The following is a 222,997-nucleotide window of genomic DNA, read 5'->3' as shown; positions in this document are numbered from 1 at the left end:
AATCTGCCGAAGGTCCATCGCCTGCTGAGCGAGAGCCGGCACGCCGGCCGCATGGAGGTGCAGCCGAATTACGCGGCGGTGCTGCGGCTGGCGACGGCAAAGCCTGACAGGGAGGATCGGCCGGGGCAGTTGGCGAGCAGCGCGCGCCGCGCGCAGGCCGGAGCGGAGGTCGACGCCAACCAGACCGCCGGTGGGTTTTGAGGGGAGCGCATCCCCAGTTGAATGCTGCTCGAAGTTCCCATCTCGGCTTGACAGTCCGGCCCCGGACAGTGTCTACGGCCCCCTTTGGAGCACGATCCGGAACCATGGCCTAAGGCCGCGCGTAATCGGCTGCCGGTTCTCGAGAGGGATCATGCCCGACAAGCAGGGAGCGCCGATGACGGCTGCATTCACATTTCCTGGGCAGGGTTCCCAGTCGGTCGGCATGGGCAAGGCCCTGGCCGATGCCTTTCCGGTGGCGCGCGCCGTGTTCGACGAGGTCGATGCCGCGCTAGGCGAGAAGCTGACGGCGATCATCTGGGATGGTCCGGCCGAAACCCTCCAGCTCACCGAAAACGCCCAGCCGGCGCTGATGGCGGTGTCTGTCGCCACCCTGCGCGTGCTGGAGGCTGAGGCGGGATTTTCCGTGGGACGAGATGCGGCCTTCGTCGCCGGCCACTCGCTCGGTGAATACTCGGCGCTGGCCGCGGCCGGCAGCCTGACGGTCTCGGACACCGCCCGTCTGCTTCGCACCCGCGGTCTCGCAATGCAAAAGGCCGTCCCGGTCGGTGCCGGCGCGATGGCCGCACTGCTCGGCCTCGACTACGAGGCCGCGATGGCGGTCGCGAGTGAGGCGGCGCAGGGGCAGGTCTGCCAGGCCGCCAACGACAATGGCGGCGGACAGGTTGTCGTCTCGGGCGACAAGGCTGCGGTCGATCGCGCCGTCGAGATCGCCAAGACCAAGGGCGCCAAGCGCGCGATGCTGCTGCCGGTGTCCGCCCCGTTCCATTGCAAGCTGATGCAGCCCGCCGCCGACGCCATGGCCGAAGCGCTGTCGAAGGTCACGATCAAGGCCCCGGCCGCGCCGCTGGTGTCGAACGTGCTGGCGAGTGCCGTCACCGATCCCGACGAGATCCGTCGCCGCCTGGTCGAGCAGGTCACGGGCACCGTGCGCTGGCGCGAGTCGGTGGCCTATATGGCAGGGCAGGGCGTCACCCGGTTCTTCGAGATCGGCGCCGGCAAGGTGCTGACCGGTCTCGTCAAGCGCATCGCGGACGGCGCCGTCGGCGTTTCAGTCGGTGGTCCCAACGACATTGCTGCCGCCAAGGATGCGTTGGCCGCTGCGAAGCAGGGCTAGAGGAGTTTTTCGATGTTCGATCTGACTGGTAAAAAGGCGCTCGTCACCGGCGCGACCGGCGGCATCGGCGGCGCGATCGCGCAGGCGCTGCACGCGCAGGGTGCGACGGTTGCGATCTCCGGAACGCGCAAGGAGGTGCTGGATGAGCTTGCCGGCAAGCTCGGCGAGCGCACCTTTGTGCTGCCCTGCAATCTCTCCAAGGCCGACGAGGTCGAGGCGCTGGTGCCCGCTGCGGAAGCGGCAATGGGCCAGGTCGACATCCTCATCGCCAATGCCGGCATCACCCGCGACAATCTCTTCGTGCAGCTCCGGGACGAGGATTGGGACGAGGTCATCAACATCAATCTGACCTCGACCTTCCGCCTGGCGCGCGCCGCCACCAAGCTGATGATGCGCAAGCGCTTCGGCCGCATCGTCGCCATCACCTCGGTGGTCGGCGTCACCGGCAATCCCGGGCAGGGCAATTATACTGCATCGAAGGCGGGCCTGATCGGCATGATCAAGACGCTGGGGGCCGAATACGCCAAGCGCGGCGTCACCGCCAACTGCATCGCGCCGGGCTTCATCAAGACGCCGATGACCGATGCGCTCAACGACAAGCAGCGCGAAACGATTCTGACCAAGGTTCCGGCCGCCCGCCTGGGCACGCCCGAGGACATCGCGGCTGCCGCGGTCTACCTGAGTTCGAACGAAGCGGCCTACGTCACCGGTCAAACCATCCATGTCAATGGCGGCATGGCCATGATCTGACGGTCTCGTTCCGCATTGCCCACATGGGCGGTGCGGGATGCGGCAAACGGCCGTTTCCGGAGCGAAATGAGGCTTGTAGTCAAGGCAATTGAAGTATGATAACCGGACGCTCAACGGATGGGCAAAGAACGCCATTGCAGGTTTTTGAAACCCTGTATATTGGCGATGCGGAGCCTTGGCCGTCGTTCGCCGGGCCCTGTATCGGTTAGGATGGGGCCAAATCAAAGTTCGTAAGCGAAGGCAAGTAACACGACCACGACGGCTCGTATCGTCCCGGGGGGTCGGGTCTACAGGGAACAACACGAGGTTATGCAATGAGTGACATTGGCGAACGGGTTAAGAAGATCGTGGTCGAACACCTTGGTGTTGAACCCGAGAAGGTTGTCGACGCCGCGAGCTTCATCGACGACCTCGGCGCCGACAGTCTGGACACCGTCGAGCTGGTGATGGCGTTCGAAGAAGAATTCGGTTGCGAGATTCCGGACGACGCTGCGGAAACGATTCTCACCGTCGGCGACGCCACGAAGTTTCTCGAGAAGAACGCGAAGAGCTAAGGCTCTTCATTTTCGCGGGGACAACATTGAAACCGGACGGGCCGCTTCCCAGCGGTCAGCCGGTTTCTTGTTATTGGCCGTGAATCTTTCGATGCGGAGTTTTCGGATATGAGGCGGGTTGTCGTCACTGGTCTCGGCATGGTGTCGCCACTCGGCTGCGGCGTCGAGCCGACCTGGAAGCGCATCCTCAACGGCGAGAGCGGTGCGCGCAGGATCGAGAGCTTCGATGTCTCCGATCTTCAGACCAAATACGCCTGCACGGTCGTGCGCGGTGACGGCACCAACGACACCTTCAATCCCGACAAATGGATGGAGCCGAAGGACCAGCGCAAGGTCGACGACTTCATCATCTTCGGCATGGCCGCGGCCGGCCAGGCGCTCGACGATGCCAACTGGCATCCCGAGACCGAAGAGGACAAGTGCGCGACCGGAACCATGATCGGGTCGGGCATCGGCGGCCTCAACGGCATCGCCGAGACCGCGATCCTGCTCAAGGAGCGCGGGCCGCGCCGGGTGTCGCCGTTCTTCATTCCGGGCCGCCTGATCAATCTGGCGTCCGGCTATGTCTCGATCGCGCACGGGCTGAAGGGACCGAACCATTCGGTGGTCACGGCCTGCTCGACCGGCGCACACGCCGTCGGCGATGCCGCCCGCCTGATCGCGCTCGGCGATGCCGACGTGATGGTCGCAGGCGGCGCCGAGTCGCCGATCAGCCGCATCGGCATTGCCGGCTTCAACGCCGCGCGCGCGCTGTCGACCGGTTTCAACGAGACACCCGAGAAGGCCTCGCGTCCCTACGACAAGGACCGCGACGGTTTCGTGATGGGCGAGGGCGCCGGAGTCCTGGTGCTCGAGGAGCTCGAGCACGCCCGGCGCCGCGGCGCCAGGATCTATGCCGAGGTGATCGGCTACGGTCTTTCGGGTGATGCCTATCACATTACGTCGCCTTCGCCCGACGGCGATGGCGGCTTCCGCAGCATGTCGGCGGCGCTCAAGCGCGCCGGACTGACCGCGTCCGATCTCGACTACATCAACGCGCACGGCACCTCGACGCCGCTCGGCGACGAGATCGAGCTCGGGGCCGTCGAGCGTCTGCTCGGCAATGCCGCCTCCAAGGTTGCGATGTCCTCGACCAAATCGTCGACGGGTCATCTGCTCGGCGCGGCCGGTGCGATCGAGGCGATCTTCGCCATTCTCGCGATTCGCGATAATGTCGTGCCGCCGACCATCAACCTCGACAATCCGTCGGTGGAGACTGCGATCGATCTCGTGCCGCATACGGCGAAGAAGCGAGAGGTCAACGTCGCCTTGTCGAACTCGTTTGGTTTTGGCGGTACCAATGCGTCGGTGATCGTCCGGCGCTTGGCCAGTTAGTTTGAGTTTAAGACGAATCCACCGTTTTGCCGTATTCGGCGATAGTCATGGAAGTGGGCGCGTGCATTTGGCAGGGCAAGCGATTGTCGGGCCGCGATTGAACCGGCAGGATTCAGGTTGTTTCGATGAGTGAAAGGCCGCCCATTTCGCCCCGGAGTCCGCGGGCAGCGCTCGAGCCCGAGCAGGTCCCGCCGCCGCCGAAGCGGTCGGACCGTGCGCGCAATCCGTTCGTGGTCGTCGGCAACGCCATCATCACCCTTCTGCTGATCGCCATGCTCGGCGCCGGCGGCGTCTACTATTACGGCCGGCAGGTGCTCGAGGCGCCCGGGCCGCTGAAGGACGACAAGATCGTCAACATCCCGCAGCGCGCGGGCAAGCGCGACATCGCCGAGACGCTGAACCGGGAAGGCGTGACCGACGTCAATCCCTGGGTGTTCATCGCCAGCGTCGCCGCCTTGAAGGCGAGCTCGGACCTCAAGCCGGGTGAATACGCGTTCCAGAAGAACGCCTCGCTCCGCGACGTCATCGCCACCATCGTCGAGGGCAAGGTGGTGCAGCATGCCGTGACGATTCCGGAAGGGCTCACCTCCGAGCAGATCGTGGCGCGCCTGTCCGACAACGACATCTTCACCGGCAGCGTGCGCGAGCTGCCGCGCGAGGGCACCCTGCTGCCCGAGACCTACAAATTCCCGCGCGGCACCCCGCGTGATCAGGTGGTCCAGCGCATGCAGCAGGCGCACAAGCGCGTGCTCGCCGAGATCTGGGAACGCCGCAATCAGGACATTCCGGTCAAGACGCCTGAGCAGCTGGTGACGCTCGCCTCGATCGTCGAAAAGGAAACCGGCAAGCCGGACGAGCGCAGCCGGGTCGCCGCGGTGTTCACCAACCGGCTGAAGCAGCGGATCAAGCTGCAGTCGGATCCGACCATCATCTATGGCCTTGTCGGCGGCAAGGGCACGCTGGGCCGGCCGATCAAGCGCAGCGAGATCACGCAGCCTTCGCCGTACAACACCTATGTGATCGAAGGCCTGCCGCCGGGTCCGATCGCCAACCCCGGCCGCGCCTCGCTGGAGGCCGCCGCCAATCCGGCCCGCACCCGCGACCTCTTCTTCGTCGCCGACGGCACCGGCGGGCACGCCTTCACCGAGACTTACGACGCCCATCAGAAGAACGTCGCCAAGCTCCGCGCGATGGAAAAGCAGATCCAGAACGACACGGTGGAGCCGGCCGAGGATGCGCCGCCGCCCGCCGCCGCCGCGCCCGGGGCGGCCGATACGCCGACGGCGACGACGCCGGCGCGGCCCAATCAGCAGAAAAAGCCGCCGGCGGCACGCCCCGCTGCTCCAGCACCGGCGCGGCAGGGCGCGGTGCAGCCCTCGCCGCCGGTGGTCCAGCGCTAGGCGCGTTGCAGACCTGCTTGCGGGACTTTGCGGATTCCACTTTCCTGCAAAATAGTCTTAAGATTCGCGTGGCTTGATGCCTCGCGAATCCCGTGTTTCTGGAGAATTTGACCTGATGGCGCTGTCGTCCATGACCGGCTTTGCCCGAAGCCACGGCGCTAGCGGGCCGTACACGTTCGAATGGGAATTGAAGTCGGTCAACGCCAAGGGCTTTGACCTCAGGGTGCGGCTGCCGCAGGGGTTCGACGAGCTCGAGGCCCACGCCAAGAAACGCGCCGGCGAGCTGCTGTCGCGCGGCACCGTCTACGCCAATCTCACCGTCAAGCGCGCCAATGCCGCAGCCTCCGTCCGCGTCAACGAGGATGTGCTCAACGCCGTCCTCAAGGCCGCCGCCATGATCGCCGGCAAGGTCGACGCGGTGGCGCCGAGCATCGACGGCCTGCTCGCCATCAAGGGCGTCGTCGAGGTCGCCGAGCCCGAGGGTGACGAGGAGGAGGACAAGGCCGCGCGGATCGCCGCGGCCGAAGCCTTCGACAAGGCGCTCGCCGATCTCGTCGAGATGCGCAAGCGCGAGGGCACGTCGCTCGGCCAGATCCTGACCCAGCGCGTCGACGAGGTCGAGCAATTGGCGAAAAAAGCGGAAGCCGCGCCCGGCCGCAAGCCGGAGGCGATCAAGGCGAGGCTCGCCGAGCAGATCGCGAGCCTGCTCGACACCTCCGACCGTTTCGATTCCGACCGCCTGATGCAGGAGGCGATCCTGATCGCCACCAGGGCCGACATCCGCGAGGAGCTCGACCGCATCGCGTCCCACATCGCGCAGGCGCGCGAGCTGATCGGCAAGGGCGGCCCGATCGGCCGCAAGCTCGACTTCCTGGCGCAGGAGTTTCACCGCGAGGTCAACACCTGCTGCTCGAAGTCGAACGACATCGAGCTGACCAATACGGGCCTCGCCATGAAGAACGTGGTCGAGCAGTTCCGCGAGCAGGTCCAGAATCTGGAGTGATCGATGACAACGGGCGGTCACGGAACTGACGGTGTCGAGCGGCGCGGATTGATGTTCGTGCTGTCCTCGCCCTCGGGCGCGGGCAAGACGACGCTGTCGCGTCTTTTGATCGACCGCATGTCCGGCCTGAAAATGTCGGTCTCCGCGACCACGCGGCCGATGCGGCCGGGCGAGGTCAACGGCAAGGATTATCTGTTCGTCGACAAGCCCCGCTTCGAGGCGATGGTGAAGGGCGATGAGCTGCTGGAATGGGCCACCGTGTTCGACAACAGCTACGGTACGCCGCGCAGCCCCGTCGAAGCCGCGCTATCGTCCGGGCAGGACGTGCTGTTCGACATCGACTGGCAGGGCACGCAGCAGCTGCGCGAAAAAGCCCGCGCCGACGTTGTCAGCGTCTTCATCCTGCCGCCCTCGGCGGCGGATCTCGAAAAGCGCCTGCATTCGCGCGCGCAGGATTCCGACGAGGTGATCCGCAAGCGCATGAGCCGGGCCAGCCACGAGATGAGCCACTGGGCCGAGTACGACTACATCGTGATCAATCACGATGTCGACGAGGCCTTCGCCGAGGTGCAGTCGATCCTGAAGGCCGAGCGCCTCAAGCGCGAGCGGCGGATTGGCCTCGTTGGCTTCGTGCGAGGTTTGCAAGGTCAGCTTCAGGGCTAGGCTGCGGCAGCCGCGGCCCTTGCTTCGCCAGCCGTTCCAGCATCGCGGTGATCACGTCGACGTCGACGGCATCCTCGGCCGGCGCATCTTCATGCGCGTCTACCTGCACATCTTCATGGCGATCGACGGGCTCTGCGTCGGCGGTGTCTTTCGCCGCGAGCCGGGGCGGCGATGCCTCGATCTCGAACTTTCCGTTGAAGATGTCGGCCTTGTCGAGCTCGGCGGCCTTGTTGCGGATGGAGGCGGATTGCGCCGCGATCCTGCCGATCTCCTTGGTGAAGGCCGCGATTTGCGCGGTCTGCTTCGGCCGAGCTTCATCGAAGTCGACGGGGCCCGGCTGTGCGCGCGGCGTGACGGCCGGCTCCGCACCGAGCCAGGGCGCGCGGCTTCCGTCCTGGTCCTGCGGCGCCCAAGCGTCCCAATGCCCGCGGCGGTCGGCGGCCTGGACGCGGACGCGTCCGCCGGCGAAGCGGTAGATGACGCTGGCGAGGATGCCGGCGAGCGCGAGCGCGCCGCCGATCACGAGCAGCAGCATCTGCAGCGAGCCGGTCGGCTTGTCGGCGGTGTTGTCTGCCGCGGCCAGGGCCACCGGCGCGGGAGGCTTTGCCGGCTTTGCGCTCGGCGGCGCGGCGGCCGCGACGGGAGCTGGCCGCGGCGCTGGCGCGGCGGAGGCCGGGGAGGCCTCGGGCCAGCGCGCGGTCACGGCCGGCTGCTGCGCGTTGGTCTCAGGGGTACCGCTTGGCGGCTGCTGTTGGGCGACCGGCGGCGCGTTGGTTGCGGCCGGCGCGGGCGCAGCCGTGTTCGGGACGCCTGGTGCGGCACTCGTCTGCGGCGCGATGTATTCGGCGCGTGCGTTCTGCACCGCTTGCGGGCTTGTGGAATCCGGCTCGGGCGTGTCGTTCGCGGCCTGGGCGCTCTGGGTGACCTTGCCGCCTTCGGCGCGCAGATACCAGCACTGCCGCTTGGTCGTGCGGTCGAGACGATAGTACCAGTGCTGCCCCTGCGGCGCAGCGCCCTTCGGCGAGGCGAGGCAGTCGGCGGCCGCGTTGGCCGTGCTCGGTGCGCTCGGCGCGTTCTGCGACACGGCGGCCAGTGGTGCGCCGGCAATGATGCTGCCGACCAGCGCGGATACGAATTTTGCGGTGCGGTTGCCCATCCTGGTCTCCCGGTTACGCATGACGCAACTCTTAACCACCCCTTTGTCATCAAAGACTTGGGTGGCAATGAGCCGCAAATCCGGAGAGGATGTGGCTTGAATTGGGCTCGCGGCATGTTCGTTCCGCCGCGAGATCAGGCATTTCCTTGGGCGTTACTGCTTCGCTGAGCTCCAGGTTCCGCCGCAACCGTCGGAGCGCCGCCAGGTTCCCGAACCGCTGCGTCCCCCGAGACGGCCGGAGCCTGTGAAGGTCACGCCGTCGCCTTGACCGACCGTGCTGACCGCGCCGCTCGGGCTGACGGTGCCAGTGACACCCTGGCCGATGACCTTGCCCGAGGAGACGACGACCGCACCGGACGTGGTGCCGCCGCAGCCGACGCTGGTGACCACCCAGGCGCCGTCAAACCCTCCACCGCCACCGCCGCCGCTTCGCCGCGACGACGAGCGTGGCTCTTCAGCCGCCGGCCTGCTTCGGCGCGCCGAGGGCGCAGGCTCGGTCGAGCGGTCTGACGACCGATCCTGGCGCGAGCCGGACATCGACTTCTCGTCATTGCCGATCGAACCGCCGGCGCTGCCGGATTGGGCGTAGGCCGACGATGAGGCGATGGCGGCGCTGAAGAGGACGGCGAGGGCAATCGGACGGATGACGGCAATGGGCATGAGCAAACATCCAAATTCAAAAAATTGTATCAGCGGCCGGAGCCGTCGGCGCAGACGGATCCGATAATGCGGCAAGATTTGCCAGCCTTGCCGCATTCGTCAAGCGCGGCGTCCCTGGCGCGCTGCACGCCCTCGCGCTGGACCAGCGACCAGGATTTGTCGGAGATCGCGAACGCGCCGCAGCTCTTGCCGTAGAAGGAGAGCTCGATCGGACATTTGGCGCCGGCGCAATTGCCGCGCGCATCCGCCACCGCCGCGCGGCGCGAGGCGTGGTTCCAGGAGATGCCCCATTTGCTGTTGTCCGGCCCGTAGACGATCGATCCCCAGGGCTTGAGATCCTCCATCTTGCGCATGCGCAGCAGCAGGCCCTCGGTCGGCTCCCCATTCGGCGGCATCGAAATCCGCTGCTGAAGTTTTGTGATCGCGCGGGTGAGGCCGTCGGGGGTATCAGGATCGAAATTGAGCTCGTAGAGCCGCTCGCTGAGCTCACTGAGCAGGGCGGCATCGCGCAACGGGGCGCGGTCGGGATCGGCGCGCAGGCGCTCCGCCGGCAGCGGATCGGGCTGCATCGCCGCGATCCTGGGCGGGGCGGTTTCTGTCGGGGCCACGAAATAGAAGGTGCCGTCGATCGGCGAGGACGACACCCAGGGCTGCTGCGCGCCCGCGGTGGCACGCTTCACGGCAAGGCCGACCTGGTTGAAGGTCTGGAACACGTCGAGGCCCGCGGTCCGGATCGTCGTCGCCAGCGCCTTCGTATAGGGGCTGTGACCGTCGCTGCCGTCCTGGGCGACATTGCCGGGCTGCGTCGCGTAGGAGATCAGAGTGCCCTCGGGCGCGCGCATCTGCGCCAGGCCGCCGTCCGAGGAGCGCAGGCCGCGTGAGCCGAACGGGTTGTTGCGGCAGGCATCGAGGATCACGAGGTTGAGGCGCGTGCCCGAGCCCTGCATCTGGCGCAGCACGAGGTTGACGTCGGTCATCTGGAAATCGACGTCGGCCTCGCGCGTCGGATTGGCGCCGACAGGCACGAGATAGTTGGAGCCGGCGACCTGCACGCCGTGGCCGGCATAGTAGAACAGCGCGACGTCGGCGCCCTGGACCTGTCGGCCGAAGTTCTGCACCGCGATGTCCATCGCGCCCTTGTCGAGATCGAGCTGGGCGCGTCCGCCGACCAGCGTGAAGCCGAGCATGCCCAGCGTCTCCGCCATCAGGCTCGCATCCTTGGAGGGATTGTCCAGCGGCGTGATGTTCTTGTAGGCGGAGTTGCCGACCACGAGCGCGATGCGCTTCTCGGCCGATGCCGGCTCCGCCCTGACGACAAGCAAGGCCAGCGCTGCCAGCCCCAGAACGCGAATGAAAATGCTCGCGCGCATCAATATTCCCCAAAATAATGCCACCAGTCTACCAGCCCGGCGCGCGCGCGAAAAGTGGTGTGAGAGACGGTGGTACCCACACACGTGTCCCGGGCAAGCTGCAACGCATATGCGTTGCGGCGCAGAGCCGGGACCCAGCGCCCAGGACTCCGCTGCGACATGGGCCCCGGCTCTGCAGCGCACCGTCAAAGTGACGCTGCGCCGCGTCCGGGGCACGAGAGGGGACTTCGTAGGATGGGTAGAGCGAAAGCGAAACCCATCGTGCCCTGTTTTGCGCCGATACATGATGGGTTTCGCAAGAGCTCTACCCATCCTACGGCCTTGCTGGATTGCTTCGTCGCAAGAGTTCTTCGCAATGACAGCGCAAGGTGCATCGTCGGAATCCTCCGCTTTCAGCTCAACTTGCAGTCACGCCTTCGCGCTCTCGCGGCGCGTTTCGCCCGAGGCTTGCTGTCGTTCGCGCTCCTTGAAGACCAAAGGGCGCAGGGAAGGCCGGGCGCCGGCGGCACCCGCAAGTCCGTGCGCGACGAAGATGCACACGGGGTGGACCACAGGTGTGCCGGTCGCCCGGCCTTCCCTGCGCGGATGGTTTTAACGGTGTCCTTCGTGCTCTCCTCGGGGAGCGTTGCACTATTGCCCCCGTCGCCTTGCGGATGGCTGATGCGCGTGCCCGGTCGGGTCGCCGCATCACCGCAAGCCTTGACGCACAGACCCCGGGCGTCAGGACCACACGACTTCTCCGTCCGCGGACGATCCCGCCGGAATACCCGAGGGCTTGCGTGTGCCCGCCCTCTGGCATCGACGAAACCGCTGTGACCGCGCCGTGTCGTATCGCGTCGCCTGAGGACTCACGGTTGCCCGCCCTGTCATCATGCTGATCCGCGCCGGCGCTACCGCGTCCACCGCCACCCGGCCCGCATCTCGTGACGATCGCGAAGCGCCCCTTTGGCAGGGGCCGGGATGAGCGAGGGTATGCCACAAATCCGAAATTCGGGAAAGTGGAATATTTTTGCGCCAAGGGCTTGACCGGGTGTTTTGCCCGACGCCTCGCGGGAGCCGCCGTCAGTTCTGCTTGACGTTCTGCATGGCGCAAACCCGGCCCATCGCCGCGAATGACCCAAGCGGCCCGCGTGGGCGTGCTCGCTTAGTCGGCGCTCGTCCAGGAAGGTTCACGCGATTTCAGAAAATTTCGCGGCTCCTCAGGGCTCGTGTGCAGTCATAGGATCGGATCATCGGCGCGAAGATGCTGCAATTTCCAATCCCGTTCATTCCGGTCTCGTACGTTGGCGGCAGAAGCGCATCTGCTCGTCAAGGCGGGGACGTAGCCACGAATAAAAGCGCAAGGGGGGACCATTATGTCTGTGTTGTCACGCCGCGATTTCCTGGCATTGTCGACGTCAGCCGCAGTTGTCGGCCTCGCCGCGCCCGCCGGCGCCGCGATGGGGCCGAACGACAAGTACGATCTGGTGATCCGAGGCGGCGAGGTGCTCGACCCCAGCCAGTCGCTGCGCGCCAGACGCGATATCGGCATCCGCTGGGGCGTGATCGAAACGGTACAGGAGGCGATCCCCGCCGAGCGCGCGCTGAAGAGCATCGACGCGTCAGGCAAGCTCGTGATGCCCGGTCTCATCGATCTGCATAGTCACGTCTACCCCTACGGCTCGGCAATCGGTATTCCCGCCGACGAGCTGGTACAATTCCAGGCCACGACGACCGTCGTGTCCGCGGGCGACGCCGGGGTCAACAATCTGGCGGCGTTGCGCCGCTTCATCGTGGCCCAGACGCGGGCGCGGATGTATGCCTTCGTCCATATCGCCAATAACGGCCTGTCGGCGTTCCCGGCCGCCGAGCTGTACAAATCGACGTCGCGCAGACCGAAGCCTGCGCGATGGCGCTCGCCGAGAACGCTGATTTCCTGCTCGGGGTCAAAGTGCGGATGTCGGAGAACGTGATCTATAAGCACGGGCTCGAGCCGCTGAAGCGCGGCATCCAGGCTTGCGAGATGTGCGGCTGGCCGGCGAAGATGATGGTGCATATCGGCGGCGTCGAGTCCAAGGAGCTGATGTCGCAGATCCTCGATTTGCTCCGCCCGGGCGACGTGCTGACGCATGCCTATTCGGGCGCCCCCAACATGTCCAACGTCTTCACCAATATCGTGCAAGAGGGCAAGCTGCTGCCTGCGGCCCTGGCGGCGAAGCAGCGTGGCGTCATGTTCGACGTCGGTCATGGCGGCGGCAGCTTCGATTTTACCGTGGCGGAAGTCGCGATCCCCGGTGGATGCACACCGGACACCATCTCCTCCGACATCCACGTCTTCTCCGGCAATTCGCCGGGCATCCCGTTCCTGCCCAACGTGATGAGCAAGTTCATGACGCTGGGCTTCACGCTGGAGCAGGTGGTCGCGATGGCCACCACGGCGCCGGCGAAAATCATCGATCGCGCGCCGAAGATCGGCACTCTGCAAGTCGGAGCGCCCGGCGACGTCGCCATCATGGAATTGGTGGAGGGGCCGGTCAGCTTCGTCGACACCCGCAACAACAAGAGGGAGGGGAAGGCCTATCTCAAGCCGGTCCAGACCGTGATCAACGGTGTGCCGTTCGGCCGCCCCTATCAGGCGCCGTTCGCAGTGAGATAGAGAGCCGGCCGGTTGGTCTCAGCTGGTGTTGAGACTGCCGTTCCCTCGTTCCAATCCTTCACCTCTGCGCCGGCCCGGGAGACGGGCTCGGTGCTCGCGGCTGCGCTTCCTGCAAATGACCGGACCTCGGAAAACGACCCAGCGAAACCGTAATATTCCAGGCCTTGCAGTCATCGATTGTTAGGGAGGCTACGGTAAACCGCAGGCTGCGGGAGATGGACCCCGGCAAGGCGTCAATCGTGATCGAGCGACTGACAGGGGAGCGCGATGGCTGTCGTCGATCAATACGACTGCCCCGACAAGACAGGCAGGGCGTCGTCGGGACATTTGGGGGCCGCTGCCCGGATTCAACCCACAACGGTGGCCATGCTCGTTTGGCTGGGATTGCTTGCGATGGAGATCATCGCGGTCCTGGCGCTGTGCGACTTCAGGCTCTTCTTCACGCTGGACGATGCGTATATCCATCTTGCGGTCGCCGACCAGATCCTGTCCGGCGGATATGGGGTCAACGCCGGGGAGTATTCATCACCTAGTTCATCGATCATCTGGCCATATTTTCTGGCTCTGACCGAAGCGCTTCATCTCGGTGCATTTGGTCCGTTGTTGATCAACGTTGCAGCCGCAGGCGCGACGATCTTGGCGATCATACGCCTCGTGGAGACGAGCGGCCTGTTCGATGGCGTGGGCGAGCTTCCGTTCGCTTGCGTGATCGCGCTGCTCCTCGTCTTCAGTGCCAGCGCGGTCGCGCTGCCCATGACCGGCATGGAGCACAGTGTTCACGTCTGGGCCTCAATCGTGACCTTTGCGGGTCTCGTGGCGGCGGCGCGCGGGTTCGCGCCGACATCGCTCCATTTCCTCGCCCTGGTGCTGCTTCCGCTCATCCGCTTCGAAGGGATCGCATTCGCCGGTGCCGCGATCGCGGCGTTCGCGCTGCTGGACCAGCGCCGCTTCGCGGCCGGCGCCGCGCTTGTCATTGTCGTCACTCTGTCGGGCTATGTCGTTCTCATGGCCTCGCGTGGCCTGCCGTTGCTGCCGAGCTCCGTCTTGTTGAAGGGCTATCTGACGACCCTTGATCAGCCCGCGAGCGAGCTGCCTGCCATCGTCAGGAACATGCTGCGGAGCGTGTCGACGTCGTATGGATTGCGGCTCATCGCACTCGGTCTCGCCGTTGCCTGGTGCGCCAGTCTGCTACGCGCCGATCGCAAGGTCCTGATCGTGCTTCTGACCGTCATCGTTGCCGTCGGAGCCCATCTGGCGTGCGGTCAATACGGTTGGTTCAATCGGTACGAGGTATACATCATGGCTCTCGCGGCGACCGCATTGCTGTGGGGCGTCGCACAACTCAAGCCACGGCTCTCCGCGCTGCAATGGTCTCGTGTGAAGATTGGCGTGGTGTTCGGGCTCGGCACCGCCGCGATTCCCTACATGACAGCGGCAGTGATCTCGCCGCTGGGTGCAAGCGATATCTACGAGCAGCAATACCAGATGGCTCGTTTCGCCAAATCGTTTTACAGAGATGCGGTTGGCGTCAACGATCTCGGCCTGGTTGCATATGGCAATACCAACTACACGCTCGATCTCTGGGGCCTTGGTTCGGAGCAGGTGCGCAAGGCGAGAATGGCGGAAGCTTATGGGCCGGCCGAGATGGCCGCCCTTGCCGACGATCACCACGTCGGTCTCATCATGATTTACGAGGGCTGGTTCGAGAAAGGCGTGCCGTCGAGCTGGACGAAGGTCGCCGTGCTCGAAACGAGAAGCGTGACCTTGTCGCGGCAGAATGTCGATTTCTATCGCACGCCGCTGGCCGATGCGGCGGCGATTGATGCAGCGCTTCGGGCGTTCAAGGCAACGCTGCCGTCGCGGGACAGGCTGGATATCATCACGCCGTAGCCCAGGACCGGATCCGTCTTCGGCTTCAACGACGGCGGAGGTGGCGGATAGTGCGGCCGCGATCGCGACGCATTGCGCTCAGGTCAGATAGTCGGGCGTGAAATCGGCAAACCTGCGCAACTCTTCAGGCTGCAGCAGCTCGATCTCACTGCCCTCCCAGGCGATCAATCCACGATGCCGCAGTTCCTGAATAGTGCGATTGACGTGGACGATCGACAGACCGCAGGTATCGGCAACATGCCGCTGCGTCATCGGCATCTGGAAGCAGCCGTCCTTGAGAAGGCCGACGACCTCCAGCCTTGCCGCGAGCTCGCAGATGAGGTGCGCGACCTTCGGCAGGGCTGCCTGCGCGCCGAGGCGGGCGATCCATTGCCGCGAGATCGCCGCATCGATCAACGTCTCGCGCCAGAACGCGCGGGTCAGATGGTTCGAGCCGTCGAGCAGCTGGCGGAGCTGGCTGTGCCCGACATAGCCGACGATGGTCGGGCCGAGGCCGACGAGGTCCGCATCCATCGGCGAGACCAGCAGCGTGTGCAGGCATGGCATGTCGCCGGGAACGTGGAACGCGAGGATCTGGCTGCGGTCGCCGACGATGCGGGCCTGGTAGAGGAAGCCGCTGACGACGTAGACGCAGCGCGAGGCGGTCTCGCCCTGGCGCAGCACGATCTCGCCGTCCGCGACCTGGCGCAGCGTGGACGGCAGGCCCGCGATCTGCCGGCGTTCGTCCTCCGACAGGCCTTCGATGGCCTGGAGACGCGCGATGAACTTCGGATGCGGCATCAGCCTCGCGACGTGTTTCGGCCGTCTCGCGGCACTTCGATGAAGCGCCGCGAGAGCTTTGCGATGGTCCGGTCGGAGACCTCAGCGCTGCGGAACTCGCGGATGGCGCAGGCCAGTTCCTGATCCGACATCGGACGCGCCGGCTCGCGCAGCGTGCCGGTCTTGAAGGCGTCGCTGATGCGGTCGAGGTGTTCGCTTGTATCGGATGCGAACAGGCCGCGGATGCGCTCCAGGATCGTCGCAGGGCTCATGAGAAGGGCCGGCTCGGTTGATGATCGAGGTGATGGCCAGGGTGCGACCCGTACGATCCGCAAACGGGTTAGCAACCTGTGCCTTCGTCTCGCGTTCTAGTCCGCTGACCCGGGGCCAGAAGTATCATTTGATAGATCCCGCGCGATTTTTGGCGGTCTCATGGAAAAAGCCCACGACGTGCTGATCCGGAACCTGAGCGAGCACACCGCGCTCACCGGGGAGGATCTCGACGAGATCCGCGCGCTCACCTTCACGCAGCGTGATGTCGCGCCCAACGAGGATTTGATCCGCCAGGGTGACGAGCCCGAACATTCGGCGCTGGTCGTCTCCGGCATGGTGGCGCGTTACCATCTGCTCGGCAGCGGGGGGCGGCAATATCTCGCGTTCCATATCTCCGGTGACCTGCCGGATTCCCAGGGCCTGTTCATCGACCAGATGGACCATGGGCTCTCCGCGCTCGGGCACGCCTCGGTTGCCTTCATCCCGCATCGCGAATTGTTCACGGCCTTCCGGCGCCGGCCCACTTTCGCGCTCTCGGTCTGGCGCGAGACGCTGCTCGATGCCTCGATCTTCCGCGAGGCCATCACCAACAACAGCGCCCGGCCGATGCAGGCGCGCATGGCGCACCTGTTCTGCGAGCTGTTCTACCGGGCCCGCGCCGCGCAGCTCATCCGCGGCAATCGCTTCTGCCTGCCGATCAGCCTGGTGCAGCTCGGCGAGACGCTAGGCATGGCGATCGCGACGGTGAACCGGACGCTCGCTGACCTCAGACGGGGCGGCGCGATGGATCTGCGCGACGGGGAGCTCATCGTCCTGAAATGGCGCGAGCTGCAGCGGCTCGGCGATTTCAACCCGGCCTATTTGCATTTGAAGCGTCAGTCGCCGCCGGAGGCGTGAGGGGGCTAGCCATCGGCTGGGGCCGCTCCGCCCAGCACCTCGTCGAAATGCTTCCTCACCCAGTCGTTGCAGCAGCAGGCTCTGGCTTCGAGCGCTGCCCCGTCGAGGATCAGGATGGCGCCGCGGCGGGTGGCGAGGATGCGCCTTGCCTTGAACATCTGGATCACACGGCTGGCATAGCTGCGGGAGACGCCGAGCATGCCGGCGAGCTGCTCGTGGGTGAGGGGGATCTCGGCCCCGCCGATGCTCGCTTTCGCGGAGAGGATCCACTTGGCGGCGCGCTGCTCGATCGAATGGGCGGCGTTGCAGGCCGCCGTCTGCAGCAGCTGCGCGAATTGGCAGTCGGCATAGCGCGAGAAGGCCTCTTGAAGAGTCGCCGATCTCTGCTGCGCCTGCTCGAGCGCGCGCAGCGGCAGCCGGACCAGGCTGCCGCCCAGCTTCACGACGATGCGCGAGTAAGCGAGCGAAGGGCTGCGGCCTGCGGCAATGCCCACCGCACCCTCGCGGCCCACCAGCAGGCTCTCGACCTCGCGATCGTCCTCGACCGGCACGGCGAACGACACGAGTGCGGGACCGCAGGGAAAGTGCACCGCTGCCACGTCGTCGCCGGCGTGATGCAGGACGTGGCTCGCTGCGAGTTCGACCGGCTGGAGGTGAGGCGCGAGCAGTTCGAAATCCTGGTGCGTGAGCTGCCGGAGCAGATCGTTCGGGGGCCGACCGGTCACAGTTTCTTCTCTTGGCTGGCCGGGAATCGGCTCCAGCCAGAACCCTACGTTTCCGTGGCGGAACCGACGGTTCCAAAGTGCACACAAGCGGCCGTCGATGGTCGAGATGTTGGCGCGCGGCTTGGCGTAGCGTCTGGCGCCGGGCGCCGTACCCCGTGCGCTTTGCCCGAGGACCGCCGGCCTCAATCCGTCAACACGCCGCCGGGCCGGCGGCCGAGGGCGGTGATCATCACCCGAAGCGTGCTTGGCGATCCCACGAGGATCGGCGCAGCGTCGCGTGCGCGCGGTAGGCGTCGATCGCTCTGTTGGCGAGCATCAGCTGCCGGCGTTCGCCGGTTTTGAGCTGGGCTTCGATGGCGTCGAGAATGACGTTGGCGCTCTCGTCCGGCGGGCCGAGTTCGCCGCTCTGCTCGAGGCAGCTCCAGGCGATGAAGAATGCGCTTTCGACGGTGCAACGAATGGACATGGGCTGCCAACGCGGCGGGGCAGCAGGCGTTCCGTCACGCGGGCCCAACTTGCGTTGGGCCCGCCGCAGCGATGAGTCAGTTCTTCAACACGATGCGGCCGACGACCTTGCCGGCACGAAGCTCGTCGATCCATTTCTGGACGTCGCCCATCGGCTCCTCGCGCATCGGCGTCGGCTTGATCTTGCCGGCGCGCGCCAGCGCCATCAGCTCCTGGGCCTCGGCGAGCGTGCCGACCATGAAACCTTCGATGGTCATGCGCTTGTAGACCCATTGCACCATCGGCAATGTGAACTGGCCGCCCATCAGGCCGGAGACCACGATCTTGCCGCCGCGCGCGGCGACCGCGACCGCAAAGGCCATCGACTTCTCGTTGCCGGCGAAATCGACGATCTCGTCAAAACCGCCTTCGGTCTCCTTCAGGATGCGCTTGATCACGTCGGGCTCGGACGGGTCGTAGGCATTGGCGGCGCCATTCTTGAGCGCGGTGTCGCGCGCGGCCGGCGAGAGGTCGGCGACCGTGATCGGCTGCTTGAACATCGCCTGCGCGAACGACAGGCCCATCATGCCGACGCCGCCGAGACCGATCAGCAGCAAATTGCGCTGGCGCGGACGGTCGACCAGGCGCTTGAGCGCGCCATAGGCGGTGACGCCGGAGCACATCAGCGTCGCGGCCTGGTTGACGGGCAGGGGATCGTAGTCGAGCAAATATTTCGCGTCGGGCACCAGCACGTGGGTGGCGAAGCCGCCGTCGATGGAGACGCCGAGGAAGCGCTGCTTGACGCAGAGGTTCTCGTCGCCATTGGCGCAGTCGCGGCACTGGCCGCAGCCGATCCAGGGGAAGACGGCTTTCTTCGCGCCGACGAGGCCGGCGGCGACGTCCGGGCCGACTTCGTCGACGACGCCGGCAATCTCGTGGCCGAGCGTGAAGGGCAGCGTCATGCCGCGCGTGGTGTCGAGCTTCTTGCCGCCGCCGAGATCGGCATAGCCGTCCTGGATGTGCAGGTCGGAATGGCAGAGGCCGCAGCGCTCGATGCGCACCAGCACTTCGGCGCCTTTCGGCTTCGGCGTATCGACGATGGTCTCGCACAGCGGCGCATCGAACTTGACCAGGGACTGCCGACGCATCAACGCCATATTTCTTCCTCCGAAATTATCGCTCTGTTTCGGTTCGTATATTGGCCAATTCACAGGCCATGGCAACAAAGCCTGAGATCGGAATGGTCTCGGCGCGCCGCGTCGCATCGACGCCAGCGGCTTGCGCAAGCCGCGCCGGATCGACGCCGAGCGATTTCAGGCTCTGGCGCAGCATCTTGCGGCGCTGGCCGAAGGCGGCGGCCGCGACCTGTTCGAGCATCCTGCGATCGCAGGCCAGCGGCTCTGCGCGCGGCGTGAGGCGGACGACCGAGGAGGTGACCTTGGGCGGCGGCACGAAGGCGGACGGCGCAATGTCGAACAGGATCTTGGTCTCGCAGCGCCAATTGGCGAGCACGCCGAGCCGGCCGTAGGCCTCCTCGTCCTCGCGCGCGACGATACGCTCGCCGACCTCGCGCTGAAACATCAGCACCATCATGTCGTACCAGGGCGGCCATGGCTCGGCGGTGAGCCAGCCGATCAGGAGCTGGGTCGCGATGTTGTAGGGCAGGTTGGCGACGATCTTCGCGCGTTCGCCATTGAGCAGCGGGCGGGGATCGAAGGTCATGGCATCGCCATGCACGATCTCGAGCCTGTCAGGGTAGCGCGCGGAAATATCCTGCAAGGCCGGGATCGCCCGCTCGTCATGCTCGATGGCGATGACGCGCCGCGCGCCGAGCGCGAGCAGTGCGCGCGTCAGCCCGCCCGGGCCCGGGCCGATCTCCACGATCGTGGAATCTTCGAGCGGCACTGCTGCGCGCGCGATGCGGGCGGTGAGATTGAGGTCGAGCAGGAAATTCTGGCCGAGCGATTTGCGCGCCGATAGCGCGTGCTGGCGAATGACCTCGCGGAGCGGCGGGAGGTCGTCGATCGCGCTCATCAGGTGGTCGTAGCCGCCATGCGGCTTGCAAGCTTGAGCGCCGCGATCAGGCTCGCCGGATTGGCCTTGCCGGTGCCGGCGATGTCGAAGGCGGTGCCGTGATCGGGCGAGGTGCGGATGAAGGGCAGGCCGAGCGTGACGTTGACGGCATCGTCAAAGGCGACGGTCTTGATCGGGATCAGCGCCTGGTCGTGATACATGCAGATCGCGCAGTCATAGGTGCTGCGCGCGGCCTCGTGGAACATGGTGTCGGCGGGCAGCGGGCCCCTGGTCTCGATGCCGTCGCCACGCAACGTCCTGAGCGCCGGGGCGATGATGGTCTGCTCCTCGTGGCCGAGCGAGCCGTCCTCGCCGGCATGTGGATTGAGGCCGGAGACCGCGATGCGCGGCTGCGCGATGCCGAAGCGGGATTTCAACTCGGCTGCGACGATACGAACGGTCGAGACGATCAGCTCGCTGGTGAGCTCTCCCAGCGCATCGCGGATCGAGACGTGGATGGTCACGGGCACGACCGCGAGCCGCGGCGACCACAGCATCATCACCGGCTGCGGCACGCGGCCGCCTTCCGCGGCAAGCTCGGCGAGGAATTCGGTGTGGCCGGGATGACGGAAGCCTGAGCGGTAGAGCACGCTCTTGGCGATCGGATTGGTGACGACGGCGCCGGCGCGGCCCTCGCGGACATCGGTGACCGCCTGCCGGATCGAGGCGAGCGCAGCCGGTGCGCTCGATGCGTCGGGCTTGCCGGGCTCGGCGGTCGCGCGCTCGCCGGTGGCGACCACGGGGAGGGCCTCGGTGAAGGCGGCCTCGGCCTCGCCGGGGCTCACCGCCGCGGTCCTGACGTCGGCACCCAGCGAGGCGGCGAGCGCCCTGGCGCGCCGGGCGATCAGCGCTTCGTCGCCGAGCAGATAGAAGGCGGGCAGGTTCAGCTCACGGCGCCGGAGCCAGGCTGCGATCGTGATGTCGGGGCCGATGCCGGCGGGCTCTCCCAGCGTCAGGGCAAGGGGAAGGGTATGCGGTTTGGCTGCGCGATTGGCCATCAGCGGTTGCGATATTCGATCATCGCCGCCTTGCGGAGCTCGTCGAGATAGGCCTTCTGGGTCTTCTCGTACTTCTCCTGATACATCTTCTCGCGGACCTCGCGCTTCTTCGGCGTGTCGATCATGGTCGGCTTGCGCGCGCACAGCACCACCATCTCGATGCCGTTCTTGGTCATCTCGGGCGCGGTCAGGTGGCCGATCGGGGTGTCGTCGAGCACCTTGCGCAGCGCCTCGGGCAATTCCGCGGTGGTCTTGGTGACGCTGTCGCGGATGGTGGCGTTCGGCGTCGAGCGGAACAGCGAGTTGGCTTCCTCGCAGCTTCCGACGCGCGCGCGATAGCTCTCGGCTTCCTTCTTCCGTGTCTCCAGGAACGCCGCGGACGAGCCGCGCGGCACGATCAGCACGATCGGCTGCATCTTGTATTCGGTGCCCTCGATCTGGAGCTTGTCGCCGGTCTGGGCCTGCACGGCCTGCGCGACGTCGCGCTCGCCGACGAGCAGCTTCTCCTTGAAGCGGCCGCGCACGAGGCTGGTCCAGACCATCTCGGCCTTCATGCGGCCCTTCAGCGTTTCGGGGCGGACGCCCTTGGATTCGAGCGACTTGGTGAGCTGGTCCGGCGTGATGCGCATGCGCTGCGCCATGCCTTCGTAGGACTGGTTGATGTCGGAGATACCTGGATCGACCCCGTACTTCTTGCCTTCCTTCGTCTTCACCTTGTCGTCGATCAGCTCGTTGATGACCTCCTGCCGGCTCGGGGTCTTCTGCGTCGTCAGCTGGTCGAGCTTGGAGCGCTGCTCGATGTCGAAATCGGTGATCGGGTCGCCGTTGACCATGACGACGATGTTCTGCGCGCGCGACGGCGAGGGCAGTCCGGTCAGGATCAGTCCGGCAGCGATGGCGAGGAGGAGGCGGAAGACGGGCAATGGGGTCGTCATGATTGTCGCTCGCATGTCAGCCGCGTCGAGCCTGTGATGGGGGCAAGCGCGGCCGGCACTTCAAACCGTTCACTGGAGGCCGGCGGAACTGCTGGTCGTCGACGAGGTCGCCAGCGTGCGCAGGCCGATCTGGAACATGAACGCATGGCTCAGCACGGGCGGCGCGGTGCCCGCCGAATAGCTATACGAAGTTACGTAGTTCGCCGCCAGCACGAAGCAATCGTCGACATAGCCGGCGCCGAGCACATACTGGTTGATCTTGTTGGCCTCGAGGTCCCACCGCGCCGAGCCCGACACCACCCAGTTGGTCGCGATCTTCAGCGAGCCCGAGGTCAGGATGCCCTCGCGGCGGGTCAGATAGCCGAGCTCCGGCTGCGCCGCGTAATTGCCGTACAGCACGCTGACTGCCCAGCGATTGAAGTTGGCGCGGCCTTCCGCCTCGAAGCGCTGCACGTTCCAGGTCTCCTCGTCCATGCGGGAGCGGACGCTGAACGTGTAGGTGCTGTTGGGCGAGTAGCTGGCGCTCGCGACGTAATCGGAACGCGGCTTGTCCAGGCCGGAATTGAGGCCGGTATTGATGGGGTCCTGGACCGCGAAGGAGTTCATGCCGAACAGCTGGTAGGACTGGCCGAACAGGGCCTTAACGGCGCCGCCCTTGTCGAACTGCGTGGTGGACTGCACGCCGACATTGGCGCGGCCGCCACCCTCGACGCGGTCATAGCCGGAGAACTTGTCGACGCTGAACAGGTTCGAGGCGTCGAACACCATGCTCTGGGCGTCCTCGTTCGGGAGCTTGCCGGCATAGGTCTCGTTCGGCCGGATGATGATCTGCGCGATCGGCTCGACGGTGGTCGAGCCCCAGGGCTGAACGTTGATGAAGGGGTAGCGGTATTCCAGGCCCACGGTCGGCATCAGGCGGAACGCCTGGGTGTCGCCGACGGGAAGATAGTTCGACACGCCCGGCTGGTTGGAGACCGAGGAGTTGATCGCGTCGGCGCGCAGGCTGGCGAACGGCGTCCAGATCTGGCCGAGCGGATCGGTGAAGGATTTGCGCCACTGCGCCTCGGCCGTGAGGCGGGTATAGCTGCCGGGGAAGCCGCGCAGCAGGCACTGCGACGGCGTGCGGGCCAGCGGATCGGCCGACGCCGTCGTGCACAGGCTGTTGGTGTTGGCGATCGTGGTGATCGGATCGAACACCGCCTGGTCGCGCGACAGGTTGACGAAATTGGTCTTGTAGCTGAACTCGCCGCCGAAGACCGGATAGTTGAGCACGTTGGAGTAGTCGATCACCGGATAGACGATCGGCACCTGGCTCTGGTTACCCGAATAGCTCAGCCAGTACATCGTGCGCGCGTCGAAGAAGCTGCGGTTGCCGACGCCGGTCAGATAGAGCTGCGACAGCGCTTCCGTCGGCAGCAGCAGGAACGAGCCGAGCGGATCGCGGTACTGGTAAAGCCGGTAGTCCGAGAAGAAATAGTAGTCGGACATCAGGACGCCGTCCCAACCCCAGACCCATTTGTCGTTCAGCGCGAACTGACCCTTGGTGTCGACGGCGCCGCGGAACTGCTTGTCGCCGGGCTGCCCGGAGAACGCGCCGGGATCGAGCTGGTCGATGCCGTAGGCGCGGATCTGGTAGGCGCCGTCGATCAGGCGCTGACGGAATTCGCCCTGCAGCAGCACGCCCTGCCGCGACATGAAGCGGGGGGTGATGGTTGCGTCCATGTCGGGCGCGATCGCCCAGTAATACGGAACCTCGGCGCCGAAGCCCGTGTTCGTCGTGCCCGGGAAATAGCCCGGCATCAGGAAGCCGCTCTTGCGCTTCACGGTCGGGTCGGGCGTCGAGAAATAGGGCATGTAGGCGAGCGGCACACCGAAGAATTCGATCTGCGCCGTCTCGAAATACAGCATCTTCTCCTGCTGGTCGTGGATGATGCGCGCACCTTTGACCTGCCACAGCGGCGGCTTCTTCGGATCGTCCTTACACGGCGCGCAGGCCGTGTAGACGCCGTTCTCGAACACCGTGTAATTGCCACTGGAGCGATCGGCGCGGCTCGCGGCCATGCGGGTCTGGTCGGCCGTGTCCACACGCAGCGAATCGACGAAACCGTCGCGGTAATCGTCGGAGAGATCCATGATCTCGGCATAGGTGATCTTGCCGTCGGCATCCGTCATGCGGATGTTGCCTTCGGCATGCAGCCGCTTGGTCTTCTGGTCGTAGATGACCTTGTCGGCCTCGACGCTGGTGCCGTTGTAGAACAGCTGGACGTTACCGACCGCGGAGACGCGCGAATTGTTGTAGTCGTAGTCGACCTCGGTCGCCTGAACCAGCATCTGGTTGTCGTTGGCGGCCTTCGGCGGCTTCGGGCGCGGCGGCAGCGGATTGTAGGTGAAGCTCTGGGCCGAGGCGGGGGCCACGGCGGCAACATCGATCAGCGCGCCGAGCGATGCCACGGCAGCGACAGCCATCATGAGCCTGCGAAGAGACAAGCCGCACCCGTTCGCGCGCATCACGATGCGGCGCGTCAAACGAGACACGGGTCCTCGATGGACGGCAGTCACTAACCGTCCTCCTGGTACAACAAGGCCAAAAAGCCGGTGAGGCCGCCCACCACCACGGGCAACCACGCCGCAGCGATCGGATGCATCAACTCAGCCTTGCTCAAGTCTTCAGTCACTTTCGACAGAACGTAGAGCAGAAAGCCTGCGCCCACGCCACTCAAAACCATCTTCTGCACGCCGCCCATCCGGAAGAAGCGCAACGACACCGAGGCCGCGAGCATCACCATGGCGGCAAGCAAAAACGGCTGTGCCAGAAGCTTCTGATACTGGAGTCGGTATCCTGCTGTCGCGAAGCCCGAGCTTTCGGACGAGCGGATGTAGCTCGGTAGTTGCCAAAAGGACACAGTCTCGGGGGTGGAAAAGCTGTTGCGGACCTGCGCCTCGGTCAGCGTCGTCGGAATCACCAAGGTGGCCTGGTCGATCGGGGGGGAGTCCAGCGAGAAGCGGCGAACGGATTTGAACAGCCAATGGCCAGCTTCCAGTGTCGCCTCGCGCGCCTCGATCCGCTCCTTGAAGTGACTGTCTGTGTCAAAGCGGAACAGCGTCAGGCCGGTGAGTCGGACGCCCTGCTGCTCGCTGCGCGCGGCGTTGATGATGGTCTGGCCGTCGCTGGTCACCTGATTGAGCCAGAAGCCGGAAGCGTCCTGGATGCCGCCGCCGGGCGCCGAGCCGAACAGCTCGGCTTCCATGCGCTTGGAGAGCTCGCGCAAGTTCGCCGACATCGGATTGTAGCCGATGGTGGCGATCACCCCGATCAGCAGCGCGCTGCCGAGCGCCGGCGAGATGAACTGCCATGCGGAGATGCCGGCGGCGCGCGCAACCACGAGCTCGAGCCGTCGGGAGAGGGCGAGATAGCAGGTCATCGCGCCGATCAGCATGCAGAACGGCGTCAGCTTCTCCAGGAGCTGCGGCACCCGGAACAGCGAGGTCTCGGCCACCATGAGCGCCGAGGCGGATGCCAGCCCCGAGGTCTTGCGCACCATCTCGATGTAGTCGACCAGCACCAGCAGCAGGAAAATGCCGGCGAACACGCCGAGCGCCGCGACCACGAAGCGGCCGGCGAAATAGCGTCCGAGTGTGTTGGTGAGCATGCTCATGCGGTGGCCGGCCGTCCGAACAGCCGCGCGATGCGCGCATTCGACCTGTTGATGGCCTCCATGAGGCCAGGCGGCGGCTCGACCACGACGCCGCCGATGATCATCCACAGCCCGACGCCGATGGCGCCAAAGACCATCGCGTATTGAACCAGCACCGGCCCCGGCGACTTCACCGCCATCACCGAGCAGGCAAAGCCGGCCATGCGCAGGCCGAACACCGCAACGACCGAGCCGCCGATCGAGAAATTGCGGCTCTGGCGGGTGGTGCGGGGCGCTCCGAGGAAGGCGAAGGTCAGCACGGCGAAGGCGAAGCAATAGATCGGCGCGAGCAGGCTGTCATGCAGCGCCGAGCGGAATTGGCCGGGGATCTGCTTGTAGACGGGGTCGTTGTCGGACGGCGAGAGCAGCTCCCAGAGATAGCGCTCGCGGATGCCCAGGGTGACGTCGCGGCCCTGGTTTGAGAATTTCGACATGTCGAAGCCGTAGCGGCCGAAGGCCACCAGCGCGGGATCGCGCTTGCCCGCCTCGAAGCGCTGGAGATTGCCGGTCTCCAGCACCAGGAACGAGCCGGTCTCGTTCTTCACGACCTCGCCGTGCTCGGCGACGATTGAGACGCGCTCGTTCGGATCGCGGCGGTCGTCGATGAAGATGCCCGCAAGGATGCCGCCGGGCTGGCGCTCGCGAATCCGGATCGTGAGATTCTGGTCGAGCTGGGCGAAGCGGCCGGGCTGCAGGATGTTGGTGAGCACGTCCGCGGTGATCTCGGCATCCCACTGCTTGATCCGCCGCATGCCGTCGGGGGCGAGATAGGCCGCGATGAAGGCCACCAGCAGCGCCACCACGCAGGTGGCGTAGAAGAACGGATAGAACAGCCGGAACGGCGACAGGCCGGCGGCATTCATCACGATGATCTCGGAATCGGTCGCGAGCTTGTTCAGCGTGTGCGAGATCGCGATCATCAGCGCGATCGGCGAGATGATCAGGACCAGGGCGGGCACGACGAGGCTGGTGATGCCGAGGAAGGTGAGGATGGTCTGACCCTGGCTCGTCATCAGGTCGATGCCGCGCAACGCCTGCGTAATCCAGATCACGCCGGTGAGGCTGACCAGGATCAGCGCAAACGACGCCAGCGTCGTGCGGAAGATATACCTATCGATCGACCCCATGCGCTACCGCACGAATCCCACCAAGTCCCCAATGTCGGCCGAAATTCCGCTGTCCAACCAATCCCGGATCAGGGGATCCCCAAGGTTGGCCAGCGCCTCTTCCGCCAGCTCACTCTCTCACTACCATCCCTTTGATCCGTCAACAAAATGGCTGCCCCGTGGCACCCTCATTATATGGTTAATATTTCCCTCGTTGTGGCCTTGAGGCCACGGGGGGTGCTTGGCATCTGGCGGGGCGCTGGCCCATAGTGCGGAAGACCCAGTGAATCGCCGTTCAGGTCCGGCCCTGGCCAGGGACCGTGAACAGCAAAAAGACCAAGATTTTTGAAGGAGTTACTCATGTCCGATGCCATCAAGGTCGGCTTTGTCCCATTGTCTGCCGCCGCCCGTGGCATCCTGGTCGTGTTCTGCGACGACAGTCTGAAGGTCGGTCCGGCGACGGCCAAGGCGCTGGGCGGCGCTATCGAACTCGTGAAGCGCGCGGCGGCCGCCGCCGCCTTCAAGGGCAAGAGCGGGGCAGCGCTCGACATCCTGGCGCCGGAAGGGGTGAAGGCCACCCGTCTGCTCGTGATCGGCGCCGGCAAGGCGGCCGGCCTGAAGGCGAACGATTTTCTCAAATTCGGCGGTGTAGCGGCGGGCAAGCTTGCCGCGGGGGCGGCCGCCATGACCATCATGGCGGAACTGCCCGGTGGCGCGATGACGAGCGAGCAGGCGGTTGCGATCGCCTCGGGCCTGCGCCTGCGCGCCTACAAGTTCGACCGCTACAAGACGAAGAAGAAAGACGGCGAGGAGGGCGGCTCGCGCGCCGACATCTCGCTGGCGGTCGGTGATGCCGCTGCCGCGAAGAAGGCGTTTGCCTCGGCCGGCCACGTCGTCGACGGCGTGATCATCGCGCGCGACCTCGTCAACGAGCCGCCGAACGTGCTCTTCCCCGAGGAATTCGCACGCCGCGCCAGTCAGCTCCGCAAGCTCGGCGTCAAGGTCGAGGTGCTCGACGTCAAGGCGATGCAGAAGCTCGGCATGGGCGCGCTGCTCGGCGTCGGCCAGGGCTCGGCACGGCCGAGCCGCACCGTGATCATGCGCTGGGACGGCGGCAAGAAAGGCGAAGCGCCGGTGAGCTTCGTCGGCAAGGGCGTCTGCTTCGACACCGGCGGCATCTCGATCAAGCCGGCCGGCAGCATGGAGGACATGAAGGGCGACATGGGGGGAGCGGCCTGCGTCGTCGGCCTGATGCACGCGCTTGCCGCGCGCAAGGCCAAGGCCAACGTGGTCGGCGCCATCGGTCTCGTCGAGAACATGCCCGACGGCAATGCGCAGCGGCCGGGCGACATCGTCACCTCGATGTCGGGCCAGACCATCGAGATCATCAACACCGACGCCGAAGGCCGCCTCGTGCTGGCCGACGTGCTCTGGTACGTCGCCAAGAAGGTGAAGCCGAAATTCATGGTGGATCTGGCGACGCTGACCGGCGCGATCGTGGTCGCGCTCGGCACCGAGCATGCCGGCATGTTCTCCAACAATGACGAGCTCGCCGAACGCCTGCTGGCGGCCGGCATCGAGAGCGGCGACAAGGTCTGGCGCATGCCGCTCGGTCCCGAATACGACAAGCTGATCGATTCCCAGTTCGCCGACATGAAGAACACCGGCGGCCGCCATGGCGGCTCGATCACCGCGGCGCAGTTCCTGCAGCGTTTCGTCGACGGCACGCCCTGGGCCCATCTGGACATCGCCGGCACCGCCATGGGCGCGCCGAAGACCGACATCAACCAGAGCTGGGCAAGCGGCTATGGTGTCCGCCTGCTCGACCGCCTGGTCGCCGATCATTACGAGCGCAAATGACCTGAGATGACCGAAGTCCTGTTTTATCATCTGCAAAACATGACGGTGGAGAACGTGTTGCCGCCGCTTCTCGAGAAATCGCTCGAGCGCGGCTGGCGCGTCGTGGTGCAGTCGACCTCGGAAGAGCGCGCCGATGCGCTCGACGCGCACTTGTGGACCTATCGCGACGATTCCTTCCTGCCGCACGCGACATGGCGTGTGAACGATGCCGCCGATCAGCCGATCGTGCTGGCGATCGAGGAGGGCAATCCCAACGGCGCCCATGTCCGATTCCTGGTCGACAATGCCGCCCTGCCGCAGGATTCGCAGGGTTATGCGCGCATGGTGCTGCTGTTCAACGGCGACGATCCGGATGCACTCGCACTTGCCCGCAGCGCCTGGACGGATTGCAAGGAGCGGGGATTTGATGTCACCTATTGGCAGGCCGACGAGCGGGGCCGGTGGCAGCGTCGGAATTAGCGGCCCTTCGCAATTAATGATAATTTGCACTTTTCGGGCGATGCTGGCTTTTGTCACCTTCGTGCCGCAAAGTGATGTTGGGACAATCGCTTAGGGCTGGTCCTTCACGCGGGGAATTTGGTTTATCGTGCGACATCAAAAGCTTCCCAAGTCGCTCATAGTTGCGTTGGCTGCCGTAGCACCGCTGGTCGCGGGCTGTTCGGGGACCGATCTGCTGTCCAAGGACGCACAATGGTTCAACACGCCCAGCCGGCTGTTCATCAAGAACATCTCGATCGAATCCCCGCCGCTGACCCCCGACAAGCCGGTTGGAGCTGAGGATCTCGTCAGCGCCGACGGCGGCTGTCCCGGCATGGCACCGCCTCCCGGGCCGGCCGATGCCAATGCATCGACGACGGCGCCGGCTCCGATGGGCGGCACGGTCGCGCTCGGCCATACCGAATGCGACGTGGTGCGCGGCATCGGCGCGCCCTCGAACGTCAATCTCTCCAACGACGGCGCCGGCCGCCGCGTTGCCGTCGTCACCTGGGCCACGGGGCCGCGCGCGGGAATCTACACCTTCACGGCTGGACGGCTGTCCTCGATCGAGGGCAATCCCGATCCGCAGCCGGTGCCGAGGGCGACCAAGCCGAAGCCGAAGAAGCACGCGTAGGCGAGGATCGCCTGCACCACGGCGGATCGGCTGCGTGCATCGGAGAAGTTATCGTACTGCTCCATGGATCGCCGTCCGCTCAAATAACGCCCTCGATGCCGTGGGAAGGACGCGGGCGAGCCTGGGCGGATTCGATCGGAAGCCCGCTTTGCGCGCGCCCCTCAGAGCATCGGCTTGGTGTCGAAGCGATCGCGTTGGCGAGTGCGCAAGCGGCCCTTCATCTTGAAGCCGTCACGCATATTGAGGCCGAGAAGAGCGATGTTCGCCGCGCCGGCAAACAATTCGAGAGTCTGCACTGCGTAGAACGTGGTGTCGAACTCCGCGGCGTTTGCCTTGGAGGCAAGAAACAAGGCGGCGGGAATGAGAACGAGGATGCCGTTACCCGCGATGAACGGCATGCGCTTGATCTTCGCGCCGATCAGGCCAGCGCGCCGTCCCTTTGCCAGAAAGAAACCCGAACCTCCCGTCACCGCCAGCGCCGGAACCAGCAACAGGAAGCCCCAGGGGATGGCTGTCTTCACCAGGGTTACGCTCGCGTGTGACGCGAATAGCTCGGAGAGAGCCGTGGAAAGCCAGAAGGTCGCAATGGTCGTCAGCGCGACGACGCCCGCGACGGGGTGAATCATCTTGGTCATCGGGTCCTGCTGTTCTTTAAGGCGAGCTACGCGACGCAGATGCCCGGCACGGCGACCTTCTCGAACAGGTGCGGAGAGGCGACGGCGGAGGAGGGGTAGGCCGAGATCTTCGATCTGAACTCAGGGTGCGTGAATGCAGCCCGGAGGTGGGCCGTCGATTCCCAGACGGCATAGTTCAGATATGTCGGGCTATCGCCGATCGCGCGGTGAAGCTGGGTGGCGATGAAGCCCGGCTGCCGTTTCATGAAGGCCGCATCGTCTCGCCAGACCTGACGTTCGATGGGAAAGTTGGGGTCCAGAGGGCGAAGATGCGCCATGGCGGGCTCCGTTCGATGTGGCATTATGATGTCAATGTGGTACTATGAGCAAAGTAGTTATTTGACATCATGATGTCAATAATGGTTTATGGTGACGAATGCGGAAATCCCAACGAACGCCAGCCGGCGATGCGCTGTCGAACCTCGTGCTCGACTTGTTCCGGCTGAACAGCCTGCTCTTGACCGCAGGAGACCGTTTGGTGGCTGGGCTCGGGCTCACGAGCGCGCGCTGGCAGATTCTCGGGGCGATCGTGCACGCGGAGCGCCCGCAGCCGGTGGCCTGGCTTGCCCGCGATCTGGGTGCCAATCGCCAAAACGTGCAGCGGATCGTCAATGACCTGCACGCGGAAGGCCTCGTTGCCTTCGAGGCCAACCCGCATCACCGCCGAGCGCAGCTTGTCGTCTTGACTGACAAGGGGCGGCGCGCATTCGATGCCGCCATGGCTTTGCAGGCGCCCTGGGTCAACGGTCTTTCGGAGGGGCTTTTGGTCAAGGACCTGCAAACCGTGCATCGCATCGTCGCGGACCTGCGGACGAAGCTTGAGAGCCAGACAGAGGCCGGGACCTAACGCACGGCGAGCGAGCGAGAGTTCACGAGCTCTCCGCGACGTGTTATCGGAACGCCTCCGTGGCCGGACGCCTTGCGATGGAAATCACCGGCCGCACGAGTTCATCGCGGCGGCTACCCGGCTTCCTGCCCGCACCCGAGCAACGGCGTCGCGAGCATGACGTGATCGTGACACTCCTGATGCGTCGCTTTCGCCATGGCCGCGCGCTCCGGAATGCGCTTTGATGGCATCAACAACAATCCGGAGGAGACTATGCGGTTCTCGATTGCCCTCGTATCGGCTTTGCTTCTGCCGCTCGGCGCGGCGCTCGCCCAGGACTATCCAACCCGGCCCATCACCATGCTGGTGCCGTTCGCCGCGGGCGGGCCGACCGACACCATCGCGCGCCTGACGGCCGCAGGCATGGGGAAAGCGCTGGGACAGCAGATCGTCGTCGAGAACGCGACCGGCGCCGGCGGCACCATCGGGACGACCCGCGCCGCGCGCGCCCAGCCCGACGGCTACACGCTGCTGATCCATCATGTCGGCATCTCGACCGCCGCGACGCTGTACCGTAATCTCAGCTATGACACCAAGACGGCCTTCGCGCCGATCGGCCTCGTGACCAATGCGCCGATGACCATCATCGCGCGTCCGGATTTTCCGGCTGACACGCTCAAGGAGCTGGTCGCCTACGCCCAGCAGCAGGGCGACAAATTGACTTACGCCAATGCCGGGCTAGGTGCGGCCTCGCATCTCTGCGGCATGCTGTTCATGACCGCGATCCAGAAGCAACTCACCACGGTGCCGTACAAGGGCAACGGCCCGATCATGAACGATCTGCTCGGCAAGCAGATCGATCTCACCTGCGACCAGGCGACCAACACCACCGGGCCGATCACGGCCAAGCAGGTCAAGGCCTACGCGATCACCACCAAGGAGCGGCTGAAGAGCCTGCCCGATCTGCCGACGGCCGACGAGGCCGGCCTCAAGGGGTTCGAGCTCGGCGTCTGGCACGGCCTCTATGCCCCCAAGGGCACGCCACCGGCGGTCGTTCAGAAGCTTACGGCCGCGCTGCAGACCGCGCTGAAGGATCCGGCGCTGATCGCCCGGTTCAACGACATCAACACCGAGCCGGTCCCGCAGGACAAGGCGACGCCGGAGGCGCTGGGCGCGATGCTGACCAGCGAAGTCGACCGCTGGGCCCCCATCATCAAGGCGGCCGGGCAGTTCGCGGACTAAGCAGATGGTCCCATGAAGAGTAGCTCGGTCAGCTACTTCGTGCAGGGTAGTTAATTACCGCTACTGTGCATGGGGTTGTTTTCCAGATTTGGAGTCAGCCCGCAGCCTCGTCGAACTGCGTGCTCGCCTCGAGCCACTGCTCCTCCGCGCGCGCCAGCGCATCGGCGGCATTGGCGCGTGCCTTTGACAGCTGTGCGGCCTGCTTGGGGTCGCGCGTAAAAATGTCGGGCAAAGCGAGGGCCGTGTCGATCTTGGTGATGATGTCGCTGACGCGGGCGATCTCGGCTTCGGCTTCGGTGATGCGCTTCTTCAGCGAGCCGCGATTGTCTGATCTTGCACGCTGCGGCTTTTCGCTGGCCGTGCTGCGCTCGCGCGGGGCGGGTTCGCCGTTGCGGGTGGACAGCACCAGGCGGCGATATTCGTCGAGGTCGCCGTCGTAATTGGTGACGGTGCGGTCGGCGACGATCCAAAGTTGGTCGGCACAGGCTTCGATCAGGTAGCGATCGTGCGAGACCATGATGACCGCGCCGGGGAATTCGTTGATGGCTTCGGCAAGCGCGGCGCGGCTGTCGATGTCGAGATGGTTGGTCGGCTCGTCCAGGATGATCATGTTGGGGCCGAAGAAAGTCGCAAGGCCCAGCAGCAGCCGCGCCTTCTCGCCGCCCGACAGTTTGGCGACCTTGGTGTCGGCCGCCTTGCCGGAGAAGCCGATCGCGCCGGCGCGCGCCCGCACCTTTGCTTCGGGCGCTTCGCCCATCAGCTTGCGGACGTGGTCGTAGGTGGAGGCGTCCTCGTTCAGCTCGTCGAGCTGATGCTGCGCGAAATAGGCGATCGACAGCTTGTCGGCGCGCGTCACCTTGCCGGAGAACGGTGCGAGTCGTCCGGCGAGCAGCTTTACAAGTGTCGACTTGCCGTTGCCGTTGGCGCCGAGCAGCGCGATGCGGTCGTCATTGTCGATGCGCAAGGTGACGCGATTGAGCACGGGGCTAGCCGGATCGTAGCCGACCGAGGCGTTGTCGACCGCGATGATCGGCGGCGACAGGATTTTCTCCGGGGCAGGGAAGCTGATCTCGCGGACGTCCTCGGTGACCAGCGCCGTGATCGGCTTCAGCCGCTCCAGCATTTTCACGCGAGACTGTGCCTGCCGGGCCTTCGAGGCCTTGGCCTTGAAGCGGTCGACGAAGGCCTGCAGGCGGGCGCGTTCGGCCTCCTGGCGCTTGACGGCCTTGGCATCGAGCAGCTCACGCGCGGCGCGCTGCTCCTCGAATGAAGAATAGGTGCCTTTGTAGAGCGTGAGCTTGCCGCGCTCCAGATGCAGGATCTGGTCGACCGAGCTTTCGAGCAGGTCGCGGTCATGGCTGATCACGATCACCGTGCGCGGATAATGCGCGAGGTGATCCTCCAGCCACAACGTGCCCTCGAGGTCGAGATAGTTGGTGGGCTCGTCGAGCAGCAACAAATCGGGCGCGGCGAACAGGGTGGCGGCGAGCGCGACGCGCATGCGCCAGCCGCCGGAGAATTCGGCGCAGGGGCGGAGCTGATCGGCGGCGGAGAAGCCGAGGCCGGAGAGGATCGCGGCGGCACGGCTCGGCGCCGAATGTGCGTCGATGTCGACCAGCCGGGTCTGGATCTCGGCGATCCGGTGCGGATCGGTCGCGCTTTCGGCTTCGTGAAGCAGCGCGTCGCGTTCGAGGTCGGCCTTGAGCACGACGGAGATCAGGCTTTCGGGTCCGTTCGGGGCTTCCTGGGCGAGGCTGCCGACGCTCCAGCGCGGCGGCAAGCTCACCGAGCCGTGCTCGGCCGCGAGCTCACCGCGGATCACCTTGAACAGCGTCGACTTGCCGGTGCCGTTGCGTCCGACCAGGCCGACTCGCGATCCCGGCGTGATCTGCACGGAACTCTGGTCAATCAGAAGGCGTCCGGCGAGGCGGATGGAGAGGTCGGTGATCCCAAGCATGCGGCCTTGTCACCGCAAGGCGCGTCGAACGCAACCCGTTTTTCCGGGCCCGCTGTTCAGTGCGGGTCGCGGTCGCGCTGCCTCAGCTCGTTCATGAGCTGCTCGAGATGGGTCGGCAGCTGGGGGTCGGGACGCAGGCTCTGCTGGAGCCGTTCGCCCACGGCATCGCAAATCGAGCGGCTGGTCCGCCGGTCGATCTGTTCGCTGTCATTGGCAAGAAGGCCAGCCATCGCGGGTTCCGTGTTCTCAGAGTATCGACACGGTACCAAGTCATTGGCCCCCAAAATGGTTTCGCCGCTTTTGGGACAATGCCGGCATTCTCGTCAAAATTGTAAGAGCCCCGTCACATCCGCCCAAAATGCGAAGTCCCGGCGGGGGGATCGCCGGGGCTTCTCTTGGAAGGCAACCGTGGGGGGGCGGTAGCCTTTAAATCAAGGTGCTGTCGGGCTCAGTAGCAGCGGTTGACCATCCGCCAGCGGGGGCCCCAGGGGGTCGGGACCAGCCGGCGCACATAGCAGCCGCCATAACCGTAGGAGACCGGGGCATAGAAGCGCGGACCGCCCCAGCCGTGGCCGTGGTGCCAGCCACCGCCGCCGCCGTGCCAGCCCCAGCCGCCACCGTGCCAGTGGGCGGAAGCCGAGGTCGGCGCCAGCGCGGCACCCAGCGCAACCGCAGCGACAGCGGCAAGCGAAAGTTTCCTCAACATGGTGATCTCCTCAAAACTGCCGGCGCGGGGCGATCGCGTCCGATGGAAAGGCCGCCGAAACGGTCCGCCCAGCGATCGGGCTTCGGTTTCGATGGGGCCAACCCTACGCCGGCGAGGCTGAACCGAACCCTGACAGGGGCTTCAGATTGGGTTCATCTGGGTGAAATTGTCGTAATCCATGTTGAAACCGCACCCTCCGGTCCTGCGGCGAAGCGCCTGTGACGTCATACCGGCGGTCGCTTGCCGGATCGCAAAGGCGCCGATATAAGCCCGGCAACTCCGAACCACCGCTTTTCTTCCCAAGGACAAGATTATGGCCATCGAACGCACCTTCTCGATCATCAAGCCCGACGCGACCGCGCGTAACCTGACCGGCGCCGTCAACGCCGTGATCGAAAAGGCGGGCCTGCGCATCGTCGCGCAGAAGCGCATCCGCATGACCAAGGAACAGGCCGAGACCTTCTATGCCGTCCACAAGGCGCGGCCGTTCTTCGGCGAGCTCGTCGAGTTCATGACCTCGGGCCCGGTCGTCGTCCAGGTGCTGGAAGCCGAGAACGCCATCGCCAAGTACCGCGACGCGATGGGCGCGACCGACCCGTCCAAGGCCGCCGACGGCACCATCCGCAAGCTCTACGCCAAGTCGATCGGCGAGAATTCCGCGCACGGCTCGGATGCGCCAGAGACCGCCGCGATCGAGATCGCGCAGTTCTTCTCGGGCAACGAGATCGTCGGCTGATCCATCAGCCGATAAGTTAAGACCGACGGGGCGAAAGGACTTACTGTGAACTGGCTCTGGCAGATCTTCGATCCCGCGACGATCGGGGCATTCTTCACCCAGTTTCGCAACGAGATGGCCGAACCGACCTTCTGGATTGCGGTCGGCAAGATCATCTGGATCAACATCCTCTTGTCCGGTGACAATGCGCTGGTGATCGCGCTCGCCTGCCGCGGCCTCTCGCCGCGACATCGCCTGTGGGGCATGATCTTCGGTGCCGGCGCAGCTGTGCTGCTGCGCATCATCTTCACCGGCATCGTCGCAACCCTGATGGAGCTGCCGTACCTCAAGCTGATCGGCGGCCTCGCGCTGATCGTGATCGCGGCCAAGCTCCTGGTGCCGGAACACGACGACGATGACGACGTCGACGCTGCCTCGCATCTGTGGCAGGCCGTGCAGATCGTCGTGGTCGCCGACATCGTCATGAGTCTCGACAACGTCATTGCGGTCGCAGCCGCCGCCAATGGCAGCGTGCCCCTCCTGATCCTCGGCCTTGCCATTAGCGTGCCGCTGATCGTCGCCGGTGCGGCGCTGATCATGGCGTTGCTGGAAAAGCTCCCGGTGCTGGTCTGGGCCGGTGCTGCGCTGCTCGGCTGGATCGCGGGCGAGGTGATCGCGACCGATCCGGGCGTCGCGCCCAAGCTGCACACGCTGTTCGAAGGTCCGTTCGGCGCCTCGCTCGACACCATGCTCGGCGCCTTGCGCATCCCGCCGCAATTCGGCCATGGCGGGGCAGGCGGCGAATATTTCTGCGCAGCGCTCGGCGTCGTCGTCGTGCTGGTGGTCGGCACCATCTGGCGCCGGCGCAAACTGACCTCTGCCGCACTGGAATCGTCCGAACGGCACGCCAGGGCTTCGGCAGAGTAGGCCCGCTCAGTCGATCGTGCCGAGCTCCGTCACGGGTATCGTCCAGTAGACCAGTTTGGTTCCGGCGAACGCAACCCGCAGACGGTCGAGCAAGCGGCCGGCATCTGTCCCTGCGAGCACCACCTGCACGACGGCCTGATCGGCGTGGCCCTTCACGCGCTCGGCGGCCGTATGCAAGCGGACCTCTGTGCCGTGACCGGCGCCCTGCGAGGCCGTGAATCCCGAAACCAGATCAGTCTGTTCGGCGAGATGGTCGAACACCTCGTCGCGGAGCTGATGCGGCACGATCAGCGTGAGACACACCGGCTGCTCGATCATTTGGCCACCTTCGACGATCCGCCATAGCGGCGATACAGGATCGGCAGGAGAATCAGGGTGAGCAGGGTGGAGGACAGCAGTCCTCCGATCACGACGACGGCGAGCGGTCGCTGCACCTCGGATCCCGGGCCGGTGGCGAACAGCAGCGGGATCAAGCCCAGCGCCGTGATGCTCGCGGTCATCAGCACGGGGCGAAGCCTGCGCATCGCGCCTTCGACGACGATGCGATCCTCGGGAAGGCCGTGGGCGCGGAGCTGATTGAAGTAGGAGACCAGCACGACGCCGTTGAGCACGGCGATGCCGAGCAGCGCGATGAAGCCGACCGAGGCCGGCACCGACAGATACTCACCCGTCACGACCAGGGCGAACACGCCCCCGATGAGGGCGAAGGGGATGTTGACGAGCACCAGCAGCGCCTGGCGGATGGCGCCGAAGGTGGTGAAGAGCAGCACGAAGATCAGGCCGATCGCGACGGGGACCACGACGGACAGTCGCGCGGCGGCGCGTTGCTGGTTCTCGAACTGCCCGCCCCAGGTCAGCCGGTAGCCATTCGGGAGCGGAAGTTCGGTCGCGACCTTCTGGCGAGCCGCTTCGACGAAGCCGACCATGTCGCGACCGCGGACGTTGGCGCGCACCACGCTCATGCGGGCGCCGTCCTCGCGGTCGATCTTCACCGGACCGTCGACGCGCTGGATACGGGCAACCTGCGACAGCGCGACATGCCGGCCGGACGCCAGCGTCAGCGGCAGGCTCGCCAGCAGCGTCGGCGCTTCCCGGGTCGTCTCGCTGCCCCGGACGAGGATCGGCGTGCGGCGTCCTTCCTCGAGCGCGGTCCCGATGGTTCGGCCCTCGATCTGGGTACGAAGCGAGTTGACGATGGAATCCACGGTCAGGCCGAGGCGGCCGGCCTCCATGCGATTGACCGCGACCGTGTAATATTGAGCGCCTTCGTTCAGCGTGGTGTAGACGTCCTCGGCGCCGTCGATGCTGGACAGGATCGCCGACAGCTTGGCCGCGGTTTCGTTCAGCTTGGCGATGTCGGGGCCGAAGATCTTGACGGCGACGTCGCCGCGCACGCCGCTGATCATCTCCTGCACGCGCATGTCGATGGGCTGGGTGAAGCTGAGCGAGATGCCGGGAAAGCCGGCCAAAACCTCGCGCAGCTTCTGCAGCAAGGCCTCGCGATTGTCGGTCGCGCGCTCGGCGGCCGGCTTGAGCACCAGGAACGTGTCGGTCTGGTTGGGGCCCATGGGATCGAGGCCGAGCTCGTCCGACCCGGTTCGCGCGACGATGCCGGCAATATCAGGTACGGCCAGAAGCGCGGTCTGCAGCCTTGCATTCATCGCAAGCGACTCGTCGAGATTGACGGACGGAAGCGTCTCCACGCTGACGATGACGTCGCCTTCGTCCATCGTCGGCATGAAGGTCTTGCCGAGCTGAGTATAGGCGAAGCCTGCGGCGACAAGGCTGATCAGCGCCGCAGCCATGACCTTGCGCTCGTTGTTGAGGGCCCAGTCCAGCGCCGGCGCGTAGACCCGTTGGGCCGCACGCACCAGCAGGGGATCGCGATGTGACGCCGACTTGAGCACGAAGGAGGTTGCGACCGGGATCACGGTGAGCGCCAGCAGCAGCGAGCCGGCCAGCGCGAAGATGATGGCCAGCGCGACCGGGATGAACAGCTTGCCCTCCAACCCCTGCAGCGTCAGCAGCGGGACGAACACGATGATGATGATGAGCACACCCGAGGCGACCGGTTCCAGGACTTCGCAGACCGAACGGTAGATCAGGTGGATCAGCGGCGCGGTTTTGCCCGGCTCGTGCTTGCCGAGGTTGCCGACGATGTTCTCGACCACGACGACCAGCGCGTCGATCAGCATGCCGATTGCGATCGCAAGTCCGCCGAGGCTCATCAGGTTGGCCGACATTCCCACCACGCGCATGATGATCAAGGCGATGACGATGGCGAGCGGCAGGCTGAGCGCGATCACCAGCGAGGCCCGCCAGTTGCCGAGGAAGAGCAGCAGAAGAACGATAACGAGGGCGGTGGCCTCGCCGAGGGCCCGCACCACGGTGCCGACGGCGCGGTTGACCAGGCGGCTGCGGTCATAGAACACGTTGATCGACACGCTCTTCGGCAGCGAGGGTTGCAGCTCCGCGAGCCGCGCACGCACGTCGCGGATGAGCTGACCCGCGTTGGCGCCGCGCAAGCCGAGGACCAGTCCCTCGACGGTTTCGCCGCGGCCGTCCGCCGTGACGGCGCCATAGCGCGTCAGCGTGCCGACTTTGACGCTCGCGACGTCGTTGACCAGGATCGGCACGCCGTCGCGGGTGTCGACGACGATGGCCTTGATGTCCTCGATCGACCGGATGCTGCCTTCGATCCGGACCAGGGCGCTGTCCTCGCCCTGATTCACCCGTCCGGCGCCGTCGTTGCGGCTGTTGGCTTCGATGGCCCGGCGAAACAGATCGTAGGAAATGCCGCGCGCGGCCAGCGCATCGTTGCGCGGCACGATCTCGAAGGCGCGGACATAGCCGCCGAGCGCATTGACGTCCGCAACGCCGGGGACCGTCCGCAGGGCGGGGCGGATTACCCAGTCGAGCAGGGTCCGGCGCTCGGCGAGCGAAAGCTCGGGACTGTCGATCGTGAACATGAACATCTCGCCGAGCGGGCTCGTGATCGGCGCAAGCCCGCCGGTCACCCCCTCCGGGAAATCGCGCGAGATGTTCGACAATCGCTCCGAGACCTGGTTGCGCGCCCAGTAGATGTCGGTGCCGTCCTCGAAATCCACGGTGATGTCGGCCAGCGCATATTTCGTGGTCGAACGAAGCACCTTCTTGTTCGGCAATCCGAGCAATTCGAGCTCGACGGGAACGGTGATGCGCTGTTCGACCTCTTCGGGGGTAAGGCCCGCCGCCTTCATGATGACCTTCACCTGAACCGGCGAGACATCGGGGAAGGCGTCGATCGGCAGGCTGGGCAGGAGCACGGCGCCGGCGCCGATCACCAGCAGCACACTCAGCAGGACGAACAGCCGCTGCGACAGTGCGAACGCAACCAGGCGCCGGAGCATTTACTGCCCCAGTCCGGAGAGGATGCCGCGAAGCGCCGAGATGCCGCCGATCGCGATCTCATCCCGATCCGTGACGGCGCCCGCCACGACGACATGGTCCTGATCTTCCGCAAGCAGCTTGACCGGGACCAGCCGGAAGCCGCCGTCGAAGGCGACGAAGACCGACGTTTGCTCGCCCCGCCGGACCAGCCCGCTGTAAGGGATCTCCCAGGCGCTTTCGCCGGCCGAGAGAAATCCGATGCGGGCTGCGGTGGTCTGGCCGGGATGCAGCTCGCCGTCATTGGGGACTTCCGCGCGAACCAGAATGGTCTGGGTGGCAGGATCGATTGTCTCTGAGACCAGCACGACCTTGCCGGGAGTGGGATAGCCCTCGATCTCGACTTTCGCGCCGGTGCGGATCGCTCGAATATTGGCGGCAGGGACCGCGATTTCGGCCCATAGCGGTGAGAGCCGCGCCAACTTGACGAGCGGGGCGGATTGTTCGAGCCGCTGCCCTGGCGATACCGCGACCTCGACCGCGGATGCGGCTTGCGGCGCATTGACCGTGAGCGTTCCGCTGATTGCCGCTTGCTGCGCCAGGCGGGAGATTGCATCGTCGGACATTCCGCTCAGATGCAGCATCTGGCGCCGTTCGGCGACGACGAGAGCGGCTTGGCGCGCTTCGGCCTGGCTGGCCTCCAGCACGCGTTGCGGCACGGCCTTGCCCTCGAACAGATCCGCGTTCCGATTGAGCTGCTGGCTGGCGAGGTGCTCCTGCGCGATCGCGTGCAGATAGTCGCGTTGCTGGGAGACGAAGCTTGGACTCTCCAACGTGACCAACGGCTGGCCGGCCGTGACGCGGTCACCGCGCCCGACCAGGAGATTGGCGACCATGCCGGCCACCGGCGCGCTGACGACCCACAATTGCTGCGTGGGGATCATGATCTGGACGGGATAGGGCAGCGTCAGATCGGTCCGGCTCGCGACTGGATGGGTCACGCGCACCCCGAGATTGCGCGCCTGCGCATCGCTCAGCTTCACCTCGTCCTGTGCCATGGATACGGAAGGCAACAAGCTCAATGCCATCGCAAAGAGCGTACGCGCGAGCGCGCCCCCGGAAGTGATGGGAAGGAGGGTTCCGTGACGGACTCGCATGAGGAATGTCCCCCACTCACCGGTAAGCGAAGCGCTGATCGATTGCAGATTTCGCTTAACCCACCCGCGCGTTGGTGAGTTGATTTGCCTCAATCGGCTCGAGCGGGCGAGCCGCTTCGGAAGGCGGATTGCCGTCGAAACCAACCGGACTTGCTTCGCATTTGCATCAAGAGAACCTGTCGTATCAGGCCTGGCCACGCTCATGATGGACGCTTCCTCCCGGTGATCATCGCCTTCACCAGGCTCTCGCGGTGCTCGAAGCTCGCCACGAGGACGCCAAGCACATGGACGACGACGAGACCGATCGTGAGGTTGGCGAACGCCTCATGGACCTCTTCCACCCATTTTGCTCCCCAGAAGCTGCCGGTCGTCATCATGTAACCGGTGGCGCAGGTGCCGAGCAGCATGACGATCAGCGCCACGACCATCGTGCCGCCGGCAGGATTGTGGCCGAGATAGCGTGGCGCCCTCAGCAGCGCCACGTCGCGCATGTAGGCGAGCACCGTGCGCGGCGAGCGCACGAAGTCGCTGAAGCGCGCATGGCGCGGCCCCACGAAGCCCCACACGATCCGTAAGCCGAGCAACCCCGCAATCGTGTAGCCGGCGGCGATATGGACATTCTCGATTTCGTCACCGGTCGCATAAGCGAGCAGAAACAACCCGGCCAGCGACCAATGGAATAGGCGCACAAAGGGGTCCCAGACCTTGACGGTGGCCGGCGGCTTCTCGCCGCCGGCCACGATCGCGTCGTGAATGGTGCTCATGGCGGCCTCTTACAGCTGACCGACGATCTGGCCGCTGGTCGGATCGACGAACAATTCGACCCGGCTGCCGGACTTGTCGATGGTGTAGAGTTCGCCACAGGCGTTCTTGAGCTTGGCCTTCTGGACTTTGTAGCCCAGGGCTTCGACCTTGGCCTGCAGTTGCTCGAGCGGCAGCCAGCTTGTCTGCGGCGCTGCGGTGCAGGGGCGCCCGAGGCTGCCGGCATGAGCGGTCGCGGCGGCTGCGAGCAAGGCGGCGGTCGCGGTGAAGATGATGATGTTGCGCATGGTTCTCTCCGGCTTGTGGCGCCCGGCCGCGTCATGCGGCGAGGCGATGGACGGACACTGGCAGACGAGCGCTGACGGCCACCTGTTGATCCACGTCAGCGTTCTGTCAGGTCGATTAGGGCATTCTCTGCGAATGCAACCCGCCAGCTTCCTGGGATTCCTCGCCGTGCCATTGCTGGCAGGCGTCATGCTCGCGCCGGTGCCTGCCGCGGCAGGCGGCCACGATAAAAACGCGCCCGACGCGGTTCGCCGCGCAGTCGAGGCGGGTGAGATCAAGCCGCTCGCCGACATTCTCGCATCCATTCGCGGCAAGCTGCCGGGTGAGGTTGCCGGCGTCGAGATAGAGCGCGAGCGTGGACGCTGGATCTACGAGTTTCGCGTCGTCGACGACAAGGGCCGCCTCTACGAGGTGTACGTCGATGCGCGCAGCGGCGAGATCGAACGCGTCAAGGAGAAGTGATGCGCCTGCTGCTCGTGGAGGACGACCGACGGATCGCGGCCGATGTGGAGAGGGCGTTACAGGCGGCCGGCTATGTGGTCGAGACCGTCCGCAACGGCGAGGAAGCCTGGTTCCGCGGTGATACCGAGGATTACGGCGCCGTCATCCTCGATCTCGGCTTGCCCGGCATGGACGGCCTGGCGGTGCTCAAGCGCTGGCGCGCGAACGGACGCTCGATGCCGGTGCTGATCCTGACGGCGCGCGGCAGCTGGGCCGAGCGCGTCGATGGTATCGACGCGGGCGCCGACGATTACCTGCCCAAGCCGTTCCGCATGGAGGAGCTGCTGGCGCGGCTGCGCTCGATCGTGCGCCGCTCGGCGGGCCATGCCTCCTCACGGATCGTCGCCGGCGACGTCGAACTCGACGAGCGTCAGATGAAGGTGACGTTGCGCGGCGCACCCGTCGCGTTGTCGCCGCTGGAATATCGCCTGATCGCCTTTCTGCTGCACCACCGTGGCCGTGTGGTGTCGCAGCACGAGCTCGACGAAAACGTCTATGGCCACGGCGAGGACCACGAGTCGAACGCGCTCGAGGTGCTGGTCGGCCGGGTGCGCAAGAAGCTCGGCGCCGATCTGATCGAGACCAGGCGCGGCTTCGGCTATCTGATACCGGAGACGACGCCGTGAGCTGGGGCTCGTTGCGGCTGCGACTGGTGGCCGGCGGCGTCGTGGCCATCCTGGTTGCGCTGACCATTGCCGGCGCCGGGCTGACGCTGCTGTTCGAACGCCACGTCACGCGCACGATCGGCAACGACCTCGACATCTATTTGAAGCAGCTCCTCGCGGGTATCGACGTCGATGCCCAGGGCAAGCTGGTGGTGGGCCGGCCGCCGGCGGATCCGCGTTTTGCCGATCCCCTTTCGGGCCTGTACTGGCAGGTATCGGACGACGGCGGTCAGGTGCTGCGTTCGCGTTCGCTGTGGGACACGGCGTTGGACCTGCCGCTGGATGAGCCGTCGCCTCGCGAATTGCACCGTCACGTCATCCCCGGGCCGGCGAACGCGCGGCTCCTGGTCAGTGAACGCCGCGTGCTGCTCACCGTGGGCGACCGCCGCGTTCCGGTGCGCGTCGCGGTGGCGGCCGATCTTGCCCGCGTGTCGGTCGCCGCCTCGCAATTCGCCAGGGATCTGGCGCTGGCGCTCGGCCTGCTGGGGCTGGTGCTGGCGGCGGCCACCTCGATCCAGGTCGGACTGGGCCTACGTCCGCTCGATGCACTTCGCCGCGGCGTCGCCGACGTCCGCTCAGGCCAACGCAAGCATCTCCCCGTCGACGTCCCTGCCGAGGTGAAGCCGCTGGTGGAAGAGATGAACAATCTGATCGACGCCCAGGAAGGCGAGATCGAGCGTTCGCGCAGCCGCGCCGCCGACTTGGCGCATGGGCTGAAGACGCCGCTCGCCGCGCTCGCGGCCGACGTCGCGCTGTTGCGTCAGCGAGGTGAGCAGGACGTTGCCAAGGCCATCGAAGCTGTCGCCGATGCGATGAGCCGTCATGTCGATCGCGAACTGGCACGCGCCCGGGCGCGAGGCACGGCACGACAGCGTGGCGGTATTTCCACGCCGCTCAGACCGCTTGTCGACTCCCTGATACCGACGCTGGCGCGCACGCCTGCTGCGCAGAGGCTTGAATTCAAGGCCTGCATCACGGGCGAGCCGAGCGTGCCGCTCGATCGCACCGATCTGGCCGAAGTGCTGGGCAACCTCCTGGAAAATGCCGCCCGTCACGCCAAGAGCCAGGTGCGCATTGGCGCGGATGCCATTGCGGGCCCGGCGATCACGGTCGAGGACGACGGTCCGGGCATCGCGGCCGCCGAACGTTCGCGCGTGCTCGAACGCGGTGCGAGACTGGATGAGCGCGGCGAGGGCGCCGGCCTCGGCCTCGCGATCGTTCAGGACGTGCTCAGTGCCTATGGATGGCAGCTTGTCCTCACCGATTCCGAGCTCGGCGGACTGAAAGCCGTTATCGCGCCAGGGGCAGCCGCGATCGAACGGCCGCTGCTGGTTGAAGCCCCTAAAGCGCGATGCGATTAGGATGAAACGTCATCGCCCTTCAGGTTGTTGTTTGAGCATGATCTTTTCGGAATACCGCTGCGCCCTTTTCCGGATCATGCCTTAGCCGCTCGCTGGACGCACTGTCCTTGTGTGTCAGCGCCGCACGATCGAGCCGGCGCGGGCGACCAGGCGGGCGAGCGCGCGGAAGCGGCTGCCGACGCGGTCGGCGACGAGGTCGCCGAGACGATGCTCGAACACCAGCATCAGCTTGCGGCCCTGGCTGCGGAAATGGGTGGCCGGCAGCACGCCCGGACGCGCCGCCGAGATCAGATGCGCGACGCGGAACGCAGCGCCCAGGAGGCGCGCGCGTTCGAGCTGCGCCGGCGTCAGCAGCTCCTGCATGGTGACCGGCGGCTGGTTTTCCTCGCTCAGGCCCGCATAGCGATAGAACACCGACAGGCCGACGAAGGCGCGCTCGGTGTGGGTGATCGCGCCGAAATTGCCGTTGACGACGAGGCTCAGCGTCTGCTCGCCGCGGTGATCGGGATGCACGCGCCAGCCGATGTCGGACAGCAGGCACGCGGTGTGGCGCAAGCGGCGGTCCTCCTCGGTCTCGCGCAGCTTCACCACACGCGCGAGGCGGTCGGTCCAGGCGATCAGCTCGTGGGCGTGCTTGGCCGAGCGCGACAGCAGCTGGTTCAGCTCTTCCGCGGCGCAGATCAGGCCGTCCTTGTTGCGTTCCGCCTCCGACAGCTTCTCGTGCAGCAGGCCCTCGCGCACGCCGAAGGTCGAGAACACGATGGTCTTCGGCTTCGCCACCCGGATGATGTGCTCGAGCACCAGCGCCGCATAGGTGAGGAGGGGGCGGCGCGCGTCCGCAACGCTCTCGATGTCGGCGAGCATGTCCGCGGCCGCCAGGCGACGGAGACGACGCGAGAAGTCGAGCGCTTCAGCCGCCGACAGCGAATAACCGTGCATCACCTGGAGCGGATAGCCGCTCTGGATGATGTGAATGCGCGCGAGTGCGCGCCAGGTGCCGCCGACGGCGTAGAAGGTGCGGCCGCTGCCGGCGGTGAGCTGCGGCACCTCGTCGAGCTCCTCGCGCACGATGCGGTCGGCACGCTTGAGCGATTTATGCGCGAGGTCCTGCAGCGCGAGCCCGCCCAGCGGCAGCGTCACGCCGCTGCGCACGCTGTTCTTGCGCACGTCGATCAATTCGAGCGAGCCGCCGCCGAGGTCGCCGACGATGCCGTCGGGATGATGGATGCCGGAGATCACGCCGAGGGCCGACAGCCGCGCCTCGCGCGGGCCCGACAGGATCTCGATCGTCACGGCGCAGATGCGCTCGGCCTTCGCGATGAAATCGGGGCCGTTGGAGGCGTCGCGGCAGGCCGCGGTCGCGATCGCGAACACGCGTCCGACCTGCATCACACGGCACAACGCCCGGAAGCGCCTCAGCGAGGTCAGCGCCTTGTCGACGGCGTCGGGCGCGAGCAGGCCGGTGCTCTGCACCTCGCGTCCGAGGCCGCACAGCGTCTTCTCGTTGAAGATCGGAATGAGGCTCCGCGTCAGCCCCTCGTAGACGACGAGACGGACCGAGTTGGAACCGATATCGATGACCGCGACGCTCGAGCCGCGCTTGCGCGGCCGCTTCACGTCGAACATCCCCGATCAGGATTGATGGCGTTCGTTCCGGCGCGTGAGACGACGCGGCGAGGATTCCTTGAGCGACTTTCCACGGCCAGACAGACTCGGATTTGTCATGAAGTAGTTGTGGACGTTGAAAGGCTCCTCGCCCTTCGCGGTCTTCATACGCGTTGAGGACCCGTCCGGCAACAATTGCCAGCTCTGCTCATTGTCCTTGAGATTCGCGACCATGATCTGTTCGAGAACCTGCTGATGCACCGTTGGATTTTGCAGCGGACACAGCACCTCGACGCGGCGGTCGAGGTTGCGCGGCATCATGTCGGCGGAGGAGATATACACAGCCGCTTTGGCGCTCGGCAGGCCCTGGCCCATGCCGAAGCAGTAGATTCGGCCGTGTTCCAGGAAGCGTCCGATGATCGACTTGACGCGGATGTTCTCGGACAGGCCGGGAATGCCGGGGCGCAGGCAGCAGATACCGCGCACCACGAGCTCGACCTGCACACCGGCCTGGGAAGCCTCGTAGAGCGCGTCGATGATGTCGGGGTCGACCAGCGCATTCATCTTCATCCAGACCGCGCCGTGGCGACCGTGGCGCGCATGCGCCGTCTCGCCCTGGATGTGCTCGATGATGCGCTTGCGCAAGGTCAACGGCGACACCGCCATCTTCTCCAGGTCGCTCGGCGCGGCATAGCCGGTGATGAAATTGAACACGCGCGCGGCGTCGCGGCCGATGGTCGGATCCGAGGTGAAGTAGGAGAGGTCGGTATAGATGCGTGCTGTGACCGGGTGATAGTTGCCGGTGCCGGTATGCACGTAAGTCGTGAGGCTGCCGCCCTCGCGGCGCACCACCATCGAGAGTTTTGCGTGCGTCTTCAGTTCGAGGAAGCCGTAGACGACCTGCACGCCGGCGCGTTCGAGATCGCGGGCCCAGCGGATGTTGGCTTCCTCGTCGAAGCGCGCCTTCAGCTCGATCAACGCCGTGACTGATTTGCCGGCCTCGGCGGCTTCCGCCAGCGCGCGCACGATCGGCGAGTTGTTGGAGGTGCGGTAGAGCGTCTGCTTGATCGCGACGACATCGGGGTCGCGCGTGGCCTGCTGCAGGAACTGCACCACCACGTCGAAGGATTCGTAGGGATGATGGACCACGAGGTCCTTCTGTCGGATCGCGGCAAAGATGTCGCCGCCATGCTCGCGCACGCGCTCAGGGTGGCGCGGTACGTAGGGGGTGAATTCGAGATCGGGCCGGTCGAGGCGGGTGAGCTGAGACAGCTCGTTCATGGCGAGCACGCCGTCGACCAGGAACACCTCGTCGTCGGCGGCCGAGAGCGCGTGTTGAACGAAGCTGCGCAGCTCCTCCGGCATCTTGGCGTCGATCTCGAGCCGGATCACCGACCCGCGGCGGCGGCGCTTGAGCGCGGTCTCGAACAGGCGGACGAGGTCTTCCGCCTCTTCCTCGATTTCGAGCTCGGAGTCGCGGATGATGCGGAAAGCGCCCTGGCCGTGCAGATTGTAGCCGGGGAACAGGCGGTTGATGAACAAGGCGGTCGCCTGCTCCAGCGAGATCAGCCGGACGGCCTTGCCCTCGGTCGGCAGGCGGATGAAGCGGTCGATCTTGCCGGGCATGCGGATCAGCGCGTTCATCTGCTTGCCGTCGGCGGCACGTGTGAGCTGGAGCGCGATGGTGAAGCCGAGGCTCGGGATGAACGGGAAGGGGTGAGCCGGGTCGATCGCCAGCGGGGTCAGCAGCGGGAAGACGTTGCTGAGGAAGTAGTCCTCGATCCAGGTCCGTTCCGCCTTGGTGACCTCCTTGCCCTCGACGAGCACGATGCCGACATCGGCCAGCGTGCCGCGCAGGTCGCGCCAGATCGCCTGCTGGTCGGAGGCGAGCTCGGAGACGGTGCGGTTGATCAGCGCGAGCTGCTCGGATGGCGTCAGGCCGTCGGGGCTGCGTTCGGCAATGCCCTCGCGCACCTGGGCCTTGATGCCGGCGACGCGGACCATGAAGAACTCGTCAAGGTTATTCGCCGAAATCGACAGGAATCGCACCCGCTCCAGCATGGGGTGGCTGGGATTGACCGATTCCTCCAGAACGCGGCGGTTGAAATGCAGCCAGGAGAGCTCGCGGTTGATGAATCGCTCGGGACTCGATGCGATCGCCGGCAGACTCTCGGTCTCTGGGGCTTTTTCTTTAGTTTCAACGGCTTGCGCAGAGTCCATCAGAAGTCGGTCCATCCAGTTCGCCCCAATTTGCGACTTATGCGCAAAACCGGCCGGAGCATGTGTTAGAGCGATGACGTTTCGATGACATTGATGTTCCGCCGCTTCGCCGCGTCAAGCGGGCTTGGCGTGGGTCTGGAGGCGGCCGCGGAGGCCGATCAGGCGTCGCGGAGCAGCTCGGCGGCCAGCGCCCGGGTGACCGGGCGGCCGAGCCTGAGGGCTTCGCTGTCGAGCAGTTCCACGGCCTGGCGGGCGGCGGCCGAGGACCGTTCCAGGCGGGTGGCGAGGTAGCCGACCACGCTCTCGTCCACGGTGAGCTGGCGGTCGGCGCAGAATTTGACGATCAGGCCGCGGAAGAGCTGGTCGTCGGGCGGCAGCAGCGCGACGACCGGAACGGCGCGCAGACGCGAGCGCAGGTCGCGAAGCTCGATCTCCAGCGAGGCGGGCACCTCGCGTCCCGTGAACAGGACGTAGGCGCCATCCTCGCGGGCGAGGTTCATCAGATGGAAGAGGGCGCGTTCGTCAAATTCCCTGGCCTTGAGATCCTCGACCACCAGCGCGCCGGTGGCGAGCGCGCCCGGAACGCCCGCGGCGGTCAGCGCATTGGCGGTGGTGGAGCGGGCGCCGGCTTCCTCGGCCCAGATCGCGGCGAGATGGCTCTTGCCGCTTCCTTCCGGGCCGGCCAGCCACATGATCCGGTTCGGCCATTCCGGCCAGCTGTCGATCAGGCCGAGCCCGGCCGCGTTGGCAGGGCCTTCGAGGAAATTGTCCCGGCTGAGGCTCTCCGCATGCGGAAGCGAAAACGCCAATTGTCGGGGGTGAACGCGGCCTGGCACGCTTGCTTTGCTCCATGCCGGCGGGCCGGCGTCATTTGAAGAGATCGGACATATCGAGCGGGAGTTGGCCTTTTGCGGGGCCGCATCGCCTCTCATTTGGCCTCGATCGTGCTACTTGGCCTCGATCGTGCTCATGTGCCGCAGCCACTCCACCAGATAGAGCGACACCGAGGAGAGCGTGAAGACCGTGACGAGGCCCATCAGGATGATATCATAAGGGGCCGGCTTGAAGCCGAAGGCAAGCGCCGCCAGCACCAGTGCCGCGAACGCCACTTGTGCCACGGTGTTGAGCTTGGACACCTTCGACGGCTTCATCTCGACGGGCCGGTCGAACAGCCAGGACACGATCACCGCGGCGACGATCATGATGTCGCGCGAGACCACCAGGATCACGATCCAGCGCGGAATTGCGCCCCAGATGCCGAGCGCCATGTAGATCGAGACCAGCAGCGCCTTGTCCGCGAGCGGGTCGAGCAGGGCGCCGAGCTCGCTCGTCATGTTGAAGCGCTTGGCCAGGAAGCCGTCGACGGCATCGCTGATACCGGCGATCAGGAAGACGGCGAACGCCACCTCCATTTGGCTCGACACGATGGCCCAGACGATGATCGGGACCAGCATGATGCGGCCCAGGGTAATGATGTTCGGAATACTCACGAAAGCGCTTCCCGGCACCCGGTCTGACCTCGAATCCGGCCTCTCGGGAGGCTGAACCGGTTGATATCTCTACATAGTATAAGGCGGGGCGCCATGCGAGCCATTGCGCGTCCCCGGAATTCGACGTAACCAGCCGCAAACCCATTGGAAATCGGGCATGACCGACCGCAAAAACGGCCTCACTTACGCCGATTCAGGCGTCGATATCGATGCGGGCAACCGCCTGGTCGACCTGATCAAGCCGATGGTGCGCGCCACCGCACGGCCCGGCGCCGACGCCGAGATCGGCGGCTTCGGCGGCCTGTTCGACCTCAAGGCGGCCGGTTTCAAGGACCCTGTCCTCGTGGCCGCGACCGACGGCGTCGGCACCAAGGTCAAGATCGCGATCGAGACCAGGCTGCACGGCGGGATCGGCATCGACCTCGTCGCCATGAGTGTCAACGACCTCGTGGTGCAGGGCGCCGAGCCGCTGTTCTTCCTGGACTATTTCGCCTGCGGCAAGCTCGACCCGGAGGCGACGGCCTCGATCGTCGCGGGCGTCGCCGAAGGCTGCCGCGAATCCGGCTGCGCCCTGATCGGCGGCGAGACAGCCGAGATGCCCGGCCTGTACAGGGATGGCGATTACGACCTCGGCGGCTTTGCCGTCGGTGCTGCGGAGCGGGGCACGCTGCTGCCGCGCAAGGACATCGCGGCCGGCGATGCCGTGATCGGCCTCGCCTCGTCGGGGGTGCACTCCAACGGCTTCTCGCTGGTGCGCAAGATCGTGGAACAATCAGGCCTCGGCTTCGAGGCGCCGGCGCCTTTTTCTCCCGTGATGACCCTTGGCGGCGCGCTGCTGACGCCGACGAAGCTCTACGTCAAATCCTGCCTGCGCGCGATCCGCGAGACCGGCGCGGTGAAGGGGCTCGCCCACATCACCGGCGGCGGCTTCACCGACAACATTCCCCGCGTGCTGCCGAACAACCTCGGCGTCGGCATTGACCTTGCCCGCCTGCCGGTGCTGCCGGTGTTCAAATGGTTGGCGGCGCAAGCCGGCATCGCCGAGCTGGAGATGCTGCGCACGTTCAATTGCGGCATCGGCATGATCGCGATCGTCGAGCCTGACAAGGTCGATCAGGTCGTGCAGGTCTTCACCGACGCCGGCGAGACCGTGGCGCAGCTCGGCACCGTGATCCCGGCCGAGGGCGAGCACCGCGTCGTCTACAACGGCCATCTCGACATGGCACTGTAATGACTGGCGCTGTGATGAAGCGCCGTGTCGCCATCCTGATCTCCGGCCGCGGCTCCAACATGTCCGCGCTGATCAGGGCCGCCACCGCTGCGGATTTCCCCGCCGAGATCTCGCTCGTCATCTCGAACAAGGCCGATGCGCTCGGCCTTGAACGGGCCAAGGTAAGCGGCGTGAACACGCTAGTGATCGAGAGCAAGCCGTTCGGCAAGGACCGCGCCGGTTTCGAGAAGGTGCTGCAGGCGGCGCTCGACCAGCACGGCATCGAGCTGATTTGTCTGGGCGGCTTCATGCGCCTGTTCACGGCCGAGTTCACCAGGGCGTGGTACGGGCGGATGCTCAACATCCACCCCTCGCTGCTGCCGTCGTTCCCCGGCCTCGACCCTCACGGCCAGGCCTTGCGCGCCGGCGTAAAACTGTCCGGCGCGACGGTGCACTTCGTGATCCCCGAGACCGATGCCGGCCCGATCGTGATGCAGGGCGCGGTTCCCGTCAGCGATCACGACACGGGCGATACGCTGTCGGAGCGCATCCTCGAAGTCGAGCACCGCATCTATCCGGAAGCGTTGCGGCTGCTGGCCACCGGCAAGGTCCGGATCGAGGGTGATGTGTGCAGGACGGCGGGAAGCGGGCCGTCGGAGAATTTCCTGGTGGCGCCGGTGGTGAGCTGAAGCGCCGTCCTCGCTGCGGCCGTCACAAACAAAATCCCCCGGCAGAGCCGGGGGCAACGTCATGATCTCTCGCGCTTTGGCTTGAGAGATATCAGGAGACCTTGAGGTTCTCCGCGGATGCTTTGCCGCGGTTCTCCACGAGGTCGTATTCAACCACCTGGTTTTCGTTGAGGGTCGAGAGTCCGGCACGCTCGACGGCGGAGATGTGGACGAACACGTCCTTGTCGCTGCCGTTCGGCTTGATGAACCCATAGCCCTTGGTCGGGTTGAACCATTTGACGGTGCCCTTTTGCGGCATCGCTAGTCTCCTCCACTAGATATAAAAAAGACGCGGCCGCTTTTCGCGTGCCACGCCACAAACGGGCTTCCGGGAGTCTGTTCGAGTCTTGAGTCTCAATGTCGCGAAACGCACAGCCGAGCGGCCAATTCCGATTGTGTCCAACATTGCAACATGAAAATCGCCCGTTAGCAAGCTGCGCCTAAATTTCAAGACCGAGGCGGGCATGGCGGTCTGCTATTTGCGACCTGTGGCCGTGGAACCACAATCGAGGGCAATCGCCCCTGTCTCAGCGCTCCAACCGGTTGACGCTCCGTGGCAGTTCAGCACAAATCGCCCCATGCGGCCGCGCGTCGTGTTGTATTTTTGCGCGTCGCGCTTTGCTTTGGGATGAGTCGTCATGTGCTGCACCGCGCAGCTCTCCGGGACACGGCAGATGATCGGGCAGGGCCGCGTTCGCAGGATCGCGGCATCGGTCACGATGGCGCTTGCGCTGGTGCTGGCTGTGACGATCTCGGCGGCGACGCCCGGGTTCGCGCAGACCCCGACACCGGCTGCGTCTCCGACGCCCACACCGTCGCCGACCCCGGTGTCGACGTCGATCGCCTATGATCGCTCGGCCGGCAACAGCGCGCTCGATCTCGGCTCGAATTTCCTGGAGCGGCTCGGCAACCAGGCATCGAACGGTTTCAACCGGGCGTTCCGGACCAATCCCGGCGGCGGCGGCGCGGCGGCCAGCACCGAGGATCCGCGCTACCGCACCTGGTTCGAGGGCTACGGCATCTCGGTCCGGACCGATCCGCAAGGCGACTTCGTCGGCGATAGGCGCAAGACTGTTGGCGGCGTCGCCGGCTTTGGCGCGCGCGTGGCCCCCGGCGTCAATCTCGGCTTCTCCGTCGACCAGAGTCACACCGACATCGACGTGCCGCTGGCGCTGCAGTCGGCGACCCTCGACCTGACGCAGATCGGCTTCAACGGCTCAGTCGACAAGGGGCCGTGGACCTGGGCCTTTGCCGTGGTGCACGGCTTCGGCAAGGTCCGTTCCAGCCGCGACACTGGCCTTGGCCTTGCGACCGCGAGCTATCGCGCCGCGGTCGACGGCGCGTTGACCGAGATCAGCTATTACTGGACCAAGGACCAGATGCGCATCGTGCCCAAGGGCGCGCTGGAATATGTGCGCGCCACCAGCGCGGCGTTCCAGGAGGCCGGCGGCCTCGACCCGCTCAACGTCGGTTCGACGGCGCTCTCCCGCGCACGCATCATGATCGGGGCCGAGATCGGCCGCTACTTCATCATCGACCAGAAGATTCTGGATCTGTCCGCCTACGGCAAGTTCGTCGACAATTTCCATCAGGATCTGGGATCGGTCCAGGTCAGCCTCGGCGCCCAGAACATCGTCGTTCCCGGCATCGGCGAGAGCCGTTACGGCATGGATGCCGGTGCTTCGGCTTCGCTCAGCCTGACCAGCGTGGCGCGGCTTTACGTCAATTACGACGGCAAGTTCCGTAATGAGCTGACCTCGCACCAGGGCACTGTCGGCTTCGAATATAGATGGTGAGCTGAAGCTCGCCCGCGCCTAGGTCGGCGTCGCCGCGACATATCCCGTCAGCCCAAAGCCCTCGCGTGCAGCCGTCATCATCGGCACCAGCGCGTTCGGATGGATGAACTCGTCACGGAAGCAGGGATAGGTCTTGGGATCAAAGATCTTCTTCAGCCAGTCGACCACGATCTTGTGGCGCTCGGAGGTTCGGAACTCCTTGTGATAGGTGAGCCAGAGGTCAGCGTGGTGGCTGACGCCGAGATCGACGGCGATCAGCGGCGCGCCGAGCGCGATCGAGACCGTCGGCAGGAAGCCGATGCCGGCGCCGCGCTCGACGGCATAGAGCACGCCGACCGAGGAATTGGTCTTGATCCCGACGATGCCCTCGAGCGACTTTAGCCCGAGCACGCGCGCGTAGGCGCCGTCGTCGACCTGCGGCGCGCTCTGCTTGATGATGCGGTGGTTCTTCAGGTCGGCCAGGGTAGCCGGCACGCCATAGAGATCTTCGTATTCCTTGGAGACGAAGGGATAGATGTGCAGGCGGCCGAGCTTGGCGACGATCAGGTCGGGATTGGTCGGAGGCTCGAGCTGGATCGCGACGTCCGATTCAAGCCGCGCGACGTCGGCCTGCTCCATCGCGCAGCGCAAATCGACGGTGATCTTGCGGTACGTCTTCTGGAAGTCGATCAGTCGCGGCAGGATCCAGAAATTGCCCGGGCCTTCGGTCACCGCGACGCGCACGGTGCCAGATGTGTCGTTCGACGACCGCGAGGCGCGCCGGAAGACGTTGAAGGCATGACGCTCCATATGCGCAACGTCGGCGATCATCGCGGTGCCTTCATCGCTGAGCGTGAGTCCGCTCTGGTCGCGCAGGAACAGCTTGCAGCCGATGCCCTCTTCGAGCCGGTCGATCCGGCGCATCAGCGTCGTGGAGGTGAGCCCAAGCTCCTCGGCGGCATTGCGAAAACTTTTATATTTTGCGCACGCTAAAAACAGTTTCAAATCGTCCCAGGACGCATCCAGGGCTTCTTCACGGTGCTGCATCATCGCAGCACCCCGGTGCAATAACTGCTGCATACTCCTGATCCCCAGCCGCTAAGCTCATCGGCATAGCGGGGCACGAAAGCCCCGGACGATAGAGGCGCGATATGGCTATGGAAAGGGGCTCGTTTGCCGCAAGGCATGATTTCGATGCCTTGCCGCTGAGCCCGGATGTGGATGTCCGCTGCGCGCAATTTTCCGAAATTGCCGCGCTTTCGCAGATGGCGCACCGGCTGGTGCCGGGCGTGCAAATCGGGACAGCCGAGCTTGCGCATTATTTCACGTTCGATCCTCAGAGCATCCTGACGTTCAGCAGGAAGGGCCAACTCGTCGGCGGTATGGCTTTCCTGTTCCTCAATGACCGCGGGCACGATGCGCTGCTGCTCGACGAGATCTGCCTCACCGCGCCCGAGACGCGCTATCTCGCTTCCGCGAAGGAAGAGGTCGCTGCCATCTACATCTGGGCGATCGCGGCGACGGGGCGCGGTATCGCCGGTCTCGGCAAGGCTGCAGCGCATCTGCGACAGCTAAGGTTCCGCAGCGCCGATTGCTATGCGCAGCCGTCAACGGTGGCCGGACGCGACATCATGAAGGCGACCGGCTTTGCGCCGGTCCCGAGCTTCCAGCCCGACCTCTGGTGCTACGAGCGGCCCTGGCATCGCCAGCCGCTGCGCATGTCGGGCGCGATCATCCAAGCAAGGAGTTTTGCAGATGCACGGTACTAGGATTCCTGTCGCCAAGCCCTGTTCCCGCGCCATCACCATCCGCCTTGCGCGCGATCCAAGCGATCTCATGCTGGTCACCGCCATTCGCTCGGCGGTCTATCTCGCCGAGCAGGATTGTCCGTTCGAGGAGGAGTTCGACGGCAACGACATGGTCGCCGCCCATTTCATCGGCTTCGTCGGCAACGAGCCCGCAGGCTGCCTGCGGGTGCGCTTCTTCGGCGATTTCGCCAAGGTGGAGCGGCTTGCGGTGCGTCACCAATACCGGCGCTCGCGCGTCTCGTTCAAGTTGGTGCAGGCCAGCGTCGACTATGTGAAGCGCAAGGGCTTCCGCAAGATCTACGGCCAGGCGCAGGACAGGCTGGTCGATTTCTGGGCCCATTTCGGCGCCAAGCCGCTCGGCCATAATCGCAAGGTCACCTTCTCGGATTTTTCCTACACGGAAATGCTGCTGGAGATCGAGCCGGGCCCGGACGCGATCACGCTGGACAGCGATCCTTACGTGATCATCCGCCCCGAAGGCGATTGGGACCGGCCGGGCGTGCTCGACGCCTCGGCGGGGCGGGCGGTGACCTCACCGCTGCGGGATCTCGCGCTCGCCGACCGTTGAAATTGGTGCAGCTCTGCGCAAGACAATGCTGGCTTCCATCCACGATGATCCGCCGATCCTGGTCTGCGCGGATCTGCAGGTCGAGTATCTGACCCCCGGGCGCCGCCACGTCATCCTCGACGGCGACGCCGTGACGACGCGCTGCCTGGAACTCCTGACGTTGTGGCGCGGCAATCTCTGGCCGGTGATGCATCTGAAGCGCATCGCGCAGGCGGCCTGGTTCAATCCGGCATCGAGGCTGACCGATTGGATCGCTGAGACGAAGCCGCGGCCCGGAGAGATGACGTTCGAGCATCCGTTGCCGTCTGCCTACAGCTCGTCGCGTTTTGTGGACTTCATGTCCAATATCCGCACTGTGCGTTGCATTTTGATCGGTTTTTCCCTGGACGAGACGATCCTGGCCACCGCCGTTGATGGGTTTCACCGCAGCCATCGCTACCAGGTCGTCGCTGACGCCGTGGCTTGCCGGCAGCCGGGTACGGGCGATGCCGCCGCCTATAAGCATGCGGTAGTGAATGTCATCGGGAATTTTGCTACAATCCAGTCCAGCGCCGAACTGATCAGAACCAGCGGCGCCGTTGCGGTGTAGGCGGCCGCGACCGGCGGATGGGGTGAGAGATTGTCACGGGGAGACGAGCTCAAGGAGCTGGCGAGCGATCTGTCGCGTGCGGCCGAGAGGGCGCGCAGGCTTGGTTTGCCGACGACGGTCTATCTGCTCTCGATGGCGCTGGTGGAGGTGAGGGAAGCCGCTGCCGGCACTGACGACGGGCATGACGACGACGCAGCGTGAGAGCTGCTCCACGTGCTGCTTCGTCATGAGCGGATTTGCCACGAGCGGATTTGTCATGTGCAGCTTTGTCGCGTGCAGCTTTGTGCATCGCTGCTGAGCGCTTGCTGCCGACGAATTGGCGTTGCAAGTCTTGCGCTGTCGCAATAGCCAAGTAACTTGATCATCGAGTGATGACGCTGGCTGTGCCTGCGACGTGACGCTTTCAAGGATCTTCGCAAATGTCCATGCTGCCCAATTCGCAAGAGGCCCGGGATGTGGCCTATCAGCTCCATCCGTACACCAATGCGCGCACCCATCAGCAGGCCGGTCCCCTGGTGATCGAGCGCGGCGAGGGTCCCTACGTCTTCGATGCGTCGGGCAAGCGCTATTTCGAGGCGATGGCCGGCCTGTGGAGCGTCGGGCTCGGCTTCAACGAGAAGCGGCTGGTCGAGGCCGCGCACAAGCAGATGCTGGCGCTGCCGTTCTATCACACGTTCTCCGCCAAATCGCACGGGCCCTCGATCGACCTCGCCGAGAAGCTGGTCGCGCTCGCGCCTGTGCCGATGAGCAAGGTGTTCTTCACCAATTCCGGCTCGGAAGCCAATGACACCGTGCTGAAGCTGATCGCCTACCGCTCCAACGCGCTCGGCCAGCCCCAGCGCAAGAAGGTGATCAGCCGGATGCGCGCCTATCACGGCGTCACCATCGCCTCGGCGAGCCTGACGGGCCTGCCGAACAACCACCGCTCGTTCGATCTGCCGCTGCCGAACATCCTGCACACGGGTTCGCCGCATTTCTACAAGGACGGCGCGCCCGGCGAGACCGAGGAAGCCTTTGCGACGCGCCGGGCCGAGGAGCTCGACGCGCTGATCCAGAAGGAGGGGCCCGATACGATCGCGGCGTTCTTCGGCGAGCCGGTGATGGGCGCGGGCGGCGTGATCGTGCCCCCGGCGACCTATTGGGACAAGATTCAGGCGGTCTTGAAGAAATATGACATCCTGCTGGTCGCCGACGAGGTGATCTGCGGCTTCGGCCGCACCGGCAAGATGTTCGGCTGCGAGACCTACGGCATCAAGCCTGACGTGCTCGTGGTCTCCAAGCAGATCACCTCGAGCTATTTCCCGTTCTCGGCGATCATCATGAACGACCGCATGTTCGAGCCGATCGCGGACGAGAGCAACAAGATCGGCGTGCTCGGCCACGGCTTCACCGCGGGCGGTCATCCCGTCGGTTCGGCGGTTGCGCTGGAAAACCTCAAGATCATCGAGGAGCGCGGCCTGGTCGCGCATGCCGCCGAGCTCGGCGCTTACATGCAGGGCCGCTTACGCGAGCTTGCCAGCCATCCGCTGGTCGGCGAGGTCCGCGGCGTCGGCATGATCGCTGCGATCGAGCTCGTGCTCGACAAGGGACGCAAGACCGCAGCCGCGACGCCGGGAGCCGTCGGCGGCATCGCCAGCCGCATGCTCCAGGAGCGCGGCGTGATCTCGCGCAACATGCTGGACGCCATTGCCATCTGCCCGCCGCTGATCGTCACCAAGGCGCAGATCGACGACCTCGTCGCCGCGATCTCTGGCGTGCTGAACGACATGAAGGCGGAAGTGGCCAAGCTGACGCCGGCGTAAGCTCTTGTCTGGGCGCTCAATCTAACACCGTCACCCTGAGGTGGCCGCTTCTTCAGCGGCCCTCGAAGGGCGACGGCCCGGCTCTCTCGGAGCGGCGGCAGTGGGGCCGCTCATCCTTCGAGGCTCCGCGCGCGGTGCGTTGCACCGCACGCCTCGCACCTCAGGATGACGGGCTAACGGCTATTTCGCGTCGGCGGTTCGGGAGCTAACCGTCTCCGCCCGCTGCACCCCGATCACGCGGCCTTTCTCGACCGCCAGCGCCAGCTCGCCGCGCTTGAGCTTCAGGGCGGCTTCGCCGAACAGCTCGCGGCGCCAGCCGCGCAGAGCGGGGACGTCGGCCTCGTCGTCGGCTGCGATCTCTTCGAGATCGTCGACGGTCGCGATCACTTTGCTGGCCACAGCATGCCGCTCGGCGGTCATGCGCAGCAGCACCTTCAACAGCTCGACGATGGCGGCGCCGTTGTTGTTGTTGCGCGGCTTCTCCAGCTTCGGCAGCGTGGCAGGATCGCGCGCCAGTCCGCGGGTGACCGCGGCGACGATGTCCGCGCCCCATTTGGATTTCTCAAAGCCCTTCGGCACCGAGCGCAAGTTTGCGAGCTTCTCCAGCGTGTTCGGCGCATGGGTGGCGATATCGCTGACGGCCTCGTCGCGCAGCACGCGGCCGCGCGGCACGTCGCGGCTCTGCGCCTCCTGCTCGCGCCAGGCCGCGACCTCCATCAGGACCGCGAGATCCTTCGGCTTGCGCACGCGCGTCTTCAGCCGCTCCCAGGCGCGCTCGGGGTGGAAGTCGTAGGTCTTGGGCGAGGTCAGGACCTCCATCTCGATGGAGACCCATTCGCTGCGGCGGCGCTTCTTCAAATCGGCATCGAGCGCCGCGAACACGTCACGCAAATGCGTGACGTCGGACACGGCGTAGTGCATCTGCTCCTTGGTCAGCGGCCGGCGCGACCAGTCGGTGAAGCGGTGGGTCTTGTCGGGGCGGTGGCCGGTGACCTTCTCGACCAGCGCGTCGTAGGCGATGCTGTCGCCGTAACCGAGCACCATCGCGGCAACTTGGGTGTCGAACACCGGGTGCGGGATGATGTTGGCCTGGTGCCAGATGATCTCGATGTCCTGGCGGGCGGCGTGGAAGACCTTCAGCACGGCCTCGTTGGCCATCAGCTCGAAGAACGGCTTGAGGTCGATGCCCTGAGCCAAGGTGTCGATGACAATCGCTTCCTCGGCGCTGGCCATCTGCACCACGCATAGCAGCGGGTAGTAGGTGGTCTCGCGCAGGAACTCGGTATCGACGGTAATGACGGGGTGCTTGGCCAGCCGGCTGCAGGCAGCCGCGAGGTCAGCGGTGGTGGTAATCAAATCCATGAACGACCCATGACACGTGATATCAGCCGTTCTGCCGAAAGTGCTGTGATGTCAAGGGGCTCGATGCGAATTCGAGCCTTGCATTTGGGCCGGAATCGCTTTTTCCGACGAGAATCCTATTCGTAGCGGACCCGGTGCGAGGATTTGCGGGCACAGGGCAACGCCACCACGACCACGCACATGGCGACCAAAGCCAATCCCAGGAACTCGAAAACCAACAGATCCACGGCGAAATCTCCAGAAACATTGATAGATTTGTCGGGGGTGCGTTGAGGGTCTGTTAATTGCGATGGTTACCGGCGGTGCGGGCCGCCGGATGGTGGACGGGGGGTTAATACGGGCGGCCGCCTAGAACGAAATCGGCGCCCCGCATGACGGAGCGCCGATGGTCGTTGGCCGATGCAGCGATCCTTACGGCAGCTTCAGCGATGTCTCCGCGTTGTACGGCTTCAGCGTCTCGTCCGCGGCCTTCTGGGCGGCGACCAGCGCCTCTTTCGGCTGCTTCTTGCCGTTGAGGACCAGCATCACCTCGTCCTCCAGCGTCTTGCGCACCGGGACGGTCTTGTAGGTCGCAAACCAGGGCTTTGCGACGTCGAGCTGCTCGACGGCGGTCTTGGCATCCGGGTTCTTGCTCAGGAAGTCGACCATGTCAGGCGTCTTGTAGGCGGCCATGTTGGGCGCGAAATAGCCGGTGGCGCGGCTCCACCAGCCGCTCTTCTCGGGCGAGGTCATCCACTTGATCAGCGTCCAGGCAGCCTTCTGCTTGTCGGCCTCGAGCCCGGCCGGAATGATCAGCGAGGCGCCGCCGATCGGCACGGCGTTGCGGACGTTGCGCGGGATGAAGGCGACCTTGTAGGCGAACTTGGCGTTGTCGCGCACGTAAGTGAGCGAGCCCGTGGACAGCATCATCATCGCGGCGTTGCCGGAGATGAAGGAGGTGCTGACGGCAGGGCCGGGCGTGGCGCCGGGCGCGTGGACCTTGTGCTTGGTGACGAGGTCGTTCCACCAGGTGAGCGCGCCGAGCATCGAGGGCGTGTCGTAATAGACCTCGCCGCCGAACTCCTCGTTGTAGTAGCGCCCGCCATTGCTCATGGTGAGCGTTTCCATCATCCAGCCGCAATAGTCATACGCGCAGGGAATCGTGATGCCCCATTGGGTCACCTTGTCGCCCTCGCGCTTGGTGAGCTTCTTGGCCCAGTCGGTGAGCTCGACCCAGGTCTGCGGCGGCTTGTTTGGATCGAGGCCGGCTTCCTTGGCCTTGTCGGCGTTGATGTAGAGCAGCGGCGTCGAATTGTGGAACGGCACGCCGTAGACCGAGCGGTCGATCACCGCGTTGCCCTGCAGCGCGGGGAAGAACTGGCCGAGGAACTGCTCCTTGGTGGTGCCGTCGGCCTTGATCAGGGCATCGAGATTGGTGAGCTCGTTCTCGATCTGCATGTCGAGCAGGAAGTTGGCCGACATGATCACGGCGGACGGCGGCTTGCCGGCCTTGATCGCGGCGCGCGTCTTGATCAGCGTGTCGTCATAGGAGCCGGTGTAGACCGCGGTCGCCTTGACGTCCGCATGGGTCTCGTTGAACTCCTTGATCAAGGTGCCCATGTCGCGGGCGAGCTTACCGTCGACGGGGACGGGGAAGAACAGATCGATCTCGGTCGGGCCTTCGCCGGCGAGGGCCGGAAAGGCGAGGGCGCCTGCCATGGTACCTGCCATGGCGAGGCCCAGCATGAGCCTGCGGGAAAACAGCATCGAAGAATCTCCTATTTGATGCCTGAGGTGACGAAAGAGCTGATGAAGCGCTTCTGGAAGATCAGGAAGGTGATGAGCAGCGGCGCGATCACCATCAGCGTGCCGGCGGCGATGGTGCCCCAGGCCTGCGTGCCTTCGGCGGTCTTGGTGAAGACCGAGAGCCCGACCGTGAGCGGTCGCTTGTCAGGCGAGTTGATCACCATCAGCGGCCACAGGAAGTCGTTCCAGTGGCTGGTCACCGAGATGATGGCGAAGGCCGAGAAGCTCGGCACCGACAGCGGCACGTAGATGTGGCGAATGCGCTGGAACAGGCTGGCGCCGTCGATCAGGGCGGCGTCTTCGAGCTCGGTCGGAATCGCTTCGAACGCCTGCCGCATCAGGAACGTGCCGAAGGCGGAGGCGAAGAACGGCATCATCACGCCGGTGAGCGTGTCGTAAAGCCCGAGCTGCGCCACGAGGCTGAGGTTCGGCACGATCAGCAGCACCGGCACCAGCATCAGCTGCATCAGGAACAGATAGAAGATCAGCGTCTTGCCGACGAAGGCAAGGCGCGCGAAGGCAAAGCCCGCCAGCGTGATCGTGACGAACTGCACCAGCAAAATGCCGGCGCAGATGATCGTGGTGTTGAGCGTGTAGCGCGGGAAATCGCCGATCTCCCAGGCATCTCTGACGTTGTCGAGCGTCGGCTTCAGGCTCGGCATCAGCTCGGCCATGGCGTTGATGCCGTCGGAGGCCGGGCGCAGCGTCGCTACGACCATCCAGAGGAACGGGATGAGCCAGACGATCGCGAGCAGCACGGTCAGCAGGAAGCCGAGCTTTGGCGTGATCTCGCCTCTCGTGGCGAGCGGGGCGTCCCTGAACAGGCGGTCGATCAGATTCATGGCCCGCCCTCGCGGTTTGCCATGGTGCGGAAGGAGAGCGCGGTGAGGCCCATCAGCGCGGCGAGCGTCAGCAATGTCGCGGCCGAGGCCTTGCCGACGTCGTAATGCTCGACCGCCTGCTGGTAGATGTAGAACAGCACGAGGTTGGTCGAGTTCGACGGTCCGCCCTGGGTCATGACGAAGACGTGGTCGACCTGCGTCACCGCGTTGAGGATCGCGATGACGGTAACGAACAGGAAGGTGGGCTTGAGCTCCGGCAGGATGATGTGGCGCAGGCGCATGTAAGGCCCGGCGCCGTCGAGATGTGCGGCCTCCATCACGTCCTCGGGCACGGCCTGGAGGCCGGCGAGGAAGAACAGCATGTAGTAGCCGGCGTTCTTCCAGATCGTGATGACCATGATCGCGTAAAGCGCGATATCGGGGTCGCCGAGCCAGTTCGGCAGCACCGGAAGCAAGCGGCCGATGTAGTAGTCGAGCAGGCCGACATTGGGCAGGAAGATGAACATGAACAGCGCGGAGGCTGCGACCATCGGGATCAGCACCGGCAGGAACAGCGCCGCGCGCAGCGCGCTGCTCACGGCGTTGGTGCGCGACAGCGCCAGGGCGAACAGCAGTGCGAGGCCGATGCTCGGGATCGCCGTGCCGACTGCATAGATCAGGTTGTTGACGACGGCGCCGGAGAAGGCGGGATCGGCCAGCACCGCTGCGACGTTGTCGAGACCGACGAAGCGGACCGGCGCCTTCGGCGTGGCGCGCTGGTAGAGCGCATCGACGAGCACGCGGCCCATCGCGCCGTAGGTGAACAGCGCGAGGAAGACCAGCGAGGGCAGCAACAGCAGATAGGCGGGCAGCGAAGCTTTGAAGCGCGTGCCGAGGCGCTTCAGGACGTCCAGGCGCGGCGCCGCCGAGGTCGCGACCGGAAGAGCCGCGGGTTCGGCGAGGCTCATCTCACCGCGCCGGGAAATTGAGTGCATAGTCGCGGCCGTCCGTTCCCACGGGTGGTTCGAACGGGAAGCGCAGACTTTCGTCGAGGAAGTCGTGGCTGTGCACGACGAGATTCTCGTCGTCGATCAGCACGACGCCATAGGCCGGCGGCTCGTGGCTTGCGAGGTGAGGCGCGTTCGCGTCGAGCTCGAACCAGACCTGATGGTTGGTGCCGCGCAGCGTCGAGAACGGGATCTTGCCAAAACTGCCGAAGATCGGCCGGTGCACATGGCCGAAGAAGAGATGGCGGATGCGCGCGCGATAGGGCGCAATCACCTCGGAAAATTCGGCGCTCTGCTTCAGCCCGATCTCGTCCATCGCATGCACGCCGATCGGGAAGGGCGGGTGATGCATGAATACGACGAATTGCTGGTCGTCGGGCGCGGCCGCGAGCGTCTTCGCGAGCCAGTCGAAGCGCTTGGCGCACATCTCGCCGGCGTGGCTGGTCTCGTCCAGCGTGTCGAGGAAGACGAACAGGCCGTGCTCGGTGGTGCGCGTGCCCTGCACGAATCCGTTTGAATCGCGCGGTGCGGCCTTCAGGCTATCGAGGCAAGTCACGCGGCGGTCGTGATTGCCGACCATCGCGATGTGAGGGATGTTCAGCGCCGACATCGCGTCGGCGAAATTGGCGTAGGAGTCAGCCTCGCCCCAATGGGTGAGGTCGCCGGTCACGACCGCGAACGCAGCGTCGGACTGATGCTTGTTGATGTCGGCAATCGCCGCGTCCAGCCGCGCGCGCGGGTCGAGGCCATAGATCTTCAGCCCGGGGTTCGCCAGATGCGTGTCGGTGATGTGGATGAATTTGAAGGGCATGGCGCGCTTTGTCAGGACGGTTGGAGGATGGGCGCTTCCGGCAAGGCGACCCTGACAGGCGGTTAGAGCGGGTGTGTTTCAGTTTGATGACAGCGGTTCCTGCGTCCACAGTGCTCGCTTCGTAGGGTGGATTAGCCGAAGGCGTAATCCACCACTGTGTGAGCCAACTTCAAGTTGTGCTATCGATGGGCGATGTCCGACTATCGCCGCGCATTCGTCCCGGGAGGATGCTGGTTCTTTACCGTGAACCTGCTCGATCGGCGGAAAGCTCTTTTGACCGACCAGATTGAGAGCCTACGAGACGCGGTCGCCGCAACGCGACAGAGCCACCCCTTCGCAATCGATGCTTTCGTGGTTCTGCCGGACCATCTCCACGCAATCTGGAAGCTGCCGTCGGGCGACGCCGATTTTTCGGTGCGCTGGCGCTTGATCAAGTCTCGTTTCGCCAAAGCGCTCCCGGTGACCGAGCGGCTGAGCGCTGTCCGTTTCTCACGGAATGAACGCGGCATATGGCAGCGACGGTTCTGGGAGCACCTGATCCGGGACGAGGCCGACTACGCCCGCCACGTCGAGTATTGTTATTACAATCCCGTCAAGCACGGGCATGTGTCGCGAGTCTGCGACTGGCCGTATTCGTCATTTCACCGCGATGTTCGTGCAGGACTGCTTCCGGAGGATTGGGGCGGAGACACTCAGTTCATCGGCGAGTTCGGAGAGCGGACGTAATAGCCGCGCCAATCTGTAGGGTGGATTAGCGAAGCGTAATCCACCTCTTTACTTTCCGGCTTCGAGAGAAGTGGTGGATTACGCCTTCGGCTAATCCACCCTACGCACCGGGTTTGTGGCTACGTCCCGCAGAACGTCCGCAGCACCCGCTGGTCCGGCAGCGGAGGATCGGCATAGGCGGCGTAATCCGGCTGGTCGTCGAACGGTTTCGCCAGCACCTTCACCAGCTCCTCGAACGGCGCGTAATTGTCGTCGTTGACCGCGGCCTGGATCACGGCCTCGACGCGGTGGTTGCGGGGGATGAACATGGGATTGACGGCGTGCATGGCCGCCTGCCGCTCGGCTGCGGTCTGCGGCTCCAGCGTGATGCGGGCGCGCCAGCGGCCGGCCCATTCGTCGAAGGCCGCGGGCTCCATGAACTGCGCGCGCGCATCCGCACTGTCATCAACGGCGGCGTCGCCCAGCTTGCGGAAGGTGAGGGTGAAGTCGGCCTGGTTCTTCGCCATGGCATCTAACAGGTCCTGGATCAGCGCTTCGTCGCCGTCGCGCTCCGTGAACAGGCCGACCTTTTTGCGCAAACCCGCCTGATAGGCGGCGCTGAACTGGTCTGAGAACGCGCCGAGAATGTCCTGGGCTTCGGCAACCGCCTTCTCCTGCTCGTCCGAGAACAGCGGCAGCAGGCATTCGGCGAGGCGCGTCAGATTCCACAGCGCGATGCGCGGCTGGTTGGCGTAGGCGTAGCGGCCCATCTCGTCGATCGAGGAGAAGACCTGCGAAGGGTTGTAGGCGTCCATGAAGGCGCAAGGGCCGTAGTCGATGGTCTCGCCGGAAATGGAGCTGTTGTCGGTGTTCATCACGCCATGGATGAAGCCGACCAGCAGCCAGCGCGCGACGAGATCGGCCTGGCGCGCGACGACGCCGGCGAGCAGCGCGTGATAGGGCCGCTCCACGTCGCGCAGCTCCGGATAGTGCCTGGTGATGACGTGGTCGGCGAGCCGGCGGATCGCGTCGGTGTCGCGGCGGACGGCGAAGAACTGGAAGGTGCCGACCCGGATATGGCTGGAGGCGATACGCGTCAGCACCGCGCCGGGCAGCGCGGTCTCGCGAATGACGTGCTCGCCGGTGACGACGGCGGCAAGCGAGCGCGTGGTCGGAATGCCCAGCGCATACATGGCTTCACTGACGATGTATTCGCGCAAGACCGGCCCGAGCGCGGCGCGGCCGTCGCCGCGGCGGGAGAACGGGGTGGGGCCTGATCCCTTGAGCTGGATGTCGCGACGGATGCCGTCTTTGTCGAGGACCTCGCCGAGCAGGATGGCGCGGCCATCGCCGAGCTGAGGCACGAACTGCCCGAACTGGTGACCGGCATAGGCCATGGCGATGGGATCGGCGCCGTTGGGAACCGTCTTGCCGGCCAGGATCGCAGCGCCTTCCGGGGTCTCCAGCATATCAGGGTCGAGCCCGAGCTGAACCGCCAGCGGCCGGTTCAGCTTGATCAGCCGGGGGGCGGCGACAGGGGTCGGCGCGACGCGGGCAAAGAAGCTGTCCGGCAGCGCCGAATAGGAGTTCTGGAAGGGGAAATGAACGGTCATGGAGGTAAAGATAGGCGGGGAACGCCTGATGGCAAAGGCTTGAGGTCAGATCGGCCAAAAATGGGCCTTCCGAGCCCAAAACAGCCCGTTCCCTTGGTTGCCGCCTCGGGTCTCGTCGGGTAAACCCTGCCGCAATCTCGGACCGGTCATGACAGGCCGTTCGATTCGCTTCCTCCGACATCATTTTTGGGACGACCATGCATCGCTACCGGTCACATACATGCGGCGCACTCCGCGAGAGCAACATCGGCGAGACGGTCCGCCTGTCAGGCTGGGTCCATCGCGTTCGCGACCATGGCGGCGTGCTGTTCATCGACCTGCGCGACCATTACGGCCTGACCCAGTGCGTGGTCGATCCGGACTCGCCGGCGTTCTCGCTGGCCGAAAAATTGCGCTCGGAATTCGTGGTGCGGATGGACGGCAAGGCCCGCCGCCGCCCCGAGGGCACCGACAACGACGATCTGCCGACCGGCAAGATCGAGATCTATGTCAGCGAGATCGAGGTGCTGGGCCCAGCCGGCGATTTGCCGCTGCCGGTGTTCGGCGACCAGGAATATCCTGAAGACATCCGCCTGAAGTACCGCTTCCTCGATTTGCGCCGGGAGAAGCTGCACCAGAACATCATGACGCGCGTCGAGATCATCAAGTCGATGCGCCGGCGCATGGAGGGGCAGGGCTTCTTCGAGTTCAACACCCCGATCCTGACGGCGTCCTCGCCGGAAGGCGCGCGCGACTTCCTGGTGCCCTCGCGCATCCATCCGGGAAAATTCTACGCGCTGCCGCAGGCGCCGCAGCAGTACAAGCAGCTCTTGATGATGTCGGGCTTCGACCGCTACTTCCAGATCGCGCCCTGCTTCCGCGACGAGGACCCGCGCGCCGACCGTCTGCCGGGCGAGTTCTACCAGCTCGACGTCGAGATGAGCTTCGTCACGCAGGAAGACGTGTTCGCGGCGATGGAGCCCGTGATCACCGGCGTGTTCGAGGAGTTCGCCAAGGGTAAGCCGGTGAGCAAGAACTGGCGCCGGATTCCATTCGCCGAAGCGCTCCGCAAATACGGCAGCGACAAGCCGGACCTGCGCAACCCCATCGAGATGCAGGACGTCTCCGAGCATTTCCGCGACTCCGACTTCAAGGTGTTCGCGCGCATGCTCCAGGACCCCAAGAACCAGGTCTGGGCGATCCCCGCGCCGGGCGGTGGCAGCCGCGCGTTCTGCGACCGCATGAACTCGTGGGCGCAAGGCGAGGGCCAGCCCGGCCTCGGCTACATCATGTGGCGCGAGGGCGGCGAGGCCGCCGGTCCGATTGCGAACAACATGGGAGTGACCCGGGCGAGAGCGATCCGCGACCAACTCGGCACCAAGGAAGGCGATGCCGCCTTCTTCGTCGCCGGCGATCCCGACAAGTTCTGGAAGTTCTCAGGATTGGCCCGCAACAAGGTCGGCGAGGAATTGAACCTCACCGACAAGGAGCGGTTCGAGCTCGCCTGGATCGTCGACTTCCCGATGTACGAGTACAACGAGGACGACAAGAAGGTCGACTTCTCGCACAACCCGTTCTCGATGCCGCAGGGCGGCCTCGATGCGCTGAAGGGCCAGGACCCGCTCACCATCAAGGCGTTCCAGTACGACATCACCTGCAACGGCTACGAGATCGCATCGGGCGGCATCCGCAACCACGTGCCGGAAGCGATGGTGAAGGCGTTCGAGATCGCGGGCTATGGCGAGCAGGAGGTGGTTGACCGCTTCGGCGGCATGTACCGCGCCTTCCAGTACGGCGCCCCGCCGCATGGCGGCATGGCCGCGGGCGTCGACCGCATCGTGATGCTGCTGTGCGGCACCACGAATTTGCGCGAGATCTCGCTGTTCCCGATGAACCAGCAGGCCATGGACCTCCTGATGGGCGCACCGTCGGAAGCCACGACGAAGCAGCTCCGCGAGCTGCATGTGCGGGTGAACCTGCCGCAGAAGTGAGGGGGGCGTGCCCCGGACGCAGCGCAGCGCTTCCTTGGCGATGCGAAGCATCGTCCAGTTCAGCGGTGCGCTGCAGAGCCGGGGCCCATGTCTCGGCGAACGACAAGCATTCTGGGTCCCGGCTCTGCCTACAACCCCGTCGACGCCTCGATCCTGAACCGCGCGAGTGCGATCGCCGGCTCGCTGTTCAGGGCATCCATGAGCTGAAGCACCGGCAGCTTGCCGAGCGGGGTCAGCTTGATGGTGAGCGTCTGGCCTGACGTCTCGACGAAGCCGGCGAACGCATCGACCGCGGCCTTGGCATCGAGATTGGAGGCCGCGATCTTCTCGCCTTGCGCCCGGATCATCTCGACGATGGCGCTGCGTGCGGTGTCGCGGCTGACATTCTGCATGCGCGCGAACTGGGCCACGACGAGATCGACCACGCCGCTGTCGTGCAAGGAGAGCTCGATCGGGCCGGTCTCGATTTGCCCGGCCTGGCTCATGGCCTGCGCCGGATCCGTCGTGAACAGGCCGCGCGGCACGTTGGCGAGCGCGAGGCGGCCTTGCGCCTTGGCGAGGTTGCCGAGATCGATCGTGGCAGGCGCAAACGCAAAGGCGCCCGACGATTCCGTCCAGGCCGCGCCGAGATCGAGGTTGATCGCGAGCTTGTCGATGCCGGCCATGGTCAGCGGCAGCTGCGCCGGATTCGAGGGATCGGTGGGAGCGACCATCTTCACGACCAGACTAGCCTTGCTCGGAATCGATCCGACCAATTGCCCCCAGCTCAGGCTGATCGTGTCGATGGTGACGAGCTGCCGCGTATTCTTGTAGGGCGAGACCACGCCCTTGATCTCGGCGCCTTCGAGCACCCGGAACAGGCCGAGCATCTGATCAGGCGAGGGCGGTTGCCCGGGCGTTCTAAGGCTTGCCGCCCAGCGCATCAGATTTGCCGCGCTGAAGGATTTCAGCGCGAAGCGCTCCATCTTGAGCTGGCCCTGCGGCAGCGGCATGTCGAGGCCTTCCAGCGCGATGGTGTCCTGATCGTATTTGATCGCGCTGAGCCGCCCCGTTCCTTGCGGCGTCTCGACTGTTTGCTTGCCGATTTCGACCTTGCCGATCTGGAAGCCCTCGAAGAAGTCGGCCACCTTCTCGATCATGTCGCGCGACTGCGCCGGCGTCAGGATCGTGCCGTCAGCCGGCACCAGGGCGATGATCCCTGCCGGGCGGAATTTCGAGGGCCGGATCGCGATGTCGTCGAAGCTGATGCCGTCGACCTGCACGCGCACGCCCGGAGCCGTCGTCACCACATACGAATTGACCGAGATGCGTCGATAGACCTTGTGAAAACTGTCGTCGCTCGACCCTTGCTGATCGAGCGCGGCCCTTATGGCGGTTGCGTCGAAATCGTAAGCGGCCAGGCCGGACAGCTCGCCGGTCATCTTCGCGGGTTTGCCCGGCTGGGTGAGGTCGAGCGAATAGGTGATGCGGTCCGTCTTCGCCGTTTCGATCTTGCCGCGGTTGACGTTCTGGACCGACAGACCGGAATAGACATAATCGCCGCCGCCGGCGTTGCCGGTGCCCGCATCGACGTTGACCGCGACGGTCGGCACCGCGATCGAGGATGCCGAAACTGTCGCGTATTGCGCGAGCATGAAGCGGTACATGTCGATGATCGAGCCGGACAGCGGCGCGGCGGCTGCACGGGTCGGACCGGAAAAATCGCGCGCGCTGATCTGCGGGATCTTGTAGTTTGCTTTCAGCTTCGCCCGCTCGGTAGCCGTGAAGGCGATCTCGACCCCGGACACCTCAATGCTGTCGGCCGTGAAACGGGCCTCATCCGGCTGGCGTACGCCGACGGCCGTGACCTTTGCGACCTTGACGTTGGCGAGCTGTGGCTGGGCGGGCTCGACACTGATGTCCTCGATCGTCAGCGTCCGGGTCCCGAGCTCGAACCCGATCTTGCCGTGGCTCGCCTTGCCGCCGCCTGCGCGGATCTGCTCGAAGGCCGTCTCGACCTCGCTCGTCGCCCGGTGCTGGACATAGAGGTTGAAGCCAAGCCATCCGCCCGCGCCGAGCACGGCAAGTGCGATCAGGCCGATCAGGATTCGCTTCATTCCCAGCTCCAGTTGCTCATTTTGCACCGCGCAACCTGCCATATTCGCGAAACGCCGCGTGGTCCAGGGAAAGCTATGGTTTTCAAATATTTGACCGCGCGCCCTGTTGATGGGCGCGCAATCGGATGTTGCCACCGGGGCGCCCGGCGTGCTTCATCCCGTTTCCATGACCCGGAAATACGGTCCGCTTGGACAGCCGCTTTCGGATCGTGCATTTTGAGGCCGGTAACGCGAGGCGAAACACCGCATGTCGTCCTATTCTGATGATCTCCACCAGGCGGCGCTCGCCTACCACCGTCTGCCGCGCCCCGGAAAGCTCGAGATCCAGGCAAGCAAGCCGCTTGCCAACCAGCGCGACCTCGCGCTGGCCTATTCGCCGGGCGTTGCCGCGGCCTGCACCGAGATCGCCAAGAACCCGGCGGAAGCCGCCACGCTGACGACCCGCGCCAATCTGGTTGCCGTGGTCTCCAACGGTACCGCCGTGCTCGGCCTCGGCAATATCGGACCGCTGGCCTCCAAGCCGGTGATGGAAGGCAAGGCGGTCCTGTTCAAGAAGTTCGCCGGCATCGACGTGTTCGATATCGAGATCGCCGCCGACACCATCGAGCGCGTGGTCGAAACCGTGGCGGCGCTCGAGCCGACCTTCGGCGGCATCAATCTGGAAGACATCCGCGGGCCGGAATGCTTCGAGATCGAGGCGCAGCTCAAAGAGCGCATGAAGATCCCGGTCTTCCATGACGATCAGCACGGCACCGCCATCATCGTCGCCGCCGCCGTCACCAACGCCCTGCGACTCAACGGAAAGAAGCTCTCCGACGTCAAGATCGTGGCGTCGGGAGCAGGGGCTGCCGCGATCGCGACACTCAATCTGCTCGTGTCGATGGGCGCGCAGCGCAAGAACATCTGGGTGTGCGACATCGACGGCCTCGTGCACGAGGGCCGCAACACCACGATGGACCGCTGGAAGGCGGTCTATGCGCAGAAGACCGACAAGCGCACGCTCGGCGACGTCATCGGCGGTGCCGACATCTTCATCGGTCTCTCGGCGCCGGGCGTGCTCAAGCCGGAGATGGCCAAGGCGATGGGCGACAAGCCGCTCATCATGGCGCTCGCGAACCCGACCCCGGAGATCATGCCGGAGGAGGCGCGGAAGGTGCGCCCTGACGCCATGATCTGCACCGGCCGCTCGGACTATCCGAACCAGGTCAACAACGTTCTCTGCTTCCCCTTCATCTTCCGCGGTGCGCTCGACGTCGGTGCCAGCGCCATCAACGAGGAGATGAAGCACGCCGCCGTCGAGGCCATCGCGCAGCTGGCGCGCGAGGCGCCGTCGGACGCGGTCGCGCAGGGTTTTGACACCGGCGAGACGCAAGGTTTTGGGCCGGGTTCGCTGATCCCCAGCCCCTTTGATCCCAGATTGATCCTGCGCATCTCGCCGGCGGTGGCGAAGGCGGCGATGGAGTCCGGCGTCGCGACGCGCCCCATCACCAATTTCGACGAATACACCGCGCTGCTCGAGCGCTTCGCCTTCCGCTCCGGCCTCGTCATGAAGCCGATGTTCGCCAAGGCCAAGACCCAGCCGGTCCGCGTGATCTACGCCGAAGGCGAGGACGAGCGCGTGCTGAGGGCCACGCAGGTGGTGCTTGAGGAGAACCTGGCGCGGCCGATCCTGGTCGGCCGTCCTTCGGTCGTAGAGGCGCGCATCAAGCGCTTCGGCCTCTCGATCCGCGCCGGCAAGGATTTCGACCTCGTCAATCCCGAGGACGATCCGCGCTACCGTTCCTACGTGCAGTCCTATGTCGAGGTCGCCGGCCGCCGCGGCGTGACGCCGGATGCGGCGCGCACGGTGGTGCGTACCAACAACACGGTCATCGCTGCGCTCGCGGTGACGCGCGGGGAGGCGGATGCGATGCTCTGCGGCGTCGAGGGCCGCTACATGAGCCATCTGCGCCATGTCCGCGAGATCGTTGGTTTTTGCCCGGGCATCAGCGACTACGCGGCGCTGGCGCTGCTGATCACCAGCAAGGGCGCCTTCTTCATCGCCGACACGCAAGTTCGCCCCAATCCGAGCGCGGAGGAGCTTGCCGAGATCGCATCGCTCGCCGCGGTCCACGTCCAGCGTTTCAACATCAAGCCGAAGATCGCCTTCGTCTCGCACTCGGATTTCGGAAGCTACGACACCGATTCCTCGCGCAAGATGCGCCGCGCGACCCAGCTGCTCAAGGAAAAGCATCCGGAGATCGAGGCCGACGGCGAGATGCAGGGCGACACGGCACTTTCGGCGGCCGCGCGGAAAATGGTGCTGCCGCATTCCAATCTCGAGGGCGAGGCCAACATCCTGATCATGCCGACGCTCGACACCGCCAACGTCGCCTATCAGATGATCAAGTCGCTGGCGGACGCGCTGCCCGTCGGCCCGATCCTGATCGGCCCGGCGCGCCCGGCGCATATCCTGACGCCGTCGGTGACGGCGCGCGGCATCCTCAACATGACAGCCGTCGCTGTGGTCGAAGCGCAGGAGCGCGCCGCACGGCAGCCGACGCTGTTCACGTAAGGGCGGACTGCAGCGTCGTCTTCGCCTCTCCCCGCGTGCGGGGAGAGGCCGGAATTTGCGATAGCAAATTCCGGGTGAGGGGGCTCTCCGCGAATCCAGTTCTCACCGTGATTGCGGAAGCGGCGCCTCACCCCAACCCTCTCCCCGTAAGAACGGGGCGAGGGAGCGCACCGCCCGAGCCTTGCAGGCTCAATCTTTTCAAAACAGTTCTCCATTTCCCCGTTTGTAAAGCGGCGCGCAACTCTTCATAATCCTTGCGCGTTCCGTGCTTAGCGCTTTGCCAAGAGGCCGATCATGCCAGCGTTCGTGACTTTCGGGCGAATCCTGTTCGCCGTGCTGTTCATCTACACGGGCGCGACCAAGCTCTTTGCCATCCAGGCGACCGCCGACTTCATCGCCACCAAGGTCGTGGTGCCCGACATCGTCGCGCCTTACGCCAAGCAGGTGGAGACGGCCACCGCCATGACCACGCCGCAACTGCTGGCGATCGCGGTCGGCGCGCTCGAGATCATCGCGGGGCTGATGATCGCGCTGAATTTCGGCGCGCGGTTCTTCGCGATGCTGATGATCGTCTATGTCGCGGTCGCGACCGTGCTGTTCGACGATTTCTGGAACCAGGCGCCGCCCGACAATGCCAAGATGGTGGTCGACGCGCTGAAGAACCTGTCGATCATCGGCGCCTTGTTCATGATCATGGGATACGGCCGCACCACGCGTCCGGCCGAGGCGGCCTACGGGGACGTCTGAGGGCCTACGTTCGGCGCCACGGAGTTACGGTCACCTCATGCGCCGCGTCGAGCAGATACGGCGCATCAGGCTGCATCCCGTGGGACGTCAGCACCTCCCGCGGCGTCCGCGCCGGCACGCCGACGAAGCAGCCTTCGCCGCCGGGCAGGCGCACATGCGGGGCTTCCGACAGCCAGAAGGTATCGTAGCGGCCCATGAACATCTCGAACACGGCGGGGCCGCCGATGACGGCGACCATGCCGGTGGTGACATCGGCAAAGGCGCAGGCCTCCTCGAAGCTCGCCTGTTCCGGATTCCACAGCGTCGCGTTCGGCATCTCCGGATCGACGGTGAGCACCTTGATCTTGCGGGTCAGGATCAGCCGCTTGCGCTTCGGCGAGTTCGGCTGCTGCTCATGCGAGTTGCGGCCGTGCACGATCAGCGCGGCGCGATCGAGCGCCTGCTCGAAGAACAACTTGTCGCCGTCGAACTTCAGGCTGTCGGGCATGACGTGGCTCGCGTCGGCGAGCATGCCGTCCGCCGAGACGATGACGTAGCCTTCGATACGGAAAGACAATTGCCGTCTATTCGGAAACGGTCGTCACCACGGAATTGACCGGGCGCTGGCTCACCGTCGGCAGCTTGGCGTCCTTGAGCAGCTCCTGGTCGTACTCCGGCAGCGACGAGGCCGGGAATTTGGCGCGCATCGCCACCACCTTGTAGCCGCCGGCCTTCAGGCGCTTGAGCAGCTCGGGCAGGGCCTCCGCCGTGTGCTTCTGGAAGTCGTGCATCAGGATGATGCCCTTGCCCTTGGTGTCGAGCTTCTTCATCACGGTCTCCACCACCTTCTCGGGCTTGGAGGCCTTGAAGTCGAAGGAGTCGATGTCGCAGGAGAAGATCGCGGTGTTGCGGTTGCCGAGATAGGTGACCATCTCCGGCGGATGCTGAAGTGCCGGGAAGCGGAAGAACGGCGAGGGCGAGATGCCGCCGAGCGCCCACTTCACCGCGGACAGGCCCTTCTCGATCTCTTCCTTGCGCTGCGCTTCGTTGAGCTTCTTGTTGTTGAGATTGGCGTGCGACCAGGTGTGGGTGCCCACGGTGTGGCCGGCCGCATAGACCTGCTTCAGGATCTCCGGCTCGTAGGTCGCGTGCTTGCCGATCGAGAAAAAGATGCCGGTGGTGCATTCGTCGGCGAGCGCCTTCAGCACGGCGGGCGTGTTCTTGGGCCAGGGTCCGTCGTCGAAGGTCAGCACCACCTCCTTGTCGCGCAGAAAGTCGAGCTCCTTGAAGTGCTCGAAGCCGAAGCCGGGACCGCCCGTGGTGTCGATCTCGACGGTGCGGGCAACCCCGAGCGCGCCCGGCGTGTTGCAGGCCGCGCGAGCCGGTTGCGGCGCCTGCTTGGGCGGGGGCGGATTGACGAAGCCTGCCGGCGCGGCGGCGGCCGGGGGAGCAGCTGGCGAAGCGGCAGCAGGCGCGGCTGCGGCCGGCGTCGCCGCGGGTGCGGCTTGCGTCGCCGCTGCGGGCTTTGCGGCCGGGGTCTGCGACCATGCTGCGCCGGTCATCGCAACCGACATCGCGCTTGCCAAAATCAGTCCTGCCGCCACACGCATGGTGTTGTCCTCGAGATTGATCCCGTTGTTCCGCCGCTGCTTTTCGCCTTCGGCAAAACCGTCCTGCCCCAAACGATCCTAGCCTAGATGGAGGGCCTTCGCCATTGCAACGGCTGTTTGGCATCCCGCCACAATTGTGCCCAGCCGGATTGGGGCGCCGCGCGTCAACTGTCGGCCAGCGCCCTGGCAATGGCCGTCTTGATCCGCGTGTCGGCCGGTTCGACCGCGGACGGAAAGACCTCGGCGATGTAGCCGTCGCGGCCGATCAGATATTTATGGAAGTTCCAGCGCGGAACTTCGCGCGGGCGCGCCTCGGCGGCCCATTTGTAGAATGGATGCGCCTTCGCGCCGACGACGTTCGCCTTGGCTGCGATCGGAAAGGTAACACCATATTGGTGGTGCGCGGTCTCGGTGATCTCGCTGCTGCCGCCGGGCTCCTGGCCACCGAAATCGTTGGAGGGCACGCCGATCACGGTGAGTCCACGGACGCGAAACTCGTTCCAGATCTCTTGCAGGCCGGCATATTGCGGCGTGTAGCCACAGAGCGAGGCCGTGTTGACCACCAGCAGCGGTTTGCCGGTGAAGGCGGCAAGCCGGATGTCGTCGCCGGACAGAGCGGGGAAGGAGAAGGCATAGGCCGAGATGCGGCTCATGCCGCCATCGGCGAACGCGCGCGTTGCCGGCGCGAGCATGCCTGCAAGCGCCGTGGTGAGCATGGTTCTGCGATTCATCATGACGGCGTCCCCCGAAATGATCCGGGCCGCATGTTACTCCCCCGGTGCGACCTGCCTCGTCAACACCGCGTTATCGGGGCGCCGTGAAACAGGTCAGTACAGGCGGACGATGAAGTCGGTGCCTTCGCCGGTCTCGCCCTGGTTGATGCCCTGGTCGGAGATGATGATGGAGCCGCCCGACGTCAGCATCTCGTTGATCTTCGCCATGCTGTCCGCAGGGATCGCAATGCGGTCGAGTGCCTCGGCAGGGCTATCGGGGGTGACTACCGGCTTGGCGGTCGCAGGCTTGGCGGCAACGGGGATCACGGCAGCGCCACGCTGGCGGCGCGTGAGCCGGCCGTCGTCCTCGCGGGCCGCCGAACGGGCGGAGACCGGCAGCGACACCACCGACCAACGCAGCGCATTGGAATCGGACTTGTCGAGCTCGGCGGTGAAGATATGCGTGCCGAGCGGCCGCTCGCTGGTGGCGATCGTCACCGGCACCTCGAACAGCGGTGCAAAATTCTGCCGCACGTAGAGCTTGGAATCCTTGCGGCTGATGAAGACGGCGATCTGGCCGGCCCGCTTGGGCGCTTCTGGTTTTGCGGCCGCCGGTTCGGCAACACGACTCTCGTCCTTCTTCGCGTCGGGCGAGGCGGCGAGCGCAGCCGGCGCATCGGGCGTCTTCGCGGGGTCCGCGGCTTCGGTCTTGGCCGGCTCGGCCTTGACGGCTTCGACCTTGTCGGTGGCGGGCCTGTCGTCGCCAGCCGGCTTGGCGGCTTCCTCCGGCTGCGGCTTGGCCGCGTCAGATGCCTCGGCCGTCTTGGCCTTGTCGGCCGGTGCGGCGGCTTCCTCGCGGGCTGACGCATTGCCCGTGGTCACATCCGACATCACGGCGTGACCGACGGAGGTGCGCAGCTCGAGCACGCTGTCGGCGCTGGCAGTTTTGGTCTCGGTGGGCTTGGTGTCGGCGGCTTTGGTTAGCGCGGCGCCCTTGTCGGCCTTGTCGCCGACATTGGTCTGCGGCTCCAGGTTGACGGCAGGCTGCGGCGGCACGCGCACGGAGGCGAGCAGGGGATGGGAGAAGCTGTGCGGCGTCATCTCGCCGGGCGCGACGATGACGCGCGCGCCCATCCTGGTCCAGTTCCACATCTTCACCGCGAACGCCATCGGCATGCGGATGCAGCCATGCGAGGCCGGATAGCCCGGCAGCACGCCGGCATGCATGGCGACACCAGACCAGGTGATCCGCTGCATGTACGGCATCGGCGCGCCGCTATAGATGTTGGAGTGGTGGAATTTGTGCTTCTGGATGACGCTGAACACACCCATCGGCGTCGAATGGCCCTTCATGCCTGTCGACACCGGAGATTCCGCGAACACACCCTTGGTGTCGTAGACCGTGACCTTTTGCCGGTCGATCGAGACGACGATGACGAGCGGCCCTTGTGGCTTGGTGCCGGCTTCCTTCTCGGCGACAGCCTCTTTCTTCACGGCAGCGCCGCGCTTCTGCGGCTTCTGGCGCGGTATCTCGGGATGCCGGTCCTGCCGGGCGTAATAGGACCCGTCGGAATAATCCGTCCAATAATAAAATGCTGCGTCAGCCTGGCTGGTCGTGCCGATCGCACCCGCCGCCGTCAAAATGGCGACCTGCCACAGCCGCGCCGGCTTGGCAGAAAAACCCGACCCGTTCACGCTGTTCATCCTCGAATCCATAATCCAAATCAGAAGTTAGTCTCGCAGAGGGAATACGCGTTCACCAGCAGGGCGGTTCTGCCATCAGCTACATTTGTCCAAGTCGTAGCAAAAAAGCCTCACGGAGCGGTAAACGGCGGCCGCGCTCGTCTGTCCGTTGTCTTCCTGAGCGGCTGCCTCATACCTACATTGTGGCGACTTGTTACCGGAGAACTTCATGTCATCTCGTTTCCTCGGTCTTTCCGGCATCCGCTTGAAAGGCTTAGCTTTCTTCCTCCTTGCCCTGGTCGTGCCGGCGGCGTCCGCTTCGGCTGCCGACGAGCCCGATCTGATCTTCCGCCGCTCCACCGTGTTCAAATGGATGAGTCCGAACGACAAGCTCGCGACCTATGGTCTCGACGATCCCGAAGTCGAGGGAGTCGCTTGTCATTTCACCGTACCGGAGAAGGGCGGCTTCAAGGGCTGGCTGGGCCTTGCCGAGGAGGTCTCGGACATCTCGCTGGCCTGTCGCCAGGTCGGCCCGATCAAGTTCAAGACCAAGATGGAGCAGGGCGACGACATGTTCCGCAGGCGCCGCTCGCTGTTCTTCAAGAAGATGCAGATCGTGCGCGGCTGTGACACCAAGCGCAACGTGCTGGTCTACATGGTCTATTCGGACAGGCTGATCGAGGGCTCGCCGAAGAACTCGACCTCGACCGTGCCGATCATGCCGTGGGGACCGGCGGACGCAAACGTCCAGAAGTGCGGCGAGTTCTTCACGGAGTGACGCGCTAGCGTTTCACTCAGCGCGGCTGGCCTGCGGTTTGACAAGGTGCGAGCCGGTCAGCCGCACGAACGCTTGTGGCGCGGCTTCAAAGCCGCGGCCAGACTGCAACGCCATTGCGCCGGCTGAGACGACGCGATTCGACCGTTGATCTCCGCGGTCCGTCCGTTGGTTCGCCTCGCGCGACATTGCGCGATCTTGCGCCACCATCATGGCCATCCCTCAAGTGAACGCGCCCGATGATCCGGGCGTCCTGGCTTCGATGGCTTGGGTCGCGGCCGACGTGCCCTCGGTTCGACCCAGCCTTCGTTTGCCGTTCCATTCAGCAGAAAAACGTAAAATGCGTGTGAAGCGGGTAAGGCGGGAGCATGACGGCGGCTGCGTCTGGTGTGGTCGCGCACCGCAGCCGGAACTTGGCAGGCTACTTTGAACTGCGGAGAGACCCATCTGAAAAGATTGGTGTTTTCGGAGAATTATGTCGTCGTCTCGGGCTCGACGAAACAATTCTCACGCAAGATGAAACCATTTTGCGCTTTTGGCGCATCACGCGCGAAACCGCCCATGGTTATGAGCTTCACAACGAACGACGGCGCATCGCCGACCACCGAATTGGGAGACAAGACCATGCGCGCGCTCAGCTTCATCCTTGCCTTCGGTTTGGTGATCGCAGGCTCTTCGTTCGCGGGCGCGCCGGACGGCGGTCTCCCCGGTGTCGGCACCTTCCAGTACAGCGGCTCGCCGATCACCCCCACGGCGTCGCAGTCGATCGTGGTTGCCGCGCGCTTCTGATCAACAACAAGAAAATCAGCCGATAAAGGCCGTCATGATCGTTCGATTTTGCGCCGCTGCGTTCGTGTCCGTTCTGACGATCAGTGCCGCCCAGGCGCAGGTGCGCGCGCCCTCGAGGTTACCGGATCCCCGCACTGAGTTCGTGCGCCAGTGCGCGCCGCGGATGCTCGGGCGTTGGGAACATCCCGAGGAAGTCTGCGGCTGCCTGCACGATCACGCCGCAGCGGCCGTCGAGGACCGCGATCTGCGCGAAGCGCTGTTGCGCGGCATCAGCGAGACTGGCGTGCCCACCATCGAGACCGACTGGGTGCCGGCGTCCAAGCAGGGCGAGATCGGTCCGACCTTCACCAAGATCGCCAAGCCGACCTTGCAGTGCATGTTCGATCCGGCGAAGCAGTAACTATTTCGTCTTCGGACCGTACCGCGGCACGCAGGCGCTGGTGCGCGCGACGCCCTTGTCGGTCATCTTCGTTCCGCGCACTTCCTTGACCTGTCCGGCGGGACAGGTTCCGTCATCCACTTGCACGCGCTGACCAAGCTTGAGATCGACGATGTCCTGCTCGCGTCCGACCGTGACGGCATGCGCCGTCGTCACGAGCGCGGCGGAGATCAGGACTGAGAGGCAAGCTGCACGGCGGAAAAGCATGGCGAAAGATCCCGGCATTGATACCGCAATGTAAGGACAGGCTCGCGATTCTGATAGTGAACCTTTGTCAGGGCCGCCGGGCCGTCTTGTTCCTCGTGCGCAGGGCGGCGCGCGATTCCCTTGCGAGCCGTTCGGCGGCGGCGATCAGCTGTGGAACCGCGTGGCCGGAAAATCCCAGCACGAAGCCGGGCAGAGGGCGCGCGCGCGAATAGGTGTCGGCCAAGAGCCAGCCTTCCGCGCCGGCCGCCTGCTTGGCCCGCGCTGCCACCGAAAGGTCGACCGAGCGATCAAACCGGGCGACGAGATGCAGGCCTTGGGATGGCACCGGCACCGATAGCGCGCCATCGGATGCGGCTTCCAGCGTTTCGGCCAGCACATCGCGGGCGTCGCGATAGAGTTTTCGCACGCGCTTGAGGTTGGCGGCGAACGCGCCGGAATTGAGCATGTCGGCCACCGCGCCTTCCATCAGCGTGGCGGGGAAGCGGTCGAGCGCCGCGCGCGCAGCCGTCACATCAGCGATCAGGCGTTCGGGCAGGGCGCAATAGCCGATGCGCAGGCCGGGAAACAGCGTCTTGGCGAACGTGCCGAGGTAGATCACGCGCTGGAGGCGGTCGATGCCCGCGAGCGACATCAGCGGTGCGCCGTCATAGCGAAACTCGCTGTCGTAATCGTCCTCCAGCACGAAAGCGCCGGCTTGCCTCGCCCAGTCCAGCAGCTCGAGCCGCCGCGGCATCGACATCTGCACGCCCAGCGGAAATTGATGCGATGGCGTGACATAGGCCGCGCGCGCGTTGGGGCCGTCCGTGCGTCCCTTGGCGACACGCAAGCCGTGCTCGTCGACCGGAACGGACACGGTGCGATAGCCGCAATGCGCGATGGTTTTTCGCGCGGCGGGGTAACCCGGATCTTCGCACCAGACCTGGTCGCCAGCCTTCAGGATCGCGCTCAGCACGATCCGCAGTGCGTGCAGGGTCCCCGATGTCAGCATGATCTGGTCGGGGTCGCAGCGCAGCCCTCGCGCCGACAACAGATGATCGGCGATCGCCGCGCGCAGCTCGCGGCTGCCGCGGGGATCGCCATAGTGAAGGTGCTCCGACCCGAATGCGCGCATGCGCCGGCCGACGAAAGCGCGGAAGCGCTGCACCGCGCGTTCGTCGATATGGGTGCAGCCGAGCGCGAACGCGCCTTGCCCCGGCGTTTCGACGAGGGCCTTCGGCTTGCTCGGCTCGGCCGTGCGCGCTGGAATGCGCGCGGCGACGTACGTTCCCGAGCCGACGGTCGCCTCGGCGAAGCCGTCGGCGATCAGGCGCTCATAGGCGATGACGACGGCGTTGCGGCGAAAGCCGGTCTGCCCGGCCAGCGTGCGCGACGGCGGCAGCGGCTCGCCGGGCTTGACGAGGCCGGAGACGATCATCTCGCACAGCGCCTGATAGAGCCGGTGTGCGGCGGAGGCGCCTGGCGTGACGTGCGGGCCGGTAAGGTCGAGCGGCAGCTCGGTCTTTGTCGGCAAGGAAGACTTTGTCGGCAAGGAAGACTTGGCCGGCGAGGAGGGGGAATTGGTCGGAATATTTCGCATGGAATTGGAACTATCGCAGACCAAATGCGCCGCTACAACTGCTTCGGATCATTCCAATCCGATCAGGAGCGGCCGTGAGCCAGACTGAGACCAGCAATTCCTATCCGACATCGGCGCGCAACCAGGTGAAGCGTCGGCACGACCGCGGCTTCTACGATCACGAAACCGTCCATCGCATCCTGGATTCCTCGATGCTGTGCCATGTCTCCTATGCGATCGACGGCCAGCCCTATTGCACGCCGACCTTCTTCTGGCGCGAGGGCACCAAGCTCTACTGGCACGGCTCGAGCGCAAGCCGGATGTTGCGTAACCAGACCAAAGGCGAGCGCGTGTGTCTGACGGTGGCTCATCTCGACAGCCTCGTGCTGGCGCGCTGCGGCTTCAATCACTCCGCCGACTACCGCGCGGTGATGGCGTTCGGCACCGCCTATCTCGTCACCGACCCCGAGGAGAAGGAGCGCGCGGTGATCGCTATGGTCGACCGCTTCTTCCCGGATCGCACCGCGAGCCTGCGGGCCAGCAACACGCAGGAGATCAAGGCGACATCCTTCATTGCGATGGAGATCGAGGAAGCCTCGGCCAAGATACGGGCCAAGGGTGTTGCTGACGACGACGAGGACTATGCGTTGCCGATCTATGCCGAGCGCATCCCGGTGCGTACGGTGCTCGGCGCGCCGGAGCCGTGCCCGCGCCTGCGCGACGGCGTGACGCGGCCTGCGACGCTGAATGGCTATTCGGAAGGCCGCCTGCTCGAAGATGCATTGCGGGATGCATATTTTGTGGAGTACCCGAACGGCTGAAATCGGCTAGCTTGCGCACTCCTTGGGACCATTGGAATGCCTGGAGTTGCCTGATGAATGCCGAAACGCAGCAGAGGATTCTTGACGCCGTCGACGCCGGCTTCGAGGCCCAGCTCGCCACCACCCGCGATTTCGTTGCAATCCCCTCGACCCGTGGGGCGGAGGGGCCGTGCCAGGACATGATCGGCGACCTCCTGCGCCAACGCGGCTACGAGGTCGACGACTGGCACATCGATGTCGACGACCTCAAGGATCTGCGCGGCTTCGGTCCGATCGAGCATGATTTCTCCAAGGCGCGTTCGGTGGTGGGCACCTACCGTCCGCAAACCAACGGCGGCAAATCGCTGATCCTGCAGGGCCACTGCGACGTCGTGCCCGCAGGCCCCCTGGAATTGTGGGACACGCCGCCGTTCTCGCCCGTCATCAAGGACGGCAAGATGTTCGGCCGCGGCGCCTGCGACATGAAGTCGGGCACCATCGGCGCGCTCTATGCGCTCGATGCGATCAAGGCCGCGGGTCTCAAGCCGACGGCGCGGATTCACTTCCAGTCGGTGATCGAGGAGGAGAGCACGGGCGTCGGCGCGCTCTCAACGCTGCAGCGCGGCTACCGCGCGGACGCCTGCTTCATTCCGGAGCCGACCGGCGGCAAGATGGTGCGCTCGCAGGTCGGCGTGATCTGGTTTCGCCTGCGCGTGAAGGGGCATCCGACCCATGTCGCGTTTGCCGGCTCCGGCGCGAACGCGATCATGGCCGCCTATCATCTGATCCAGGCGCTGCAAAAGCTCGAGATCGAATGGAACGAGCGCGCCAAGGCTGACAGGCACTTCAAGACGCTGAACCATCCCATCAACTTCAACCCGGGCATCATCAAGGGCGGCGATTGGGCCTCCAGCGTGCCGGCCTGGTGCGACGTCGACTGCCGGATCGCGGTGCTGCCGGGCTGGTCGATCGCCGATCACCAGAAGGAGATTGCGGCCTGCGTCGCCGCTGCGGCGCGCAACCACCGCTTCCTCGCCAACAATCCGCCGGAGATCGAATGGTCGGGCTTCCTGTCGGAAGGCTATGAGCTGACCGATGCCGCCGCGCCGGAGGCCGCGTTCAGCAAGGCGTTCGACAAGGTCTATGGCGGCGTGCCAGAGGATCTCGTCTTCACCGCGCTGACCGACACGCGCTTCTACGGCCTCAACCACGGCATCCCGAGCCTCTGCTTCGGCGCCAGCGGCGGCGAGATGCACGGCTTCAACGAGTTCGTCGACCTGGCCTCGCTCAAGAAGACGACCAAGGCGATGGCGCTGTTCATCGCGGAATGGTGCGGGGTGGAGAAGGCGTAAGGTCTGGTGTCCCGGACGCGGTGCAGCGCGAAGCGGTGCGTCGCCGAGCCGGGACCCATGTTGCGGCAGAGGCGCTGGACCCCGGTTCAGCAGCGCATCGTTGCACGCTGCGCTGCGCCCGGGGAACGTGCCCAACCAATCGTCGCTCGGCCAAGGCACGAACTGCTAGATGCTTTAAGCTTAAAAGAAAGACTAGGATGCTGGCCTGACCGGTGGCAGACTGGCGCCCGGTTCGCTGGACGAGTCCTCTGGGAGTTACGATGCGCGATTGGGATGATGCTTACGCCAACTCGGCCCACATCCCCGGCTCGGACAAGATGCCTGGACAATGGGCTGAGCGGGCGGCCGCCTACCGCGCCGGGCTGAAGGATTTTCGCGCCGACATCGCCTATGGCGCCGGCGAGCGTCAGCGCCTCGACCTGATCCTGCCCGACGGCGACGGCAAGGGCCTCGTCGTCTTCGTCCATGGCGGCTACTGGATGCGCTTCGACAAATCGACCTGGACTGATCTCGCTGAAGGCGCGCGCCATCATGGCTGGACGGTGGCGCTGCCGAGCTACACGCTGACGCCGACCGCACGCATCTGCGACATCACCGCCGAGATCGCCGCGGCGATCGCCAAGGCGGCCTCGCTCGTCTCCGGGCCGATCCGGCTCGCCGGCCACTCCGCCGGCGGCCATCTCGTCACGCGCATGCTGTGCGACGACAGCCCGCTGGAGCCCGCCGTCTACAACCGCATCGCCGGAACGCTCTCGATCAGTGGCCTGCATGATCTGCGTCCGCTGCTGAAGACGAAGATGAACGAGACGCTGCGCATGACCATGGAGGAGGCGGCGCTCGAAAGCGCGGCGCTGCATCTGCCGCGCGGGCATTCGTCCGTCACGGCCTGGGTCGGCGGCAGCGAGCGGCCGGAATTCATCCGTCAGTCCGACCTGATGGCCAATGTCTGGACCGGCTTCGACGTGCCGACGCGCCTCGTCGTCGATCCCGGGCTCAACCATTTCACCGTGATCGACGGACTGAAGGATCCGTCATCGCCGATCACCGCGCGCCTGATCGGCCTCGACTGAGCAAAGCCGGGGAAGATCGATCGAAAGGGCTTGTCCATGACGTCCAGCGATTACGATCCCACCAGCGAAGGGGCCGAGACCGATTTCGCCCGGCGGATGTCCTATGGCGACTACCTCGCGCTGGACGCGATCCTGGGTGCGCAGCATCCGCTGTCGGAAGCGCATGACGAGATGCTGTTCATCATCCAGCATCAGACCACGGAGCTGTGGATGCGCCTCGCCATCCACGAACTGAGTGCCGCACGCCGTGCCATCGCGGGGGACGAGGTGCAGCCCGCCATGAAGATGCTGGCGCGGATGTCGCGCATCTTCGAGCAACTCAACAACGCCTGGGACGTGCTGCGCACGATGACGCCGAGCGAATATACCCGTTTCCGTTCGCAGCTCGGACAGTCCTCCGGTTTCCAGTCGCGCCAGTACCGGCTGATCGAATTCCTGCTCGGCAACCGCAACCACGCCATGCTCAAGCCGCATGCGCACGATGTGGCGACGACGAAGCTGCTCGAAGCCGAACTGGCGACGCCCAGCCTCTATGACGAGGTGCTCAGGCTCGCCGACCGCAACGGGCTCAAGATGCCGCCGGCGGTGCTGGCGCGCGACGTCCGCGAGACCCACAGCTTCAACGAAGGCGTGCTGCAGGCCTGGCGCGTCGTCTACGAGGCACCGGAGACGCATTGGATGCTCTACGAGCTCGCCGAAAAACTGGTCGACTTCGAGGACTATTTTCGCCGCTGGCGCTTCAACCATGTCACGACGGTCGAGCGCGTCATCGGCTTCAAGCGCGGCACCGGCGGCACCGGCGGCGTCAGCTACCTCAAACGCATGCTGGAGGTCGAGCTGTTTCCCGAACTCTGGCGTGTGCGAACAATTCTGTAGAAATGCCCAAGAAATATCCATGACAAGATATCGCGTCTATGACGACACCAAAGCCCTGTTCCATCTGCCTGAAGGCGTGATCTATCTCGACGGCAATTCGCTCGGCGCGCTGCCGCTGGGCGTGGCCGAGCGCGTCAACCGCGTCATCACGACCGAGTGGGGCAATGAGCTGATCCGCGCCTGGAACAGCGCGGGCTGGTACGCGCAGCCGCGCCATGTCGGCGATCGCATCGCCCGGCTGATCGGCGCGGAAGCCGGCTCGGTGATGGTGGGTGATACGCTGTCGCTCAAGGTCTATCAGGCCCTTGCCGCCGCGCTCGACATGAACGCGCCCCGCAAGGTCGTCCTGTCGGACACCGGCAATTTCCCAACCGACCTCTACATGGCCGAAGGCCTGATCGCGACGCTCGGACGCGGCCATCAATTGCGTCTGGTGGCGCCGGAAGAGATCGAAGCCGCATTGTCGGAAAAGATCGCCGTCCTCTACATCACCGAGATCGACTATCGCACCGGTCGCCGCCACGACATGGCGAAGCTCACCGCAATGGCACATGCGCTCGGCATCGTCACGGTCTGGGATCTCGCGCATTCCGCCGGCGCGATGCCGGTCGATCTCGCCGGGAGCGGCGCCGATTTCGCGGCGGGGTGCACCTACAAATATCTCAACGCCGGCCCCGGGGCACCGGCCTTCCTCTACGTCGCGCCGCGCCACGCCGACAGCGCGCGCGCTGCGCTGTCGGGGTGGATGGGGCATGCAAAGCCATTTGCGTTCGAGCTTGGTTATGCGGCCGCCGGCGGTGTCGAACGCATGCGCGTCGGCACACCGCCGGTGCTGGCAATGGCGGCGCTGGAGGCCTCGCTCGACATCTGGGACCGCGTCGATATGGCAGAGGTCCGTACGCGTTCGTTGGCGCTCGGCGACTTGCTGATCGCCGAAGTCGAACGCCGCTGTCCGACTCTGAAGCTGGTGACCCCGCGCGCGCATGACCGCCGCGGCTCACAGGTCTCCTTCGCCTTCGACGGCGGCTACGCCGCGATGCAGGCCCTGATCGCGCGCGGCGTCATCGGCGATTTCCGCGCGCCTGACATCATGCGGTTCGGGATGACGCCGTTGTACATTGGCGAGAGCGAGATCGTGCAGGCGGCGGAGATCATCGAGGAGGTGATCGCGGGCGAGGTCTGGCGGCGGCCGGAATATCAGGTGGTGAATGTGGTGACGTGAGGGAAGCCGTGCCCCGGACGCAGCGCGGCGCGCCGCACTTGCGGCGTGATGCGCTGCAGAGCCGGGGTCCGTTCCGCACCGTGCTCCGTCGCGAGACGGGTCCCGGCTCTGCGCAGCAACGCAGGGGCGTTGCAGCGCGTCCGGGACATGAGAGTGTCGGTGGCCGCGCTATTTGTGCTCATCCCCACAGCGCCGTCACGATCGTATCCAGCCCGTCCGTCAGCGCCGCCGGTCCCGGTTGCAGAATGATCGGCGATTTGATCTCGATGATGCGGTTGTCGCGGACGGCCGGGATGTCGCTCCAGCCATCGCGCGCGCAGATGCGGCCAGGGACGACCTTCTTGCCGCACCATGATGCGAGAATGACATCGGGCGCCGCCTCACGCACGGCCTCCGCCGCAACGATGCGATCCTTCGCCGCTTGCTGATGTCGCAGCTCCGGAAAGATGTCCGTTCCGCCGGCGATCTCGATCAACTCCGACACCCAGCCGATGCCCGAGATCAACGGATCGTCCCATTCCTCGAAGTAAACTCTCGGCCGCGGCGAGGGGCGGGGTGATGCGGCGATCCCCGCCAGGCGCAGTTCCATACCTTGCGCGAGTTCCTCCGCGCGTTGGGGCGCGCCGACCAGCGCACCGAGCGTGCGGATCATCGCCAAAATCCCGGCGACGTCGCGCTGGTTGAAGACGTGGACATTGACGCCGGCACGCACGAGGTCGGCGACGATGCCAGCCTGGAGATCGGAGAAGGCCAGCACAAGGTCCGGTTCCAGCGCCAGGATCTTTGGAATGTCCGCGGAGACGAACGCCGAGACCCGCGGCTTCTCCCGCCGCACCTGGGGCGGGCGGACGGCGTAGCCGGACACGCCGACGATGCGGTCCTGCTCGCCGAGCATGTACAGCGTTTCGACGGTCTCTTCGGTCAGGCAGACGATGCGGCGGGGCGGGAAGTGGCGCATGGCGTTCCATATGCGCAAATGCCGCGGCGATGTCACGGCGGCCATGACCTCTGACGTCATTGTTTTGCCGCCCGAAGCAATTCACGCTGGGACAACAATCGATTGGGAGGACTTTTGATGACGCCGCTCGAGAAACTTAAAGCGATGAAGATGCCGTTCGCCGAGCTCAAGGGCGTCGAGTTCGTCGAGGCAGGGAAGGACCGCGTGGTCGCGCGCATGATGGTCCGTCCCGATCTCTGCACGCTTCACCACACCATCCATGGCGGCGCGGTGATGGCGCTGGCGGATTCCGTCGGCGCGGCCGCGACCGTGATCAACCTGCCTGAGGATGCCAAGGGCACGACCACGCTAGAGAGCAAGACCAATTTCATCGGCGGGGCGAGGGAGGGAATCATGGTCATCGCCATCGCGACCCCGGTCCATCGGGGCCGGCGGACCCAGGTCTGGACCACCCGGCTGGAGACCGAGGACGGCAAGCTGGTCGCCGTCGTCACCCAGACCCAGCTTATCCTGTAAGACTACGGAGCGTTGATTTTATTAACGAATTGGTCGTCTCCCGTGCCTCTAAGTTGGGCAGGTCCTCGTCTTGCAAAAGATGCTGCGATGCACAATATAGGGGGCCTAGGGATTCGAACGCCTCCTCGAGGGACACCAAGAGGAGTTTTGACGTGGTACTTGAAGAGACCGTCCGCACCGCTCCAGGCTATGTGCGGACCTTGATCCAGCAGGAAGAATTGCCGCTCCTGCGCGATCATCTGCTGAGGCTCGATGCCGGAAGTCGGCACGACCGTTTCAACGGCTTTCTCGACGACTCATTCATCGAGCGTTACGCCGCCCGCTGCGCCGAGGACGGCACCGTGATCGTCGCCTATATCGTCGACGGCGTGGTCCGTGGTGCAGCAGAGCTGCATCCGCCGGAAGGTGAGGCCTTGCCTGAAGTCGCCTTCAGCGTGGAAGCCTCCGCGCGGCGTCAGGGTGTCGGCACCGTGCTGTTCCGCCGCCTGATCGCGGAGGCGCGCTGGAAAGGCTACAAGCGCCTGCGCGTCACAACGGGCGCCGAGAATCACGCGATGCGGGCCCTCGCCAGGAAGTTCGGGGCGCATCTGGCCTTCCGTCATGGCGAATCGACCGGCACGATCGATCTCGCCAGGACGCCCGAGGCGGAACTCGCCGATCTTGCGGCTTCGCCCTTCACGGCCGGGCGCGCGCTGCTCAGCCTCAATTCGACCTGCTGGAAGATCATCTCCAGCATGTACGACAGTCGGGCCGCCTGACCTCAAATAGCGAACTGAATCAAAAAGCGGACCGGCATGGCCGGTCCGCCTTCGTTATTCTGGATCGCGCGAAATGAACGCTCAGGTGCCGGTGCGCTTGTCGTTGCCGAAACGGCGGACGACCCGGCGTTCGACCACGACGGAGCGCCGTGCGCCCTGTTCGCCGGCGATCACGCGGGTCGCGGTAATGCGGCTGTTGGTGCGGGCCTGCTTCTTTACCTCGGCCTGCACGACATCGAGCGGCATCCCCATCAAGGCTGCGGCGATCTCGGCCTGCTGCTCGTGATCATCGGTGATGCCGACGGCGGCGAAGATCGCCTCGTCCAGGGTGGGCGGATCATGGCGGACCCGCCGCGTGCCATATTTGGTATTCCAGTCTGCGCTCATAACGGCCTCGTATTGATGCCGGGATACCTAGTGCCCCAAATGTTGCATTGCAATATGAAATTGGTGTGGCATCTCAGCTATGCACCGGTCGGATGTCATGGCGGTGACGCGACACCGGCCTCGATCTCAACCCGTTGTTGTGGCCAGCGCTTCAGGGCGGCATGTCCGGCCTCGGTGAGCCCGTAGATTCCCCGGTCTGCCCGTTCGAACCAGCCATACACATTGTGAAGCAAGATCTTGCCGGCGTCAGGGCAGCGCTCGCGCAATTCGCGCACGGGCCGCGGCCCGTCGGTGAGCGCCGAGGCGCAGGCCAGAGCCTGCTGCCGATAGGCCGTCATGATCGGCGCGCGGGTGCTGCCGCCGAGCACTGGATCGCCCTGGCGGCGCTGGTGTTCGGCGACGAGGCGCGACCGCACCTTGGGCTCGCGGCGCGGCGCCGCCGTCGGCGGCTTCACCAGCACCTCGACCTGGCCGCGATCGGTCACGCCGAGCATGCCGAAGCCCAGGCGGCGGCAGAGATTGCGATAGCGCGCATCGCTCTCGCGTCCCTTGCCCCGGATCGACATTTTGGCCGCAATCCAGACCTCGTCGCCGGCCGGCGCGCGGTCGACCGCCTGGAGGATCAGCTCGAGATTGAAGGCGAGCTTGAGCTCGCCAATCACCACCACGGGCGGATCGCCGGCGCTGAGGCCCACGAGATCGCAGCCGCCGATCTCGCCCTTCACGGTGAAGCCGAGCTCTTCGAGGAAGCGTTTGACGGGGAGGTAAAGCGCGGTTTCCAAAGAACGTGTCCGAAGCTTGCGTTTCGATCGGAGAATCAGTTGCGGGCAGTCTAGAGCCTTCTGTGCTCCGATTGAATCAGAGCTGCCGAGCAGGACCATCCGAACACAACGCGTTTAAACCCGTCCACCGACCGGGATCAGTGCGCCGGTGATGCCGCTGGCCGCGTCGCTGGCGAGGAACAGGATGACCTCGGCGAGTTCCTGCGGCGTTACCCATTTGGAGAAGTCCGCCTTCGGCATGTCGGCGCGGTTGGCGGCGGTGTCGATGATCGACGGCAGCACCGCGTTCACGGTGACCTTGCCCTTCCACTCGCTGGCCAGCGCGTCGGTGAGGCGATGCACGCCCGCTTTCGACGCCGCATAGGGCCCCATGCCGGAGCCCGCCTGGAGCGCGCCCATGGCGCCGATATTGACGATGCGGCCGGCCCTGGACGCTGCGAGATGCGGCAGTGCTGCGCGCGAGGCGTTGAGCGCGGTCAGGACGTTCAGCGCATACATGCGCTGCCAGGTCTTGATGTCGCCATCGCCCACGGTTTCGAAGGCGAAGCCGCCGGCGATGTTGATCAATGCATCAAGCCGGCCGAAGTGATTGGCCGCCGCATCAACCGCCGCCTTCGCCTGGGTCGCGTCGGACAGATCGACGCCGCCGATCTCGATGCTTTCGGGCGTTGTTGAACCCTGTGATGGCGCGTGGTCGATGCTTGCCACGCGCGCGCCGCGCGACCGTGCGATCTCGGCAACCACCTTGCCGAGCGCGCCGTGTGCGCCTGTCACGATCAGGACCTTGTCTTGCATCATCGTTCTCCTGGCACGGCTGCCTATGATTGCAGATAGCGCGCCTGCAGCGCGGCTCGCTCCGCCGTGCCGAGCTTGAGGGCATCGCGCAGATAGGTTTCGAGATCGCCATATTCCTGGCCGACGGCCTCGAAAGCCGCAGCAAGGTACGAGGCTTCGACGCTGCCGATGGCATCGCGTACGTCCTCCGGCAGGTCGAAGGCGGCCGTCGCATCGCGCTTGTAATGCCGGTTGGTGAGCAGGTAGTCCTCGGCAATGATCTCATCGGGGACGCCGAGCGCATGCAGGATCAGCGCGCTGGCGAAGCCGGTGCGGTCCTTGCCCGCGGTGCAGTGGATCACCAGCGGCGCGCGATCTTCGAGGAGATGGCCGAACAGGTTGCGAAAGCTGTTCGTGTGGTGGCGAACGTAGTTGCGATAGGATTCGCGCATGAGCTCCAGGGCGACCGGTGCAGTCAGCGTGCCGCTTGCGAGTTCGGTCCGCAGCGCAGCCACGACGCTCGGCTCGATCGGCAGCGAATGCACCGTGATCTCGCTGACAACGCAGACGCCGGCCGCGCGCTCCTCAACCCCACGGAAATCGAAAGCGCTCCGCACCCCGAGCGCCCTGACGATCTCGATATCGGCGGCGGTGAGCTGGCCGAGATGGTTGGAGCGGAAGATGTGCCGCCAGCGCGTGGTGCGGCCGTCGGTGGTCGGGTAGCCGCCGAGATCGCGGAAATTGCTGGCGCCTTGGAGGGCGAGGTGACGGGCAGGGGAATCTGACATGGGATCAGCTTGGGTTATGGTTCCATTGGGCGCACGAGGGGGCGTCCTTGAAGGCTATTACAGGGGGCGATCATGGGCCGGCACAAGGCCATTCTTTTGACGACCGCCATGCTGGCGGCTGGAATGACCAGTGCACGGCAGACCGAAGCGCAGACGTTCCAGACCTATCGCTGCGCCGATGGTACGCAGTTCATTGCTGGGTTCTATGACGACGACAAGCGCGCCTTTCTTCAGATCGACGGCGAGCCGGTCACGCTGGCGAGGCGGCTGACGGTCGCCGGGAAACGCTATTCCGGGGCGGGTATCACGCTGACCATCGGCAAGACCGGGGGCACCACGGTCAAGCATCTGAAGCGGCCGGTGACGGCCTGCGCGGCGATCTGAACGGCATGGTTCACGCGAGAATCAAAAAGGGCCGAAACATCGCTGTTTCGACCCTTTTCGAACTGCCGCCAGGCGCCTGCGAGAGCGCGGTGGTTTCAAACCAGACTTAGGCATCAGCGATCCCATTTCGGCTTGGCATCGTCGACCGCCTCCTGGTGGTACCAGCTGTCGCTGCAGATCGAGACATTCGCGGGAAGCGAAGCATGATCGGCAGGAAGGCGGGTTTCGCCATAGCGGCGTCCCGCGAGAGCCGCGCGGCCCCCGACCGGGAATTGGTAGATCGTTGCCGATCCGTGACTCAGACCATTGTTCATCATTACGATTTCTCCTTGGTCGAAGCGCCTTGGCCTCCATGGTGCGCCCGACTCGTTCGATTGTGGTTACTGGAATCCCCATATCGGCCGCGCATCCCGAAATGCAAAGTGCTGAAAACGAAATCAGTTGCCGCTCAATTTGTAGGCAGGTGGCCTGCTGCATCCCCTAAGGCACGGTGCGGGTGACCAACGACTGGGCCATTCCAAAGGTTGCTAGGCAGGGGTGCGAAGCTTTACGAAAATTGCCGGACGTTGATGCGCGTTTCATCGGCAACCTCCGACACTGGCCGGCCTGCTTCAGAATCGGGCGTTTTTCGCGGGATTTTTGCGGTGCAGCTACACGCAAAGGTGCGCGGCTATGACGCATGACGAGGTCGACATCACCTCGACACCGGGCAGGGGACAGCCGCGGTGGAGAACCTCCCGCGCTGCGGCCTTTTGGCACGTTAAATGCTTGTAAAGGGCCGGCCGATGATGGCCGGGTACAAAACGTTCGGGGGCCGCCAGGCCCCCAACCTTTCGCATCATCTACAGAGAGGCTCAATGACCAAGTATAAGCTCGAGTACATCTGGCTCGACGGATATACGCCGACTCCGAACCTGCGCGGCAAAACTCAGATCAAGGAATTCGCGTCGTTCCCGACGCTCGAGCAGCTTCCGCTCTGGGGCTTCGATGGCTCCTCCACCCAGCAGGCCGAAGGCCACAGCTCCGACTGCGTGCTGAAGCCGGTCGCCGTCTTCCCGGACGCCGCGCGCACCAACGGCGTGCTCGTGATGTGCGAAGTCATGATGCCCGATGGCAAGACCCCGCACGCCTCCAACAAGCGCGCTACCATTCTCGACGACGCCGGCGCCTGGTTCGGCTTCGAGCAGGAGTACTTCTTCTACAAGGACGGCCGTCCGCTCGGCTTCCCGACCGCTGGTTATCCGGCGCCGCAGGGTCCGTACTACACCGGCGTCGGCTACTCGAACGTCGGCGACGTCGCCCGCAAGATCGTCGAAGAGCATCTCGACCTTTGCCTCGCCGCCGGCATCAACCATGAAGGCATCAACGCGGAAGTCGCGAAGGGTCAGTGGGAATTCCAGATCTTCGGCAAGGGCTCCAAGACCGCCGCTGACCAGATGTGGATGGCCCGCTATCTGATGCTGCGCCTCACCGAGAAGTACGGCATCGACATCGAATTCCACTGCAAGCCGCTCGGCGACACCGACTGGAACGGCTCCGGCATGCACGCCAACTTCTCGACCGAGTATATGCGCAACGTCGGCGGCAAGGAGTATTTCGAGGCGCTGATGGCCGCCTTCGACAAGAACCTGATGGACCACATCGCCGTCTACGGCCCGGACAACGACAAGCGTCTGACCGGCAAGCACGAGACCGCGCCGTGGAACAAGTTCAGCTACGGCGTTGCCGACCGCGGCGCTTCGATCCGCGTGCCGCACTCCTTCGTCAACAATGGCTACAAGGGCTATCTGGAAGACCGCCGTCCGAACTCGCAGGGCGACCCATACCAGATCGCTTCGCAGATCCTGAAGACGATCGCCTCCGTGCCGGCCGACAAGAAGGCCGCAGCCTAAGATCCTCCCGGCCCGGGCTGGGGGCTGGCCCGGGTTGGCTTTCAATCCGCCGGAGCTGCAAGGCTCCGGCGGATTTTTAGCATCTTGATGACAGCCATTCCCGTGACGCAGCAGGGCTACGTCGCGCGAAACCTGTCCATCTCCGCCCAAAGCGGGATAGAGTGCCCGCAGGATGCGCGCAGGGCCGGGGACGGCTGGTGTTTGAAGGCTTCTACAAGGTGAAATTTCAGCTCGGCGACGCCGTCGGCCGGAGCGTGATGCATGCCGGCAACGGCAAGATGCTCGGCGGCAATTCGGCCTTCGCCCATATCGGCTCCTACGAGAAGACCGACAGCGGCGTCGACGTCGTGATCAGCACCGTCCGCCACAACCCCGATCCGAACTACCGCGCCATGGCGGGCACCGATGATGCGACCTTGCTCGCCAAGGGCTGGGCGGATGGCGACTTCTATCGCTTCAAGGGCGAGCTGAAGGAGCTGCCCGGCATTCCCTTCCAGTCGGTGATGACGCCGATCACGGAAGACGAGGTGCCGATCGCCGGTGGCGTCGGCGAAGCCGGCATCGCCGACGGTCTCTATTCCATCCATCTGCGCATGCTCGACGGTCTCGACGGCGGCCTCACCGGCGTGATGCTGCTCAACAGGGGCCGCATCCTCGGCGGCGATGCGTCGTTCTACTATCTCGGCAGCTACACCGCCGCGAACGGCCGCTGGAAGGGCCAGATCCTCAACCAGGAGCACACGCCGGCCAAGGACGACCCGATCTTCGGCGGCCACGAGGTCGGCATCGGCTTCTCCGGCAGCTACGATGCCGAGCAGGCGGTGCTGGAGGCGACCGCGCTTGCCGGCAAGCGCAGCCTGCGCCTGACCGCCGCGCTCAAGCTGATGCATCGCGCCTGATCGCGACGGGAATTGCATATGGACAGAATTCGCATGCTCTCCACGCTCGGCCTGATGGGCGCGATGCGCAGCCTGTCGTCCACGTACGAAGCCGCAACCGGTGTCGGCATCGACGCCGAGTTCGCGCCGACCCTCGCTTTGCTGAAGCGCCTGCGCGACGGCGAGGCCGCCGATCTCGTGATCCTCACGCGCGAGGGGCTGGACGAGATGATCGCGGAGGGGCGCGTGCTCTCAGAGAGCGCCGCCGATCTGGCGCGCTCCTATGTCGGCATGGCCGTGCGAGCAGGGCAGGCGCATCCCGCTATCGGAAATGAAGCCGCACTGCGCAGGGCGCTGCTCGCAGCGCGGTCCATCGCGTATTCGCGGCTGGGCGCGAGTGGCGTCTACTTCGCGCAGCTGATCGTGCGGATGGGGATCGCGGCCGAGATCAACGCCAAGGCCACGATCGTCGAGCAGGGCTTTACGGCCGAGCGGCTCGTCAGCGGCGAGGCCGACCTCGCCGTGCAGCAGATCAGCGAGCTGAAGCAGGTCGGCGGCATCGAGGTCGTCGGACCGATCCCGCACGAGCTGCAGACACCGGCGGTGTTCTCCGCCGGCCGCATGGCAGGGGCGACGCATGCCGCCGCCGCGGACCGGCTGCTGCGTTATCTGGCATCGCCCGAGGTCGTCCCTGTCCTGCGCCAATCGGGACTCGAGCCTTGAATTTGCCGGGGCGGGGACGCAACGTGACGACCATGCGGATTTCTCTCCTTGCCATCCTGCTCGCGCTCGCGGCGCCCGTGGCCGCGCATGCGCAATCGGCCGATCTCGTATTGTGCGACCGGGTGGCGGCCGATCCCAGCGATCCCGACAAGCCGGCCGACGTGAGGGGCGTCGCCGAGATCGCGACCTCCGACGTCGCGACGGCGATCAGGTTCTGCAAGCAGGCCGCGCCGTCCTCGCGCCGTGCGATGTTCGCGCTTGGCCGCGCCTACGCGGCCAATCGGCAGACGGCGGAGGCGATCGCCGCCTGGCGCAAGGCCGCCGACAAGGGATCGAGCGCGGCGATGGTCGAGCTCGGTGTTGCCTATGGCACCGGCTCCGGCATCGCCAAGGACGAGGCGCAGGCGCGAAGACTGTTCGAGAAGGCGGCGCAATCAGGCAACCCCCGCGGCGTCAGCAACCTCGCTGCGCTCGGCGGCGCAGGTGGCGCCGCGCCGGCCGATCCCGCGCAGGCGCGCGCGCTGCTCGGCAAGGCTGCCGAGACCAATGCGGAGGCGCAGTACCAGCTCGGCCTGATGCTTTCCGAAGGCACGGGCGGTGCGAAGGACGACGTCGCGGCGCGTGCGCTGTTCGAGAAAGCGGCGGCGCAAAATCATCCCGGCGCGCTGGAGCGGATGGGGGCCTTCGCACAGGAAGGCCGCGGCGGCGCAAAGGACAAGGACGCCGCGAAGACCTATTACGAGCGCGCGGCCGCACTCGGCGACGAGGACGCCAAGAAAGCGCTGGAGCGGCTGCGCTGTCCCTATGCGATCAAGGACAAGCAGGGCAAGCTCGTCACCACGCTGTGCTTCTGAACAGAGCTGGGACATGACGGAACCTGGCTCGCGCATGCGCCGTTGATGCCCAGTCACAACGGAGCGCGATCATGATCCGTAAACTGGCGTCGGGCGAATACCGCCTCTATTCACGCAAAGTAAATCCCAAGACCGGCAAGCGTCGCAACCTTGGCACCTTCAAGAGCCGTGCGGTGGCCGAGAAGCACGAGCGCGAGGTGCAGTATTTCAAGCGTCACTGAAGCGGGATGCAGTCCGCCGGAGCAAAAATGTTGAAAACAACCCCATGCACAGTAAGCGGGCACTGAAATCACTGCGAAATCCCGGCCTGCTGATTTTGCGAAATTCGATTTGACCCGTCGGGCAGAACAGGGGTATGGTGACATCATGGCAACCGAGGGTTTCGGGCAGGGCCCTGCGCGAAAAAGCCGGATGGAATCGGTGCAGCAGCGGTGCTAGGTAGCCAACGATTCTTTTCCGATTTTGCGGGTTCATTGCGTTGTTGGACGGGCTCTACAAGGTTGAATACGGCGTCAACGATGCGTTCGGGCGCAGCATCATGTGCCTGCATGACGGCAAGATGCTGGGCGGCAATTCGGCCTTCGCGCATCTTGGCAGCTATGTAGAGCGCGACGGCGAGATCATCGCCGAGGTCATCACCGAGCGGCACAACGAGGATCCCCATTACAAGCCGCTGATGGGCGCCGACGTCGCCAGGATCGGCGCACGCGGGCGGTTGACCGGCAATCAGATTCGTCTTCAGGGCGGCGCGGATACCATGCCGGGCGCCGGTTTCTGGGCCAATCTGACCAGGCTCGACGATGGAGCGCTGCCACCACGCGGCACGATCGGGCAGGGCGGCATCGCCAACGGGCTCTACGGGATGGCTCTGCGCGCGCTCGACGGTGTCGATGCAGGGCTCTCCGGCGTGATGCTGCTGATCGACGGCCGTATCCTCGGCGGCGATGCGTTCTTCTACTATCTCGGCTCCTACTCCTCGGCGGACGGCCGCTGGAAGGGCGAGATGCTGAACCAGGAGCACACGCCGGCCAAAGGCGAGAACCCCGTGTTCGGCGGCTATGAGGTTGGGATCGGCTTCTCCGGGACCTGCAACGAGGATAGCGGCGAACTCGAAGGCATCGCGCTGGCGGGCAAGCGCAGCCTGCGGCTGGCGGCTTCGCTCAGGTTGATGCGAAGGGCTTAGGACCTGTGCTCGCGAGGGCAGATGTCCGTTGCTGAGCTGAAGCAGCCCCACGCGTCGGCCCGGCGATGTCAACAAGTAAGTGACCCAAGTGAGACATTGGCGCTCTACTGCGTAACGGTTTACCCGTCGGGACCGCCATCTCCTGCCCACACATGACGTCACGACTTGTTCTGTTTTGCCTCGACATATCGCGCGAAGCTGTCGAGGATAGCCTGCCAACCGCCTTGCTGCTGCTCGACCGAGTGGGTCGGTTCGCTGTCGAAGGCGACGCGGACGACAACGCCCTTTGGGCCAGGCACGAACTCGACTTCCGCCTTTCGATCGCCGAACGCGTATTCGATCCGCTCGTGTTCAACGATCTTCGTATAGGTGCCGGCGAAGTCGAAGCCCATGCTGCCGTCCTTGGCCTCCATGCGCGACGAGAACGCGCCGCCGTCACGCAGGTCGACCGTAGCCCTGGTCGTATGCCAGTCGTCGGACGCGGCGTTCCACTTCACGATGTCGGCAGGTGTCGTATAGGCACGCCACACCTGATCGACAGGGGCTGCTACGTTGGTCTCGACGGTAATTCTCATGGGCATTGCTCCAGGTTCATTTTGACGGCTCGAGGTGACGGCATCACTTCACGTGAGCGGGTCCATACGCGGCCCTTCCGAGAAGCGTCCACCGGAGGACGATCGAAGCCAGCCCATGCCGACATGGTCGCGCCGTTAATGCGTGAAAAAAACGAAAGGGTGTCATCGGGAACGCCTCTGGGCATCCGCTAGCGACCGCGATCAGATCTACGGCCACAATCTATGGCGAGTTCGGTCCAGGCGCCGAAGGCGAAAATCACTGCCTGAAGCGATATCGACGCGTTGAGGAACGGCCTCTGGCGCAGCTTGTTGTTCCGGGAGCAGCCAGGAGGCGTGACCATGGAACGCATCAGCAAGGGCCAGATCCTCCTGCTTGCCGTCTTGGCGATGATCCTGATCTTGACTGGCGTCTGGGCCGTGTCGGTATGGAATGCCAGCAGCGGGGTCGAGATCGGCAGGCACGGCTGGATCGCGCTAGGCCTTGGCACATTTTTCTCGTTGCTGATCGGATGCGGACTGATGGTGCTGATGTTCTTCAGCAGCCGCAGCGGCCACGATGACAGGGCCGATCCCTTCCGGAGCAAGCAAGACAAATCGGCCGAGTGACGTTCGAGGTCGCATCTGGCCCTCAGCCAATTCGTTGCGGCGAACCGATCATGTCGCCTCCAAACTCAAACGAGATGGCAATGACGCGGACGGTCGGGGTTAGTTTGCCCCAAGCTGCGGGGTGAAACGACCGAATTGGCGCCCGCGCGGGCAGGAATCCGTACCCCGCCGGGCTTCCCCTCGCGCCCCGCATGCCCTAATGACGCTGCAACGCAAAATCCCCCCAAAAAAAGCCCCATGATCCGCCTCGACAACGTCAGCAAGCAAGCCGGCCACCAGATCCTGTTCATTGAAGCCTCCGCCGCCCTCAACAAGGGCGAGAAGATCGGCCTGGTCGGGCCGAACGGCGCCGGCAAGACCACGCTCTTCCGGATGATCGCCGGCGAGGAACTGCCCGACGAGGGGCAGGTTTCGACCGATCGCGGCATCACCATCGGCTATTTCAACCAGGACGTCGGCGAGATGTCTGGCCGCAGCGCCGTGGCCGAGGTGATGGACGGCGCGGGTCCTGTCAGCGAGGTCGCGGCCGAGCTGCGCGAGCTCGAGGCCGCCATGGCCGACCCTGACAAGGCCGACCAGATGGACGAGATCATCACCCGCTATGGCGAGGTGCAGCACCGTTTCGAGGAGCTCGACGGCTACGCGCTCGACGGCCGCGCGCGCGAAGCGCTGTCCGGGCTCGGATTCAGCCAGGAGATGATGGAGGGCGACGTCGGAAAACTCTCCGGCGGCTGGAAGATGCGCGTGGCGCTGGCACGTATTCTCTTGATGCGGCCCGACGTCATGCTGCTCGACGAGCCGAGCAACCATCTCGACCTCGAAAGCCTGATCTGGCTGGAAAAATTCCTGCACGACTACGAAGGCACGCTGCTGATGACCTCGCATGACCGGGAGTTCATCAACCGCGTGATCTCCAAGGTGATCGAGATCGATAGCGGCTCGCTCACCACCTATACCGGCGATTACGAATTCTACGAGCAGCAGCGGGCGCAGAACGAGAAGCAGCAGCAGGCGCAGTTCGAGCGCCAGCAGGCCATGCTCGCCAAGGAGATCAAGTTCATCGAGCGTTTCAAGGCGCGCGCCTCTCATGCCGCCCAGGTGCAGAGCCGGGTGAAGAAGCTCGACAAGATCGAGCGGGTCGAGCCGCCGCGCCGCCGCCAGAGCGTGGCGTTCGATTTTCCGCCGGCGCCGCGCTCGGGCGAGGACGTCGTGGCGCTCAAGAACGTGCACAAGGGCTACGGTGCCAAGCGGATCTATGACGGGCTCGATTTCATGATCCGGCGCAGGGAGCGCTGGTGCGTGATGGGCGTCAACGGTGCCGGCAAGTCGACGCTGCTCAAGCTCGTTGCGGGCGCGAGCGAGCCGGACCTGGGCACGGTGGCGGTCGGCGGCAGCGTCAAGATGGGCTATTTCGCCCAGCACGCCATGGACCTGCTCGACGGCGAGCAGACGGTGTTTCAGTCGCTCGAATACGCGTTTCCGACCGCGGGGCAGGGAAGCTTGCGCGCGCTCGCCGGCTGCTTCGGCTTCTCCGGCGACGACGTCGAGAAGCGCTGCCGCGTGCTGTCAGGCGGCGAGAAGGCGCGGCTGGTGATGGCCAAGATGCTGTTCGACCCGCCGAACTTCCTCGTGCTGGACGAGCCGACCAACCATCTCGACCTCGCCACCAAGGAAATGCTGATCACGGCGCTGGCGGATTTCGAGGGCACCATGCTGTTCGTCTCGCATGACCGGCATTTTCTGGCGACGCTGTCGAACCGGGTGCTGGAGCTGACGCCGGAAGGCATCCATCAGTTCGGCGGCGGCTACACCGAATATGTCGCGCGCACGGGGCAGGAAGCGCCGGGGTTGCGGTCGTAGTTTGGGTTGGTAGCCCGGATGGAGCGCAGCGTAATCCGGGTTTTGCTCCGCACGGGCAGTCGCGCGATGCGATCGGTCCGTCCCGGATTGCGCTCCGCTCCATCCGGGCTACAAGGCTCGTCAGCGGAATTCGTAGCCGGGATGGAGCGCAAGCGTAATCCGGGATTCAATCTCCGCGTTCTCCGAAGTTGCCGTTGATCTCGCCGAGGCCTCCCCAATCGGCGGGTAGCAGACCGGCGCGGACGTAGCGATGGAGCGACGAATGCGGCCAGTCAATCGGCGATGCGACAAGGCCGTGCTTGACGGGGTTGAAATGGATATAGTTGGCGCAGCGTTCGAAATCCGCGTCGTCGCGGATGGTGTGCTCCCAAAATCGTCTTTGCCACAATGCGAATTCGCCGCGACGGTTGCGGGAGATGGCGGCACCTGAAACAGCCAGCTGATGCGTGAACGAGCTCTTGATCCGCCGCCATCGACCGGAAAAATCAGCGTCATTATCCGGTAGCGTCATGATGACGTGCAGATGATCGGGGAGGACCACGATCGCATCGATCGTGAATGGCCTTTCGTTGCGAGCTGCCCAAAATGCCGCACGAAGTTTGTCTACGTGATCGGCCAGCGCGGATGATCTCCGATCGTTCAGCGTCGCCGTGAAAAAGAAAGTTCCGCCAGGAATAAGATTGCGACGATAGCGAACCATGCGAGGCCTGTCCCGGATTACGCTTCGCTCCATCCGGGCTACAACCAAATCGCGAGACTGGCAAGAAGCTCGCTTGCTTGCGAGCGATGGCCGCTCTCATTACGCTCCTGCAAAAAAGGGAGTGAAACGGCGATGCAGCAACTCCGGATCGGAGACATCACCATCGACGCCGTGATCGAGCGGGAAGGGCCGTGGCGGCGGCCGCAGGATTTCTTCCCGGGCTATGACGAGGGCGTGTTCGCCCGTCATCTGCCGACGATGGAGCCGGAGGTCTTTGACGCCGCACGCGGCATGATGGTGATCACCTACCAGACTTTTGTGGTGCGCACGCCGCGTTATACGATCCTCGTGGACACCTGCACCGGGGAGGACAAGGGTCATCCGCCGCCGTTCGATTTTCCCGGCAAGGAGCGCTGGCCCAACGAGCTGTTCGCGCTCGGCATCGGTTTCGAGCAGATCGACTACGTGTTCTGCACGCATCTGCATATCGACCATACCGGCTGGAACACGACCTTGCGCGACGGCCGCTGGGTGCCGACGTTCCCGAATGCGAAATACGTCTTTCACAAGGGTGAGTATGCGGCCTGGGAGGCCGAGCACGCCAAGGGCAGCAATCCGCCCGGCACGGTGTTTCGCGACAATTGCCTGCCGATCGTCGCGGCCGGGCAGGCGCTATTGGTCGACGACGACTACGCGCTCGACGACACCGTCACCTTGACGCCGACGCTGGGGCATTCGCCCTGCCATTGCTGCGTGAACATTCTTTCGAAGGGCCAGCGCGCGGTGGTCGCGGGCGACCTCATGCATCACCAGATCCAGTGCCGCGAGCCTGACTGGTCGGCCAAGCCGGATTGGGACCCGAAGCAGTCGGCGCTCTCGCGGCGAAAATTCTTTGCGTCTGTGGCAGACACGGACACGCTGATCCTGCCGATCCACTTTCCGGCGCCGACGGTGGGGTTGATCAAGCCGCTGGACGGGGCGTTTGACTATAAGTTCAAGCGGGACTAAGGGCGGCGAACTAAGTACCGAGGTTCGTGTCCCGGACGCAGTGCGGCACGCAGTGACGCGCTGCTGAGCCGGGATCCATCTTTCCGACGATGCGTGGAGGCGTGGGCCCCGGCTCTGCAGCGCATCGCTGAAGAGCGCTGCGCTGCGTCCGGGGCACGAGAGGGCCCAAATCCGCAGCGCGCCTTACGCGCCGACTTCGCACTTCTTCATAAAGCTGTTCTTGGCGGCGCCGGCGAGCGGCTTGCCGTCGGCGCTGACGGCCTTGGGCGTGCAGGCGTCGGCCTTGCACTTCTTCAGGAACGAGGTCTTGGCTGCGCCGGCGAGCGCCTTGCCGTCCTTGCCGACCGCCTTGCTCTCACAGGTGTCGTCCGCGAAGGCTGAACCTGCTGCAAAGGTGGCAACGATCGCAGCCAGGAAAATCCGCTTCATCATGGGTGTCTCCGTAAACCAGAAATGGCGGAGAGATTGGAGCCGGGAATCGTGGCGCAATCAAGCTGGTTGAAGGCCTGCCGTCCGGCCCGGCTGGCGATTTTTTCGAGCGGGACGTTGGCCAGGCTCGCTTTCTGTTGCGCTGCTCGCTGACCGCGCCGGCCAATGCTGCTAGGCTTGGCCAGCTTAGCCGGACGGAGCATCGTGATGGACGCCGTGATCCCGAAACGCCAGGAAGCCGCCGATCAGCATTCGCATCTGGTTCGGCCTCACGACATGGATTGGCAGACGACGCGCTTTCCCGGCTGCGAGGCCAAGACGCTGCTGTTCGATCGCCGCACCGGCCTGATGACCGCCTTGATGCGATTTGCGCCGGGATCGGTGCTGCCCGATCACGAGCATGTCGGCATCGAGCAGAGCTGGGTGATCGAAGGCGCGCTCGTCGACAAGGAAGGGCCGGCCAAGGGCATCGCCTGCAAGGCCGGTGAATTCATCTGGCGCGAGGCGGGCAGCCGGCATGCCGCCTGGTGTCCGGACGGCGCCCTGATCCTGGCGATCTTCCAGGTGCCGAACAAGTTCTTCGAAGCCGACGGCCGCGTGGTCGACGCCGCCGGTCAGGACTGGGACGAAACCTGGGGGCACACCGCGGCGCAGCGGATGCCGCGCGCCTAAAGCGCGATGCGATCAGGATGAATCGTCATCGCGCTTTAGGTTGTTGTTTAAGCATGATCTCTTCGGAAAACCGCTGCGCACTTTTCCGGATCATGCTTTAGCACCTCCTCACGCGCCCCGCGCGAGCAGGGCCTTGAAGTCCGCGCGGGCGCGCTGCGCTTCGGCGCGCGCGACCTCGGAGGCATCGCCGAGACCAAAATAGCCATGGATCAGGCCGGGGCCCTCATGGTGCTTGACGCGCACGCCGGCAGCCTCCAGCGCCCGCGCATAGGCAGCGCCTTCGTCGCGCAAGGGATCGAACCAGGCGGTGGTCACGATCGCAGGCGCGAGGCCGGCCAGAGAAGCGGCCCGCAGCGGCGAGACGCGCCAGTCAAGGGCGTGGTTGGCATCGGCGAGATAATGGCTGCAAAACCATTCCATGGTGGCACGCGTCAGGAAGTAGCCATCGGCATTCTCGGCGCGTGAGGGATAGCGCGCGTTCTCGCCCGCATCGGCGTAGGCGCCAAGGACGTCGGTCACGGGATAGACCAGCAATTGCCCGGCAAGCTTGATGCCGGCATCGCGGCAGGCAATCGCGGTGGCGGCGGCGAGATTGCCGCCGGCGCTATCGCCGGCAACGCCAAAACGCCGGGCATCGCCGCCAAATTCCGCGACGCGGTTGAAGATGTCAGTTACGGCCGCGAAGGCGTCCTCGAAGGCGCCGGGAAAACGCGTCTCGGGCGGACGGCGATAATCGACCGAGATGACGACGGCGCCGGTCTCGATCGCGAGGTTGCGCGCCTGCCGGTCGTGGGTCTCGATGTCGCCCGCAACCCAGCCGCCGCCGTGGAAGAACACCACGGTCGGCGCGGGCGCGGTGCCGACCCGATAGAGGCGGGCAGGAAGCGGGCCGGCGCCGCCCTTCACTTTGATATCCTGCACGGTCTCGACCGGCGGCGGCGGAATGGCGGCGCGGGAGGCAGCCAGTGCGCGCAAGGAATCGCGCGCGCTCTGTGGCGTCATCGCGGCGGGATCGCGCAGCGGCAGCAGCGGAATGATCTGGGCGATGACGGGATCGAGCGGTGCGGGCATTGTTCCTCACAGGGTTCTTGGTCTTGCTTGCGGGTCAGCATAGATTTTGCGCGCCGCATCGGCAACCGGTGGTCAAGGCCGGACGAACGGGCAGGGGAGGTTCACGAGGTGGAATTCGAAACGCTGGTCCAGTCGCGCCGCAGCGTGCGCGGCTTCAGGAACGAGCCGGTGCCGCGCACGGTGATCGAGGCGATCATCGAGAGCGCCAAGCGTGCGCCGTCGTCGATGAACACCCAACCCTGGCATGTCCATGTGCTCACCGGCAGCCCGCTCGAGGAGGTCCGCCGCCGCAACATGGACGAGATGATCGGCGGGGCCACGGTCAAGCGCGACATCATCAGCCACGGCGAGTACCAGGGCGTGCACCGGACGCGGCAGGTCGATATCGCCAAGAAGCTGTTCGGCGCGATGGGAATCGCGCGCGACGACAGGCCGATGCGGCAGGACTGGGTGCTGCGCGGCTTCCGCCAATTCGATGCGCCGGTCTCGCTGGTCCTGACCTACGACCGCGTGCTGGATCCCGGCGCGGTCTGCCATTTCGATCTCGGTGCGCTCTGCTACGGCATCGTGCTCGCAGCGTGGGACCGCGGTCTCGGCTCTGTCATCAACGGGCAGGGCATCATGCGCTCCGACATCGTGCGCGAGGTCGCTGATATTCCGGAGGACGAGGTGATCATGACCTGCGTCGCGATGGGTTATCCCGACGACGACTTTGCCGCGAACGCGGTGCGCTCGGATCGCGAGGCGAATGACGACTTCGTGCGCTTCGTCGGCTTCGCCGATTGAGGCCGCGCGAGGATTTGATCCAGATCAAACGCGCCGATGCGATCGGTATCATGAGCCCGCACGCGCGTGCGATGCCGTAGTCCTACGGTGCCAATCTGCTGCACAAACGCAGTCGCGCGGCGCGTTTCATAACCGGATGGCAATTTCGAATCCGTAGTTCACTCCTTTGAGACGCTGCTCGCGTCGAACAAGGATATTGCCATGCTCTCGTTCTTTTCCCAGGCAAGTCATAAGCAAGCATCGCCATCGATCGTTCCGGACATTCATGATGAGACGCCGGCGTCCCGCGAGCCTTGCGCGATTCGGGTGCTGGAGAGCGACGACCGCCTGCAGAACATTTCCGAGGGCGACTTCGTCGTCGCGGGCACGCGCGCGCCGCTCGCTCTCGCGTTCATCTCACCGCATTGCGACTTCGCGCGCGTGGTGTCGTCGCTGCAGAGGCTGGCGGGCTCGACGCCGGTGATCGCGATGTCGACCGCCGGCGAATTGTGCTCGGCGGGCAACTCCCTTTACAAGGCGACGGGCGCGAGCTGGTCGTCGGTCGTCGTGCAGGTCTTCCCAGCGGATCTGTTTCAATCGATCAGCATTCATAGCGTTCGCCTCCACAACGAGGACATCCGCAAGGGCGAGCCGTCCAAGGCGCATGATGCGCGCATCGAGGCGATCGCCCGGGAGCTCGGAACGATCCGGACGCCCTTCGTGATAGACGTACGCGACACCATCGCCTTCGCGCTCGTGGACGGCGTCTCCGCGTCGGAGAACTATTTCATGGAGGCCGTGTACCGGAGCGGCAAGTTTCCGTGCGCCTTCGTCGGAGGCTCCGCCGGCGGCAAGCTCGACTTCAAGAACACCTATCTCTACGACGGCAGGCAGATCGTCGAAAACCATGCCCTCATCGTCTTCATGAAGCTGGCGCCGGGCCGGGCCTACAGCATCTTCAAGACCCAGAACTTCAAGAAGACCGGAAAATCCTTCGTCGTCATGGGGGCCGATCCGGATCGGCGCACCGCGTCGGGCGTCCTGGAGGGGAGCGAGATCAAGCCCTTCGCTTCTGCGGTGGCGAAGGCCATGAACACGACGCCGGCGAACCTGATGTCGATGATGACGAAGCACTCCTTCGGCATCGAGGTCGGCGGCGACCTGTTCGTGCGCTCGGTCGCCGGCATCGATGCCGACAGCGGCGTCGTCTCCTTCTTCTGCGACGTCAATTCGGGCGACAGGCTCGAATTGCTGGAAGCCACCGATTTCGTCGACCAGACGCGGCGCGACCTCGAATCCTTCCTGCGCGGCAAGCCGCCGGCGATCGGCGCGATCCTGAACGACTGCATCCTGCGCCGCCTCAACAACGAGGGCCAGCTCCGCAACATGAGCGGAATGTGGCCGATGCCGGTCGCGGGATTTTCGACCTTCGGCGAGCTGTTCGGAATCAACATCAACCAGACCCTGACTGCGATCGTGTTCTTCGATGTTAGGGAGAAGCCGCTGAACGATCCCTTCATCGAGCTGTTCCCGGTCCACTACGCGCATTTCGTCGAGTATTTCACGCGCACCAATCTCAACCGCATGGTCCTGCTGAACCGGATCAAGGACGGTATCGTCCATCGCCTGACGGAATATCTGAGCGCCAGCGCCACGCTGAGCGGCAAGGTCGAGGGCGCCCTGCAGCAGACGGCGTCGATCAACGCGATCGTGGAGGAGATCCGCTCGGTCATCATGGCGAGCGCGCAATCGGCGGCGAAGGCGACCGACACCACGGCATTGTCGCAGGAGTTCGCCGGCCTCACTCAGGCCATGAACGGGCTGCGCGACATCCTCAAGATCATCGACACGATCGCGGGCCAGACCAACCTGCTCGCGCTCAACGCGACGATCGAGTCGGCCCGTGCCGGCGAGGCGGGACGAGGCTTCTCGGTGGTGGCGACCGAAGTGAAGAAGCTCGCGCAGGACACCAGGAGCAGCCTCACGCGCACCCACGCCTCGATCGGAGGCATGGAAACCTCGCTCGAGTCGCTTGGAGCCAATATCAACGACACCCGGGGCCAGTTAATCCAGACCCAGGAAGGCTACAACAGCATCGTGACCCAGATCGAGGACATGTTCAAGAATCTTCAGATGATCAATACGGTGCTGTCGGACCTCGAAAGCTTCGTGCGCGACCGCAACGGGGCATTGACGAGCGCGATGAACGACATCGAGACGTTGAAACGGATCGGCTAGGACGCAGAATCTGCCCCGGCGCAAAATTCGGTGACGACCATTCAGTTGGCTCTTGCAATCTCGTCGCGCTAGCAGGAACAATATGCCTCGTGAGAGGTTTGTTGCTGGCGCGAGGGAATTGACATGCGGCGGCTGGCTAGCCTGGTTCGATGGTTCTTCGGCCCGCGGCTGCGGCGCCCCATCGATGCTGATCCAAGTCTTCCTTTCACGCCCGAAGAGTTCGGCCGGCTGATTCGCAGCGGCCGGCATGAGGACATGAAGCTGCTGGCCGATGGGCTGGCCTGCCGGTCCATCCCGCACCGCGCCAGCCATCGCGCCACGCACTGAACCCGCGTGACGCTCCGACGCGCCACATACCAGGCGCCGCGACGAAGGAAACCGTTCTATGTCCCGGTTTCGTGGTAACATGCGGCCATCATGAGCAATCGCATTCTCGTCCTCTACGGTTCCTACCGTTCCGACCGCATGGGCATCCGCCTTGCGAATTTCGTCATCAATCGGCTGCGCGCGCGCGGCGACGATGTCACCTTCATCGACGCCAAGGCGATCGGCCTGCCGATGCTCGACCGCATGTACAAGGAGTATCCGACGGGATCGGCGCCTGAAGCGCTGGAGATTCTGGCCGGACAGATCCGCGGCGCCGACGGGTTCGTCTTCGTCACCGGCGAATACAATTGGGGCATCCAGCCCGGCCTGAAGAATCTCACCGACCACTTCCTCGAAGAGTGGTTCTGGCGTCCGGCCGCGATCGTGAGCTATTCGGCCGGCCGCCTGTCCGGCGCGCGCGCCGCGACGGCGTGGCACGGCACGCTCTCCGAGATGGGCATGGTGGTGGTGTCGAGCACCATCGGCGTCGGCCCGATCGCGCAGACATTGTCGGCGGACGCCGAGCCGATCGGCGAGGGCGGCAAGGCCCTGGAGCGCTCGTTCCCGCGCTTTGCGGATGATCTCTCGTGGTGGATCGAGGCAGCGAAAGCGCAGCGGGCGCGGAAAGCGCCGCCGTATTGAGCTTGATTACGCCGCCCTGACCTCACCGAGGAAGCGGTCGAACTGGCCGGCGAGATCGCGCGACTGCGTTGAAAGCTGTTCGGCGGCGCCGAGCACTTCCCTTGCGGCCGCGCCCGTGTCGTCGGCGGCGCGCTGCACGCCTGCGATATTGGTGTTGACCTCCTGGGTGCCGCGGGCGGCCTCCTGGACGTTGCGGGCGATCTCCTTGGTCGCCGAGCCCTGTTCCTCGATCGCCGCGGCGATCGCGGTGCCGATCTGGTCGATCTCGCCGATGACGTCGGCGACGTTGCGGATCGCGGCCACGGTCTCGTCGCTGGCGCTCTGGATCGCCGTGATCTGCTCGGAGATTTCGGTGGTGGCCTTGGCAGTCTGGCCCGCCAGCGATTTCACTTCCGAGGCGACCACGGCAAAGCCGCGGCCGGCATCGCCGGCGCGGGCGGCCTCGATGGTCGCGTTCAGCGCGAGAAGATTGGTCTGCTCGGCAATGCTCTGGATCAGCGTGACGACGTCGCCGATCTTCTGCGCGCCCTCGGCGAGGGTGCGTGCGGTGTCGCCGGTGCGGCGGGCGTTCTCGACGGCGCGGGCCGCGATCTCGGTGGATTGTGCGACCTGACGGCCGATCTCGGAGATCGAGGAGGTCAGCTCTTCGGTGGCGCTGGCGACGGTCTGCACGTTGGTCGAGGTCTGCTCCGAGGCTGTGGCGACGACCGCGGCCTGGCTGTTGGTCTGGGCCGCCGTCGAGGTCATCGACTGTGCGGTGCTTTCCATGGTCGAGGAGGCCCGGGACAGGCCGCCGACGAGCTCGGTGACCTTGGCCTCGAACGCGCGGGTGAGCTCGTCGAGCGCCTGCGCACGGCGCATCTTGCCGTCGTTCTCGGCCTGCTTCTCGGCCGCGAGCCGGTCGGCCCGGATCATGTTGTCCTTGAAGACCTGAACGGCTGCAGCCATCGCCCCGATCTCGTCGGAGCGCGCGGCGCCGGGGATGCTTTCCGCAACCTCGCCCTCGGCAAGCCGAGACATCCGGCTCGTCAGGCTGACGATCGGCGCGCAAACGCGGCGGCGAACCATCACGATCAGGCCGGCACTCGCGACGAGCACGGCGGCAAGGCCTGCAAGCGCGATGGTGAAGCTGGTGCGCGCTGCGGAGGAAGCGCCCGCGAGGATCTGCTCGGCATTGTCGTAGAGCGCGTCGCGAACTCCGATAATGGAGCCGAGGCCCTTTTGTGACGCCGCGTAATAGGTATCGACATCGTGCTCATACTTGCCGCTGACGGCACCGTCCTTGACCAGCTTGAGCTCGCGGCCGAACTCCTCGACATAGCGCGAGTTCATCGTCTCCAGCGCAGTGCTGACATTGCCGGGAGTTGCGGGATGGCCGCGCAACTCCATCAGCGACATCACGATCTGGTCGTTGCGTCCCTGCATGCGGGCGACGTCGGCCTTCTCTGCGTCAGTCGCGACCTTCTTGCCGCCGACGAGGTTCTTGTGCACGCTGGCATTGAGGCCGCCGATGTCGCGGAGCGTCATGGCGATGTTCGCGTAGTTCGCCTGCCGGTAGGCATCGCCGTTCAGAATCGCCATGCGGCGAACCTGCTCGTTAAGCAGTGCGGTGACGCCCGCGTTGAGAACGGCGTTGTCGGCGACGACCTTGCGGGCCGCGTCCTTGCGCGCCTCCGCGGGTCCTGCGATCGCCTTGTCGATGGCTTCGCGGAGCGCGGTGAATTTCGCATTGATGGCGTCGATCTCGCTCCCGATGGTGGTGCCGTCGTCGAACGAGCCGGGCAGTTCCTTGCGCAGGGCGTTCATCCTGTCGCGCGCGCCATCGGTCTGCTTGCGCAGCTTGTCCTGCTCGGCCATCTGCGCCGGATCCACCGTCGCAGGCCCGTAGAGGATGTTGGTCGAAAAGCCCCGTTCGGGATTGAGATAGCGCGGAATGTCGCTGGCGGCGCGGACGATCGCGAGCCGGCCCTGGGCCTCACCGATCCTGTCCATGGTCTGGTACTTCGTCACGGCGACGTAGACGGCGAGGCCGCCGCCCACGGTCGAGAGCGAGACGATGGCGGTGGTCAGGAGCGTACCGATTTTCATGATCTGTCCGGCAATTGGCGCGGGGGGAGAAAGATATTCTCCGGAAGTTAGGATGCCCGTGTTAATCTCGGGTTTACGCTCAGGCCGATGGCGCCCTCTCAACTGTAGGTCGCGCTTACCGATCCCAGCGGACCAAAATCGGCAATATAGGTTTCGCCAGCCTTCGGCCGCAGCATGCCAGTCAGCGTGCCCGTGCTGATCGTCTGGCCGGTCTTGAGACCGATGCCTGTCCGCGACAGCTCGTTGGCAAGCCAGGTCAGCGGCACCAGCGGATGGTCAATCGCCTCTGCAGCGGAGCCTCGGCGCCTCTCGGCGCCATTGCAATTGAGGATGACGTCCTGATTGGCGATGTCGCGGTTGCGCCAGTCGGTGATGGGCTCGCCGAGCACGATCGTTCCCGATCCAGAGCCGTCCGCCACGATCGCCGGCATTGCTGGAAATGCCGCATCGTGAACGAAGCGGCACTCCGCTAGCTCGATGCCGGGATGCAACGAGGCGACGGCGTCGCCGACCTCACCCACCGCATAGGGCTTCGCGCGCGGCGGCAGGGCTCGGCAGCGCGGACGCCAAGGAAGGCATTCAGTCCTTCATCGAGCGTCGTGCCGCCGTCTTCCAGGGACGTTGATCAACGCTGAGCTTGCCGATCCAGCTTCGACAGGATCTCCAGCGTCGCGTCATCCCGCTCGCCGGCGAAATAGCGGGCGAGCGCCTCGCCGAACACGGGCTCATCAGACACCGCGCCGAACAGCGTCATCGACGAGCGGAATTTGGCATCGTCAGGTGCACCGAGGATGGCGTTGATGGTTCGCCCCTCGACGGCGAGCACGAGGCGGGTGCATTCGACCAGGCGCCGACCGAGGACGGGATGCGCGAGATAGGCCTTCGCCTCCGCCCGCGAGCCGATGGCGTAGCGCTGCGACATGGCACTGAAGCCGAGGCCGGCGATCTGGGGGAAGACGAACCACATCCAGTGAGTCTGCTTCCGGCCCCGGGCCAGCTCCGCCTGAACGGCGCGAAAAACCGGGTTCTGGGCCGTTACGAAGCGCTCTAGATCGAAAGGATCGGTCATTGGATACCTTAGAAGGACTTGCTGGCCGCGATTATGCCTAACTTTTGGCTCCCAATGTGGTAGCTGGTATAGAGTCTCCGGGCGGGGGTTGGGCCCCCCGGGGGTCGATTTGGGGATCTGATGGTTTCCGACGCAGCACATGCCGAGAGGCTGTTGTCGCGCCGCCGTGTCGGGCGAGCCGAGCGCGTTTTGCTGTCTCTGGCCGCCGTCGCGCTGGCGCTTGGCGCCGCCGCCTGGGTCACGGACATCGGGAATTCGAATCTTGGCAATTCGACCCCGCTGGTCTCCGCGGCGTTGCCGCCGGCCAATGCCCCTTCTTTCGAGGACCGCTTCGCGTCGGCGTCGGGCAATCCGCCGGCCCGCGACCTCGGCCTGCGGACGCTGGAGCGTTCCGCCCTGAGTGCGGTCCAGCTCAAGCTTCGCGACGCCAAGGCGATGCTCGCCCAGAAGCTCCAGGGCGACGATTGGCGCTCGACCCTGACTGATGACGACCGGCACGTGGTTGAAGAGACGAGGCCCTCGCAGCGTGCCGACGCCATCCCGATGCCGCGCTCGCGCCCGACCCAGGCGGACATCTCCGCCCAGATCGCCTCCAGCCAGGCCTATGCCGAGACCAACCCCAGGGTCGACAACCGCAATTTCTTCGAAAAATTCACCGACAAGATCAGGCTGGCCTCGCTGACGCCCGGCGACGGCCTGTTCGGCAAGGCGCCGGATCTGGCCGCCCTCGGCTACGATTCGCGGACGGCGGTCTATGACATCAAGGCCAAGGCGCTTTACCTGCCGAGCGGCGTCGCGCTGGAAGCCCATTCCGGCATGGGCGCACTGATGGACGACCCCGAGCATGTCGACCAGCGCATGGTCGGCGCGACCCCGCCCGCAACCTACGACCTGAAGCCGCGCGAAAAGCTGTTCCACGGTGTCCGCGCGCTGCGCCTGACGCCGACCGAGGGCACCAGCGCGCTCGGCCGCGTCGGCCTTCTCACCCACAATTACATGCTCGGGCCGCGCGGCGATTCCAACGGCTGCGTCTCGATCAAGGACTATGATCGCTTCCTCAAGGCTTACGACAATGGCGAGTTCAACCGCCTGGTCGTGGTGCCGAGCCTGAGCGGATCTGCGACTGCCTCGCAGCGCGCCAGCACCGACTCCTGATATTCGCCTGCTGCGGCGGGGCTGCCGTTTCCCCTTCGTTAAGCCGTCATCGTCCAGAAGCAGCCCATGAGTGATCCATCAAGTTCCGAGACCCCGCTGCGTACGACGTTCAAGATCAAGCTGAACGGTGACACGTTGGCGATCGCGACCGTCGGTCAGGCCTATCAATTCCTCACCAACTTCAAGTCGGTCGAATGGATGGAATTCCGCTCCCTGCACGAGGACGCCGTCGAGGCTCTGGAAGGCGCAGCCGGTAACGCGATGCTGGCGGTGCAGGCAACCAACGCCGTGCGCGCGCTGTTCGTCAGCGCCAAGCTGCTCTGAGGCCTTTCAGCTCACAGTCTCGTAGCCCGGAGGGAGCGCAGCGTCATCCGGGACCCATGTCCTCGCGCATCTTGTCCTCGCGCATCTTGAACTCTGCTTTGGGAACGGGCAAACGGTCCGCGAAGATCGTCGCCGCAAGCCCATATGTTTGAAATTTAGTTCAGGGAGAGACCCATCATGAAACGCCGTATATTCCTCAAGGGCGGCGCGGTTGCCGGCGCGACGACGCTGGTTGCCGCACCTGCGATCGCGCAAAGCGCGCCCGAGATCAAATGGCGCCTGACGTCGAGCTTCCCGAAGTCGCTCGACACCATCTACGGCACGGCGCAGACCTTCGCGAAATACGTCGCCGAGGCCACCGACAACAAATTCCAGATCCAGACTTTTGCCGCCGGCGAGCTCGTCCCGGGTCTGCAGGCGCTCGATGCCGTCAGCGTCGCGTCCGTCGAGATGGCGCAGACGCCGCTCTATTTCTACATCGGCAAGGAGCCGGCGCTGGCTTATGCCACCGGCGCGCCGTTCGGCATGAACCATCGCCATCAGGAATCGTGGTGGCACTTCGGTGGCGGCGCCGACCTCACCAACGAGGCGCTGAAACCGTTCAAGGCGCACGCCATCCTCTGCGGCAATTCGGGCACCCAGATGGGCGGCTGGTTCCGCAAGGAGATCAAGACCGTCGACGATCTCAAGGGCCTCAAATTCCGCATCGCCGGCATGGGCGGCCATGTGCTGGCACGGCTCGGCATCGTGCCGCAGCAGCTCGCGGGCGGCGACGTCTATTCGGCACTGGAGAAGGGCTCGATCGACGCCGCCGAATTCGTCGGCCCCTATGACGACGAGAAGCTCGGCTTCCAGAAGGTCGCCAAGTACTACTACTTCCCCGGCTGGTGGGAGGGCGGCGCGATGCTGCACATGATCGTCAATGATGAGAAATGGGCATCGCTGCCCAAGCAGTATCAGGCCATCGTCAACCAGGCCGCCTCGGCGGCCGGCGCCTGGATGCTTGAGAAATACGACAGCGTGAATCCGGCGGCGCTGAAGCGGCTGATCGCCAACGGCGCGGAGCTGAAGGCGTTCCCGCAACCGGTGCTGGAGGCCTGCTACAACGCGACCCAGGACCATCTGAACGAGCTCGCCGCCAAGAGCGACCTGTTCAAGCGGACCAAGGACAGCCACGACGCGTATATGAAGGAGCTGCTGTTCTATACGCAGATCGCGGAGAACTTCTACGACAACTATCTGCTCAGCAAGATGCGCAACAAGAGCTGATCGCGAGGGGCGCGGTGCTTACGCCGCGCCCAGACCCAGCTTCGCATAGATCCGCCTTGCATAGGCGCCGAACGCGTCGGTCGTCTTGAGCGGCAGGTCGCGCGGGAAGGGCAGATCGATCGGGAAATAGTCGGCCATCTTCGCCGGGCCCGCCGTCAGCACGGCGCAATGCGAGGACAGGAACACCGCTTCCTGGATCGAATGCGTGACGAAGACGATGGTCTTGCCGCTCTCCCGCCAGATCCGCAGCATCTCCAGATTCATCTGCTCGCGCGTCAGCGCGTCCAGCGCGCCGAACGGCTCGTCCATCAGGATCAGCTTTGGGTCGTGAATGAAGGCGCGCGCGATCGCGGTGCGCTGCTGCATGCCGCCGGACAGCTGCTGCGGATATTTCTGCTCAAAGCCGGCGAGCCCGACCAGGTTGAGCAGGTCGCGCGCCCGCTCGCGCGCCGCCTTCATCGGCAGGCCGACGATCTCGGCCGGCAGCAGCACGTTGTCCAGGATGGTCCGCCATTTCAGCAGCAAGGCCTGCTGGAACACCATGCCGATGTCGCGGCTCGGATCGAACGGGCTCCTGGCGTTCCCGATCTTCACCGTGCCGCCGTCGGCGCCATGCAGGCCAGCCAGGATCTTCATCACCGTGGTCTTGCCGCAGCCGGACGGACCGACCAGCGAGACCAGCTCGCCTTCCTGCACGTCCATGGTGACGTCCGACACCGCCAGGAATTCGGCGCCGCCGCTGCGATAGACTTTTCGCACGCCTTGCAGGCTGATGAAGGGCTCGGAGCTCATGCCAGCCATTTGTTCAAGTTGGCTGCGACGAAGGCATCGTCGCTGAGGTCGGCATGCTCGCGAGTGACGCGGTCAATCTCCTCGTTCTGGCCGGGGCTGAGGCCCTCGTTCGGATCGAGGCACCACAGGCCTTGCATCAGGCCCTGGCGCCGCAGCACTTCATGGCAGCCGGCGATACAGCCGTGGAAATTGTTGGCGACGTCGAAGAAGGCGCTGTTGCAGTCGGTGACGCGGGCATCGAGCGCCAGCAGGTCGGCCGGCACGCTGTCCTTGTGCCGCGCCGCCTTGCAGCGTTCGAACTGCTTGATGGCGCTCGCGGTCCAGACCGACCAATGGCCGAGCAGGCCGCCCCTGAAATAGGTGCGCGTCGTGACCCCATTGTCGCGGAGGTCGAAGGGCAGGGTGAGATCGAGCAGGATGTGATCGTCATTGCCGGTGTAAAGCGCGACGCGGTCGAGCGCGCCTGCCGCTGCGACACCGCGCAGCACGTCGAGCGTCCGATAGCGGTTGAACGGCGCGATCTTGATCGCGATGACATTGTCGATCGAGGCGAAGCGCTGCCAGAACCGGGCGGAGAGGATGACACCGCCGACGGCCGGCTGAAGATAAAAGCCGACCAGCGGGATCTCGGCGGCAATTGCCGTGCAGTGCGCGATGATCTCATCCTCGGAGGCGCTCTTCATCGCGGCTAGGCTGAGCAGGCCGGCGTGATAGCCGATGTCGCGCGCGGTGCGCGCCTCGGCAACCGCCTGCGCGGTCGGGCCGGCAAGGCCCGCGACCATCGCCAGCGGACGCTTGGTCCAGCTTGCAGCCGTCTCGGCGGCGAGCTCGAGCACCGGACGGTAGAGGCCGACGTCGCGGATCGCGAACTGCGTCGTGTGCACGCCGACGGCAAGGCCGCCGGAGCCGGCGTCGATGTAATAGCGCGTGAGCGCACGCTGATGCGTCTTGTCGAGTTGGCGCTCCGCGGTGAGCGCGAGCGGATGCGCCGGCAGCACGGTGCCCTCGGTGATCAGGTTGCGGATGTCGCTGTTGATCTGGCTGTGATGCATGATGTCCTATCCGAATTCAGGGCCGGCGACGGCGAATGGCGTTTCCTCGCCCGTGACGGTGGCGGGGCCGAACCGCATGCGCTGGAACGGCCGTTCGATGGTCCAGCCCCCTGCGGTCAATCCTTCCAGGAACGCGTCTTGCGAGGCGACGGCGTCGAGCAGGAGCGGGTTGGTCTCGGAGCGCACGATCGCATCAACCAAAGTCAGCGCCGCCGCGGCATTGTTGGCCAACAACGGGCCGATATGGCGGGCGGTCCGGCCGTCGCGCACCAGCGCGATGGCGCCGTTCGCGCCGACGATGCGCGAGCCGGAACGCTGGGCGAAGGCGGAGAGGAGGGCGGTCCGGTCGAAACCGGTGGCCCGCAGGTCCCGCACACAAAGCGCTTTGATGGTCGCAGATGACGATGGCGGCGCTTCGGTCCGCGCAGGCTTCAACAGCTTCAGGCGACGCAATTGCAGGGTCGGCGTGAACCCCAGTGGTTCGTAGACGGCGGCGCCGTCTGGCGTGGCGTCGAGCCAGCAGGTCAGGCGGTTCTGACGCGCCGTCTCCAGGCAGGCATCGACGAGGCGGGTGGCAAAGCCACGGCGGCGATGCGTGCCTGATACCAGCACCATGCTGATCCAGGCGTTGTTGCCGGAATAGGGCAGCAGTGCTGCGGTTGCGACCAGCCGCATGCTGTCGCGAATGCCGAACACGACGCCGTCGCGCAGGAAGATGCGCCAGTCCTCGTCGGTCTGGTCCCAGTGCGCTTCCGTCGACAACGCCAGCCCCGCGATCGCGTCGTCGACGCCGAGCTGGACGATGGGCGGGGCGTCAGTAACGGCCATCGCGCACCTCATATTTGGTGGGCTTGCCGAGGCTCGGCATGGCGCGCGAGACCCAATCGGCGGTCCAGGCGATCAGCTGCTCGGTGTCGACGACGGGAAGGCCGAACAGCTCGACCGCCTTTGACGTGTCGGTCAGCCACGCCGTCGGCTCTTCCGCGCCTGTCAGCACCGGCGCGCGGCCGAACCTTGCCCCGAATTTAGCAGCGAGATCGCGCACGGCCAGGATCTCGTGGCCGCTGACATTGATCGGCGAGGTCGGCGCGGTGCAGTGCGCGAGGCAGCGCAGCGCCTGCGCGGAGGCGTCGCCCTGCCAGATGAAATTGACATGGCCGAGGCTGACGTCGATCGGCGAACCGCTAAGCACCTTCGTCGCGATGTCGTGCAGCACGCCATAGCGCATGTCGATCGCGTAGTTGAGGCGGAACAGCCGGCCCGGCGTTGCGAATTTGTGCGAGAAATACTCGAACATGCGCTCGCGGCCGACGCAGGACTGGGCGTACTCGCCGGGCGGATTCGGCGCCATGTCCTCGGTCGAGCCTTTGCCGTCGACGGGCACGAAGGGATAGATGCAGCCGGTCGAGAACGCCACGATGCGCGAGGACGGGAAGGCCTGCGCCACCAGCGCCGGCACGTGCGCGTTCATCGCCCAGGTCAGCGACAGATCGCCCTCGGCGCCGAACTTGCGGCCGGCCATGAAGATGATGTTGGGCGCCTTCGGCAGCGCCCGGATGGCATTCTCGTCCATCAGGTCGCAATTGATCGTTTCAACGCCGCGCGCGTGCAGCCAGTCCTTCACGCCGGCGTCGCTGAAGCGGGCCACGCCGATGATCCGGCGATCGGGCGCGGCGGCCTTGGCGAGACCGGCGAGCGTCGGGCCCATCTTGCCGCCGACGCCGAGGATCATGATGTCGCCCTCGACCTCGGCGAGGTCGTCGATCAGGGCCCGCGTCGGCCGGCACAGCAGCTCGTCGAGCGCTGCGATATCGGGGATGGTCTTCGGCAGCGTCTGGCGGGTGAGCAGCATGGATTTGGTCCTTGGTTCTGCCGTTGTCAGGTCTGTCTTGCGTCGCCGACCACGAACATGCGTTCGAGGATCAGAACGAGGCCGTAGAGAGCGACCCCGAGCAGCGTCAGCAGCACGACGGCCATCACCATCGCGGGCGTGTCGAGCGATGACTGCACCTGGATCATGAGGTAGCCGAGCCCGCGCTCGGAGGCGATGAACTCGCCGACGATGGCGCCGGCGACCGCGAGGATGGCGCCGACCTTCATGCCGGAGAACACGTAAGGCAGCGATCCCGGCAGCTGGATCTTGCGGAACAGCGTCCAGCGCGAGCCGCGCAGGGATTTGACGAGATCGAGCAGGTCCGGCTCGACCTCGCGCAGGCCACGTGCGGTGGTGAGCAAGATCGGAAAGAAGCAGATGCTGAAGGCGATCAGGATGTTCGGGATGATGCCGTAGGAGAACCAGACGATGAAGAGCGGGCCGAGCGCGACCTTCGGGATCATGTTCAGCGTCACGAACAGCGGCAGCAGCACCAGGCTGAGCAGCGGCGCCCAACTGAAGATCACGGCCAGCGCGACGCCGACGAAGGCGCCGAGCGCGAAGCCGCCGAGGATCTCGATCGCCGTCACCAGCGTGTTGGCGCCCCAGGCGTAGTTCGCGGTCCCCAGCGTCTGGATCGTCGCGAGCGGCGAGGGCAGGATGAATTTCGGCACGTGAAACGCGTCGACGGCGACCTGCCAGAGCACGAGCACGGCGAGGTGCACGATCAGGATGATCGCAAAGCTGCGCGAGGCGCGTGCGCTGTCTCCTGTCACCGATTGCTCCCTGCTGGTGCGGCGGCGATGCCGCAGGTCGCGAGCCTAGCCGCCTTCCGGGGAAGTTTCAACCAGTTGGTTGATCATGGCCGGAGCGACTGCAGCACCAGATCTGCAACATGGCGGCGGCGGGCGCGCCGCGCCGTGCGGCTCGACAGGTCCTTGCCGAAGATCGCCGACAGCGTCGGCGTGTTGGAGAAGAAGAAATAGCTGAGGCCCGCAATGGAGATATAGAGCTGGACCGGATCGACGCCCTTGCGGAACACACCCGCGCGCACCCCCTCGTTGAGAATGTGGGAGACGCTCTTCACCAGCGGGGAGTGCATCGCCTCCAGCCGCGTCGAGCCGCGGACATGGCGGGCGCCGCCGCGGTTCTCGTCGTTCAAAAGCACGATGAAATCAGGGTGTGCCGCCAGGTGGTCGAACGAAGCCTCGATCAGCTTGCGGATCGCCTTCTCCGGCGGCAGGCCCTCGAGATTGAGCTTCCGCTCCTGCTCGCGGATATCCTCATAGACCCATTCGAGCACGGCGAGGTACAGCGCGTCCTTGTCGCCGAAATAATGGTAGACGAGCTGCTTGTTGACGCCGGCGCGCATCGCGATCTCGTCGACGCGGGCGCCCGCAAAGCCGTGCCGGGCGAATTCCAGCCGCGCCGCGGTCAGCAGCTTGTTGCGGGTGGCGACGGGGTCGCGGCGCTGCGGCACGGTGTCGCCAGATCGTTTTGCGGGCATTTCCAACCAAACAGTTGACAAGTGGGGAGCGGGCTTGTTGCATTGGTATCCTCACAAGGGGAGAGCGACAAGCCGGGTCGCGGCAATGAGGAGAGATGCGATGAAGCGTTTGCAGGCGGCTGTTGTGGCCCTGATGCTCGGTTTGCCGGCGGTGCCGGCGAGCGCGGGCGAGGCGGTGAACCTGATCCTCAACTGGACGCCGACGGCCGATCACGCGCCGTATTATTATGCCAAGGCGCAAGGCTGGTACGAGAAGGCGGGCATCGACCTCACGATCGAGACCGGCAAGGGCTCGGGCGTCTCCGCCGCCAAGGTCGGCTCCGGCGGCTCGCCCTTCGGCGTCGCCGATCTCGCCACCATGCTGGTGGCCAAGAGCAAGGGCGCCGATACCGTCGCGGTGATGAGCGTCTATGCCAATACCGGGCAGACCTTCTACTGGCTGAAGAGCTACGGCGTGAACGGCGTGAAGGATTTTGCCGGCCACAAGGTCGGCAATCCGCCCGGTGATGCCTCGCGCGTGATGTGGCCGGCCTTCGCCAAAGCTGCGGGCATCGCGCCGGATTCCGTCGGCTTCGTCAATGTCGGGCCAACCGCGAAGATCGCGGCGCTGAAGAGCCACACCGTCGACATCATCAGCGACTTCTACAACGAGCACGATCTGAAGGTGATCGAGTTCGGGGCGGATCTCGGCTACGTCAATTGGAAGGACATCGGGCTCAACCCTTACGGCAATTCGCTGATCGTCAACGGCGCCTATCTGCAGAAGAATCCCAAGGTCGTCGAAGAGTTCGTGCGCGTCACGCAGAAGGCCTTTGCGGCCTGCGTTGCCGACGTCGCGCCCTGCCTGAAGGCGCTGCTCGACCAGGTCTCCGGTCTCGACCAGGCGAACCAGGAGCGCCAGTGGGAGCGCATCAAGTTCCTGATGACGGACGAGTTCACGACGACGAAATCGCTCGGTTGGATCGATGGCGAGCGGATGAAGAAGGACTATGAACTGGTCCAGACCTATCTCGGCATGGAGAAGCCGTTCGACGTGACGACGGCGTTCACGACGAAGATGCTGGATCCGAGCATCAAGATGGATGCGAGCAAGGTGAAGAAGTAGGGGTAGGCACCCCCGTCATTGCAAACGCTGTGCGCCGCATTCCTCGTCTCGTGCCCCGGACGCGGCGCAGCGCCTCTTCGGCGGTGCGCTGCAGAGCCGGGGCCCATTTCGCCGGAGCAACCCGTGTGGCTTGGGTCCCGGCTCGGCGCAGCAACGCTTGCGCGTTGCAGCGCGTCCGGGACACGAGAGCTCAATACCGGCTGCTCCCACGTAACCCCACGGAGAATTAACCGGCTGTTAACCATATCCGCCGCATCGTTAACCATTCAATAACTGGGAACGAGTCGGCCGATATGGAGGCTGCAGTCAAACCTCAACGCCAAATGGTGCGCCTGCGCGGGCGCTCCTATGTGGCCTTCGTGTTCACGCCGACGGTTCCGGTGCAGGATTGGCTGCACGAGATCGACGCCACCATCGCGCGCTCGCCGGGGTTCTTTGCCGGCCGGCCCGTGGTGATCGACCTATCCTCGGTCGATCTCAGCCAGTCCGGTATCGGCCATCTGCTCACCAGCCTTCAGGACCGCAACATCCGGGTGCTCGGCATCGAGGGCGTGGAGGAGGCGAGGCTGACCCCGATGATGCCGCCGCTGCTCTCGGGCGGGCGCAGCTGCGTGGTCGAGCCGAACGCGCCGAAGAAGGCTGAGACGAAGGCCCAGGCCAAGCCGACGTCACTGCTGCTGGAGGCCCCCGTGCGCTCGGGTCAGACCGTGATCTTTCCCGAAGGCGACGTCACCATCCTCGGCTCGGTCGGCTCCGGTGCCGAAGTCGTTGCCGGCGGTTCCATCCACGTCTACGGCGCGCTGCGCGGCCGCGCCATGGCCGGCGTGAACGGTCACACGAGCGCGCGCATCTATTGCCAGAAGATCGAAGCCGAACTGCTTGCAATCGATGGGTTTTATCAGACCGCCGACGATATCGACGCCGCTCTTCGCGGCCGGCCGGCCCAGGCCTGGCTGCAGGGCAACACCATGCGAATTACCGCGCTGAACTGACCAGAAGGAGATTTCAGAAATGGCAAAGGTACTGGTCGTGACATCAGGCAAGGGGGGCGTCGGCAAGACCACGACGACCGCCGCCCTTGGGGCTGCGCTGGCGCAACGCGGCGACAAGGTCGTCGTCGTCGACTTCGACGTCGGCCTGCGTAACCTCGACCTCGTGATGGGCGCCGAACGCCGCGTCGTATTCGACCTCATCAACGTGGTGCAGGGCGTTGCCAAACTGCCGCAGGCACTGATCAAGGACAAGCGGCTGGAGAACCTCTGGCTGCTGCCGGCCTCGCAGACCCGCGACAAGGACGCGCTGACGGAAGAGGGCGTCGGCAAGGTCATCGACGATCTGCGCGCCCGCTTCGACTGGGTCATCTGCGACAGCCCGGCCGGTATCGAGCGCGGTGCCTCCATGGCGATGCGCTTTGCCGACGAGGCCGTGATCGTGACCAACCCGGAAGTCTCCTCGGTGCGCGATTCCGACCGCATCATCGGCATGCTCGATTCCAAGACCGTGCGGGCCGAGAAGGGCGAGCGCGTCGAGAAGCACATCCTCATCACCCGCTACGACCCCTCGCGCGCCGCGCGCGGCGAGATGCTGACCATCGAGGACATCCTCGAGATCCTCGCAACACCCTTGCTCGGCATCATCCCCGAGAGCCAGGACGTGCTGCGCGCCTCCAATGTCGGCACGCCGGTCACGCTGTCGAACGTGGATGGCGCACCGGCGCGGGCCTATATCGACGCGGCGCGCCGACTGTGCGGCGACACCGTGCCGATGCAGGTTCCGACCGAGCGCAAGGGTTTTATGGATCGTCTGCTGCGACGGAGGGCTGCATGAGCATGGGTCTGCTTCGGCTTCTCCGCGGCAACAAGGCCTCTGCACCCGTCGCTCGCGAACGGCTGCAGATCCTGCTTGCCCATGAACGCGGAATGCGTGGCCAGCCCGATCTGCTCGGCGTGCTGCGCGAGGAAATTCTCGCCGTCGTGTCCAAGCACGTCACGCTGGACCCGACCAAGGTCATCGTCCGGCTCGAGCGCGGCGACGACGTATCGACCCTGGAGGTCGATATCGAGGTGCCCAACGACTTCGAGCGCAAGAAAGCGGCGGTCGCGTAGGGACGCGGCCGGCGACTCCCAGTTTTGGGGTGGGTGAGAAGGCGGTCCGCTGGGCATAGCGGGCCGCCTTTGTCTTTATCGGCGGTCCAGTTCCAGCGCGTGCCGATGTGATCGGCCCGGCCGGAACGGTGATCACGGCGAAATCGTTGTGTGGGACGCGGAGCGCCGAGCCGGGCGCCGCGGTATCCTCATGACGGGAGAGCGCCCATGATGTCCGAGGTCCAGGTCCACACCGTCGCGCGGCAGATGCTCGAGCGGCACGGCTTTGCTGCGATCGCGAAGGCCGCCGAGCAGGCCCAGGCCTGCGACGGCCGCGGCGAGGCCGACGAGGCCAAGGAGTGGCGTCACATCGCCGACGCCATGAAGATCATCCGCGGACCGCACCAGAGCTGATCGCCGGACCGGAAACGCTTCAGCGTTCCTCGCGATCCGGCCCCCGTGCCGGGGAGCGATGCTGCGTCTGCGGCTGGCCGCGCTCACCCGCCTCCTTGCAGGGGAGCTGTTCCCACGATCCGTCCGGCGCCTGCTGATAGGCGCTGCACGAGGACGATGAGGTGGTCGATTTGTCCTCGCCCTTTTGGGCGTCGGAGTTCTTTGCCTGTGCCGGGGCGGCCAGCGCTGCGCTCGCCGCGAGCACGCCGGCGACAATGAGATGCGTCATCCGCATGGGGCTTCTCCTGTGCGAAGGAGCCCGATGCTGGCGAGGAATGTGACGATTATTGGCCGAAACGCAGTTCCGTCGCGGTGTCCTTAACGCCGCGACAGCCGGCTTGCTAGCCGCCCTTGGCGCGGATCAGGCCGGCGAGGTTGGTCTTCTGGGCCTCGCACCAGTTGGGCATGCCGAGGCGGCGCTGGTTGAGATCGGTCGCCTGGGTCGCCACCGCGACCTCGGCCATCAAATCGTCGTCCTGCTTCTCGCCCATCTTGCCGCCGGTGTGCATCCAGGCAATCGCCTTGCGCACCTTCTCGGTGGTTCCCTCGGGCAGCTTCATCTGTTCCGCCTTCTGCACGAGATCCTGGTAGACGACATCCGTGCCCGGGCATTCGACCTTGGCGGCGAAAGCCTGCAGGACCAGGGTCACATAGGTCGAGCGTGGATGGTCTTCGGCCCGGGCCGGAGCGGCGATCAGCAACAGGCCAACCATCAGGAAACCGTAGCGCATCACTTGGTAGCTCCTCCATTTTTTTGGGAGGCTAGCGTCCGGCGGGCTGCTCCGCAATGGTGCCGGGGCCAATTTGTCGCGCCACGCTGCGGTGCGCTATCGTGCCCCCCATTCCGGCCTTGGAGAGCGATATGAGCCTGTTCAGCACGCCGTTCGATCCCGCCCGCGACACGGCGCTCGTCACCGGCGCCGGCAACGGCATCGGTCGCGCCATCGCGCAGGCCCTGGTCGGCGAGGGCGTCCGGACCGTGTTCGCCGACATCAGCGCGGAGCGGGTGAGTGCGGCGATCGGCGCGAGCAAGAGGCCCGAACTGGCGGTGCCCTGGGTCGGCGATCTCGCCGAATTGGATGCGTGCGACGCGCTGCTTGCCGCCGCGGACGCAGCGTTGGGCGGGATCACGCATTTCGTCCACAGCGCTTCGCCGCCGCGGCGGGAGGCCGATCATGCGCTCGCGGTCGAACGCGGGATCTGGCAGCAGATGCATGCCGTCAATCTCGATGCCGGCTTTCACCTGGCGCGCGAGCTCGCAAAGCGGCTGATCGCGGCGAAGCGGCCGGGCTCGTTCCTGTTCCTCACCTCGCTGCATGCGGGCACGCCGCGCAACCTGCCACACTATTCGACGGCGAAGGCGGGGATGGCGATGCTGGTGAAGGAGCTGGCCAAGTCGTTCGGCCGCCACGACATCCGCGTCAATGCGCTGGTGCCCGGCGCGATCGCAGCCGGCGGGTTCGTCGCGGATCCCGCGCTGGCGCGGCACATTCCGCTCGGGCGTCTCGGCGAGGCCAATGACCTTGCGCCGATGGCGCTCACCGTATTGTCGAACAAGCTCTCCGCTTACGTCACTGGCGCGGCCTTCGTCGTCGACGGCGGACTGTCGCTGACGAACTGGTTCGAGCCGCCGGTGCTGGAAGCGTAGTTAGCGTTGCCAGGCCGGCACGGGATCGAGCGGCGTGCGGTAAAGCTCGTTGTCGTCGCGATCGGTGACGCGCACCGCGCAACCCTTCTGCTGCAGCTCGGGCTTCACCTGCGACAGCTCGGTGGCGAGCTGGTCGGCGCGATCGGAGGCAACCTCGATGTCTTCGAGGATGATTCCGCCCTGGTTCCTGAACTCTCCACCAACCACAAGATCGAAAGAGTAGTACGGCATCCGAATTCCCCGGTGTGACGAGATGAGCTTCAGTGGAAGTCTCAACACATGGCGGATGGTACCACTGAGTCGATATCTACCGATGAACGGACCGCGCAATCTCTGTGCTTATGGCGCAGAAATGATGTGCAACATGTGAACGTATTAACATTTAATTAAACATGTTGGCGTGATCTTAAGGCATGGAATTGCAGCAGAACCGGGCTCCGGGAACCGGCAGCTGCAAGAGAAGGCCGCCGGCATAGATCCCGACGGCCTTTTCTCTTGAGCGAGAAAAATCGCTTACCGTAATTGTCCGGACTCAACGCATCACATCGACTCGGACAGCCTACGCGACATTATCGCAGCGCGCCGTACTGCTACGCGGTCTCAGTCTAGCGTAACGGCATCGGCGGGCGCACGACCGGCCCATCGTCATCGGCGACGGCTTGGGTCGTTGTAACAGGTGCGGCTGGCGGCGGCGGCACGGCCGCAGCCTGCGAAGGCGGCGGAGCTGCGAGCGGCGCGGGCGAATAGGCCGGCATGTAGGTGTGCGACACGACCGGTTTCGGTTTGCGAACCGGCGGCGGTGACGGAGCTCGCGGTTGGATCGCAGCAGCGCGTGCGCGCGGATCAACAGGCTTGATCTCAGCGACAGGCTTCGGCGCGGGCGGTTTTGCCATCTCGCGCGCCATCTGCTCCTGTCCGGCCTTCAACTCGGCGATGTTGGCCTTGAGCGCTTCGATCTGCTGCGCCATCGCGGCGAGGTCGCGCGTCATCGATTGCACCGACTGTGCGGTATCGGGCTGCGTCGCTACGGGCGCAGCGGCCGCGACCTGGACTGCGGGCGGTGGCGCAGATTGATCGGCCGTTTGATCGGTTGCCGCTTGCGGTGCGGGCGGGGCGGCCTGCGCCACGGGCGGTGCGGCCTGCGCGGCAGCGACCGGCGCGGTCTGTGATGTCGACGGCAGCAGCGACTTCAATGCCGGCGTCCATTCGGCGAACATCTGTTTGGCGGTGTCGCCGTGTTTCTCCCAGGCGATGGTGGCGGCCGCACTGCCGCCTGCAAACAGAAACGTGACGAAAGCGCCGCGCAGCCACTTGCCCGCGGCGGATCGCTTCCGCGGGCCGGGACCATCGCTCGCTGCGAGGCGGACGGCCGTGTCGACAGAGGGCGGTGGCGCCGCCTGCGGCTCCGAGACAGGACTGAACTTGGGCTCCAGAGAGATTTTGCGATCGAGCAAGGCTTTGGGCTCCGGCGCGAATTTCGGCTCCGGACGCGTCGTGATGTCAGGCGCCAGGGCGGGCGCGACACTGATGGGGCGCGAGGCCAGCACAATATCGGGCGAAATCTGAATCGCGTCGTGCGGATCGTTGTCCTTGACCGTGTCCTTCACGATCTCATCGACGATTTGCTTGGGGTTCAGCGTCGCGAGCATCGCAGCTCCTTTGAAGGCCGGGCGTTTGAAGCCGGGGCGCTTGAAATACTGGTCGTCCGCATTGGCGCGAGCCGATCTATTGAAGTGAGCCCATGCCAACCGGATGAGCCTCGCACGATGTCGCACGAGTCCAGCCGGGTTTGACCAAAGCAAGGCGAGGGGATGGAGATGATGCGACGGTCTTCCGCCGTTTGTGGTGATGGAACCGTCCGCGTCGAACACGCGCACGTGTTCCACGTTGCCTTGTTTTCAGCACGATTTGGGCAGCATCTGGGGATGCTGGGGGCGCTGCTATCCGCTATCGGGGGCCGGCGGTGCCAAGATCTCTAATCGCTTTGTTCGTCGTTGCCTTGCTGCCGCTGGGCGGCTGCATGCAGGCAACGCTTTCGCCGTCGACCGACGCGAGCATGACGCCGCGCGACCGGCAGCTGCTTGCCCATACGCCTTACGCGCAAGCGAACGTGCCCGAGCAATATCTCCGTCACGTCGTCGACTACCAGCGCAAGGAGCAGCCGGGCACCATCCTCGTCGATACCGACGCGCGCTACCTCTATTACGTGCTGCCTGAGGGCAAGGCGATCCGCTACGGCGTTGCGGTCGGCGAGGAAGCCATGGCGTTCTCCGGTGTCGCGCGGGTCGGCCGCCTGGCGGAATGGCCGGACTGGGTTCCGACAGCCGATATCCAGGCGCGGCTCGGACCGTATCCGGCGCGCGTTCCCGGCGGTCCCGCCAATCCGCTGGGTGCGCGGGGCATCTATCTCTATTCCGGCAACAAGGACACGCTCTACCGCATCCACGGCACCAACCAGCCGGAGTATATCGGGCAGGCCATCTCGTCCGGCTGCATCCGAATGCGCAACGAGGACGTGATCGATCTCTACGACCGGGTGAAGCTCAATTCGATGGTGGTGGTGCTGCCGCCCGGACAGAACGCGCAGGCCGAGACCGGCGCGCGCTGGCGCGGGTGAGTACGCGCGGCGCCTCCGATCCCGACGAGATGATCATCGCGCACACGCCAGCACGCTGATGGCGGCTTTGCCTACTCTCCGGGCCGGGCAACGCGCCATTGCAGCGTCGTCGCATTGCCGTTGACGTCGCCGGGCGTCTTGTCGGCGGCCGAGGTGTAGAGCGGGCGGTAGCGGTACGCCCACATCCTGCTGCCGTCGTTGCGGCTGATCACGGTGAAGTCGCCGATGGCCTTGGCGTCGGCCGTTGCGGGCAACGGCATCCAGCTCTCGGTGCACTTGCCGTTGCAGTTCGAGGTCTTTCCGGTGGTGTCGTGCTCGTAATAATAGAGCGTCATGCCCTTGAGATCGACGAGCTTGGGGCCCTGCTTGGTGATGACCACCTTCGCCGGCGCGGTCGTCGCCTCGGGCTTGGGCGGAGGGGGGGTATCGCCGCCGCCATGGCCGTTTGCGAGCGCATAGCCGGTCGAGAGCGCGATGGCCGCTGCCGCAACGAGGAACCTGAACATCCTGATCTCCAGACCGGCAAAGTTAATCGCGCGTTAAGCGCAGAATGTTGCCGACCGTAACAGCCGAAGGTTAGTTCCTGGTTTCGCAGGCCTGCGACAATTACGTGCAAAAAGACCGGATCATGCCTGGAGATCGCGGAGCGGCGCGCGGCTCAGATCGTTGCCGGCGGCAATCGCCTTGCGCAACAGCCGCATCAGATCCTCACCCTCTTTCGCGCTGAGGCCGCGCAGCATGATGCGCTGGGCGGACTCCACGGCTGGCGTGATCTTGCGCAGTGTGCGCCGGCCCTCGTCGGTGATCTCGAGTTCGCGGGCGCGGCGATCGCGGCTGGAGGCGCGGCGCTCGGCCAGGCCCTTCTGCACGAGGCGGTCGATCACGCCGGTGATGGTGGTGCGGTCGTAGGCGATGAGCCCTGCGAGCGTCACCTGGTCGAGCCCCGGATTGGCCTTGATGGTCGCAAGCGCGGCGTATTGCACCGGCGTGAGATCGAAGCCGGCATCCTCGACCTCGGCCAGGAACACCGCGACGGCGATCTGCTGGAACCGGCGCGCCAGATGCCCGGGCATGTCGTTGTTGTCTTTCACCGAATTCTCCTCGGAGGCAGAGCGGTGCACCATCGTTGACAAGTATACTGATAGTCAGCATACTGAGCAATATCAAAACAGAGGGTTGACGGGAGAGGCTCATGCAATTCCATCTGAATGGATTTCAGCCGGGCGACCCTGACATCGCCGACCCCGCCGAGCGCGTTCAAGCCCCGGGCGCGGCGGGCGCCGTGCCTGACGCGGTCGATGTCCTCATCGTTGGCTGCGGCCCTGCGGGCCTCACGCTCGCCGCCCAGCTTGCGCAATTCCCCGATATCAAGACCTGCATCGTCGAGCAGAAGCCGGATCGCTTGCTGGTCGGGCAGGCCGACGGCATCGCCTGCCGCACCATGGAAATGTTCCACGCCTACGGCTTCAGCGAGCGCGTGCTGAAGGAGGCCTATTGGGTCAACGAGACGACGTTCTGGAAGCCGGACGAGCGGCTGCCCGAGACCATCGTCCGCAGCGGCCGGGTGCAAGACGTCGAGGACGGCCTGTCCGAATTCCCGCATGTCATCCTCAACCAGGCGCGCATCCATGACGGCTTTCTCGACGTGATGCGGAAATCGCCGGCCAAGCTCGCCCCCCATTACAGCCGCCGCCTGCTCGACCTCGAGGTCGATCCGGCCGCAGGTCCCGCCGACCATGCCGTGACCGTGCGCCTCGAACGCGCCGATGCCGGAAGCGAGGGCAAGGTCGAGACGATCAAGGCGCGCTATGTGGTCGGCTGCGACGGTGCGCGCAGCGTGGTGCGCAAGTCGATCGGGCGCGAGCTGCACGGCGATTCCGCCAACCACGCCTGGGGCGTGATGGACGTCCTGGCGGTGACCGATTTTCCGGACATCCGCTTCAAGTCGCTGATCCAGTCGGCGAAGGACGGCAGCCTGCTGATCATCCCGCGCGAAGGCGGCTACATGGTCCGCATCTATGTCGAACTCGCCAAGCTCGATGTCGGCGAGCGCGTCGCCAGCCGCAACATCACCGCCGATGACGTGATCGCCAAAGCGCAGCGGATCCTGAAGCCGCATGCGCTCGAGGTGAAGGAGATCGCCTGGTGGTCGGTCTACGAGATCGGCCAGCGTCTCACCGACAAGTTCGATGACGTGCCGGAGGCCGAGATCGCATCGCGCCTGCCACGCATCTTCATCGCCGGCGATGCCTGCCATACCCACAGCCCCAAGGCGGGGCAGGGCATGAACGTCTCGATGCAGGACGCCTTCAATCTCGGCTGGAAGCTTGCCGCCGTCCTCCGGAAGCAGTGCGCGCCGAGCCTGCTGCATTCCTATTCGGCGGAGCGCCAGGCGGTTGCGAAAGAGCTGATCGATTTCGATCGCGAGTGGGCAGGGATTCTGGCTTCGTCAGCAAAAGCGGGTGGCGGCGACGCCGCCAGGACACAGGACTATTTCGTCAGGCATGGCCGCTACACCGCGGGCACGGCGACGCATTACACGCCATCGATCCTCACCGGTGCAGCCTCGCATCAGCACCTCGCGCAAGGCCTCGTCATCGGCAAGCGCTTCCATTCCGCGCCGGTGATCCGGCTGGCCGATGCCAAGCCGGTCCATCTCGGTCACGCCGCGCAGGCTGATGGCCGCTTCCGGATCTACGCGTTTTCGCCTGCCGAAGATCCTGCGGCCGCGGGCTCCGCCATTCGCACGCTGTGCAACTTTCTGACTGAAGCCAGGGAGTCTCCGGTGAGACGATATACCCCTGTTGGCGCCGACATCGACAACGTGATCGATCTGCGGGCGGTCTTTCAGCAAAATCACCGCGAGCTCGCCGTCGAGGCGATGCCGTCGCTGCTGCTCCCGCGCAAGGGGCGCTATGGCTTGCGCGACTACGAGAAGATGTTCTGTCCGGACCTCAAGAGCGGCCAGGACGTTTTCACGATGCGTGGCATAGATCGGAAGGCGGGCTGCATGGTCGTAGTGCGGCCGGACCAGTATGTCGCGAACGTGCTGCCGCTCTCTGACTTTGCCGGGCTTGCGTCGTACTTCGACGCGTTCATGTTGCAGGCCAACTGATCGCAGGTCAGCTGACGGTCCGCAAGCGCCGGCTCGCGTGTTGCCGATGAACGGCGGATGAATATTGAACCGCGCGCGGCGCGCGTTTCAGTCTTTCGACGGATGGGCGCGCCATATGCGGAACGCCTGTCCTGCCAGCGCGTTCCGACTCGGAAGAGGAGGAACACACCATGACATTCAAGAGCGTTTTGGTTGCTACACTGCTGCTCGCGCCAACAGCCGCATTGGCCGCGCCGGGCATCGTTACCGTCTCGACCGGCCTGCGCGCCGGGCCGGGCTCGGGCTTCCCCCTGGTTGATCGTGTCCCCGAGGGCGCCCGCGTCAACATCCATGGTTGCCTGCGCGGCAACGCCTGGTGCGACGTCAGCTTCTCCGACGATCGCGGCTGGGTGTCGTCGCAATATCTCGAATATCTCTATCGCAATCATTACGTCTATCTCCCCGACTATGTCGACGAGATCGACGTGCCCGTCGTTCCCTTCGTGCTGACCTCGTATTGGTCGAATTACTATGGAGGACGTCCCTGGTATCGACGTCATGCCTATTGGAATAATTACTGGACCTCGCATCAGAGCGTTGCGACGCGGATGACGATCGATCCGCGTGCCGCCCGCATCGGCCGCGCGGCAACCCGCGACGCGGCGATCGCATTGGGGCGCGACGGTGTGCGTGCCAGGGGCGGCGCGGCAGTCTCCGGCCGTGATGCCACGACGGCTCGGCATGATGCCGCTGTCGCCAAGCGCGACGCGACGGCTACGCCCGATCGAGCCCGCGTTGAACGAAGCGAGCGCATCGCGCATGAGCGGACCAATGTGCAGACCCGCAATCCGCGCGATGCACAAGCACGCATGATGCACGAGCGGGCTGCGACCGGCGCTCCGGTGCGTGCGCAGCCGATGGCCCGCGCGCATGAAGCGCCGCGTGTATCGTCTGCGCCTTCAGCGCGTCCCGCGATGCCGCATGTCGCCCAGCCAAACGCGAGCCACGGTTCGCCGATGAATGCCCGCGCGCAGATGCCGGCGCCGCGCGCGGCCGCGCCTGCAATGCCGCACGGCGGCGGGGGCGGTGCTCCGCACATCAATGCCGCCCCGCGTGGCGGCGGCGCCCCGGCGGGCGGCCCCGGTGGTGGACATCAGAAGCACTAGCATTGCCAAGCAAAAGCCCGGCCCTGGTGCCGGGCTTTTCTTCGCTGTGTCGAGGCCTTTACAATTTAAGATAGTTCTTCGTGTGCAGATTTAATCGATCGTAACATGTCTACCCAAAGCTGTAAGCATCCACTCGGGGCAGCGGGGCACGGGAGGATGACATGAGACAGAGCCAGGCGGAGACGCGCCGCCAGAATGTCGCGAAGCGTTCGATGACGAAGGAGGCCAAGCAGCTGACCGGCTTGATTGCCGGACTGCGCGAATCCCTGGAAGGGATCCACAAGGAACGAACGAGCGCCAAGCTCACCGGCGCCGAGATGGGCATGCTCGACGAGCGCCGCAACAACCTGCTGCTCACCATTGCAGCCCTCGACGACCGCCTCTCTGCGGTGCAAGGGCTGATTGATCTCGGCCGACCCCACATCATCCGCGTGCACTAGCGGGCTCGGACACGGGACGATCGGTTCCATTGTTGATGTGACGGGCCGCCCCCGGCGGCCGATCCGGCACGACATGGTCCAGCACGGCTTGTAGACGGCTCCGTCGTCGCAGGGGGAACCTGCGACGGGTTGGAATTGCATTCCTGTGGGGCACGGCTCGACGCCGGTTGCCGATCATCGGCGCCATGCCAGCGGATGGCACCAAATTGCCACGCTCCCGGCGAATTGCCGCCAAAGCCCGCTGCCACGAGGAGGCCGGGTGCAGGGCGACGCAAGGGGATGCGAATTGGCCTACAAGATGATCGCAGAACGCGACAACGAGAAGTACAGTTTCGCCCGGGAGAGCCGGCTGCTCATCGTGGCGAAGGCGAAGGTGTGGGCGAGCGAGGGGTGGCGGGTCGTCATCACCGACCAGGACGGCAAGGCCTACGCACCGCCGGAGTTCGATCAGCTGTCGGCGGCGTGACCGAAGGGCGGGCGAGGGGACGGCATTTTGACATCGCTGTTTCGACCGGGGCGCGATCGGATCGTGCCCGTGATGACTGTTGCAGCCGCCGCCGTTCTGACGGCGACGGTTGCCGCCGCGCAAAATCTCGACGCCGGCAAGTCGCCCGCAAAGCTCTTCGCTGACGGCTGCGCGACCTGCCATCGCAGTCCGCGCGGCCTTGCCAAGGGTCGCTTCAGCCTGACGCTGTCCTGGTTCCTGAAGGACCATTACGCGACCAGTTCGGACTCGGCCAAGGCGCTCGCGGCGTATCTGGAGTCGGTCGACGAGCCGCCGGCGCGCGCTGTGGCCAAGCCCGGCAAGAAGCCCGCCCGATCCGCATCGCGTCCACCCAAGCCGGTGCAGAGCCAGTAGGCGTGCGGGCTGCTATCTGCGTCGATAGGTCTGCGCGATCAGCAGTGCGTGCACCGCGCGTAGCTCGGCGCTCATCCGCGTCTGTCCCGTCGTGACGTAAGAGAGCCAGGCGCCATCAGCGGCCAGGCGCACCATTTGCAGTTCGGGCGTGCCGTCGGTTGCGCGATGGCGCTTTAGCCGCGCCTTGATCCAGTCGTTCCAGAGCCGCCGGAGCGGCGGATCGGTGACGACGACCATGCTCAGCGCCGCCCAGGGCGTCGCGAATCCCAGGGTTTTGCCGGTGAACACGGCATTCACATAGGCCCGCGTGAAGCTGCCGCGCGGCTTCGGATCGGCTTCAATCGTGGCGTCGATCTCGGCATCGACACGCGCGAGGAGATCGGCAAACAGGCCCTCGATCAGTGCCTGCTTGCTGCCAAAGTGGTGAAACAGCCCGCCCTTGGTGACGCCGGCCGCGACTGCGACCGCCTGCACCGTAACGCCGGCGACGCCGTGGTCCATGGCGATCGCCGCGGCACAGTCGAGCAGGGCGCGCCGGACCTGCTCCGGCTGCTTGGCGCGGGTGTAGCGGCTTTCCGCCATCAATGCACACTGGCCTGCGAGAACAGGTTGATGACCACGACCCCGGATACGATCAACGCGATGCCGACGAAGGCCGCGGCGTCCAGCATCTGGCGGAACAGCACGAACGAGACGGTGGCGGTCAGGATGATGCCGACCCCGCCCCAGATCGCATAGGCGACGCTCAAGGGGATGACGCGGATCGCCACCGACAGCGCATAGAACGAGGCGACGTAGAACAGCACCATGGCCAGCGTCGGCCACGGCCGGGTGAATTGCGCGGATTGCTGCAGGAAGGCGGACGCCGTGACCTCGAGAACGATGGCGAGGGCGAGCGCTGCGTAGGCATTGAAGGCGGAGGTCATGGTCAGCTCCGGCGCGGGGAACAGGAAGATACCGCGCGGTAGGTATGTTTAGCACGCCCTGGCCCGGCTTTGGCCAGGACGGGGTATCACGTGTGAGTGACGAGGCTGCGACACCCGTGACAGCATGAAGCCGCCGCGTGGTGAAGAGCGCGGCGGCTCCAGAATTTCGTGGCGTTTCGACCTGTGTCAGCTGATCCGCACGGAGAGCTCGACGTCTTCGGCGAACGGCGCGGACATGTAGCCGCTGTCGGGCGCGCGCACGCGCGCCAGATAGTCCGGGCTGTCGTCGGCATTGTCGGCGACGATGATCGCACCCGGTCCGAGATGGCCTTCCAGCAGATCAAGGATCTCCGGATAGAGCGCCTTGGCGCCGTCGAGCAGCACGAGATCGATCGTAGCAGGCAGATCGGCGCTGAGCGTCTTCAGCGCGTCGCCTTCACGGATTTCGACGAGGTCGATCAAGCCGCCCGCGATGAGGTTTTCCCGCGCCCGCGCCGCCTTGGACGGCTCGAATTCGCTGGTGATGAGGTGGCCGCCGCCATTGTCGCGCAGACCTGCGGCAAGGTGCAGCGTCGAGATGCCGAACGACGTGCCGAACTCGACGATCACCCTGGCGCGGGAACTGCGTGCCAGCATGTAGAGCAGGTGGCCCGTTTCGCGCGAGACCGCGAGCGGTGCGTCCTTCAAGCGTCCGTAGAGGTCGCGATAGTCGGTCTTGCTGCGCATCAAGCGCGTCCGGTCTGCGTCGGACAGATCCGCGACGGCGGCGCGTGTTGCGCCGTTTGCTGCCTCAGCCTCGTCGAACAGGCGGTCCAGCAGCGGCGCAAGCGATGTGATGGTCGGGGTGCTCATTCGAGGCCTCCAGAGTTGGCGAAGAAACGCGTGCTTGCGTGCCGATTGAAATACGACTAATTCGTCGCATTTCCTATTCGCATTGCCCGAGCGAGCCATGGCCGACCGTCGAAGCCGTTCAATTTCTTCACGAAAACAGCCGCAACAGGCCCGCTCCAGCGAGCTTGTCGCGGCCATTCTCGATGCCGCTGTTCAGGTCCTGGCGAAGGAGGGCGCGCAACGTTTCACCACGGCGCGGGTGGCGGAGCGGGCCGGGGTGAGCGTCGGTTCGCTCTATCAGTATTTTCCGAACAAGGCCGCGATCCTGTTTCGTCTCCAGAGCGACGAGTGGCGGCGCACCAGTGACCTCTTGCGCGGCATCCTCGAGGACCGGGCGAAGCCGCCGCCGGTGCGGCTGCGCGCGCTGGTCCATGCCTTCATTCTGTCTGAGTGCGAGGAGGCCGCGATCCGCGGCGCGCTCAGCGATGCGGCGCCGCTCTATCGCGACGCGCCCGAGGCGCAGGACGCGCGAGCCGCCGGCGAGGGGATCATCGCGGCGTTCATGCGGGAAGCGCTGCCCAGAGCATCGGAGGCGACCCGTGCGCTTGCCGGCGAGCTCATCAAGACGACGCTGAGCGAAGTCGGCAAGCGGTTTTCGGAAACGCCGCGCAGCGAGGCCGAGATCGCGCGTCATGCCGATGGGCTGGCCGACATGTTCTGCGCTTACCTCGGTGAGCTGGCAGGACGTTGAAGTGCGGGCGGCGCGTGCTCTCGGGGCCGAGACGGGCTACTCTTGCCTCGCCTGATGTTTCTCCTTACGGACCTCTTTCATGCTCGTCATCTCCATTCAAAGCCAGGTGGTTCACGGCCATGTCGGCAACAGCGCGGCCGCCTATGCCATTCAGGCGGAGGGCGTGAACGTGGCGGCGGTGCCGACGACGCTGCTGTCCAACCATCCGCGCTATCCGAGCCTGCGCGGACGGGTGCTGGAGACCGAGCTCGTTGCCGATCTTCTCAAGGGCGTCGAGGAGCGCGGTCTGGTCGATGAGGCCGCCGTGCTCGTGACCGGTTATCTCGGCTCGCCGGGCAACGCCGCCGTCATCGCTGATTTCGTCGAGCGGGCGCTCACGCGGAATTCCAAGCTTGTCTATCTCTGCGATCCCGTGATCGGCGACGACGGCCGCGTCTATGTCGCCGACGGCATTTTGGACGTGGTGCGGCACCGGCTGCTGCGGGCCGCGAGCCTGACCACGCCGAACCAGTTCGAGCTCGAGCTGCTTTCAGGTCTCACGATCGCGGATGCGCAGGACCTGCGTGCGGGGTGTGCGGCGCTGGCGGGGACCGGCCGCATCGAAATCGTGGCGACCGGCTGCACGCTGACCGATACGTCGGAAGGGCAAGTGGAGACCATCCTCTGCGCCGGCGGGCAATTATCGCGCTTTGCGACGCCGCGCCTGCCAATCCGCCCCTACGGCACCGGCGATCTCCTCACCGGCCTGATCGCGGCACATCTGGCCAAGGGCGAGGCGATCGAGACCGCGGTACGGCTTGCGGTCGAGACCATCTTTGCGGTGCTGGTGCGCACGCAGGATGCCGGTACGGCCGAGATGCGGCTCGTGCCGCTGCCGATGCCGGGGCGCGCGCCGTAACGGCCTCAGGTTGCGCGCTTGCCGGTCGATTGCGCTGATTTCTGTGGCTTGGCCGGGCTCTTCTGCTCGCGCGCGGCTTGTGCCTTTTGGGCCTTTGGCGACCTGGCGCTCGCGACAGCCCGCGTCTTCTTCGGTTTGACGTGGGCGGCTTCCTTGTGGTCGGCCGTGCCGCGGCGCGAGATGTATTCCGCACCGTCCACCGGGCCGACATGCGGCGGATCGCGGCCGAGATAGGGCCGGCCGATGCCGTACGTTTTGCCGTTGGCGTCGACCCACTTCCACAGGATTTCCGTCGAGACCCAGCGCTGCGCGCGGTTATTGCCCTGCGTGCTGACAATGTCCGCCGCCATGCCATGGCCGTAGCCGCCGCGCGTGCTGCCGCCGTGATAGGAGCGGTCGGAGGCGGCCTTCAGGCCGCTTGCGATCGACTGGCGATAATCGTCACGGAACGCGCTGGTGATGCCGGGCGAGAGGCCGGCGGCTTCCGCGGCAAGCAGCGTGCGGAACAGCTTCCGCTTGAAGCTCTTGTCCATGCCGCCGATGACGTAGTCCATCATCGACATGCCGGCGTGCTCGGCCGCTTTCGGATCCTTCCAGCCGAAATCCTCGTCGACCAGCTTCGTGAAGCTGCGCATCACCGTGACGGTCTTGCCCTTGCGCTTGACGGTGACCGCGCGGCGCTCCTGGACTTTGATCGAGTCCTCTTTTGCGGTGCGCTGATAGAGCGCCCAGAGATAGCGGTCGATGCAGGCATCCATGACGAAGCATTCGTCGAGCACGGCGACGGTGTCGGCGGGCGGTGATGCCTTGCTCACAGGCGTGACGGGACCGCTCGCGATCGCCGCGGGGTCCGTCGTCACGATCTCGGTGGGATCGGCAGATGCGAGCTTGACGGGCGCTGGCGCTGCAACTGGGGCGGCCTCGCCCACGACGGGCTCTGGTTCAGGCGAGATCTGCGGCGCGGGCGGCGTCTCCGTCGGCAGGATCAGCGCCGGATCGGCCGAGGCGAGCTTGATGGCGGGAGGCTCGGGCACCGCTTCAGTGATCGTCGGCGCCGGTGCCGCAGCGACGGCAGCCGCGATGTCGGCCGTCAAGGCAATGCCGTCCTCGATCGTCACAGCGTGCGGGACGTCGGCGAGGTCGAGCCGGCTGAGATCTTTCGCGCGCGACACGGCAGCCGCATTGGCGCCGCTGTTCTCGATGAGGGCAGGGGCATAGGCGGAGAGGGAAAGCGCCATCCAGCCGGCAAGAACGGCTGAGGGGCACGCGACCGCCACCAGAAGAGACCGCCGATCGTTCATGATCCCTGCCTCCAAACGGTTCTGTTCGGACACGCTCTGTCGGAACAGTCATGATGCAAAAACAGTCTTGCACGGAAAGGCACGCAGCGCCTCGATTGTTCGGAGGACCGTGTGGCGACGCAATGGCCTAAATCGGTGAAATCGGGCTTTTCGCGGGGGTGTTGCCAAGCTGCAACGCGGGTTCCACGGCGGTTTTCAAGGGAATCCCCCAGCAAACGGCGTTCATTGTCGTCAACTTGAAGCGATCGGGTTTACTCAATCTTGGATTGTGGTCGTGCGTTTCTCGCTTGCCGGCCGTTCCGGCAAGTGGGAAGGACACGATTGTGAAGTTGAAATGCAAATGGGCTGAATTCGTCGCCGATGAATCCGGCGCCACCGCGATCGAATACGGCCTGATCGCAGCCGGCATCGCGCTCGCGATCATCGAGATCATTTATGCGCTCGGCACCAATCTCGTCGCAAAGCTGCAATCGCTGGCGACTGCGTTGAAATAGGGCGTCGCGCCACGGCATCGATGAGGGAGCGTGGGGCGGGCATCACCCTTTTGACGCGGGGGGCTTGCCCGACGGGTTGCGGCAACTTTGTTGCGGCTGGCGCGTTTGGTCGACCATGACGCATTCCTCGCTTCGTCCCATGGACGCCTTCGATCCCACCGAGCCCGCCATCCTGCACGATCGCCTCACGGATACGATCATCACCTGGACCGCTGATCAGGCCGACGATTACCGGCAGGCCAGCCGCTTGGGCGACGACGGAACTGTGGCCTGGAAGGCCTATCTCTTCGATGGCTGGGGCAATGTGCTCGGTGGTTGAGCACCGTCCATAAAACCGTCATGTCGCGGCCGGCCGTGATTCGGCCAACGCCTTGTACGTATTAAACATATCGCCATGCACCGCACGCGCTGTTGCAATGCAACAAAGCATGTCGCAATGCAGCAAAACGCGCCTAAATATGCTCCGACTCTTCCACTCAGGAGCATCACCAATGAAGAAGAAGACTCTGTCGATCGCCGCCGCCATCCTGACGATCGCGGGCAGCACCGCGGCTTTCGCCGCCGAGCTGCCGACTTACGAGACCAATGGATTTCCGGTCTCGCCCTTGCAGGTTCGCGTCCTCGGCGCCGCGCATGTCGAGCAGCAGACTGCTGCGCCGACCACGCTCGCCTCGGTCCATCAGGCGAAGGTGCTCAGCCCTCGCAAGGTGAAGACCGCGACCGTCGGCGTGGCGCGCTAAGCTGACATCGTGAACGGCAGGTGGGTTCCGCGGAGAGGCGGGATCCACTGCCTCACGCGCGATATCGAAATCGATGCGGCTTACGCACCGCGCGTGCAGGAATCGTTGGAACTACCTTGTGCGCGATCTCGCGCCGGCGCACATCGTGCAATGCATCGGCACGATGAATTGACACCGATGCGCTGATTGAGAATCTGGCCGCGAACAAGTTCGCGTGATTGTGCCGGTTATGTATGCCCGTTCATAACGGGCGTGATCCTTTTAACAGTTGCTTTGCACGTCGCGTTGCTTGATGCGGCCGCCGCATTGTTGCGGCCAATTTTGAAGTCATAATGGAGGCCATTATGCCCGTTGCGCAGAAAGTCGTTGCCGCCACCACTTCGCCGCGTGCGTTCATTCTCAAGCAGACAGCTTTGTTCGCCGCCGCCGCTTTGTTCGTGTTCGTGCTGAGCCTGACCTACGGCCTGGATCTCAGCCCCGGATTTTTCTGAGCGACTTCCAGCGGCGCGCTAAGCCCTCCGCGCGCGCAGGCTTGACGGTGAGCGGCCGTAGAGTTCGGCGAAGGCGGCGTTGAATCTGCGCAGGCTGCCGAAGCCGGCCTGGAATGCGATATCGGTCATGCTGTCATCGCCGGCATCGAGCAGGCGCTTGGCGCGCTGGACGCGCAGCGTCCTTGCGAGCTGCTGGGGCGTGGCGCCGACGTGGCGCTCGAACAGGCGCGCCAGATGACGCGAGGAGATGCCGAGCCGCATCGCCAGATCAACCACCGAGCCTTCGTCGAGCGCGCCGTCATCGATCAGCTTCATGGCCCGCGCCACCGTCGAGCGCGTGCCGTTCCAGGCTGGGCAGAACGGCGCGGTCTCGGGGCGGCAGCGCAGGCAGGGCCGGAAGCCGGCGGCCTCGGCCGCCGCCGCCGTCGGATAATAGGCGACGTTGCGCGTCAGCGGCTGCTTGGCCGGACAGACCGGGCGGCAATAGATGCCCGTGGTCTTCACCGCCGTGAAGAATCGGCCGTCATAACAGGGATCGCGGCGCAGGCGCGCGGCGTTGCAGACATCGAAGCTCAGCATGGCCGATCATAACGCATGACGGCAGACACGGAAGGGCTGCGGGATGACCGAGTCCGATTGCGGCGAGCCGCAAGGCGCATCGCGACCTAGAAGGCGACCCTCAGGGAGCGCATCATGTCCAGCCCGAAAGAGATCGTCCTGACCGCGTGGAAGACCTTCTCGTCGCGCGATGCCGAACGCATCGCCGCATTGTTCACCGACGATGCCGAATGGATCGCGCCGAGGGGCAATGCCACGGCCGTCGCGCTCGATCACACCGACCACATGGCCGGACCGCACCAGATCGCGCGCTTCATCGCGCAAGAGATGCACAAGATGTTCTCGAACATCGATATCGCGTTCCGCGGCGTGTACGCCGACGGCGATGTCGTGATCGTGGAGGAGCGGATGCGCGCGACGCTGCCCGGCGGCAAGCCGTACGAGAACGATTATTGCTTCGTGTTCACGGTGGCGGGCGACCGGATCAGGCAGGTGCGGGAATACATGGATACGCGCAAGGGATGGCGGATGGTCTTCGAGCAGGAGGCGTGATGCGTGGGCCCACAATCACCGCCGCGTGCCAGCCCTGCGGCCGCGTGGGTTGAGGCGGTATACGCGCTGACATAAGGCTTGAACCCATGGATCAGCGGACGAGCGGCGCCGGCGCTCTATCTCAGAACAACGATGCGGCGCCGGCCCTGCTCGGCGTGGTCTGCGGCCTTGCCGCGGCGCTGTTCTGGGCGTTCGGCTTTGCCGCCACGCGGCATGGCCTCAAGGTCGGCTTCACGCCGGTCGATCTGCTGGTGCATCGCTATGTCTGGTCGGGGATCGCGTTCCTGCCGCTGGTGTTCCGCGCCGGCATCTCCGATCTCTGCGGCATCGGCTGGAGCAGGGGCGTTGTGCTGATGGTGCTCGGCGGCCCCGTGATGTCGCTGATCTCCTACACCGGCTTCCTGTTCGTGCCGCTCGGCCATGGCAGCGTGATCCAGCCTTCCTGCGCGACGCTCGGCGGCCTGCTGCTCGCGGCGGTCGTGCTGAAGGAGCACATCTCCGCCTCGCGCCTTGCCGGCGCGGTCGTCATCGTCGGCGGCCTCGGCGTGATCGGCGCCGAATCGATCGGCCATATCGGGGCCGACGGTGTGCTCGGCGACTTGATCTTCGTGCTCACCGGATTGATGTTCGCCGGCTTCGGCGCAGCCCTGCGCCACTGGCGCGTCTCCGCCGTGTCGGCTGCGCTCGTCATCAACGTGCTGTCGCTGCTGCTGCTGCCGGTCTACATCGCAACCGTCGGCCTCGCCCATGTTGCGGCGATCGGCGTGACCGAGAACGCGATCCAGGCGCTGGCGCAGGGCGTGCTCGCCGGCCCCGCCGCGCTCTATCTCTACGCCGTCTCGGTCCAGCGCCTCGGCGTTGCCCGCGCTGCGGTGTTTCCGGCCTGCGTGCCGGCGCTGACGCTGCTCACCGGCTGGCTGCTGCTCGGCGAGCCGCCGACGATGCTGCAGGCCGCGGGGCTGGTGACGGTGCTGTGCGGGTTCTATCTGGCGCAGCGGCAAAGGTAAGCGCGAGCTACGCCTTCTTCACGAACTCCGACTTCAGGTTCATCGCGCCGATGCCGTCGATCTTGCAGGCGATGTTGTGCCCGTCGCTGGCGTCCTGGAGGCGGATGTTGCGCACCTTGGTGCCGCCCTTCACCACCGAGGAGGAGCCCTTGATCTTGAGATCCTTGATCACGATGACGCTGTCGCCGTCGGCGAGCAAATTGCCGTTGGCATCGCGCACGCCCGCGTCCTGCGCGGTGTCCGCCGCCGCCTCCGCCGCACCGCTCCATTCATGGCCGCATTCCGGGCAGACCCAGAGACCGCGGTCCTGATAGGCGTGCTCGGAGCTGCAGGCAGGGCATTTCATCGTGTCGGTCATGGCAAGTCTCGTCTAACCCTTCTCTGGTCTCACGCTTCGTTCGCGGCGCGACCCTAGGGGCAGGATCGAGGAAAGCAAGGGAAAGCTGCCGCCTGCCTGCAACCGCGATCGCCTGCCGGTGCGATATCACCGAAACAGCGCGACAAAGATCACGTATAACCAGCCCAGGATGCCGTGGATGATCGCCCACAGAATCGAATGGTTGTTGGTGTAGGAGATCGCGATGGCGAGCGCCGAGCCGAAGCCGACGCCGTATTTCGCGCCCTCGACGCGGACGCCGTAATAGCGATTGCCGTTCATGGTGGTGCCTCCGTGAGTCGTTGACGGGCGCGAGCCTACGCGGTTGCCGCGATCCCTGCGACCGGCTTGATCCATGAGGCAATGTCGCCCTCGCGAGTTGAGCTGCATCAACGGCGATGCGCTCGGCTGACGCCGACCGTCATCTCGTTGCTCGACTACTCCAAGGGTTTTGGCCACACCGAGCTCGTGACGTGCTGAGGTTGCGCGCGGGGCTGCGATGGGAGGGCGCAATCCGTTGACGCAGATCAACCCGGTGTGCCGGCCAGGCGTCAAGCTGGCTGAACTGCCGCGCCATCGCGAGGGATAGTCATGTCGCACAGCGCTCGAATTTACATCGGCCTCGCCGTCCTGATCGCGTTGTCGGTGCTGTTTCTGTTCAGCGTCGTCCACACCGCCGCGGGGGCGCCGAGGTCCGGTCCGCGCGCGGTCGACGAAGGGCATCGTCTGGCAGAGGCGTGGTGCCAGACCTGTCACGCCGTCGAGCCGCACATGGCCGGCTTCTTCGACGAGGCCCCGAGCTTCCAGGCCATCGCCGACAGGAGCGGCACCACCGCGCTGTCGCTCAAGGTGTTTTGGCGGACCAGCCACCAGAACATGCCGAACCTCGTGATCGCGCCGGAGCAGGCGGATGCGCTTTCGGCCTATATCCTCAGCCTGAGAGGCAAGTGAGGCCGCCGGAAGCGATTTTGCGAAAACAACCCCATGCACAGTAGACATGGCTTTGATAATTCTCGTGTTTTCGGTAACGCCGAATAATGACTTGAGACGTCGGGCAAAACACGGGCATGATGGCATGCTCGACCGCGAGGAGTTCGTGCGGAGGGCGTAGCCCGGATGGAGCGTCCGCGAAATCCGGGGCCGAGCGTGCGGCAACATCCCGGATTGCGCTGCGCTCCATCCGGGCTACGCTCGCTGCGCAACCGCGCAACGAGTCCGCCATGACCTTCCTCCTCAACATCGATGTCCCCGACGTCGCGCAGGCCACGAGCTTCTACACCGCCGCCTTCGGCCTCAGCGTCGGCCGCCGCTTCGGCGCCGACTTCGTCGAGCTGCTCGGCTGGCCCGCGCCGGTCTATCTCCTGACCAAGCAGGCCGGCACGTTAGGTGCCGGCGGCGACCGCCGCCGCTACCAGCGGCACTGGACGCCGGTGCATATCGACGTCGTCGTTGACGATGTCGACGCCGCCGTCACGCGTGCGCTCAGTGCCGGCGCGATCCTGGAGGCGCCCGCGCGCGATGCGCCGTATGGGCGGATCGCGATGCTGGCCGATCCGTTTGGGAACGGGTTCTGTCTGCTGGCGTTCAGCGAGAAGGGGTATGATGCGCTGGTGGCAGTCCGTAGCCCGGATGGAGCGCGAGCGTAATCCGGGACGTCTTCCTCGGACAGAAGACCCCGGATTGCGCTGCGCTCCATCCGGGCTACGATCGTCAGCGGACAGCGAAGCTCATCGGGACGACATGCCGGCAAAACCGAAACGAAAGCTGAAGACCTACCAGACCTCGCTCGGCTTCTACGATCAGGCCATCGCGGCACCCTCGATGAAGGCGGCACTGGAGGCCTGGGGCGCCAGCTCCAACCTGTTCCATCAGGGCGCGGCGAAGGAGACTGACGATCGCGATATCGTCGCGGCGACCATGGCGAGGCCCGGTGTCGTGCTCAGGCGCCCGGTCGGCTCGGACGGCCCATTCACGGAGAGTGCCGCCCTGCCGACGGATCTCGCCGAGGGCGAGGCCAGACCCAGAAGCAAGAGCAAGACAAAGACCAGGCTCAAGAGCAGGCCAGGATCGACGAAGCGTCCCGCCAGGACGGTGCGGACAGCATCCCCTGAGATCGACGATCAAGCGGCGCGCAAGGCCGCCGCGGCGTTCGCGAAGGAGGAGAAGCGCCGAGAGGCCGAGCGCCGCAAGGAGGAGGCCGCCCGCACCAAGGCGCGCGCCCGCCGCGACAAGGCGGTCGCCATCGCCGAGGCGGCGCTGGACAGAGCGAGGCGGGAGCACGACGCGCGGGCAGAGCAGATCGACGCCGAGCGGGCCGCGCTCGACGAACGCGCCGAGGCTGAGCAGGCCCGTTGGGACAAGCAAAGAAAGACGCTGGAGCACGCCCTGCGCCGCGCGCGGGCGTGATCGGCGATTCCTGCGCTGCGGACACCTTTCCCGGATGACGCTTGCGCGCCATCCGGGCTACGCGAACGCCGCCGAGAGCGGCCGCCCGGGAGCAATTCCTTTACCATGGCATCCGGTCACGACTGAACCGCTGGAAGCTTAGGAGTTACGGAGAAATTCCGCGGTATCTTCGCCCCGATTTCGGATGCGTCGGATACGCCATGCGCCGCCGCCGCAAGTTTTCGGGAGCTGTCATGAGCGATCATCGCGCCGCAGTCAGGCATCACACGTTGCGGACCGGCATCGTCGAGTTCGACAACGGCACCGGCAGCATCGTCAGCGTGCCCTGCACGATCCGCGATGTCTCCGGCACCGGCGCGCGCGTGGCGCTCAACAGCTCGGCATGGGTCCCGGAGCAGTTTTCGCTGATCTTCTCGAGCGGACTGCGCAAGGTCTGCCGGCTCGCCTGGCGAAAGGAGAGGCTGATCGGCGGCGCGTTCATCGAGGGCTATGCGAGCCCGGACGAGCAGGCGGCCATGATGACCGCGGACGAGCAGGCCCGGCACCGGCTCGGCATCGGCGCGCGCGTCAAGGCCGCACGCGAGACCCGCGGCTACACCGAAGCCCAGCTCGCCGAGCGCATCGGTGTCGCGCCGGCCTTCGTGGCGGCGGCCGAGCAGGGTGAGGTGGATATTCCGGTGTACCAGCTGATGCACATCGCCGATTTGCTGATGGTCAGTCTCGACGGGCTCGTTGCCGGGCCGGCGCCGGACGAGGTTGATGCGGGGTAGGGCGTCACGGCCCTTCGCCCGGTCTTGGTCCGTTCGCGTTACGCTCGCTGAAATGCCAGCGCGCGCCTCGTCCTTCGAGACGGCGCGGACACGCCTCCTCAGGATGAGGCTAAGCGTGATCTTCGCCTGCTGAAGCTGTTGCCGCGCACTCCGTCCTCATCCTGAGGGGCCCGCTCAAAAGCGGGCGTCTCGAAAGGATGGCCGCAGAAAAGCTCGCGCGAAATTTGCTTGCCTTGCCCGGCATCCTTTTGCACTCTTCACGCGAAGGAGACCAACGCATGACAAGAATGACCGCCGCGTGCGCGCTCGGAACCGCCCTGGTGCTGTCCACCCTTGCAACGTCGGGCGCCGAAGCCCGGACGCGGAAAGCCGTCGTCGTTCGCGCGCCGCAAGAGCGACTCATCGTCACCGCGCCTGTGCTGAGGCCGACGCCGTGGGATTACAACGTCGTTCCGCGCTATCGCTATCGCCCCGAGGATGATCGCGTTGATCCCTACGGCCCGCCGCTGGTGCCGTCTTATGTTCGCTATGAGGGATGGCGCTGGCCGTATTGGTGGTGAGCGGATCAGTTCGTAGGATGGGTTGAGCGAAGCGAAACCCATCAGTGGCCGTCACGGAATGATGGGTTTCGCAAGGGCTCTACCCATCCCACGGCACGGCACAAGCGCGGCTTTTCCCACCCTACGGCAGCTCGCTCACCAATCCGGATCGCCGTAGGGGTCTCCCATGTAAGGCGGAGGCATCCAGGGGCCTCGCGGCGGCGGTCTGGGCCGCCGGGGTTCGGCCGCTGGGATGTGCGGCCGGACACGCGTAGCCGCATCGTTGTTCACACTGCGCACGACGGGCTTGGCGGCTGCAGGCGCGGGTGACGCGGTCAGTTGCGTTTGCAGCGCCTGGACCTGCGCGGCGAGGCGCGCATTGTCCGCGGCATCCTTCTCTTGCGCTGACTTGAGCTGTTGAATGGTGTCGGCCTGCTCCCGCAGGGTCTGCTCGTTGCGGCTTTTCAGTTGCTCGAGCTTGCCGTTGATGCTCGCAAGCTCGCTCGTGATGGCCTTGAGCGATTGCGCGAGATCGGACGATGTCGGGTCGGGCGCTGTGGCGGCGGGCTTTGGAGCGTCAGGCTTTGGGGCGCTTTCCGTTTCCTTGAGGACCGGCGGCGCGGGCCCCGGGCTCGGATCACCCGCAGCAGCCAGTAGCACGGCCGGCGGCTGCACTGGGCCTTCCACCGCGGATGCTTGCGGGGGGCTGCTCGCGGCCGGCGGAGCCCATCGTGCAATGATCGACTTGCTGATTGAGCTGGCCTCATTGCGATATTGCGAAGCGAAGGCGGCGCCGAGAAGGCCGATCGCCAGCACGAGGCCAACCAAAGCGCGCATCATGGTCCGATCTCCTTTCAAGCCTTGATCGCGAAGCTTGGTATTCAGAAGCTTTGCACTCGAAGGCTTGGCATCCGACGTCGGCGCCTTGTTTCCGGGAGTGGCGGCTGCCGTCGCACCGGCGCTTGCGTGCGAGGCTGGCTTGCCTTCGCCATCGTGTTCCATTCCGGAAACCAGCTGGTCCAGCCTTGCAAGGTCTGCCTGTGTGCTCCTGATCCGGTCAAGGGCCCGCGCCAGCCCGCCGTCGGCGCGCGCCTCGTCCGGCTTCGCAGTCTCAGGCTTGGCGGTATCAGGTTTGGCGGTATCAGGTTTGGGGTCGTTCGTTTCAGGCACCGATGCGCTCTCCATCCGGTCGGGCGTCAATGGGAGGCAGTCCGATCAAAGGGAAGGATAGGTCTCGCCACTGTCCAACACAACGCGCGTGCAAAGGAAAAATTATGGCGGACTCGGCACGACATGGTGGGCACGGCACAAGTGTGCCTTGCTCCATCCGACGGCATCACGGCATTAGTCGCCGTCCTCGGCCGCAAGGCGCAGAAACTGCCGCTTCATCGCGTTGACCCTGCCGACATAACCCGCGACGAGGTGATCGCCGCAGCGCTCGCCTGATATCATCTGAAACTTGCGCCGCGCATAGGCCGCCGCGGGACCGGCGCCGCAGAGATGGATGAAGGCGGCCAGATCCTGCTTCTGCTGCGCGCTCGGCTTCACATCGCCCGCGAGCGTGAGAACCAACGCCACCTGGCGGTCCAGATACACCGAGGCCAGCTCGATGGCGTGGCTCGGGATCGCGCGGATGTAGAGGAAGCTCAACCCGCAGCCGGTCTGCGTGACCGTGTTGCCGCGAACACAGAACCGCGCGGCCTCCGCGAAGGCCGGATCGGTCATCTGGAAGAGGCCGACCGCGCTGGAGGCGGGCTTGTAGATCGCCAGCGGATTGAAGCTCCACCGCCAGCGCCAATAGGTGCGCGCCACCGGATTGCCCGAACTCTCCACCTGCGCCAGCGCGGCCAGCAATTCGGGCGTGATCGTCGCGGTGGAAAGCTTTCGGAAGACGGGGCCGTAGCTCGCCCAGGTCTCGACCGGCTCCTTGTCGAGGGCGTGGCCGACGACGGCGAAGAGTTCGGTTGGCTTGCGGATGATTTGATAGGCGATGTTCAGGAGGGCGAGGGCCGCGAGCAGAACCGCCACGATGCCGGCGATCCGGACCAGCCGCGGGGCCTGCGCGAATGTCTTGCGCAGCCACCGGGCCGGTCGCCGGATACTACGAAAGCGAGGGAGGAAGGGCTTGCTCTTCCTTGGCATGGCACCAGTGGTCGTAGGATGGGTAGAGCGGAGCGAAACCCATCAACTCCGTTCATCATGATGGGTTTCGCAAGGGCTCTACCCATGCTACGGGCCGGCACCGAAACTCTGGAGCCGGCAATCAATAGCGGCCGCCGCTGCCCTTTTGCTGCGTGATCCAGTCCGACAATGTTCTCGGTGTCGATTTCGCAGTCCGGCCCGGTGATGCCTTCGGATTGTCGCGGGCGCCTTTCGTCGAACGGGCGCGCGGCGCTTGCGTTGCGCCAGCGCCCTTCAAGGCAGCAGTCGATGCCTCTGCGGCTTCCTTCTCGAGGCGCAACTGTTTCAATCGCGCCATCTTGATACGCTCTGCCTCGACTTCGGGTCGCTCGGCGAGCTGCGGCTTGTGCTGAGCAAGCTCGGCCGGGACCAGGACACCGAGTATGGTCGTCTCGCCGAGCGCCTTGCAGGCCTCTAACCGATGCAGTCCCTCGACCAGAACGAGGCGGTCTCCGTCGGGCCGAACGGAAATGGGGGTCTGTTGTCCGATCTCCAGCATACTTTCCGCGATCTCCCCGACGATCTCGGGCTTGAGGGCCTTCTTCTGCTTCGTGGGAACGAAGATCTTCTCGATCGGGAAGCTTTCCGGTGTGGGCATAACTCGACTCCGCTTCTACCGGGCCCGTCGGAACCCATGCCGGTGGTGCCTGGAGTTTAGGAGGGAAGGGCTCGACCGCAAAGGCAATTCAGCTCCTAGGTCGTAGGATGGGTTTCGCAAGTGCTCAACCCATCCTACGGGCTCATCGTAGTAGATTCGTTTGCAGCAGGTCGGAAATGATGAGGGAGCAAGCGATAAGAACTTCTATTAAACGCTGTCTCTTTTCTAAGGCTCAATTAGCCGCAAAGACGTAACAGGGAATACGGCCCCCTCTTGCTTCCACGGAGCCTTATCCTGGATAAACCATTCACAGTAGGCTTCCCGTACATGGCTGTCCTGTACCCAAGCCGCAGTCATGAGAGGGCCGCCGGATCTTAGCTGGACGACACTTCCGGGTTTGATCTCCTCGGACATCAGTTGCCTCAAACAATAGCCGTGGAATTCAACCAAATGACTTCATACGACGCGATCTTAAGGGGGGCAATATCGTCTGCCCGAACGATTTCAGCTGGTGACCGCTTGGCGAGATCTTTTAAAGATTGGGTCACCGTCCAAGCCTCGGATCGGTCAATAAAGATAGCTCTATCGTGGAGCGCCTTCTGCGGAGCGAGTCGGACCTCCAAGGGGCGGCGTCCAAATTGAGTCTTCCAACGCTGGGCCGCTGGGGTGAGATTCGGTTTTACCGTTCCTTGATCCGTCAATAAACGGAGTACGACGCCTTCACTCAGTGTTCCGCCAAAATCGGTAAGGACTGCGTCGTCCATGTAGGGGTCGACGATAAGTACGTCTTGCTTGGCTGCGGATATGACCTTCGCAATTGCTGCATATGCATCAAAGCTGTTTCCGACAGGAATAAAGGCTCCTTGCGCTCCAGGCGGTGATGCTAACTCGGCCGCTGCGAGAACCTTATAGAGGGTGAGCATCAATCTTTGTTGCGCCATCGCTCGTGCGGGCGGCTGAGAGAGCCCCTGCTTGGCTAGAGCAAATTCCATCCGCGCGTCTAGGTCGCCGCTAGAAACAACCAAGGCTTCGGCTCTGCCGAGCCAAGTCATTTGCTCCACCGATAAGACGCCAATCCCCACAAATGGGGGAGCCGACTCGATCAGGCGGCCGACTCGCCTGTAAAGCTCTTCAGGCTGCATCTGTTTAGCTGACATTGATTGTACACCAAATAAATCGATGGGCGGAAGGCTCGGCCCTCCGCCCATCGAAAATGTCGATCCGCGATATCTGAACCGACTAGGCTCACGAACACCCCGTCGTGCTTCCGCAAGTATCGCACTTCATGCACGTGCCATTCCGCACCAGCGTGAAGTTGCCGCACTCCGAGCACATCTCGCCTTCGTAGCCCTTGGCCTTGGCTTCCGCGCGGCGCTCGGCCTTGGTGGGGACGAGGGTCTGGGCGGTGCTGCCGGCCTTGCTCCACTGCAGCGCTTCGAGCTTCTCCGTGGGGGAGAGGTCGTGGGCCGCTTCCTGCTTCAGGGCGACGGCGCCTTCGAGGGCGTCGCCGACGCGGGCGCTGGTGCCGTGCGCGGCGAGCGCGGTGACCTTGCTGCCGCCGGTGGGGGCGCCGTCGTTGCCTTGCGAGACGGCAGCCGAGCCGCCGCGCATCACGACGAGGTTGTCGGTCCGCGAGCGGGTGAGGCCGCGCGACACCAGCTTGTTGGCGTGGTGGGGCTCGTCCGGCTCCTTGCCTTCCTCGACGCCCTTGCCGAGCGCGTCGAAGTTCGACTCGGTCGGATCGACATGGGCGAGGTCGAAGCGAGACATGTAGCTCACCGCCAGTTCGCGGAAGACGTAGTCGAGGATCGAGGTCGCGTACTTGATGCTGTCGTTGCCCTGCACGGGGCCCGCCGGCTCGAAGCGGGTGAAGGTGAAGGCGTCGACATATTCGTCCAGCGGCACGCCGTATTGCAGGCCCAGCGACACCGCGATGGCGAAGTTGTTGATGAAGGAGCGCAGCGCCGCGCCTTCCTTGTGCATGTCGATGAAGATCTCGCCGAGACGGCCGTCATCGTATTCGCCGGTGCGCAGGTAGACCTTGTGGCCGCCGACGACCGCCTTCTGGGTGTAGCCCTTGCGGCGGTCCGGCATCTTCTCGCGCTCGCGCATCACGATGATGCGCTCGACCAGCTTCTCGACGATCTTCTCCGAGACCTGGGCGGCACGCGCCGCCATCGGCTTCTCGTAGAGGCTCTCGACCGCATCATCCTCGTCCTCATCATCGCTGATGAGCTGCGAGTTGAGCGGCTGGCTGAGCTTGGAGCCGTCGCGATAGAGCGCGTTGGCTTTCAGCGCGAGCTTCCACGACAGCATGTAGGCGGACTTGCAGTCCTCCACCGTGGCGTCGTTCGGCATGTTGATGGTCTTGGAGATCGCACCCGAGATGAAGGGCTGCGCCGCCGCCATCATGCGGATGTGGCTCTCGACCGACAGATAACGTTTTCCAATTTTGCCGCAGGGGTTGGCGCAATCGAACACGGAGTAATGTTCCGCCTTCAGATGCGGGGCCCCCTCGACAGTCATCGCGCCGCAGATGTGGACGTTGGCGGCCTCGATCTCGCGTTTTGTAAATCCGACGGCCTGGAGGAGGTCGAAGCCCGGAGCCGCAATGGCTTCCGCGCCGATTCCCAACTGGTCGCGAATAAAATCCTCGCCAAAGGTCCACTTGTTGAAGGCGAACTTGATGTCGAAGGCGGTCGGCAGGGCCTTTTCGACCTTGGCGATGGCTTCGTCGGTGAAGCCCTTGGCCTTCAGGGTCGAGGCGTTGATGCCGGGGGCGTTGGAGAGCGAGCCGTGGCCGACGGCATAGGCCTCGATCTCCGCGATATCAGCTTCGCGATAGCCGAGCGCGCGCAGCGCTGCGGGGACCGCGCGGTTGATGATCTTGAAGTAGCCGCCGCCGGCGAGCTTCTTGAACTTCACCAGCGCGAAGTCGGGCTCGATGCCGGTGGTGTCGCAATCCATCACGAGGCCGATCGTGCCGGTCGGCGCGATCACCGTGGTCTGGGCGTTGCGATAGCCGTGCTGCTCGCCGAGCGCGAGCGCCGCATCCCAAGCCGCCTGCGCGTGGCTGACGAGGTCAGCCTGCGGACAGGACACGAGGTCCATCGGCACGGGGTTGACGCTGAGCGCCTCGTAGCCGGAGGCCTCACCATGCGCGGCGCGGCGGTGGTTGCGGATGACGCGCAGCATGTGCGCGGCGTTCTTCTTGTAGCCGGGGAAGGTGCCGAGCTCGGAGGCCATCTCCGCCGAGGTCTTGTAGGTGATGCCGGTCATGATCGCGGTCAGCGCGCCGGCGATCGCACGGCCTTCCTTGCCGTCATAGGGCAGGCCCATGGTCATCAAGAGGCCGCCGATATTGGCGTAGCCGAGGCCGAGCGTGCGGAACTCGTAGGAGAGTTCGGCGATCGCCTTGGACGGGAACTGCGCCATCATCACCGAGATTTCGAGCACGATGGTCCAGAGCCGGCAGAGATGCTCATAGCCCTCGACGTCGAAGCGCTTGGTCTCGGTGTTGTAGAACGTCAGCAGGTTCGCGGACGCCAGGTTGCACGCGGTGTCATCCAGGAACATGTATTCCGAGCACGGATTGGAGGCGCGGATGTCGCCGGACGCCTTGCAGGTGTGCCAGTCGTTCATGGTGGTGTTGAAGTGCAGGCCCGGGTCGGCCGACGCCCAGGCGGCGTAGCCGATCTTCTCCCAGAGGTCGCGCGCCTTCAGCGTCTTCGTCACCTTCTTGGAGGTGCGGGCGTTCAGGTTCCAGTCGCCATCCGTTTCCACGGCGCGGAGGAAGTCGTCCTTCAGCGAGACCGAGTTGTTGGAGTTCTGGCCGGAGACCGTGAGATAGGCTTCGCTGTCCCAGTCGGTGTCGTAGGTGTCGAACTGGATGTCCTTGTAGCCTTGCTTGGCGAACTGGATGACGCGCTTGATGTAATTGTCAGGCACGAGGCTGCGGCGCGCCAGCTTGATCTCCCGGCGCAGGGCAGGGTTCTTCTCGGGATCGAAGCAATCGTCGCCCGAGCCTTCGCAGTTGACGCAGGCCTTCAGCACCAGCTTGAGGTGCTTCTGGTTGATCTTGGAGCCCGTGACGAGGGCGGCGACCTTCTGCTCCTCCTTCACCTTCCAGTCGATATAGGTCTCGATGTCGGGGTGATCGACGTCGACGACGACCATCTTGGCGGCGCGGCGGGTGGTGCCGCCCGACTTGATCGCGCCCGCGGCGCGGTCGCCGATCTTGAGGAAGCTCATCAGGCCGCTCGAGCGGCCGCCGCCGGAGAGCTTTTCGCCTTCGCCGCGCAGGCGCGAGAAGTTGGAGCCGGTGCCGGAGCCGTATTTGAACAGGCGGGCCTCGCGGACCCAGAGGTCCATGATGCCGCCTTCGTTGACGAGGTCGTCACCGACGCCCTGGATGAAGCAGGCGTGCGGCTGCGGATGCTCGTAGGACGATTTCGAGCGGGTCAGCTTGCCGGTGAAGGGGTCGACGTAATAGTGGCCCTGGCCGGGGCCGTCGATACCATAGGCCCAATGAAGACCGGTGTTGAACCATTGCGGCGAGTTCGGCGCGACCATCTGCATGGCGAGCATGTAGCGGAGCTCGTCGTAGAACGCCTGCGCGTCCTCGTCGGTCGAGAAATACTTGCCCTTCCAGCCCCAATAGGTCCAGCAGCCGGCGAGGCGGTCGAACACCTGCTTGGCGCTGAGCTCGCTGACATAGCGCTCTTTCTCGGGCAGCGCGGCGAGCGCGTCGGTATCGGGCACGGAGCGCCACAGGAAGGAGGGGACGGATTCCTCCTCGACCTTCTTCAGGCGCGCGGCAACGCCGGCTTTGCGGAAATATTTCTGGGCGAGCACGTCGGAGGCGACCTGCGACCACTCGGTCGGGACCTCGACGCCATCAAGTTTAAACACGACCGAGCCGTCGGGATTCCTGATCTCCGACGTGGTCTGGCGGAAATCGATTCCCGCGTAAGGTGACTGTCCCGAAGTGGTGTGGCGCCGCTCAATCCGCATCGTCTTGCCCCGTCCTATTCTTTGACCGGATCCGCCCCTCGTTGAGGGCGTGCCGGGTCGACATTTCGTTTCGCGATGCCTTGCGGCCGTTCGGCCCTGGGGCATCGCAGTTCAGCCGGTGGACCCGGCCCTTGTTCTCCCGACGCGACTCTTCGATGCCTGCATCGATCATCCGCCGGCATGTCCACGCCCATCCGCCCCAACGGGATGCGCGCGACATGCGTTCAACGCCCCACACCATCACAACTTCTATCGATGCCATCCGAGCCTGTTGCCGGCCCGTTCTGGCGCCCGAAAGTCCGCTTATCGCGGGCAGACAAGCCCTCATCCGCTGCCTTTGGCTGGCTTGGCGGAGTTGAGATTTGCGAGACCCTTTGGGGGAGTGCCGGCGGGACGCAAACTCACTCGCGCCGAACGGACCGAAAGCTAGGACTCTCCGTTGCGCCCGTCAAGAACTAGTGCGAGTTCCTGAATCAAATACTAAATATGGTGGATTGCGGGGGATAACAGGGGGCAAGCCCGCGCCTGGTGTGGAGGCAAGTATCAGTGAGTCCTCAGAGATTCCCAACCGAAAAAATTTGCATCCCGTGGTGCTGCGGATGCTTCATCCCGCTGTTCACAGGGCAGGTATATTTTTGAGCCATGGGATTGCGTCAGCGGGACTCACGTAGCCCTACGGAAGGTGAGGGCAGGCATGCCCGCCGAGGCGGTGGCGAGAGGGGCGAATCCGGGCCAAGCTGAGGGTCGATTTTGCCGGACCACCCACATGCTTGATTCGACTCGCCGGGATGCGCGGCCGCGCATCGCCCCGGCCGGCCTGATGTTCCTTGCCATCACCTCGATCGGCTGGGGCTTCAATTGGCCGGTGACCAAATTCCTGCTCTCCGAGCTGCCGCCGCTGATGCTGCGCGGGGTGACCGGCGTGCTCGGGGCGGTGCTGCTGGCGGCGCTGGCGATCATCCGCCGGCAGAGCCTCAAGGTGGACACTGCGATCTGGCCGCGCCTCCTGACCGCCGCCGTGCTCAACGTCACCGGCTGGATGGTGCTGATGGGCCTGGCGCTGCTCTGGCTGCCCGCGAGCGAGGCGGCGCTGATCGCCTACACGATGCCGGTCTGGGCCTCGATCATCGCCTGGCCGGTGCTGGGCGAGCGGCCGACCGTGCTGCGCACGCTGGGGCTGGTGATGGCCTTTGTCGGGCTTGCCTCGATCATGGGCGGCAACGGCATTGCCGCGAGCGTCGAGAAGCTGCCCGGCATCGTCATGGCGCTCGCCGGCGCGCTCGGTTTCGCCATCGGCACGGTGTTCTCGAAGAAGTACCCGATCCATCTGCCGCCGATCACGGCCGCGGCCTGGCAGATCGGGATCGGCTGCCTGCCGATCTCGATCATTGGCCTGTTGGTCGAGACCACGCATCTGGACAAGGTGACGCCGGCCGGCTGGTGGCTGCTGGTGTACTCGACCGTGGTGCAGTTCTGCATCGCTTATGTCAGCTGGTTCGCAGCACTCGCCCGCCTGCCGGCCTCGGTCGCCGCGATCGGCACCATGGCGGTGCCGGTCATCGGCGTCGTCGCCTCCGCGCTCGCGCTGGGCGAGCCGCTGGGGCCGGGGCAGATCGCGGCGCTGATCTTCACGCTGGCGGCCGTGGTGCTGGCGACGCGCTAGCCGTCCGGACGCCGGGGTATCAGTGGTCCTGAGGCTCTTTCTCTCGCCGGTGTTGTCCCGAGCCCGGCGGTTTCAACGGCAGGTCAGCAGGTGCGACAGCAAAGACTTCGAGGGCCTGGTCGTAGCCCTTGATAGTCCGCTGTCCGAGCGATGCCAACGGAACGCTATCCCTTACCCTTCCAGCGATAGTGGGATCAGCCAGGATCTGCGCGTCCTTCGCGAGATTGCAGAGCCGCGACGCCAAATTCACCACGGCTCCCATCGCCGTGTAGTCCAGCCGACCGTTATAACCAACCGTTCCTACCGTTGCCGGTCCCATGGCAACGCCCACACCAAAGCCGATCGCGTGGCCGGCGTCGCACCATTTGCCGGCAAGGGACTGCACCGTCATTTGCAGGTCAATCGCGAGTCGGACCGCTTGAGTTGCCGGCTGTTCGCATGCGACCGGGGCATTGACCAGGAGCATGACTCCGTCGCCATCAAAGCCGATGAGCGTTGCCTCGTGACGAGTCGTCACGGCGCCGACGGCCCCGTAGTACTCGCGCATGACGGCCATGATGACATCGGGTTCATTGCGCGTGGAAAACGCCGTGAAACCGCGTAAGTCGCCAAAAATGACAGCTACTTCGCGTCGCTGCCCTTCGAGCAGTTCATGAGAATGCTCGACCAATTCGGCGACCTGTGATGGCAGGAACTGCTTCAGCCGTTCGATCCGCGCAGATTTCTGCTGCGAGATCGCCAGTTCAGAAGCCATTTCATTGAAGCGCAACGCCAGTTGCTGCAACTCGTCACCGCTGAAGATTTTGATGCGATGCTCGAATTGTCCGGTTCTGATCCGCTCCACGCCCTCTTCCAGTTGCTTGATCGGGCCGGACATTCTGTGCGCGCGCCAATAGGCGAGCGCCAGCGCGATGAGAACACCAAAGGCAATGAGGATTGACGAGCGCCACAACGCCGCGCGAATTGATGCAAAGGCTTCCGAGGCCGGCTGCATCGCGATCACCGTCCATCCCACATCGGCGGCCTGAACGGATAGCGCCACCACCGGGTTGCCTTGGTCCCCGGTTATCACCGCCGCTTCGCTCGCCGCGCCGGCGAGATGCTTGATCCGGCCGAAACTGCCCGAGCTGGCGCGGCCGCGCAGGACCAGACTGATATCGGGATGTGCGATCAGATGACCGGAATCATCGACAACAATGGCGTAGCCGGTCTCGCCAATTCTAATGGCCGCGATGACATCCCAGATCAGCTTCAGATTGACCTCGGCGATCGCAACCCCCGCGGCCGGCAGGCTCCCAGCAACCGCGATCCTCATGTAGGGCTCTGAATCTCGCTGGTACTGAACCGGTCCGTACCAAACCTTGTTGGCGCGTGCGCCCAGAACAGCGGGATCCGTAGACATATCAATGCCGCGCCCGGTCCTGTTCAGATGCAGCCTGGAAACAAAGATCCGTTCGGTACCGGTCTCATCCAGAAGCGAAACCGAAACGATTGCGGGCACCTGCTGGAGGAGGCGCAACGCATCGATCTTATGTTGCGCATCGTCTCCGGCAGACCAGGGAAGCTGCACCATCCAACCCAGCTGATCTCGGATGCCATCGGTGAACGCCTCGATCCTGTCGGACGCCGCGCGAGCATCGGCCTGCAGCACCGCGCTGATCTGGCGGCGCTGGTCTCGGTAACCGAAAGAAGCCTCGACGGCCGCGCCGAGTATCAGAGGCACGACCGCAGCGACAAACAACGTCGCGAAGTACTTGCAGAACAGCGAGCGACGCGGGGGCATCGTACACGAAGAGGACTGCGCAGCACCGTCCGACATAACTAATCTCAGGAGATCACCTTGCTGGCGCGAAACAGGATCGACGACACATCCAGGTCCGTACCCAGAAGCCTGGCTGTCTTCAGATTGACTGCCAGTTCAAACTTCTCGGGGCGCATCACCGGAAGATCTGACGGATTTTCACCGCGCAGGATGCGATCGGCATAAGTGGCAAGCCGAAAATAGGTCGTGCGCTGGTTTGCGCCGTAACTCAAGAGACCACCAGCGTCACAATATTCTGACCAGCCAAACATCGAAGGCAGCCGGTGCGCGATTGCAAACTCCGCGATCTTCGCACGATGCACCAGCGTCACAGCATCGGGAAACACGAGGAGAGCATCCGCGTCCACCTTGCCGCCAGCCATCAACCCATTCTCGATTTCGCGAGCGCCACAGAACGGAACGTAGGCTGCCTCGATGCCGAGTTTCCGGCACGACTCCAAAGTCGCACGCCATTCCAATGGCTCTCCCGGATGATCCGTGTTCGAGAAGACCGCCAGTTTTCGCAGCTTTGGATAAATGTCCTTGAGCAGCTCAACGCGCTTTCCTGCCAGCTCGAGCGACAGGAATGTGCTGCCGGTGAAATTGGTGCCGGGGTGAGCAAGGCTCTTCACCGCACCCAAAGCGACGGGGTCACCGCTCAGTGCAAACAGTACGGGGATGTCGGTGACCGCGGTCATGACGCGTGTCGCCGGACCGCCCGAGACCACAAGGTCGATATCCCCTCGCTGCAACTCGGAGACGATCTTGCGCAGGGCCTGCGGATCTCCGGGGGCATAATGCGTCTCGAAGGTTACGGTCTTGCCCTCGACGTATCCCAGCGCGCGCATTCCCTCGCGAAAGCCGTCCAGGAAGGGATCCGGTTCGGACTGAGTCGAGACCCAGAAGATACGATGCAGCTTGGCTCCGCCCTGCGCCCGTGCGATCGCAGGCCAGGCCAGTCCTCCACCAATCAACAAGATGAACTCTCGTCTTTTCATGCGAGCACCTGTCGAAGTTGCGCCGTCAATTCCGGCCGCAGACCAAGATCCTAGCTGTGCATCCGGTGGCTGCGCTCGGTATCGCGCTCCGCGAGCGGACTGTCGCGACACCGGCTCCAACATTTGTCGCCGAGAGCATGCTCAGAGATTGGGCTGGTGAGACGATTTGTCCTTGAGATGCGCTTGAGTTTTGCTTGAGACCGGCCCGATCGAGATCAAAGCGGCCTTACTCGTTCATGGCGCGGTGTCTAAACACCTCGGGCGCGGATCCGGGCAAGCCACGGCGTCTCAAAAGGACAACCGGAACTCACATCCTGAGCCAGTGCCCTCGCCCCGCTATATGGTGTGACTGGCAACGCGCCTTCGGTAGTTCACGCGTTAGCTCGCCGTCATCGTCCCGCCATTCAGCGCCTTCCTGATCATCTCGGCGAGCTGGTTGCGGCGATAGGGCTTTGTCAGCAGCATCACGCCGTCATCGAGCTTGCCGTGATGGACGATGGCGTTGTCGGTGTAGCCCGAGGTGTAGAGCACCTTCACGCCCGGCCGCAGCTTGGCCACCTCGTCGGCGAGGTCGCGCCCGCTCATGCCGCCGGGGATGACGACGTCGGTGAAGAGGAGATCGAACGGCTGGCCGGCCTCGATCAATTCCAGCGCGGATTTGCCGTCGGGCGCGGCAATCGTCTTGTAGCCGAGGCTCTCGAGCTGCGCGGTGACGAAGTTGCGCACGAGGTTGTCGTCCTCGACGACGAAGATGGTCTCGGCGCCGCCCTCGACCTGCGGCGCGACGGCCGCGGCCACGTCCGCCGTGCCTTCGCCCGGCGGCAGATAGAGCTTGATCGTGGTGCCGTGGTTTTCCTCGCTGTAGATCTTGATGTGGCCGCCGGACTGCTTGACGAAACCGTAGACCATGGAGAGGCCGAGGCCCGATCCCTTGCCGACTTCCTTGGTGGTGAAGAAGGGCTCGAACGCCTTCTGCTGGATGTCGGGCGACATGCCGGTGCCGGTGTCGCTGACGGCGAGCATGACGTAGGGGCCGGCCACCACGTCCGCATGGGCCTGCGCATAGGCCTCATCCAGCACGACGCGGTGGGTCTCCAGCAGCAGCTTGCCGCCGTTCGGCATGGCGTCGCGCGCGTTGATCGCCATGTTGAGCACGGCATTGGTGAGCCGGGACGGATCGATGTGCGCGGTCATCGGGCCCTGTTCCAGCACGGTCTCGATCTGGATCTGCTCGCCGAGGGTGGGGCGCAGGAGTTTCGCGATGTCCGCGATCGCGGCGTTGATCTCGACGTTGCGCGGCTGCAGCGGCTGCCTGCGCGCAAACGCGAGCAGATGCTGGATCAGCTCGGCGCAGCGCTCGGCGGCATCGTCGATCAGCTGCGCCGCGCGCTGGAGCTCGGGCTGCTGTTTCAGGCTCGCCACCAGCGTCTCGGTGTTGCCGGAGATCACGGTCAGCATGTTGTTGAAGTCGTGCGCGACGCCGCCGGTCAACTTGCCGATCGCGTCCAGCTTCTGCGATTGGTACAGCTGCCGCTCGGTCTCGCGCGACATGGTCGCGTCGTGATAGACCAGCACCGCGCCGGAGATGTCGCCTTGCCCGTCCAGCATCGGCCGGCCGCTGATCATGAGATGGCGGGGAGGATTGCCGCTGTGCGGGCGGACGATCATCTCCAGATCCTCGAACTGCTCGCCGCGCAGCACGCGCACCGAGGGCAGCTCGTCGGCCTTGAGCGGCGTGACGCCGTCGCCGTGAAACACATCCGACAGCGCGCGCAGATTGCGCAGGTTCATGCCGGCGCGATGCAGCAGCATACGCTCCGCGGCCGGATTGGACAGCAGGACGTTGCCCTCGGCGTCGATGACCAGCACCGCCTCCGCCATGCTGTGAAACGTGCTCTGAAGCACGTTGACCGACAGGCGCAGTTCGTCATGCGCGGTCACCAGATGCTCGGTGCGCTCGGCGACCGCCGCCGCGAGCGCATCCTTGGCGGCCGTGGTCTCGGTCAGCGTGCTCTGTAGCTGCACCGTGGCGCGCCGGCTTTCGCGCATCACCAGCGCGACCAGCAGCAGGATCAGCACGGCGCCGGCGACGTCGATGCCGAGCAGCACGATGCCGGTACGGCGCGAATCCTGGGAGCGCGCGGTGAGCAGGCGTTCTTCATCCGCGCTCAGATGGTCGAGATTGCCCATCACCGTGTCCATCAGGCCGCGGCCCTCGGCCTTGCCGTTGAGCGCGGCAATGCCGGCCTGGTCGTTCGTCGCGCGCAGGCGCATCGCTTCGGCGGCGATCTCGACCCGGCGCAGCGCCAGCGGTTCGGTGCCCTCCAACAGAGCGACCTGATCGGGATTGTCGCGCACGCCGCGCTTCAGCTCGGCCAGCGCCGGCGCGATCTGGACCCGCACGCTCTGAAACTCGTCGGCAAGCGTCGGGCTGCGATAGAGTTCGTAGCCGCGTGCGGCGCTCTCGGCGCGGCGCAGCAGCACGCGCAGGTCGGAGATCCGCTTCTGCACCTGGACGGTGTGATTGACCCACGTCGCATCGGACCGCGACTTGACGTCGAGGGCGATCGAGGCCGCGGTGATGATCAGGAGGATGGCAAGTCCGGCACCGAGAATGACGCGCTGCGTTGGGATCAAGGGGCTTCTTTCTTGTCCTTCGGCTGTGCGCTCTCGCCCGGACCGGCGAGGCATTCCCGGATCGTGGTCAGCAGCGCTTCGGGCGTGAACGGCTTGCGCAGGCAGCGCGTAGCGCCGAGCTCCAGCGCCATGCGGAGGAAATCAGGAGAGGGCGAGGCGGATGAGGCGAAGGCGTAGCCGGACATCGCGATCAACGGAGTAGCCGGCGCGCGCTCGTGAAAGATGCGGATCGACTCGAAGCCGCGCATATGCGGCATGAAGATATCAACGAGCATCACCTCAAAGGCCTGCGCTTCCAGCGCAGCCAGTCCTGTTTCACCACCGTCGGTCAGCGTGACGTCGAAGCCCTGACGTTGGAGGAGGACCTCGATGGTCGCGCCGACCATCGGATCGTCATCAACCACGAGAATACGCGGCATGACACTTCCCAGTAATCGAAGTCCCCACTGTGATTGGTGATATCCGCGAATCGTGTCTCTGGTCAATTTTGGATTGGATCAGGGTAGATATGCACGGTGCGGTGCATAGGGGCTGCAAGCGCGAGTTCCATCAGGTGTTGCGGGCCTTGCGTCATCCACACGCCATGGTTCGCGCAAAGGGCACGCGGCACGCGAGGTGCGAGCAACTTCGATGAAAGGTTGAAGCAAGATCGAGGGGATCGCGAGGCCGGACGCGATCGGTGCGCTCCGCAATGCCTTTGGATAGGGTTGCCCGCCCCCACGACGCACAGCGCAATTGCTTTTGAGAGCGAACCCCGCGGCCATCCTTCGAGACGCCCGCTTTGGTCAGGCTCTCAGGATGAGGTCGACATGCGTGGCAGCAGTTGCAGCAGGCACAATGCTGCTTAGCCTCATTTTGAGGAGACCGCTGGAAGCGGTCCTCTCGAAGGACGAGGCGGGCGTTCAGGCGTTGCCAAAGGTCAAATCCGATTCCCTGCCATCACGCGGAGACGAAGAAGGATGGCGGCGCTCAGGCCGGTCCAGCCAAGATCAATAGCGCGCGACGACCGGGCCGCCGAAGCGGTAGTTGACGCGTGCGGTCACCTGATCAGTGGTCAATCTGCCGGTCGTCGTGTCGGCTCCCGCCGTGCCGCCGAAACCGTCGGGGATCACGATGTTGACGCTGCGTCGGCCGAAATCCGAATGACGATATTCGGCGGCGAGGCTCCATTGATTGGCGAACGCCCACTCGACGCCGCCGCCGAGAGTCCAGCCCCAACGGGTTTCGGAGCCGCTGCCCGCCGACGTGAAGGTGCCTGCGGGGAGGGCGATACCCGGACCATTCACCACCGTCGTCTTGCTGCTGCCGACATCGGCAACGGCGGCGCCACCGGTTGCATAGAACAGGACGCGGTCCGCGGTGAACCCGAGCCGGCCGCGGAACGAGGCCATCCAGTTGATATGACCGTAATCGACGGTTACGGTTTGGGTCACCGGCGTGCCGATGATGAGCGGAGCGCCGAAGGTCCGCGACCGCGTTTCGGTCGCCCCATCAAAGCCCGTGCCGACGGCATCGGCTTCAACACCGAGCACGACGCGCTGCACCTGCCAATTGTATCCGGCCTGGAGACCGCCGATCACGGCGCCCTTGGTGCCGGGTCCTGTCAGCGTATCCAACAGCGCGGGGAAGACGGTTGGGACCGCAGCGTTCGGCGGCAGGACGATGAAGCCCGGAAAGACAACGCCGTTGTACGTGTCCGACGAATTGCGGCTCCAGGCTCCGCCGATATTTCCGCCGACATAGAAGCCGGTCCAGCTGAAAACCGGCGCAGGAACTGCCACGGGTGCCTTGACCGCCATGTCGGCGGCACTAGCCGCCGCAACTCCTGCCAACAGGGCCAAGTCGCTTCCCCCCTTTGCAGGGCGTCACCGGTGGACTGGGGAAATTGCAGGCGGCTTGCAGAACAGACATGGGCGGCGCCGGCCATCACCGGTGCCGCCCATGCGATTTGTTGCATCGATCGTTCAGGCCGTCTTACGGGCAGGGATGCCGCTGGCCGTCATAACCGAGATAAGTGCCCGAAGCCGGGTCATATGATCTGTAGCGCTGCGCGCAATAGGCCGAGGAGTCGCCGCCGCTATCGGGGACCACCGCCACGGACGGCTCATCATAGTAGCTGTCGCCATAGTAGTAGGGGTCATCGTAATAGCCGCCGCCGCCATAATAGGCATACGAGCCGAGTCCGCCGATCGCCGCACCGGCCGCGAAGCCCGGCCAGAAGCCGCCGCGACGATGATGATGCCAGCCTCCACCGTTCCAATTGCCGCTGCGGCCTTGCCAGGTGCCGCCGTTGGCGGCTGCAAAGTTACGGCTGACGCCACCGGTGAAGGACGTGCCGCCGCTCGGACGTACCGCTGGGCCGGCCGCGAAGTTGCCGCCACCTCCCTGCAACGCGGGGCCGCCGCCAATCCGTGCTCCGCCACCGAAGCTGCCACCGCCCATGCGCGCGCCGCCGCCACCACCGAAGTGAGCGCCGCCGCCGCCACCGCCGATGTGAGCGCCACCACCACCACCGCCGATGTGGCCGCCACCGCCGCCACCGCCGCCACGGCCGCCGCCGCCGGGCCCCTGTGCAAAGCTCGGTGAGGTCATGGGTAGAACGAGCGCCAGCGCTGCGGCGGCACTCAAAACTTTCAGATTTTTCATGATAAAACTCCTTTCCCGGAAGCAAACCCTATGAAGGGGCTGGGGTTCCTGGGATCACGCCGGTTTGCGCGTGAAGGGAGCCTCGCTCTCAATGGCTGTACCCGGCATGAACGGATCGCGTCCGATTTGCGGCAGCGTTCATGGCGAGGCCAGCGCATTTGCCGGGGGCACCGCCGCCCTGCCGAACTGGACATTTCCCCGCCCGGATGGCATCAGGACCCGACGAAGCAGGGCCCTTGCCGCATGAAACAATTCTTCCTCAAGTTCTTCACCTGGTGGAATGGCCAGACTTTTGGCACCCAGCTCTGGACCAAGCGGTACGGGGAACTGGTCGGCCAGGACGAGCAGGGCAATCTCTACTATCGCACCCGCGGCGGGGCGGTCGATCCGACGCTCGGCTTCGAGCGGCGCTGGGTGGTCTATAACGGCTATGCGGAAGCCAGCCGGATCCCGCCGTCCTGGCACGGCTGGATTCATCACGTCGTCGATGTGCCGCCGACCGAGGCCAACTATCAGCCGCGCGAGTGGGAAAAGCCGCACCAGCCGAATCTCACCGGCACGGCAAAAGCCTATCGGCCCTCGGGCTCGACCCTCGCCAGCGGCAAGCGTCCGAAGGCGACCGGCGACTATCAGCCCTGGACGCCTGGCTAGGCTTTCCGTCCTCCCTCGAATCTCGATTCGTTCGGTTGGATGCACGCGCATCCGCCTCGCCCTGCTGTGGACAACGGGAACAGCGGGGACGGCGTCTGCGCGGGCATTGTGGCCACGCAAGCCATGCGGCTCAATGACCCCATCTTACGGAGATGGGAGACCATCGCGTTCGGTTCGGGCAACAGTTCGCGACTGTCCCGAGATGCAGCGGCCGCCGAGTAAGGACTCGATCGGGAGATAGGCCCCCGGTCTGGAAGTTCCGAAATCGCCCGATGGAATGTGCAGCCGCCGTAAGACAGGAAAGGCCGCTCGGGAAACCGAGCGGCCTTTTTCTTTTCGGGACCGGCACGAAGGTCGCGTGCTCCTGACGCTGCGCAGCATGAAGTGGTGTGCTGCAGAGCCGGGGCCCATGCAACAGCGATCCGCGTGGCTCCCTGGGTCCCGGCTCTGCGCAGCAGCGCTAGGCGCTGCAGCGCGTCCGGGACGCGAGCGTGTGGAGGCTACGTCACCCTTTCCGCCGCGCGCTTGACTGCTTCCAGGCGCTTGGCCTGGTTTTGCGCGCCGCGCTCTCTCAGCAAGGCCAAGACTTCGGCGGGCGCCGTATCGGGCGAGCCCGAATTGAAGGGCGGGGCTGGGTTGTATTCCATCTGGAGCTGGATTGCTTCCGCCGTGGTGCGGTCGACCATGAGGGAGACCAGCGTGAGCGCGAAATCGATTCCCGCGGTGACGCCGCCGCCGGTGATGCGATTGCGGTCGACGCAGACGCGCGTCCTGGTCGGCGTTGCGCCGAACTGGCCGAGCATCTCCATCGCGCTCCAATGAGTGGCGGCGCGATAGCCCTTCAACAGTCCGGCGGCGCCGAGCGCCAGCGATCCCGTGCAAACGGAGGTCACGTATTTTGCGCCTTCGGCCTGCTTGCGCAGGAAGTCGAGCACCTCCTCATCGTTGAGCAGGTCGTTGGTGCCGCCGCCGCCGGGCACGCAGATCACGTCGAGCTGCGGGCAATCCGCGAACGTCGTGGTCGGCGTCAGCGTCAGCACGGAATCGCTCGGTACCGGCTCGATCCGCTTCCAGATCAGATGCAACGTCGCGCCGGGCACCATGGAGAACACCTGCAAGGGACCGGTGAAGTCGAGCTGGGTGACGCGCGGAAACACCAGAAGACCGATCTGGAGCGGTGACGACATCGGCAGGTCCTCCAAAGATGAGCTTGACGCGCGAAGACTGGCATGGTGCGGTCGTGTCTGAAATGGCGTAATTCCCACTATTTCGGACATACCCTATGATCGGCATCCTGATCTTCCCGGATTTCCAGCTGCTCGATGCGGCCGGCCCGATCTCGGTGTTCGAGGTCGCGGCGCGCTGCACCGGCAAGACGCTTGCGCTGCGCGTGCTGGCCGCGAGCGCGGGACTGGTGCGCAGCTCGTCGGGCGTCGAGATGATGGCGCGCGACTTCAAGTCGGCGAATGCGATCACGACGCTGGTGGTCGCGGGCGGCGCGGGCGTTGCGGATGCCGCGCGCTGCGAGGTCACGCGCGCCTTCGTGCAGCGGCTGGCGCGGCGCGGCGTGCGCGTCGCGAGCGTCTGCTCGGGCGCCTATGTGCTGGCCGAGGCGGGGCTGCTCGACGGCCGCCGCGCCACCACGCATTGGGGCCGGACGCGCGATTTCGTCGCGCGCTATCCGAAGGTGAAGTTCGAGCCGGACCAGATCTTCACCCGCGACGGCAATGTCTGGACGTCGGCCGGCATCACCGCGGGGATCGATCTGGCGCTCGCGATGGTCACCGAGGACCATGGCGAGGAGATCGCGCAGGCCGTCGCGCGGCAGCTCGTGCTCTACCATCGCCGCAGCGGCGGCCAGTCGCAGTTCTCCTCGCTGCTGGAGCTGAAGACGCCGAACGGCCGCTTCGGCGCGCTGTTGTCCTGGGCGCGCGAAAATCTCGATGCGCCGCTGACGGTGGAGGACCTCGCCGATCGCGCCGGCATGAGCGCACGGCATTTCGCCCGCGCCTTCGCCGCCGAGACCGGCGCGACGCCGTCGAAGGCGATCGAGCGGCTGCGGCTCGAAGTCGCGCGCGAGCGCGTGCAGTCCTCGCGCGAGGCGATCGAGCTCGTCGCAGAGGCGACCGGCTTCGGCGACCCCGAGCGCATGCGGCGCGCCTTCATCCGCGCCTTCGGCCAGCCGCCGCAGGCGCTGCGGCGGGCGGCGCGGGCGGGCTAGGGCGTGCTCGTCGCGGCAGAGCCGGAGGCCCGCGCGCGCGCCGTCAAGCGCCGCGCGATCGGCGTCAGCATGTAGGGCGCAAGATGAATCGGAAACTGCGTCATCGCGAAATAGAGCCAGGTGGTGGGCGGCAATGCGCCGGCCGTGGCCGCCAGCATCAGGCCGAGATTGCGCTGTGACACCATCAACCCGAGTGCGAGCGCGCGTTCATAGCCGATGCGGCGGAACAGCAGCGTGGTGATCGCGAGCAGGGTGAAGTAGATCGCGAACGACAGAGCCGCGAGGCTGAGGGTGAAAAGCGGCTCGCGCACGAGGTCGCTCACGACATCGCCCATGATCGCGGCAGCGAAGATGAAGAGGATGACGATGTTGAGGCCGTCGATCGGCGTCTTGTGACGCTGGATCGCCTCCGCGCCGAAGATCCATCGGATGGCGGTCGCCGCGAGCAGCGATGCTGCGAGGATGCCGAGCAGTTTCAAGCCCAGCGTCAGCGGCGTGACGCTGAGCATGTCGCCGAGGAAGAGGCCGGCGAATAGCGAGGCCGTGAAGGGCACCAGCGCGGTCGAGGTCACCAGCGTGATCAGCACGAGCGTGGCATCGAGACCCATCAGCGCGGCCAGTGCCGGGGAGGCCATCATCGGCGAGGCCATGCTCTGGAGCATCAGTGCGAGCGAAAGCCCGGGCGCGCGCGCCGTGAGCCCGGTTGCGTGCGCGATCAGTCCGACGATCAGCGGCACGCCGATCGTGGTCCAGGCCGTGGCGGTTGCAACCAGCGCCGGCCGGCGCAGATGGCCGTAGAGCGCAACGAGATCGACCCGCATGAAGGAGATGCAGAGCAGGCACAGGATCGCCTCGGTGAGATAGGGACGCAGCAGCGCGCCGAGCGGTGGCACCGCGGCCGCGATGAAGACGACAGCGGCGACTCCGCGCGTGCCCTGGCTGCCGAGCCAGGTCAGGCCGCGCAGCGGGAGGGCGAGGGCAGTTGTGAGGATGGAAGGCATCTCGATGAGTGTCGGTACGTAGCGCGGACGAGCGCAGCGATGTCAGGGACGGTCTTTCCGTGTCGTGAGAGCGGTCCCGCATGTCGCTCTCGCTCCTGCGGCCTACGGGAGTTTCGCTATCCCAATCCCTTCAGCCACGCGCCGATCTCGCCGACGGCGACATTGGCCTGCTGCAACAGCTTGCCCATGGTGAAGAAGCCATGGAATTGGCCGGGATAGTGCTTGGTCGTGACGGATACGCCGGCCTGCCTGAGGCGCTCGGCATATTCGTCGCCTTCGTCGCGCAGCGGATCGGCGCCGGCGGTCAGCACATAGGCCGGCGGCAGCCCGGCCAGGTTTTGCGCACGCGCCGGCGAAGCGCGCCAGTCGTGGATGTCGGCGGCGCCATTGAGGTAGTGGTCGCGAAACCAGCGGATCACCGAATGCGTCAGCAGCACGCTGGTCTCGGGCTCGCTGTGGGAGCCGTGCGTCATGGCGAAATCGGTGGCGGGATAGATCAGCAGCTGGCCCGCGAGCGCGGGACCGCCCGCCTCACGCGCGGCGAGCGCCACGACCGCGGTGAGATTGCCGCCGGCGCTATCGCCGCCGATCGAGAGGCGTGAGGCATCGATGCCGAGCTCGCGCGCGTTCGCGGCGATCCATTGGGTCGCGGCAATGGCGTCCTCGATGGCCGCGGGAAACTTGTGCTCCGGCGCGAGACGGTAGTCGACCGAGATCACGATCAGCGCGCCGTCGACCGCGAGCTGTCGGCAGACGACGTCGTGGGAGTCGAGATCGCCGATCACCCAGCCGCCGCCATGGAAGAACACCAGCGCCGGCGACAGGCCGTCGTGCCGGCGCGGCGCCTTGGGAACGTAGAGGCGTGCGGGGATCACCCCGTGCTGCGCCGGGATCGATAGCGGCGTGACGCGCGCGAGCTCCGGCGGCTCGGGGTTGGTGGCAAAGCGCGCCTGAGCATAATAGGCGCGCGCTTCCGGCGCGGTCAGGGTCTCGTAGGCGGGGCGGCCGGCCTCCTGGAAAGCCTTGTAGACGGCGGCGGCATCGGGATCGAGCACAACGGGCATGAAGGGGCGCACCTCGGGGGTTCCGGTTGTCGTTGGATGTCATTTTCGGGGCGATGCCCGCCTCGCGCCCCTGGGAGGGCTTTCCGACTATCCCACCCGTTAGCCGCCCTGGCCAGCGGGCGGCGGGCAGGGCAGGGATGCCGCCCTTCCCCCGCCGTATTCCCCGTGTTAACCGGAGGGCCTGCGAGCGGCGGTATCCCCTGTAGAATGTCCAACGAGCCCGATTCGCTGTTGAAGCCGCGCGAGATGTTTCGATCCATTACCCTGACAGGTCTTGCGGCGCTTTTGGCCGCTACCGCGCTGACGGCTGCGACGCCGGCTCAGGCGCAGATCGGCACGATCTTTTCCGATCCGCCGCCGCTGCGCCCGCCCGGCAACATTCCACGCGGCCAGCCCCAGCCGCAGCAGATTCCCGATGACGACGAAGAGGTGCCGGAGCTGCCGCCGCAGGGCCGCGTGCTGCCGTCGCGCCCGATGCCGCCGCCTCAGGGACGGCAGGGCAATGTGATGCCGGGGCCGGTCGAGACCCAGCCGCTGGCGCCGCCGCCGGGCTCCACCGTCGCTCCGCCGAACCAGCCGCCGCCTGTAGCGGTCGCGCCGCCGGGCGCCCAGCCGGGCACGCCGGGTCGCCAGCCGCAGCAGAAGGGCGGGCCGGGTGGCGCCGTGCCGCAGACCCCGGCAAGCCTGCAGCCGGGCGACGAGGTTGTCACCGAGCCGCCGGCCCAGAAGATCGTGAACAAGAAGGCGACCTTCTCCGGCCTCGACAAGATCACCGGACGCATCATCAATTTCGACGAGGAGATCGGCGAGACCGTCCAGTTCGGCGCGCTCAGGGTCAAGACCGACGCCTGCTACACGCGGCCGGCGACCGAGGCCACCAACACCGACGCCTTCGTGGAGGTCGACGAGATCACCCTGCAGGGCGAGGTGAAGCGGATCTTCTCGGGTTGGATGTACGCGGCAAGCCCTGGCCTGCACGGCGTCGAGCACCCGATCTACGACATCTGGCTCACCGACTGCAAAGAGCCACAGCAGACCATTGCGACCGCAGCGCCGGATCCGGCGACCAAGCCTGCACCTCCGCCGCCGCCCGCGCAGAAGAAGGCCGCGCCGAAGCAGGTGCAGCAGCGTCCGCCGCAGCCTCTGCCGCCGATCCAGCAGCAGCAACCAGCACCGCCGCCGCCTCCGCCGCCGGAGCAGCGGCCGGGTCTGTTCGGTATCCCGGGGTTTGGCCGCTAGGCCAAATCCCCCGGCTTCGGCCGCTAAGCCTGGCTGTCGATCATTGCCGCGCGGCGATGATCTCGAGTGCACGCGCTCCCGGGATAGCCTCACCCGCAGAGAGCTTCAGGAAATCGCCGGGCTCGCCCGCGAGCGCCTTGTCGAGCAGCGCAGTGTAGCGCCGCCGCGAGATCTCGGCCGCGCCAAAGCTCTTCAGATGCTCGGTGACATATTGGGTGTCGAGCAGCTCGAAGCCGCCATGGATGAGCCGCGCGACCAGATGCACCAGAGCGACCTTGGAGGCATCGCGCGCGGTGTGGAACATGCTCTCGCCGAAGAAGGCTCGTCCGAGGCTCACGCCGTACAGCCCGCCGACGAGATCCTCGCCCTGCCAGGCCTCGACGCTGTGGCAATGGCCGAGCTCGTGCAGGCCGCCATAGAGGTCACGGATGCGCTTGTTGATCCAGGTGTCCTCGCGTCCGGCCTGCGGCGCGGCGCAGCCGGCGATCGTCGCCTTGAACGCGGTGTTGACGGTCACGCGAAACACATCCGAGCGCACGGTGCGCGCGAGCCGCGAGGCGACGCGAAATCCGTCGAGGGGGATGACGCCGCGCAGCTCCGGCTCGACCCAGAACAGGGTCGGATCTTCGGCGCTTTCGGCCATCGGAAAGATGCCGCAGGCATAGGCGCGCAGCAGCACGGCCGGTGTGATTTCAGATGGGGCGGAGTCGCGCGAAGTCATGGTTCGCGATCATAGCAGGATCGCGATGCGGTTGCGATGGGGTGCGCAGCAGGGGCGAGATCAGCTCGCGGCGGCCGTGCTGGTCCTGCCGGGGACTGCGGGCATGCGAGCGAATTTCAGCACGATCCGGGTTCCGGAATGGGTGGGATCGCGCTCGACCGTGGCATCGAGCTTGGAGGCCATCGCCGCGACGATGCGCTGGCCCATGCCGGTGGAGCGCGGATCGGCCTTGACGTTGTCGCCGACGCCGTTGTCGGTGATCGACAGCAGGACATCGTCGCCGTGCGCGTGGAGCTCGACATGGATCGGGCCGGCGCCGTCGGGATAGGCGTATTTCACCGCGTTCATCACCAGCTCGTTGACGATGATGCCGACGGCGACCGCGCGATCGGGATCGATCTCGATCGGCTCGGCCTTCAGCGTCAGGCGCGACATCCGGTTACCTTCGGCGGAGCGGCGGAGATCCTCGAGCAGTGAGTCCAGATACTGGTTCAGCACCACGCTCTTCAGATCCTGCGAGGTGTAGAGGCGGCGGTGCACCTGCGCGACTGCGGCGACGCGGCCCATCGCATTGGTCAGTGCCGCCTTGACCTCGTCCTGCGCGGCGGAGCTTGCCTGAAGGTGCAGCAGCGAGGCGATGATCTGGAGCGAGTTGCCGACGCGGTGGTTGACCTCGCGCAGCAGCAGCTCGCGTTCGGCCGCAAGGGCGGCATAGCGGTCGCGCGAAGCGTGGATCTCGGCTTCCGCCTCCTCGCGCGCCTTCTGCAATTCGGCCTGGCGCAGCGCGCCCTCGGTTGCGACGTGGAGCAGGGGGATGAAATCGCCCGTGACGTCCTTGACGAGATAGTCGGCCGCGCCGGCCTTCAGCGCGGTGACGGCGATGCTGGAATCCTGCGAGGCCGTGACGAACACCACGGGCGGGGCGCCCGGGATCGCCATGATCTGCTCCAGCGTCTCGAGGCCATCGAGGCCGGGCATGTACTGGTCGAGCGCGACCACGTCGATACCGCCCTCGGCAACCGCGCGGCGGATGCGCTCCAAACCTTCCTCGCCGCTCGCAGCATGGACGACCCGGTAGCCGCGCCGCGTCAGGCCGCGCTCGACCAGGCGCGCCAGCGCACCGTCGTCGTCGATGTAGAGCAGTGTCGGCGTGCGCTGGTTCATGGGGCGGCGGGCGGGACCTGGATGACCGAGAAGAACAGGCCAAGCTGCCGGATGGCATTGGCGAAATTCTCGTAGTTGACGGGCTTGGTGATGTAGACGTTGCAGCCGAGCTCGTAGCAGCGCTTGATTTCCTGGGAATCGTCGGTGGTGGTCAGCACCACCACGGGCGAGGCCTTCAGATATTTGTTTTCCTTGATCTGCCGCAGGATGTCGATCCCGGTCATGTCGGGCAGGTTGAGGTCGAGCAGGATCAAGAGCGCATTGCCCTTCTGCACGAGCCCGCTGCCGTCGGCACCGAACAGATGCTGCATCGCGTCCGTGCCGTTGGGAAACGAGACGATCTCGTTGTTCACTCCCGAGCGGCGGATGTTGCGCTCGATCAGGCGGGCGTGGCCCTCGTCGTCCTCGATCATAATGATGGTGACAGGCTGGGTCATAGATCTCAGTTCCGGTTGCTCACATTCCAGGCGATCGGCAGCGTGATCGTGAAGGTGCTACCCGCGTCCAGTTCCGATGATACCGACATGGTGCCGCCGAGGCGACGCACAAGTGCACGCACATGTGCAAGACCAATGCCTTGGCCGGGCTTGTCCTGGGTTCCCGCGCGGCGGAACAGGTCGAATATCCGCTGGTGATCCTTCGGATCGATCCCCCGGCCATTGTCGCTGATCTCGAAGATAGCGTAGCCGAGCTTGGTCCGCCCGCGGATTCTGATCTCGCCGGGCACCCCGCGCTTCAGGTACTTGATCGCATTGTCGATCAGATTGGAGAAGATCTGCTCGAGTGCGAGCCGGTCGCTCACGATGTCAGGCAGGGCCTCGAGGTGGATCTGGGCCTGCGCCTCGGTGGCCTGGTGCGCCAGCGTCGACACGATGGCCTCGATCAGCTCGCTGGTGTCGATCTTCACGGGCTGGAATTCGCGCCGACCCTCGCGGGTGAGGTTGAGGATGGCCGAAATCAGCCGGTCCATCTTGGCAATCGACGTCTTGATGAAACCGAGCGCTTCGGAAAAATCCTCCGAGAGCTGCTTGTCGGCGCCTTCGAGCGCGATCTCGCCGGGTGCCAGCGGCGGCCCTCCGGCGGGGACTTGAGTGAGGCTGCCTATGCGGCGGAAGACATCGCCGCTGAGCTCCTCGAGCTCGCTGGTGAAGCCCATGATGTTGACGAGCGGCGAGCGCAGATCGTGGCTGACGATATAGGCAAAGCGCTGGATCTCGTCGTTGGCTTCGCGCAGGTCGGCCGTGCGTTCGTCGACGACGGCCTCCAGGTTGACGTTGGCATCGCGCAGGCGCGCTTCGGCCTCGTCACGGGCGCGGGCCGAGCGCCGCACCAGCCAGGTCGAGATCAGGGCCAGCAGCACCACCAGGCCGGAGCCGATGCCCGTCATCGATGCAGCCAGGGTCTGGCTCCGGTCGGAGTTTGCCGTTCGGACCCGGAACAGCCGCTCCTCCTCGCGGATCATCGCGTTGGCCATGTTGGTGATCGTCGTCGTGGTGTTGCCGGCCGCGGCCTCGCGGATCAGCGCCGTGGCGCTGTCGGGTTGGCCCTGCCTCACGAACGTCATCTCGCGCGAGAACTGGTCGAGCCGGGTCGCGATCGCCGCGCTCAGCTTCTCGATGCTGTCGCGTTGCGCCGGATTGTCGCCGATCTGGCGCGTGAGCTTGTCGAGTGCCGGAATGATCGCAGCGACGGCCTTCTCGTGGTCCGACTGGAAATCCGGTCCCTGCGTCAGGAGAAAGCTGCGGGCGCTGCTCTCGGCGCGTCGGATTTCGAGCAGCAGGCTGTTGATCTGGTTTTCCGCCTCGATGGTGTGAACCACCCATTTGCTGTCGTCTCTGGCCTTGTTGACCAGATAGACCGAGCCGGCGCTGATCCCGGTCAGAATCAGAAGGCCCGCCGAGATCAGCAGGATCTGCCAAAATGCGCGCCGTCGTTGGGCCTCGGCCGTCACGACTGCCTCGCTCTGTCGCACTCAGCGGAAGTCAAAACGCCCCCTTGGAACTGTCCCCGCGTCGAGAACGCGATGGAGGCCAAAGGGTTCCACGGCGAAGGGGGATTATTGCGGGGCGGGTTCCGTCTTGCCGGCGAGGTACTGTTCCAGCCAGTGGATGTGGTAGTCGCCGTTGATGATGTCGTCTTCCCGCACCAGCGCGCGGAACAGCGGCAGCGTGGTCTCGATGCCTTCCACGACCATCTCGTCCAGCGCCCGGCGCAGCCGCATCAGGCATTCGGCGCGGGTCTTGCCGTGCACGATCAGCTTGCCGACCAGGGAATCGTAATAGGGCGGGATCGTGTAGCCCTGGTAGACCGCGGAATCGATGCGGACGCCGAGGCCGCCGGGGGGATGGTATTGCAATATGCGGCCTGGCGAGGGGCGGAAGGTTTGAGGATGCTCGGCGTTGATGCGGCACTCGATCGCATGGCCGATGACCTGGACTTCTTCCTGTCTTGCCGGCAAATCGCCGCCGGCGGCGATGCGGATCTGCTCCAGCACGAGGTCGATGTCGGTGATGCTCTCGGTGACAGGATGCTCGACCTGGATGCGGGTGTTCATCTCGATGAAGTAGAACTCGCCGTCCTCGAACAGGAATTCGATCGTGCCGACGCCGAGATATTTCATCTCGCGCATCGCTTTGGCGCAGGTTTCGCCGATCTTGGCGCGCGCGGCGGCGGAAAGGACAGGCGAGGGGCCCTCTTCCCAGACCTTCTGGTGACGGCGTTGCAGCGAGCAGTCGCGCTCGCCGAGATGGATCGCGCCGCCCCGGCCGTCGCCGAGAATCTGGATCTCGATGTGGCGCGGCTTCTGGAGGTATTTTTCCAGATAGACCGAGGCATCGCCGAAAGCGGATTTGGCCTCGTTGGCCGCCGTCGACAGCGCCACCTGAAGGTCGGCCTCGCTATGCGCGACCTTCATGCCGCGGCCACCGCCGCCGGCCGCCGCCTTCACCAGCACCGGAAAGCCGATCTTCCTGGCGATCGCCAGCGCGTCGTCATCGGGACCGACCGCACCGTCGGAGCCGGGCACCACGGGAATGCCGAGCTTCTTGGCGGTCTTCTTCGCCTCGATCTTGTCGCCCATCAGGCGGATGTGCTCGGCCTTGGGACCGATGAAATGCAGATTGTGCTCGGCGAGGATCTCCGCGAAGCGGGCATTCTCGGACAGGAAGCCGTAACCGGGATGCACGGCATCGGCGCCCGTGATCTCGCAGGCCGCGAGCAGCGCGGGCACGTTGAGATAGCTGTCCTTGGATGCCGGCGGCCCGATGCAGACGCTCTCGTCCGACAGGCGCACATGCATGGCATCGGCGTCGGCGGTGGAGTGCACGGCGACGGTCGCGATGCCGAGCTCCTTGCAGGCCCTGAGGATGCGAAGGGCGATCTCGCCGCGATTGGCTATGAGGATCTTGTCGAACATGGTGCCTCAGCGGGCGAAGAGGGGGAGTAGGGAATAGCGGGTGGCGAATAGCGAGCAGGGGAACGGTGATGCCATTCGCCACTCGCTAATCGCCATTCGCCTTACTCGATGATCACCAGCGGCTCGCCGTACTCGACCGGCTGGCCGTCCTCGACCAGGATCTGCGTCACCGTGCCGGCGCGCGGCGAGGGGATCTGGTTCATGGTCTTCATGGCTTCGATGATCAGCAGGGTCTGTCCGACCGAGACCTTGCTGCCGACCTCGATGAACGGCTTGGCGCCGGGCTCCGGTGCCCAATAGGCGGTGCCGACCATTGGCGAGGAGACGGCGCCAGGATGCTTCGACAGGTCAGGGCCGGCGGCGGCAGGCGCGGCGGAGGCCACCGGCAGGGCGGCGGGTGCGGCCGCCATCTGCATCGGCATGGTCGCAGCAACGCTGATGTTGCGGGCGACGCGCAGGCGCAGGCCCGCACGTTCGATCTCGATCTCGGTGAGGCTGGTCTCATCGAGCAGCAAAGCGAGCTCGCGAACGAGCGCGGAATCCTCGCTGGAAAACTTTGCGGCTGCTTTGTCGTCTGGCTGGCGCGCCATGTTCTTTGATCCGAATGTTCTGTTTGATGAAGAGGGCTTCAGGCTTTGGGCTTGATGGCAAGCTTGGCGGCAAGGCCCTGGATGGCGAGGCGATAGCCCTCGATGCCGAAACCGCAGAGCGAGGCGAAAGCCGCGCGTGCGGTGTAGGAGTGGTGACGAAAGCTCTCGCGGGCGTGGATGTTGGTCACATGCACTTCGACCGTCGGGATCTGCACCGCGAGCAGCGCGTCGTGCAGCGCGATCGAGGTGTGCGAATAGCCGCCGGCATTGATGATGATGCCCTTCATCTTGCGCGCATGCGCCTCGTGGATGAAGTCGATCAACTCGCCCTCGCGATTGGACTGCCGGCAATCGGCCTTGAGGCCGAACGTTGCCGCGGTCTCCCGGCACAGCGCCTCGACGTCGGCCAGCGTGGCGTGGCCGTACTTCTCGGGCTCGCGGGTCCCCAACATGTTGAGGTTCGGCCCGTTCAGGACGAGGATCGTATCGGTTGCTGGTTCGGCCATTCCTATCCCGGCAGGTGCTTCGGCGTGGCGGGGTTATAGGTAACAAAGCGGCCTAGGGGAAGCCTTGAAGGGCCTCCCAGGCGCCTTCAGGTACCTCATCCCCGGTGCAAAAACCTGTGCGGAAGCTACGGAAATTGCTTGTTAACCAGTTCTAATCGTGGCTGCCGGAGGGAGGCTCGCGGGGGAGGGCGACGCACAGGCCAAAGGCCCCTGCCGATGTCTCGGCAAGGGCCCATTTGGGCTTCAGCGAAGCAGCTTAGCCTTCGATGATGTAGACGATCTCGCGCGTCTGCGGACGGACGATCACGTACTGGCCGCGGACGTAGATCACTTCATAGCCGCGCCATTGCGGATAGATCTCGACGATCCGGGGCGGCAGCGGGTGGAAGTGGACCGATGCCGGGATCGCGGCGCCGACCGCGATGTTGAAGTTGACGTTGGTGGTCTCCTCGATCTTGGTCGACTTGATCGCCGTCGAGATTTCAGTCCGCTTCTCGGCGGGCGGCGCAGCCGCGGTCGCGGAGGCGTTACCCGTCGTGGTCTGAGACTTGCTGTCGGTGGTAGCCGGACGGTTCTCGGCATTGTTGCTCTTGGCGGCGCCGCCCGCCTTGTTGTCCTCGGCCTTCATGTCCTTGGCACCGGACTTGGTGGAATCGGACTTGGTCGAGTCCGAGCTCATGCTCTTCGACTTGTCCTGCGCGCCCTGGGCTCGCTCACCCTTGACGTCGCCTTTGGCAGCGCCGGCCTTGTCATCGGCTGCGTTCTTGTTCATCGAGCCGGACTTTTCCATCCCGCCCGACTTCTCCATCGTGCCAGAGGACTTCTCCTCGGCGGCTCCGCCGGGCTTCATGGCGCCGCCGGCCTGGCCGACAGTGCCCTTGTCCCGGCTCATGGCGCCGCCATGATCTGCCGCGCCACCCGAAGGCTGCGCGTGCTGCGCCGGCTGCTGTTGCGTCGGCTGTGCGCCTGCACCACCGGTATCGCCTTTCATGCCCTGTGCGTTCGCCACACCGGCGCCCGCGACGAGTGCGGCCGCGGCAACCGAGATCATAAAGCGGTTCAACATCGAAATTCTCCTCACGTGGTTCTTTGCGTCATTGCCCGCGCCAACAACGAAAGGGGATTTGAGTTGTTCCGGAACTTCGTCTGTTCCGCGGCATTTGTTTGTTGAACGCCAGATGAATGACTTCGCACGAAGCTGCCAACGTTCGGCGCAAGAAAAAAGGCCGGCTGTTCAGCCGGCCCTTCGTGTTCTCGGGATCGTAACGTGTGATCAGCAGGTCGCCTTGCCGCAGCGGGCAATGCCGATCTTTTCCCTGAGGCCTTCGACGCCGACGGCGCCGATCACGATCTGCTTGCCGATCACGTAGCTCGGCGTGCCGTTCATGCCCATCGCTTCGGCGAGCTTGAAGTTCTCCTCGATGGTGGCGCGCACCTCGGGGCTGGCGATGTCCTTTTCGATCTTGGCGGTGTCGAGGCCGGCTTCCTTGGCGGCTTGAAGCGCGCGCGCCTTGTCGGCGGCGCCGCGACCGCCGAGCAGCTTCTGGTGGAAGTCGAGATATTTCTTGCCGGAGGGATCCTGCATGCGCACGGCGACCGCGACCTGTGCCGCCTCCACCGAGCCCTGGCTCAGCACCGGAAATTCCTTCAGCACCACCTTCAGCTTCGGATCGGCCTTCATGAGGGTGAGCATGTCGTCCATCGCGCGCTTGCAGTAGCCGCAATTGTAATCGAAGAACTCGACGAAGGTGACGTCGCCGTCCTTGTTGCCGAGCACGACCTGGCGCGGCGAGTTGAAGATCGCGTCCGCATTCTGCGCGATGCTGGCCTCGTGCTTCTGCGTCTCGGCCGCGGCCTGCCGCTTGCTGAGCTCGGCCATGGCCTCCTCGAGCACCTCGGGATGGCTGATGAGGTAGTTCTTGATGATAGCCTCGATGTCGGTGCGCTGGGTGTCGGAGAAACTGTCGGCCGACGCGGGCACGGCTGCACCGAACAGGGCGAGCGCAAACAACGCGGGAGCAAGCAGGCGCAGCGAAGGCATAGGCAAATCCTCTTATCCAAAGCAGGTTTCGGAATACGTCCCGGCGGACTTAGGCTCGGTGTCGTGACGTCGTGGTATCGGGCGTCGTTCGAGTGGCGTCAGTTTCGCGGCGGCTTCGCCGCCACGATGTCGTCGGCCTTGACCCATCCGGGTGTACCGACGGCGAAACGGGTTTTCGCGCGCGTGGCGAGCTCGCGGGCGGTCTTGTTGTCGCCGCGCAGGTAAGCGGCTTGCGCCGAGGCGAGATCCGCTTCGGCATAGTCGCCCTTCCGGCCATAGGCCATCGCGAGCTGGGTAAAGCCGAGCACCGCCTCGGGCTCTCGCGCCACCGCGGCGCGGAGAATCCGAACGGCGTCGTCGGTGTAGGCCTTATTATCGGTTCCAACCAGAGCCTGCCCAAGTAACATCTCGATGAGGGGCGCGTTGTTGGAGAGCTGTGCGGCCTTGCGCAGCGGAGCGACCGCGTCGGCCGGCTTGCCGCTCTCCAACAGGGCCTGGCCGCGCACCTCGTAGAAGTACGGGTTGTTGGGCTGGACCTGGATCAGCGCGTCAATCTGGGCGAGCGCGCTGCGCAGATCGCCGTGCAGGTAGGTGCTGATGGCGCGAGCATAGCGCGCCGGCATGCTGTCGTTGGTCTGGGGATAGCGGCGGTACACCGTCTCCGGCCGCTCCATGAACGCGGAGATCTTGGCGCGCACCATGTCGTGGCGGAGCTGGAGCGCGGGATCGTCCTTCTTGTTCCAGTAGGGGCTGGAGCTGGCGAATTCCTGAAGCGCGGCGACGCGCTCGGCCGGCATCGGATGCGACTGGAGATAGGGATCGGCGCCGCGCGCGGCGAACAGGCTCTCGCTGGTGAAGCGCTTGAAGGTCTCGTACATGCCCTTCGGCGATTGCTGGGTCGCAGTCAGGAATTTCACGCCGGCGCGGTCGGCGTTCTCCTCCTGCTGGCGCTGGTAGGACAACAGCGTCCGGCGGATCACCTCTTGCGGAGCGGAGATTGCGGCCGCGCCCGCATTGGCGAGCCCGTTGTTGCCGGCGCTGCTGCGCTGGGTGCTGCCCGCGGCGATCGCGCCTGCGCCGAGCAGCATCGCGATGATCATCTGGGTCTGGGCGGCGGCGAGCTGCTCGCGCAGCTTGGACAGATGGCCGCCGGCCAGATGCCCGGTCTCGTGCGCGAGCACACCGATGATCTGGTTCGGCGTCTCCGATTGAAGGATCGCACCGTAATTGACGAAGATGCGGCGGCCGTCGGCGACGAACGCGTTGAACGAGCCGTCGTTGATGATCACCATCTGGATGTTCTGCTTCTCCAGACCCGCGGCGCGCAGGATCGGGCGCGTGTATTCGCGCAGCAGCTGCTCGGTCTCGGTGTCGCGCAGGACCGGGGGCCCCTTCTGCTGCGCCCGCGCCGCCGGAAGCGGCAGCAACGCGATCGCCGCAGCCGTGACGAGGGCGGTGAGGGCGGAGGCCTTCTTGCGCAATGCGATCTGGAGCAACATCAAACGGTCTTGGTCAAACGGTCTGGCAAGGGGATTTGGAAAGCAGTTTCGTGATTGGTTTTGGCGATTGGCGGCGGACCGGATACGCGATATGCCCTTACGAGACTTACCCCTTATGAGCCGTACAATGCGGCCAGTCTGGGGCGCAAGCGCCCCGTTTCCCGGACCGGACGCACCGGTCCGCCAGCGAAATAGCAGAAATCGATGCACGATGCGACATTGAGGAACCGGTTGGGGCAGTGGCTCGAGCCCTCCCGCCGCAGCGATGTTCCCCCGTTCATGGTGATGGACGTCATGGCCGCGGCGGCCCGAATCGAGGCCGCCGGCGGCCATGTCATCCATATGGAGGTCGGCCAGCCCGCGGCCGGGGCGCCGAGCACCGCGATTGCGGCCGCCCACGCGGCGCTCGAGGCCGGGCGGATCGATTATACCTCCGCGCTCGGTATTCCCAGTCTGCGCGAGCGCATCGCGCGCCATTATCGCGATGCCTATGGCTGTGACGTCAGCCCTGACAGGATCGTGGTGACCACCGGCTCCTCCGGCGGGTTCATTCTGGCCTTCCTGTCGATGTTCGAGCCCGGCGACCGCGTCGCCGTGACGGTGCCGGGGTATCCGCCTTATCGGCATATCCTCACCGCGCTCGGCTGCGAGCCGGTGCTGATCGAGACCACGAACGAGACGCGCCACGCGATCACCGGCGAGGCATTGCTCGCGGCGCATCGCAAGGCGCCGTTGAAGGGCGTGCTGGTCGGCAGCCCCGCCAATCCGACGGGGACGATGATGTCCCGCCAAGCGCTCGCCGGCCTGATGGCGGCCGCCGAAGACGCCGGGATCCGCTTCATCTCGGACGAGATCTATCACGGGCTGGATTATGCGTTTCCGGCGGTCACCGCGGCCGCGCTTTCCGAGCACGCACTCGTGATCAACTCGTTCTCGAAGTATTTTTGCATGACGGGCTGGCGCGTCGGCTGGATGGTCGTGCCTGAAATTCTGGTGCGGCCGATCGAGCGGCTCCAGCAGAACCTGTCGATCTCGGTGCCGTCGCTGTCGCAGATCGCGGCAGAAGCTGCCTTCGACGGCGCAGCCGAAATGGAGGCGATCAAGCATGGCTACCAGGAAAACCGGCGGATCTTGATCGAGGGATTGCCGAAAGCCGGCCTGGCCAAGTTCCTGCCGGCCGATGGTGCATTTTATCTCTATGCCGACGTCTCGGACTTCACCTCCGACAGTTTCGAATTCGCCAAGCAGATGCTGGAACAGGCGCGCGTCGCCGCCACGCCCGGGCTCGACTTCGATCCCATTCATGGCCGCTCGTTCATTCGTCTTTCCTATGCGCGCTCGCCCGGGGAGATGCGCGAGGCAGTTGACCGGATCGCTCACTGGCTTAAATAGCCGCCAGTTTTCGACCACTTCCGGAGTTGATCTTGTCTGACCGATCTGTCCCGACCTCTGCCACGCCGCATTTTCCTCTCGCCGCATTGATGTGGCCGACCCGGCCGGGCGAAACCGTTGGCGCAGTGCGCGCCGTCGTGCTGATTGCGCTCGGCACCGCATTGATGGCGCTGTCAGCCAAGGTCAGCCTGCCGCTGCCCTATGTGCCCATGACGCTGCAGACGCTGGTGGTGCTGATGATCGGCGCTGCCTATGGCTGGCGCCTTGGCAGCGCAACCATGGTCGCCTACCTCGCCGAAGGCGCGCTTGGCGCGCCGGTATTCGCCGGGCCGGTGGGGGGAATTGCACCGCTGGTTGGCCCCACCGCGGGCTATCTGTTCGGCTTCATTGCGGCCGCCTTCGTGACCGGCTGGCTCGCCGAGCGCGGCTGGGATCGCAGTGTGGTGTTGCTGTTTGCGGCGATGGCTGTCGGCCATATCGTCATTCTGGCCGCCGGGTTCGGCTGGCTGGCGTTCGGCCTGGGGCTCGGCGTTGCGAAGGCCTGGCAGGTCGGCATCGTGCCGTTCGTTGCGGCCTCGCTGGTCAAGAACGCGCTAGGCGCGGCGTTGATGCCGGCGGCGCGCAAGCTGATCGATCGCCGGTAAAACGCGCAAGAGCGGGCGGTTCCGATTGACAGGGCTGGCCAAGTTGATCTTGGCTGGCCAGTGTTTTGAGGGGGAGTGAAACGATGACGACGACAACGATGGCGGGGGCGCCGGTCGCGCCGCCCGTCGCCAAGCCGTGGTACAAGGTTCTCTACGTCCAGGTGCTGATTGCCATCGTGCTCGGCGCCATCGTCGGCTGGCTCTGGCCGACGATCGCCACCAACGAATGGATCAAGGCGCTCGGCGACGGCTTCATCAAGCTGATCAAGATGGTGATCGCGCCGATCATCTTCTGCACCGTCGTCTCCGGCATCGCCCACATTCAGGACGCCAAGAAGGTCGGCCGCATCGGCGTCAAGGCGCTGGTCTATTTCGAGGTCGTCTCGACCTTCGCGCTGGTCATCGGTCTCCTCGTCGGCAATCTCGCCAGGCCGGGCGCGGGCTTCGGCAATGCGGCGGCAAATGAGGCGGCCGTTGCAAATTACGCCAAGCAGGCCGCCGGCCAGAGGTCCGTCGACTTCGTGCTGCACATCATTCCGGACACCGTGGTCGGCGCGTTCGCGCAAGGCGAGATCCTCCAGGTGCTGCTGTTCTCGGTGCTGTTTGGCTTCGCGATCATGAGCCTCGGCGAGCGCGGCCACACCATCCGCAGCTTCATCGATGATGCCGCCCACGCCGTGTTCGGCGTCATCTCCATCGTGATGCGCGCGGCGCCGATCGGCGCGTTCGGCGCGATGGCCTATACGATCGGCAAGTTCGGCACCGGCGCCATCCTCAATCTGATCGGGTTGATTGCGACCTTCTACCTCACTGCGGCGCTGTTCGTTTTCGTCGTGCTCGGCATCATCGCGCGCCTGGCTGGGTTCTCGATCTTCAAGTTCCTGGCCTACATCAAGGACGAATTGCTGATCGTGCTCGGCACCTCGTCCTCGGAAAGCGCGCTGCCGTCCCTGATGGAGAAGCTGGAGCGGCTCGGCTGCTCCAAGTCGGTGGTCGGCCTCGTGGTGCCCACGGGGTACTCGTTCAACCTCGACGGCACCAACATCTACATGACGCTGGCGACGCTCTTCATCGCACAGGCGCTCGGCTACGATCTCAGCTTCAGCCAGCAATTGACCATCCTGGTCGTGGCGATGCTGACCTCGAAGGGCGCCTCCGGCATCACCGGAGCGGGCTTCATCACGCTGGCGGCGACGCTGGCCGTGGTCGACCCGCGCCTCGTGCCGGGCATGGCGATCGTGCTCGGCATCGACAAGTTCATGAGCGAGTGCCGCGCGCTGACCAATCTGTGCGGCAACGGCGTCGCCTGCGTGATCGTCGCCTGGTGGGAGGGTGAGCTCGACCGCGACAAGCTCAACGCCAACCTCTCCAAGCAGATCGATCCGACCGACATGGAGACGGCGATCACGACGGACTGATCTGGATGGGGCGGCGCGAGCTGCGCCGTCAGACCTTGAAGTAATGGGGCTGGTCGAGATTTTCGATCAGCCCTATTTCTTTGGGCGCCCAGCCGAGCGCAGCACGCGTCTTCGCGCTCGAGGTGGGAACATCGACGCCAGCGAACCGCGCGAACCAGCCGAAATGAGACTCGGCTTCGCCGGCGGATTTCGAGACCACGGGCACGCCGAGCCTCTTGCCGATCACCGCCGCAATCATCTTGAACGGCACGCCTTCCTCGGCAATGGCGTGATAGCGGCGAGCGGATGCGCCTTGCTCGAGCGCGAGGCGATTGACGCGTGCGGCATCGAGGCGGTGGGCGGCCGGCCAGCGGTTCATGCCGTCGCCGATATAGGCTGCAGCTCCTTTCTCGCGGGCGATCGCAATCAGGCGCGGGACAAAGCCGTGGTCGCCCTCGCCATGGGTCGTCGGCGGCAGCCTCACGATGCCGGCGCGGACGCCGCGGTCGGCGAGCTCTTCGGCGGTCGCTTCCGACGCGCGCGGAAAGTGGCGGGCCGCCGCATCGTCCTCGGTGGCGAGCCGTCCCGGCGCGAGCAGCGCGACGCCTGAGGTGACGATCAACGGACGTTCGGAGCCTTTCAGCTCGTCGCCGAGCGCGAGGATCGCGCGGCGGTCGAGCTCGCAATTCTCAGTGAATTTCGAGAAGTCGTGGTTGAAGGCGAGGTGAAGCACGCCGTCGGCGGCGGCCGCGCCGCTGCGTAAGGAGGCGTGATCCTCCAGCGAGCCGCGATGGACCTCGGCGCCCATCGCGGTGAGGCCCGCGGCAGCCGCATCGGTCCGGGCAAGGCCGGCGACGCGGTGGCCGGCGGCGATCAGGTCGGCAACGACGGCGGAGCCGACGAAGCCGGTGGCGCCGGTGACGAATACACGCATGAGCAATCTCCAGGAATTGGCGGGGAGGGGTTGGTGGAGACGACCATCCGCGTTACAGATATCCGGGTAAAGTAGTGAGTTTATCAGGGTATAATAGCTAACAGCATGAGCGAGACCGTCACCGCCGAGAACCTGCTCGGGGCCTATCTCCGGGATCGCCGCACCAGGCTCGATGCCGCCGCGTTTGGCTTTGCCGGCAGCCGCAGGCGCACGCCCGGCTTGCGCCGCGAGGAGGTGGCGCAGCGCGCCAATATCAGTCCGACCTGGTACACCTGGCTGGAGCAGGGCCGCGGCGGGGCGCCGTCGGCCGACGTGCTCGACCGCATCGCCCGCGCGTTGATGCTGACCGATGTCGAGCGCGAGCATTTGTTCCTGATCGGCCTCGGCCGCCCGCCCGAGGTGCGCTACCAGGCCACCGAAGGCGTCTCGCCGCGGCTGCAGCGCGTGCTCGACGCGCTCGCATTCAGCCCGGCGCTGGTGCGGACCGCGACCTGGGACGTCGTCGCCTGGAATCGTGCCGCAACCGCCGTGCTGACGGACTACGGCGCGATCCCGCCGGGACAGCGCAACATCCTGCGCTTCATCTTCTGCGATCCGCGCGTCCGCGCCGCGCAATATGATTGGGACAGCGTGGCGCGCTTCGTGGTGGCGGCGTTCCGGGCGGATGCGGCGCGCGCGGGCGCGGTCTCGCATGTCGCCGACTTCGTCGATGAGCTCTGCCGCACCAGTCCGGAATTCGCAGCGCTCTGGCGCGACAACGACGTGCGCCATCATGGCGACGGCACCAAGCGGCTGCGCCATCCCGTTCACGGCATGATGTCGTTCGAATATTCGAGCTTCAACGTCGAGGGTCGCTCCGATCTCAGCATGATCGTCTACAACCCGGCGACGCCCGAAGACGCCGAGCGCATCAGAAAGCTGCTGGCCGCGCGAACAGGTTGACGGAATTCTGCAGCTTGCCCGAAGGGGCTAAAAGCGCCCCGGCCGGTACGGCGTCGGATCGATCGCAGGCGTCTCGCCGCTCATCATCTCCGCGAGCAGGCGCCCCGTCGCCGGTCCCAGCGTAAAGCCCTGGTGACCATGGCCGAAATTCATCCAGAGGCCGGGATGACGCGGAGCTTGCCCGAGCACCGGCAGCATGTCGGGCGTGCAGGGACGGGTACCGAACCACGGATCCGGCTCGACGCGCTTGCCGAGGTCGATCAGCTCGCGTGCGGATGCTTCCGCGCTGGCGAGCTGCACGGGCGTCGCGAGCGCGTCCGGGCTCGTCAGCTCGGCTCCCGTGGTGATGCGAATGCCCTTGGCCATCGGCCCCATGGCATAGCCGCCGGCCTTGTCGATCAGCGGCAGGTCGAGCGAAGCGCCGCCGCTGTAATGCATGTGGTAGCCGCGCTTGCGCACCAGGGGAATGCGATAGCCGAATTTGTGGAGGAGGTCGGGCGACCAGGGCCCGAGGGTCACGACGGCGTGGGCGGCATCGAGGCGCCCCTGGTCCGTATCGACCGACCAGCCGGTCGCGGTCTGCTGCAGCGACTGCGCATCGCCGAGCACAATGGTGCCGCCGCGTCGCTCGAACAGCTCGGCATAGGCGGTGACCAGTGCGCCGGGATCGGACACGGTCCAGGTGTCGAGCCAATGGATCGCGCCGGGAAGATCGTCGCGCAGGACCGGCTCGGCCCTCGCAAGCTCCTTGCCGGAGAGCACGCGAAAATTCACGCCGAACTCGCGCTGGTCTTCCTCCGCCGTCTTGATCGCCAGATCGAACGAAGCGGCACCGCGATGCAGCATGCGATAGCCGGCGCGGCGGATGAGATTGTCGGCATGGGCTTCGCGAATGAGGATGTCGTGCTCGCTCGTCGCGTAGGCGATCAGCCGCGCCCATGCGTCGACCGCCTCGCGATGGCGCTTCGGCGCCGAATGCCACCAGTAGCGGAGCAGGGGCTCGATATGGAGGTGAAGTGACGACAGGCTGTAGCGCACATCGTTGGTGCGGCCGGTCGCGATCTTCAGGAGGGTCGCAAGGTCGCGCGGCATCGGATAGGGGCGGACCGCTTCCGCCTGGATCATCCCGGCGTTGCCGTAGCTGGTCTCGCGGCCCGGCTCCCTGCGGTCGACGAGCCTGACGGTCCAGCCGCGCTGCTGGAGGTGCAGCGCCGCGCTCACGCCGATCATGCCGCCGCCAAGAACGATTGCGCTTTGCATTGAAACTGACCTCGCCAAATCAAAAACGCCCGGCTTGACCCGGGCGTTTTCTCTTGAGTGTTCGGCTTTATTCACCGCCGCCGAAGCGGCGCGACCACCACCCGGCGCGGCGTGGGGCCGCCGGCGTTTCGCTTGCCGGTTCCGGCGCGGGTTCAGCTGCCGGCGGGGCGGCCGGCTCAGTCGCCTGCGCAACCGGCGCTGCCGGCTCGCTCGGGCTGCTCGACAGGAAGCTCACTTTTTCCCGGACCGTGGAGCGGCGCCGCGCGGCCTTGTCGTCGGCGGGCTCTTCCTCCGCGGCAATTGGCTCGGGCTGGGCCGGCGCCGCCTCGGTCTGCACCTCGGCGCGCGGCTCGGGCTGCGAGAGTTGTGGCTCGGCGGTGTGCTCGGCCTGCGCGATCGAGGGCGCAGGCTCGCCGCTGAAGCCGTCGAAATCGGCGACGGCGTCGGACGCTTCCGACGGCTGACTGGCACCGAGTTCGTCGCCGATCGAGCCGGCAAGACCTTCCTCGCCGCTGCCACGCCGACGGCGTCCGCCACGGCGACCACGCCGGCGGCGGCGATCAGCGCTGCCCTGCTGCTCGCCGCGGGCTGCCTGTTCCTCGCCTTCCTCGCCATCCTGCTCGGACTCGGCATCCTCCTCGCCTTCGCCGGCAGCAACCGCCGCCTCGGGAAGGGTCGGCGCGGTATCCTCGCGAAGCTCGCCATCGCGCGGGCCGCCGCGACCGCGACGACGCCGACGGCGCTTGCGGCGCTGGCCGTCCTGCTCGGAAGCGGCATCGCCTGCGGTCTGCTCCTCGGCGAGACCTTCGGTCTCGTCGGTCTCGACCTCGGATTCGGTTTCCGGATCGAACTCCTCGTCGTCATAAGCTTCTTCGGCCAGCGGCGGCGGGCTTGCGGCCGCCTGCGCCGCCAGCAGTGCCTTGGCGGCTTCCAGCGTATGCACCTGCTCGCCGCGGTCGATGAGATAGGCCTGCGGCCCGCTGACGCTTGCGTCGGCGATAACCGACAGCGTCACCTTGAAGCCGTTCTCGAGGTCGCGCAGATGGCCGCGCTTGTGGTTCAGCACATAGAGCGCGACGTCGGTACGGGTGCGGACCACGAGATTGTGGGTCGCGCCCTTCATCAGGATCTCTTCGAGGCCGCGCAGCAGTTGCAGCGCCACCGAAGACACCGAACGGACATGGCCGGTGCCGCCGCAATGCGGGCACGGATCGGTCGAGCTCTCGAGCACGCTGGCGCGGATGCGCTGGCGCGACATCTCGAGCAGGCCGAAATGCGAGATGCGGCCGACCTGGATGCGCGCCCGATCCTGCCGCAGGCAATCGGACAGCTTGCGCTCGACCGCACGGTTGTTGCGCTTCTCGTCCATGTCGATGAAGTCGATGACGATCAGGCCGGCGAGGTCGCGCAAGCGGAGCTGGCGGGCGACCTCTTCGGCCGCCTCCAGATTGGTCTTGAGCGCGGTGTCCTCGATATGGTGCTCGCGGGTCGATCGTCCCGAGTTGACGTCGATCGAGACCAGCGCCTCGGTCTGGTTGATCACGATGTAGCCGCCCGAGCGCAGTTGCACCGTCGGCGAGAACATCGCATCCAGCTGGCTCTCGACGCCCATGCGCGAGAACAGCGGCTGACCGTCGCGATATTGCTTCACCGCGCTGACATTGGCGGGCATCAGCATCTTCATGAAGTCGCGGGCTTCGCGGTAACCGGCTTCACCGGCAACCGAGATCTCGTCGATCTCCTTGTTGTAGAGGTCGCGCAGCGAGCGCTTGATCAGCGAGCCTTCCTCGTAGACGAGGGTCGGGGCCTGCGACTTCAGCGTCAGGTCGCGCACCGTCTCCCACATCCGGATCAGATATTCGAAGTCGCGCTTGATCTCGGGCTTGGTGCGGGCGGCGCCGGCGGTGCGCAGGATGATGCCCATGCCCTCGGGCACGTCGAGATCCTGCACCACTTCCTTCAGGCGCGAGCGGTCCTGAGCGCTGGTGATCTTGCGGCTGATGCCGCCACCGCGCGCGGTGTTCGGCATCAACACGGCATAGCGGCCGGCGAGCGAGAGGTAGGTGGTCAGCGCCGCGCCCTTGTTGCCGCGCTCTTCCTTGACGACCTGCACCAGCATCACCTGACGGCGCTTGATGACCTCCTGGATCTTGTACTGGCGGCGCGGGCGGAAGGTGCGCTCCGGCACTTCCTCCAGCACGTCGTCGCCGCCGACGGATTCAACGACTTCCTCTTCGGCTTCCTCGCCGTCCTCGTCGTCGTCCTCGTCGTCTTCGCCGGTTGTTTCCGCAGCCTCGGCTTGCTGCGCCTCGGCGCTCTCGCCCGCCGCGTACACGGCATCGGCCGGCTCAGCGGCGGAGGTCACGGCCTCAGCCAGAGCTTCCGCATGCGCTTCGGGGGTGGCGGTCTCCTGCAGCTCGGCAGCGACCACGGGCTCGGCGCCAATGGTTGCGACGGGCGCGGGCGTCTCGTCGGCGTGATCGTGGTCGTGATGATCATGCTCGCCATCGTGACCATGGTCATGATCGTGAGCGTGATGGTGCCCGTACTCATGGGCATGATGATCGTCATGATCATGGTCGCCATGATCATGATCGTGGTGATCGTGAGCTTCGTGCTCGCCGTGATGCTCCGTATCGGCGTGCAGATGCTCGCCTTCGTGCAGTGCACCCTCGGCGTGCTCCGACAGCGCCGCGCCTTCGATCGGCTGGGCCGCGGGATCTGCGCCTTCGACGATGTCGCTGCGCACGCGCTCGCCATGACTGCGGCGGCGGGAATTGCGATGGCGCGAGCGGCGGCGGCCGTGGGAGCGGTTCTCGCTCTCTTCCTCGGCCTCGCGATGGGCCTGTTCCTCGGCCTCGATCAGCGCCTGCCGGTCGGCGACCGGGATCTGGTAGTAGTCGGGATGGATTTCGCTGAAGGCGAGGAAGCCATGGCGGTTGCCGCCATATTCGACGAAGGCGGCCTGGAGCGAAGGTTCGACCCTTGTGACCTTGGCGAGGTAGATATTCCCGCGCAGTTGCTTGCGTTGCGCGGTCTCGAAATCAAACTCTTCGACGCGATTGCCGCGGACCACAACGACCCGGGTCTCTTCCGGGTGGGTGGCATCGATCAACATCTTGTTGGGCATGTCTTAACTCTTGGCGGCGGCGGGCGCGATTCACCGTGGGCGCGAGTTGCGCTGCCGGGTGACGCGACGGTCCACCTGATTCGGGGGTGAGGGGAAGGCCGAAACGCCGTCTCTCGCGCCTTGCCGAACCGGAAGCTTCAGGATCAAGGCGGCGCGCGGGATTTTCACTCCGCAGCGTCGCGAATGATCCTTCAGAATTCGTCGGCACAGTCTGGCGCATCAAGCGTCGGCCCGTATGAAACACTGGGCGGCGAGGCCGCCCTTCAATCAGTTGCTGCTGGCCAGGCATGGCGCGAGCGCGCTCGCCTTGGGGATCACGAACCGCTCCCTTGGGATCAAGGGACCGGGTAATGGGTTACGTCGCTGTCAGAACTGTCCCGGTAACGCGAGAGGTAACCCAGGACCGTCCGCCGCCGGCGCTTGACCCGCTCCACCTCGCTGCCGCGCACCGCGCTGGTCTTAGAGGGAAACGGAAAACGCTGGAATTCCCAAACCTTGAGAGTTCCGGCGCTGCACCGGGAGGCTGAATGCGACACAACCGGAAATATCGGCCGTCAGCATTCCGTACATACGAGGAATGAGCCATCGGTGCAAGGGAGCGTCGCACGGCGGTCACAGTCAGCGAGTTTCGCGTTTCTGTCATTAAGGATCGATTAACCCTGTGGTTCTATTGCGTTAAAAGGGCTGCTCGGAGGCACGGAATCGGTGGCGAGCCGCACAAATCAACGGGTTTTGCTGGGATGCGCGCTCCTGTGCGCCGCGGCGTTGCCGTGTGCCGATTCCTCGCGCCTGAGCGCCGCGGAAAGCCAGCCGCAACCCACTGTCGCGGTAGCGAATTTTCCAGTCGCCTCGGCCGCCCGGCTGGCCGGCGATGGCAAGCAAACCCGCTTCATTCTCGACATCGACCAGACCGTAACCTTCCGTGCGGTCACGCTCGCGGACCCGTACCGGGTCGTCGTTGACGTCCCGCAGGTCAATTTTCAGCTGCCCGCGGGCACGGGGGCTGGGGGGCGCGGCCTGGTGAAGGCCTTCCGCTACGGGCTCGTCATGCCCGGCGGCTCGCGAATCGTGTTCGACCTGACCGGACCGGCCAAGATCGCCAATTCCTATGTGCTGGAGGCGGCCAACGGCCAGCCGGCCCGGCTCGTGCTGGAGCTGGAGGAGGTCGACCGGACCGCCTTCGTGCAGTCGCTCGCACCCGAAAATCGCCCCGAGCTGCGGCCCACGATCGCCGAGGCGCAGCCCGCAACGGCTCCCGCGACGACGGCGCCGGACACAGCGCAGCAGAAGAGCGATGGCCGCCCGGTGGTCGTGATCGATCCCGGTCATGGCGGCATCGACAACGGCACGCAGTCGAGCGGCGAGAGCGAGAAGAACCTGGTGCTGGCCTTTGGACTGGCGCTCCGCGACAGGCTGGAGAAGGCCGGCAAATACCGTGTGGTCATGACGCGGAACGACGACACCTTCATTCCCCTCAATGACCGGACCAAGGTCGCCCGGAATCTGAAGGCGGCCTTGTTCGTCTCCATTCATGCCGATGCGCTGCCCCGTACCGAGGGCGATGCGCAGGGCGCGACCATCTATACGCTGTCCGACAAGGCGTCCGACGCCGAGGCCCAGCGGCTGGCGGACGCCGAAAACCGGGCGGACGCGATCGCCGGCTTCAACCTCGCGGAGGAGCCGACCGACGTCGCCGACATCCTGATCGACCTCACGCAGCGGGAAACCCGCACCTTTTCAAATCGTTTCGCGCGTCTTCTGATGGGCGAGATGAAGTCGACGGTGCGGATGCACAAGCATCCCCTGAAGTCGGCGGGCTTCCGGGTCCTGAAAGCGCCTGACGTGCCCTCGGTGCTGGTCGAGATCGGTTATGTCTCCAACAAGGGCGACCTCGAGCATCTGGTCTCCGAAGGCTGGCGGTCCAAGGCCGTGGGCTCGATGGCGCAGGCCATCGACGGGTTCTTGACCAAGCGGCTGGCCACGGCGGGATCGTCAAATTGACGACCCGGGGATCGTCGAATTGGAAGGGTTTTTCCGTCCCGCCGCAAAAGCCCTAGTTTGGCCACAGCGGGCGCTTTATAAAAACGCCGCAGGGGGTTCCGGAATCGGAGAGAATCCCGCTCGGCAAGCGTCTAAAGTCCGGCACTGATGGTATTGCGTAAGCCGGTGAATTGGTGACGTGAAGGTTGGCCCCTGTTTGGGTGCCAAGGGGCTGATACTGAGCTGATCCAGAGATTGAACGGATAAACACATAATGCGCTTGCTGGTGCGGTTCATGGGCTTCCTGTTCGCCGCGGGAACGGTGGTGTTCCTTGTCGGTGTCGGGGCCGTGGCAGGCCTGATCTGGCATTTCTCCAAGGACTTGCCGGACTACTCTCAGCTTCAGGATTACGAGCCGCCGGTGATGACCCGCGTGCACGCGGTCGATGGCTCGCTGCTCGGCGAATACGCCAAGGAGCGACGGCTGTATCTGCCGATCCAGGCGGTGCCGAAGCTCGTGATCAATGCGTTCCTCGCGGCCGAGGATAAGAATTTCTACGAGCATGGCGGCATCGACTACACCGGCATGGCGCGCGCGGGCGTGGTCTACATCCAGAATTACGGCTCGAACCGCCGTCCGCAGGGTGCCTCCACGATCACCCAGCAGGTCGCCAAGAACTTCCTTTTGACCAATGAGGTCTCCTTCGCCCGCAAGATCAAGGAAGCCTTGCTCGCGATGCGGATCGAGAAGACCTACTCGAAGGACAAGATCCTCGAGCTCTATCTGAACGAAATCTATCTGGGCCTCGGCGCCTACGGCATCGCGGCCGCTTCGCTGGTCTATTTCGACAAGTCGGTGAACGAGCTGACGGTGGCGGAAGCGTCCTATCTGGCCGCGCTGCCGAAGATGCCGGCGACGCTGCATCCGGTCCGCAACCGCGACCGCGCCATCGAACGCCGCAACTACGTGATCGACCGTCTGGTGGAGAACGGCTGGATCAAGCAGGCCGACGCCGACAAGGCGCGCAAGGAGCCGCTTGCCGTCACCAACCGGTCCAACGGCGCCCATACCTTCGCCGGCGAATATTTTGCCGAGGAGGTCCGCCGCGACATCTTCGAGCGCTATGGCGAGAAGAAGCTGTATGAGGGCGGTCTGTCCGTCCGCACCACGCTCGATCCGAAGATCCAGGTCATGGCGCGCAAGGCCATGGTCTCGGGCCTCGTGAACTATGACGAGCAGCAGGGCTATCGCGGCGCCATGAGCAAGCTCGATACGTCGGGCGATTGGGGCGTGAAGCTCGCCGAGATCAAATCGCTCTCCGACATCTCGCCATGGCGCATGGCGGTGGTGCTGGAGACCAGCGACCAGTCGGCGCGCATCGGCTTCCAGCCGAGCCGCGAGCTTGGCGGAGCCGTGAGCAAGCAGCGCGAAACCGGCATCGTCACGGTGGACGGCGTGCGCTGGGCGCGGGCCGTGCAGGGCGGAGCCAAAGGCAAGACGCCGACGGCGGTGTCGCAGGTGCTGCAGCCCGGCGACGTCATCTATGCCGATCCGCTCTATAAGGACGGCCAGCCTGTCGAGGGCCAGTACCGGCTGCGCCAGATCCCCGAGGTGTCCGGCGCGATGGTGGCGATGGATCCCTGGACCGGCCGCGTGCTCGCGATGGTCGGCGGCTTCTCGTTCGACCAGAGCCAGTTCAACCGCGCCACGCAGGCCTATCGGCAGCCGGGCTCGTCGTTCAAGCCGATCGTCTATTCGGCGGCGCTCGACAACGGCTATACGCCCTCGACGGTCGTGCTCGACGCCCCCATCGAAATCGACCAGGGGCAGGGCGCCGGCGTGTGGCGGCCGGAAAACTTCTCCTCGGGCAAGTTCCAGGGACCGGTGACGCTGCGCAACGCGCTGCGGCAGTCGCTCAACACCGTGACGGTGCGGCTGGCGCAGGATATCGGCATGCCCCTGATCGGCGAATATGCCCGCCGCTTCGGTGTCTATGACGAGCTGCCGAACTATCTGTCCTACGCGCTGGGCGCCGGCGAGACGACGGCGATGCGCATGGTCACGGCCTACTCGATGCTCGCCAATGGCGGCCGCCGCGTGAAGCCGACGCTGATCGATCGCATCCAGGACCGCTACGGCCACACCATCTTCAAGCACGACCAGCGCGAATGCCGCGGCTGCGACGCGCCGGGCGGCTGGAAGAACCAGACCGAGCCGCAGCTGATCGATCGCCGCGAGCAGGTGCTGGATTCCATGACCGCCTATCAGATCACCGAGCTGATGGAGGGCGTGGTGCAGGCCGGTACCGCGACCGTGGTCAAGGAGGTCGGCAAGCCGATCGCCGGCAAGACCGGCACCACCAACGAGGCCAAGGACGCCTGGTTCGTCGGCTTCTCGCCGGACGTCGCCGTCGCCATCTATATGGGCTACGACAAGCCGCGTGCGCTCGGTAAGGGCAACGCCGCGACCGGCGGCCATCTGGCAGCGCCGATCGCGCGCGATTTCCTCAAGCTTGCGCTCGCCGACAAGCCCGCCGTTCCGTTCAAGGTGCCGGCCGGCATCAAGCTGGTCCGCGTCGTCGCCAAGACCGGCATGCGCGCAGGTCCCGGCGAGACCGGCGGAACCATCCTCGAAGCCTTCAAGCCGGGCACGGCGCCGCCGGACAACTACTCCGTCATCGGCGTGGCCGACGCCGACGGGCGCGGCGGCGGCATGCCGGCATCGCAACAGCAGCAGCCGGATTCCGGCTTCTTCATGCGGCCGGGCACCGGCGGGCTGTACTAAGGCTTAGGACAAGACGGTCGTTTGTCGCAGCGGCGGTTGCGCTTTGCAGCCGCCGCCGCTACATCCCCATCTCGAATTGCACGCGGAACAATTCCGCGAGACCAGAGAACGACATGCGCGCCGAAATCGAACGGTTGGTAGAAGAGATCAAGCAGTCAGTCGGGCTGCTGAGGAGGCATCTTTGACGTCGAGAAATCGACGGCGCGCCTCGCTGAGCTGAACAAGCTCGCAGAAGATCCCAATCTCTGGAACGATCCCCAGAAAGCCCAGAAGCTGATGCAGGAGCGGACCTCGCTTGAGGATTCGCTCTCTGGCATCGGCAAGGTCGAGCAGGAGCTCGAAGACGACATCGGCATGATCGAGCTCGGCGAGGCCGAGGGCGATGCCGGCGTCGTCGCCGAAGCCGAAGCCGCGCTGAAGAACCTGAAGATGGAAGTCGCGCGGCGCGAGCTCGAGGCGCTGCTGTCGGGCGAGGCCGATCGCTTCGACTCCTATCTCGAAGTCCATGCCGGCGCCGGCGGCACCGAGAGCCAGGATTGGGCGCAGATGCTCTTGCGCATGTACACGCGCTGGGCCGAAACCCACGGCTTCAAGGTCGAATTCCTCGAAGAGTCCGAGGGCGAAGAGGCCGGCATCAAGTCCGCCACGATTCAGGTCTCAGGTCATAACGCCTATGGCTGGCTGAAAACCGAAGCTGGCGTGCACCGCCTCGTCCGCATCTCGCCGTTCGATTCCAACGCGCGGCGGCACACCTCGTTCTCGAGCGTGCAGGTGTTTCCGGTCATCGACGACAGCATCAAGATCGACATCAAGGAAGCTGACGTCCGCGTCGACACCATGCGCTCGGGCGGCGCCGGCGGCCAGCACGTCAACAAGACCGAATCCGCGGTGCGGCTGACGCACATTCCGACCGGTGTCGCGGTGGTCTGCCAAGCCGGCCGCTCGCAGCACAAGAACCGTGCCCAGGCCTGGGACATGCTGCGCGCGCGCCTGTATGAAATCGAGCTGAAGAAGCGCGAGGAGAAGGCCGCCGCCGACCAGGCCGCCAAGACCGACATCGGCTGGGGCCACCAGATCCGCTCCTACGTGCTGCAGCCCTATCAGATGGTGAAGGATCTCCGCACGGGCGTGCAGACCTCCGACACATCGGGCGTGCTCAACGGCGAGCTCGACGACTTCATGGCCGCGACCTTGGCACAGCGCGCCTTCGGCACCACTGGTGCCGACATCGAGGACGTGGATTAGCGATGACACGCGTCGCCTTCATCGGGCTTGGACGGATGGGCCATGGAATGGCCGGCCGTTATCTCGATGCCGGCTTCACGGTGACGCTGTGGAATCGCAGCAAGGCCAAGGCTGAAGACCTGATCGCGCGCGGCGCGCTTTGGGCGACCTCGCCTGAGGACGCCGCGATCGATGCCGACGCGGTCGTGACCATGGTTGCCGATGACGAAGCCTCGCGCGCGGTCTGGCTCGGGCCGAAGGGCGCGGCCAAGACGGCGAAATCAGGCACCATCGCGATCGAATGCTCCACCGTCTCCTATGACCATGCCCGCGAGATGGGCCGCGAGCTGAACGCGCGCGGGCTCATCTATATCGACTGCCCCGTGACCGGATTGCCGGATGCGGCCGCGGGCGGAAAGCTGACGCTGCTGGTCGGCGCCGATGCTGCCGACCTCGAACGCGCGCGGCCGTATCTGACGCCGATCGGCTCGACCATCCGCCATTTCGGCGCGGTCGGCGCCGGCACGGTCTACAAGCTCATCAACAATCTGATGGGCGCGATCCAGATCGCCGGCCTTGCCGAGGGCCTCGCGATCGCCGAGCAGGCCGGGCTCGACATGAACCTCGTGCTGGACTCGATCCAGGCGGGCGTGGCCGCAAGCCCCCAGGTGCAGCGCCACTCCAAGCGCATGGTGGCCCGCGACTTCACCGGCGCGACCTTCACCGCAGCGCTGCGGCACAAGGATGCCGCCTATGCGGTGAAGCTCGCCGAGAGCCTGCTGGCCGACAAGCCGCTGGTCTCGCGCGCCGCGGTCGAGTCCTATGCGCAGGCGAAGGCGGCGATGCCGGATGATGATGAAGGCAGGATGATCGAGCTGGTGTCGCGGCCGAAGAAGCCGTCCTAGCCGGTCGCATCCACATGGGGCAGCCTCGTTCGGAACGCGGTCTTGGCATTGCCCTCGTCGTCGCCGCTGCGGTTGCCTGGAGCACGGCGCCGTTCTTCACGCGGCTGCTGCCGTTTGATCCCTGGACCATTCTATTCTGGCGCGGCGTGTTCGCCGGCAGCCTGATCACGGTGCTTCTCGTGGTGATGCAAGGCCGCGCCGGGCTGCGGCAGTTGCTGGTGCCGGGGAAGGCTGGCCTGCTCGTCGCGTCATTGTCCGCGATCGGAATGGTCTCGTTCATTCCCGCGCTGCAGATGACCGACGTCATGAACGTGGCGGTGCTTATTGCAACACAGCCGTTCGTTGCGGCCGCGCTGGCTTGGCTGTGGCTCAACGAGGCGGCGACGTGGCGCACGCTGATCGCGAGCCTGATTGCCTTTGCCGGCGTGGTGATTACGGTCGGCGGTGTGCGAGCCGGTGCCGATCTCGGTGGCATCGCGCTCAGCTGTCTGATGGTGCTCGCCATTTCCGCCATGACGGTGGTGGTCCGGTGCCATCGCGAGACGTCGATGGTGGCGGCAGCGGCGTTGTCGAATTTCATCGGGAGCCTCGTCAGTCTTCCGTTCGCTCACGACATCGCCCATGTCGGCGGGCATAACCTCGCGGTCCTCGCGATGTTCGGCTGCCTTCAGGTCGCGCTCGGACTGACCTTCTACATGCTCGGCTCGCGCCTGCTGCCGTCAGGACAGGCCTCCCTGATCGCGACGCTGGAAACACCGCTGATGCCGTTCTGGATCTGGGTGGCCTTTCGGGAGATCCCCGCCGTCCACGCGCTCGTTGGCGGCGCGTTGGTGATTGGGGCGGTTGTTGCCGATATCGCGGGCGATCGGCGGTCACGGGAATGATCTCGAGTAATTTTGTCGGAAACCGGGTGGCGAAATGTTCCGCGTTGTCCTAGGCGAGCAACTGCGCCGAGGTGACACCCATGCCCCCAACCGACAACCGGATCGACGCGCGCGACTGGTCGCTGCTTGCGGTGCTCTCGGTTCTTTGGGGCGGCTCGTTCTTCTTCAACGGAGCGGCTCTGCGGGAATTGCCGCCGCTGACGCTGGTGTTTTTGCGGGTCGCGCTCGGGGCGGCCATTCTGCTGCCGCTGCTACGCAGGCAGGGGATCGGCTTTCCCAAGCGCATGATAGGTTGGAAGCCTTTCGTTACGATCGGGCTGTTCAACAATGTCATTCCATTTTCGCTGATCGTGGCCGGGCAGACTTTCATCCCGAGCGGACTGGCGTCGATCCTGAATGCGACGACGCCGCTGTTCACGGTGCTCGTGATGGCGGCGGCGGGCGAAGAGGCCTTGGCGATGCGGCGCGTGGCCGGTGTGGGGCTCGGCCTTGCCGGCGTCATCATCCTGCGCGGATGGGGCCTCGAGACGAGGCCGGGGCAGGGGCTCGGCATCCTGCTCTGCCTCGGCGGCGCCCTCAGCTATGGTTTCGCCGCACTGGCGGCGCGGCGATTGCTCAAGGACTCTCCGCCGCTCGGCACGGCGACGTTTCAGCTGATGGCGTCGACGGTGATGATGGCGATCGTCGCCGGCGTGGTGGAGCAGCCTTGGCGTCTTCCGGTGCCGGGCCTCACGACCTGGCTCGCGGTGCTTGGCCTCGCGGGCTTATCGACGGCGCTCGCCTACATCGTCTTCTTTCAGATCATACGGCGCTCCGGTGCGAGCAATGTCATGCTGGTGACGCTGCTCATTCCCGTCACCGCCATCCTGGCGGGATGGCTGGTGCTGGGTGAGCCGATCTCGATGCGCGAAATCGCGGGCGCCATCGTCATCGGCAGCGCGCTGCTGGTGATCGACGGGCGCGTTTTGAATCTGTTGCGGCGCGTTACGTAAGTTCCGGCTTCGCCGTTTCACCGCGCGGAAAATCGCAGCGCTTGCCAGCCGCGAACGGCCTTGCGACACTCCCCCACAAAACAAGACTACAAAACAGGGGAGAGAACGATGCCGGGTCGTCGCGAAAGCCTTGCTGCCCTCGCCATGCTTGCTGCCGGAGTACTGGTCACGACACCGGTCTCGGCGCAGAAAAAATACGACCCCGGCGCCACCGACACCGACATCAAGATCGGCAACATCATGCCCTATAGCGGGCCGGCCTCGTCCTATGGCGTGATCGGCAAGACCGAGGCCGCCTATTTCAAGATGATCAACGATCAGGGCGGCATCAACGGACGCAAGATCAATTTCATCAGCTATGACGATGCCTATTCGCCGCCGAAGGCAATCGAGCAGGCGCGCAAGCTGGTCGAGAGCGACGAGGTGCTGCTGATCTTCCAGCCGCTCGGCACGCCCTCGAATTCCGCGATCATGAAATACATGAACGCCAAGAAGGTGCCGCAGCTCTTCGTCGCCTCCGGCGGCACCAAGTTCGGCGACCCCAGGAATTTCCCGTGGACCATGGGCTTCCAGCCGAACTATCAGAGCGAGGGACGCATCTACGCCAAGTACATCCGCGATCATTTCCCGAGCAGCAAGATCGCGGTGTTCTGGCAGAACGACGACGCCGGCAAGGACCAGTTCAAGGGCCTGAAAGACGGGCTCGGCGACAAGGCCAATATGATCATCGCCGACAAGTCCTACGAGGTCAGCGATCCCTCGATCGACTCGCAGATCGTGGCCCTGCACGATTCCGGTGCGGACATCTTCTTCTCTTGGGCCGCGCCGAAGGGATCGGCGCAGGCGATCCGGAAAGTCGGCGAGCTCGGCTGGAAGCCAAAATTCTTCCTGGCGAACACCGCGACTTCGGTCGCCTCGGTGCTCAAGCCCGCCGGGCTCGACTATTCCAAGGACATCATCTCGACGGTGTATCTGAAGGACCCGACCGATCCGACCTGGGACAAGGATCCGGCCGTGGTGAAATGGCGCGAGTTCATGGACAAATATTATCCCGACGGCGACAAGGCCAATTCCAACAACATCTACGGTTATGTCCAGGCCGAGGCGATGGCGCAGGTGCTCAAGCAGTGCGGCGACAATCTCACCCGAGAGAACGTCATGAAGCAGGCCGCGAACCTGAAAGACTTCCACACCGACCTGATGCTGCCGGGCATCATGGTCAACACCTCAGCCGACGACTACTTCCCGATCGAGCAGATGCAGCTGATGCGCTTCAACGGGCAGGCCTGGGAGCTGTTCGGCGACGTCATCACCGGCGAGGTCGGCCACGAGCGCAGCCAGTGATCATGCGCAGTCGCCTTTTGTCGCGGGCCTAGCCAGCGCTGAGACGCACGCCGGCGCGCAGGAACTTCTGCGGATCGACCGCTTCGCCCTCGATCCGGGTTTCGTAATGCAGATGCGGACCGGTGGAGCGACCGGTCGAGCCGACCAGACCTACGACCTGGCCGATCTTCACGATCTCGCCGACCCTGACGTTGATCTCGGAGAGATGGCCGTAGCGGGTCGAAAGGCCGTTGCCGTGGTCAACCTCGATCATGCGACCGTAGCCGCCGGACCAACCGGCGGAGACCACCTTGCCGTTGGCGGTGACGCGGACCGGATCGCCGGTGGCGGCGCGGAAATCGAGCCCGGTATGCATCGCGGGCCGGCCGAGGAAGGGATCGCTGCGGACGCCGAAGCCGGAGGTGAATTCGACCTCGCCGATGACGGGCTTGCGATAGGGCACCAGCGCCAGCGTGCGGTTGAGACGGTCCATCTCGGCCCGCGTGGTGTTGATGCGATAGAGTTGCTTCTCGAACGGTCCGGCATTGGCCGTCAGTTTGACCGGCACGAACGGTCCGCCCATCGCGGTGCGCGGCACGGCAGATTCGAGATTGGCGAGATTCAGGCCGAGATCACTGACCACGCCGCGCATCCGGCGCATGCGTGAATCCATGCCTTCCTCGACGGCGCTGAGCGCCGCCATCTGGCGACGCTCGACCTGATCGAGCGAGGTCGTGAGTCGGACCAGGACGTTGTCAAAACCCTGGTTCTTGGCGAACTGGCTGGTCGAGGGAGCAGCCACGGTCGGCGCGCGCGATTCGAGCCGCGCCTCACGGTCCGGCGGTGCCACGAAGATCACGGTGTCGCTGATCGGCGAGGGTTTTGGCGTGCTCTGGCTCGCCTCGCCGCGCTGCGGGGCCGCGCGGGGGATCGAGCCGGTCACGTCAGGCATGGCCCCAAGCGCCGTGGCCCGGGACTCCAGCGCCGTCTGGCGCTTCATGATCTGGTCGAGTTTCTGGTCGAACTGTTCCTGGTCGAGCAACTGGCGGCTGGTGGTGCGGTCGACCTTGGCGCGCAGCTCGGCGATGCGGTCCTCATAGGCGTATTGCATCTCGGCCTGGCGGGCGATCAGCCGGGTCAGGACGTCGTCACGGAACGCAAAATAGGTGGCGGTTGCCGCCGACCAGAGACCGAGCAGCACCACCGTGCCGACCACGATCCAGAACACCACGGGCCCGAAGCGAACCTGCTTGCCGGCATGGACGATGGTGTAGGCGTCGTCGGTGGCGGGAAGGGGAATCGCTGCGGCTGCCGCGAGGGCGGGACGGCGTTGGAAGGCCCGTCCGTGGTCGTGAGGATGATGTTGGGCGTACCGCGAGTATTGGGCAGAACTTTTCGACATCGGCACTCCCGCGCCGGTCGGATGAGTCCGTACGGCCTAATTGCCGCAGCAATCTGGGCCGGTCATGGTTAATTTTCCGGAAATGGGAACGCGCGAATTTAAAGGACTGGTTAAAGACTTCTTGCCGCTTCCAGCACCTCGTCGGCATGGCCGTCGACCCGGACATTGCGCCAGATCCTGGCCAGTTTGCCATCAGCTCCGACCAGTATCGTGGTGCGAAGAATCCCAAGGAAGCTCTTGCCATACATGGATTTTTCGCCCCACGCGCCATAGGCTTCCAGCATCTGGTGGGTCTCGTCCGAGATCAGGGGGATACCGAGCTTGTGCTTGTCGCGGAACTTCTCCTGGGCCTTTAACGGATCGGCGGAGATGCCGAGCACGGCGGTGCCGGCGGCCGCGAAGGCGCCGGCGAGGCGGGTGAAGTCGATCGCCTCGCGGGTGCAGCCCGGGGTGTCGGCGCGGGGGTAGAAGAACAGGACGAGCTTTCGGCCGGCATAGTCCGCCAATGTGACGACCTCGCCGCCGTCGCGGGGCAGGCGGAAGGCGGGGGCCTTCTGACCCTCTGCCAGGCCCGGCTTCGCCTTCGCGGGCGGGGGCGCCGATTTGGAGGAATTTAACTGTTTCGATGCGGCCCTATGTGATCCTGCTTTTGCTAAGGTCGCGGTTGATTTGCTCGCCGGTGTCCGCTGTGTCTTCGCGGGCTTTGTTGGGGTAGAGGCCCGTGTTTTCAGGGCCTTCTTTTTAGCCGTCGGACTGGCGGAGGGCGTTTTGGACGATTTCTTTCGGGATTTCTGGGACATACGCCTTCCTTTCGACGCTTTCGGCGGGTCAACCGAAACGGTATTGCAGCTCTCGTCCGGTGTGCCGGAATCGCGCCCTCGGCTGGGCAAGTCTGGCGGCGCCGGAGTATGGTTACAAGGAATTCCACGCACCACCCCACTGCTCGTTGAACGCGCTCCCGGGGCGAAATGACGAACAGCAGGAATATTCGAGGTATGGCGGCAATGCCGGCGCAGGGAGCTTCGCTTCCCGTCGACGGCTGCGGTCCCGGCGGCGCTCAATCCTATGACGGGCGCCTGTATCGAGAGGCAATGGCAAGGAATAAGTCGCCCCAGGATTACAATCGGGACTTCGATCGGCGCGGCGTTCAGCAACAGCCGCAGGAATGGGACGACGCCGATTGGGATCCGGATCAGGAGGCGGCCGCGGGCCATCGCGCGCGCCGGCTGTTGTCGCGTTCCCATTCGGGCTTTCATCGCTTCGGTGACGGGTTTGGCGCGTTGCGCCGCTGGCTGGCCGCCGATCGCTGGCTGAAGCGCGTCGTCCTTGTCGTCGGGACTCTCGCCGTCATCTTCGTCGGCTGCTTCGGTGCTTTGTGGTGGCGGCTCGGTGCCGGCCCCATCAATCTCGACATCGCAACGCCATGGCTGGCGGCCGCGATCGAGGACAATATCGGTCACGGCAACACGGTTGAGATCGGAGGCACCCAGATCGAGCGTGCCGGCCGGGTCCGCATCGCCGTCCGTATCCGAGACATCATCGTCCGCGATCGCGATCACGCCATCGTTGCCAGCGCGCCCAAGGCGGAAGTGAAGCTATCGGGTGCGGGCCTCTTGATGGGGCATCTGCGCGCCGAGAGTCTCAATCTGGTCGACGCTGAGCTTGCGATCCGCATCGCGCCCGACGGCACCGTCACCGTGTCCGCCGGCGACACCGCAAAGCCACTGGCAACCGGCGTCGCCTCGAAGAAGGACGCGGGACTGCCGCCGACGTTCCCGCGCAATGGCGTGCCGCCGCCGCCATTCGCCACGGCGCCTGCGGGCCAGGATCCATCTCAAACCGCCTCGCAAGGCCCGCCTCCGGCGACGGCACAAAGCGGCATCCTTCAGGGCCTCGACTGGCTCGACAGTCTGAGCATGACCGGCCTCGACGGCCAGAACCTCAACGAGATCGGTCTGAAGAACGGCAACCTGATCGTCGACGATCAGCAGCGCGGCAGCAAATGGTCGTTTGAGAACATCACGCTCAGCCTGCGCCGGCCGAGCCGCGGAGGCGTCACGCTCAGCCTGGGCGAAGAGGGCGCGCGCCCGTGGATGCTGCGCGCCACGATCGGGCCGGCCGAGAACGGCGTGCGCTCGGTCGACATCAAGGCCGACAAGGTCTCGACTTCCAACATCCTCCTGGCCCTGCGGGTCAAGGATCTCACCTACACGGCCGACCTGCCGCTGACGGGTGAGCTCAAGGGCGAGCTCGGCCGCGATGGTGTGCCGACCTTCTTCCGCGGCAAGATCGCGATCGGCGCGGGCAATATCATCGACACCGACACGCCGGACTATCCGATGGCGATCGACCAGGCCGAGATCAACGTCGAGTGGGACGCCAATCGGCGGGTGCTGGTCGCACCGTTCAAGATCCTGTCGGGCCCGAACCGCCTGACGCTTCTGGCCCATCTCGAGCCGCCCAACGGCACCGTCAATGACTGGCAGCTCGGCTTCAGCGGCGGTTCGATCCTGCTCGGCGGCATCGACAACGAGCCACCGCTCGTCTTCAACCGCATCGCGATCGGCTTCCGCTTCGACACCGACCACAAGCGTCTCTTGCTGACGCAGGCAGACGTCAGCAATGGCGAGATTGGCGTCGCCGGCACGGGTGCCATCGACTATTCCGGCGAGCCGCGGCTGACGCTGGGCTTTGCGGGAACGCCGATGTCGGCCTCCGCGCTGAAGCGGATGTGGCCGACGCTGGTCGTTCCCGAGTTGCGCGAGTGGGTGATCGAGCGGATCGAGCGCGGTACGCTCCAGCGCATCGAGATTGGCGTCAATTCGCCGACGAAGAACCTTCCGCGCAAGGGGCCGCCGATTCCCGACGACGGCCTCTCGGTCAACATCGTGGCGAGCGGCGTCGCGGTCCGTCCCGTGGACGGCATGCCTGTCGTGCACGATGCCGATCTGAAGGCGCGCGTGACCGGCCGCACCGCGACCGTGACCATCGGGCAGGGCATTGCCGATACGCCCGCCGGCCGCAAGGTCACGATTTCCGATTTCGTCTTCGAGGTGCCTGATATGGCGCCCAAGCCGTCGCCGTCGCGGACCAGGTTCCGCGTCGAGGGGCCTGTGCCGGCGGCAGCCGAGATGCTCTCGAATGATCGCCTGAGTGATCTGTCGTCGACCGTCGTCGATCCCAACACCAGCAAGGGGACTTTCACGGCGAACATCCAGCTCGGCCTCCCGGTCAAGGGCGAGCTGACCAAGGCGGACACTACCTACGCCGTCACCGCCGATCTCAACGGTTTTGCCGCCGACAAGCTGGTGATGAACCAGAAGCTGGAGGCCAACACACTCAAGATCGTTGCGAGCAACCAGGGCTACCAGGTCAAGGGCGACGTGAAGATCAACGGGCAGGCGGCCTCGCTCGACTATCGCAAGCCCGCCGAGGGCGACGCGGATGTCAGGTTGCAGGCGACGCTGGATGATGCGAGCCGCGCGCGCCTTGGATTCGATCTCAGCCCCGCCGTCAGCGGATCGTTGCCGATCAAGCTGTCGGGCAAGATCGCGGGCGGTCCCGACCAGACGACGAGGCTCGGCGTCGAGGCCGACCTGACGTCGGTGAAGCTCGACAACATCCTGCCCGGCTGGGTCAAGCTGCCGGGCAAGTCCGGCAAGGCCAGCTTCAAGGTCCTGCCGACCGCGCAATCGACGCGCCTGGAGGACATCGTCATCGAAGGCGGCGGCGCCTCGATCAAGGGCTCGCTCGAGGTCGATGCGAACGGCGACCTCGTGAACGCGAACTTCCCGGTCTATTCGCCGTCGGACGGCGACAAGGCGTCGCTGAAGGTGGAACGCAGCCAGGATGGCGTCGTCAAGGGCACCATGCGCGGCGACGTGTTCGACGGCCGTGGCTTTCTGAAATCGGCGATCTCAGGCAATTCCAAGGACGACAAGAACAACAAGATGAAGAACGTCGATTTCGACATCGACGTGAAGCTCGGTGCCGTCATGGGCTTCAACGGCGAGGCGATGCGCAGCATCGACGCCAAGATGTCGAAACGCAACGGCGCTATCAAGGCCTTCACGCTGAACGGCAGGATCGGCAAGGACACCCCGGTGGCCGCCGATCTGCGCGGCGGGCGTGCGCAGGGCAACCGCGAGGTGATCTACCTTCAGACCAACGATGCCGGCGCGTTGCTGCGGTTCACCGACACCTACACCAAGGCGGTCGGCGGCCAGATGGTGGTGGCGATGGAGCCGCCGACATCCGAGCCGAACACCTCGCGCGAGGGCCTCATCAACGTCCGCGACTTCACGGTGAAGGGCGAGGCGCAGCTCGAACGCGTTGCCGCCGGCGCGCCCAACGGCACCGGCAACGGCGTCTCCTTCAGTGCGCTCCGCGCCGAGTTCACCCGGCAGAACGGCGCGCTGACGGTCCGCGACGGCGTGGTCAAGGGTCCCATGATCGGCGCCACCATCGAGGGCTCGATCGACTATCCCGGCAACCAGGTCTGCATGAGCGGCACCTTCGTGCCGATGTATGGGTTGAACAACATGTTCGGACAGATTCCGGTACTCGGACTGTTCCTGGGGGGCGGCGATAAAGAGGGCCTGATCGGTGTGACCTATGAGGTCGTCGGTACGCCGGCGGCGCCCGTGATGCGCGTCAATCCGGTCTCGGCCATGGTGCCGGGCGTGTTCCGCAAGATCTTCGAGTTCAACACCGGCAAGCAGAACACGCCGTTCGAGGAATTCCCGTCGCAGTCCAACGACGGCTCGACCGGATCGACCCGCCAGCTATCGAGCGGATGTAGCCTGACGCGGCGCTAGAGACGGAACGGTCGTCACCGTCATGGCCGGGCTTGTCCCGGGCCATCTACGTTCTTTGTGCGGCGTGGCTAAACGCGAATGGCCGGGACAAGCCCGGCCATGACGAATGCGGAGGCTTAGGCGCCTGGAAACTTACGCCGCGCGCACGCCCTTTAGGAACGTCCCGACTTCACCCGAGAGCTGTTCGGCCTGCTTGGAGAGGTTGCTGGCTGCGGCGAGCACCATGCCGGCGGCGTTGCCGGTCTCGTTCGCTGCAGTCGAGACGCCGCCGATATTGGTGGTGACTTCCTTGGTGGCTTCCGCGGTCTGCGAGACGCTGCGGGCGATCTCGGCGGTGGCGGCGCCTTGCTCCTCGATGGCGGCGCCGATCGATGTCGCGATGCGGCTGACCTCCTCGATGGTGGCGGTGATGCCGCCGATGGCGTCCACGGCCTCCTTGGTCGCGCCCTGGATCTGGGCGATCTTGTCGCCGATCTCGCGGGTGGCTTCCGCGGTCTGGCTCGCCAGTGACTTCACCTCGGAAGCGACGACGGCAAAGCCGCGGCCGGCTTCGCCGGCGCGCGCGGCCTCGATGGTGGCATTGAGCGCGAGCAGATTGGTCTGGGCGGCGATGCTGGAGATCAGCTCGGCGACATGCTCGATCTGCTGGGCGCCGTCCGAGAGGGCACGCACGATGGTATCGGTGCGGCGGGCGCTGTCCACCGCGCGACCGGTCACTTCGGCGGATTGGGCGACCTGGCGGCTGATCTCGGTGATCGAGGAGGAGAGCTCCTCGGCGGCAGCCGCGACGGTCTGAACGCGCTGGCTGGCTTCGGTGGCGGCCGTGCCGACCACGGCGGCGCGGCGGTTGGTGCCCTCAGCCGTGGATGACATCGATTTCGCGGTGGTCTCGAGCTCGCCGGAGCCGGAGGCCATCAGGCCGACGAGCTGACCGACGGAGGCATCGAAGCGATCGGCGAGGGCGATCAGGGCGTCGCGCTTCTCCTGCTCGCTGCGGGTCTTGGTGGCGACCTGCTCGGCTTCCAGGTTCCGCGCCGTCAGCGCGGTCTGCCTGAGCACTTCGAGTGTCTCGGCCATGCGGCCGATCTCGTCGCCGCGGTCGGTCTCCTCGACCGGCTTGTCGATAGCGCCTTCCGAAATCTCCTGCATGCGGTTCTTCTGGCGGTCGAGCGCGCCGAGCACATCGCGGGCGATCAGCCAGGACAGCGTCGCCATCAGCAGCATCAGGCCGATGCCGATCGCGGCGAGCTCCAGCGTCAGGGCGCGCACGTCGGCGTCGATGTCGTCGACATAGAGGCCGTAGCTGATGGTCGCGTTCCAGGGCGCGAATTTGCGCGCGAAGACGGTCTTGCGCACGGGCTCGGTCTGGCCGGGGCGGGGGTAGAGATAGGAGGTCACTCCGCCCTGCGCGGTCTCGCCGCCAGCCTTGATGATGGCGTCGGCGATCAGGACGCCGTTGGAGTCTTTGGCGCCGGTGATCTTGCCTTCCAGCTGCTGGTTGGCGCCGTTCACCAGGATGGAGGTGTCGGGGTTGTAGACGACGGGGTAGCCCTGGTTGCCGTTGAAGTTCATGCGGCGGCCACGCTGGTGGAACTGGGCTTTGGCGTCAGCCGACGTCAGCTTGCCGGCGGTAACCTCTTCCTGAAGAGATTGCGCGTAGTTGTAGAGCAGCTCTACCGCAGTCCGCATCTGCTGGACCCGGTCCTCCATCATGCGGCTCTTGCTGAGGATGGACGATACGCCGATGATGGCTGTGACTGTGAGAGCTGAAAGACAAACCATGCTGGCGAGCTTGGTCCGGATCTTGAGATGACTCATCAGCTTCATCGCAGCCTCGAAAGAAATGGATGTTATTGCTCGCGTCGGTAGCATGAAGTTCTTACCAATCATGAATGGACGCGTGCGACGTGCTGCCGCGCGCGCAGGCTCCGCAGCCGGATGCGCACGCATGCAGGCGGAAACGCGCTTCGCCAGTGCGTGGCGCGTCAGGTCGCCGAGACAGATGATGTCGGAATGTGGTGGTGACCGAGCCCGGCCGGAGCGGCAATGAACCGATTCGTTCACCGCATCGTCATGGCCGTGCTGCTCGTGGCCGCCCTCGTCCTGATCTGGAACGTGCTGGGCGCGCGCTGAGTCGGCACTGGCAGATCCGCCGGTGCCGACTTGCGTTCAGGTTAATTTGCGAGCGCCTCAGCGCCGTGCGTAGGCGTCACCCGTCGCGCCGCTCTCCTTGCCCATCAGCGCATCGACGCTGACCGAACCGCCGCCGGCGGCCGCGAGGTAGAGGCAGGCGAAGCAGAACAGGATTGCTGCGGTGCCGCCATTGAGCAGCGGCAAGAGCACCGGCGTTTCGCCTTTGAGCATGTGGCCCATGAAGTAAGCGAAGGCCATTTCGCCCGAGAGAATGAAAGCGGCGAGGCGGGTGAACAGGCCGAGCATCAGGAGCGCGCCGAGCACGAGCTCGAGCGCGCCTGCCGTCCAGATCAGCGGCGGGATGTTGGCGAAGTAGGGGAGCACCGGAAACTTGAAGATCTTTGCGATGCCGTACTGGAACAGCAGCAATCCGGTGACGAAGCGAAACAGGCTCAAGAGAACCGGTTGAAAGCGAGTGAGATAGGGAAAGTTCATTGGTTTGCCCTCCATCCAATATTGCGACTTGGACCGCATTCGGTTCTGTCCCGCAAGCCGCTCAGCACCAATTCCGCGCTGACATTTTCGTCATGTCGGACAAAACACCGCAGGCTGCGGTTTCAGCCGCGTGCGATCCACATTTTTTGCGTGTGTTCGCGTCGCCCCGATCCGTAATTCCCCGGTGACACGAATGCGCGCAAGTTACCTCTGAGATACCTACCGCCGCAAGGCGGGCACGATCAGGAACGGGATCATCCCGAGCACCACGCTCGCAAGTGCGAAGGCAAGTAGCGCGTTATACCCGTGGGTCGCGTCATGGATCAGGCCGCCGCTCCAGGAGCCGAACGCCGAGCCGAGGCCGCTGCCGATCGAGATGGTGCCGTAGATGGTGCCGACCCGCTTGCCCTGGAAAATCCTCATCGCGGTGGCGCTGATCAGCGGACCGCGCGAGCCCATCATGCTGCCGAAGCAGACGACGAAGCCGGTGAGCAGCAGGATGTTCGGAGAATACTGCAACAGCCACAGCAGCACGATGCCGAGGATCGAGATCGCGTAGCTCAGCAGCACCGACGGCCGGCGCCCGATCAGGCCGTCGAGCGCGGAGACGCCGAGCATGCCGAATACCAGCACGACGCCGGAGAAGCCCCAGGCGGTCGCAGCCTGCAGCGGCGGGAAGCCGGCATCGATCAGATAGGCCACGATCTGCGCGGCGATCGCGTACATGCCGACGGCAGTGAAGAAGAAGGTCCAGAACAGCGCCCAGAAAGCGTGATGGCGCATGGCACGGAGCAGGGTCCAGCCATTGTCGACGAAATCAGGGTCGGTCCTCTTCACGACATGCGGCGAGCCCGCGGCGAACAGCCGCCACGGCAGCAGCATCAGCGGGAGCAACAGGCCGAGTGCCGTAAAGCCGAACAGCTGGTAGGTGTCGCGCCAGCCGATGTGATCGATCAGGAGCTGCGAAGCCGGCAGCAGCGCCAGCACGCCGCCGCCCATCGCCGAATACACCACCGACATTGCGGTCGGCAGACGGGGCCCGAACCAGCGGCCGAGCAGGATCGAGTTCGGCACGATGCCGATGAAGGCAACGCCGATGCCGACGCAGAGGCCGATCGAGAGCTGGAACTGCCAGAGATGTTGCGCGTGGGCTGCGACCAGGAACGCCGCGCCCAGCAGAAGCAGCCCGAGCGCATAGACGATGCGCGGTCCGGAATGGTCGAACAGGCGTCCGACGAAGGGCGCGGTGAGACCGCTCGCGAGCCAGGTCAGCGAATAGACCGAGACGATCTGCGCGCGGTCCCAGCCAAAACTTTCCGAGATCGGCTTGAGGAATACCGTAAAGCTGTCGCCGAGCCCGCGGCCGAGCACGGCCAGCGTGAAGCACAGAGCGAGCACGACGAGCGCGGTGCGAACAGCGTCCCGCTGATCGCTCGCGACCTTCTCCCTGGGCGTGTTCTGATCCATTGCCCGTCAGGGAGCGCGCATCCGTGCGCCCTGACAAGCAGCGAAAAGCTCATACGCCTATGCAGGCTTAAGGAGGACGTGCTTCTTCTTGCCAAAGGACAGCTTGATCACGCCCTCTGGCGTCAGATTGTTTGCCGACAGCGCCATCTTTTCGTCAGTGACCGGCTCGTCGTTGACGCGAAGGCCGCCGCCCTTGATCTGGCGCCGGGCTTCGCCGTTGGATGCAACGAGGCCCGCCTTGACGAAGGCGTTGAGCACGCCGAGGCCGGCGTCGAACTCGCCGCGCGGAATTTCCACCGTCGGCAGGGTTTCGGCCAGCGCGCCTTCCTCGAAGGTGCGGCGCGCGGTCTCCGCCGCCTCGTTCGCGGCGTCGCGGCCGTGCAGCAGGGCGGTCGCTTCAGTGGCGAGCACCTTCTTGGCCTCGTTGATCTCAGAGCCGCCGAGCGCCTCGAGCTTCTTGATCTCAGCCATCGGCAGCGTCGTGAACAGCTTCAGGAATTTGCCGACGTCGGCATCTTCCGTGTTGCGCCAGTACTGCCAGAAATCATAGGGCGAGAACGCGTCGGCGTTGAGCCAGACCGCGCCTTGCGCGGTCTTGCCCATCTTGGCGCCCGACGCCGTCGTCAGCAGCGGCGTCGTCAGTGCGAACAGCTGATGGGTGCCCATGCGACGGCCGAGATCGACGCCCATGATGATGTTGCCCCACTGGTCCGAGCCGCCCATCTGCAATTTGCAGCCGGTGCGCTTGGCGAGCTCGACGAAGTCGTAGGCTTGGCAGACCATGTAGTTGAACTCGATGAAGCTCATCTCCTGCTCGCGCTCGAGGCGCAGCCGGACGGAGTCCATGGTCAGCATGCGGTTGACCGAGAAGTGCCGGCCGACGTCGCGCAGCATCTCGATCCAGTTCAGCTTGGTCAACCACTCCGCATTGTCGAGCATGATGGCGTCGCTCTTGCCCTCGCCATAGCGCAACACCTTGGCGAACACGCCGCGGATCGATTCCTTGTTGGCCTCGATCTCGGCGACGGTGCGCATCGCACGCGTCTCGTCCTTGCCGGAGGGATCGCCCACCATGGTGGTGCCGCCGCCCATCAGCGTGATCGGCTTGTTGCCGGACTCTTGGAGCCAGTGCAGCATCATCATGGTGAGGTAATTGCCGATGTGCAGCGAGCGGGCGGTGCAATCGTAGCCGACATAGGCGGTCGCCTCGCCCTTGGCGGCGAGCGCGTCCAGCCCCTCGAAATCGGAGCATTGGTGGATGAAGCCACGTTCCTGCAGGGTGTTGAGGAAATCCGATTTAAATGCAGTCATCTGTCGGCGTGCCTGACAATTCTTGGTTTACTGTTTTGGGAGCAATTTAAGGGTCTTCCGTGGGAACTCGATTGCTGCCCGCCACTTTGGCCTGTGGCATTATAAGATGTGTCCCTCTGGCACAAGATCGGCATGCCGGAGGGGGTCTCTTGAGGACGCTGATCCATGATGTTGACGGCACTCGGTTTGATGAGCGGCACCTCGCTGGACGGGGTGGATGTCGCGCTGATCGAAACCGATGGAAAACAGGTGAAGGCATTCGGGCCGTCCGGCTATCGGGCCTATAGCCCGGCGGAGCGCAATCTGCTGCGCCAGGCGCTCTCCGAGGCTGTGCACCTGCTGCAACGTGACGCCCGGCCAGGCATCCTGGCCGAGGCCGAGCGCGCGGTGACACGGGCCCATGCCGAGGCGGTTGCCGCCTTCTTTGCCCAGAACCGCATGAAGCCCGAGGACATCGACATCGTCGGCTTCCACGGCCAGACCGTGCTGCACCGCCCCGAGAAACGGCTGACGGTGCAGATCGGCGACGCGCAGGCGCTGGCGAGAGCGATCCATATCCCCGTGATGCATGATTTCCGCGCCGCCGACGTCGAGGCCGGCGGGCAGGGGGCGCCCTTCGTACCCGTCTACCACCGCGCGCTCGCCAACTCGCTGGATCGCGAGGGGCCGATCGTCGTGGTCAACATCGGCGGCGTCTCCAACATCACCTATATCGACGGCAACGACACGCTGATCGCCTGCGATACCGGCCCCGGCAACGCGCTGCTGGACGATTTCATGTACCGCACCATGAACCAGGCGTTCGATGCGGAAGGAAAGTTCGCAGCGCTCGGGAAGGTGGACGAGGCCTGGATCGCGCGTGCGCTTGAGCTGCCGTTCTTTGCGTTGCCTCCGCCGAAATCGCTGGACCGCAACGATTTCGCGGCGCTGAAGCTTGGTGATGTCCAGCCGGCTGACGGCGCCGCGACCCTGACCGCCTTTACCGCCGCGGCGATTGCCCGGGTCATTCCATTGCTGCCGCGGCGGCCGCGGAGCTGGATCGTCTGCGGCGGCGGCGCCCGCAACCTCACCATGCTGCGGATGCTGCGCGAGCGGGTGGGATCGGCGACCGTCGAGGCCGCCGAGACGCTCGGCTGGGCCTCCGACGCCATCGAGGCCCAGGCCTTCGGCTTCCTCGCCGCCCGCGGCCTGAAGGGCCTGCCGCTGTCCTATCCGGCCACCACGGGGGTGCCGATGCCGATGACGGGCGGGGTGATCGCGCGGCCGTGAGGGCGGCCTCCCGAATGGGGGCAACTGCATCGCCCTTTCAATTGGTTTCCAGATTGCAGACACGCCTTTGCAGTCTCGCGGCAGGTTTCGCCCGAGCCTTGCTGTCGTTCGGCGCCCTCAATCGGACCAGAGAGCGCAGGGAAGGCCGGGCGCCGGCGGCACCCGCAGGTCCGTGGGCGATAAGAACGCACACGGGGTGGACCACAGGTGTGCCGGTCGCCCGGCCTTCCCTGCGCGGATGGTTTTAACGGTGTCCTTCGTGCTCTCCTCGGGGAGCGTTGCACTATTGCCCCCGTCGCCTTGCGGCTGATCGATGCGCGGACCGGTCGGGCCGCCGCATCACCGCGAGACTTGACGCCAGGACCCCGGGCGTCGGGACCACACGACTTCTCCGTCCGCGGACGGCTTGGCCTCAGCGACCGGGGCTTGGTGTGCGCACCCCAGACCATCGACCAGACCGCTGTGACCGCGCCGTGTCGTATGCGCGTTGTGCCGGGACTCACGGTCGCCCGCCCTGTCCTCACGCACCTCGCGCCGGCGCTACCGCGTCCACCGCACCCCGGCCCGCATCTCGTGACGATCGCGAAGCGCCCCTCTGGCAGGGCCGGGATGGCGTGTGTATGCCACAAATCCGAAATTCGGGAAAGTGGAATATTTTTGCGGGCGGGGATTGACGGGTTTTGGGTGTTTTGCCCGACGCGTGCCGATGCCGATGACGGGCAGGGTGATCGGCTGGCCCTAAATTAATGCAATTGCATTGATCTTGACAATTGCATGCAGGTGCATCTATGTTGGGCGCAGCTGCATCGAAACGCCGGGATCTTGGCCATGACCGCTTCGCTCAAACTGATCAGCCACAAGCTTTGTCCCTATGTGCAGCGCGCTGTGGTCGCGCTGAAGGAGAAGGGCGTGCCGTTCGAGCGGATCGACATCGATCTCGCCAACAAGCCCGACTGGTTTCTAAAGCTCTCGCCGCTCGGCAAGGTGCCGGTGCTGATGGTGACGACGGACCATGGCGAGGTCGCGCTGTTCGAGAGCAACGTGATCTGTGAATATATCGAGGAGACGCAAGGCGGCGCGAAGCTGCATCCGGCGGATGCGCTGAAGCGTGCCGAGCATCGCGCCTGGATGGAGTTCGGCTCTGCTATCCTCGGCGATCTCTGGGGACTGGAGACGACGACGGATCCGGCGACCTTCGAAAGCAAGCGGCAGGCGCTCGCCGCGAAATTCGCGCGTGTCGAAGCGGCGCTCGGCGCGGGGCCTTATTTCGCGGGCGATGGGTTCAGCCTGGTCGATGCGGTGTTCGCGCCGATCTTCCGCTATTTCGACCTGTTCGACGAACTGACCGAGCACGGCATCTTCAGCGATCTTCCGAAGATGCGGGCGTGGCGCGCGGAGCTTGCGAAGCGTCCGAGCGTACGAACCGCGGTCGGCGCAGACTATCCTCAATTGCTGCGCGCCTTCCTGGTGCGGCACGACGCGTATCTGCTCAAGCTCGCCGCCTGAGACGACGCCGATGTCGCAATCCTTGGCCTGGCTGATGCTGGTGATCGCAGGCGCGCTCGACGTCGGCTGGGCGGTCTCGATGAAATATGCGGAGGGCTACACGCGCGTAGGTTGGAGCATCGCTTCGCTCGTGCTGCTCGCAGCCTTCGTTGTCCTGCTCGGGCGTGCCCTGAAGGTGCTCGAGGTCGGCGTCGCCTATTCGGTCTGGACCGGCATTGGGGCTGCCGGCACCTTCGTGATGGGCGTGGTGCTGTTCGGCGAGACCTTGAGCGCGATGAAGCTTGCAGGCATCGCGCTCGTCTTGATGGGGATCGCCGCGCTAAAGCTCGCTTAGCGCACGTTGGCCAGGCGCATGTCGAGATAGGCCGTGATGGTTTCCATCAGCGGCTCGAGCTTGGCGTCGAAGAAGTGATTGGCACCGGGGATGACCTGCTGGTCGATCACGATGCCCTTCTGAGTCTTCAGCTTCTCGACCAGGGTGTTGACGTCCTTGGGCGGCACCACCGCATCCTTCTCGCCGTGCACGATCAGGCCTGAGGACGGGCAGGGCGCGAGGAACGAGAAGTCATAGAGGTTCGCCGGCGGCGCGATCGAGATGAAGCCCTCGACCTCGGGGCGGCGCATCAAAAGCTGCATGCCGATCCAGGCGCCGAAGGAGAAGCCGGCAACCCAGCAGGCGCGCGCTTCGGGATTGATGGTCTGTGCCCAGTCGAGCGCGGCGGCGGCATCCGACAATTCGCCGGTGCCGTGGTCGAATGAGCCCTGGCTGCGGCCGACGCCGCGGAAGTTGAAGCGCAACACCGAGAAGCCGCGATGCGCGAACGCATAATAGCACTGGTACACGATCTGATGGTTCATCGTGCCGTGAAACTGCGGATGCGGATGCAGGATCATCGCGATCGGCGCGTTCTTCTGCTTGGCCGGGTGATAGCGGCCTTCGAGACGGCCGGCAGGGCCAGTGAAAATAACTTCAGGCATCGATGATCTCTTGATTGATTTGCTGGAGAGACGATCCTCGGCAATCAACCGATTGTGGCCTCATCGGCGGGTGCCGACGGAAGCGCGAATGAAGGGTGAGAAGGCGCGCCTTGCGGTGATGCGCTAAAGGCGCGCGGTGACTTGACGGTGCGGGTTCTAACATAGGCAGAGGGTCAAAAAGCAAGCATCTTGAACATCACTCAATGGGCTCAAGATGTTAGCGTGTCATGGTCGCGTCATCGGCTGGCGCGGATATGGAATCGCCGTTGCCAAGCGCGTGCCGGGGCGCCATGTCGGGCCGGGTGCGTCCCAAGGGCCGGGTCCCAAGCAAGGTAATATAATACTACATGCGGAACCGCGTTTATCTCGACTGGAATGCGACCGCGCCGCTCCGCGCGGAAGCGCGACGCGCAATGCTCGCCGCCTGGGACCTGGTCGGCAACCCGTCATCGGTCCATGCCGAGGGGCGGGAGGCGCGACGGCTGGTCGAGGAGGCCCGTGCCACGCTGGCAGGAGCGGTAGGGGCACTGCCGCGGAACGTCGTCTTCACCTCCGCTGGAACGGAAGCCAACGCGCTGGCGCTGTCGCCTGGCCTGCGGCGCTCGTCCGGCGGTGCGGTGGTCGAGCGGCTGCTGGTCTCGGCTGTGGAGCACGCTTCGGTGCTGGCCGGTGGCCGGTTCGCGGCGGACAAGATCGGTCTGATTCCGGTGATGCGGGCCGGTGTGGTTGACCTCGACCATCTCAGGAGCCTGCTCGGTGACGGCCCTCCGGCACTGGTTTCGGTCATGGCCGCGAACAACGAAACCGGCGCGCTCCAGCCGGTCGCGGAGGTTGCCCAGATCGTCCATGAGGCCGGCGGCCTCCTGCACGTCGATGCAATCCAGGCGCTTGGAAAAATCCCATTCGAAATCAATGCTATGGGTGCGGATCTTGCGACTTTTTCTGCACATAAGGTCGGCGGCCCCAAGGGGGTCGGCGCCTTGGTCGTCGCGGAGGGAGTGACGGGACTGGAGCCGCTGCTGCGGGGAGGCGGCCAGGAGCTGAACCGGCGCGCGGGAACCGAGAATGTTGCGGGAATCGCGGGCTTTGGCGCTGCGGTGAAGGTCGCGCTTCAGACTCTTTCAGAGGATGCGGAGCAGATGGCAACCCTCAGAATTCGCTTGGAAAATGGCATCCGGGCAATCGCAGGCGCAACGATCTTCTCAGAGGATGTCCGGCGGTTGCCAAATACCGTTCTTTTTACCGCGCCCGGCCTCAAGGCTGAGACCGCCGTGATCGGCTTTGATCTCGAAGGAATCGCAGTCTCCTCGGGTTCGGCCTGTTCCTCGGGCAAGGTCCAGCCGTCCCACGTGCTGTCGGCCATGGGGTATGATCCCGCCGTGGCCCAGGGAGCGGTGCGCCTCAGTCTGGGCTGGTCTACAGAACCGGACGACATCAATAGGGCGTTAGAGGCTTGGCGAAAGCTCGGTAATACCCTACTTAGAGACTAAGCGACGAAACACGGCTTGAACGGTTCTAAGCGCGTGCTTTCGGCCAGAAAACATCGTAATACTCGTCCGAGTTTGATCCACCGCGGTCCTTGAAACCGCGAGCGGAGGATAGAATGCCAGCCGTGCAAGAGACGGTCGAGCGCGTGAAGCGCATCGACGTCGATCAGTATCGTTATGGGTTTGAGACCCTGATCGAGTCCGACAAGGCCCCCAAGGGATTGTCGGAAGAGACCGTCAAGTTCATCTCCGAGAAGAAGAACGAACCTGCCTGGATGCTCCAGTGGCGGCTTGAGGCCTATCGGCGCTGGCTGACCATGACCGAGCCGACCTGGGCGCGCGTCGACTATCCCAAGATCGATTTCCAGGACCTCTATTACTATTCTGCGCCGAAGCCGAAGAAGTCGATCACCTCGCTCGACGAGATCGATCCGGAGATCCTGAAGACCTACGAGAAGCTCGGCATCCCCTTGCGGGAAGTCGCCATGCTCGAAGGTGTGGAACCCAAGCCCGGTGAGGAAGATCCGGCGCGGCGCAAGATCGCGGTCGATGCGGTGTTCGATTCGGTCTCGGTTGCCACCACCTTCAAGGCGGAGCTGAAGAAGGCCGGCGTGATCTTCATGCCGATCTCGGAGGCGATCCGCGAGCATCCCGAACTGGTGCAGAAGTATCTCGGCTCGGTGGTTCCGACCTCGGACAATTTCTACGCGACGCTGAACTCGGCGGTGTTCTCCGATGGCTCGTTCGTCTACGTGCCGCCGGGCGTGCGCTGCCCGATGGAGCTGTCGACCTATTTCCGCATCAACGAGCGCAACACCGGCCAGTTCGAGCGCACGCTGATCATCGCCGACAAGGGCTCCTACGTCTCCTATCTCGAAGGCTGCACCGCGCCGCAGCGCGACGAGAATCAGCTGCACGCCGCCGTGGTCGAGCTCGTCGCGCATGACGACGCCGAGATCAAATATTCGACGGTGCAGAACTGGTACCCCGGCAATTCGGAAGGCAAGGGCGGCATCTACAATTTCGTCACCAAGCGTGGCGACTGCCGCGGCGACCGTTCGAAGATCTCCTGGACCCAGGTCGAAACGGGTTCGGCGATCACCTGGAAGTATCCGAGCTGCATTCTCCGCGGTGACAATTCGAGCGGCGAGTTCTACTCGATCGCGATCTCGAACGGCTTCCAGCAGGTCGACTCGGGCACCAAGATGATCCATCTCGGCAAGAACACGTCGAGCCGCATCATCTCGAAGGGCATCGCAGCCGGCAAGTCGCAGAACACCTATCGCGGACTCGTGACTGCGCATCGGAAAGCCACCGGCGCGCGCAACTTCACCGCCTGTGACTCCTTGTTGATCGGCGATAAATGCGGCGCGCACACTGTGCCGTACATCGAGGCCAAGAACTCCTCGGCGACGTTCGAGCACGAGGCGACGACCTCGAAAATCTCCGAGGACGTGCTGTTCTACTGCATCCAGCGCGGTCTTTCGCAGGAGGAGGCGGTCGGCCTCGTCGTCAACGGCTTCGTCAAGGACGTGCTGCAGCAACTGCCGATGGAATTCGCGGTGGAAGCGCAGAAGCTGATCTCGATCTCGCTTGAAGGGTCGGTCGGCTGATCGCCGACCCTCGCGGTGCGCCTCGGGCGCTCCAACATCAATTGAACAAACTGGATACCAAGATGGCTTTGCTTGAAGTGAAAGACCTCAAGGTTCGTGTCGAGGAGCGTGAAATCCTCCACGGGCTGACGCTGACCGTGAACGAGGGCGAGGTGCACGCGATCATGGGGCCGAACGGTTCCGGCAAATCGACGCTCTCCCACGTCATCGCCGGCAAGCCCGGCTACGAGGTCACCGACGGCCAGATCCTGTTCAAGGGCGAGGATCTCCTGGAGATGTCGCCTGACGAGCGCGCCGCCAAGGGCGTGTTCCTGGCGTTCCAGTATCCGGTCGAAATCCCCGGCGTCGCCACCATGAATTTCCTCCGCACCGCGCTGAACGCGCAGCGCAAGGCCCGCGGCGAGAGCGAGTATTCCACGCCGGACTTCCTGAAGAAGGTCCGCGAAGTCTCGAAGTCGCTGAACATCCCTCAGGACATGCTCAAGCGCGGCGTCAATGTCGGCTTCTCCGGCGGCGAGAAGAAGCGCAACGAGGTGCTGCAGATGGCGCTGTTCGAGCCGAGCCTGTGCATCCTCGACGAGATGGATTCCGGCCTCGACATCGACGCGCTGCGCATTGCTGCCGACGGCGTCAACGCGCTGCGTTCGCCCCAGCGCGCGATGGTCGTCATCACCCATTATCAGCGGCTGTTGAATTACATCGTGCCCGACGTCGTGCACGTGATGTCGAAGGGCCGTGTCGTGAAGAGCGGCGGCAAGGAGCTCGCGCTGGAGCTGGAAGCCTCCGGCTATGCCCAGTTCGAGGACGCCGCGTAAGGAATTTTGCGATGAACGTTGCTGTGGCAAAGACCGGAAAGGGCCGCGCGGTGAGCGATCTCTTCACCAGCGCCGAGGGCCGGCTGCCGGGTTCGACCGCGGTCACCGCCGTGCGACGCGAGGCGTTCGAGACCTATGAGCGTCTCGGCCTTCCGCACCGCCGGATCGAGGAATGGAAATACACCGACCTGCGCGCGCTGGTCGGCGAGGTGCTGCCGCTTGCGGCCAGCCCCGACGCGGCCGCGCTGAAGCGCGCCGCGGACGCTGTGAAGGTGCATGCGATCGCAGGCGCCCGCAAGCTGGTGCTGGTCGACGGCATGTTCGCAGCCGATCTCTCCGACGTGAAGGCGCTGGCCGCCGAGGCGGGCTTCAGCACGCTGCGGGAGACGCTGGAGAAGGATGCCGGTCTGCTGAAGACCGCGTCCACCGATGCCGTGATCGCGCTGAACGCCGCCATGGCGACCGATGGCGTGGTGCTGTCGATTGCCGACGGCGCGCAGCTGTCCGCTCCGATCCAGATCATCCACATTGCGACGGCCGCGTCGGCGTCGGCCTTCACCCGTTCGCAGGTCGCGGTCGGGAAGGGCGCGCGCGTCACCATCATCGAGAGTTTTGTCGCGGCTGGCGCCAAGACTTACCAGGTCCATGACGCTGTGTTGGTGACGGTCGGCGACGATTCCGACGTGGCCCATATCCGCCTGATGGACGATGCGCCTGACGCGCTGAATGTCTCGTCGCACTTCGTCACCGTCGGCGCCAACGTGAAGCTCAACTTCTTCAACATGACGACCGGTGCCGCGGTCAGCCGCCTCCAGGGCTTCATCACGCTGGCGGGCGAGGGCAGCGAGCTCTCGGCCAACGGCGTCAACCTGTTGCAGAAGACCGAGCATGGCGACACCACGCTGGTGGTCGACCACGCCGTGCCGAACTGCGTCAGCCGCGAGATCTTCCGCGCCGTGATCGACGACCGCGCTCATTCGGTGTTTCAGGGCCGCATCATCGTCCGTCCCGATGCGCAGAAGACCGATGGCAAGATGATGACGCGCGCGCTGCTGCTCTCGGATGAAGCCGAGGCCGACAACAAGCCCGAGCTCGAGATTTTCGCTGACGACGTCTCCTGCGGTCACGGCGCCACCGCCGGCGCGCTCGACGACAGCCTCTTGTTCTATCTGAAGGCCCGCGGCCTGCCCGAGAAGCAGGCTCAGGCGCTGCTGATCCAGGCGTTCGTGGGCGAGGCGATCGAGCAGATTGCCGATGACGGCTTGCGCGAGCACGTGATCGGCATCGCCGAGCGCTGGCTGGAGCGGCGCCAATGAGCACGCATCCTGCAGTCAAGAACGGTGCCTATGACGTCGCGCGCGTGCGCCAGGATTTTCCGGCGCTCGCCATGCAGGTCTACGGCAAGAAGCTGGTCTATCTCGACAACGCCGCCTCTGCGCAGAAGCCGAGCTCCGTGCTCGATCGCATGACGCAGGCCTATACGAGCGAATACGCCAACGTGCATCGCGGCCTGCATTATCTCGCCAACGCCGCGACCGAAGCCTATGAGGGCGGCCGCACCAAGGTGGCCCAGTTCATCAACGCGCCCCGTACGGAAGAAGTGATCTTCACCCGCAACGCGACGGAGGCGATCAACCTGGTCGCCTCGTCCTGGGGCGGGCCGAACATCAAAGAGGGCGACGAGATCGTCATCTCGATCATGGAGCACCACTCCAACATCGTGCCCTGGCACTTCCTGCGGGAGCGTCAGGGTGCCGTGATCAAATGGGCGCCGGTGGACGACGAGGGCAATTTCCTCATCGACGAGTTCGAGAAGCTGCTGACCGCCAAGACCAAGCTGGTCGCGATCACGCAGATGTCGAACGCGCTCGGCACCATCGTGCCGGTCAAGGAGGTCGTGAAGATCGCCCACGCGCGCGGCATTCCCGTGCTGGTCGATGGCAGCCAGGGCGCGGTGCATCTGCCCGTCGACGTCCAGGACATCGGCTGCGATTTCTACGTCTTCACCGGCCACAAGGTTTATGGGCCCACCGGCATCGGTATCCTCTGGGCCAAGTACGACCACCTCGTCGCGATGCGTCCCTTCAACGGCGGCGGCGAGATGATCCGCGAGGTCTCGCGCGATGTCGTCACCTATGGCGATCCCCCGCACAAATTCGAGGCGGGCACGCCCGCGATCGTCGAAGCCGTCGGCCTTGGCGCGGCCATCGACTACGTCAATTCGATCGGCAAGGAGCGTATCGCCGCGCACGAGCACGATCTCACCACCTATGCCCAGGATCGGCTCCGCGAGATCAATTCGCTGCGGCTGATCGGCACGGCACGCGGCAAGGGTCCGGTGATCTCCTTCGAGCTGAAGGGCGCGCACGCCCATGACGTTGCTACCGTGATCGACCGCCAGGGCATCGCGGTGCGCGCCGGCACCCATTGCGTCATGCCGCTTTTAGAGCGGTTCAATGTAACGGCCACCTGCCGGGCCTCGTTCGGCATGTATAATACGCGGGAAGAAGTCGATCATCTGGCACAGGCGCTCTTGAAGGCGCGGGATTTGTTCGCATGAGTGACACGGCCGAAATCAAAGCTAGTCCGATGGAAACCCGGTCGGCGCTGCCGCCGGAGGAGACCGAGCGGCTGACCACGGAGATCATCGCCGGGCTGAAGACCGTGTTCGACCCGGAAATCCCGGCCGACATCTACGAGCTCGGCCTGATCTACAAGGTCGAAATCAAGGACGATCGCTCCGTCGACGTCCAGATGACGCTGACGACGCCGAACTGCCCGGCCGCCGGCGAGCTGCCGACCATGGTCGAGAACGCGGTTGCCAGCGTCCCCGGCGTCGGCGTGGTCGACGTCAAGGTCGTCTGGGAGCCGCCGTGGACGCCCGAACGCATGAGCGACGAGGCGCGCCTCGTGCTCAACATGTGGTGACGGTCTCTGCTCGCATTGAATTCGCTCCGCAACGGACCAGATACATAACATGACCCAGGCAACACCAGTTTCGACACCAAAGCCCCGGCGGCCCCGCCCGCAGGTGATGCGGCTGACGGACGCTGCTGCCCAGCGCATCACCGAGCTGACCCAGCGCGCCGATTCCGAGATCGTCGGCCTGCGCGTCGGCGTGAAGAACGGCGGTTGCGCCGGCCAGTCCTACACGGTCGAATACGCCCATGATGTCCGCCCGACCGACGAGGTCGTCGAGGACAAGGGCGTCAAGATCCTGGTCGACCCCAAGGCCGTGCTGTTCCTGCTCGGCACCGAGATGGACTACAAGGCCGACAAGATGCAGGCCCAGTTCGTCTTCAACAATCCCAACCAGATTTCCGCCTGCGGCTGCGGCGAGTCGGTTGAGCTGCGGCCGGCCAAGATCGACGGGTAAGCCCGGCTCGCGCCGTCGTCCCGGCGAATGCCGGGACCGATACCGCGTGATCTTTCGATAGTAGAAGATATCCGTACCGCGTGGCGTCGCTTCCAGTCTTCGCTAAACTGCTCCCTGTGGTTATCGCGACGAGCGCGAAGCGCTCGCGCTGGGATCCCGGCGTTCGCCGGGACGACGATGGGGAGATAGCTTGGCATGGACCGCGAATTCCTGACCGACCTGTTCGCCGATTTCGGCCCCGTCACCATCCGAAAGACGTTCTCCGGCTACGGCATCTCCGCCGACGGCATCAACTTCGCGCTGTCGTTGCGTGCCGGCCTGTTCTTGCGCGCCGACGAGGTGACGATCCCGGACTTTGAAGCCGAAGGCTCTAAGCCGTTCCAGTACTCGACCCGGGCCAAGACCGTGGTGGTCAACTCCTATTGGGAGCTGCCGGCGCGCCTGTTCGACGATTCCGCCGAGCTCGCACAATGGGCGAGGGCGGCGCTCGCCGCAGCCCAGCGCGCCAAGGTGAGGACGCGGCCGAAAGCGAAGAAGGCGAACAAGCCGGCGAAGAAGGTCGCGCCGAAGAAACTCGTTGCCAAGAAGGCGGCCAAGAAAACCGTGCGTAGGGTGGGCAAAGCGAAGCGTGCCCACGGTTAGGCTGCTGGTTGTCGAGAGATGGTGGCACGGCGCCTGCGCGCCTTTGCCCACCCT

The 222,997-nt window shown here is 65.1% G+C and carries 222 protein-coding genes and 1 pseudogene (1 of these 223 cut by a window edge); 113 read left to right on the top strand and 110 right to left on the bottom strand.

Features of this window, described 5'->3' with window-relative positions; translation table 11 throughout:
* The 8 genes from AABA86_RS12240 to gmk all read left to right on the top strand — a co-directional run.
* Window positions 1–201, top strand: partial view of a fatty acid desaturase family protein gene (locus AABA86_RS12240; RefSeq protein ID WP_212246247.1) — the final stretch only. The gene continues 825 nt to the left of window position 1, outside the view; the window shows 201 of its 1,026 coding nt (coding positions 826–1,026); the start codon falls outside the window, past its left edge; its stop codon occupies window positions 199–201.
* Between the two features lie 175 nt (window positions 202–376).
* The gene (gene fabD, locus AABA86_RS12235; RefSeq protein ID WP_338307188.1) at window positions 377–1,336 is read left to right on the top strand and encodes an ACP S-malonyltransferase; all 960 of its coding nucleotides are present in this window, start codon (window positions 377–379) and stop codon (window positions 1,334–1,336) included.
* Between the two features lie 12 nt (window positions 1,337–1,348).
* Window positions 1,349–2,086, top strand: coding sequence for a 3-oxoacyl-[acyl-carrier-protein] reductase (fabG, locus tag AABA86_RS12230; protein ID WP_212246246.1), 738 nt, complete (start codon window positions 1,349–1,351; stop codon window positions 2,084–2,086).
* Window positions 2,087–2,400: 314 nt separating this feature from the next.
* Window positions 2,401–2,640 (top strand): acyl carrier protein, encoded by a 240-nt coding sequence (locus AABA86_RS12225; RefSeq protein ID WP_008130699.1) that lies wholly within the window; start codon window positions 2,401–2,403, stop codon window positions 2,638–2,640.
* Window positions 2,641–2,748: 108 nt separating this feature from the next.
* A complete protein-coding gene (fabF, locus tag AABA86_RS12220) occupies window positions 2,749–4,014 on the top strand; it encodes a beta-ketoacyl-ACP synthase II (protein ID WP_028145023.1) in 1,266 nt (421 codons plus the stop codon).
* Between the two features lie 125 nt (window positions 4,015–4,139).
* On the top strand, window positions 4,140–5,414 hold the full coding sequence (mltG, locus tag AABA86_RS12215) for an endolytic transglycosylase MltG (protein ID WP_212246245.1): 1,275 nt from the start codon (window positions 4,140–4,142) through the stop codon (window positions 5,412–5,414).
* Between the two features lie 115 nt (window positions 5,415–5,529).
* Complete coding sequence (locus tag AABA86_RS12210; RefSeq protein WP_338306926.1) at window positions 5,530–6,417, top strand: YicC/YloC family endoribonuclease; 888 nt, start codon at window positions 5,530–5,532, stop codon at window positions 6,415–6,417.
* A 3-nt stretch (window positions 6,418–6,420) separates the two neighbouring features.
* A complete protein-coding gene (gmk, locus tag AABA86_RS12205; RefSeq protein ID WP_338306924.1) occupies window positions 6,421–7,080 on the top strand; it encodes a guanylate kinase in 660 nt (219 codons plus the stop codon).
* Here gmk and AABA86_RS12200 read toward each other — a convergent pair.
* The 3 genes from AABA86_RS12200 to AABA86_RS12190 all read right to left on the bottom strand — a co-directional run bounded on the left by AABA86_RS12200 (window position 7,013) and on the right by AABA86_RS12190 (window position 10,266).
* Complete coding sequence (locus AABA86_RS12200) at window positions 7,013–8,257, bottom strand: hypothetical protein (protein WP_338306922.1); 1,245 nt, start codon at window positions 8,255–8,257, stop codon at window positions 7,013–7,015. The genes gmk and AABA86_RS12200 overlap by 68 nt on opposite strands.
* A gap of 132 nt (window positions 8,258–8,389) precedes the next feature.
* Window positions 8,390–8,896 (bottom strand): hypothetical protein, encoded by a 507-nt coding sequence (locus tag AABA86_RS12195; RefSeq protein WP_338306920.1) that lies wholly within the window; start codon window positions 8,894–8,896, stop codon window positions 8,390–8,392.
* Window positions 8,897–8,925: 29 nt separating this feature from the next.
* Window positions 8,926–10,266 carry a caspase family protein gene (locus AABA86_RS12190; RefSeq protein WP_338306919.1) on the bottom strand — a complete coding sequence of 447 codons (1,341 nt, stop codon included), beginning with the start codon at window positions 10,264–10,266 and terminating at the stop codon, window positions 8,926–8,928.
* 1,355 nt (window positions 10,267–11,621) lie between these two features.
* On the opposite strand from AABA86_RS12190, the pseudogene AABA86_RS12185 reads away from it, so the two are divergent.
* Both AABA86_RS12185 and AABA86_RS12180 read left to right on the top strand, forming a co-directional pair.
* Window positions 11,622–12,901, top strand: a pseudogene (locus tag AABA86_RS12185) (amidohydrolase family protein).
* A 267-nt stretch (window positions 12,902–13,168) separates the two neighbouring features.
* Complete coding sequence (locus AABA86_RS12180) at window positions 13,169–14,791, top strand: hypothetical protein (RefSeq protein ID WP_338306918.1); 1,623 nt, start codon at window positions 13,169–13,171, stop codon at window positions 14,789–14,791.
* A 78-nt stretch (window positions 14,792–14,869) separates the two neighbouring features.
* Here the strand turns inward: AABA86_RS12180 and AABA86_RS12175 are convergent, their stop codons facing one another.
* Window positions 14,870–15,571 (bottom strand): Crp/Fnr family transcriptional regulator, encoded by a 702-nt coding sequence (locus tag AABA86_RS12175; protein ID WP_338306917.1) that lies wholly within the window; start codon window positions 15,569–15,571, stop codon window positions 14,870–14,872.
* Window positions 15,571–15,822, bottom strand: coding sequence for a hypothetical protein (locus AABA86_RS12170; protein ID WP_338306916.1), 252 nt, complete (start codon window positions 15,820–15,822; stop codon window positions 15,571–15,573). Before AABA86_RS12170 ends, AABA86_RS12175 begins: the two co-directional genes overlap by 1 nt.
* Window positions 15,823–15,982: 160 nt before the next feature.
* Between AABA86_RS12170 and AABA86_RS12165 the strand changes: the two genes are divergently transcribed.
* Window positions 15,983–16,720, top strand: a complete 738-nt coding sequence (locus tag AABA86_RS12165) for a Crp/Fnr family transcriptional regulator (RefSeq protein WP_338306914.1) — start codon at window positions 15,983–15,985, stop codon at window positions 16,718–16,720.
* Window positions 16,721–16,725: 5 nt separating this feature from the next.
* On the opposite strand, the gene AABA86_RS12160 is transcribed toward AABA86_RS12165, so the two are convergent.
* The 9 genes from AABA86_RS12160 to lptF all read right to left on the bottom strand — a co-directional run bounded on the left by AABA86_RS12160 (window position 16,726) and on the right by lptF (window position 26,717).
* Complete coding sequence (locus AABA86_RS12160; RefSeq protein WP_338306912.1) at window positions 16,726–17,445, bottom strand: Crp/Fnr family transcriptional regulator; 720 nt, start codon at window positions 17,443–17,445, stop codon at window positions 16,726–16,728.
* Window positions 17,446–17,674: 229 nt separating this feature from the next.
* Complete coding sequence (locus AABA86_RS12155; RefSeq protein WP_338306911.1) at window positions 17,675–17,911, bottom strand: hypothetical protein; 237 nt, start codon at window positions 17,909–17,911, stop codon at window positions 17,675–17,677.
* Window positions 17,912–17,987: 76 nt separating this feature from the next.
* A complete protein-coding gene (locus AABA86_RS12150; RefSeq protein ID WP_212244779.1) occupies window positions 17,988–19,046 on the bottom strand; it encodes an alcohol dehydrogenase in 1,059 nt (352 codons plus the stop codon).
* A gap of 16 nt (window positions 19,047–19,062) precedes the next feature.
* A complete protein-coding gene (rsmA, locus tag AABA86_RS12145; protein WP_338306910.1) occupies window positions 19,063–19,923 on the bottom strand; it encodes a 16S rRNA (adenine(1518)-N(6)/adenine(1519)-N(6))-dimethyltransferase RsmA in 861 nt (286 codons plus the stop codon).
* Window positions 19,923–20,960, bottom strand: a complete 1,038-nt coding sequence (gene pdxA, locus AABA86_RS12140; RefSeq protein WP_212244769.1) for a 4-hydroxythreonine-4-phosphate dehydrogenase PdxA — start codon at window positions 20,958–20,960, stop codon at window positions 19,923–19,925. The genes rsmA and pdxA overlap by 1 nt, the downstream gene beginning before the upstream one ends.
* Window positions 20,960–21,895 (bottom strand): SurA N-terminal domain-containing protein, encoded by a 936-nt coding sequence (locus AABA86_RS12135; RefSeq protein ID WP_338306908.1) that lies wholly within the window; start codon window positions 21,893–21,895, stop codon window positions 20,960–20,962. The genes pdxA and AABA86_RS12135 overlap by 1 nt, the downstream gene beginning before the upstream one ends.
* A 69-nt stretch (window positions 21,896–21,964) precedes the next feature.
* The gene (locus tag AABA86_RS12130; RefSeq protein ID WP_445083463.1) at window positions 21,965–24,454 is read right to left on the bottom strand and encodes an LPS-assembly protein LptD; all 2,490 of its coding nucleotides are present in this window, start codon (window positions 24,452–24,454) and stop codon (window positions 21,965–21,967) included.
* Window positions 24,454–25,551, bottom strand: a complete 1,098-nt coding sequence (gene lptG / locus AABA86_RS12125; RefSeq protein ID WP_212244763.1) for an LPS export ABC transporter permease LptG — start codon at window positions 25,549–25,551, stop codon at window positions 24,454–24,456. Before lptG ends, AABA86_RS12130 begins: the two co-directional genes overlap by 1 nt.
* Window positions 25,548–26,717, bottom strand: a complete 1,170-nt coding sequence (gene lptF / locus AABA86_RS12120; protein ID WP_212244761.1) for an LPS export ABC transporter permease LptF — start codon at window positions 26,715–26,717, stop codon at window positions 25,548–25,550. Before lptF ends, lptG begins: the two co-directional genes overlap by 4 nt.
* A gap of 339 nt (window positions 26,718–27,056) precedes the next feature.
* Here lptF and AABA86_RS12115 point away from each other — a divergent pair, with 339 nt between their 5' ends.
* From AABA86_RS12115 to AABA86_RS12105, 3 genes are all read left to right on the top strand, one after another.
* Window positions 27,057–28,556 (top strand): leucyl aminopeptidase, encoded by a 1,500-nt coding sequence (locus AABA86_RS12115; RefSeq protein WP_338306904.1) that lies wholly within the window; start codon window positions 27,057–27,059, stop codon window positions 28,554–28,556.
* A 6-nt stretch (window positions 28,557–28,562) separates the two neighbouring features.
* On the top strand, window positions 28,563–29,015 hold the full coding sequence (locus AABA86_RS12110) for a DNA polymerase III subunit chi (protein WP_212244757.1): 453 nt from the start codon (window positions 28,563–28,565) through the stop codon (window positions 29,013–29,015).
* A 166-nt stretch (window positions 29,016–29,181) separates the two neighbouring features.
* Window positions 29,182–29,667, top strand: coding sequence for a hypothetical protein (locus AABA86_RS12105; protein WP_212244749.1), 486 nt, complete (start codon window positions 29,182–29,184; stop codon window positions 29,665–29,667).
* Between the two features lie 161 nt (window positions 29,668–29,828).
* Here AABA86_RS12105 and AABA86_RS12100 read toward each other — a convergent pair whose 3' ends face one another.
* Together AABA86_RS12100 and AABA86_RS12095 are read right to left on the bottom strand one after the other, a co-directional pair.
* The gene (locus tag AABA86_RS12100; RefSeq protein WP_338306901.1) at window positions 29,829–30,302 is read right to left on the bottom strand and encodes a hypothetical protein; all 474 of its coding nucleotides are present in this window, start codon (window positions 30,300–30,302) and stop codon (window positions 29,829–29,831) included.
* Window positions 30,303–30,328: 26 nt separating this feature from the next.
* Entirely contained in the window at window positions 30,329–30,619 is a 291-nt protein-coding gene (locus tag AABA86_RS12095) for an antibiotic biosynthesis monooxygenase family protein (protein ID WP_338306899.1), read from the bottom strand.
* A 98-nt stretch (window positions 30,620–30,717) separates the two neighbouring features.
* Between AABA86_RS12095 and AABA86_RS12090 the strand changes: the two genes are divergently transcribed.
* Both AABA86_RS12090 and AABA86_RS12085 read left to right on the top strand, forming a co-directional pair.
* Window positions 30,718–31,188, top strand: a complete 471-nt coding sequence (locus tag AABA86_RS12090; RefSeq protein WP_338306897.1) for a MarR family winged helix-turn-helix transcriptional regulator — start codon at window positions 30,718–30,720, stop codon at window positions 31,186–31,188.
* Window positions 31,189–31,440: 252 nt separating this feature from the next.
* Window positions 31,441–32,409 carry a tripartite tricarboxylate transporter substrate-binding protein gene (locus AABA86_RS12085; protein ID WP_212245265.1) on the top strand — a complete coding sequence of 323 codons (969 nt, stop codon included), beginning with the start codon at window positions 31,441–31,443 and terminating at the stop codon, window positions 32,407–32,409.
* A 94-nt stretch (window positions 32,410–32,503) separates the two neighbouring features.
* On the opposite strand, the gene AABA86_RS12080 is transcribed toward AABA86_RS12085, so the two are convergent.
* The 3 genes from AABA86_RS12080 to AABA86_RS12070 form a co-directional block, all read right to left on the bottom strand.
* The gene (locus AABA86_RS12080) at window positions 32,504–34,366 is read right to left on the bottom strand and encodes an ABC-F family ATP-binding cassette domain-containing protein (protein WP_212244741.1); all 1,863 of its coding nucleotides are present in this window, start codon (window positions 34,364–34,366) and stop codon (window positions 32,504–32,506) included.
* 56 nt (window positions 34,367–34,422) lie between these two features.
* Window positions 34,423–34,596 carry a hypothetical protein gene (locus AABA86_RS12075; protein WP_212244739.1) on the bottom strand — a complete coding sequence of 58 codons (174 nt, stop codon included), beginning with the start codon at window positions 34,594–34,596 and terminating at the stop codon, window positions 34,423–34,425.
* A 218-nt stretch (window positions 34,597–34,814) separates the two neighbouring features.
* Window positions 34,815–35,072, bottom strand: coding sequence for a sulfur globule protein precursor (locus AABA86_RS12070; RefSeq protein ID WP_212244737.1), 258 nt, complete (start codon window positions 35,070–35,072; stop codon window positions 34,815–34,817).
* A gap of 313 nt (window positions 35,073–35,385) precedes the next feature.
* Here AABA86_RS12070 and ndk point away from each other — a divergent pair, with 313 nt between their 5' ends.
* Window positions 35,386–35,808, top strand: a complete 423-nt coding sequence (ndk, locus tag AABA86_RS12065) for a nucleoside-diphosphate kinase (RefSeq protein WP_018317541.1) — start codon at window positions 35,386–35,388, stop codon at window positions 35,806–35,808.
* Window positions 35,809–35,853: 45 nt separating this feature from the next.
* Window positions 35,854–36,714 (top strand): TerC family protein, encoded by an 861-nt coding sequence (locus AABA86_RS12060; protein WP_338306894.1) that lies wholly within the window; start codon window positions 35,854–35,856, stop codon window positions 36,712–36,714.
* Between the two features lie 6 nt (window positions 36,715–36,720).
* On the opposite strand, the gene AABA86_RS12055 is transcribed toward AABA86_RS12060, so the two are convergent.
* The 5 genes from AABA86_RS12055 to AABA86_RS12035 form a co-directional block, all read right to left on the bottom strand.
* Window positions 36,721–37,032, bottom strand: a complete 312-nt coding sequence (locus AABA86_RS12055) for a DUF3240 family protein (protein ID WP_338306893.1) — start codon at window positions 37,030–37,032, stop codon at window positions 36,721–36,723.
* The gene (locus AABA86_RS12050) at window positions 37,029–40,103 is read right to left on the bottom strand and encodes an efflux RND transporter permease subunit (RefSeq protein ID WP_338306892.1); all 3,075 of its coding nucleotides are present in this window, start codon (window positions 40,101–40,103) and stop codon (window positions 37,029–37,031) included. The genes AABA86_RS12055 and AABA86_RS12050 overlap by 4 nt, the downstream gene beginning before the upstream one ends.
* On the bottom strand, window positions 40,104–41,168 hold the full coding sequence (locus tag AABA86_RS12045; RefSeq protein ID WP_212245262.1) for an efflux RND transporter periplasmic adaptor subunit: 1,065 nt from the start codon (window positions 41,166–41,168) through the stop codon (window positions 40,104–40,106).
* Window positions 41,169–41,437: 269 nt separating this feature from the next.
* Window positions 41,438–42,001 carry a cytochrome b/b6 domain-containing protein gene (locus AABA86_RS12040; protein ID WP_338306891.1) on the bottom strand — a complete coding sequence of 188 codons (564 nt, stop codon included), beginning with the start codon at window positions 41,999–42,001 and terminating at the stop codon, window positions 41,438–41,440.
* A 9-nt stretch (window positions 42,002–42,010) separates the two neighbouring features.
* The gene (locus AABA86_RS12035) at window positions 42,011–42,286 is read right to left on the bottom strand and encodes a PepSY domain-containing protein (RefSeq protein WP_338306890.1); all 276 of its coding nucleotides are present in this window, start codon (window positions 42,284–42,286) and stop codon (window positions 42,011–42,013) included.
* 187 nt (window positions 42,287–42,473) lie between these two features.
* On the opposite strand from AABA86_RS12035, the gene AABA86_RS12030 reads away from it, so the two are divergent.
* From AABA86_RS12030 to AABA86_RS12020, 3 genes are read left to right on the top strand one after another with little or no spacing between them, the layout of a single operon-like run.
* Window positions 42,474–42,746, top strand: coding sequence for a PepSY domain-containing protein (locus AABA86_RS12030; RefSeq protein ID WP_338307187.1), 273 nt, complete (start codon window positions 42,474–42,476; stop codon window positions 42,744–42,746).
* Complete coding sequence (locus AABA86_RS12025) at window positions 42,746–43,411, top strand: response regulator transcription factor (RefSeq protein ID WP_338306888.1); 666 nt, start codon at window positions 42,746–42,748, stop codon at window positions 43,409–43,411. The genes AABA86_RS12030 and AABA86_RS12025 overlap by 1 nt, the downstream gene beginning before the upstream one ends.
* Window positions 43,408–44,811 (top strand): sensor histidine kinase, encoded by a 1,404-nt coding sequence (locus AABA86_RS12020; RefSeq protein WP_338306886.1) that lies wholly within the window; start codon window positions 43,408–43,410, stop codon window positions 44,809–44,811. Before AABA86_RS12025 ends, AABA86_RS12020 begins: the two co-directional genes overlap by 4 nt.
* A 114-nt stretch (window positions 44,812–44,925) precedes the next feature.
* Here the strand turns inward: AABA86_RS12020 and ppx are convergent, their stop codons facing one another.
* The 4 genes from ppx to AABA86_RS12000 all read right to left on the bottom strand — a co-directional run bounded on the left by ppx (window position 44,926) and on the right by AABA86_RS12000 (window position 50,126).
* Window positions 44,926–46,428 carry an exopolyphosphatase gene (gene ppx / locus AABA86_RS12015; protein ID WP_212244715.1) on the bottom strand — a complete coding sequence of 501 codons (1,503 nt, stop codon included), beginning with the start codon at window positions 46,426–46,428 and terminating at the stop codon, window positions 44,926–44,928.
* A gap of 15 nt (window positions 46,429–46,443) precedes the next feature.
* Window positions 46,444–48,636: an RNA degradosome polyphosphate kinase gene (locus tag AABA86_RS12010; protein ID WP_212245252.1), complete on the bottom strand. Its 2,193-nt coding sequence runs from the start codon at window positions 48,634–48,636 to the stop codon at window positions 46,444–46,446.
* 158 nt (window positions 48,637–48,794) lie between these two features.
* On the bottom strand, window positions 48,795–49,472 hold the full coding sequence (locus tag AABA86_RS12005) for a DnaA ATPase domain-containing protein (protein WP_338306884.1): 678 nt from the start codon (window positions 49,470–49,472) through the stop codon (window positions 48,795–48,797).
* Window positions 49,473–49,583: 111 nt separating this feature from the next.
* The gene (locus AABA86_RS12000) at window positions 49,584–50,126 is read right to left on the bottom strand and encodes a CDP-alcohol phosphatidyltransferase family protein (protein ID WP_025035876.1); all 543 of its coding nucleotides are present in this window, start codon (window positions 50,124–50,126) and stop codon (window positions 49,584–49,586) included.
* Between the two features lie 157 nt (window positions 50,127–50,283).
* Between AABA86_RS12000 and purM the strand changes: the two genes are divergently transcribed.
* Window positions 50,284–51,357 (top strand): phosphoribosylformylglycinamidine cyclo-ligase, encoded by a 1,074-nt coding sequence (purM, locus tag AABA86_RS11995; protein WP_338306882.1) that lies wholly within the window; start codon window positions 50,284–50,286, stop codon window positions 51,355–51,357.
* A gap of 14 nt (window positions 51,358–51,371) precedes the next feature.
* Window positions 51,372–52,025, top strand: coding sequence for a phosphoribosylglycinamide formyltransferase (purN, locus tag AABA86_RS11990; RefSeq protein WP_338306881.1), 654 nt, complete (start codon window positions 51,372–51,374; stop codon window positions 52,023–52,025).
* A gap of 91 nt (window positions 52,026–52,116) precedes the next feature.
* Here the strand turns inward: purN and AABA86_RS11985 are convergent, their stop codons facing one another.
* On the bottom strand, window positions 52,117–52,323 hold the full coding sequence (locus AABA86_RS11985; RefSeq protein ID WP_007591938.1) for a cold-shock protein: 207 nt from the start codon (window positions 52,321–52,323) through the stop codon (window positions 52,117–52,119).
* Window positions 52,324–52,702: 379 nt separating this feature from the next.
* On the opposite strand from AABA86_RS11985, the gene AABA86_RS11980 reads away from it, so the two are divergent.
* Window positions 52,703–53,860, top strand: coding sequence for an autotransporter outer membrane beta-barrel domain-containing protein (locus AABA86_RS11980; protein ID WP_338306879.1), 1,158 nt, complete (start codon window positions 52,703–52,705; stop codon window positions 53,858–53,860).
* 18 nt (window positions 53,861–53,878) lie between these two features.
* Here AABA86_RS11980 and AABA86_RS11975 read toward each other — a convergent pair whose 3' ends face one another.
* Window positions 53,879–54,919 carry a LysR family transcriptional regulator gene (locus AABA86_RS11975; RefSeq protein WP_212244692.1) on the bottom strand — a complete coding sequence of 347 codons (1,041 nt, stop codon included), beginning with the start codon at window positions 54,917–54,919 and terminating at the stop codon, window positions 53,879–53,881.
* A gap of 71 nt (window positions 54,920–54,990) precedes the next feature.
* On the opposite strand from AABA86_RS11975, the gene AABA86_RS11970 reads away from it, so the two are divergent.
* The 5 genes from AABA86_RS11970 (at window position 54,991) to AABA86_RS11950 (ending at window position 58,606) form a co-directional block, all read left to right on the top strand.
* On the top strand, window positions 54,991–55,608 hold the full coding sequence (locus AABA86_RS11970) for a hypothetical protein (RefSeq protein ID WP_212244690.1): 618 nt from the start codon (window positions 54,991–54,993) through the stop codon (window positions 55,606–55,608).
* Entirely contained in the window at window positions 55,595–56,215 is a 621-nt protein-coding gene (locus AABA86_RS11965) for a GNAT family N-acetyltransferase (RefSeq protein WP_028144981.1), read from the top strand. Before AABA86_RS11970 ends, AABA86_RS11965 begins: the two co-directional genes overlap by 14 nt.
* 25 nt (window positions 56,216–56,240) lie before the next feature.
* On the top strand, window positions 56,241–56,804 hold the full coding sequence (locus AABA86_RS11960; RefSeq protein ID WP_212244688.1) for an isochorismatase family protein: 564 nt from the start codon (window positions 56,241–56,243) through the stop codon (window positions 56,802–56,804).
* 30 nt (window positions 56,805–56,834) lie between these two features.
* Entirely contained in the window at window positions 56,835–57,005 is a 171-nt protein-coding gene (locus tag AABA86_RS11955; RefSeq protein ID WP_212244686.1) for a hypothetical protein, read from the top strand.
* Window positions 57,006–57,223: 218 nt separating this feature from the next.
* The gene (locus AABA86_RS11950; RefSeq protein WP_338306877.1) at window positions 57,224–58,606 is read left to right on the top strand and encodes an aspartate aminotransferase family protein; all 1,383 of its coding nucleotides are present in this window, start codon (window positions 57,224–57,226) and stop codon (window positions 58,604–58,606) included.
* A gap of 180 nt (window positions 58,607–58,786) precedes the next feature.
* Here the strand turns inward: AABA86_RS11950 and rnd are convergent, their stop codons facing one another.
* The 5 genes from rnd to AABA86_RS11925 all read right to left on the bottom strand — a co-directional run bounded on the left by rnd (window position 58,787) and on the right by AABA86_RS11925 (window position 64,392).
* Window positions 58,787–59,968, bottom strand: a complete 1,182-nt coding sequence (rnd, locus tag AABA86_RS11945; protein ID WP_212244682.1) for a ribonuclease D — start codon at window positions 59,966–59,968, stop codon at window positions 58,787–58,789.
* Between the two features lie 411 nt (window positions 59,969–60,379).
* Window positions 60,380–61,714, bottom strand: coding sequence for an ABC transporter substrate-binding protein (locus tag AABA86_RS11940; RefSeq protein ID WP_338306876.1), 1,335 nt, complete (start codon window positions 61,712–61,714; stop codon window positions 60,380–60,382).
* An 11-nt stretch (window positions 61,715–61,725) separates the two neighbouring features.
* On the bottom strand, window positions 61,726–62,595 hold the full coding sequence (locus AABA86_RS11935; protein WP_338306874.1) for a carbohydrate ABC transporter permease: 870 nt from the start codon (window positions 62,593–62,595) through the stop codon (window positions 61,726–61,728).
* On the bottom strand, window positions 62,592–63,542 hold the full coding sequence (locus tag AABA86_RS11930; RefSeq protein WP_212244676.1) for a carbohydrate ABC transporter permease: 951 nt from the start codon (window positions 63,540–63,542) through the stop codon (window positions 62,592–62,594). The genes AABA86_RS11935 and AABA86_RS11930 overlap by 4 nt, the downstream gene beginning before the upstream one ends.
* 1 nt (window position 63,543) lies before the next feature.
* Window positions 63,544–64,392, bottom strand: a complete 849-nt coding sequence (locus AABA86_RS11925; RefSeq protein WP_338306873.1) for a phosphodiesterase — start codon at window positions 64,390–64,392, stop codon at window positions 63,544–63,546.
* Window positions 64,393–64,584: 192 nt separating this feature from the next.
* Between AABA86_RS11925 and AABA86_RS11920 the strand changes: the two genes are divergently transcribed.
* The gene (locus AABA86_RS11920; RefSeq protein WP_338306872.1) at window positions 64,585–65,118 is read left to right on the top strand and encodes an REP-associated tyrosine transposase; all 534 of its coding nucleotides are present in this window, start codon (window positions 64,585–64,587) and stop codon (window positions 65,116–65,118) included.
* Window positions 65,119–65,237: 119 nt separating this feature from the next.
* Here AABA86_RS11920 and AABA86_RS11915 read toward each other — a convergent pair whose 3' ends face one another.
* On the bottom strand, window positions 65,238–66,710 hold the full coding sequence (locus AABA86_RS11915) for a protein adenylyltransferase SelO (protein WP_338306871.1): 1,473 nt from the start codon (window positions 66,708–66,710) through the stop codon (window positions 65,238–65,240).
* Between the two features lie 197 nt (window positions 66,711–66,907).
* Between AABA86_RS11915 and aspS the strand changes: the two genes are divergently transcribed.
* Window positions 66,908–68,680, top strand: coding sequence for an aspartate--tRNA ligase (gene aspS, locus AABA86_RS11910; RefSeq protein ID WP_338306870.1), 1,773 nt, complete (start codon window positions 66,908–66,910; stop codon window positions 68,678–68,680).
* A 128-nt stretch (window positions 68,681–68,808) separates the two neighbouring features.
* Here the strand turns inward: aspS and AABA86_RS11905 are convergent, their stop codons facing one another.
* Window positions 68,809–70,776 carry a hypothetical protein gene (locus AABA86_RS11905; protein WP_338306868.1) on the bottom strand — a complete coding sequence of 656 codons (1,968 nt, stop codon included), beginning with the start codon at window positions 70,774–70,776 and terminating at the stop codon, window positions 68,809–68,811.
* A 247-nt stretch (window positions 70,777–71,023) separates the two neighbouring features.
* Here AABA86_RS11905 and AABA86_RS11900 point away from each other — a divergent pair, with 247 nt between their 5' ends.
* Entirely contained in the window at window positions 71,024–73,330 is a 2,307-nt protein-coding gene (locus tag AABA86_RS11900) for an NADP-dependent malic enzyme (RefSeq protein ID WP_212244659.1), read from the top strand.
* A 294-nt stretch (window positions 73,331–73,624) separates the two neighbouring features.
* Window positions 73,625–74,077 (top strand): DoxX family protein, encoded by a 453-nt coding sequence (locus AABA86_RS11895; protein WP_338306866.1) that lies wholly within the window; start codon window positions 73,625–73,627, stop codon window positions 74,075–74,077.
* Between the two features lie 4 nt (window positions 74,078–74,081).
* Here AABA86_RS11895 and AABA86_RS11890 read toward each other — a convergent pair whose 3' ends face one another.
* The 4 genes from AABA86_RS11890 to AABA86_RS11875 form a co-directional block, all read right to left on the bottom strand.
* The gene (locus AABA86_RS11890; protein ID WP_338306865.1) at window positions 74,082–74,633 is read right to left on the bottom strand and encodes a dihydrofolate reductase; all 552 of its coding nucleotides are present in this window, start codon (window positions 74,631–74,633) and stop codon (window positions 74,082–74,084) included.
* Between the two features lie 7 nt (window positions 74,634–74,640).
* Window positions 74,641–75,666: a polysaccharide deacetylase family protein gene (locus AABA86_RS11885; protein ID WP_338306864.1), complete on the bottom strand. Its 1,026-nt coding sequence runs from the start codon at window positions 75,664–75,666 to the stop codon at window positions 74,641–74,643.
* A gap of 164 nt (window positions 75,667–75,830) precedes the next feature.
* The gene (locus tag AABA86_RS11880) at window positions 75,831–76,400 is read right to left on the bottom strand and encodes a glutathione peroxidase (protein WP_338306863.1); all 570 of its coding nucleotides are present in this window, start codon (window positions 76,398–76,400) and stop codon (window positions 75,831–75,833) included.
* 93 nt (window positions 76,401–76,493) lie between these two features.
* A complete protein-coding gene (locus AABA86_RS11875; protein ID WP_338306862.1) occupies window positions 76,494–78,083 on the bottom strand; it encodes a L,D-transpeptidase in 1,590 nt (529 codons plus the stop codon).
* Window positions 78,084–78,291: 208 nt separating this feature from the next.
* Here AABA86_RS11875 and AABA86_RS11870 point away from each other — a divergent pair, with 208 nt between their 5' ends.
* From AABA86_RS11870 to AABA86_RS11860, 3 genes are all read left to right on the top strand, one after another.
* Window positions 78,292–78,840: a CreA family protein gene (locus AABA86_RS11870; RefSeq protein ID WP_212244647.1), complete on the top strand. Its 549-nt coding sequence runs from the start codon at window positions 78,292–78,294 to the stop codon at window positions 78,838–78,840.
* A 384-nt stretch (window positions 78,841–79,224) separates the two neighbouring features.
* Entirely contained in the window at window positions 79,225–79,626 is a 402-nt protein-coding gene (locus AABA86_RS11865) for a hypothetical protein (protein WP_338306860.1), read from the top strand.
* Between the two features lie 34 nt (window positions 79,627–79,660).
* Window positions 79,661–80,026, top strand: coding sequence for a hypothetical protein (locus AABA86_RS11860; RefSeq protein WP_212244645.1), 366 nt, complete (start codon window positions 79,661–79,663; stop codon window positions 80,024–80,026).
* Here AABA86_RS11860 and AABA86_RS11855 read toward each other — a convergent pair whose 3' ends face one another.
* Together AABA86_RS11855 and pdxR are read right to left on the bottom strand one after the other, a co-directional pair.
* Window positions 80,027–80,272 carry a DUF6719 family protein gene (locus AABA86_RS11855; RefSeq protein ID WP_212244637.1) on the bottom strand — a complete coding sequence of 82 codons (246 nt, stop codon included), beginning with the start codon at window positions 80,270–80,272 and terminating at the stop codon, window positions 80,027–80,029.
* Window positions 80,273–80,339: 67 nt separating this feature from the next.
* A complete protein-coding gene (pdxR, locus tag AABA86_RS11850; RefSeq protein WP_338306858.1) occupies window positions 80,340–81,848 on the bottom strand; it encodes a MocR-like pyridoxine biosynthesis transcription factor PdxR in 1,509 nt (502 codons plus the stop codon).
* 74 nt (window positions 81,849–81,922) lie between these two features.
* On the opposite strand from pdxR, the gene AABA86_RS11845 reads away from it, so the two are divergent.
* The 5 genes from AABA86_RS11845 (at window position 81,923) to kynU (ending at window position 87,147) form a co-directional block, all read left to right on the top strand.
* Window positions 81,923–82,648 carry a pyridoxamine 5'-phosphate oxidase family protein gene (locus AABA86_RS11845; protein ID WP_338306857.1) on the top strand — a complete coding sequence of 242 codons (726 nt, stop codon included), beginning with the start codon at window positions 81,923–81,925 and terminating at the stop codon, window positions 82,646–82,648.
* 53 nt (window positions 82,649–82,701) lie between these two features.
* Window positions 82,702–83,979, top strand: coding sequence for an ArgE/DapE family deacylase (locus AABA86_RS11840; RefSeq protein ID WP_338306856.1), 1,278 nt, complete (start codon window positions 82,702–82,704; stop codon window positions 83,977–83,979).
* Between the two features lie 260 nt (window positions 83,980–84,239).
* Window positions 84,240–85,049: an alpha/beta hydrolase gene (locus AABA86_RS11835; protein ID WP_338306855.1), complete on the top strand. Its 810-nt coding sequence runs from the start codon at window positions 84,240–84,242 to the stop codon at window positions 85,047–85,049.
* 36 nt (window positions 85,050–85,085) lie between these two features.
* Entirely contained in the window at window positions 85,086–85,925 is an 840-nt protein-coding gene (gene kynA, locus AABA86_RS11830; RefSeq protein ID WP_338306853.1) for a tryptophan 2,3-dioxygenase, read from the top strand.
* Window positions 85,926–85,944: 19 nt separating this feature from the next.
* On the top strand, window positions 85,945–87,147 hold the full coding sequence (kynU, locus tag AABA86_RS11825; protein ID WP_338306851.1) for a kynureninase: 1,203 nt from the start codon (window positions 85,945–85,947) through the stop codon (window positions 87,145–87,147).
* Between the two features lie 178 nt (window positions 87,148–87,325).
* Here kynU and AABA86_RS11820 read toward each other — a convergent pair whose 3' ends face one another.
* Entirely contained in the window at window positions 87,326–88,105 is a 780-nt protein-coding gene (locus AABA86_RS11820; protein WP_212245250.1) for a cobalamin-binding protein, read from the bottom strand.
* Between the two features lie 117 nt (window positions 88,106–88,222).
* On the opposite strand from AABA86_RS11820, the gene AABA86_RS11815 reads away from it, so the two are divergent.
* Both AABA86_RS11815 and AABA86_RS11810 read left to right on the top strand, forming a co-directional pair.
* Window positions 88,223–88,621 carry a PaaI family thioesterase gene (locus tag AABA86_RS11815; protein WP_338306849.1) on the top strand — a complete coding sequence of 133 codons (399 nt, stop codon included), beginning with the start codon at window positions 88,223–88,225 and terminating at the stop codon, window positions 88,619–88,621.
* 152 nt (window positions 88,622–88,773) lie between these two features.
* The gene (locus tag AABA86_RS11810; RefSeq protein ID WP_338306848.1) at window positions 88,774–89,379 is read left to right on the top strand and encodes a GNAT family N-acetyltransferase; all 606 of its coding nucleotides are present in this window, start codon (window positions 88,774–88,776) and stop codon (window positions 89,377–89,379) included.
* A gap of 81 nt (window positions 89,380–89,460) precedes the next feature.
* Here the strand turns inward: AABA86_RS11810 and AABA86_RS11805 are convergent, their stop codons facing one another.
* The 4 genes from AABA86_RS11805 to AABA86_RS11790 all read right to left on the bottom strand — a co-directional run bounded on the left by AABA86_RS11805 (window position 89,461) and on the right by AABA86_RS11790 (window position 92,110).
* Window positions 89,461–89,766, bottom strand: a complete 306-nt coding sequence (locus tag AABA86_RS11805) for a hypothetical protein (RefSeq protein WP_338306846.1) — start codon at window positions 89,764–89,766, stop codon at window positions 89,461–89,463.
* Window positions 89,767–89,861: 95 nt separating this feature from the next.
* Window positions 89,862–90,548: a DUF2161 domain-containing phosphodiesterase gene (locus AABA86_RS11800; protein ID WP_338306844.1), complete on the bottom strand. Its 687-nt coding sequence runs from the start codon at window positions 90,546–90,548 to the stop codon at window positions 89,862–89,864.
* A 114-nt stretch (window positions 90,549–90,662) separates the two neighbouring features.
* A complete protein-coding gene (locus tag AABA86_RS11795) occupies window positions 90,663–91,343 on the bottom strand; it encodes an SDR family oxidoreductase (protein WP_338306843.1) in 681 nt (226 codons plus the stop codon).
* Window positions 91,344–91,366: 23 nt separating this feature from the next.
* A complete protein-coding gene (locus AABA86_RS11790) occupies window positions 91,367–92,110 on the bottom strand; it encodes a tyrosine-protein phosphatase (protein ID WP_338306841.1) in 744 nt (247 codons plus the stop codon).
* 72 nt (window positions 92,111–92,182) lie between these two features.
* Between AABA86_RS11790 and AABA86_RS11785 the strand changes: the two genes are divergently transcribed.
* The gene (locus tag AABA86_RS11785) at window positions 92,183–92,494 is read left to right on the top strand and encodes an MliC family protein (RefSeq protein ID WP_338306840.1); all 312 of its coding nucleotides are present in this window, start codon (window positions 92,183–92,185) and stop codon (window positions 92,492–92,494) included.
* A gap of 113 nt (window positions 92,495–92,607) precedes the next feature.
* On the opposite strand, the gene AABA86_RS11780 is transcribed toward AABA86_RS11785, so the two are convergent.
* Window positions 92,608–92,811, bottom strand: a complete 204-nt coding sequence (locus tag AABA86_RS11780; RefSeq protein ID WP_018317483.1) for a DUF2735 domain-containing protein — start codon at window positions 92,809–92,811, stop codon at window positions 92,608–92,610.
* A gap of 540 nt (window positions 92,812–93,351) precedes the next feature.
* Here AABA86_RS11780 and AABA86_RS11775 point away from each other — a divergent pair.
* The 6 genes from AABA86_RS11775 (at window position 93,352) to AABA86_RS11750 (ending at window position 98,024) form a co-directional block, all read left to right on the top strand.
* A complete protein-coding gene (locus AABA86_RS11775) occupies window positions 93,352–94,386 on the top strand; it encodes a glutamine synthetase beta-grasp domain-containing protein (protein WP_028144944.1) in 1,035 nt (344 codons plus the stop codon).
* Window positions 94,387–94,583: 197 nt separating this feature from the next.
* The gene (locus tag AABA86_RS11770) at window positions 94,584–95,285 is read left to right on the top strand and encodes a GrlR family regulatory protein (RefSeq protein ID WP_338307186.1); all 702 of its coding nucleotides are present in this window, start codon (window positions 94,584–94,586) and stop codon (window positions 95,283–95,285) included.
* An 18-nt stretch (window positions 95,286–95,303) separates the two neighbouring features.
* Window positions 95,304–95,987 (top strand): substrate-binding domain-containing protein, encoded by a 684-nt coding sequence (locus AABA86_RS11765; protein ID WP_338306839.1) that lies wholly within the window; start codon window positions 95,304–95,306, stop codon window positions 95,985–95,987.
* A gap of 32 nt (window positions 95,988–96,019) precedes the next feature.
* The gene (locus AABA86_RS11760) at window positions 96,020–96,841 is read left to right on the top strand and encodes a tetratricopeptide repeat protein (protein ID WP_338306838.1); all 822 of its coding nucleotides are present in this window, start codon (window positions 96,020–96,022) and stop codon (window positions 96,839–96,841) included.
* Between the two features lie 71 nt (window positions 96,842–96,912).
* Window positions 96,913–97,062, top strand: a complete 150-nt coding sequence (locus AABA86_RS11755) for a hypothetical protein (protein ID WP_338306837.1) — start codon at window positions 96,913–96,915, stop codon at window positions 97,060–97,062.
* A 257-nt stretch (window positions 97,063–97,319) separates the two neighbouring features.
* Window positions 97,320–98,024 (top strand): GrlR family regulatory protein, encoded by a 705-nt coding sequence (locus AABA86_RS11750; RefSeq protein WP_338306835.1) that lies wholly within the window; start codon window positions 97,320–97,322, stop codon window positions 98,022–98,024.
* Window positions 98,025–98,182: 158 nt separating this feature from the next.
* Here the strand turns inward: AABA86_RS11750 and AABA86_RS11745 are convergent, their stop codons facing one another.
* Window positions 98,183–98,599, bottom strand: coding sequence for an SRPBCC family protein (locus AABA86_RS11745; RefSeq protein ID WP_338306834.1), 417 nt, complete (start codon window positions 98,597–98,599; stop codon window positions 98,183–98,185).
* Window positions 98,600–98,938: 339 nt separating this feature from the next.
* Between AABA86_RS11745 and AABA86_RS11740 the strand changes: the two genes are divergently transcribed.
* The gene (locus AABA86_RS11740) at window positions 98,939–99,205 is read left to right on the top strand and encodes a hypothetical protein (RefSeq protein ID WP_212244576.1); all 267 of its coding nucleotides are present in this window, start codon (window positions 98,939–98,941) and stop codon (window positions 99,203–99,205) included.
* A gap of 237 nt (window positions 99,206–99,442) precedes the next feature.
* On the top strand, window positions 99,443–101,065 hold the full coding sequence (locus AABA86_RS11735) for an ABC-F family ATP-binding cassette domain-containing protein (protein ID WP_338306833.1): 1,623 nt from the start codon (window positions 99,443–99,445) through the stop codon (window positions 101,063–101,065).
* Between the two features lie 166 nt (window positions 101,066–101,231).
* On the opposite strand, the gene AABA86_RS11730 is transcribed toward AABA86_RS11735, so the two are convergent.
* A complete protein-coding gene (locus AABA86_RS11730) occupies window positions 101,232–101,765 on the bottom strand; it encodes an REP-associated tyrosine transposase (protein WP_338306832.1) in 534 nt (177 codons plus the stop codon).
* A 132-nt stretch (window positions 101,766–101,897) separates the two neighbouring features.
* On the opposite strand from AABA86_RS11730, the gene AABA86_RS11725 reads away from it, so the two are divergent.
* Window positions 101,898–102,773, top strand: a complete 876-nt coding sequence (locus AABA86_RS11725; RefSeq protein WP_338306831.1) for an MBL fold metallo-hydrolase — start codon at window positions 101,898–101,900, stop codon at window positions 102,771–102,773.
* Window positions 102,774–102,956: 183 nt separating this feature from the next.
* Here the strand turns inward: AABA86_RS11725 and AABA86_RS11720 are convergent, their stop codons facing one another.
* Complete coding sequence (locus tag AABA86_RS11720; RefSeq protein ID WP_212244568.1) at window positions 102,957–103,205, bottom strand: hypothetical protein; 249 nt, start codon at window positions 103,203–103,205, stop codon at window positions 102,957–102,959.
* Between the two features lie 204 nt (window positions 103,206–103,409).
* Here AABA86_RS11720 and AABA86_RS11715 point away from each other — a divergent pair, with 204 nt between their 5' ends.
* A complete protein-coding gene (locus AABA86_RS11715; RefSeq protein WP_212244566.1) occupies window positions 103,410–103,874 on the top strand; it encodes a cupin domain-containing protein in 465 nt (154 codons plus the stop codon).
* 108 nt (window positions 103,875–103,982) lie between these two features.
* Here AABA86_RS11715 and AABA86_RS11710 read toward each other — a convergent pair whose 3' ends face one another.
* A complete protein-coding gene (locus AABA86_RS11710) occupies window positions 103,983–104,945 on the bottom strand; it encodes an alpha/beta hydrolase (RefSeq protein ID WP_338306829.1) in 963 nt (320 codons plus the stop codon).
* Window positions 104,946–105,053: 108 nt separating this feature from the next.
* On the opposite strand from AABA86_RS11710, the gene AABA86_RS11705 reads away from it, so the two are divergent.
* From AABA86_RS11705 to AABA86_RS11690, 4 genes are all read left to right on the top strand, one after another.
* Window positions 105,054–105,731: a nitroreductase gene (locus AABA86_RS11705; RefSeq protein ID WP_338306828.1), complete on the top strand. Its 678-nt coding sequence runs from the start codon at window positions 105,054–105,056 to the stop codon at window positions 105,729–105,731.
* A 201-nt stretch (window positions 105,732–105,932) separates the two neighbouring features.
* Window positions 105,933–107,948, top strand: a complete 2,016-nt coding sequence (locus tag AABA86_RS11700; RefSeq protein ID WP_338306826.1) for an FIST N-terminal domain-containing protein — start codon at window positions 105,933–105,935, stop codon at window positions 107,946–107,948.
* A gap of 123 nt (window positions 107,949–108,071) precedes the next feature.
* Window positions 108,072–108,275 (top strand): hypothetical protein, encoded by a 204-nt coding sequence (locus tag AABA86_RS11695; protein ID WP_018322924.1) that lies wholly within the window; start codon window positions 108,072–108,074, stop codon window positions 108,273–108,275.
* A gap of 90 nt (window positions 108,276–108,365) precedes the next feature.
* On the top strand, window positions 108,366–108,956 hold the full coding sequence (locus AABA86_RS11690) for an NADPH-dependent FMN reductase (RefSeq protein ID WP_212244559.1): 591 nt from the start codon (window positions 108,366–108,368) through the stop codon (window positions 108,954–108,956).
* 6 nt (window positions 108,957–108,962) lie between these two features.
* Here AABA86_RS11690 and AABA86_RS11685 read toward each other — a convergent pair whose 3' ends face one another.
* From AABA86_RS11685 to AABA86_RS11675, 3 genes are all read right to left on the bottom strand, one after another.
* Entirely contained in the window at window positions 108,963–111,044 is a 2,082-nt protein-coding gene (locus AABA86_RS11685; RefSeq protein ID WP_338306824.1) for a methyl-accepting chemotaxis protein, read from the bottom strand.
* A 98-nt stretch (window positions 111,045–111,142) separates the two neighbouring features.
* Entirely contained in the window at window positions 111,143–111,565 is a 423-nt protein-coding gene (locus tag AABA86_RS11680; RefSeq protein ID WP_338306823.1) for a 2-keto-4-pentenoate hydratase, read from the bottom strand.
* Between the two features lie 104 nt (window positions 111,566–111,669).
* A complete protein-coding gene (locus AABA86_RS11675) occupies window positions 111,670–112,113 on the bottom strand; it encodes a DUF1810 domain-containing protein (protein ID WP_338306822.1) in 444 nt (147 codons plus the stop codon).
* 189 nt (window positions 112,114–112,302) lie between these two features.
* Here AABA86_RS11675 and AABA86_RS11670 point away from each other — a divergent pair, with 189 nt between their 5' ends.
* From AABA86_RS11670 to AABA86_RS11660, 3 genes are all read left to right on the top strand, one after another.
* Window positions 112,303–113,268, top strand: a complete 966-nt coding sequence (locus AABA86_RS11670) for a DUF2778 domain-containing protein (RefSeq protein WP_338307185.1) — start codon at window positions 112,303–112,305, stop codon at window positions 113,266–113,268.
* Between the two features lie 66 nt (window positions 113,269–113,334).
* Complete coding sequence (locus AABA86_RS11665; RefSeq protein ID WP_018322933.1) at window positions 113,335–113,592, top strand: hypothetical protein; 258 nt, start codon at window positions 113,335–113,337, stop codon at window positions 113,590–113,592.
* 177 nt (window positions 113,593–113,769) lie between these two features.
* Window positions 113,770–114,861, top strand: a complete 1,092-nt coding sequence (locus AABA86_RS11660) for a TRAP transporter substrate-binding protein (RefSeq protein ID WP_212244553.1) — start codon at window positions 113,770–113,772, stop codon at window positions 114,859–114,861.
* 18 nt (window positions 114,862–114,879) lie between these two features.
* On the opposite strand, the gene AABA86_RS11655 is transcribed toward AABA86_RS11660, so the two are convergent.
* The 6 genes from AABA86_RS11655 to AABA86_RS11630 form a co-directional block, all read right to left on the bottom strand.
* The gene (locus AABA86_RS11655) at window positions 114,880–115,662 is read right to left on the bottom strand and encodes an ABC transporter ATP-binding protein (RefSeq protein WP_338306820.1); all 783 of its coding nucleotides are present in this window, start codon (window positions 115,660–115,662) and stop codon (window positions 114,880–114,882) included.
* The gene (locus AABA86_RS11650) at window positions 115,650–116,705 is read right to left on the bottom strand and encodes a dihydrodipicolinate synthase family protein (RefSeq protein ID WP_338306818.1); all 1,056 of its coding nucleotides are present in this window, start codon (window positions 116,703–116,705) and stop codon (window positions 115,650–115,652) included. The genes AABA86_RS11655 and AABA86_RS11650 overlap by 13 nt, the downstream gene beginning before the upstream one ends.
* 6 nt (window positions 116,706–116,711) lie before the next feature.
* Window positions 116,712–117,533 carry a GNAT family N-acetyltransferase gene (locus AABA86_RS11645; protein ID WP_338306817.1) on the bottom strand — a complete coding sequence of 274 codons (822 nt, stop codon included), beginning with the start codon at window positions 117,531–117,533 and terminating at the stop codon, window positions 116,712–116,714.
* Entirely contained in the window at window positions 117,520–118,557 is a 1,038-nt protein-coding gene (locus AABA86_RS11640) for an NAD-dependent epimerase/dehydratase family protein (protein WP_338306815.1), read from the bottom strand. Before AABA86_RS11640 ends, AABA86_RS11645 begins: the two co-directional genes overlap by 14 nt.
* A gap of 26 nt (window positions 118,558–118,583) precedes the next feature.
* A complete protein-coding gene (locus tag AABA86_RS11635; protein ID WP_212244543.1) occupies window positions 118,584–119,354 on the bottom strand; it encodes an ABC transporter permease in 771 nt (256 codons plus the stop codon).
* A gap of 83 nt (window positions 119,355–119,437) precedes the next feature.
* On the bottom strand, window positions 119,438–120,085 hold the full coding sequence (locus AABA86_RS11630; protein ID WP_212244541.1) for a TetR/AcrR family transcriptional regulator: 648 nt from the start codon (window positions 120,083–120,085) through the stop codon (window positions 119,438–119,440).
* 100 nt (window positions 120,086–120,185) lie between these two features.
* Between AABA86_RS11630 and AABA86_RS11625 the strand changes: the two genes are divergently transcribed.
* The 5 genes from AABA86_RS11625 to AABA86_RS11605 all read left to right on the top strand — a co-directional run bounded on the left by AABA86_RS11625 (window position 120,186) and on the right by AABA86_RS11605 (window position 123,688).
* Window positions 120,186–121,190 (top strand): ABC transporter substrate-binding protein, encoded by a 1,005-nt coding sequence (locus AABA86_RS11625; RefSeq protein WP_338306814.1) that lies wholly within the window; start codon window positions 120,186–120,188, stop codon window positions 121,188–121,190.
* A 293-nt stretch (window positions 121,191–121,483) separates the two neighbouring features.
* Window positions 121,484–122,182 carry a septum site-determining protein MinC gene (gene minC / locus AABA86_RS11620; protein ID WP_212244537.1) on the top strand — a complete coding sequence of 233 codons (699 nt, stop codon included), beginning with the start codon at window positions 121,484–121,486 and terminating at the stop codon, window positions 122,180–122,182.
* Between the two features lie 19 nt (window positions 122,183–122,201).
* Complete coding sequence (gene minD, locus AABA86_RS11615) at window positions 122,202–123,017, top strand: septum site-determining protein MinD (protein ID WP_212244535.1); 816 nt, start codon at window positions 122,202–122,204, stop codon at window positions 123,015–123,017.
* Window positions 123,014–123,295 (top strand): cell division topological specificity factor MinE, encoded by a 282-nt coding sequence (gene minE / locus AABA86_RS11610; protein ID WP_212085871.1) that lies wholly within the window; start codon window positions 123,014–123,016, stop codon window positions 123,293–123,295. The genes minD and minE overlap by 4 nt, the downstream gene beginning before the upstream one ends.
* Window positions 123,296–123,502: 207 nt before the next feature.
* On the top strand, window positions 123,503–123,688 hold the full coding sequence (locus tag AABA86_RS11605; RefSeq protein WP_028144905.1) for a hypothetical protein: 186 nt from the start codon (window positions 123,503–123,505) through the stop codon (window positions 123,686–123,688).
* 19 nt (window positions 123,689–123,707) lie between these two features.
* Here the strand turns inward: AABA86_RS11605 and AABA86_RS11600 are convergent, their stop codons facing one another.
* Both AABA86_RS11600 and AABA86_RS11595 read right to left on the bottom strand, forming a co-directional pair.
* Window positions 123,708–123,962: a hypothetical protein gene (locus AABA86_RS11600; RefSeq protein ID WP_212244533.1), complete on the bottom strand. Its 255-nt coding sequence runs from the start codon at window positions 123,960–123,962 to the stop codon at window positions 123,708–123,710.
* A 106-nt stretch (window positions 123,963–124,068) separates the two neighbouring features.
* A complete protein-coding gene (locus tag AABA86_RS11595; RefSeq protein WP_212245247.1) occupies window positions 124,069–124,458 on the bottom strand; it encodes a hypothetical protein in 390 nt (129 codons plus the stop codon).
* Window positions 124,459–124,589: 131 nt separating this feature from the next.
* Here AABA86_RS11595 and AABA86_RS11590 point away from each other — a divergent pair, with 131 nt between their 5' ends.
* The gene (locus AABA86_RS11590; protein WP_338306812.1) at window positions 124,590–125,375 is read left to right on the top strand and encodes an SDR family NAD(P)-dependent oxidoreductase; all 786 of its coding nucleotides are present in this window, start codon (window positions 124,590–124,592) and stop codon (window positions 125,373–125,375) included.
* On the opposite strand, the gene AABA86_RS11585 is transcribed toward AABA86_RS11590, so the two are convergent.
* Both AABA86_RS11585 and AABA86_RS11580 read right to left on the bottom strand, forming a co-directional pair.
* A complete protein-coding gene (locus AABA86_RS11585; RefSeq protein ID WP_212244529.1) occupies window positions 125,376–125,606 on the bottom strand; it encodes a DUF6894 family protein in 231 nt (76 codons plus the stop codon).
* A 374-nt stretch (window positions 125,607–125,980) separates the two neighbouring features.
* Window positions 125,981–127,024, bottom strand: coding sequence for a hypothetical protein (locus AABA86_RS11580; protein ID WP_338306810.1), 1,044 nt, complete (start codon window positions 127,022–127,024; stop codon window positions 125,981–125,983).
* A 371-nt stretch (window positions 127,025–127,395) separates the two neighbouring features.
* On the opposite strand from AABA86_RS11580, the gene AABA86_RS11575 reads away from it, so the two are divergent.
* Window positions 127,396–127,992: a L,D-transpeptidase gene (locus AABA86_RS11575; protein ID WP_162832231.1), complete on the top strand. Its 597-nt coding sequence runs from the start codon at window positions 127,396–127,398 to the stop codon at window positions 127,990–127,992.
* 71 nt (window positions 127,993–128,063) lie between these two features.
* Here AABA86_RS11575 and AABA86_RS11570 read toward each other — a convergent pair whose 3' ends face one another.
* Together AABA86_RS11570 and AABA86_RS11565 are read right to left on the bottom strand one after the other, a co-directional pair.
* Complete coding sequence (locus AABA86_RS11570) at window positions 128,064–128,498, bottom strand: COG4315 family predicted lipoprotein (protein WP_338306808.1); 435 nt, start codon at window positions 128,496–128,498, stop codon at window positions 128,064–128,066.
* Window positions 128,499–128,618: 120 nt separating this feature from the next.
* A complete protein-coding gene (locus tag AABA86_RS11565) occupies window positions 128,619–129,083 on the bottom strand; it encodes a MarR family winged helix-turn-helix transcriptional regulator (RefSeq protein WP_212244523.1) in 465 nt (154 codons plus the stop codon).
* A 101-nt stretch (window positions 129,084–129,184) separates the two neighbouring features.
* Here AABA86_RS11565 and AABA86_RS11560 point away from each other — a divergent pair, with 101 nt between their 5' ends.
* The 5 genes from AABA86_RS11560 to AABA86_RS11540 all read left to right on the top strand — a co-directional run bounded on the left by AABA86_RS11560 (window position 129,185) and on the right by AABA86_RS11540 (window position 133,551).
* Window positions 129,185–131,107 (top strand): FAD-binding monooxygenase, encoded by a 1,923-nt coding sequence (locus AABA86_RS11560; RefSeq protein ID WP_338306807.1) that lies wholly within the window; start codon window positions 129,185–129,187, stop codon window positions 131,105–131,107.
* A 170-nt stretch (window positions 131,108–131,277) separates the two neighbouring features.
* Window positions 131,278–132,252: an SH3 domain-containing protein gene (locus AABA86_RS11555; RefSeq protein WP_338306806.1), complete on the top strand. Its 975-nt coding sequence runs from the start codon at window positions 131,278–131,280 to the stop codon at window positions 132,250–132,252.
* Between the two features lie 161 nt (window positions 132,253–132,413).
* Window positions 132,414–132,692 carry a hypothetical protein gene (locus tag AABA86_RS11550; protein ID WP_038946607.1) on the top strand — a complete coding sequence of 93 codons (279 nt, stop codon included), beginning with the start codon at window positions 132,414–132,416 and terminating at the stop codon, window positions 132,690–132,692.
* A 259-nt stretch (window positions 132,693–132,951) separates the two neighbouring features.
* On the top strand, window positions 132,952–133,158 hold the full coding sequence (locus AABA86_RS11545; RefSeq protein WP_028144895.1) for a hypothetical protein: 207 nt from the start codon (window positions 132,952–132,954) through the stop codon (window positions 133,156–133,158).
* Window positions 133,159–133,230: 72 nt separating this feature from the next.
* Window positions 133,231–133,551: a hypothetical protein gene (locus AABA86_RS11540; protein WP_212245245.1), complete on the top strand. Its 321-nt coding sequence runs from the start codon at window positions 133,231–133,233 to the stop codon at window positions 133,549–133,551.
* A gap of 12 nt (window positions 133,552–133,563) precedes the next feature.
* Here the strand turns inward: AABA86_RS11540 and AABA86_RS11535 are convergent, their stop codons facing one another.
* The 3 genes from AABA86_RS11535 to AABA86_RS11525 form a co-directional block, all read right to left on the bottom strand.
* On the bottom strand, window positions 133,564–134,133 hold the full coding sequence (locus tag AABA86_RS11535) for a TetR family transcriptional regulator (RefSeq protein ID WP_338306803.1): 570 nt from the start codon (window positions 134,131–134,133) through the stop codon (window positions 133,564–133,566).
* Window positions 134,133–134,477, bottom strand: a complete 345-nt coding sequence (locus AABA86_RS11530; protein ID WP_338306802.1) for a DMT family transporter — start codon at window positions 134,475–134,477, stop codon at window positions 134,133–134,135. Before AABA86_RS11530 ends, AABA86_RS11535 begins: the two co-directional genes overlap by 1 nt.
* Window positions 134,478–134,663: 186 nt before the next feature.
* On the bottom strand, window positions 134,664–135,329 hold the full coding sequence (locus tag AABA86_RS11525) for an O-methyltransferase (protein ID WP_338306801.1): 666 nt from the start codon (window positions 135,327–135,329) through the stop codon (window positions 134,664–134,666).
* Between the two features lie 97 nt (window positions 135,330–135,426).
* On the opposite strand from AABA86_RS11525, the gene AABA86_RS11520 reads away from it, so the two are divergent.
* Both AABA86_RS11520 and pdxY read left to right on the top strand, forming a co-directional pair.
* Window positions 135,427–136,059 (top strand): TetR family transcriptional regulator, encoded by a 633-nt coding sequence (locus tag AABA86_RS11520; RefSeq protein WP_212244507.1) that lies wholly within the window; start codon window positions 135,427–135,429, stop codon window positions 136,057–136,059.
* A gap of 79 nt (window positions 136,060–136,138) precedes the next feature.
* Complete coding sequence (gene pdxY, locus AABA86_RS11515; RefSeq protein ID WP_338306800.1) at window positions 136,139–136,957, top strand: pyridoxal kinase; 819 nt, start codon at window positions 136,139–136,141, stop codon at window positions 136,955–136,957.
* A 5-nt stretch (window positions 136,958–136,962) separates the two neighbouring features.
* Here pdxY and AABA86_RS11510 read toward each other — a convergent pair whose 3' ends face one another.
* Window positions 136,963–138,258 (bottom strand): hypothetical protein, encoded by a 1,296-nt coding sequence (locus AABA86_RS11510; RefSeq protein WP_338306799.1) that lies wholly within the window; start codon window positions 138,256–138,258, stop codon window positions 136,963–136,965.
* 329 nt (window positions 138,259–138,587) lie between these two features.
* On the opposite strand from AABA86_RS11510, the gene AABA86_RS11505 reads away from it, so the two are divergent.
* The 4 genes from AABA86_RS11505 to AABA86_RS11490 all read left to right on the top strand — a co-directional run bounded on the left by AABA86_RS11505 (window position 138,588) and on the right by AABA86_RS11490 (window position 139,983).
* On the top strand, window positions 138,588–138,752 hold the full coding sequence (locus AABA86_RS11505) for a Flp family type IVb pilin (protein WP_208024939.1): 165 nt from the start codon (window positions 138,588–138,590) through the stop codon (window positions 138,750–138,752).
* Between the two features lie 115 nt (window positions 138,753–138,867).
* Window positions 138,868–139,071: a hypothetical protein gene (locus AABA86_RS11500; RefSeq protein ID WP_212244499.1), complete on the top strand. Its 204-nt coding sequence runs from the start codon at window positions 138,868–138,870 to the stop codon at window positions 139,069–139,071.
* Between the two features lie 172 nt (window positions 139,072–139,243).
* On the top strand, window positions 139,244–139,492 hold the full coding sequence (locus tag AABA86_RS11495) for a hypothetical protein (RefSeq protein WP_338306797.1): 249 nt from the start codon (window positions 139,244–139,246) through the stop codon (window positions 139,490–139,492).
* 344 nt (window positions 139,493–139,836) lie between these two features.
* The gene (locus tag AABA86_RS11490) at window positions 139,837–139,983 is read left to right on the top strand and encodes a hypothetical protein (protein ID WP_162832230.1); all 147 of its coding nucleotides are present in this window, start codon (window positions 139,837–139,839) and stop codon (window positions 139,981–139,983) included.
* 18 nt (window positions 139,984–140,001) lie between these two features.
* Here the strand turns inward: AABA86_RS11490 and AABA86_RS11485 are convergent, their stop codons facing one another.
* Window positions 140,002–140,562 carry a bifunctional transcriptional activator/DNA repair enzyme AdaA gene (locus AABA86_RS11485; RefSeq protein ID WP_338306796.1) on the bottom strand — a complete coding sequence of 187 codons (561 nt, stop codon included), beginning with the start codon at window positions 140,560–140,562 and terminating at the stop codon, window positions 140,002–140,004.
* A gap of 114 nt (window positions 140,563–140,676) precedes the next feature.
* On the opposite strand from AABA86_RS11485, the gene AABA86_RS11480 reads away from it, so the two are divergent.
* The gene (locus AABA86_RS11480; RefSeq protein WP_338306795.1) at window positions 140,677–141,093 is read left to right on the top strand and encodes a nuclear transport factor 2 family protein; all 417 of its coding nucleotides are present in this window, start codon (window positions 140,677–140,679) and stop codon (window positions 141,091–141,093) included.
* An 86-nt stretch (window positions 141,094–141,179) separates the two neighbouring features.
* Window positions 141,180–142,100 carry a DMT family transporter gene (locus tag AABA86_RS11475; protein ID WP_338306794.1) on the top strand — a complete coding sequence of 307 codons (921 nt, stop codon included), beginning with the start codon at window positions 141,180–141,182 and terminating at the stop codon, window positions 142,098–142,100.
* A gap of 7 nt (window positions 142,101–142,107) precedes the next feature.
* On the opposite strand, the gene AABA86_RS11470 is transcribed toward AABA86_RS11475, so the two are convergent.
* Both AABA86_RS11470 and AABA86_RS11465 read right to left on the bottom strand, forming a co-directional pair.
* Window positions 142,108–142,458, bottom strand: coding sequence for a zinc ribbon domain-containing protein YjdM (locus AABA86_RS11470; protein WP_338306792.1), 351 nt, complete (start codon window positions 142,456–142,458; stop codon window positions 142,108–142,110).
* Window positions 142,459–142,584: 126 nt separating this feature from the next.
* Window positions 142,585–142,758, bottom strand: coding sequence for a hypothetical protein (locus AABA86_RS11465; protein ID WP_018644642.1), 174 nt, complete (start codon window positions 142,756–142,758; stop codon window positions 142,585–142,587).
* Window positions 142,759–143,067: 309 nt separating this feature from the next.
* Between AABA86_RS11465 and AABA86_RS11460 the strand changes: the two genes are divergently transcribed.
* The 5 genes from AABA86_RS11460 (at window position 143,068) to AABA86_RS11440 (ending at window position 146,212) form a co-directional block, all read left to right on the top strand.
* Complete coding sequence (locus AABA86_RS11460) at window positions 143,068–143,427, top strand: c-type cytochrome (RefSeq protein ID WP_212244478.1); 360 nt, start codon at window positions 143,068–143,070, stop codon at window positions 143,425–143,427.
* Between the two features lie 269 nt (window positions 143,428–143,696).
* Complete coding sequence (locus AABA86_RS11455; protein ID WP_338306790.1) at window positions 143,697–144,122, top strand: VOC family protein; 426 nt, start codon at window positions 143,697–143,699, stop codon at window positions 144,120–144,122.
* 94 nt (window positions 144,123–144,216) lie between these two features.
* Entirely contained in the window at window positions 144,217–144,882 is a 666-nt protein-coding gene (locus AABA86_RS11450) for a cell envelope biogenesis protein TolA (protein WP_338306789.1), read from the top strand.
* Window positions 144,883–145,115: 233 nt separating this feature from the next.
* The gene (locus tag AABA86_RS11445) at window positions 145,116–145,652 is read left to right on the top strand and encodes a helix-turn-helix domain-containing protein (protein WP_212244472.1); all 537 of its coding nucleotides are present in this window, start codon (window positions 145,116–145,118) and stop codon (window positions 145,650–145,652) included.
* A gap of 278 nt (window positions 145,653–145,930) precedes the next feature.
* Window positions 145,931–146,212 (top strand): hypothetical protein, encoded by a 282-nt coding sequence (locus tag AABA86_RS11440; RefSeq protein WP_212244470.1) that lies wholly within the window; start codon window positions 145,931–145,933, stop codon window positions 146,210–146,212.
* A 135-nt stretch (window positions 146,213–146,347) separates the two neighbouring features.
* Here the strand turns inward: AABA86_RS11440 and AABA86_RS11435 are convergent, their stop codons facing one another.
* From AABA86_RS11435 to AABA86_RS11415, 6 genes are all read right to left on the bottom strand, one after another.
* Entirely contained in the window at window positions 146,348–147,376 is a 1,029-nt protein-coding gene (locus AABA86_RS11435) for a hypothetical protein (protein ID WP_338307184.1), read from the bottom strand.
* Between the two features lie 159 nt (window positions 147,377–147,535).
* Window positions 147,536–148,333, bottom strand: a complete 798-nt coding sequence (locus AABA86_RS11430) for a transglycosylase SLT domain-containing protein (protein ID WP_338306786.1) — start codon at window positions 148,331–148,333, stop codon at window positions 147,536–147,538.
* A 121-nt stretch (window positions 148,334–148,454) separates the two neighbouring features.
* Window positions 148,455–148,970 carry a ParB N-terminal domain-containing protein gene (locus AABA86_RS11425; protein WP_338306785.1) on the bottom strand — a complete coding sequence of 172 codons (516 nt, stop codon included), beginning with the start codon at window positions 148,968–148,970 and terminating at the stop codon, window positions 148,455–148,457.
* A gap of 225 nt (window positions 148,971–149,195) precedes the next feature.
* Window positions 149,196–149,384, bottom strand: a complete 189-nt coding sequence (locus AABA86_RS34630) for a DUF2158 domain-containing protein (RefSeq protein WP_445083462.1) — start codon at window positions 149,382–149,384, stop codon at window positions 149,196–149,198.
* A gap of 8 nt (window positions 149,385–149,392) precedes the next feature.
* A complete protein-coding gene (locus AABA86_RS11420; RefSeq protein ID WP_338306784.1) occupies window positions 149,393–150,127 on the bottom strand; it encodes a phosphatidylserine/phosphatidylglycerophosphate/cardiolipin synthase family protein in 735 nt (244 codons plus the stop codon).
* 88 nt (window positions 150,128–150,215) lie between these two features.
* Window positions 150,216–153,983, bottom strand: coding sequence for a vitamin B12-dependent ribonucleotide reductase (locus AABA86_RS11415; protein ID WP_338306783.1), 3,768 nt, complete (start codon window positions 153,981–153,983; stop codon window positions 150,216–150,218).
* Between the two features lie 766 nt (window positions 153,984–154,749).
* On the opposite strand from AABA86_RS11415, the gene AABA86_RS11410 reads away from it, so the two are divergent.
* On the top strand, window positions 154,750–155,646 hold the full coding sequence (locus tag AABA86_RS11410) for a DMT family transporter (RefSeq protein WP_338306782.1): 897 nt from the start codon (window positions 154,750–154,752) through the stop codon (window positions 155,644–155,646).
* 19 nt (window positions 155,647–155,665) lie between these two features.
* Here the strand turns inward: AABA86_RS11410 and AABA86_RS11405 are convergent, their stop codons facing one another.
* From AABA86_RS11405 to AABA86_RS11380, 6 genes are all read right to left on the bottom strand, one after another.
* Window positions 155,666–157,465 (bottom strand): cache domain-containing protein, encoded by a 1,800-nt coding sequence (locus AABA86_RS11405; protein WP_338306781.1) that lies wholly within the window; start codon window positions 157,463–157,465, stop codon window positions 155,666–155,668.
* Between the two features lie 8 nt (window positions 157,466–157,473).
* The gene (locus AABA86_RS11400) at window positions 157,474–158,445 is read right to left on the bottom strand and encodes an ABC transporter substrate-binding protein (protein WP_338306780.1); all 972 of its coding nucleotides are present in this window, start codon (window positions 158,443–158,445) and stop codon (window positions 157,474–157,476) included.
* A gap of 378 nt (window positions 158,446–158,823) precedes the next feature.
* Complete coding sequence (locus AABA86_RS11395; RefSeq protein WP_338306779.1) at window positions 158,824–161,082, bottom strand: CHASE3 domain-containing protein; 2,259 nt, start codon at window positions 161,080–161,082, stop codon at window positions 158,824–158,826.
* A complete protein-coding gene (locus AABA86_RS11390) occupies window positions 161,079–161,501 on the bottom strand; it encodes a response regulator (RefSeq protein ID WP_212244433.1) in 423 nt (140 codons plus the stop codon). The genes AABA86_RS11395 and AABA86_RS11390 overlap by 4 nt, the downstream gene beginning before the upstream one ends.
* A 570-nt stretch (window positions 161,502–162,071) precedes the next feature.
* Entirely contained in the window at window positions 162,072–162,923 is an 852-nt protein-coding gene (locus tag AABA86_RS11385) for an outer membrane protein (RefSeq protein ID WP_338306778.1), read from the bottom strand.
* Between the two features lie 133 nt (window positions 162,924–163,056).
* Entirely contained in the window at window positions 163,057–163,728 is a 672-nt protein-coding gene (locus AABA86_RS11380) for a BA14K family protein (protein ID WP_212244424.1), read from the bottom strand.
* A gap of 243 nt (window positions 163,729–163,971) precedes the next feature.
* On the opposite strand from AABA86_RS11380, the gene AABA86_RS11375 reads away from it, so the two are divergent.
* Window positions 163,972–164,379 carry an NADH:ubiquinone oxidoreductase subunit NDUFA12 gene (locus tag AABA86_RS11375; RefSeq protein WP_028144863.1) on the top strand — a complete coding sequence of 136 codons (408 nt, stop codon included), beginning with the start codon at window positions 163,972–163,974 and terminating at the stop codon, window positions 164,377–164,379.
* Between the two features lie 500 nt (window positions 164,380–164,879).
* Here AABA86_RS11375 and AABA86_RS11370 read toward each other — a convergent pair whose 3' ends face one another.
* Window positions 164,880–165,566 carry a DJ-1/PfpI family protein gene (locus AABA86_RS11370; RefSeq protein WP_212244422.1) on the bottom strand — a complete coding sequence of 229 codons (687 nt, stop codon included), beginning with the start codon at window positions 165,564–165,566 and terminating at the stop codon, window positions 164,880–164,882.
* A 95-nt stretch (window positions 165,567–165,661) separates the two neighbouring features.
* On the opposite strand from AABA86_RS11370, the gene AABA86_RS11365 reads away from it, so the two are divergent.
* Window positions 165,662–166,600 carry a GlxA family transcriptional regulator gene (locus tag AABA86_RS11365; RefSeq protein ID WP_212244420.1) on the top strand — a complete coding sequence of 313 codons (939 nt, stop codon included), beginning with the start codon at window positions 165,662–165,664 and terminating at the stop codon, window positions 166,598–166,600.
* On the opposite strand, the gene AABA86_RS11360 is transcribed toward AABA86_RS11365, so the two are convergent.
* Both AABA86_RS11360 and AABA86_RS11355 read right to left on the bottom strand, forming a co-directional pair.
* On the bottom strand, window positions 166,597–167,601 hold the full coding sequence (locus AABA86_RS11360) for a Na+-dependent transporter (protein ID WP_338306777.1): 1,005 nt from the start codon (window positions 167,599–167,601) through the stop codon (window positions 166,597–166,599). The genes AABA86_RS11365 and AABA86_RS11360 overlap by 4 nt on opposite strands.
* Before the next feature lie 116 nt (window positions 167,602–167,717).
* Complete coding sequence (locus AABA86_RS11355) at window positions 167,718–168,665, bottom strand: alpha/beta hydrolase (RefSeq protein WP_338306776.1); 948 nt, start codon at window positions 168,663–168,665, stop codon at window positions 167,718–167,720.
* Window positions 168,666–168,872: 207 nt separating this feature from the next.
* On the opposite strand from AABA86_RS11355, the gene AABA86_RS11350 reads away from it, so the two are divergent.
* Window positions 168,873–169,904 carry a DUF2155 domain-containing protein gene (locus tag AABA86_RS11350; RefSeq protein ID WP_338306775.1) on the top strand — a complete coding sequence of 344 codons (1,032 nt, stop codon included), beginning with the start codon at window positions 168,873–168,875 and terminating at the stop codon, window positions 169,902–169,904.
* A 40-nt stretch (window positions 169,905–169,944) separates the two neighbouring features.
* Here AABA86_RS11350 and aat read toward each other — a convergent pair whose 3' ends face one another.
* The 10 genes from aat to AABA86_RS11300 all read right to left on the bottom strand — a co-directional run bounded on the left by aat (window position 169,945) and on the right by AABA86_RS11300 (window position 179,840).
* Window positions 169,945–170,625 carry a leucyl/phenylalanyl-tRNA--protein transferase gene (gene aat / locus AABA86_RS11345; RefSeq protein WP_212244412.1) on the bottom strand — a complete coding sequence of 227 codons (681 nt, stop codon included), beginning with the start codon at window positions 170,623–170,625 and terminating at the stop codon, window positions 169,945–169,947.
* Between the two features lie 60 nt (window positions 170,626–170,685).
* A complete protein-coding gene (locus tag AABA86_RS11340; RefSeq protein ID WP_212244410.1) occupies window positions 170,686–171,789 on the bottom strand; it encodes a sensor histidine kinase in 1,104 nt (367 codons plus the stop codon).
* Window positions 171,786–172,226, bottom strand: coding sequence for a response regulator (locus tag AABA86_RS11335; RefSeq protein WP_018323001.1), 441 nt, complete (start codon window positions 172,224–172,226; stop codon window positions 171,786–171,788). Before AABA86_RS11335 ends, AABA86_RS11340 begins: the two co-directional genes overlap by 4 nt.
* A gap of 5 nt (window positions 172,227–172,231) precedes the next feature.
* Complete coding sequence (locus AABA86_RS11330) at window positions 172,232–173,740, bottom strand: sensor histidine kinase (protein ID WP_338306774.1); 1,509 nt, start codon at window positions 173,738–173,740, stop codon at window positions 172,232–172,234.
* A 105-nt stretch (window positions 173,741–173,845) separates the two neighbouring features.
* Complete coding sequence (gene accC / locus AABA86_RS11325; RefSeq protein WP_212244406.1) at window positions 173,846–175,204, bottom strand: acetyl-CoA carboxylase biotin carboxylase subunit; 1,359 nt, start codon at window positions 175,202–175,204, stop codon at window positions 173,846–173,848.
* A gap of 101 nt (window positions 175,205–175,305) precedes the next feature.
* The gene (gene accB / locus AABA86_RS11320; RefSeq protein WP_212244404.1) at window positions 175,306–175,794 is read right to left on the bottom strand and encodes an acetyl-CoA carboxylase biotin carboxyl carrier protein; all 489 of its coding nucleotides are present in this window, start codon (window positions 175,792–175,794) and stop codon (window positions 175,306–175,308) included.
* A gap of 38 nt (window positions 175,795–175,832) precedes the next feature.
* Window positions 175,833–176,300, bottom strand: coding sequence for a type II 3-dehydroquinate dehydratase (aroQ, locus tag AABA86_RS11315; protein WP_063194278.1), 468 nt, complete (start codon window positions 176,298–176,300; stop codon window positions 175,833–175,835).
* A gap of 256 nt (window positions 176,301–176,556) precedes the next feature.
* Window positions 176,557–177,366 (bottom strand): DUF1236 domain-containing protein, encoded by an 810-nt coding sequence (locus AABA86_RS11310; protein ID WP_338306772.1) that lies wholly within the window; start codon window positions 177,364–177,366, stop codon window positions 176,557–176,559.
* 207 nt (window positions 177,367–177,573) lie between these two features.
* Window positions 177,574–178,341 (bottom strand): DsbA family protein, encoded by a 768-nt coding sequence (locus tag AABA86_RS11305; RefSeq protein WP_338306771.1) that lies wholly within the window; start codon window positions 178,339–178,341, stop codon window positions 177,574–177,576.
* A 98-nt stretch (window positions 178,342–178,439) separates the two neighbouring features.
* Window positions 178,440–179,840 (bottom strand): M48 family metalloprotease, encoded by a 1,401-nt coding sequence (locus AABA86_RS11300; protein ID WP_212244399.1) that lies wholly within the window; start codon window positions 179,838–179,840, stop codon window positions 178,440–178,442.
* Between the two features lie 204 nt (window positions 179,841–180,044).
* Here AABA86_RS11300 and AABA86_RS11295 point away from each other — a divergent pair, with 204 nt between their 5' ends.
* The 3 genes from AABA86_RS11295 (at window position 180,045) to AABA86_RS11285 (ending at window position 183,294) form a co-directional block, all read left to right on the top strand.
* A complete protein-coding gene (locus tag AABA86_RS11295; protein ID WP_338306770.1) occupies window positions 180,045–181,232 on the top strand; it encodes a pyridoxal phosphate-dependent aminotransferase in 1,188 nt (395 codons plus the stop codon).
* Window positions 181,233–181,321: 89 nt separating this feature from the next.
* Window positions 181,322–181,876 (top strand): biotin transporter BioY, encoded by a 555-nt coding sequence (locus tag AABA86_RS11290; protein ID WP_338307183.1) that lies wholly within the window; start codon window positions 181,322–181,324, stop codon window positions 181,874–181,876.
* 83 nt (window positions 181,877–181,959) lie between these two features.
* Window positions 181,960–183,294 carry a dicarboxylate/amino acid:cation symporter gene (locus AABA86_RS11285; protein WP_212244395.1) on the top strand — a complete coding sequence of 445 codons (1,335 nt, stop codon included), beginning with the start codon at window positions 181,960–181,962 and terminating at the stop codon, window positions 183,292–183,294.
* A 28-nt stretch (window positions 183,295–183,322) separates the two neighbouring features.
* Here the strand turns inward: AABA86_RS11285 and AABA86_RS11280 are convergent, their stop codons facing one another.
* Window positions 183,323–184,207 carry an SDR family oxidoreductase gene (locus AABA86_RS11280; RefSeq protein ID WP_338306769.1) on the bottom strand — a complete coding sequence of 295 codons (885 nt, stop codon included), beginning with the start codon at window positions 184,205–184,207 and terminating at the stop codon, window positions 183,323–183,325.
* A gap of 105 nt (window positions 184,208–184,312) precedes the next feature.
* Here AABA86_RS11280 and AABA86_RS11275 point away from each other — a divergent pair, with 105 nt between their 5' ends.
* Entirely contained in the window at window positions 184,313–185,149 is an 837-nt protein-coding gene (locus AABA86_RS11275) for a helix-turn-helix transcriptional regulator (protein ID WP_338306767.1), read from the top strand.
* Between the two features lie 27 nt (window positions 185,150–185,176).
* Here the strand turns inward: AABA86_RS11275 and AABA86_RS11270 are convergent, their stop codons facing one another.
* Complete coding sequence (locus AABA86_RS11270; RefSeq protein ID WP_338306766.1) at window positions 185,177–186,409, bottom strand: NAD(P)/FAD-dependent oxidoreductase; 1,233 nt, start codon at window positions 186,407–186,409, stop codon at window positions 185,177–185,179.
* 67 nt (window positions 186,410–186,476) lie between these two features.
* Window positions 186,477–189,539, bottom strand: coding sequence for a ribonuclease E/G (locus AABA86_RS11265; RefSeq protein ID WP_338306765.1), 3,063 nt, complete (start codon window positions 189,537–189,539; stop codon window positions 186,477–186,479).
* A gap of 705 nt (window positions 189,540–190,244) precedes the next feature.
* Here AABA86_RS11265 and AABA86_RS11260 point away from each other — a divergent pair.
* The 7 genes from AABA86_RS11260 (at window position 190,245) to AABA86_RS11230 (ending at window position 199,653) form a co-directional block, all read left to right on the top strand.
* Entirely contained in the window at window positions 190,245–191,540 is a 1,296-nt protein-coding gene (locus tag AABA86_RS11260; RefSeq protein ID WP_338306764.1) for an N-acetylmuramoyl-L-alanine amidase, read from the top strand.
* Window positions 191,541–191,793: 253 nt separating this feature from the next.
* Window positions 191,794–194,304, top strand: coding sequence for a penicillin-binding protein 1A (locus AABA86_RS11255; protein ID WP_338306763.1), 2,511 nt, complete (start codon window positions 191,794–191,796; stop codon window positions 194,302–194,304).
* Window positions 194,305–194,417: 113 nt separating this feature from the next.
* Window positions 194,418–195,549, top strand: a protein-coding gene (gene prfB / locus AABA86_RS11250) for a peptide chain release factor 2 (RefSeq protein WP_338306762.1) whose coding sequence is annotated in 2 segments (ribosomal slippage) — window positions 194,418–194,486 and window positions 194,488–195,549 — 1,131 coding nt in all. Because the reading frame shifts where the segments join, the coding sequence is not laid out codon by codon here.
* A gap of 2 nt (window positions 195,550–195,551) precedes the next feature.
* Window positions 195,552–196,433, top strand: coding sequence for an NAD(P)-dependent oxidoreductase (locus AABA86_RS11245; protein ID WP_338306761.1), 882 nt, complete (start codon window positions 195,552–195,554; stop codon window positions 196,431–196,433).
* A 14-nt stretch (window positions 196,434–196,447) separates the two neighbouring features.
* Window positions 196,448–197,317, top strand: a complete 870-nt coding sequence (locus AABA86_RS11240) for a DMT family transporter (RefSeq protein ID WP_338306760.1) — start codon at window positions 196,448–196,450, stop codon at window positions 197,315–197,317.
* Window positions 197,318–197,397: 80 nt separating this feature from the next.
* Window positions 197,398–198,309 (top strand): DMT family transporter, encoded by a 912-nt coding sequence (locus tag AABA86_RS11235; protein ID WP_338306759.1) that lies wholly within the window; start codon window positions 197,398–197,400, stop codon window positions 198,307–198,309.
* Window positions 198,310–198,417: 108 nt separating this feature from the next.
* Entirely contained in the window at window positions 198,418–199,653 is a 1,236-nt protein-coding gene (locus tag AABA86_RS11230) for an ABC transporter substrate-binding protein (protein ID WP_338306758.1), read from the top strand.
* A gap of 28 nt (window positions 199,654–199,681) precedes the next feature.
* Here the strand turns inward: AABA86_RS11230 and AABA86_RS11225 are convergent, their stop codons facing one another.
* Both AABA86_RS11225 and AABA86_RS11220 read right to left on the bottom strand, forming a co-directional pair.
* Window positions 199,682–201,034, bottom strand: a complete 1,353-nt coding sequence (locus tag AABA86_RS11225) for a peptidoglycan DD-metalloendopeptidase family protein (protein WP_338306757.1) — start codon at window positions 201,032–201,034, stop codon at window positions 199,682–199,684.
* A gap of 110 nt (window positions 201,035–201,144) precedes the next feature.
* Entirely contained in the window at window positions 201,145–201,834 is a 690-nt protein-coding gene (locus AABA86_RS11220; protein WP_338306756.1) for a redoxin domain-containing protein, read from the bottom strand.
* A 204-nt stretch (window positions 201,835–202,038) separates the two neighbouring features.
* Between AABA86_RS11220 and AABA86_RS11215 the strand changes: the two genes are divergently transcribed.
* Window positions 202,039–205,851: a YhdP family protein gene (locus AABA86_RS11215; protein WP_338307182.1), complete on the top strand. Its 3,813-nt coding sequence runs from the start codon at window positions 202,039–202,041 to the stop codon at window positions 205,849–205,851.
* A gap of 132 nt (window positions 205,852–205,983) precedes the next feature.
* Here the strand turns inward: AABA86_RS11215 and AABA86_RS11210 are convergent, their stop codons facing one another.
* The 4 genes from AABA86_RS11210 to tyrS all read right to left on the bottom strand — a co-directional run bounded on the left by AABA86_RS11210 (window position 205,984) and on the right by tyrS (window position 211,257).
* Window positions 205,984–207,678, bottom strand: coding sequence for a methyl-accepting chemotaxis protein (locus AABA86_RS11210; RefSeq protein ID WP_338306755.1), 1,695 nt, complete (start codon window positions 207,676–207,678; stop codon window positions 205,984–205,986).
* Between the two features lie 363 nt (window positions 207,679–208,041).
* Entirely contained in the window at window positions 208,042–208,479 is a 438-nt protein-coding gene (locus AABA86_RS11205) for a DoxX family protein (protein WP_338306754.1), read from the bottom strand.
* A 219-nt stretch (window positions 208,480–208,698) separates the two neighbouring features.
* The gene (locus tag AABA86_RS11200) at window positions 208,699–209,946 is read right to left on the bottom strand and encodes an MFS transporter (protein ID WP_338306753.1); all 1,248 of its coding nucleotides are present in this window, start codon (window positions 209,944–209,946) and stop codon (window positions 208,699–208,701) included.
* Window positions 209,947–210,003: 57 nt separating this feature from the next.
* Window positions 210,004–211,257: a tyrosine--tRNA ligase gene (gene tyrS, locus AABA86_RS11195; RefSeq protein WP_338306752.1), complete on the bottom strand. Its 1,254-nt coding sequence runs from the start codon at window positions 211,255–211,257 to the stop codon at window positions 210,004–210,006.
* 165 nt (window positions 211,258–211,422) lie between these two features.
* On the opposite strand from tyrS, the gene AABA86_RS11190 reads away from it, so the two are divergent.
* The 3 genes from AABA86_RS11190 (at window position 211,423) to AABA86_RS11180 (ending at window position 214,366) form a co-directional block, all read left to right on the top strand.
* Window positions 211,423–212,526, top strand: a complete 1,104-nt coding sequence (locus AABA86_RS11190; RefSeq protein ID WP_338306751.1) for an anhydro-N-acetylmuramic acid kinase — start codon at window positions 211,423–211,425, stop codon at window positions 212,524–212,526.
* 828 nt (window positions 212,527–213,354) lie between these two features.
* On the top strand, window positions 213,355–214,032 hold the full coding sequence (locus AABA86_RS11185; protein ID WP_338306750.1) for a glutathione S-transferase family protein: 678 nt from the start codon (window positions 213,355–213,357) through the stop codon (window positions 214,030–214,032).
* Between the two features lie 10 nt (window positions 214,033–214,042).
* Entirely contained in the window at window positions 214,043–214,366 is a 324-nt protein-coding gene (locus AABA86_RS11180; RefSeq protein ID WP_338306749.1) for a DMT family transporter, read from the top strand.
* On the opposite strand, the gene AABA86_RS11175 is transcribed toward AABA86_RS11180, so the two are convergent.
* Window positions 214,363–215,010 (bottom strand): alpha/beta hydrolase, encoded by a 648-nt coding sequence (locus tag AABA86_RS11175; protein ID WP_014495555.1) that lies wholly within the window; start codon window positions 215,008–215,010, stop codon window positions 214,363–214,365. The two genes, AABA86_RS11180 and AABA86_RS11175, sit on opposite strands and share 4 nt — an antisense overlap.
* Before the next feature lie 347 nt (window positions 215,011–215,357).
* Here AABA86_RS11175 and AABA86_RS11170 point away from each other — a divergent pair, with 347 nt between their 5' ends.
* From AABA86_RS11170 to AABA86_RS11135, 8 genes are all read left to right on the top strand, one after another.
* Window positions 215,358–216,500, top strand: coding sequence for a cysteine desulfurase family protein (locus AABA86_RS11170; protein ID WP_338306748.1), 1,143 nt, complete (start codon window positions 215,358–215,360; stop codon window positions 216,498–216,500).
* A gap of 113 nt (window positions 216,501–216,613) precedes the next feature.
* Entirely contained in the window at window positions 216,614–218,110 is a 1,497-nt protein-coding gene (gene sufB / locus AABA86_RS11165; protein ID WP_338306747.1) for a Fe-S cluster assembly protein SufB, read from the top strand.
* 62 nt (window positions 218,111–218,172) lie between these two features.
* Entirely contained in the window at window positions 218,173–218,925 is a 753-nt protein-coding gene (gene sufC, locus AABA86_RS11160) for a Fe-S cluster assembly ATPase SufC (protein ID WP_338306746.1), read from the top strand.
* A gap of 11 nt (window positions 218,926–218,936) precedes the next feature.
* Window positions 218,937–220,241 carry a Fe-S cluster assembly protein SufD gene (sufD, locus tag AABA86_RS11155; protein ID WP_212244358.1) on the top strand — a complete coding sequence of 435 codons (1,305 nt, stop codon included), beginning with the start codon at window positions 218,937–218,939 and terminating at the stop codon, window positions 220,239–220,241.
* Entirely contained in the window at window positions 220,238–221,485 is a 1,248-nt protein-coding gene (locus AABA86_RS11150) for a cysteine desulfurase (protein ID WP_338306745.1), read from the top strand. The genes sufD and AABA86_RS11150 overlap by 4 nt, the downstream gene beginning before the upstream one ends.
* Window positions 221,482–221,853: an SUF system Fe-S cluster assembly protein gene (locus AABA86_RS11145; protein WP_212244356.1), complete on the top strand. Its 372-nt coding sequence runs from the start codon at window positions 221,482–221,484 to the stop codon at window positions 221,851–221,853. Before AABA86_RS11150 ends, AABA86_RS11145 begins: the two co-directional genes overlap by 4 nt.
* 49 nt (window positions 221,854–221,902) lie before the next feature.
* Window positions 221,903–222,301 (top strand): HesB/IscA family protein, encoded by a 399-nt coding sequence (locus AABA86_RS11140; protein WP_212244355.1) that lies wholly within the window; start codon window positions 221,903–221,905, stop codon window positions 222,299–222,301.
* A gap of 195 nt (window positions 222,302–222,496) precedes the next feature.
* Window positions 222,497–222,943: a TfoX/Sxy family protein gene (locus AABA86_RS11135; protein ID WP_338306744.1), complete on the top strand. Its 447-nt coding sequence runs from the start codon at window positions 222,497–222,499 to the stop codon at window positions 222,941–222,943.
* The last annotated feature ends 54 nt before the right edge of the window (window positions 222,944–222,997 follow it).

The sequence above is a fragment of the Bradyrhizobium sp. TM233 genome (assembly GCF_036247965.1).
GTDB lineage: Bacteria > Pseudomonadota > Alphaproteobacteria > Rhizobiales > Xanthobacteraceae > Bradyrhizobium > Bradyrhizobium ottawaense.
This window is presented reverse-complemented; position numbering and strand designations above follow the sequence as displayed.

Coding starts and splice junctions, on each gene's coding strand:
- purN (WP_338306881.1), top strand. CDS start 51,372: ATGAAGCGCCGTGTCGCCATCCTGATCTCCGGCCGCGGCTCCAACATG.
- AABA86_RS11540 (WP_212245245.1), top strand. CDS start 133,231: ATGACTGTTGCAGCCGCCGCCGTTCTGACGGCGACGGTTGCCGCCGCG.
- kynU (WP_338306851.1), top strand. CDS start 85,945: ATGACAAGATATCGCGTCTATGACGACACCAAAGCCCTGTTCCATCTG.
- AABA86_RS11175 (WP_014495555.1), bottom strand. CDS start 215,010: ATGCCTGAAGTTATTTTCACTGGCCCTGCCGGCCGTCTCGAAGGCCGC.
- kynA (WP_338306853.1), top strand. CDS start 85,086: ATGACGTCCAGCGATTACGATCCCACCAGCGAAGGGGCCGAGACCGAT.
- AABA86_RS11265 (WP_338306765.1), bottom strand. CDS start 189,539: ATGCCCAACAAGATGTTGATCGATGCCACCCACCCGGAAGAGACCCGG.
- pdxA (WP_212244769.1), bottom strand. CDS start 20,960: ATGGCCAATCGCGCAGCCAAACCGCATACCCTTCCCCTTGCCCTGACG.
- AABA86_RS12045 (WP_212245262.1), bottom strand. CDS start 41,168: ATGGCATTGAGCTTGTTGCCTTCCGTATCCATGGCACAGGACGAGGTG.
- AABA86_RS11410 (WP_338306782.1), top strand. CDS start 154,750: ATGCTTGATTCGACTCGCCGGGATGCGCGGCCGCGCATCGCCCCGGCC.
- AABA86_RS11420 (WP_338306784.1), bottom strand. CDS start 150,127: ATGTCAGCTAAACAGATGCAGCCTGAAGAGCTTTACAGGCGAGTCGGC.
- minC (WP_212244537.1), top strand. CDS start 121,484: ATGGAGGCTGCAGTCAAACCTCAACGCCAAATGGTGCGCCTGCGCGGG.
- lptF (WP_212244761.1), bottom strand. CDS start 26,717: ATGGGGTCGATCGATAGGTATATCTTCCGCACGACGCTGGCGTCGTTT.
- gmk (WP_338306924.1), top strand. CDS start 6,421: ATGACAACGGGCGGTCACGGAACTGACGGTGTCGAGCGGCGCGGATTG.
- AABA86_RS11920 (WP_338306872.1), top strand. CDS start 64,585: ATGTCCGACTATCGCCGCGCATTCGTCCCGGGAGGATGCTGGTTCTTT.
- AABA86_RS11575 (WP_162832231.1), top strand. CDS start 127,396: ATGCAGGCAACGCTTTCGCCGTCGACCGACGCGAGCATGACGCCGCGC.
- AABA86_RS11630 (WP_212244541.1), bottom strand. CDS start 120,085: ATGCCCGCAAAACGATCTGGCGACACCGTGCCGCAGCGCCGCGACCCC.
- ndk (WP_018317541.1), top strand. CDS start 35,386: ATGGCCATCGAACGCACCTTCTCGATCATCAAGCCCGACGCGACCGCG.
- AABA86_RS11190 (WP_338306751.1), top strand. CDS start 211,423: ATGATGTTGACGGCACTCGGTTTGATGAGCGGCACCTCGCTGGACGGG.
- AABA86_RS11275 (WP_338306767.1), top strand. CDS start 184,313: ATGAGCGAGACCGTCACCGCCGAGAACCTGCTCGGGGCCTATCTCCGG.
- AABA86_RS11580 (WP_338306810.1), bottom strand. CDS start 127,024: ATGCTCGCGACGCTGAACCCCAAGCAAATCGTCGATGAGATCGTGAAG.
- AABA86_RS11140 (WP_212244355.1), top strand. CDS start 221,903: ATGACCCAGGCAACACCAGTTTCGACACCAAAGCCCCGGCGGCCCCGC.
- AABA86_RS12080 (WP_212244741.1), bottom strand. CDS start 34,366: ATGCTTGGGATCACCGACCTCTCCATCCGCCTCGCCGGACGCCTTCTG.
- AABA86_RS12195 (WP_338306920.1), bottom strand. CDS start 8,896: ATGCCCATTGCCGTCATCCGTCCGATTGCCCTCGCCGTCCTCTTCAGC.
- AABA86_RS11380 (WP_212244424.1), bottom strand. CDS start 163,728: ATGAAAAATCTGAAAGTTTTGAGTGCCGCCGCAGCGCTGGCGCTCGTT.
- AABA86_RS11530 (WP_338306802.1), bottom strand. CDS start 134,477: ATGACCTCCGCCTTCAATGCCTACGCAGCGCTCGCCCTCGCCATCGTT.
- fabD (WP_338307188.1), top strand. CDS start 377: ATGACGGCTGCATTCACATTTCCTGGGCAGGGTTCCCAGTCGGTCGGC.
- AABA86_RS11675 (WP_338306822.1), bottom strand. CDS start 112,113: ATGACCGATCCTTTCGATCTAGAGCGCTTCGTAACGGCCCAGAACCCG.
- AABA86_RS11900 (WP_212244659.1), top strand. CDS start 71,024: ATGTCGTCCTATTCTGATGATCTCCACCAGGCGGCGCTCGCCTACCAC.
- AABA86_RS11715 (WP_212244566.1), top strand. CDS start 103,410: ATGGACGCCGTGATCCCGAAACGCCAGGAAGCCGCCGATCAGCATTCG.
- AABA86_RS12035 (WP_338306890.1), bottom strand. CDS start 42,286: ATGCGCAACATCATCATCTTCACCGCGACCGCCGCCTTGCTCGCAGCC.
- AABA86_RS11665 (WP_018322933.1), top strand. CDS start 113,335: ATGAGTGATCCATCAAGTTCCGAGACCCCGCTGCGTACGACGTTCAAG.
- AABA86_RS11460 (WP_212244478.1), top strand. CDS start 143,068: ATGTCGCACAGCGCTCGAATTTACATCGGCCTCGCCGTCCTGATCGCG.
- aroQ (WP_063194278.1), bottom strand. CDS start 176,300: ATGGCCGAACCAGCAACCGATACGATCCTCGTCCTGAACGGGCCGAAC.
- AABA86_RS11870 (WP_212244647.1), top strand. CDS start 78,292: ATGTCATCTCGTTTCCTCGGTCTTTCCGGCATCCGCTTGAAAGGCTTA.
- AABA86_RS11815 (WP_338306849.1), top strand. CDS start 88,223: ATGACGCCGCTCGAGAAACTTAAAGCGATGAAGATGCCGTTCGCCGAG.
- AABA86_RS11500 (WP_212244499.1), top strand. CDS start 138,868: ATGACGCATTCCTCGCTTCGTCCCATGGACGCCTTCGATCCCACCGAG.
- AABA86_RS11590 (WP_338306812.1), top strand. CDS start 124,590: ATGAGCCTGTTCAGCACGCCGTTCGATCCCGCCCGCGACACGGCGCTC.
- AABA86_RS11585 (WP_212244529.1), bottom strand. CDS start 125,606: ATGCCGTACTACTCTTTCGATCTTGTGGTTGGTGGAGAGTTCAGGAAC.
- AABA86_RS11335 (WP_018323001.1), bottom strand. CDS start 172,226: ATGACCCAGCCTGTCACCATCATTATGATCGAGGACGACGAGGGCCAC.
- AABA86_RS11185 (WP_338306750.1), top strand. CDS start 213,355: ATGACCGCTTCGCTCAAACTGATCAGCCACAAGCTTTGTCCCTATGTG.
- AABA86_RS12210 (WP_338306926.1), top strand. CDS start 5,530: ATGGCGCTGTCGTCCATGACCGGCTTTGCCCGAAGCCACGGCGCTAGC.
- AABA86_RS11780 (WP_018317483.1), bottom strand. CDS start 92,811: ATGATGAACAATGGTCTGAGTCACGGATCGGCAACGATCTACCAATTC.
- AABA86_RS11785 (WP_338306840.1), top strand. CDS start 92,183: ATGGGCCGGCACAAGGCCATTCTTTTGACGACCGCCATGCTGGCGGCT.
- AABA86_RS11390 (WP_212244433.1), bottom strand. CDS start 161,501: ATGCCGCGTATTCTCGTGGTTGATGACGATCCGATGGTCGGCGCGACC.
- AABA86_RS11605 (WP_028144905.1), top strand. CDS start 123,503: ATGATGTCCGAGGTCCAGGTCCACACCGTCGCGCGGCAGATGCTCGAG.
- AABA86_RS11640 (WP_338306815.1), bottom strand. CDS start 118,557: ATGCTGCTCACCCGCCAGACGCTGCCGAAGACCATCCCCGATATCGCA.
- AABA86_RS11170 (WP_338306748.1), top strand. CDS start 215,358: ATGCGGAACCGCGTTTATCTCGACTGGAATGCGACCGCGCCGCTCCGC.
- AABA86_RS11470 (WP_338306792.1), bottom strand. CDS start 142,458: ATGACCGACACGATGAAATGCCCTGCCTGCAGCTCCGAGCACGCCTAT.
- AABA86_RS11215 (WP_338307182.1), top strand. CDS start 202,039: ATGCCGGCGCAGGGAGCTTCGCTTCCCGTCGACGGCTGCGGTCCCGGC.
- AABA86_RS11985 (WP_007591938.1), bottom strand. CDS start 52,323: ATGCCGCAAAAGGGCACCGTCAAATGGTTCAACCCGACCAAGGGCTAT.
- AABA86_RS11655 (WP_338306820.1), bottom strand. CDS start 115,662: ATGGCTGGCATGAGCTCCGAGCCCTTCATCAGCCTGCAAGGCGTGCGA.
- tyrS (WP_338306752.1), bottom strand. CDS start 211,257: ATGACTGCATTTAAATCGGATTTCCTCAACACCCTGCAGGAACGTGGC.
- AABA86_RS11480 (WP_338306795.1), top strand. CDS start 140,677: ATGTCCAGCCCGAAAGAGATCGTCCTGACCGCGTGGAAGACCTTCTCG.
- rsmA (WP_338306910.1), bottom strand. CDS start 19,923: ATGAGCGCGATCGACGACCTCCCGCCGCTCCGCGAGGTCATTCGCCAG.
- AABA86_RS11455 (WP_338306790.1), top strand. CDS start 143,697: ATGACCTTCCTCCTCAACATCGATGTCCCCGACGTCGCGCAGGCCACG.
- AABA86_RS11255 (WP_338306763.1), top strand. CDS start 191,794: ATGCGCTTGCTGGTGCGGTTCATGGGCTTCCTGTTCGCCGCGGGAACG.
- AABA86_RS11885 (WP_338306864.1), bottom strand. CDS start 75,666: ATGCGTGTGGCGGCAGGACTGATTTTGGCAAGCGCGATGTCGGTTGCG.
- AABA86_RS11755 (WP_338306837.1), top strand. CDS start 96,913: ATGATCCGTAAACTGGCGTCGGGCGAATACCGCCTCTATTCACGCAAA.
- AABA86_RS11950 (WP_338306877.1), top strand. CDS start 57,224: ATGTCCATGCTGCCCAATTCGCAAGAGGCCCGGGATGTGGCCTATCAG.
- AABA86_RS11685 (WP_338306824.1), bottom strand. CDS start 111,044: ATGAAAATCGGTACGCTCCTGACCACCGCCATCGTCTCGCTCTCGACC.
- AABA86_RS12165 (WP_338306914.1), top strand. CDS start 15,983: ATGGAAAAAGCCCACGACGTGCTGATCCGGAACCTGAGCGAGCACACC.
- AABA86_RS12170 (WP_338306916.1), bottom strand. CDS start 15,822: ATGAGCCCTGCGACGATCCTGGAGCGCATCCGCGGCCTGTTCGCATCC.
- AABA86_RS11855 (WP_212244637.1), bottom strand. CDS start 80,272: ATGCTTTTCCGCCGTGCAGCTTGCCTCTCAGTCCTGATCTCCGCCGCG.
- AABA86_RS11135 (WP_338306744.1), top strand. CDS start 222,497: ATGGACCGCGAATTCCTGACCGACCTGTTCGCCGATTTCGGCCCCGTC.
- AABA86_RS12115 (WP_338306904.1), top strand. CDS start 27,057: ATGTCCGATGCCATCAAGGTCGGCTTTGTCCCATTGTCTGCCGCCGCC.
- AABA86_RS11450 (WP_338306789.1), top strand. CDS start 144,217: ATGCCGGCAAAACCGAAACGAAAGCTGAAGACCTACCAGACCTCGCTC.
- AABA86_RS11650 (WP_338306818.1), bottom strand. CDS start 116,705: ATGCATCACAGCCAGATCAACAGCGACATCCGCAACCTGATCACCGAG.
- AABA86_RS11285 (WP_212244395.1), top strand. CDS start 181,960: ATGACGACGACAACGATGGCGGGGGCGCCGGTCGCGCCGCCCGTCGCC.
- AABA86_RS12085 (WP_212245265.1), top strand. CDS start 31,441: ATGCGGTTCTCGATTGCCCTCGTATCGGCTTTGCTTCTGCCGCTCGGC.
- AABA86_RS11625 (WP_338306814.1), top strand. CDS start 120,186: ATGAAGCGTTTGCAGGCGGCTGTTGTGGCCCTGATGCTCGGTTTGCCG.
- pdxR (WP_338306858.1), bottom strand. CDS start 81,848: ATGCGAAATATTCCGACCAATTCCCCCTCCTCGCCGGCCAAGTCTTCC.
- AABA86_RS11600 (WP_212244533.1), bottom strand. CDS start 123,962: ATGCGGATGACGCATCTCATTGTCGCCGGCGTGCTCGCGGCGAGCGCA.
- AABA86_RS11290 (WP_338307183.1), top strand. CDS start 181,322: ATGTGGCCGACCCGGCCGGGCGAAACCGTTGGCGCAGTGCGCGCCGTC.
- AABA86_RS11695 (WP_018322924.1), top strand. CDS start 108,072: ATGCGGCGGCTGGCTAGCCTGGTTCGATGGTTCTTCGGCCCGCGGCTG.
- AABA86_RS11905 (WP_338306868.1), bottom strand. CDS start 70,776: ATGAAGCGAATCCTGATCGGCCTGATCGCACTTGCCGTGCTCGGCGCG.
- AABA86_RS11350 (WP_338306775.1), top strand. CDS start 168,873: ATGTCCAACGAGCCCGATTCGCTGTTGAAGCCGCGCGAGATGTTTCGA.
- AABA86_RS11205 (WP_338306754.1), bottom strand. CDS start 208,479: ATGAACTTTCCCTATCTCACTCGCTTTCAACCGGTTCTCTTGAGCCTG.
- AABA86_RS11940 (WP_338306876.1), bottom strand. CDS start 61,714: ATGCTGTTTTCCCGCAGGCTCATGCTGGGCCTCGCCATGGCAGGTACC.
- AABA86_RS11595 (WP_212245247.1), bottom strand. CDS start 124,458: ATGCGCTACGGTTTCCTGATGGTTGGCCTGTTGCTGATCGCCGCTCCG.
- AABA86_RS11300 (WP_212244399.1), bottom strand. CDS start 179,840: ATGTTGCTCCAGATCGCATTGCGCAAGAAGGCCTCCGCCCTCACCGCC.
- AABA86_RS11645 (WP_338306817.1), bottom strand. CDS start 117,533: ATGGCCGTTACTGACGCCCCGCCCATCGTCCAGCTCGGCGTCGACGAC.
- AABA86_RS12100 (WP_338306901.1), bottom strand. CDS start 30,302: ATGACCAAGATGATTCACCCCGTCGCGGGCGTCGTCGCGCTGACGACC.
- sufD (WP_212244358.1), top strand. CDS start 218,937: ATGAACGTTGCTGTGGCAAAGACCGGAAAGGGCCGCGCGGTGAGCGAT.
- AABA86_RS11840 (WP_338306856.1), top strand. CDS start 82,702: ATGAATGCCGAAACGCAGCAGAGGATTCTTGACGCCGTCGACGCCGGC.
- AABA86_RS11510 (WP_338306799.1), bottom strand. CDS start 138,258: ATGAACGATCGGCGGTCTCTTCTGGTGGCGGTCGCGTGCCCCTCAGCC.
- AABA86_RS12070 (WP_212244737.1), bottom strand. CDS start 35,072: ATGTTGAGGAAACTTTCGCTTGCCGCTGTCGCTGCGGTTGCGCTGGGT.
- AABA86_RS12135 (WP_338306908.1), bottom strand. CDS start 21,895: ATGACGACCCCATTGCCCGTCTTCCGCCTCCTCCTCGCCATCGCTGCC.
- AABA86_RS11965 (WP_028144981.1), top strand. CDS start 55,595: ATGCACGGTACTAGGATTCCTGTCGCCAAGCCCTGTTCCCGCGCCATC.
- AABA86_RS11835 (WP_338306855.1), top strand. CDS start 84,240: ATGCGCGATTGGGATGATGCTTACGCCAACTCGGCCCACATCCCCGGC.
- AABA86_RS11280 (WP_338306769.1), bottom strand. CDS start 184,207: ATGCGTGTATTCGTCACCGGCGCCACCGGCTTCGTCGGCTCCGCCGTC.
- AABA86_RS12055 (WP_338306893.1), bottom strand. CDS start 37,032: ATGATCGAGCAGCCGGTGTGTCTCACGCTGATCGTGCCGCATCAGCTC.
- AABA86_RS12050 (WP_338306892.1), bottom strand. CDS start 40,103: ATGCTCCGGCGCCTGGTTGCGTTCGCACTGTCGCAGCGGCTGTTCGTC.
- AABA86_RS11875 (WP_338306862.1), bottom strand. CDS start 78,083: ATGAACAGCGTGAACGGGTCGGGTTTTTCTGCCAAGCCGGCGCGGCTG.
- AABA86_RS11525 (WP_338306801.1), bottom strand. CDS start 135,329: ATGAGCACCCCGACCATCACATCGCTTGCGCCGCTGCTGGACCGCCTG.
- AABA86_RS11235 (WP_338306759.1), top strand. CDS start 197,398: ATGCCCCCAACCGACAACCGGATCGACGCGCGCGACTGGTCGCTGCTT.
- AABA86_RS11765 (WP_338306839.1), top strand. CDS start 95,304: ATGGACAGAATTCGCATGCTCTCCACGCTCGGCCTGATGGGCGCGATG.
- pdxY (WP_338306800.1), top strand. CDS start 136,139: ATGCTCGTCATCTCCATTCAAAGCCAGGTGGTTCACGGCCATGTCGGC.
- AABA86_RS11790 (WP_338306841.1), bottom strand. CDS start 92,110: ATGTCAGATTCCCCTGCCCGTCACCTCGCCCTCCAAGGCGCCAGCAAT.
- AABA86_RS11490 (WP_162832230.1), top strand. CDS start 139,837: ATGCCCGTTGCGCAGAAAGTCGTTGCCGCCACCACTTCGCCGCGTGCG.
- AABA86_RS12225 (WP_008130699.1), top strand. CDS start 2,401: ATGAGTGACATTGGCGAACGGGTTAAGAAGATCGTGGTCGAACACCTT.
- AABA86_RS11400 (WP_338306780.1), bottom strand. CDS start 158,445: ATGAAAAGACGAGAGTTCATCTTGTTGATTGGTGGAGGACTGGCCTGG.
- AABA86_RS11245 (WP_338306761.1), top strand. CDS start 195,552: ATGACACGCGTCGCCTTCATCGGGCTTGGACGGATGGGCCATGGAATG.
- AABA86_RS12095 (WP_338306899.1), bottom strand. CDS start 30,619: ATGGCGCATCTTCGCCCTCTGGACCCCAACTTTCCCATCGAACGTCAG.
- AABA86_RS11745 (WP_338306834.1), bottom strand. CDS start 98,599: ATGAGAATTACCGTCGAGACCAACGTAGCAGCCCCTGTCGATCAGGTG.
- AABA86_RS11230 (WP_338306758.1), top strand. CDS start 198,418: ATGCCGGGTCGTCGCGAAAGCCTTGCTGCCCTCGCCATGCTTGCTGCC.
- AABA86_RS11240 (WP_338306760.1), top strand. CDS start 196,448: ATGGGGCAGCCTCGTTCGGAACGCGGTCTTGGCATTGCCCTCGTCGTC.
- AABA86_RS11980 (WP_338306879.1), top strand. CDS start 52,703: ATGTGCTGCACCGCGCAGCTCTCCGGGACACGGCAGATGATCGGGCAG.
- AABA86_RS12175 (WP_338306917.1), bottom strand. CDS start 15,571: ATGCCGCATCCGAAGTTCATCGCGCGTCTCCAGGCCATCGAAGGCCTG.
- minD (WP_212244535.1), top strand. CDS start 122,202: ATGGCAAAGGTACTGGTCGTGACATCAGGCAAGGGGGGCGTCGGCAAG.
- AABA86_RS11710 (WP_338306829.1), bottom strand. CDS start 104,945: ATGCCCGCACCGCTCGATCCCGTCATCGCCCAGATCATTCCGCTGCTG.
- AABA86_RS11795 (WP_338306843.1), bottom strand. CDS start 91,343: ATGCAAGACAAGGTCCTGATCGTGACAGGCGCACACGGCGCGCTCGGC.
- AABA86_RS11495 (WP_338306797.1), top strand. CDS start 139,244: ATGAAGAAGAAGACTCTGTCGATCGCCGCCGCCATCCTGACGATCGCG.
- AABA86_RS11935 (WP_338306874.1), bottom strand. CDS start 62,595: ATGAATCTGATCGACCGCCTGTTCAGGGACGCCCCGCTCGCCACGAGA.
- AABA86_RS12200 (WP_338306922.1), bottom strand. CDS start 8,257: ATGCGTAACCGGGAGACCAGGATGGGCAACCGCACCGCAAAATTCGTA.
- AABA86_RS12155 (WP_338306911.1), bottom strand. CDS start 17,911: ATGTCCATTCGTTGCACCGTCGAAAGCGCATTCTTCATCGCCTGGAGC.
- AABA86_RS11440 (WP_212244470.1), top strand. CDS start 145,931: ATGACAAGAATGACCGCCGCGTGCGCGCTCGGAACCGCCCTGGTGCTG.
- AABA86_RS11465 (WP_018644642.1), bottom strand. CDS start 142,758: ATGAACGGCAATCGCTATTACGGCGTCCGCGTCGAGGGCGCGAAATAC.
- AABA86_RS11740 (WP_212244576.1), top strand. CDS start 98,939: ATGGAACGCATCAGCAAGGGCCAGATCCTCCTGCTTGCCGTCTTGGCG.
- AABA86_RS11430 (WP_338306786.1), bottom strand. CDS start 148,333: ATGCCAAGGAAGAGCAAGCCCTTCCTCCCTCGCTTTCGTAGTATCCGG.
- mltG (WP_212246245.1), top strand. CDS start 4,140: ATGAGTGAAAGGCCGCCCATTTCGCCCCGGAGTCCGCGGGCAGCGCTC.
- AABA86_RS11355 (WP_338306776.1), bottom strand. CDS start 168,665: ATGCCCGTTGTGCTCGATCCCGATGCCGCCGCCGTCTACAAGGCTTTC.
- AABA86_RS11180 (WP_338306749.1), top strand. CDS start 214,043: ATGTCGCAATCCTTGGCCTGGCTGATGCTGGTGATCGCAGGCGCGCTC.
- AABA86_RS12110 (WP_212244757.1), top strand. CDS start 28,563: ATGACCGAAGTCCTGTTTTATCATCTGCAAAACATGACGGTGGAGAAC.
- AABA86_RS12090 (WP_338306897.1), top strand. CDS start 30,718: ATGCGGAAATCCCAACGAACGCCAGCCGGCGATGCGCTGTCGAACCTC.
- AABA86_RS11445 (WP_212244472.1), top strand. CDS start 145,116: ATGAGCGATCATCGCGCCGCAGTCAGGCATCACACGTTGCGGACCGGC.
- AABA86_RS11760 (WP_338306838.1), top strand. CDS start 96,020: ATGCGGATTTCTCTCCTTGCCATCCTGCTCGCGCTCGCGGCGCCCGTG.
- AABA86_RS11405 (WP_338306781.1), bottom strand. CDS start 157,465: ATGTCGGACGGTGCTGCGCAGTCCTCTTCGTGTACGATGCCCCCGCGT.
- AABA86_RS11365 (WP_212244420.1), top strand. CDS start 165,662: ATGATCGGCATCCTGATCTTCCCGGATTTCCAGCTGCTCGATGCGGCC.
- sufB (WP_338306747.1), top strand. CDS start 216,614: ATGCCAGCCGTGCAAGAGACGGTCGAGCGCGTGAAGCGCATCGACGTC.
- AABA86_RS11550 (WP_038946607.1), top strand. CDS start 132,414: ATGAGACAGAGCCAGGCGGAGACGCGCCGCCAGAATGTCGCGAAGCGT.
- AABA86_RS11570 (WP_338306808.1), bottom strand. CDS start 128,498: ATGTTCAGGTTCCTCGTTGCGGCAGCGGCCATCGCGCTCTCGACCGGC.
- minE (WP_212085871.1), top strand. CDS start 123,014: ATGAGCATGGGTCTGCTTCGGCTTCTCCGCGGCAACAAGGCCTCTGCA.
- AABA86_RS11475 (WP_338306794.1), top strand. CDS start 141,180: ATGGATCAGCGGACGAGCGGCGCCGGCGCTCTATCTCAGAACAACGAT.
- AABA86_RS11145 (WP_212244356.1), top strand. CDS start 221,482: ATGAGTGACACGGCCGAAATCAAAGCTAGTCCGATGGAAACCCGGTCG.
- AABA86_RS11370 (WP_212244422.1), bottom strand. CDS start 165,566: ATGTCGTCACCGCTCCAGATCGGTCTTCTGGTGTTTCCGCGCGTCACC.
- AABA86_RS11425 (WP_338306785.1), bottom strand. CDS start 148,970: ATGCCCACACCGGAAAGCTTCCCGATCGAGAAGATCTTCGTTCCCACG.
- AABA86_RS11360 (WP_338306777.1), bottom strand. CDS start 167,601: ATGCCTTCCATCCTCACAACTGCCCTCGCCCTCCCGCTGCGCGGCCTG.
- AABA86_RS11915 (WP_338306871.1), bottom strand. CDS start 66,710: ATGACCGTTCATTTCCCCTTCCAGAACTCCTATTCGGCGCTGCCGGAC.
- AABA86_RS11860 (WP_212244645.1), top strand. CDS start 79,661: ATGATCGTTCGATTTTGCGCCGCTGCGTTCGTGTCCGTTCTGACGATC.
- AABA86_RS11690 (WP_212244559.1), top strand. CDS start 108,366: ATGAGCAATCGCATTCTCGTCCTCTACGGTTCCTACCGTTCCGACCGC.
- AABA86_RS11805 (WP_338306846.1), bottom strand. CDS start 89,766: ATGAGCGCAGACTGGAATACCAAATATGGCACGCGGCGGGTCCGCCAT.
- sufC (WP_338306746.1), top strand. CDS start 218,173: ATGGCTTTGCTTGAAGTGAAAGACCTCAAGGTTCGTGTCGAGGAGCGT.
- aspS (WP_338306870.1), top strand. CDS start 66,908: ATGCATCGCTACCGGTCACATACATGCGGCGCACTCCGCGAGAGCAAC.
- AABA86_RS11305 (WP_338306771.1), bottom strand. CDS start 178,341: ATGCCTTCGCTGCGCCTGCTTGCTCCCGCGTTGTTTGCGCTCGCCCTG.
- AABA86_RS34630 (WP_445083462.1), bottom strand. CDS start 149,384: ATGTCCGAGGAGATCAAACCCGGAAGTGTCGTCCAGCTAAGATCCGGC.
- AABA86_RS12040 (WP_338306891.1), bottom strand. CDS start 42,001: ATGAGCACCATTCACGACGCGATCGTGGCCGGCGGCGAGAAGCCGCCG.
- AABA86_RS11930 (WP_212244676.1), bottom strand. CDS start 63,542: ATGAGCCTCGCCGAACCCGCGGCTCTTCCGGTCGCGACCTCGGCGGCG.
- AABA86_RS11485 (WP_338306796.1), bottom strand. CDS start 140,562: ATGCTGAGCTTCGATGTCTGCAACGCCGCGCGCCTGCGCCGCGATCCC.
- accC (WP_212244406.1), bottom strand. CDS start 175,204: ATGTTCGACAAGATCCTCATAGCCAATCGCGGCGAGATCGCCCTTCGC.
- AABA86_RS12180 (WP_338306918.1), top strand. CDS start 13,169: ATGGCTGTCGTCGATCAATACGACTGCCCCGACAAGACAGGCAGGGCG.
- AABA86_RS12010 (WP_212245252.1), bottom strand. CDS start 48,636: ATGGACTCTGCGCAAGCCGTTGAAACTAAAGAAAAAGCCCCAGAGACC.
- rnd (WP_212244682.1), bottom strand. CDS start 59,968: ATGGATTTGATTACCACCACCGCTGACCTCGCGGCTGCCTGCAGCCGG.
- AABA86_RS12150 (WP_212244779.1), bottom strand. CDS start 19,046: ATGGCGTTGATGCGTCGGCAGTCCCTGGTCAAGTTCGATGCGCCGCTG.
- AABA86_RS11520 (WP_212244507.1), top strand. CDS start 135,427: ATGGCCGACCGTCGAAGCCGTTCAATTTCTTCACGAAAACAGCCGCAA.
- AABA86_RS11880 (WP_338306863.1), bottom strand. CDS start 76,400: ATGATGAATCGCAGAACCATGCTCACCACGGCGCTTGCAGGCATGCTC.
- fabG (WP_212246246.1), top strand. CDS start 1,349: ATGTTCGATCTGACTGGTAAAAAGGCGCTCGTCACCGGCGCGACCGGC.
- AABA86_RS11560 (WP_338306807.1), top strand. CDS start 129,185: ATGCAATTCCATCTGAATGGATTTCAGCCGGGCGACCCTGACATCGCC.
- AABA86_RS11700 (WP_338306826.1), top strand. CDS start 105,933: ATGCTCTCGTTCTTTTCCCAGGCAAGTCATAAGCAAGCATCGCCATCG.
- AABA86_RS11200 (WP_338306753.1), bottom strand. CDS start 209,946: ATGGATCAGAACACGCCCAGGGAGAAGGTCGCGAGCGATCAGCGGGAC.
- AABA86_RS12190 (WP_338306919.1), bottom strand. CDS start 10,266: ATGCGCGCGAGCATTTTCATTCGCGTTCTGGGGCTGGCAGCGCTGGCC.
- lptG (WP_212244763.1), bottom strand. CDS start 25,551: ATGAGCATGCTCACCAACACACTCGGACGCTATTTCGCCGGCCGCTTC.
- AABA86_RS11970 (WP_212244690.1), top strand. CDS start 54,991: ATGGCTATGGAAAGGGGCTCGTTTGCCGCAAGGCATGATTTCGATGCC.
- AABA86_RS11720 (WP_212244568.1), bottom strand. CDS start 103,205: ATGATGAAGCGGATTTTCCTGGCTGCGATCGTTGCCACCTTTGCAGCA.
- AABA86_RS11535 (WP_338306803.1), bottom strand. CDS start 134,133: ATGGCGGAAAGCCGCTACACCCGCGCCAAGCAGCCGGAGCAGGTCCGG.
- AABA86_RS11725 (WP_338306831.1), top strand. CDS start 101,898: ATGCAGCAACTCCGGATCGGAGACATCACCATCGACGCCGTGATCGAG.
- AABA86_RS12025 (WP_338306888.1), top strand. CDS start 42,746: ATGCGCCTGCTGCTCGTGGAGGACGACCGACGGATCGCGGCCGATGTG.
- AABA86_RS11895 (WP_338306866.1), top strand. CDS start 73,625: ATGCCAGCGTTCGTGACTTTCGGGCGAATCCTGTTCGCCGTGCTGTTC.
- purM (WP_338306882.1), top strand. CDS start 50,284: ATGACCGACCGCAAAAACGGCCTCACTTACGCCGATTCAGGCGTCGAT.
- AABA86_RS11925 (WP_338306873.1), bottom strand. CDS start 64,392: ATGCCCTTCAAATTCATCCACATCACCGACACGCATCTGGCGAACCCC.
- AABA86_RS11295 (WP_338306770.1), top strand. CDS start 180,045: ATGCACGATGCGACATTGAGGAACCGGTTGGGGCAGTGGCTCGAGCCC.
- AABA86_RS11150 (WP_338306745.1), top strand. CDS start 220,238: ATGAGCACGCATCCTGCAGTCAAGAACGGTGCCTATGACGTCGCGCGC.
- AABA86_RS11435 (WP_338307184.1), bottom strand. CDS start 147,376: ATGGAGAGCGCATCGGTGCCTGAAACGAACGACCCCAAACCTGATACC.
- AABA86_RS11735 (WP_338306833.1), top strand. CDS start 99,443: ATGATCCGCCTCGACAACGTCAGCAAGCAAGCCGGCCACCAGATCCTG.
- accB (WP_212244404.1), bottom strand. CDS start 175,794: ATGGCGCGCCAGCCAGACGACAAAGCAGCCGCAAAGTTTTCCAGCGAG.
- AABA86_RS11375 (WP_028144863.1), top strand. CDS start 163,972: ATGAAACAATTCTTCCTCAAGTTCTTCACCTGGTGGAATGGCCAGACT.
- AABA86_RS11310 (WP_338306772.1), bottom strand. CDS start 177,366: ATGTTGAACCGCTTTATGATCTCGGTTGCCGCGGCCGCACTCGTCGCG.
- AABA86_RS11340 (WP_212244410.1), bottom strand. CDS start 171,789: ATGAACCAGCGCACGCCGACACTGCTCTACATCGACGACGACGGTGCG.
- fabF (WP_028145023.1), top strand. CDS start 2,749: ATGAGGCGGGTTGTCGTCACTGGTCTCGGCATGGTGTCGCCACTCGGC.
- AABA86_RS12030 (WP_338307187.1), top strand. CDS start 42,474: ATGCTCGCGCCGGTGCCTGCCGCGGCAGGCGGCCACGATAAAAACGCG.
- AABA86_RS11775 (WP_028144944.1), top strand. CDS start 93,352: ATGACCAAGTATAAGCTCGAGTACATCTGGCTCGACGGATATACGCCG.
- AABA86_RS11415 (WP_338306783.1), bottom strand. CDS start 153,983: ATGCGGATTGAGCGGCGCCACACCACTTCGGGACAGTCACCTTACGCG.
- AABA86_RS11225 (WP_338306757.1), bottom strand. CDS start 201,034: ATGTCGAAAAGTTCTGCCCAATACTCGCGGTACGCCCAACATCATCCT.
- AABA86_RS11270 (WP_338306766.1), bottom strand. CDS start 186,409: ATGCAAAGCGCAATCGTTCTTGGCGGCGGCATGATCGGCGTGAGCGCG.
- AABA86_RS12075 (WP_212244739.1), bottom strand. CDS start 34,596: ATGGCTGGCCTTCTTGCCAATGACAGCGAACAGATCGACCGGCGGACC.
- AABA86_RS11555 (WP_338306806.1), top strand. CDS start 131,278: ATGACATTCAAGAGCGTTTTGGTTGCTACACTGCTGCTCGCGCCAACA.
- aat (WP_212244412.1), bottom strand. CDS start 170,625: ATGACTTCGCGCGACTCCGCCCCATCTGAAATCACACCGGCCGTGCTG.
- AABA86_RS11960 (WP_212244688.1), top strand. CDS start 56,241: ATGCTGGCTTCCATCCACGATGATCCGCCGATCCTGGTCTGCGCGGAT.
- AABA86_RS11210 (WP_338306755.1), bottom strand. CDS start 207,678: ATGAAGCTGATGAGTCATCTCAAGATCCGGACCAAGCTCGCCAGCATG.
- AABA86_RS11660 (WP_212244553.1), top strand. CDS start 113,770: ATGAAACGCCGTATATTCCTCAAGGGCGGCGCGGTTGCCGGCGCGACG.
- AABA86_RS11975 (WP_212244692.1), bottom strand. CDS start 54,919: ATGCAGCAGTTATTGCACCGGGGTGCTGCGATGATGCAGCACCGTGAA.
- AABA86_RS11220 (WP_338306756.1), bottom strand. CDS start 201,834: ATGTCCCAGAAATCCCGAAAGAAATCGTCCAAAACGCCCTCCGCCAGT.
- AABA86_RS11820 (WP_212245250.1), bottom strand. CDS start 88,105: ATGCGCCACTTCCCGCCCCGCCGCATCGTCTGCCTGACCGAAGAGACC.
- AABA86_RS11730 (WP_338306832.1), bottom strand. CDS start 101,765: ATGGTTCGCTATCGTCGCAATCTTATTCCTGGCGGAACTTTCTTTTTC.